We start from the raw sequence: 230,686 nt of genomic DNA, 5'->3' as shown, positions 1-230,686 counted from the left end.
CCTGTTGCCGTGTCTCGGCGCGGTCGTAAGGGATGAAATTGATGGTGGCTATCTGGCCCCTGTTGCCCCAATAGCCTTTGTAGCTTTGGAGGGTGATCTTGTTCTCGTCCCAGGTTCCAAATTGGTAGGGACCGGTCCCCACGGGGTGGCTCGCGTAGGCAGAAACTGCCTGGCCGTTCCGGGTCTGGTCAAGAACGTTGGCGCGCTGCGCTTCCAGTGCGGCGGGGGAAGAAATGGCGAAGGCCGGAAGCGTCAGTGCCTGCAGGAACCCGGTGAAGGGCCTGGTCAGGTTGATTTGGACGTCGGTGGGTGAGACCACCTTGCAGTCCTTGAAGATGGAGAAGACGGGCTCGTCCGAATAGGCCTTGAAAACGCCCTGGAATGAGATTCCCGGTGCCTGCTTCCGGAGATCGGCAGGGAAGCTGAACCAGCGGTTGAAGTTGGCACACACTGCGGTTGCGTCGAAAGGTGTTCCGTCGTGGAAGGTGACTTTGGAGCGGAGGGTGAAGTCGTAGGTCAGACCGTTGTTGCTGTCTTTCCACTCCGTGGCCAGCAGGGGAGTGGTGTCTCCGGTTGATCCGTCAACACCAACCAGTCCCTCAAGGACCTGGCGCGTTACACGGTAGGACTCGGAATCGGCCGTCATGGCAGGGTCAAGGCCCAAGGGCATCGACGCCGTGCCGAAGTTGAAGGTGGCCGCCGGCTCGGCCGGGGCTGAGCTTCCGGTAGACGACGACGGCGCGGGGCCAGGCGTTCCTGTACATGCCGCCAGCCCCAGTACTGCAAAAACAGAGCCCACCTTGAGCAACTGCACGGTCAGGCTCCGCATTTTGCTGCTTGCCACTCTTGTCCCCTCAAGCCGGTTGAAATGCCACGGCCGGCTTAGGCCAGACCACATTCCAGTCTAGTTGAACGTCCCGAACGCACTTCCCAGCGCTTATTCAGGTAGCTGTCCCCGCTGCTTGAGGAAAAACCCCCGGCTCTGCAACCGGGGGTGCTCCGTGTGCCCATGGCCACGGTCCTTCTTGACTCTTGTGCGCAAGGGGGGACTTGAACCCCCACGCCCGAAGGCACAGGAACCTAAATCCTGCGTGTCTGCCAATTTCACCACTCGCGCTGGCCGGCATTCAGGCCCCCTTGGGGCGCCCGATGCCATATACGGCCTCCAGTGTACCCGTTACCCGTCCAGCTTGAGGTCCCGGCGCAGCTTGGCTACGTGGCCCGTGGCGCGGACGTTGTACTGGGCCAGGGAAACCTTGCCATCGGGGTCAACCACGATGGTGGAGCGGATCAGCCCCTGGTAGGTCCTGCCGTAGTTTTTCTTTTCGCCCCATGCCCCGTAGGCGTCGGCGACGGTGTGCTCCTGGTCGGACAGCAGCGGGAAGGTGAGTTGCTCTTCCGCCGCAAATTTGGCGATGGCGTCCACGGAATCGGGGGAGACTCCAACAACTTCGTAGCCGGCCGCTTGCAGGGAGCCCAGAGTGTCTCTGAAGTCACAAGCCTCTTTGGTGCATCCGGGAGTTGAGGCGGCCGGGTAGAAGTAGACGATGGTTTTTCGGCCACGGAAGTCGGACAAACTGACGTTTTCGCCCGAGGCGTCCTGCAGGGTGAAGTCCGGTGCAACGTCGCCGGGGATAAGTCGTTCAGCCAAAATATGCTCCTTGCTTTCGGTCGCGATTTCCCAGTTTAGACCGCAGAAGCCGCGTCCCCGGCTCTTGCGCGCATATACTGTCGGCATGCCAGATATGGAGAGATGGCCCACTACCCGACTGCTTTCGACAGCTGCACGCCTGGTGGAAATCTCGTGGAACGAAAAATTGAAGTCCATCGGCCTTACCCACGCCGGGGTCATTGCCATGCAAGTACTTGCAGCGAAGGGTGCAATTACCCAGGCGGCTTTGGCTGAAGTTGCGAGGGTCAAAGCCCAGACCATGGGGACCACCCTTGCCAGGCTCGAGCTGCACGGGCACGTTACACGCCAACGCAGCGACTCGGACCGCAGAAGCCACGTGGTCACCCTGACGGAGGCCGGTAGCGCAGCCCTTGCGGAAGCTGTGAAGCTGGAGCAGGAAGTGTTGTCGCCTGTCGCTGTGGATACTGCGAGGCTTCGTGAGGAACTCCGGATTGTTGTCCGGGGGCTTGCGGGCTTGCCCGCTCCCGAGCAGGAATCCCAGGAAGTCGAAAGCGACGTGCCGCAGGCCTGATTCAAAACCGGCAAGGGCCTTTCCCTGCCGGCAATTCCTGCCAGTCAAAAAAGTAAAGGCTCCGGATCGTGTGAACGATCCGGAGCCTTTTGTCTTGGTGCACCCCCCGGGACTCGAACCCGGAACCCATTGATTAAGAGTCAATTGCTCTGCCAGTTGAGCTAGAGGTGCAGCTATTGTTTCGGTCTTGGAGGGAATTCGCATTCCTTGCGGACCTCCGCAACGACAAATAACTCTACACCACAATTCGCGGATTCAAAACCACGCTCGAAGTGAAGCTGCGCACGGCGCGGGATGGCATTCCTTAGGAAAAACAAAAGACCCTGGAGTGAATTCACTCCAGGGTCTTTCAGTGGTGCACCCCCCGGGACTCGAACCCGGAACCCATTGATTAAGAGTCAATTGCTCTGCCAGTTGAGCTAGAGGTGCAGCTGTTGATTTCGATCATCCGTGGGGCGTTTCCTTCCCCGGCGATCTCCGCAACGACAAGTAACTCTACACGACTTGGCCCGAAGTGCGAAATCGAGCCGGGGCACTTGCCGCGCATCATGGTTGGCTCCGCAAAATCAGCGCGAAGTCGGGGTTTTTGTTGTTGCTGAGCACCCATAGATCGCCGTTCGGTGCGCGGGCTACGTCCCGCAAGCGGCCGTACCCGCCTGTGAAATAAGCCACAGGGGTTCCTGCTGTTGGGCCATCGAGGGGAACGGCCCAGAGCCGCTGGCCGCGAAGGGCGCCGGTGTAAGCCACGCCGTTGATGATTTCCAGCCCGCTCGGCGACGCCTCGGACGTCGAGGGCCAGACGACCTTCGCGTCGGTCAGACCGCTTCGGCCCGGCGCCCCCGTCACCAGAGGCCAGCCGTAATTGCCGCCGGGGAGGATGAGATTCAGTTCGTCGTCCACGTCAGGGCCGAACTCGCTTGCCCACAGCCTACCTTCGGCGTCCCAGGCCAGGCCTTGGACGTTCCGGTGCCCATAGCTGTACACAGGATTGTCACCGAAAGGATTACCCGGCGCGGGGCGCCCCTCCGGGGTCAGGCGGAGGATCTTGCCACCCAGGGCATCCGTGTCCTGCGGTTGCTCCCTGCGCTGGGAGTCCCCGGTGCCGACATAGAGCATTCCGTCCGGACCGAAACGAATACGTCCTCCGTTGTGGGTCGACGCCTTCGGGATTCCAGGGAAGATGACCTCCGGTGTGCCGAGCCCCGAGGGCCCGTCGGCATCCTCCTTGAGTTGCATCCGGACAATCCGGTTGTCAGTTGCCGACGTCAGATAGGCATAGAGCCACCGGTCGGAGACAAAAGACGGCGACACGGCAAGTCCCAACAATCCGCCTTCGCCGCCGGGAACGACGCCGGGTACCTCGGCTATCGGGGTCGCGCGGCCGTCCTTGATCCCCACGAGCCGCGCCGAATCCCGTTCGGACACTACGGCGGTGCCGTCCGGCAGGAAGACGACGGACCATGGCAGCTGGAGCCCGACGTCGAGCTTTTGCAGGACCTCAGGGGCCGGCGGTGCGGCCTGCCCCGTCCGGCTCGATCCGGAGCCGGCCGGATTCGGGGTGGCCGCGGTGCCGGGCGAGGAGGTGCCTCCGGTGCAGGCTGAAAGTGCCACTGCCAACACAAGTGCATGGCCGGCCGCCACAAGCCGTTGTCCTCCCGTGAAGCCTTTTCCTGCAGCTTGGTGTCCCATGGCTGTGTGTGCTGCTCCTGACGCGACGGATTCCGGATGGCCGGATCAGTGCCTGCTGCGCCGGGGCGGACGGAATCCGGCTGCCTCAGCATGGGCTGCGGATTCGAACCAGACGTCCGCTTCGACGTCGTTGTAGTCGGCGGCGTCCTCATCGTGATACGTCATGGTCGCCGCAATTGCCTTGACAGGATGGCCTTCGCGCTGCGTGCTGGACGAGCCGGTTCCGTAGGGCTCCTCCGCGGCAAGGTGCCCGGACGGGCCGGTTTCCTCGATCGCAGAGCCTTCAGTCGTGGCTTCTTCAACTGTGGTGTCTTCAACGGTGTCTTCGCCGGCTGCGGTCTCGGCACCGGGGAGTGTGGGGGAGTGCGGAGCAGTGTACTCCTGGTGATGGACCGGTGCGCCTGCAGCGTCAGTCCACGATGATTCCCACTCGGCTTTGTCGGCTGCGTCATCGGCCCTGGCGACGTCGTCAGCGGTGACCTCGACGGCGGGCGCCTCCTGCCAGTCGTCAACGTCGCCGGCGTCGGCAGTGTGCAACCTGGCGTCGGTATCCACTACCGGTTCGTCCACAACCGGCTCTTCGACAACCGGGGCTGCAATGACCGGTTCCTCGACCGTCAGGCCGGGTGTTGTGGCCTTCTGCACGTCGGTTTGCACGTCGGTTTGCCCGTCGGCGGATTCATCGGAGGCCCCGGGGCGAACGCCGGCCTCACCAACGGCAGGTTCACTTGTCTCGCCATGGGGTTCAACTGCTGTTTCGTCGGGGCGTGGTTCTTCTGCGCGTTCTTGCTCCCTGAGCGGCTCGTCTGCGGTTGGTCCGCTGCCCTCGGCAGCTGCTTTGCCAAGGTTGGTTACGCCGGCCAGTCCGGCGACTCCCGCAGTCACCGCACCCGGATCCGGTACGGTTCCGGTATTGGTGGACTCCATTGCTGCGGGAGCCGGGCTAGCGGTGGTATTCGAGGTTTTGTTGCGGCTCATGAGCCACCAAAGAATCGCGACGACCAAAACAATGACAATGACCCAAATTGACCAATCCATGGCGGGTGCCCTTCTGCTCACAGGGGTGCAGTACGTGGTATTTCAGACGTTACGTGCCTGCTATTGGGCTGTCCAGCTTTTGGCCGGCGGTCCCCCGGAATTGATCAGATTACTGAGGAAGGTCGGGCGGCAAATTCTTTGGAAGGAATTCCTGCCCGTCGCCTAGTCTGGCTGCATGGACTTCAAAAGGCTGCAGATTCTGCGGGAGCTGGCTGATCGCCAAAGCGTGGGCGCCACCGCAGATGCCATGAATGTCACTGCTTCCGCCGTTTCCCAGCAGTTGAAGACCCTGCAGGCCGAATTGGGCGTGACCCTGGTGGAAAAGGCCGGCAGGGGAGTGCAGCTGACTGAGGCCGGACACGCCATGGCTGCTGCAGCCGCCGAAATAGCTACAGCCATGGCCCGCGCTGAGTCCACCGTCGACAGCTACCGGAAAGGCTGGCAGACCAATGTTTCAGCGGCATTCTTTCCAAGTGCGGCGGAAATGCTGCTGCCGGGAATGCTGCATCGTGTAGCCGCTGTGGAGGGACTGGGCTTCGATGCCCATTTCGAGGATCCGGGAACGGCACATTTTGCTCCTTTGGTGGCCGACTATGACATTGTGCTGGCGCACAGCGTGGATGGGCCCGAGGTCTTTGCCCGGCCGGGACTAGCGGTAGTCCCGCTGCTGGAGGAAGCACTCGACGTTGCCATGCCTGCCGGGCACCCGCTGGCGTCCAAAGCGCGGTTGACTCCGGAGGACGTGGTGGACCACCCCTGGATCGGCGTTCCTGAGGGATTCCCCTTTGACGCGGTCCTTCGGCAAATCGAAGTCCATGCAGGCAAGCACGCCACGCGCGGCCAACGTTATCCGGACCTGAGGGTCCTTGAAGCGCTGGTGGGAGCAGGCCACGGAATCTGCCTCCTTCCCCGTTATACGGCCCGCGCCAGTGCACGGAGGGGATTGGTCCTCCGTCCGCTCACGGGAGTAAAGGCGAGCAGAAGCATCGTCGCCCTGTCACGGCAGGAAGTGGCCGCACGGGCCACGATTGCAGGCGTGCTGGAGATGCTCCAGGCTGAGGCTGCCGGGATCGCCCGCCAGTCGGGCGACACCTGAGCCGCCGGCGCAACTCCACATGTGCCGGGTTTCCGCAATAATTGCCGGTTCGGGCTTAACCCGGCGGGGAAGAAGCGCTGGCGCCACCAGGTGCACATAGACTTTGGACCATGACCGACACCAACATTGCTACAGACAACACGCCGGACATCAAACCCCGCAGCCGGGTCGTCACCGATGGCATTCATGCCGCTCCCGCCCGTGGCATGTTCCGCGCCGTCGGCATGGGCGATGACGACTTTGCCAAACCCCAGATTGGTGTCGCCAGCTCGTGGAACGAAATTACCCCCTGCAACCTCTCCCTTAACCGGCTCGCGCAGGGCGCCAAGGAAGGCGTCCATGCCGGCGGTGGCTTCCCGATGCAGTTCGGCACGATCTCCGTATCGGACGGCATTTCCATGGGCCATGAAGGCATGCACTTCTCGCTCGTCTCCCGCGAAGTCATTGCCGACTCCGTGGAGACCGTGATGCAGGCCGAGCGCATTGATGGTTCGGTCTTGCTGGCCGGTTGCGACAAGTCCCTCCCGGGGATGCTCATGGCGGCCGCCCGCCTGGACCTCGCTTCGGTGTTCCTCTACGCCGGTTCGATCATGCCGGGCTGGGTCAAGCTCGAAGACGGTTCGGAGAAAGAAGTCACCCTCATCGACGCTTTCGAAGCGGTGGGTGCCTGCGCCGCCGGGAAGATGAGTATGGAGGACCTCACCCGCATCGAAAAGGCCATCTGTCCCGGCGAGGGCGCCTGTGGCGGCATGTACACGGCCAACACCATGGCGTGCATCGGCGAAGCCCTTGGCATGTCCCTCCCGGGCTCGGCGGCACCGCCGTCAGCAGACCGCCGTCGTGATGACTTTGCGCGCAAGTCCGGCGAAGCGGTGGTCAACCTGCTGCGCCTGGGCATCACCGCGCGCGACATCATGACCAAGAAGGCCTTCGAAAATGCCATCGCCGTGACCATGGCGTTCGGCGGTTCCACCAACGCCGTGCTGCACTTGCTGGCGATCGCCCGTGAGGCAGAGGTCGAACTGACGCTGGATGACTTCAACCGCATCGGGGACAAGATTCCGCACCTCGGCGACTTGAAGCCCTTTGGGCGTTACGTCATGACCGACGTCGACAAGATCGGCGGCGTGCCGGTCATCATGAAGGCGCTGCTCGACGCCGGCCTGCTGCACGGCGACTGCCTCACCGTCACCGGCAAGACCCTCGCCGAGAACCTCGCCTCCATCAATCCGCCGGATCTGGATGGCAAGATCCTCCGCGCGCTGGACAACCCGATCCACAAGACCGGCGGCATCACCATCCTCCACGGATCCATGGCGCCCGAGGGCGCTGTGGTCAAGAGCGCCGGCTTCGATGCCGACGTCTTCGAGGGAACCGCCCGTGTGTTCGAGCGCGAGCAGGGCGCCCTGACGGCCTTGGATAATGGCGAGATCCACAAGGGCGACGTTGTGGTCATTCGCTACGAGGGCCCCAAGGGCGGCCCGGGCATGCGCGAAATGCTTGCCATTACCGGCGCCATCAAGGGCGCGGGGTTGGGCAAGGACGTGCTGCTGCTGACTGATGGCCGCTTCTCGGGCGGCACCACCGGCTTGTGCATCGGCCACGTTGCGCCGGAAGCCGTCGACGGCGGTCCGATCGCCTTTGTGCAGGACGGCGACCGCATCCGTGTCGACATCGCTGCCCGTTCGTTCGACCTCCTGGTTGATGATGCGGAGCTCGAAGCCCGCAAGGAGGGCTGGCAGCCGCTGCCCGCCAAGTTCACCAAGGGTGTGCTGGCAAAGTACGCAAAACTGGTCCACAGTGCTTCCACGGGAGCTTACTGCGGATAATTTCCTGTCTTGGACTCCGCTCCGGCAATGGGGCGGAGTCCGGCAGGCGGACATCGCTGTCCAAATAGTGAGATACGATAGTGGTCAATTGACACGTATCTCACTTTGAGGGAACACTGAACGCATGATCACATTCGTTACCGTCGGCGTCGTCGTCCTTACCAAGCGCGTGGCTTAGCCCGACTGGTAACGAACCGTCACGCGCAAACCCCTCGAAGAGCCGCAAGGCTGAGGGGTTTTTTTATTCCCAAGACCCACCCATTGAAGATCCACTAAGGAAGAGTCCGATGAGCAAAGGATCGCCGATCAGCCCCTCGCTGATGGCTGCAAAGTCCGCTGGAGCCCACAAAGCTCCGGAAAAGGTCGACCGATCGGCGGAGTCCGTCGTCGTCGATTCTGCTGCACCTCTCTCTCCTGTACTTGGGCCGAACACCGTTGTACCCCCGACGGTGATGACCGGCTCGCAAGCAATTGTCCGTTCGCTCGAAGAACTCGGCGTGGACGATATTTTTGGTTTGCCCGGTGGCGCGATCCTGCCCACCTATGACCCCTTGATGGCCTCCAGCATGAATCACATCCTGGTCCGTCACGAACAGGGAGCCGGCCACGCCGCGCAAGGCTACGCCATGGTTACCGGACGGGTTGGCGTTTGCATCGCCACCTCGGGACCCGGTGCCACCAACCTCGTTACCGCCATCATGGATGCCCACATGGACTCCGTGCCGATGGTGGCCATCACCGGCCAGGTCGCCAGCGGAGTCATCGGCACCGATGCCTTCCAGGAAGCGGACATCGTGGGAATCACGATGCCCATCACCAAGCACTCATTCCTGGTGACCGACCCCAACGACATTCCGCACGTCATGGCCGAAGCTTTCCACCTGGCATCCACCGGCCGGCCCGGTCCGGTCCTGGTGGACATCGCCAAGGATGCCCAGGTCGGCCAGATGACGTTCTCGTGGCCACCGAAAGTGGATCTGCCCGGGTACCGTCCCGTGGTCCGCGGGCACAACAAGCAGGTCCGCGAAGCGGCCAAGCTGATCGCAGCATCCAGCAAGCCTGTTCTCTACGTGGGCGGCGGCGTGGTCAAGGGCCACGCATCTGCAGAACTGATGGAACTCGCTCTGGCTACCGGCGCTCCCGTGGTCACCACCCTCATGGCCCGCGGAGCGTTCCCGGACTCCCACCCGCAACACGTCGGCATGCCCGGCATGCACGGTTCGGTCTCCGCGGTCACCGCCCTCCAGCAGGCAGATCTGCTGATCACCCTGGGTGCCCGCTTCGATGACCGCGTGACGGGTGTCCTGAAGACCTTCGCGCCCTTTGCAAAGGTCATTCACGCCGACATCGACCCCGCGGAAATCTCCAAGAACCGTACGGCCGATGTCCCGATCGTAGGGTCGGTCAAGGAAATCATTCCGGAACTCACGGAGGCCGTGAAGACCCAGTTCGAGCAGAGCGGTGCTCCGGACCTCGATGCATGGTGGGCCTTCCTGGGCAACCTGCGCGAGACCTACCCGCTCGGTTGGACGGAGCCCGAAGACGGACTGTCCGCCCCGCAGCGCGTCATCAAGCGCATTGGTGAACTCACGGGTCCGGAAGGCATATACGTTGCAGGCGTTGGCCAGCACCAGATGTGGGCCGCCCAGTTCATCAAGTACGAGCGCCCGCATGCCTGGCTGAACTCCGGTGGTGCCGGCACCATGGGCTACTCGGTTCCCGCGGCGATGGGCGCCAAGGTAGGTGAGCCGGACCGCGTGGTCTGGGCCATTGATGGAGACGGCTGCTTCCAGATGACCAACCAGGAACTGGCTACCTGCGCCATCAACAACATCCCCATCAAGGTGGCCATCATCAACAACTCCTCGCTGGGCATGGTTCGCCAATGGCAGACCCTGTTCTACGAGGGCCGCTACTCGAACACCGATTTGAACACCGGCCACGACACCGTCCGGATTCCGGACTTCGTCAAGCTGGCGGATGCCTATGGCTGTGCAGCCTTGCGTTGTGAGCGTGACGAGGACATCGACGCCACCATCCAGAAGGCGCTTGAGATCAATGACCGCCCGGTGGTCATCGACTTCGTTGTGAGCCCCAACTCGATGGTGTGGCCGATGGTGCCTTCGGGCGTCAGCAATGACCAGATCCAGGTTGCCCGCAACATGACCCCGGAATGGGAAGAGGAGGACTAGGCATGAGCCGTCACACATTGTCCGTTCTGGTCGAAGACAAGCCCGGCGTGCTGACCCGCGTGGCCAGCCTCTTCGCCCGGCGCGCGTTCAACATCAATTCACTTGCTGTGGGCCCCACCGAGGTTCCCGGGATGTCCCGCATGACGGTCGTCGTCGATGCCGACGGCGATCTCATCGAGCAAGTCACCAAGCAGCTCAACAAACTGGTCAACGTGATCAAGATTGTGGAGCTGACTTCCGAATCTTCCGTACAGCGTGACCACATCCTGGTCAAGGTACGTGCGGATGCCGCGACACGTCTGCAGGTTACCCAGGCTGCAGACCTGTTCCGTGCCGCTGTCGTCGACGTGTCCACAGACTCGTTGGTGATCGAGGCAACCGGTACCCCCGAGAAGCTCGCAGCACTTTTGTCAGTGCTCGAGCCGTTCGGCATCCGTGAAATCGTGCAGTCCGGCACCTTGGCCGTTGGACGGGGATCCCGCTCCATGAGTGACAGGGCGCTACGCTCCGCGTAAAACCAGGCGCGATGGGTCAGTGGATTTCGTTGGCCCGTCCCGCCGAGCGTTGCGTCCAGAACCGCAGCACCACATCAATATCTACGAAAAACCACTCAAGAGGAGTTACGCAAGTGACTGAAATGTTCTACGACGACGACGCAGACCTGTCGATCATCCAGGGCCGCAAGGTAGCCATCGTTGGCTACGGCTCCCAGGGCCACGCCCACGCACTGAACCTGCGCGATTCCGGCGTCGAGGTTGTCATTGCACTCAAGGACGGCTCGAAGTCGACCGCCAAGGCCGAAGACGCAGGTTTCACGGTCAAGAACGTAGCCGACGCCGCCGAATGGGCCGACGTCATCATGATCCTGGCGCCGGACCAGCACCAGCGCGCAATTTACAACGACTCCATCAAGGACAAGCTGACCGAGGGCAAGGCACTTGCGTTCGCCCACGGCTTCAACATCCGCTTCGGCTACATCGAAGCACCGGCCGGCGTTGACGTCATCCTGATCGCCCCGAAGGCACCGGGCCACACTGTGCGCCGCGAATTCGAAGCCGGCCGTGGCATCCCGGACATCATCGCCGTCGAACAGGACGCTTCCGGTTCCGCTTGGGACCTGGCCAAGTCCTACGCCAAGGCAATCGGTGGCACCCGCGCAGGCGTCATCAAGACCACATTCACCGAAGAGACCGAAACCGATCTCTTCGGCGAGCAGGCTGTTCTCTGCGGTGGCGTTTCCCAGCTCGTCCAGTACGGCTTCGAAACCCTCACCGAAGCCGGCTACCAGCCGCAGATCGCCTACTTCGAGGTTCTCCACGAGCTCAAGCTCATTGTTGACCTCATGTGGGAGGGCGGCATCGCCAAGCAGCGTTGGAGCGTTTCCGACACCGCCGAGTACGGTGACTACGTCTCCGGTCCCCGCGTCATCACCCCCGAGGTGAAGGAAAACATGAAGGCTGTCCTCGCGGACATCCAGAACGGTGCTTTCGCAAAGCGCTTCATCGACGACCAGGACAACGGCGCAACCGAGTTCAAGGAACTCCGCGCCAAGGCCGAGAAGCACCCGATCGAAGAAGTTGGCCGCGAGCTGCGTTCACTGTTCTCCTGGCAGCAGCAGGACGCCGACTACGTCGAAGGTTCCGCAGCCCGCTGATTGCCCCTCGTGGCAGCAGCACTGCACCAGCATTAAGCAGCGACGCCCGTCCGGCGAGTTTCAGCCGGGCGGGCGTCGCCGTTTCCAGCACCGTTTCTCCACCGAATTGCACTCCCGGTGGTGCTGTGAACTTCTTCACATCGCTTCCGGTCCGGCCGTAACATCCCTCGCCGGCACCGGAAACACGGCCCGGATTCGATATTCTGGGCTGGTCCCGGCGCCGTGCCCCGGGCCACGCATCCGCTCCTTGTCCAGTTCTGTCCCAAGTTGTCCAAAGTAAGGTGCCACCCCGTGTCAGCCAGCAAACCCGTAGTCCTCCTCGCTGAGGAACTTTCGCCCGCAACAGTCGAGGCATTGGGCCCGGATTTTGAAATCCGCCAGACCGACGGTGCCGACCGTTCCCAGCTGCTGTCTGCCATCGCCGACGTCGATGCCATCCTGGTCCGCTCTGCCACCCAGGTGGACGCCGAGGCAATTGCCGCAGCGAAGAACCTCAAGGTCATCGCCCGTGCAGGAGTAGGACTGGACAACGTGGACATCAAGTCCGCGACGCAGGCCGGCGTCATGGTGGTCAATGCGCCGACGTCCAACATCGTCTCGGCCGCGGAGCTCACCGTGGGTCACATCCTCAGCCTCGCCCGCCACATTCCGCAGGCCAGCGCGGCGCTGAAGAACGGCGAATGGAAGCGTTCCAAGTACACCGGCATCGAACTCTTCGAGAAGAAGATCGGCATCATCGGCCTGGGCCGCATCGGCGCCTTGGTGGCAGCACGGCTCCAGGGCTTCGAAACCGAAATCCTTGCCTATGACCCCTACATCACCTCTGCCCGGGCGGCGCAGTTGGGCGTCAAGCTGGTCACGCTGGATGAACTTCTGGAGAACGCTGACTTCATCACCATCCACATGCCCAAGACGCCGGAAACGGTAGGCATGCTCGGCGCCGACGCCTTCCGCAAGATGAAGGAATCCGCTTATGTCATCAACGTTGCCCGCGGCGGCCTGATTGACGAAGAAGCGCTTTACATCGCATTGAAGGAAGGCCAGATCGCAGGCGCCGGCGTGGACGTTTTCGTCAAGGAGCCCAGCACCGACCTGCCCTTCTTCGAACTCGACAACGTAGTAGTCACCCCGCACCTCGGCGCATCCACCGACGAAGCCCAGGAGAAGGCCGGCGTTTCAGTCGCCAAGTCTGTCCGCCTGGCCCTCGCCGGTGAGCTCGTGCCGGATGCCGTGAATGTTGCCGGTGGCGTTATTGCCTCCGATGTCCGTCCGGGCATCCCGCTGATCGAAAAGCTGGGCCGGATCTTCACTGCGCTCACCCACGCTTCGCTGACGCAGATCGACGTCGAAGTTGCCGGTGAGATCGCCGCCCTGGACGTCAAGGTTCTTGAGCTGGCAGCCCTGAAGGGTGTGTTCGCCGATGTTGTCACGGAGCAGGTTTCCTACGTCAACGCACCGGTCATCGCCGAGCAGCGCGGCATCAACACCCGGCTCATCACCACGCCGGAGGCTGAGGACTACCGCAACGTCCTGACCATCCGCGGTGCCCTCAGTGACGGTTCGCAGATCTCGGTGGCCGGCACCCTGACCGGTCCCAAGCAGGTCGAGAAGCTGGTAGGCGTCAACGGCTACGACGTCGAAATCCCCATCAGCGAGCACCTCGTGGTGGTGGCCTATGCCGACCGCCCCGGTGTCATCGGCACCATCGGCCACATCCTCGGCATGAACAACATCAACATCGGTGGCATGCAGGTTGCCCGCCAGACTGAAGGCGGCCAGGTTCTGGCCCTCCTGACCATCGACAGTTCAGTTCCGCAGCAGGTGCTCGAAGCCATCAAGGCCGGTATTGGCGCAGACATGGTACGCGAAGTGGACCTGGAGGACTAGGACTGATCCACATCAGCTGAAGTCCGCGTGCCGGCGACACACCTTTGGCACGCAGAAGTGGCCGGTCTGCTTACAATGGCTGGGTCCGGGATTCGGACCCGGCAGCAGGCCGGCCACAACTTTCAGCACACCCAGCCCGGTATTCCGCTGTGTTTTTTCAGGATTACCGGACAATGTGTGCGCGCCCGCAATCAAGGTCTCAGGGAGCCCAATGAACGCCGTCCAAAGGTTCATCAGAAGCCGTGTGCTGCTGCTGACCGCGGCCATTTTGATCGTCGCAATGTGCTTGTCCGTCCTCGTTCAGAGCCAGTCGCAGGCGGCTCTGAACCGGACAGTGGACGAGAACTCGCGGGGACTCTACGACATCCTGGTCCAGGCCAAGCCTGACCAGTCACAAAAGGACGACGGTGGTTCCCTGATCCAGCCGGAAATCGCCAACGGCCAGGGCGGAATCAGCTTTGACCAGTTGGAGAAAATCCGGGGCATGGGCCAGACTGCCGTGGCAGCCCCCATCAGCCTTGTCTCGCGGGTGTCCCAGAACCTTGAAGCTCCGCGCCTGAACGCGATGGACTACCTGGGGTACAACGCAGGACTCGCCGGAGCCGTGACGGCAGGGGACCCCTCTGCCATGGATGCCAGCAAGTGGCCCGCCGCGGAGTCGGTGTTTTCTGATTCTCCCAAGAAGTACCGTTTGACCGCGTCCGCCACGAGCTCTGACGGCGTCAAGGAGCAAACACTCTTCAAGACCAGCGCCGAGGGCACCTTGGGCAAGGGCCGCCTGGTGCAGGAGCAGGCAGCAGGCGGAAGCAACGTCCGGATCGCCGGCCCCGATGGCGAGACCGGCATCAAGTTCCCGGCACCCGCACTCGGCTCCGAGCACAACCTCTTCAATCTCTCGGTAGCGCTTCCCATGGCGCCCGAGGTGACCGAGTCCGTCGTCGCCGTCGATCCCGCCTCTGAAAGGGCACTGCTGGGTTCCGCAGGCGACTTCCTGGCACCGCTGGAGAAGGCACCGCCTGCAGACGCACGCGACGCCGGCGCCATCGGCCGCCACTTCGAAAGCCTTTTCACCACGGGCCTCACCATGGACCAGTTGGAAGAAGGACCCGACTTCCTCGGCGTGAAGCTCAAATACTGGGCGCCGCTCATGACGCAGTACCAGCAGGCAAAGCGTGACGGACTCCTGACCGCTGATTCGAAGGCCATTCCGTTGATCGTGCGGACGGGCACGTCCCTGGACCTGAAGTACTCGGTGAAGATCGAGGAACTGGACGCCAGCGGGAAAGTGGTCAAGGACGTAGGAACTGTCACCAAGTCCTTGGACAAGGACTACCTGCCCTTCGTTTCGAAGTCCCCGTTTGCCCTTGAATGGCCCGGTTCCACTGACCACAGCCAGTTGCTGGGCAGCACCGCTGCCTTCAGCCAGGGACTCTACAACCCCGCCACCTGGAGCACTGCTTTCGCTGCCGCCCCGCAGTACAAGGACGGCGACGAAGCTGCCAATGGTGCCTCCGATAAGAGCGCGACGCCGGGGGACTGGGTAACCGTCAACCGCCTGCCCGAGAAGTCCTCCTTCGGCGCTGCCGTGGACCAGACCCAGCGTAAGCCCGTGGACGAACGCTCTTACCGGGAAGACCTTGAGACAGGCAAGAAGCCTGCGGCACCCCTGCCCATGGTCTACGGCACCTTTGACCCCGCCGCGGTCCAGGCTGCGGCCGGCGATGTCAACAAGCTCCCCTTGGGCGGATACGACCCCACGCCCATGAGCCTGACCAAGGACGCAGAAGGCAAAGACGTCGAGGGCAAGGAACTCAAGCCCTCACTCAGCGCGACGGGCCTCGTCAGCCAGTCCGCGGGCGCCATCACCGATTACTACGGTCTTGCGGCTGCCCGCGGTTACGACTCCAACGCCAACGTCATTGACGCAGTGCGGGTCCGTGCATCCGCCACCGGCAACTGGAAGACCGCCCAGCCCGAGGTCGAGAAGCTGGCAGCACAAATCCGTGAACTCGGTCTGGAAGCCACCGTCGTGGCCGGCTCCGCCCGCGAAGACGCCAACATCTTCGTACCCGGATACAGCAAGGACGACGCCGGCAAGGAGTCTCCGCTGGGCACCGTCCAGCAGTCATGGGTCCGGCAGAATGCGGCTGACGCCGTCTCCGGCTCCCTGACCGGAACCAACATCACGCTGCTGTTCCTGACGTTGCTCGGTGCCACGCTCCTCACAGGAGCGTCCACTGTCAGCTATATCCGCCAGCGCAGAAGCGAGGCAGGCATCCTGCGCGCCATGGGCTGGACCCAGAAGCGCATCCGCTCCTGGGTGCTGGAAGAGTTCGCTGTAGGCGCTGCGGCACTGGCTGCTGCAGGCGTCATCCTCAGCCTCCTGAGCTGGAACATTGCCACCGTCATTGTGTCGGTGACCATGCTGGTCATCTACAGTGCCGCCGCCCTCCTGGCGGCTCAGCAGCTGCGTCACCGTGTGGTGATAGACCAGGAACCCCAGCACGACGAGCGACTGGTCACCGTTGACTCACCCCTGACGTTCGCCAACAGGCAGCTGACCACAAACCGGTTCAACTCCATCTCCCTCGCTGTCGCCGTGGGCGTGTTTGGCGCCGCAGTGGGTGCACTGATCGCGCTGCTGATCGACATCCCCCGCGCGGCAGGTGCCAGCGCCCTCAGTGGCCTGGCCGCGGCCAGTATCGCTTTGCCAAGCGTGATCCTCGCTGTCTTCGGAGTCGTGGTCGGTCTCTTGCTGACCTTGGTCACCGGCAGGTTCGAGCTCCATGCCAAGCGGGAATACCTTGGTACCTTGCGGGCCATGGGCTGGAACCCGGACATGCTGGGCCAGGTCCGGTTCTTCGAAAACGCACTTGTCGGCACAGTGGCACTTCCCTTGGGTGTCCTCGGTGCCCTGGGGCTTGGTTTGCTCCTGGCCCCCTACGCAGCCCTGTGGGCCGGGCTCGCCGGTCTGCTGGCCGTAATTTGCTGGATTCCCATTGCAACGAAAGTAGTCAAATGACTGACAACCTCAACCCCGAGCTGACGGCCACCCCGGAATCCACGGAAGAGTCGCTGCAGACCAGGGCCAACACCATCGTGAGGGCCGCCGACCACGCAACCCCGCTGGAGCTGAGCAGGGTCACCATCCACTACGGCGGTGACAAGGGCGGTGCTGAGGAAGTCGACGTCGTCGACGACTTCAACCTGACCCTCCACGCCGGCGAGATGCACTGTGTCGCGGGACGAAGCGGCTCCGGTAAAACCAGTATCCTCACGGTCAGCGCCGGACTGACGCTGCCGACGTCGGGCAAGGTCTTCTGGGAGGGCCAGCCGCTGGACGCCATGGGCGACGACGAAATCGCGGACCGCCGCCGTGCACTGATCGGCTACGTGGACCAGGGCGGTGCCCTGATCGATGGCATGAGCGCCTTGGAGAACGTGTTGCTGCCCGCTGTCCCGGACGGCGAAGTCGAACAGCGCACTGAGATGGCGAAGGACCTCCTGGACCTCGTGGGCCTTGGGCGCCGAATGCGCCACCGCCCGGCCCAGCTCTCCGGCGGTGAGCGCCAGCGCGTGGCGATCGCCCGGGCCCTGATCCTTGGCACCCGCGTTCTGGTGGTCGACGAACCGACGGCAAGCCTTGACCGGGCCGCCGCCAACCGCATCATTGGCATCCTGAAGGACACCACCAGCGACGGCATCGCGGTGCTGGTTGCATCGCACGACCACGAGCTGGTTCGTCTCAGCGATACGCTGACCGAACTTAACTAAGCTATTTCATCCGAAAAAAAGGTAACTTCTTAGAGTGACGTCTCCAGAGAAATCCCCGTTCTACATCACCACCGCAATCAGCTACCCCAATGGCGTGCCGCACATCGGCCACGCCTATGAGGTCATTGCGACTGATGCCATGGCGCGCTTCAAGCGCCTTGACGGCCATGAGGTTTTCTTCATGACCGGGACGGACGAGCACGGCCTCAAGATGCAGCAGTCCGCAGAGAAGGAAGGCCTCACGGCCAAGCAGCTCGCGGACCGCAACTCTGCCGCCTTCAAGCAGATGAGCCTGGACCTGGGCATCTCGTACGACCGTTTCATCCGCACCACGGACGCGGACCACTACACGGCCTCGCAGGCCATCTGGAAGAAGATGGAAGCCAACGGCGACATCTACCTTTCCAAGTACGAAGGCTGGTACTCGGTCCGCGACGAAGCGTATTACGTTGAGGACGACACCGTGGTGAAGGAGGACGGTCTCCGCTATTCCAAGGAAACCGACACCCTGGTTACCTGGACTGCTGAGGAAAGCTACTTCTTCCGGCTTTCCAACTACCAGGAAAAGCTCCTGGAGCTGTACGAAGCCCGCCCTGAATTCGGTGCTCCACAGTCACGTTTCAACGAGGTCATCAGCTTCGTAAAGCGTGGGCTCGAGGACCTGTCCATCAGCCGCACAACCTTTGACTGGGGCGTTCCGGTCCCGGGTGACGAAAAGCACGTCATGTACGTGTGGGTCGACGCCCTGACCAACTACCTGACCGGCGTGGGTTACCCCGACGTGGAGTCCGAGTCCTTCAGGAAGTTCTGGCCGGCCGATGTACACGTGATCGGCAAGGACATTTCGCGCTTCCACGCTATCTACTGGCCTGCGTTCCTGATGAGCGCCGGACTGGAACTGCCCGAGCGCGTCATGATCCACGGCTTCCTCACCAACAACGGTGTGAAGATGTCCAAGTCCCTCGGCAATGTTGTTGCTCCCCAGGACTTCGTGGCGCAGTACGGACTGGACCAGTGCCGGTACTTCTTCCTCCGTGAGGTTCCGTTCGGCGCTGACGGCAACTACAACCACGAGGCCATCGTCGGCCGCATGAACGCGGACCTCGCCAACAACTTCGGCAACCTTGCCCAGCGTTCCTTGTCCATGGTGTCGAAGAACTGCGACGGCAAGGTTCCGCAGCCCGGCGCGTTCACGTCCGAGGACGAAGCGCTCCTGGAGCAGGCCGGTGCGTTGCTGGAGACTGCCCGGAGTGCCTTCGAAAAGCAGGAGTTCAGCCGGGCTCTCGAAGCCATCTGGACTGTTTTGGGCGATACAAACGCCTACTTCGCCGAACAGGCTCCGTGGGTACTGCGCAAGACGGACATCGAGCGCATGAACACGGTCCTGTACGTCACGTTGGAGGTCGTCCGGATCGTGGCGATCCTCGCCCAACCGGTCATGCCGACGTCGTCCGCGAAGCTCCTTGACGTCCTCGGCCAGCCCGAAGGCGAGGCGCGCCTCTTTGCCGCCATCGCGACGCCGCTGGCGGCGGGCACCGAGCTGCCTGCGCCGGCACCGGTGTTCCCGCGTTACGAGGAGCCGGCCGAGGCATAAACCCTCGATCAGCTACCAGCCTTAAATAAGAAACGCTCCCGCACTTTCTCCCGGTACAACCGGGGAAAGTGCGGGAGCGTTTCCCGTTCACGTGCAATGAGCCGGAGCGACTACGCCGTGGCCAGTCCTTCGACCGGCGACAGCCGGGCCGCGCGCCGGGCAGGTATCACTGACGCCAGGAGACCGGCCACCACCGCGACAGCGAAGACCGCCGTCAACTGAAGCCATGGCACCGTCGGTATCACGGTGGCCACGCCGCCCAGGGTGGCCTGCGCGCCAAGCCAGCCGTACACGATCCCCATACCTGCACCCATGATGGCGGCGACGCCGGCGACGAGCACTGCCTCGATCGCCAACATCCCGCGCAGCTGGCCCGTCGTCAGGCCCAGGGCACGCAGCAGCGAGTTCTCCCGGGTCCGTTCCAGGACTGAGAGGGACAAGGTGTTGGCGACACCGATCAAGGCGATCACCACCGCAACCCCGAGGAGCCCTGTCACCACCAGCAGAAGGACATCGATGATGCTGTTGAAGGTGACCCGCTCGATCGCGGCACCACTGACGGTCCGTTCATGGACACCCAGTGCCGTAGCTATCTCCTTCTGCAGGGCCTGGACCCGGTCCCCGGATACGGAATCGTCCAGTTTCACCCAGACCATGCCCGGTACCCCGGCCAGGGGACCGGAGCCTACGCTGGAGGACTCCACGAACGCCGGGACGTGGCGGGTACGCAGGACCTTGGCGTCGAGGGTGACCTGGCCGCCCGCCGTCGACAACGTAGCTGGTCCTCCCGGCGAGTCTTCCGGCAGGTAGACAGTGCCGGGGCTTGGCTTCAGATGGTTGTCCCGCAGGACAGAAGCGGCATCGGCTGCTGACAGGCCGTAAACGGTGGTTCCGCCGGAGGCGTCGTCCTGGATGGCGCCTACCGGCTGAAGCAGGACCGCAGAGCTGACGCCATCGAGCCCCTTGATCCGGGAGACAGCCTGTGCGGGGTCGCCGGAACCGCTGCCTTCCGTCGCTGTCTGCGCGGAAAGATCCACCGGATAGTTCTCCGCCAAGGTGTCGTTGAACGCTTGGCGGGACGTTGCTGCGCCGGTCATCATGAGGGAGACCAGCGTGACGCCGATCAACAGCGCCGCCGCCGTTGCCGAGGTACGTGCCGGGTTGCGGGTGGCATTCACCGCCGCGAGCTTGCCTGGAACACCGGCCGGTGCCGCCAGACGGCCGGCAAGGGCAACCACCGTGGGTATGAACAGCGTGGAGCACAGCAGGATGCCCACAAAGGACGCGGCGCCACCCAGCAAGGCCACGCCAAGCACCACATTGATGCTGCCGTACACCAGCAGCGCAGCGCCACCAAGCAAAGCTGCCAGGCCCACGAAAAGCCTGACCTTGCCGCGACGGTTCCGGACGGAGGCGTCATCGGCCGGCCGCAGCGCTGCAAGAGGGGCGACGGCGGTGGCCGCCTTCGCCGGGACCAGCGCCGCCACCACGGTCAGCAGCGTTCCGGCCACCAAACCGGCAATGATGGCCGACGGCGGCACGGCCAACGTGGCGAATGCCTGCTCAGGCTGGGACCTGGCCCAGGCAATCAGGGCGGTCATCAGGCCAATCGCAGCGAGGACGCCCAGCACCGAGGAGATGAAGCCGACAACAAGGGCTTCAAGCATCACCGAGCCACGGATCTGTCCCCGTCCGGCGCCGAGGCAACGCAGGAGCGCGAGCTCCCTGGTCCGCTGGGCCACCAGCACGGAGAACGTATTCGCCACCACCAACGTAGAGACCAGGATGGCAATGCCGGCGAAGGCAAGGAGGACGATCGTCAGCTGGTCCTGACCAGCGCTCAGCATCGCCACCGTCGAGGTCACCTTCTCCTGCGCGGTCTCAAGCACCGGCTCCACCGCTCCTGCGGCTTCCATCCGGTGGGCGATGTACTCCTTGGCCGACGAAACATCCTCACCTGGTTTGAGGGCGAACTGCAGCCCGGAGAAACCAGCGCCCGCGTCCTGCACCGCATTAAGGACGGACTCGGAGGCAACAAGCTGCGCCGCTGAAGAGGAGAAGGGGTCGTTGGTGGCCTGGAGCAGGCCTGAAATGGTGACCTTCGCGTTCTTGACCGGACCACCGCCCTGCAACACCAGCGTGCTGCCAACCGCCAGGCCAAGGTGCCCGGCGGTCTTGACGTCGATCGCTGCCTCCAAGGCGTTGGCGGGCATGGACCCGGAACTGATCACAGCACCTTCCAGGGACGCTGGTGCCAGGTTCCGCAGGCGCCCGTACTGCTCGCCGCCACCGGCCTGGAACGTCACGTAGGTGGACCGCTCGGCGTAGCTGGCCTCCACGGCCGGGGCGGACGCCGCAGCATCCACGGCAGCCTGGGTGAAGGGCTCGCCGTTCTTGGACGTGGCAACGAGATCTGCGTTGCGGTAAGCCTCCCCGATGCTTGCGCCCAGGGAGGCATTGGTACTGGCGCCGACCATGAGCGTTGAGGACAGGAACATCACGGACAACATGACGGCAAGTCCGATGGCGATGAACCGCCGGAAATGCGTCGTCAACTGCGAAAGGGCAACACGCAACATGCCTCAGGCCCCCAGCTTGCCGAGGGCCGTCAGGACGGAGTCCGCCGTGGGCTGGTGGATCTCGCCCACCAGGCCGCCGTCGCTCATCAACACCACCCGGTCCGCGTAGCTGGCCGCCACAGGATCATGGGTGACCATGATGATGGTCTGGCCCATCTCCTGGCTGCTCCGGCGCAGCAGGGCAAGGACCTCACCGCCCGCCTTGGAGTCCAGGTTGCCCGTAGGCTCGTCGCCGAACACGACGTCGGGCCGCGTCAGCAGTGCCCGGGCTACTGCCACACGCTGCTGCTGGCCGCCGGACAGCTCATGGGGACGGTGCTTCAACCTGTCCTTCAACCCAAGGGTGCCAACAACGGTTTCCAGCCACCCGGCGTCGGCCGTTGTCCCTGCCAAGGCGAGCGGAAGCGTGATGTTCTGCTCGGCCGTCAAGGTGGGCACCAGATTGAAGGCCTGGAAAACGAAACCGATCCGCTCGCGGCGAAGCGCCGTGAGCTGCCGGTCATTGAGTCCGGTGAGCTCCGTTCCGCCCAGGACGATCCTGCCGGAATCGGCTGTATCGAGCCCCGCCAGGCAGTGCATAAGCGTGGATTTGCCGGAGCCCGACGGGCCCATGATGGCCGTGAACTTCCCGGCGTCGAAGCTCACCGAGACTTCGTTCAAGGCCGTCACGCTGGTATCGGCGCGGCCGTAGCTCTTGGTCAGCTTGAAAGCCTCGACGGCGGGACGCGCCTGGGCGGCGTCCGATCCTTCGGGGCGACCGGTTCCGTGGGGATGGGGGAGAGGCGTGAAAGTCGTCATGGTTCCACGCTATGGTCCGGCCCCTGCCTGCGGGATCGGGCTGTGGGCCCATTACCGCCGGGCCGTGCTCATACCGTGGTCTGAGCCTAGGTCCCCGGAGACACAACCCCGGTCTCGTAGGCGATGACCACTACCTGCACCCGGTCCCGGGCTCCCAGCTTGGCCAGAATGTGCCCCACATGGGTCTTCACCGTAGCTTCCGAAAGGAACAGCCCAGCTGCGATCTCGGGATTGGACTGTCCCTGCGCAATGAGCTGGAACACCTCGCGCTCGCGGTTCGTGAGGGACTCGACGGCGGCCGCGTGCTCGCTCTGCTCGGGCGTCTGGGTCCTGAGCAGGGGTGCCACGTGGTCCAGCAAGCGGCGGGTGGTGGAGGGCGCGATGACCGCGTCCCCCCGGTAAACGGTGCGGATGGCTTCGAGGAGTTCTTCCGGCGGTGCATCCTTCAGGAGGAACCCGCTGGCGCCGGCCTGGATGGCGGCCAGCGCGTATTCATCGAGGTCGAAGGTTGTGAGGACGACGATCTTGACCTCTGCGCGTTGCGAACCCCGGGGTTGCGATGCTGCCTGCTCCAGGATGCGGCGGGTGGCTTCAATGCCGTCCATCCCGGGCATGCGGACATCCATAAGGACCACGTCCGCGGCGGTGGCGCTGAGCGCTTGGAGGGCCTCAATGCCGTTGCCTGCTTCGGCGACCACGTCGAGGTCCGGCTGCGAATTGATGAGCATGCCAAGGCCCGAACGGACCAGTTGCTGGTCATCGACGAGTGCGACCCGGATGGGTGCGGGGAGTTCAGGCATTGCTCAGGCCTCCGAATAGGGAATGAAAGCGGACACACGAAAACCGCCGCCTTGTACGGGGCCGGCCGTCAATGAACCATCGTAGAGCGAGACCCGCTCTCCCATTCCGCGCAGCCCGTTTCCGCCGCCTGCCGCCGGCGGATCGGCAGCGGCGCCCCGGCCGTCGTCGACGATGTCCAGTTGGAGGCCGCGGCCTTGCCAGGTCAGCGTCACATTCGCGGTGGCCTTGGGGCCGGCGTGCTTCATGACGTTCGTGAGGGATTCCTGGATGATGCGGTAGGCAGTGAGTTCGGCTCCCGCAGGAAGGGACCTCCGCGGGGTGCCCACCTGCTCGAAGCCCACCTGGAGGGAAGCCGCCCGGAAGCCCAGGAGCAGTTCGTCCAGATCCGAGAGCCGGGGTTGCGGACGTGTGGGGGAGTCCTCGTCCGAGCGCAGGATGCCCAGGAGCCTCCGCATTTCGCCCAGCGAGTCCCGTCCCGTGGCGGCGATGGTGGCCAGTGCCTCGGTGGCAAGTTCCGGTTTGGCTGCAGCAGCGTACCGTGCCCCGTCCGCCTGCGTGATGATCACGGACAGCGAGTGCGCCACGATGTCGTGCATCTCCCGGGCAATGTGGGAGCGTTCGTCGGCGGCGGCCAGTTTCCGCTCCTGCAACTGCTCTACTTCCATTCGGCGGGTGCGGTCCTCGAGGGCTTGCAGCTGGAGCCTGCGGACTCGGGTGAGGTCACCGAGGGTCCAGCTCACGAGGACAAGCATCCAGATCAGCACTGTGTACAGGGCGCCGATGGTGAGGCCCATGATGCCCGACTCCACACCCGTGGAGTATTCCCGCGATGTGAGCATCACGCCGCCGACCAGGCCGGCCACCAGCACGGTGCGGCTCGCCCAGGCCGGACCGTACGCTGCGGTCGCGTAGATGACCAGCGGGACAGCTATCTGGCCGGCCACCGGCTCGGCACCCACCGCCCACTGGATGAGGCACACCAGAATGACGACGCCGGCCGCAACCGCCGGGCGGGTGCGTCGCCAGGCGAGGGGCAACAGCAGGCTGCAGGAGAGCAGGAACAGCCAGGGGCGGTCAGCAAGGAGGTACACGGGGCCGAAGAGCAGGATCAGGATGCACGTTGCTGTCAGATCAACTGCAAAACGGTTGATGCGGAACCATTCGTATACTGCGTGCCTTCTATCCACGGTAAGACTCTATGTGCTGGGCCGGGGCTGGGCATCATGCCAGGGTCTGAGCCCGTTCACTGCCGAATGTTCGAGGAGTGAGACGATTTTGACCAGCATGTGGATTGCTTGGCTAGATAGACGTATGAGTGCATCGTCCATCAACCTCGCTGTCATCCCCGGCGACGGCATTGGCCCTGAGGTCATCGCCGAAGCCGTCAAGGTTCTCGAAAAAGCCGTAGCCGCCGAAGGCGTGGCTCTTGAGCAGACCCACTACAAGCTCGGTGCCCAGCACTGGCTTGAGTCGGGCGAGACCCTGCCTGACGAGGTTCTTGAAGATCTCCGCACGCGTGATGCCATCCTCTTCGGTGCCGTGGGCGCAGCGCCCGGCGATACCCGAATTCCCTCCGGAATCATCGAACGCGAAATGCTCCTGAAGTTGCGCTTCAGCCTTGACCACTTTGTGAACCTGCGTCCGTCGCGGCTCTATGGAACGGTCGGCAGCCCCTTGGCGAACCCCGGGACGATTGATTTCATTGTCGTCCGTGAAGGAACCGAAGGGCCCTACGTGGGCAACGGCGGGACTTTGCGCGGGGGCACTCCCCACGAAGTTGCCACTGAGGTTTCCCTTAACACCGCCCACGGCGTGGAGCGCGTAGTCCGCGATGCCTTCCGCCGGGCCAGCGAGCGTCCGCGCAAGCACGTTACGCTCGTCCACAAGCACAACGTCCTGGTCTTCGCCGGACACCTGTGGAAGCGGACCGTCGAGGCCGTGGCACAGGAATTCCCCGACGTCACCCACGATTACCTGCACATCGACGCGGCCACCATTTTCATGGTGACTGAACCTTCGCGCTTCGATGTGATCGTCACCGACAACCTCTTCGGCGACATCCTCACCGACCTCGCTGCTGCCGTCACCGGCGGTATCGGCCTGGCGGCATCGGGGAACATCAACATGGACCGCACGGCACCGTCCATGTTCGAACCCGTACATGGCTCAGCTCCGGACATCGCCGGCCAGCAGAAAGCCGATCCAACCGCGGCCATCCTCTCCGCAGTGCTCCTTCTGGACCACCTTGGCTACACCACGGCGGCCCGCAAGATCGAAGCGGCAGTTATTGCCGACGTCGAGAACCGCGATGGAAAGCCGCGCAGCACAGCTGCCATTGGCGACGCCATTGCGGCCGCACTTTAGGCCCATTACTCAGGCGTAAGCTTGTCTTGAATTATTTATCTGCTTCCCTGGTCCATCGCTGAACCACACCCTTTGGGGGCCCGGTTCGCCATGCCAGGTAGCTGACTGTGGAGGAAACATGACTCAGACTGCCCATGGCGTCGAATTCAGCCAGCAGCTCTCGGAAAACCCGAAGTCTGCTGAGGAGCGTGCAGCCATCCTGGCGAACCCGGGATTTGGCGACTACTTCACCGACCACACCGCCGTCGTCGACTACAAAGTTGACGCCGATGGCAATGGCGGTTGGCAGAATGCCCGGATCGAGCCCTACGGCCCCATCTCCCTGGACCCCTCGGCTGCTGTCCTGCACTACGGCCAGGAAATCTTTGAGGGCCTGAAGGCCTACCGCCACGCCGATGGTTCCGTATGGACCTTCCGGCCCGAAGCCAACGCGGCACGACTGAACAAGTCCGCCCGCCGCCTGGCTCTCCCCGAGCTGCCTGAAGAGTACTTCCTGGGTGCCATCCGCGAACTCGTACAGGCGGACCAGCAGTGGGTTCCGTCCGGAGACGGCGAAGCACTCTACCTGCGTCCGTTCATGATCGCCACCGAGGCCTTCCTCGGCGTCAGGGCTGCACGCGAGGTGTCCTTCCGCGTCATCGCATCTCCCGCCGGCAACTACTTCGGCGGCGAGCTCAAGCCGGTCTCCATCTGGATCTCCCGCGAGTACGCCCGCGCCGGCCGCGGTGGAACCGGTGCCGCCAAGTGCGGTGGCAACTACGCCGCGTCCCTGATCGCACAGCAGGAAGCCGAAGCGAACGGCTGCAAGCAGGTCCTGTTCCTGGACCACTTCAATGACGACGCCGTGGAAGAACTCGGCGGCATGAACGTCTTCTTCGTCATGAAGGACGGCTCCCTGGTGACTCCCGCTCTGAGCGGCACCATCCTCGAGGGCGTCACGCGCATGTCCGTCATCCAGGTCGCCCGGGACATGGGCCGCGAGGTCACCGAGCGGAAGATCACCCTGGACGAGTGGCGCGATGGAGTAGCATCCGGCGAGATCACCGAAGTTTTTGCCTGCGGTACAGCCGCGGTGATCACTCCGATCGGTGTCCTCAAGGATGCGACCGAGTCCATCGGCGCCGAGGACGCAAAGGCCGGGGAAACCACCATGGCCATTCGCGGGAAGCTCCTCGGAATCCAGACCGGAACTGTAGAGGACACGCACGGCTGGCTGACCCGGCTGGTCTGATCCTCAGGATTTCCTGGGACAAATGAAACGCACGACGGCGGTCCTGCCCTTGGTTTACAAGCGGCAGGGCCGCCGTTCTGCTTCCCGGACGCCTGCTCACATCCCGCGTGCTTCCTTCCGACGCTTCCTCACATCCCGCGTGTTTCCTTCCGACGCTTCCGCACATCCCGCGTGCTTCCCATCGACGCTTCCTCACGTTCCGCATGCTTCCCATCGACGCTTGCTCACATCCATCCCGGCTGCTTCCTTCCGACGCTTCTTCACGTTCCGCGTGTTTGAGCTGGTCGCTTCTTCACGTTCCGGGTGTTTGAGCTGGTCGCTTCTTCACGTTCCGGGTGTTTGAGCTGGTCGCTTCTTCACGTTCCGGGTGTTTGAGCTGGTCGCTTCTTCACGTTCCGGGTGTTTGAGCTGGTCGCTTCTTCACGTTCCGGGTGTTTGAGCTGGTCGCTTCTTCACGTTCCGGGTGTTTGAGCTGGTCGCTTCTTCACGTTCCGGGTGTTTGAGCTGGTCGCTTCTTCACGTTCCGGGTGTTTGAGCTGGTCGCTTCTTCACGTTCCGGGTGTTTGAGCTGGTCGCTTTCACGTTCCGCGTGTTTGAGCTGGTCGCTTCTTCACGTTCCGCGTGTTTGAGCTGGTCGCTTCTTCACATCCCGCGTGTTTGAGCTGGTCGCTTCCTCACATCCCGCGTGTTTGAGCTGGTCGCTTCCCCACATCCCGCGTGTTTGAGCTGGGTGTGATCTGGGTTTGACCGAATCACCGGGAGTCTGATGCTGCCCGCTTGTCGGTGAGTCGCGAGGCCCGACGTCGACGTCGGCACCCAGGCTGGGTGCCGACGTCTGGGCTTTCGCTCTTGTGCGGCTGAGGGTTTGGTTGAAGGGGGTGGGGTGTGAGGGAGGGTTTGGTTGAAGGGGGTGGGGTGTGATGGAGGGTTGGGTTGAAGGGGGTGGGGTGTGATGGAGGGTTGGGTTGAAGGGGGTGGGGTGTGATGGAGGGTTGGGTTGAAGGGGGTGGGGTGTGATGGAGGGTTGGGTTGAAGGGCGCGGGATGTGATGGAGGGTCAGGAGGATGCCAAGATGGGACTGTGACTCCTGAACCAATGGCGACTCCAGACCACGCGCCCACGGGCGGCTCCTCCTTGCAGCGAAGCAGCGCACTGACACGCTTCCGGCTTGCACCCAACCCCGGCCCGATGAGCCTGGACGGCACCAACTCATACGTCATCGGCGCTCCTGGTTCGGGCACATCAGCCGTTGTGGACCCGGGCCCCCAGGATGAACAACACTTGGCCGAACTGGCAGCAGCCGGCCGGGTGGAGTTGATCCTGATAACCCATCGCCACGCCGACCACACTGAGGCATCCGCGCGTTTTCATGAGCTGACGGGCGCTCCGGTGCGGGCGATGTCCCCGGAATACTGCCATGGCGGCGAGCCTCTCCGGCACGGTGAGGTCATCAACGCGGGGGGCGTGGAAATCCGTGTGCTGGCAACGCCCGGCCATACCTCGGATTCGGTGTGTTTCCATCTCCCCGACGACGGTCCCCGAGGATCGGTCCTTACAGGCGACACCATTCTGGGCCGGGGCACCACTGTGTTGGACTACCCGGATGGCCGGCTGGGGGACTACCTTGCCAGCTTGGATAAGCTTCAGGCCCTCGGCGGGGCAACACTGCTCCCCGCCCACGGCCCTGTTCTTCCAGCACTGGACGGGAAGTGCCGCGAATACCGTGAACATCGGCTGCAGCGTCTTGCGCAGATCAGGGCAGCCCTGGAACAGGTGGGCCAGGACGCAACGATCGCCCAGGTTACGGACGTGGTGTACGCCGACGTCGACCCCTCCGTCAGGTGGGCCGCTGAGACCTCCGTGGCCGCGCAGCTGGAATACCTTCGAAGCTAAGCCGTGACGGTAGGCTTGGGCCCATGCGTATCGCCCGGTTTGTAGTTGATTCTGATCCCCTTTACGGCGTTGTCGAAGGCGAGCCCGGCAGTGAGGAAATCACTGTCATCAACGGCGACCCCTTCTTCAACGGCGTTGAACGTACCCACGTGAAGCACAAGCTGGAGGACGTGCGGCTCCTTGCCCCCATCATTCCCCGCAGCAAGGTCATTGGCGTGGGCAGGAACTTCGCAGAACACGCTGCGGAACTCGGCAATGAAGTGCCGCAGCAGCCGCTGCTTTTCCTCAAGCCGAACACCTCTGTGATCGGCCCGAACGATCCCATCATCCTCCCCGAGTTCTCCGAGGAAGTCTCGTTCGAGGCTGAGCTGTGCGTCGTCATTGGCCGCATCTGCAAGGACGTTCCCGAGGACCGCGCGGATGACGTCATCTTCGGCTACACCTGCGGCAACGACCTCACTGCCCGCGATGTCCAGAAAACGGACCTCCAGTGGGCCCGCGCCAAGGGCTTCGATACCTCCGCGCCGCTGGGACCGTGGATCGAAACCGAATTGGATCATGAGGACCTCTCCATCCAGGGGCGCCTCAATGGTGAGCTCCGGCAGGACGGCAGCACCAACCAAATGATCCGTGGCGTTCGTGAGCTCGTATCGATCGTTTCCCACGCGTTCACGCTTCTTCCGGGCGACGTCATCATGACCGGTACCCCGGCGGGTGTCGGTCTTGTCAGCGAAGGCGACCGTTTTGACGTCGAGATCGAAGGCATCGGACGCCTCTCCAACCCCGTCGTTCGCCGCTAGGCGAGCGGACTGAGCAAAACCACGACGGCGGTGCTTGCCTTTCGTACGAAAGGCAAGCACCGCCGTCGTGCGTCTTCGCCCGGGAAACCGAAGCAGTGGCAAGCGGTAAAGTTGGAACTACTATGACTACTGCTTCTGCGTCCACCGCTGCCTCCAGCGCCATTCCTGCCGTCAACGCCGAGACTCCGGTCCGAGTCCGTTTCTGCCCGTCACCCACAGGCACCCCGCACGTTGGCCTGATCCGCACGGCCTTGTTCAACTGGGCTTACGCGCGCCACACCGGCGGCAAGCTGATCTTCCGGATCGAGGACACCGACTCTGCCCGCGACAGCGAAGAGAGCTACCACCAGCTGCTGGATGCGCTCAAGTGGCTCGGCATCAACTGGGATGAAGGTGTGGAGGTCGGCGGCCCGCACGAACCCTACCGTCAGTCGCAGCGCGGCGACATTTACCAGGACGTCATCGCCAAGCTCAAGGCCGGCGGACACGTCTACGAGTCGTACTCCACCCCGGATGAGATCGAAGCCCGCCACCGGGCCGCAGGACGCGATCCCAAGCTGGGCTATGACGGATTCGACCGCCACCTCACGGAAGAGCAGCTCGCGCAGTTCAAGGCCGAGGGCAGGGAAGCCGTCCTGCGCCTCCGCATGCCGGACGAGGACCTGACGTTCAACGACCTGGTTCGCGGCGAGATCACGTTCAAAGCCGGTTCCGTCCCGGACTTCGCAGTGGTCCGCGCCAATGGTGCCCCGCTGTACACATTGGTGAACCCGGTGGACGACGCGCTCATGGGAATCACCCACGTCCTGCGTGGCGAGGACCTGCTGAGCTCCACCCCGCGGCAGATCGCCTTGTACCGGGCGCTGTACGCCATCGGTGTCGCCGAGTACATGCCGGAGTTCGGCCACCTGCCCTACGTCATGGGCCAGGGGAACAAGAAGCTGTCCAAGCGCGACCCCGAGTCGAGCCTGTTCCTCCACCGCGAACGCGGCTTCATTCCTGAGGGCCTGCTGAACTACCTGTCCCTTCTTGGCTGGTCCCTGAGCGCTGACGAAGACATCTTCACGGTGGAGCAGCTGGTGGCCAACTTCGACATCCACGATGTCCTTGGCAACCCTGCGCGCTTCGACATCAAGAAAGCCGAAGCCATCAACGGCACGCACGTCCGGATGCTTGCCCCCGCGGACTTCGAAGAGCGCTTGGTTCCGTACCTTCGTGCAGCCGGTTTCGTGGGGGAGATCCTTACCCCGCGCCAGGAAGAGATCCTCGCCGAGGCAGCCCCGCTGGTCCAGGAACGCATCACCCTGCTGGGAGAGGCTCCGGAGATGCTTGCCTTCCTGTTCAAGGCCGACGACGCCATCGACATTGCGGACGACGCCCGCAAGGGCCTCCCGGCCAACCTGGAGGAAGTTCTGGACGCGGCCCTCGCCGCTTTGGAACCCATCGAAGAGTGGACGGCGGAGAACATCCAGACCGCGCTCAAGCAGGCTTTGGTGGAGGACCTGGGCATCAAGCCCAGGGCTGCGTTCGGACCTGTCCGCACGGCCATCTCCGGTCGTCGTATTTCCCCGCCGCTGTTCGAGTCGATGGTGATCCTGGGCAAGGATTCCTCGTTGGCCCGCGTTCGCGCTTTCCGCGGCTAGGAGAGGCACCTGTCATGGCGATTGCAACTGCTTTCGGCGCTATCCGCGGTGTCCTGTTCGACATTGACGACACTCTGGTGGACCTGGAATACGCCATGACGACAGCTTTGCGTGACGTCAGCGAACATCTCCTGCCCGGCCTTGACCAGGCCGGGTGGGTGAAGTTCGGCCGGATCTTCACGCACGAAACAACGCATTTCTACGACCGGTACCTTGCCGGTGAGCTGACCTTCAATGAGCAGCGGCTGCTGCGGGGCAGGGCCGCCCTGGGTCACTTTGGAGTGGAACTCGACGACGGCGAGGACGCGCAAGCGTGGGTGGCCGAGTATCACCAACGCCAGACAGCGTACGTTCGCGCCTTCTCTGATGTTGAAGGTGTGCTGGACGCGCTCGATGCTGCCGGGATCCCTTACGGGGCTGTCAGCAACAACGTGCACGATTACCAGCGTGCCAAGTTGGACGGCGCCGGCCTGTCGCGGATCGGGATCCTGGTGGGGACGGACACTGTGGGTGTCGCCAAACCCAACCCGGCAATCTACCTTGAGGGCGTGCGCCTTCTCGGCACGGAACCGGGGGAGACACTCTACGTAGGCGACAACCGGCTGCTTGATGCCGATGGTGCCGACGCAGCAGGGCTGGTGGGAGTCTGGCTCAACAGGACCGGCGAAGTGGTGGAAGAGTTCACCGGGCGCCAGGTGGATTCCCTCGCGCAATTGCTGGCCAAGACCCCGACGGCCGCCTGAGTTTTCCGTGTGATGCAGGTAACGGCCCGCCGATTTGTGCAGGTGGCGAGACTCCGGTAGAGTCATTACTCGTGCTGAGGGGCACGGAGGGAAAAGCTGAGGGAAACCAAGGCAAGGAACTCCGGTCCGAAAGTCACTTTGGGATATGGTGTAATTGGCAACACTACGGTTTCTGGTACCGTCATTCTAGGTTCGAGTCCTGGTATCCCAGCTCTGAAATTCCGCGTAAATACGCGGAAAATTCGGAACCTCCGATCCGCGAAAGCGATTTGGAGCGAAGCTGAAAGTATGAAATACTCATTCAGCTTGATCGCCGGAAACGGTGACAAAAAAGTGCAAGGCCCCATCGTATAGCGGCCTAGTACGCCGCCCTCTCACGGCGGTAACGCGGGTTCGAATCCCGCTGGGGTCACAATGAATCCCCCGGAACATGTGTTCCGGGGGATTTCTTTTTGCCCATTGAGCCTGCCCGGCGCTCGTGAACGGGACGGGGCTGGCATGATGATGCTGTGACCGAACACGCAGACCCGCCGGCAGCCCGGAGCAGCCCTGTGCCCCCGAGTGCGGCAGCCGCCGTCGAAACCCTGGAAGCTGCACGCGCCGGACTTGCGGCCACCACCCTTCCTTTGGCGGTGCCCGAAGTGCAGGAGGCCCGCCAATGGATACGGGAGTCCCTGGCGCAGCTCGATGATTACATCATTCCCCGCTACCGCAGCCTGGACGCGCCGCTGCTGGCCGTCGTCGGCGGTTCAACCGGGGCCGGAAAGTCGACGTTGGTCAATGCCCTGGTGGGGTTTCCGGTGACCCGCTCGGGAGCGATCAGGCCTACAACGCGCCAACCGATCCTTCTGCACCACCCCAACGATGCGGAATGGTTCGAAGGACAGAGGATCCTTCCGAACTTGCAGCGGATCCGGGGAACGGTCTCGTCAGTCCCCGTCCCGGCGAACCAGGCCGGCGCGGCCCCCGACGCCCAGGCGATCACCTCGCTGGTATTGCTGGGGCACCCTGCTGTGGCGCAGGGCATTGCCCTGCTGGATGCCCCGGATGTCGACTCCATTTCCGACGACAACCGCAGACTCGCGGGGCAGCTGCTCGCCGCGGCCGACCTTTGGATCTTCGTCACCACCGCCAACCGCTACGCCGACGCCGTTCCATGGCGTCTGCTCCTTGATGCGGCTTCGCGGGACATCACCGTGGCCGTGGTCCTGGACCGTGTGCCGCCGGCAGCTGAGGACGAAGTCCGGACCGACCTGCAGGCGATGCTGGACCGGCAGGGACTTGGGGAGGCGAAACTCTTTGTCGTGTCCGAAAGCGCGTTGGACGGGCTGGGAATGTTGCCGGAGGGAGCGGTGGAGCCCTTGCGCCTGTGGCTCGGTGCCTTGGCCGCCAATGCCGCCGGCCGTGCCGAGGTTGCCCGGCGGACACTCAACGGTGCCGTCAAGGCCGTGAGTCTTCGCCTGGAGGCTGTAGCGGTCGCCACGGCGGCACAGGACGCTGCAGCCCGTGACCTGGAGGGATCGTGCTCCGAGGAATACGGGCACGCACTGACCCGCATCCTGGAAGCAACCAAGGATGGGGCACTCCTCCGCGGAGAAGTATTGGCCCGTTGGCAGGATTTCGTGGGAACGGGGGAGTTCTTTCGGGCCCTGGAGCAGAACATCGGCCGGATGAGGGACCGCATGGGCGCCTTTTTCCGAGGCGAACCGGCACCGGCTGTAAAGGTGGAGACGGCGATCGAAACAGGGCTGCAGGCAGTGATCCTCGATGAAGCGGCCACTGCTGCTGAAAACGTTGACAGGCGCTGGCGGGCGGACCCGGCTGGCCGCCAACTACTGGGCCACGACGACCTCTCCGGAACCAGCGAAGGCTTCGATGCCAAGGCGGCCGCGGCAATCCGTGCTTGGCAGGAAGGCCTGATGGAGATGATCCGGACCCAAGGACAGGGGAAGCGGACCCAGGCCAGGTGGCTGTCCTTCGGGGTCAACGGGCTTGGTGCTGCGCTCATGGTGGTGGTCTTCTCCATGACGGCTGGCCTGAGTGGTCTGGAAATCGGAATCGCGGGCGGCACAGCGGTGGTCGGGCAGAAGCTGCTCGAAGCGGTATTCGGCGAGGATGCTGTCCGTCGCCTTGCCCAGCAGGCCAGGCAGGACCTGCACACGCAGTGCCAGCGCCTGCTGGATGAAGAACGGCTCCGCTTCCTCACCAGGCTCGAGACCGTTCAGCCGGTCTCGGGTCCTGATCTCGCTCTGCACGCCAAGGCCCTCCGCCGACTGGCAGGGACTGCATGAGCCGCCACAGTCTGGTCCGTGAGTCGTCCGCATTGCAGCGCAGGCTCGAAGCCCTCAATACCGCACGCGAGCTGGCCGAAGGCGTTCTTCCCGATCAGGAACTCCAGTCCGTCTACAACGTTCTGGAGCGGGCAACTTCCCGGCGCTCGTTGTCGGCAGGACATACCGTGGTGGGCTTTTTCGGAGCCACCGGGAGCGGCAAGTCATCCCTGTTCAACGCAGTTTCCGGCAGCGAACTGGCCACCGCGGCTGCGCGGCGGCCCACCACCTCCGAGCCTTTGGCGGGTATCTGGGGCGAGGAGGGCAGCGGACCCCTGCTCGATTGGTTGGTCGTGAAGGACCGTCATGTACTTCCGCCGGTTACCGGCTTTGCCGACGAGGACAGTGGGCTGGTGCTCCTGGACCTGCCGGACTTCGATTCCACCCGGGTGGAAAACCGGGAGATTGTCCAACGGATGGTTGGCATGGTGGATGTCCTGGTGTGGGTGATGGACCCGCAGAAATACGCCGATGCCGCGGTGCACAACGACTTCCTCCGGCCCATGGCTACCCACGGCGCCGTCACCTTGGTTGTCCTGAACCAGATCGACAAACTGGGCGCCCCGGACGTCGCCGCGGTTCTGGACTCCTTGGAAGGGATCCTCGCACGAGACGGCCTGGGGACCGTCCGCGTGCTGGGCGCGTCGGCGCTGACGGGCGACGGCGTCTCCGCCGTCCGCGGGGCCATCAGGAACGTCGTGGTCCAGCGGGCAGCGACCACGCAGCGCTTGGCAGCCGACGTCGCCAAGGCTGCTGCCGGGTTGTCGAAAGCGTCGGGCGACGGTGAAGCACGCGGGATCAAGGCAAACGCACGGGCCCGCCTTGCATCGGAACTGGCGACGGCGGCGAACGTCCCTGTGGTGGTGGACGCGGTCCAGCGTTCGTTCCAAAGGGAGTCGGCGCGCAGGACGGGGTGGCCGGTCACACGATGGTTGTTGCGGTTCCGTCCCGATCCCCTGCGGAGGCTGAATCTGGGGCGGAGCGACACCAGGCCCGAATTGAGCCGCACGTCCTTGCCTCCGGCCGGTGCCCCTGAGCGTGCCCGCACGGATGCCGCCGTCCGGGAGTTCGCCGATGAGGCCTCGGCCGGCGCTCCCGGTCCTTGGCGGGCAGCCATTCGCGGGGCAGCGAGGGATGGCCGGGACCAATTGCCCGATGCCTTGGACCAGGCCATTGCCGGAGCGGACCTGAAAACGGCTAAACGTCCCCTCTGGTGGCTGTTGTTCAACACCCTGCAATGGTTGGCCCTCCTTTTGGCGGTCGGCGGGCTGGGCTGGCTCGGAGTCCTGGCAGCCTTGGGCTACTTCCAGATGCCCGAGCCTGAGGTTCCGCGCACGGAGGGGTGGCCGTGGCCCACGTTGATGGTGGCCGGGGGAGTGGCGTTGGGAGTGCTGTTGGCCATTACCGGCCGCATTCTGGGCGGCTGGGCGGCACGCATCAGGGCAGCCGGCGCGGCGAAGCGTCTGAAAGCGGCCGTGGCCGTGGTGGCGGAGCAAAGGATCGTGGAGCCCGTGGGAGTGGAAATCACGCGGTTGAAAGCCTTCAACGCTGCACTGAAAGCCGCGCGCCCGGATTAGGATTCGCCCGGACCAAGATGCGCCCGGACTAAGATGCGCCCGGCTAGAGAGCGGCCGCGGCGTCCCTGACTTTGACCAGCGTACGGAGGTTCCGGGTGGTGGTGCTTGCCTTGTAGCGTGGCTTGGCGGAGAGCTTGCTGAACGGGCTGTCCAGGGTGCCGCCCGCAGGTGCCAACCAGGCGGTGGCTTCAGGGCCCAGGCGCACTTGCGTCACGCCCCCCAGTTCTTCGGCTGCTGCAAAGAGCTCGTCAAGCATCGCGGTGTCCGAGGCCAAGGTGATGTAGCTGTGCGTCGACTTGTCATCCGCGGGGTACGGGCAGGCGTCCACAAGTTCGGCGACCCTCTGCGCTGTCAGGACAACCACCCAGGCGTCGTAGCCGAAGGAGTCCCGCAGGCACCGTTCGAACCGGGCCTTGACGTCCTTGGCGCTGAGGTCGCTTTGCAGCACCACATTCCCACTTGCCAACAGGGTCTTGACCCTGGTGAACGGGTAGTCGTGGAGCGCTGCCTTGAGGTCGGCCATCTTGATGTTGATGCCGCCCACATTGATTCCGCGCAGGAATACTGCGTAGCTTTCCATGGCTAGTCGTTGTTCTTCCGCAGCGCCTCAGTCAGGACCCGCGCGGCATTGCACACGACTTCGGCGTGCAGGCGTCCGGGCTGGCGGGTGAGTCGTTCTATCGGACCCGAGATGGACACTGCGGCGATGACCCTGCCGGAGGGTCCGCGCACCGGCGCGGAAACCGAGGCGACTCCGGGCTCGCGTTCGCCGAGGCTCTGACCCCAGCCCCGGCGTCGTACTCCTGCCAGGACGGTGGGCGTGAAGCGGGCGTTCTGCAGTCCCTCAAGGAGCCGGTCGTGGTCTTCCCACGCCAGCAGTACTTGCGCTGCGGAACCGGCTTTCATGGACAGCTGCGTGCCTACGGGAATGGTGTCGCGCAGGCCGATGGGACGTTCTGCCGAAGCCACGCATACGCGCCAGTCACCTTGGCGGCGGAAGATCTGTGCGCTTTCGCCTGTGGCGTCGCGAAGCTGGATGAGGACCGGGCCGGCCGAAGCAATCAACCGGTCTTCGCCGGCGGCGGAAGCAAGCTCGACGAGCCTGCTGCCCAGGACAAAGCGCCCTTGGATGTCGCGGCTGACGAGCCTGTGGTGAACCAGTGCCAGGGCGAGTCGGTGAACCGTGGGGCGGGCGAGCCCGGTGGCTGCTACAAGCTGGGCAAGTGTCGTTGGCCCGGCCTCGAGGGCATCGAGTACTTGGGCCGCTTTATCAATGACACCGACTCCACTAGAATTGTCCATGTAATGATATTGCCGTCTCAATATCTGAGATGCAAGTTGTTTCACTGGCCTATTTCGCAAGCGTGCTGGTTCAGTGGATGAAGAACAGTTCAGTGGATGTAAACCATCCGACCGCAGTGAAGGGAGCAAGGCCGTGGGAAAGACACTGGCCGAGAAAGTCTGGGACGCGCACGTTGTGCGCAAGGGTGAAGGCGAAGGAGCCAATGCCCAGCCCGATCTTCTCTTCATCGACCTTCACCTGGTTCACGAAGTAACATCCCCGCAGGCATTCGAGGGCCTGCGCCTGGCCGGCCGCAAGCTGCGCCGCGTGGACCTGACCATCGCCACGGAGGACCACAACACTCCCACGCTGGACATCGACAAACCGATCGCCGACCTCACCAGCCGCACCCAGATCGAAACCCTGCGCGCCAACTGCAAGGAATTCGGTGTGCGGCTGCACTCACTGGGTGACAAGGAACAAGGCATCGTCCACGTCGTGGGTCCGCAGCTGGGCCTGACCCAGCCCGGCATGACCGTGGTCTGCGGCGACTCGCACACCTCCACCCATGGCGCCTTCGGTGCACTGGCCATGGGTATCGGCACGTCGGAAGTGGAGCACGTCATGGCCACCCAGACACTGTCCTTGAAGCCGTTCAAGACCATGGCCATCAACGTCGAGGGCACCTTGCGTCCGGGCGTCACTGCCAAGGACATCATCCTCGCGGTCATCGCCAAGATCGGTACCGGCGGTGGCCAGGGCTACGTCCTGGAATACCGTGGTTCGGCTATCCGTGCCCTGTCCATGGACGCCCGCATGACCATCTGCAACATGTCCATCGAGGCCGGCGCACGTGCCGGCATGGTCGCGCCGGACCAGACCACGTACGACTACATGCAGGGCCGCCCCCACGCGCCGGAAGGCGCTGACTGGGATGCCGCCGTCGAGTACTGGAACACGCTGCACACCGACGCCGACGCGACCTTCGACGTCGAGGTGGACCTGGACGCTGACACGCTTGAGCCGTTCGTGACCTGGGGTACCAACCCGGGGCAAGGTGTTTCCCTCTCGGCCAAGGTTCCGTCTCCCGAAGACTTCGGTGACGAGAACGCCAAGGCTGCCGCTGAGCGTGCCTTGCAGTACATGGGCCTGGAAGCCGGAACGCCCATGAAGGACATCCGCGTGGACACCGTGTTCCTGGGGTCCTGCACGAACTCCCGCATCGAGGACCTGCGCGCCGCAGCGGATATCATCCGGGGCCGGGAGAAGGATCCGAAGGTACGGATGCTGGTGGTTCCCGGATCGGCGCGCGTCCGCCTGGAAGCCGAGGCCGAGGGCCTGGACAAGGTCTTCAAGGACTTCGGTGCCGAATGGCGCTTTGCCGGCTGCTCCATGTGCCTGGGCATGAACCCGGACCAGCTGGAACCGGGGGAGCGTTGCGCCTCAACGTCCAACCGCAACTTCGAGGGCCGCCAAGGCAAGGGCGGCCGCACACACCTGGTCTCGCCCGTGGTGGCTGCAGCGACTGCCGTCCGCGGCACGCTGAGCTCGCCGTCGGACCTTGAGTCCGCCGCCACAGGCACTTTGACCGGAATCGCAGTCTAGGAGGATCCCATGGAAGCTTTCACAACCCACACCGGCATCGGGGTCCCGCTGCGCCAGAGCAACGTGGACACCGACCAGATCATCCCCGCCGTGTACCTCAAGCGAATCACCCGTACCGGGTTCGAGGACGCCCTGTTCGCAGCGTGGCGCAAGGACGAGTCCTTCATCCTGAACCAGGCCCCTTTCAACGCCGGTTCCGTGCTGGTGGCAGGCCCGGACTTCGGTACCGGCTCATCACGTGAACACGCCGTTTGGGCCTTGAAGGACTACGGCTTCAAAGCGGTCCTCTCGTCCCGTTTCGCCGATATCTTCCGCGGCAACTCCGGCAAGCAAGGACTCCTGGCAGCACAGCTTGCGCAGGACGACATTGAACTGATCTGGAAGGTCCTGGAAAACGCTCCCGGTACCGAGGTGAAGGTGGACCTGGTCAGCAAGACGGTCGAGTGCGGCAATGTGGTGGCACCGTTCGACATTGATGACTACACCCGCTGGCGCCTGCTGGAAGGCCTGGATGACATCGGCCTGACCCTCCAGCACGAAGAAGACATCACCGCGTACGAAGCCACCCGGCCGTCGTTCAAACCCCGGACGATCCCGGCAAAAGTCGATGCCCGTTAGCCGCTGACCCTTCATCGGAATTTCCGCTGGCAGAGGACCGCCGGACCCCCTTGTGAGGGTCCGGCGGTCCTTTTTTGCGGGAGTTCGGCCTGGGCCGGATCCGTACGGCGCGGGGCGGGTCCATTTCGGTTCGGTTACGTGAGCTTCTATGCTTAGCTGGAGCCTTTGTAAGTTTGGGGGGCGAGTAGTCGTGAGGAAACCGGTATAGATGAGTAGTGTTCTGACAATCCGCGGTGGGGTCCCGTTAACTGGACGAGTGACCGTTCGCGGTGCCAAGAACCTGGTGCCCAAGGCGATGGTGGCCGCGTTGCTGGGCAGCGAGCCATCGGTGCTGAGGAACGTGCCGGAAATCAAGGACGTCGAGGTCGTCACCAGCCTTCTGAAGCTGCATGGTGTGACTGTCGTCAAAGATCCGGAGTCGGGTGACCTCACCCTGGATCCGAAGGACGCCAAGACGGCCTCCAGCACTGCAATCGACGCACACGCCGGCGATTCAAGGATCCCCATTTTGCTGTGCGGACCGCTGATCCATGCGATCGGTGAGGCCTTCATCCCGGATCTCGGTGGTTGCAAGATCGGTGACCGGCCCATTGATTACCACCTGAATGTCCTTCGCCAGTTTGGTGCCGTGGTGGAAAAGCGCCCCGGCGGCATCCACATTTCGGCCCCCCACGGCCTGCACGGCGCCAAGATTTCCTTGCCCTACCCGTCCGTGGGGGCTACGGAGCAGGTTCTGCTCAGTGCTACGCGGGCCGAAGGCATCACGGAGCTTATTGGTGCGGCAACCGAGCCGGAGATCATTGACCTCATCGCTGTCCTCCAGAAGATGGGCGCCATCATCAGCGTCCAGACTGACCGGACCATCCGCATCGAGGGGGTCAAGGACCTGCGCGGGTACAACCACCGTGCACTCCCTGACCGCAACGAGTCCGCTTCCTGGGCCTCGGCTGCGTTGGTAACCCGCGGCGATATCTTCGTTGAAGGTGCTTCCCAGCGGGACATGATGACGTTCCTGAACACCTACCGAAAAGTGGGCGGCGGAATGGACATCGGCGACGACGGCATCCGTTTTTACCACCAGGGTGGAAAGCTCAGCCCGCTTGTCCTGGAGACGGACGTGCACCCGGGCTTCATGACCGACTGGCAGCAACCGCTGGTGGTCGCGCTGACCCAGGCCGATGGCGTGTCAATTGTCCATGAGACCGTTTACGAGAACCGTTTTGGTTTCACCGAGGCTTTGGCCCGCATGGGGGCAAACATCCAGGTGCACCGCGAATGCCTTGGCAGCGTGCCCTGCCGCTTCGGCCAGCGGAACTTCCTCCACTCCGCGGTGATCTCCGGCCCCACGCCCCTGAGGGGCACCGACATTGACATCCCGGACCTTCGCGGCGGCTTCAGCCACCTCATTGCAGCGCTGGCAGCAACAGGAACCTCCAAGGTCACCGGGATCGATATCATCAACCGCGGTTACGAGCGCTTCACCGAGAAGCTGGCCGCCCTGGGCGCCGATTTCGACATCACCACCATCAAGTAGCGGGGGATCCTTTGAAGGAATCGGCCACGAGCCGTGCCATGTTCATATTGCTGGCGGGCCTTGCCCGTCCGGCGATGAATATGTTGATGGCAAAGAAGTGGGAAGGCATCGGGAAACTTCCCGCGGGCGGTTTCATCGCCGTGCCCAACCACTGCACCGAGATTGATCCCATTGTTGTGGGACACCTGGTGTACAACCAGAAGCGGCCACCCCACTTCCTGGCAAAAGCGGGGCTCTTCAAGGTGCCCGTACTGGGCAGCCTGCTGCGGGCCACGAAACAAATCCCGGTTGAACGCTCGACGGCGGGTGCGAACCGCTCGCTGCAACTGGCCAAGGAGGTGGTGGACGCCGGTGGCGCCATCATCATCTATCCCGAGGGAACCCTGACCAGGGATCCCGACCTGTGGCCGATGAAGGGCCACACCGGGGCGGCCCGCCTTGCCCTGCAAACAGGAGCACCGGTAGTACCCATGGCCCATTGGGGCGCACAGGAGGTCTTCCCCCGGTACGCCAAGCGCTTCCATGTCTTTCCCCGGAAGACCGTCCGCGTCCTGGTGGGTGAACCTGTGGACTTGAGCTCCTTCGCCGACCGGCCACTCGACCGGGCCACGCTCACCGAGGCCACGGACGTGATCATGGACGCCATCACAGCCCTCCTGGAGACGCTTCGTGGCGAAAAAGCGCCGGCTGAACGCTGGGACCCCGCGCTCCACAAACAAAGCAAGCATGGCCGCTTCGTTGAGGGGGCACCCTCCGAGACCCAGGATCCGGAGGCCGGCAAGTGACCGTGATCGAAAGCGCCGGTTTCGTTCCCGGCACTGTGGCCGTTCTGGGTGCAGGGTCCTGGGGTACTACGTTCGCGAAGATCCTGGCTGACGCAGCCATTGCGGCCGGTGTCGAGCGCAGTATCCGCATCTGGGGGCGCCGCGCCGAAGTAGTGGAGCAGATCAATACACTTCACCGCAACGAGCAGTACCTGAAGGACATTGACCTCCCGGCCTCCATCACGGCGTCCACTGATGTGGCAGAGGTGCTGAAGGATGCCACCCTCGTGGTGCTCGCTGTACCTGCACAGTCGTTGAGGCCGCAGTTGGGTGATTGGAAACCGCTGTTGTCGTCCGACGCCGTGGTTGTTTCCCTCATGAAGGGCCTGGAACTGGGCACGGACGCCCGCATGAGTGAAGTCATTGCGCAGGAACTTGGTCTTTCGGAGAGCCGCGTCGCTGTGGTTTCCGGACCGAACCTGGCCATGGAAATTGCCAGGGAACAACCGACTGCCTCCGTTGTTGCGTGCAGCGACGCCGATACGGCGGCTGCTATTGCCCTGTGCTGCACCGCGCCCTACTTCCGCCCCTACACCAGCACGGACGTGGTCGGCGTCGAGATCGGCGGCATCGTCAAGAACGTGATTGCCCTGGCGGTCGGAATCTGCGAGGGCCGGCAAATGGGCGACAACACCAAGGCGTCAGTGATAACCCGTGGACTCGCGGAAACGTCCCGGCTGGCTCTCGCCCTGGGCGGCGAAGCCCACACCATGGCCGGACTTGCCGGACTCGGCGACCTCGTGGCCACGTGCTCGTCTGCGCTCTCCCGGAATCACACTGCCGGCCGCCTGCTGGGTGAAGGCCTCAGCCTGGTGCAGGTGGCCGAACAGATGACCCAGACCGCTGAAGGCATCAAGTCCGGCCCCGCCGTGCATGAACTGGCGGGGAAACTGAATGTAGAAATGCCCATCACCGCAGCCGTAGTGGCCGTGCTTGAAGGCAGAATGTCCGTTGATGACCTGGGGCCGCGCTTGCTGGCCCGGGCACTGAAGTCCGAAGGCGACTACTGATGGTGACTGAAGAACCCACACCCGTGAAGGCGAAACCCCGCGTGGCGATCCTCTTTGGGGGCCGCTCAAGCGAACACGCTGTCAGCTGCGTCACGGCAGCTGGCGTCATGGGAGCCATCGACACCAACAAGTACGAGGTCATCCCTATCGGCATCGCGAAGTCGGGCCAGTGGGTTTTGGCTTCGGGAGATACCAGCCAGTGGTCCTTGAGCTCCAGGTCGCTTCCCGAGGTAGCGGCGTCAGGGCAGACTGTGACGTTGGCCGAAGTCGGCGGTGAGCACCAATTGATCGTCACAGAGCCCAACGCCGTCCCCCGGGAGCTGGGCTCCGTGGACGTCGTGTTCCCATTGCTGCATGGCCCGTGGGGTGAGGACGGAACAATCCAGGGCCTCTTGGAGTTGTCCGACACGCGCTACGTAGGCGCAGGCGTCCTGGCCTCCGCAGTGGGCATGGACAAGCACTTCATGAAGGTTGTCTTCGAAGCCGCCGGGCTGAAGGTGGGTCCCTACGTAGCCGTGACGGACCGCGAATGGGTGACCGACGCCGAGGCCGTGCGCAAACGCGTGGACAAGCTTGGTTTCCCGGTCTTCGTCAAGCCCGCCCGCGCGGGTTCTTCCATGGGAATTTCGAAGGTTGACTCCCTGGACGGCCTGGATGCCGCCGTCGATGAAGCCCGCCGCCACGACCTGAAGCTCGTTATCGAAGCCGGGATTGTGGGACGCGAAATCGAGTGTGCCGTCCTGCAAGGACGCGGCACCGACGCTCCCCGCACGTCAATGCCCGGTGAAATTGCCGTGGCGGCCGGGGAACACGATTTCTACGACTTCGCTGCCAAGTATGTGGAGGACGGGGCCGCCGCACTCAGCTGCCCGGCCGACATGCCCGACGAAGCCATTGCCCGCGTCAGGGAACTGGCCGCCGTCGCTTTCGACGCCGTAGGCGCGGAAGGCCTCAGCCGTGTGGACTTCTTCTACACCCCGTCCGGCGAGCTGATCATCAACGAGATCAACACCATGCCTGGCTTCACTCCCAAGAGCATGTACCCGCAGATGTGGGCAGCCTCCGGAGTGTCCTACGCCGAATTGATCGATGAACTGATCCACTTGGCGCTGACCCGGAAGACGGGCCTGCGCTAAGCTCACGATGCTTGGGCACTGCCTGCCTCGGCAGGCGGCGCCCAAGCATCGCCGCTATTTGCCTGTCGGCAGGTTCTGCAGGTCTTCCTGGCCTACACACTTGCCGCTGGCCTTGATTTTCCCGACGGCGGCGGCGAGCTCGGTCAGGACAGTTGCGGAGCTGATGTTGGCAGCCTCCAGTTTGACCGGGTCGACCAGGATTTCCGTGGCGGGCTCGCGGCCGAATGTGGTCAGCGTGTACACGGGGTCGCCCTCCTTGATGACCCAATCGATGTTATTGACGCTGACACAGCGGTCCGTCGTGGGTCCGGGGACGTTCACACCACAGCGCAGGATGATCTGGGACGGATCGCCCCATGCTGCCGTCGCCTGGCTGTTGGTCTTGCGGAGGGCAGCATCGCCGATCTTGTCGGGCAGGGCCACCATCATGGGGGCGCAGGCAGGGTTGGCGGCGTCCGCGGCAGCAGTGACGTCAACGGCAGGTGAACAGGCCGACAAAGCGAGCACGGATGCAGAGGCCAGGGAAATGGCCATGGCAGTCCTGTGGAGGGTCTTTCGATGCATCCTTCCAGCCTATCCCGCATGGACTGCCTGCCCGACGCGGGTAGCGTGGGTCACATTCCCGCGAAGCCGCCGCAGGGGCAGCCCGTCATTATTGTGTCGGTGGATCGCGATAGCGTAGAACCGTGCCCGCAGAACAAGTGACCGTCCAAGACCTTTCGGAGTCCGAGCTCCTCGCCCGGATCTTTCCCCGGCTGAACAGCAGCCCCGGCGTCCTGCTGGGACCCGGTGATGATGCAGCCCTCGTAGCGGCCCCGGACGGCCGCACCCTGATTTCCATAGATACCCAAACGCAGGACCAGGACTTCAGGCTGCAGTGGAACAACGGCTACAGGACCAGCGGCTACGACGTCGGCTGGAAGGCCGCGGCGCAGAACCTCAGTGACATCAATGCCATGGGAGGCACTGCCACCTCGCTGGTGGTGAGCCTGACCATGCCGCCGTCCACTCCCGTCGATTGGGTGGAGGCTTTTGCGGACGGCCTCACTGCAGCCATCGTCGAGCTGGGGGCACCGGACTGCTCTGTTGCCGGAGGGGACCTCGGCCGGGGCCGGGAACTCGCCGTGACGGTCGCCGTCGTCGGAACTCTTGCCGGAATGGCGCCGGTGCTGCGCTCCGGCGCCCGGCCAGGGGATGTGGCGGCGGTTGCCGGCACGCTCGGCCGGGCAGCCGCAGGCTGGGCGTTGCTTGAAAGCGATGTCCCGCTTGAGAAGCTTGACGAGGAGCTGAGGGGTTTCGTGGGGAACCAGTGCAGGCCTCTGCCGCCGCTGGCAGCAGGACCGCTTGCTGCGAGGACCGGCGCCACTGCAATGCTGGACATCTCCGACGGTCTGTTGCGCGACGGCGCCCGGCTGGCCACCGCCAGTGGTGCCGTGCTGGACTTCGATCCCATCGCGTTGAAAAAGTATGCCGCCGTGCTGGAACCGGCAGCTGCCTTGCTGGGTGCCGACGCCATGGCATGGGTCCTTGGCGGGGGAGAAGACCATGGCTTGCTGGCCACGTTCCCAGCCGGTATTCAGCTGCCGCAGGGCTTCACTGCGATAGGCTCAGTTCAAGCCGTTGTCGAGCCGCCAGGCAGCGGCGTCCGGATTGCCGGGCATGCTGCTGACACCGTTGGATGGGATCACTTTGCAGACTAAGATCGCCGCGAATGCGCACGCCATGAAACGTTGGCTCGGCAAGGCGGAGGTGGTCCTCGGAAACCACAGCGACCGCCTTAATGCGATCAACATCTTTCCCGTCGCCGACGGCGACACGGGCACAAACCTGTATCTCACGGTCCGTGCTGCCGTTTCTGCGTTGGATGGACCCACCGTTGCGGCGTCAGAATCAGGCCACGATGTTGGCGCGGTTCTGTCAAAGGCCGGCCAGGCAGCCATGGAGCAAGCGCGGGGGAATTCGGGAACGTTGTTCGCGGTCTTCCTGTGCGCGGCCGCTGAACCTTTGGCAGGCAAAACACGCCTTAGTGCCCCGCTCCTGGCTACCGCACTGAACAGGGCCCAGATACGTGCCTGGTCCGCGCTCAGCGAGCCCGTGGCCGGAACCATGCTTTCAGTCCTGGAAGCCGCCGCCCATGCCGCACAGCGGGTCGACGCAGAGCAGGACGGCGACGACAGCAACCATGCGCTGGGGTTGTCGCTCGATGCCGTGGTGGAAGCTGCCTACCAAGCCGTTCTTCGCACCGAGGATGAGCTCGCCCAGTTGCAGGAAGCGCACGTGGTCGACGCCGGCGGCGTGGGCATGCTCCTGGTATTGGACTGTCTTCGTTCCGCAGTGCTCGGCGAGGAACTGCAGGACGAAATGCTGGACAACCTGCACGGCTACAAGCTGCAGGATCCACACATCCATGAGCACATGCCGGCAGATGACGGCGTGGAGGTCATGTGCACCATCAGCCTTTCCCCGCTCAACGCTGCCATCCTGCGGCAAAGGCTGGATGAGATGGGCGACTCCGTCATCATGAGCCAGGTCGGGGGTGCCCGGAACGACGACGACGATGACGAGGAATCGCCGATGGAGGCCAGTTACCGTTGGCGTGTCCACGTCCACGTTCCGGATCCCGCTCCGGCCGTGGAACTGATCCGTTCACTCGGGGAACCGAGCGATATCGCCGTCAGCCAGCTTGCCCTGCCCCGGCATGATTCAGACCAGCCACGGCATGATTACTGAACTGGAACTGCCCCTCGAACGCAGGATCGGTAAGCGGTCTGCGGCAGTTATCGATAAACACCTGGGCCTCAAATCAACCGGTGCCCTGCTGAACTACTTCCCGCGGCGTTACCTGAGCCGCGGAGAGCTGACGCCCATCAGCAACCTGCCGTTGGACGAGGAAGTCACGCTCATCGCCCGCGTCCTGTCCAACAGCACCCGCCAGATGCGCGCCCGCCGTGGTTCCATCACAGATGTCGTCGTCACCGATGAGGCCGGCGGAAGCGGTGTCGCGGGGACCCTGAAGGTGAGTTTCTTCAACGGGTTCCGCGCCAAGGCGGAGCTGCTGGCCGGTCGCCGGGCCATGTTTTCGGGGAAGGTAACACGCTACGGTGGGGCTCTTGGCCTGACCAACCCCGACTTCCTGTTGCTCGACGAGGACCCTGAAGCCGAAGGCTCCGTGGACCCTGCGAAGCTGGCCACCATGCCTATTCCGGTGTACCCGGCGACAGCCAAACTGACCAGTTGGTCCATTCACAAAGTGATCACTGCGCTCCTGCAGACCATGGACCTTGACGGGCTGGAGGACCCGATCCCGGCCCATCTTGCCGGGAGGGACGGTTTGCTGAGCGTCGCTGAGGCGTATCGGCTGATCCACTCGCCGGAGACCCCCAAGGACTGGCAACGGGCGCAGGAACGATTCCGATACCAGGAAGCTTTGGTCCTGCAGACTGCCTTGGCGAGAAGGCGCGCCCAGCTTGCGGCCGAGGAAGCCACAGCCAGGCGACCGCTGCCCGGGGGCCTCCTCAGCACCTTCGACCGGAACCTCCCGTTCACGCTGACTGCAGGCCAGTCCGCCGTCGGAAAGACCCTGGCCGAGGAGCTGGGCCGGGATACGCCCATGAACCGGCTCCTGCAAGGCGAAGTGGGTTCCGGCAAAACAATCGTTGCCCTGCGCGCCATGCTCCAAGTCGTGGATGCCGGAGGCCAGGCCGCGCTCCTCGCACCCACCGAGGTCCTTGCCGCCCAGCATTTCGATTCAATCCGCCGGACCCTGGGCCCACTTGCCCGCGACCAAATCTTTGGCGGGGCAGGCATGCTCGGCGGAGACTCCGGGCAGCAAGCCGTCCAGGTAACCTTGCTGACCGGTTCCATGCCCACCGCGGCACGAAAGCAGGCAATGCTTGATGCGGCGTCCGGGAATGCCGGGATCGTCATCGGCACGCATGCCCTGCTGAGTGACAAGACGAGTTTCCAGGATCTCGGCCTGATTGTGGTCGATGAGCAGCACCGCTTCGGGGTGGAGCAGCGCGATGCCCTCCGGGCAAAAGCACAACGTCCTCCCCACTTGCTGGTGATGACGGCAACTCCCATTCCGCGTACCGTCGCCATGACTGTGTTCGGTGACCTTGAGACCTCCATCCTCGACGAGCTTCCCGCCGGACGAGCCCCTATCTCCACGCATGTGGTGGGGCTCTCGGAAAACCCGGGTTGGGCTGACCGCATCTGGAAGCGGTCGCGCGAGGAAGTCGACGCGGGACACCAGGTCTATGTGGTGTGCCCCAAGATCGGATCGGACGACGACGGCGACTTCAGTCCCGGCGAATCGGAACCGAGCGAAGCGGAACTCCAGGACGAGGGCGGGGCGAGGGAGCTCGCGTCGGTGACTGCCGTCGTCGAGGGCCTCCTGCAGGAGCCGTCCCTGGCTGGTGTTCCAGTGGCACCCCTGCACGGACGGCAGGACCCGCAAATGAAGTCTGAAACCATGGCCTCATTTGCGTCCAATGAGACCAAGGTCCTGGTTTCCACCACTGTCATCGAAGTGGGCGTGGATGTCCACAATGCCACGTTGATGGTGATCCTTGATGCTGACCGTTTCGGCATTTCCCAGCTCCACCAATTGCGGGGACGTGTGGGGCGCGGCGGGCTTCCGGGCACGTGCCTGCTGGTGACCACCCTGGAGCCCGGGCATCCGAGCCGGCGCCGCCTGGAGGCGGTTGCGTCCACTACCGACGGTTTTGAATTGTCGCAGGAGGACCTCAAGCTGCGCCGTGAAGGTGACATCCTGGGGGCTTCACAGTCCGGCGGACGCTCCACTTTGAAGCTGCTCCGGGTCCTTGAGCACGAGGACATCATTGCCCGTGCAAGGGCCGACGCCCAGTCCCTGGTGGCGGACGATCCCGCGTTGGCGGACCAGCCCGCGCTTGCCGCCGCGATAGATCAGTACCTGAACCCTGAGAAGGAGGCGTTCCTTGAACGCGGTTAGAAGCCCCGGCAAAGGCCCGCAAGGAGTATGCCTGTGAGCCGCATCATCGCCGGAGTTGCCGGCGGAAACCCTCTGGCAAGCGTCCCCGGCAATGCCACCAGACCCACGACGGACCGCGTCAAGGAGGCCCTGTTTTCGCGTCTGGAATCGTTGGCGGTGATCGACGGCGCGCGGGTCCTGGATCTCTACGCGGGCTCGGGTTCACTGGGTGTCGAGAGCGCCAGCCGGGGCGCGCACAGCGTGGACCTGGTGGAGTTCGATGCCAAGGCAAGCGACGTCTGCCAACGGAACGCGGACCTGGTCAACCAGACCCTGGGGTCCAAGAAAGTTTCCGTCCACCGTTCCAAGGTGGAATCGTTCCTGGAGCGTGCAGGCGATGCTTCGGTGTGGGACCTGGTCTTCCTTGACCCGCCCTACCCCCTGGACGAACCGGCGCTGGCTGCGGTGCTCGAAAAGCTGGCACTGCACCTGGACGATGCCGCCGTTGTGGTGGTGGAGCGCAGTTCCCGCAGCCCCGAACCGTCGTGGCCGGATGCCTTGGAGTGTTTCGCCGACAAAAAGTACGGGGAGACCAAGCTGTGGTTCGCTGAACCGGCGTGAGCACTGGTTCCGTTTAGCCGGCGATCCGGTCCAGGTCCACGCCCGTCAGGACGGCAGCCGGGTGGGGGCCGCGGGCCAATAGTTCAGCTGTCCATTCCGCGGGCCATGGCGTACGTGTGCCGACCAAAATTATGTTGCCCGGATAGCGGCCTTCAAACATGCCGGCCTCCGCGAACGCAGCAACATCCGGCATGGCCTTGCGCAGCGCTGAGACCTGGCTGCGGACAAGCGTGAGCGCCGGCTCGTCGCCCACATTGACGATGAGGACGCCATCGGGAGCCAGCCGGGCTGCTGCCTCTTCATAGAACTCCCTGCAGGCGATATGGGAAGGGGCCTCGGGCCCGGAAAAGATGTCAAGGATGACGACGTCGAACCCCGCCTCGGCGGGAAGCTGCGCCAATGCGTCGCGCGCGTCGCCGATATGGGAGGTCAGCCTTGTACCGTCGGGCATCGGCAGTTTCTGGAGGACAAAGTCCAGGAGTTCACGTTCCAGTTCAACGGCGTACTGTTCGGAGCCCGGTCGGGTGGCCTGGATGTAGCGGGCCAGTGTAAGTGCTCCGGCGCCCAGATGAAGGGCCCGGATGGGGCGGCCAGGTTCTGCGGCCAGGTCCACCACGTGCCCGATCCTGCGGAGGTATTCATAGAAGATCTCACCGGGCGCCGCCAGGTTCACGTGTGACTGTTCGGCTCCGCCGATGCTCAGGATGAAGCTGCCCTCCACGAGGGGGTCTGTATCGATCGTGGCGTGCTGGCCGCTGGTGCGGAGGAAGCGGGCGGCATGGCCGGAATCCCGGGAATTCACAGGCGTTCCTTGAGCGTAGCCAGGCGCCCGGCAGCTTCTTCCAGGACGTCGATCTTCTTGCAGAAGGCAAAACGCAGGAGGCTGCGGGTGCGTTCGGCGCCTTCCGGATGACAGAAGACCGGAACAGGGATGGCAGCCACTCCGACGAGTCCGGGCAGGCGCCTGGCGAGATCAACGGAATCCCTGATGCCCAGCGGCGCGGTATCGACGTTGATGAAATACGTGCCGCTGGGGTTGAAAACGCCGAAGCCTGCGGCGCGGAGGCCTTCGGCGAGGATGTCGCGCTTTTGCCGGAGGGTATCGGCAATGCCCTGGTAAAACGCGTCGGGAAGGCCCAGGCCGACCGCGATGGCGCCCTGGAATGGCGTGCCGGAGCTGTAGGTCAGGAATTGCTTCACGGTGCGTACAGCTGCCACCAGGTGTGCCGGTCCGGTGAGCCAGCCGATCTTCCATCCGGTGAAGGAAAACGTCTTGCCGGCGGAGGAAATGGTGATGGTTCGTTCGGCGGCGCCGGGCAAGGTGGTGACCGGGATGTGCGGCACTCCGAAGGTGAGATGCTCATACACTTCGTCGCTGAGGATGATGGCGTCGTATTTGCCGGCCAATTCCACGATCCTGGCGAGGACGCTATGCGGAAATACGGCACCCGTGGGGTTGTGCGGGTTGTTCAGGAGGACAATTTTGGTTCTGCTGCTGAAGGCTTCTTCCAACGTTTCGAGGTCCGGCAGGAAATCAGGGGCCAGCAGGGGAGCGGTGACATGCTTGGCGCCGGACATCCCGATGATGGCACCGTACGAGTCGTAGAAAGGCTCGAAGGTCAGGACCTCGTCGCCGGGTTGGACGAAGGCAAGCAGCGCCGCTGCGATGGCCTCGGTTGCTCCCGTAGTGACAAGGACTTCATTGTCGGGATCCGGGTCCAGGCCGTAAAACCGTTGCTGGTGGGCCGAGACGGCCTCCCGCAATGCGGCAACCCCCTTGCCTGGCGCATACTGGTTCGCTCCTGCCGCAATGGCGGCCTGCGCTGCGTCCTTGATCTCTACGGGGCCGTCCTCGTCGGGAAAGCCCTGACCGAGGTTGATGGCTCCGGTGGACACAGCCAGTGTGGTCATTTCTTCGAAGATGGTGACTCCCAGGTCCCCGGCAGGTGAGAGCAGGTTGGCTCCCATAGCGGCCCGTTTCCAAGGTGCCGGAGCGTCGGCTGAAGTTCCAATAAGGGGAGCGCTGCTGCCTGCTGATGCCATGGCAGCCATGGTATCCCGGCGAAGCCATGGGGTAGGTTCGTCTCATGAGACGCGCGGTATGCCCTGGATCCTTTGACCCCATCCACAATGGACATCTCGAAGTCATTGCCCGGGCCGCCGGCCTGTTCGATGAAGTCATCGTTGCCGTGTCCACCAATTACGCCAAAAAGTACCGGTTCAGCCTCGAAGACCGGATGGAGATGGCACGCGAAACGTTGGCTTCCCTGCGCGGAATCATCGTGGAGCCCATGGGTGAAGGCCTGCTGGCCGAGTATTGCCGCCACAGGGGCGTTTCGGCGATCGTCAAAGGCCTGCGCTCGTCCTCGGACTTCGACTACGAGTTGCCGATGGCCACGATGAACCGCCAGTTGACCGGCGTCGAAACCGTCTTCCTGCCCGCCGAAGCGCACTACGTCCACCTGTCCTCCACCCTGATCAAGGAAGTCAATGTCCTGGGCGGGGACATCTCTGATTACGTCCCCAAATCTGTGTTGAAGCGGCTCCTTGCAGGCGAGCCGCCCACTGAAGCGCCCCGCAAGGGGTAGGCTTGTCGGGTACCTGCGCCCTCACGCAGAGTTCCCCAAGCTGAAACCAGCGTGCTTCTGTGCGCGCCCGGTGCCGGTTTGAGTCCTCAAGCGTGATCAGGCTAAGATGGTACGTCGGTCATATGTTCTACAGGAGTTCTCATTAAGCGAGATGCAAGTTCGCCCTTGGCGCTGGTAGTCAAGGACCTTGGACGCAGTCCAGGGACCATGCGGACACTCAACGAGCATGTACCTGCGCCAAGTGACCTTGGTGTGGCGCTCATTGGCGTAAAGGAAGGCTCGGATATCGAGCTGGATCTTCGTCTTGAGGCCGTACACGAAGGAATTCTGGTATCCGGATCCGCGATCGTCGAAGTAACCGGCGAGTGTGGGCGATGCCTGGATCCCCTTGCGTATGACCTTGAGGTCAATGTGCAAGAACTTTTCTTCTACGAAGGTGCTGAGCTTTCGGCCGAAGAAGACGATGAAGAGCAACGTCGAGTCGAGTACGATCTGATCGATCTTGAGCCGGTGTTGCGGGACGCAGTTGTCACTATGCTGCCGTTCCAGCCGGTGTGCCGGGAAGACTGCCAGGGTCTGTGCTCCGAATGTGGAGCGCGCCTGGAAGACGAGCCGGGGCACCACCACGAGGTCATTGACCCTCGCTGGGCTGCCCTAGCTGATCTGGCTAAGACTGACCGGCAAACCGATTAGTAAGTGTTCGTCTAAGAGAGAAATGAGATAGCCGTGGCTGTTCCCAAGCGGAAAATGTCTCGCGCAAATACACGCGCCCGCCGTGCCCAGTGGAAGGCAACTGCCCCCAACTTGGTCAAGACCATCGAAAACGGTCAGGTTACCTACAGCCTGCCGCACCAGGCAAAGGTCGTTACTGACTCTGCCGGCACCGCGCTGTTCCTTGAATACAAGGGCCGCAAGGTCGCAGACGCCTAATCTGCCGTAGAGGCTGACTAAGGATGTCTTCAACTGAAGAGCTTCTGAAGCGTCTCGGTGTCTCCATTGACACCGAGACGCTTCGTCTTGCTCTCACACATCGCTCATACGCGTATGAGAACGGCGGGATCCCCACCAACGAGCGCCTTGAGTTCCTCGGCGACTCCATCCTGGGTTTCTCCGTGACCGATTCCCTTTACCGTGAGAACCCCACGCTGCCTGAAGGCGAGCTTGCCAAGCGCCGCTCCGCCGTCGTCAGTACGCGCGCTCTGGCCGGAATCGGCCGTGAGATCGGCGTCGGCGAGTTCATCTACCTCGGCCAAGGCGAAAAGCTTACTGACGGCAAGAACAAAGCCTCCATCCTGGCTGACACCATGGAGGCGCTGATCGGTGCCACTTATCTGTCAAACGACATCGAAACCGCACGCCAGCTGGTCATGCGGCTCGTGGGACCCCTCCTGAAGGACGCAGGTGCCCTGGGCGCCGGCACGGACTGGAAGACCAGCATCCAGGAGCTCACCGCCAGCCGGCAATTGGGCGCCATCCACTATGCGGTGGAAGGCTCCGGACCGGATCACGCGCGGACTTTCGAAGCCGTACTGAACATTGGCGGAACACCCTACGGACGCGGTTCCGGTCACTCCAAGAAGGAAGCAGAGCAGGAAGCGGCCGCCGATGCCTGGCGTGCCCTGACTGCCCTGGACACGACCCCGACTGGTCCGGCGTCCGCTTGATCCATGCCTGAGCTTCCCGAAGTAGAAGTGGTGCGCCGTGGCCTTGCCCGATGGGTCAGGGGCCGGACCATCACAGCCGTCGAGGTGCTGGACCCGCGCTCCATCAGGCGCCACACCCTTGGGACCGAAGACTTCGTGGGGAATCTGGAACACGCCACGGTGCTTGACGTCGTGCGGCGGGGAAAGTTCCTGTGGATGCCTCTCTCCATGGACGGTGTGTCCGCCACCGGTGACGGGACCCTTCCCGAGGTCGCGACCCTGCCCAAGGTCGCGCTTATGGCCCATCTGGGAATGAGCGGACAACTTCTCATGCAGGATCCGGACGTGCCGGACGAAAAACACCTCAAGGTCAGGATCTCGCTGAGCCCGGTGGAGGGCATGCCGGAACAACTCAGGTTCGTGGACCAGAGGATCTTCGGCGGACTCTTCGTGACCTCCCTTGTGCCCACCCCGGACTCCGGGCCCGGAGGCCTGGGCGAGACGCCGCTGCCGGAGATCGCCGAGGAAGCCTCGCACATAGCAAGGGATCCGTTGGATCCGTGGTTCTCATTCGACGCGTTCTACCGGAACGTCAAGAAGCGGAAGACGGGCCTGAAGCGTGCCCTGCTGGACCAGGGAGTCATCTCCGGTATCGGCAACATCTACGCCGACGAGGCCCTGTGGAAGGCGCAGCTCCACTACGCACGGCCCACCGATACCTTGCGACGGGCAGACGCCGAGCGGCTCATCTCGGCCGTTAAGGATGTCATGGACGCCGCCTTGGCCGCCGGCGGGACCAGCTTCGACTCCCTCTACGTTAACGTCAACGGCGATTCCGGCTACTTCGCGCGCTCCCTCAACGCCTACGGGCGGGCCGGTGAATACTGCCTGCGTTGTGCCGGGAAGGGGCTTCAGAGTGTCATCAAACGGGAACAATTCATGAACCGTTCCTCCTACACCTGCCCGGTTTGCCAGCCCCGCCCACGGAATGGGCGCTGGTAGCGCCAAAACTGTTCCGGAATCGTGGCGTGAATGGCAGACTGTCCCCATGAAACGCTTGGTGCGGTACATCGCCATCGCACGGCCGAACGCCACCTCGTCGCAGGTGGCGTCACTTCTACCCGCCGCCCCTGAGTCCCACGCCGTAAATCCGCGGCCGGGCGGGGCTGTTCTTCCGGTCATGCCATGATGGCGCGGCGGCTGGTCATCGCAGGCATATGCCTTGCCGTGCTGATCGCCGCCGTCGCAATACTCTTTGACCAACTGGCGGTGAAGCCGGCCCCTTCGGCGCAGACGACGTCCTCGTCGTCCCCAAGCCCGGGCTCGACTGCCCCCGGGTCAACAGCTTCGGCGGGAACCACGTCGCAAGGCGCCGAGGCACCCGGCTCCGGCAGTTCGCCGTCGGATGCTTCAGCAAGCGGAGGTACTGAAAACGGTGGCGACGGCGGTTCGTCACCGTCCGCCGGCCAGCCACTGGAAGTCCTTCCCCCTGTGACGGCAACACCGACAGGGCTGCCCGCGCCAACTGCTCCCGCTCCACTGATCACCGGAGCCTTGCCGGAGCCTGGTACCGCAGCCGGTGAAATGGTGGACGGCTGGCCCGCAGGGATCCTCACCTTGCCAGCGGGCTCGACCATCGGTTCAACCTCCGTGTCGACCTCGGGCAACACGCTCCAGGTCGCAGCTGATGGCATCATCGACAAGCCCCAGGCAGAGGTGCTGGGTTCCTTCCGAGATTCCTTGGTATCGCATGGATTCTGGTCCGAAGACGCTCCAGCCGCTGACGGTGCCATGGCTGCACGGTTCGTGAGGGGCGCGGATACGGTGACCGTTTCGGTATCAACCACAGGGACAGGCAGCTCGCGCTTCCAGCTTCTGGGCAGCCTGCACACGGCGGCAGATTAGGGCACCCATGTATATTTCCCTTTCGGACCGCAGCGGCGGTAAGCGGGATAAACCGCAGGGCATGGGGACGGCACTATCCAGCGAGGTGCCGTTCCGCTTGTCTCCGGTCATCCTTTGGCTGGGCATTGTCAGTATGGTCACCGATGTTTCCTCGGAGTCGGTGTCGGCCATCCTGCCCCTGTACGTGACAGGTTTCCTGGGTTTATCCACCATCGCCTTCGGCGTCATTGACGGCATCAACCAGGGTGCCAGTGCCATCGTCAGGATCGCAGCCGGCTGGGCTGCCGACCGCACCGGCCACCCTAAGCGGATAGCTGTGGCGGGCTATGGCTTGTCCATGCTTGCCAGGATCGGATTCCTTGTCGCCGGGAGTTTTTGGGCGATCGCGGCAATCGTCACAGCCGACCGCATCGGCAAGGGCATCAGGACGGCTCCGCGTGATGCGCTGATTTCAGTCTCGGCGCAGCCGCAGCATCTGGCGAGATCGTTCGGCGTGCACCGGATGCTGGACAACATCGGCGCGGCAGCGGGTCCGTTGATCGCCTTCTTTGTGCTGTTGATGATTCCCAACGGGTTCAGCACTGTGTTCGTGGTGTCCCTGGCCTTCGCGGTGATCGGTGTCGCCGTCCTTGCCCTGGTGGTGCCCGATGTCCAGGCCAAGGCCTTGAGAGGGGCCAGCGAACGTAAGGACCGCAGGCTTTTCGCCTTTTCGTGGAGCCATTTGAAGGAACCGGGTTTGGGCAAGCTGCTGATCGCGGCAGGGCTCTTGGGCCTGGTCACGATTGGCGACGGCTTCATCTACCTGGTCCTGCAGGACAGGGATTCCTTCGCGGTCCAGTGGTTTCCCCTGCTTTTTGTTGGCACCAACGTGGTGTTTCTTGCTTTGGCCATTCCGCTGGGACGGCTGGCAGACCGCGTGGGGAAGATCCCGGTGTTCGTCGCCGGGCACGTTGCGCTGCTTGCTACGTATTTGTTGGCCGCCGCTCCTTTTGGCGGGCTTTGGGCGACGCTGGGCTGTTTGGTCCTGCTGGGTGCCTTTTACGCAGGCACTGACGGCGTCCTGGCCGCGCTGGCCAGCCAGCTGACGCCGTCGGGAAAACTCGCCACGGGAATCGCCTCCGCGCAGACTGTGGTGGCTCTGACCCGCATGCTGGCCTCGGCCGGATTCGGTGTGTTGTGGTACGCCGTTGGTGCTTCCACCGCGATGCTCTTGGCAGGGGCGCTTTTGGCCTGTGCCGTTGTGGCTGTGGTTTTCATCCTCCGAGGTGCCAAGCGCGATGTCCCGGCCGACGTGAGCGACGGAGCATGAGGGAACGCGCCTTCGGGGGAGCTGCCGCGGGGAAGGTGCGGTGGGGTGTCCTCCTGGTGGTCACTGTACTGGTCCTGGTCGCAGCGGGCGTCTACGCGGTGGGGGCCTACCAACGCTTTGAAGAAAGCCGGACGGCGGCCTCGTCCGTGGGGACCTCAGCCGGCGGACAGCTCCCCGGTGCTCCGTTCGTGCTGTTCCGGAACACCGCGTCAGGGCAGGGGTACGGGAACGCCGCAACTGTTCCGTTGTCGGATCCCGGCGGTAGCCGGGCCGTGAGCGGCCAGGAATGCGACCGGGTCTACGGCTCGCCGGAGCAGGTGGTGTGTTTGCGCACCAACCGGGGGCTGGTGACCTCTTTTGAAGCCGAGGTGTTCAACCGTAACTGGGAGCAGCAACGGGCCTGGCCGCTTCCCGGGATCCCCAGCCGGACCCGGATCAGCCCCGACGGCTCCAATATTGCCACTACGGTGTTCGTCACCGGCCACTCCTATGCGACAGCAGGATTTTCCACCGCCACCGAAATCAGCCTCCCAGGCGGTTCCACCGGCAACCTCGAGGACTTCGCCCTGCTGGTCAACGGCGAACGGTTGCAGGCTACCGACCGCAACATCTGGGGGGTGACCTTCGCACCGGACCAGGCGGATGTTTTCTATGCCACTGCGGCCGCCTCCGGACGCATCTGGCTGGTGCGGGGGAGCCTGTCAGCAAGGACTTTGACGGCTGTCCATGACAACGTGGAGTGTCCTTCGATTTCCCCGGACGGGACCCGGATCGCGTACAAGAAGAACGACGGCGGCGCGCTGGCAGCGCACTGGAACATCGCGGTTCTTGACCTCGCCAGCGGACGCGAGACCGTCCTTGCCGAAAAGCGCAGTGTGGATGACCAAATCGAGTGGCTCGATGACCGGAGCCTTCTCTATGGCTTGCCGGACGAGACAACGGACGGGGACAGCAACATCTGGAAGCTGGAAACGGAACCGGGCGCCCAACCAAGCATGTTCATTGCCCATGGTTGGTCGCCCAGCGTCGTTCGCTGACGTTGTTGCTTCAGCAGATCCCGAGCAAGCCGCAGACGAGTCCAGTCTGGGTCGGGCTGGGTGACGGACTCGGTGACGGGGTCGCTGTCGGTGACGGGGTCGGGGTCGCTGTCGCTGTTGCTGTTGGGGTTGCTGTCGGCGTGGCAGTAGGTGATGGTGACGGCGCCGCCTGCTGCTGGGCTGGAGCTGCGGTGGAGTACACCACATCCACGAAGTAGTTCGTGGCGTTCCAGGAACTGGTGGGCATCACGCCGCCTGAGCCGTACCGGTAGCGTCCGTTGTTGGGGCCCGAGGCCGTGAACACTCCGCTCGTCCATGTCTGGTTAAAGAATCCCTGCGTTGAGGAGTAGCGGCCGTTTGGCGCCCGGTAGGAGACCACATAGGTCTGTCCGGTAGACAAGGCAACCGGGGTTGCCAAGGTGGCGGTTTGCCAGCCGGTGGCCGTTTCGTTGGTGAAGGTCACCTGTGCCAGCCTGGTGCCTGCGGCGTTCCACAGCGAACCAACATGGGTGCCTGTGTTCCCGGTTCCCTTGTAGAAGCGGATCCCTGTGACGTTCCCCGCCTGGGACACCGTGAAGGCAGTTCCGAGCTCCACCGAAAGCGGGTCGGAGTTGGCGGCAACCTGGGGAAGCAACGAACCGAAGATCGTCGATTGCTGGACCGCTGCCGCCGCCGTGGTGAACTGCCAGGTGGTCGGGGGCAGGGATTGCCCCTGCGGGGTGGCCACGCCCGAGACGTTGGCGGATATCTGGGTGTTGGCGGGAAGGGCGGCCGTCGGCGTGAACGTGATGGTGCGGGCGTCAGCTGACAGTGCTGCCGTTCCTGCGACAGAGGATCCGTTCGCGGTCAAAGTGAACGTGGCGCCCGGATTGATGGCGGTGGAGAACGTGATGGATGGTTTCACGTCCGTGGGAATGGCGGTGGCTCCTGGAGCGGGCACCTGGGCACTGATGGACAGGGGAGGTGCGGCTACGGTGAAGACCAGGTCCACCAGGTAGCTGGCCGTGGACGCCGTACTCGGGAAGTCACTGGTGTAGGAGTACGCCCCCGAATCCGGCTGGGTCTTCAGCGGTCCCCTCGTGAAGCCTTCACCGAAGCCACCGGAGGTGTAGGAGTACTTGCCTGTGGGCGTCTTGTAGGCAGCTACATACTCGGTGTCCGCCTGGATGTTCACGGGCTGGCTGAACGTAGCAGTCTGCCAGCCGGTACTGGATTCGTTCGTGAACGTCACGGTCGCCAGGACCTGGCCGCCCACCGTGTAGAGGTATCCGGTGTGGGTCCCGGTGTTGCCGGCCGACTTGTAGAAGCGCACACCGGTCACCTGGCCCGCAGTGTCGCTGGTGAAGCGGACACCCAAGGTCAAGGGCACGCCATCATCTACTTCGAGGGTCGTTGGCGTCACCGTGTCCTCGTACAGGGTGCACGGGCACGAACCGGGTGTGCCCGCGGCCTGTACTGTGGTGAACTGCCACGTCCCACCGGATGACATTGGTTGTCCGGAAACAGCCGTAGCAGTCACGGTGGCCGTGTAGGAAGTAGCCGCCGCCAAAGGTGCCGAGGGCGTGAAGGTCACCTTGCGGGTGTTGCTGTCATAGACAGTGGTCCCGGCAACGGCGGCACCTGCGGCCGTCTTGAGTGACAGAGCGACGCTTGAGGACACGGCTGCTTCCGAAAGAACCGCGCTGACCGTTGTGTTGAGCGGAACGCTCGAGGCGTTCGGAATGGGGGAGTGGCCACCAACGGTGAACGGAGGCGCCGAGACCACCACCACTACGTCCACCAGGTAACTGGTGGAGGACCTCGAAGCAGGGAAGTCCCCGCTGTAGCTGTAGGCCCCCGCGTCCGACACAGTCCGCAACGGTCCAACGCTCAGTCCGGCCCCAAAGCCATTGGCGGTTGCCGAATATGCGCCCGTGGTTGACTTGTAGCTAGCTATGTACTCGGTATTGGCAGCCATTTGGACCGGCTGGCTGAACATGGCCGTCTGCCACCCGGAACTGCTCTCATTGGCAAAGGTGACCGTTGCCAGCTGCTGCCCGCCCGCTGTGTAGAGCGCGCCTGTATGGGTGCCGGTGTTGCCGGCTGACTTGTAGAAGCGGACCCCGGTCACCTGACCGGCGGAGACACTGGTGAACCGTACTCCCAAGGTCAGCGGGACTCCGTCCTGGATTTCCGCGATGCCGGGAGTGACGGAGTCGTCATAGAGGCTGCACGGGCACGATCCCGGCACGGACGCCGTGGCAGCGGTGGTGAAGGTCCACGTGCCGCCCGAGGTGACCTGGCCTCCCGTGCTGTCAGTGCCTGACAACGTTGCCGTGTACACGGTGCTGAAGGCCAGCTGGGATGCCGGAGTGAACGTTGCCTTGCGCGTGGTCGCGTCATAGCTCGTAGTGCCCGTTACCGTTCCGGCAGAAGACTTCAGGACCAGCTGGACGCTGGCTGGGGTCACTGGCTTGGAGAAGGAGGCGCTGACCTTGGTGGTCACGGGGACGCTGGACGATGACGGAATGGGGGACTGCCCGGACACCGTCAGCGGCGAAGTATCCACGGTGCTGAAAACTGCATCAACGAAGTAGTTGCCACCGTTGAAACTGGTGGTCGGGAAGCCTTGCGAGGTGTTGTACACGCCCGCAGGCTCCGCCCCGAAACCACCGGTGACCTTCAACGGCGGATCATTGAATCCAAAGCTCGCCCACTGGTAGTCCTTGGTGGCATAGTGCCCCCTGGGTGCCCAGTACGAGACCGTGTACTTTTGGCCCGCGGAAACGGCTACCGGCTGGCTGAACAGCACGCTCTGCCAGCCCGAGGCGGTTTCATTGGCAAAAGTGGCGGTAGCCAGGCGGGTGCCGGTGGAGCTCCACAACGAACCCGTGTGGGTTCCGGTATTGGCCGAGCTCTTGTAGAACCGGACCCCCGTCACGAAGCCATTCACTGAGGGCGTGAACCGCAGGCCCATTTCGTAGGCTCCGCCGTCTCCGGAGTCGGTGATGGCAGGGACAGTTTGGCCAAAGACGCTGTAGGGTCCGGTGAGGCCAAGGTTCCTCGTAGCCACGGCTCCGATGTTGGCGCTGTCATCCACGGCCCGAACCTGGATCGCGGCGGTGTCCAGGCCCTTCTGGATGTAGGTGTAGGTCCAGGAAGCCTTGCCCTGGGCCGGGTGCCAGGTAGTACCGCCGTCGGTGGAAACCTCGACGCCGGCCACAACACCGCCGGTGTCCGTGGCAGTTCCGGTGACCGTCACGCTGCTTCCGTGCGCGATGGTTGCGCCGTTGGCTGGAGCGGTGATGGTCGCCGTGGGGCCGGTCAGATCCGAGCTCGCGCTCGCAGCAACAAGCCCGGCCGCGCGGGTTGCCGGCTGAACGCCCATGTCCGCAAACAAGTTCACTTGAGCCTGCCGCATGCGCATATCGGCAGCGGCGCCGTCGCCGTCGTGCTCCTGATCCAGGCCCCAGGTCCACTGGACGCTGCCGGCCGAGAAGACAAGAGCCCCGCTGGCCGCCCGGTACAGGGTGATGTGATGCGTGGTTGTGCCGGGCTTGACCGTATTTCCGTAATCCTGGAGGTACTCGCTGACGCTGCCGACTGTTGTGGACAGCTGGATCAGACCTGACGGCCGGAAACCGTTATCGAGGTCCTCGTCGGATTCATAGCCCACTGTGTGCGGCGCCAAGGCAGCAGTGGCACCTGCGGGCAGGGAAGCCAGTGAGGTATTGCGCCACAACCGCGACTTTCCTTCAGCGGCTGACACCGTCACTGGAAGGTCGGTGTAGTTGGACATATACAGCGTGCCCGTCAATCCGTTTTCGGGCAGACCACCGCCATTGGCCTGGGATGCGTAGCGCGGATCCCGCCATGTTCCGGTCCATTGGCTGGTGGGGTCGATCTTTCCGTTGCTCCACGTCTCCTTGTAGCAGGTCAAGGTGCGGCCCGCGGCGCCGTCCACGGAGGAGGGCTCGAACCGCGTACGCCAGTACATTTCATTGCCCGAAAGGAACTGGAGGTTGACGCCCGCGTCGCGGGCCGCAGTAACATTGGCCCTTTGGGGGCCGGACCAGTATTCGTCGTGGCCGACGGAAAGAAATACCTTGTGGTTCAGCAGCTCCGCACCATTGCGGTCAACGTCAAGGCCGCTGACGTAGCTGACGTCATAGCCGTTTTGTTCCAGGAACCGCACCATCGGATATTCGTTGGCGAAGTAGAAGTCCCGGCCTCCGATGCCGCCCCGGGTGTTCACGGGGCGGTTGTAGCTCACTTTGTAGGCGCGCCCGTTGACGGCCCCCTGGTAGAAGTCGGCGCCGCCATACGTGTTGTAGGCCTGCCAGGTCTGGTCCGCTGTTTGGAAAACGATCGATGAACGGTTTCCGTCGTTCCTGACGATGAAGGTGATGTGGCTCTGGCCGCCCGTATCCGGTCGAGTGAGAAGGGCGATATAGACCCCTGAGACCGCGGTCGCAGGTACCTGCCAGGTGGCCGAAACAGCCCAGGTACCGCAGTCATAGAGTTCGGTCGTCAGATCGTTCCTGCATGCGGGCTGCGTCTGGCGCAGGACCGATGGAGTGACGTCGGCAATCTTCCGTGCACCGTTGCCTCCATACCAGCCCGTGCGGTAGATCGCGATGGTGTAGCTGGGGGCCTTCGTGTCGATCTTGAAGCGGATGGGTTGTCCGGCGTTGACGCTGATCTCGGTGGAGAAACCCTGGATTGTGTCATCCCCGGCCCCGTCAATGTCCCATTCCGAGGGCGGGCTGCCCGGTTTGGAATTCTCACACGCCACAGCGTTCACTATGGGGTCGCAGGGGCCTGCCGCCACAGCCGCGGGGGCGGTCAGGGGCAGCAACGCTGCCACCATTGCCAGCACCAAAGTGAAGAGCAGCCCCTTGAGGGCCCGCTGAGGTGGGGTTACTGAAGGACCGGGCATGAGAACTCCTGGAGTGGTACGCCAATTGCTACGACGGGTCTGCGTCTTCACGCAGCCCCTGCTTGCCGCTCCCCAGCCAGGGTCAAACCAAGATCTTCAGTTATTGAAACCACGGTGCCTTGTGGACAGGCGTTCCTACTACGGGACCGGATCCAGCCAAAGCCGAACAGAAGTTCAAGCCGAGGCCGGATCACCGGAACGAATCCACCAAGTAACCCTTGGCAGGAGTGTAGGGGTGCGGCATCCCTGCCGCAAGGCTTTCCCGCTGCAGATCCGCGGATTTCACGTAAACGGCAGTAGATTTAGGGGGACACAAACACCCGGGCCACCCAGGAGAACCGAAGCGCCTTGCATTTGAAAAGTTTGACCGTCCGCGGATTCAAGTCGTTTGCGTCGGCCACGACGTTCGACTTCGAGCCCGGCGTCACTGCCGTCGTCGGTCCCAATGGATCCGGCAAATCCAACGTGGTGGATGCGCTGGCCTGGGTCATGGGCGAGCAGGGCGCAAAAACACTGCGCGGCGGAAAAATGGAAGACGTCATCTTCGCCGGAACCTCGGGCCGCCCGCCACTTGGCCGGGCCCATGTGTCGTTGACCATCGACAACGCGGACAACGCGCTTCCCATCGAGTACAGCGAAGTAACCATTTCCCGCACCCTCTTTCGCACCGGTGGTTCCGAATACGCCATCAACGGTGCGCCGTGCCGGCTGCTGGACATCCAGGAACTCCTCTCGGATTCCGGTCTCGGCCGGGAAATGCACGTGATCGTTGGCCAAGGCCAGCTGGACCGCGTGCTGCACGCTACGCCCGAAGACCGCCGGGGCTTCATCGAAGAAGCCGCGGGCATCCTCAAGCACCGGCGGCGCAAAGAAAAAACAGTGCGCAAGCTGGAGGCCATGCAGGCCAACCTGGCACGGCTCAGTGACCTCACCGCCGAAATCCGTCGACAACTGACCCCCTTGGGGAAACAGGCCGAAATCGCCCGCCGCGCACAAACCGTCCAGTTCGACGTACGCGACGCCCGCGCCCGTCTCCTTGCCGACGACCTCGTACAACTGACAACCACCCTGGAACAGGACGTCGCCGACGAAGCCGCGCTCAAGGAACGCCGCCAGGTAGTCGAAGCCGGGCTGGGCGTGGGACGGCGACGGCAAGCAGAGCTGGAACAGCACGCCGCAGAAGCAACTCCCCGCCTCAACGCCGCCCGCGATACCTGGTACCAGCTCTCCGCCGGCAGGGAGCGTCTGCGTTCGCTGGGTTCGCTGGCCGCTGAACGGCGGCGCCTGCTGGGCTCCTCCGAAACCGCACCCGAATCGGGGCGCGATCCGGAACACCTCGAGCGCCAGGCCGCCAGGGTCCGCGAGGAACAAGCAGCCCTGGAACACGACATCCTGGCAAAACAGGCCGCACTGCTTGAAGCCACCGTCGCCAAGGACGCAGCCGAAGCACTCGCAGCCGCCGAAGACAAACGCCTCACAGTCATGTTGCGAGCTGCAGCCGACCGCCGCGAGGGGCTTGCCCGTCTCGCCGGCCAGCTTGCTGCCGCACGGTCCCGGGCAGAGGCAGCCGAGGCCGAGCGCGGCAGGTTGCGGGAGTCGCAGGGGGCCGGAGATGAGCGGCGTAGAAAGGCGCAAAGCGAGTTCGCCGCCCTTGAAGCGCAAGTAGCCGGCGTCGAGGACGGCGAGGAAAGCCTGGATGCCGAATACGAGGAAGCAAGCGCGGCGCTGGACGGAGTACTTGCTGAAATTGAGGAACTCAAGGCTTCCGAGCGGGAGGCAGTCCGTGAGCGGGACGCCCTGACGGCCCGGCGGGATGCGCTTCAGCTCGGACTCAACCGCAAAGATGGCTCCGGGCACCTGCTGACGACCGAAGGAGTACTCGGTCCGCTGGCGGGTTTGATCAGCATCGAGCCCGGCTGCGAGGCCGCCATTGCCGCGGCCCTGGGCAGCGCCTCGGATGCCCTGGTGGTTGCCGGTGCCGACGCCGCCGTTGCGGCCTTGGGTCTGTTGAAGAAGGACGACGCCGGTCGTGCGGCGTTGCTCTTGGCCGGCGGTTTCGCCGAAGAAGGCGACGCCCGGACCGCCGTCGAACTGCCTGCGGGATGCCGCCGGGCTGTCGACGTCGTAAAAATAGCCGACCCGGCGGGCCACGGTGCCCTCGGACTCCTGGCCAATACCGTCGTGGTCGATGACCTCCGCACGGCGGCGGCGCTGGTCGCGGACTACCCTGAAGTGAAGGCAGTCACCACCGACGGTGACGTTTTTACCGCCGTGACCGTCCTTGGCGGCTCAGCCACCGCACCATCGCTTCTTGAAGTCCAGGCCGCAGTGGACGACGCCGATGCCCGCCTTCATGAGGTCACCGCCCGGCTGGAGCGTGGCCGTTTCGCCCTCGCCGGGGCCCAGGCCCGCCGCGCCGAAGCGCAGGACCGTGCCGATGCCGCACTGGAAAGACTGCATGAGTCCGACGCGCGGCTTGCTGCTGTCGCCGAACGCCTGGGCCACCTGAATTCTGTTCTGCGCAGCGCAGTGGGCGAAAGCGATCGTCTGGCGGCCTCCATGGCCAAGGCTGAAGCAAATATTGCGGAGGCGCAGCTGGATCTGGAAGTTGCTGCCGAGCGCCTTGCTGCCGCCCAGGAAGTCCCTGACGAGGAACCCTCCACCGACCAGCGGGATGAACTTGCCGCTGAGGCGAGGACGGCCCGCGCCCTGGAGACGGAAGCCCGGCTGGCGCTTCGCACTGCCGAAGAGCAACTTGGCGCGGTCAGCAACCGGGCTGCCTCCCTGGAGCGGGCTGCAGCCACCGAACGCCGTGCGCGTGAGGAGGCTGCACGACGGGCCCAGCGTCGCAGGGCACAGGCCCAGCGTGCTGCCGCTGTTGTTTCGGCGGTCGAACAGACTCTGCGCTACGTGGACGTCTCGGTGGAGGTGGCTGCCGATGAACGGGACCAGGCCGAGCAGAAACGCGAACTCCTTGAAAAAGAGCTTTCGGACGTCCGCTCGGGCAACGAGGCCCTGGCACGCGAGCTTGCCGAACTGACCGATTCGGTGCATCGGGATGAGATGGCACGGACACAACAGCGGCTGCGGATCGAGGCCTTGGAAAGCCGGGCAATCGAGGAACTGGGACTTTCCGCTGAGCAGCTCATTGCCGACTACGGCCCGGACCGGCCGGTTCCGCTTCCCGCCGGATCCACCACGGACAAATGGGCCGAACTGCGGGCCCCCGTCGACGAAAACGGCGAACCTGTGGTGGAAGGTGTTCCCTTTGTCCGGGCGGAGCAGGAGAAGCGGCTGAAGAAGGCCGAGCGCGAGCTGGCAGCCCTGGGCAAAGTGAACCCGCTGGCGCTCGAGGAGTTTGCAGCCCTGGAAGAGCGGCACCAGTTCCTGAGCTCGCAGTTGGAAGATCTCAAGTCCAGCCGGAAAGACCTGCTGGACATCATCAAAGAGGTGGACAAACGCGTCCAGCAGGTCTTCACGGAAGCTTTCGCGGACACCTCAGCCCAGTTCGACCACGTCTTTGCCAGGCTCTTCCCCGGTGGCGAGGGAAAGCTGGTTCTTACTGATCCGGATGACATGTTGACCACGGGCATCGAGGTAGAGGCCCGTCCCGCCGGGAAGAAGATCAAGAGGCTTTCACTGCTTTCAGGTGGTGAGCGCTCCCTGACTGCTGTCGCACTGCTGGTTGCCATCTTCAAGGCGAGGCCTTCACCGTTCTATGTCATGGACGAAGTCGAAGCGGCGCTGGATGACACCAACCTGGGCCGGCTCATCACCATCTTTGAAGAATTGCGGGAGTCCAGCCAGCTCATCGTGATCACCCACCAAAAGCGCACCATGGAAGTGGCCGATGCCCTCTACGGTGTGACGATGCGCGGTGATGGCGTGTCAACCGTCATCAGCCAGAGGCTCGGTGCCGGGGCTTAGCTTTATGAGAAGGTAGGGGAGTGAACGATTTCCTACCCATAATTCTGTCCATTCTCGCTGCGCTCGTAGTGGTCGGCGGACTCGTGCCGGTATTGATGAAGGCCCGCAAATCGGGCGCAAAATACCCCGGAACGCGAGATGCGAACGATCCTTTGCAGTCGTCGGCAGCAGGCGGCGGAACCCTTGTGGAGGACCGCCCGGATGCGGCTAAGGCACCGGCCCCGACCTTTGACGGAACAGTCGAAGGCACGGATGTTCCGGACGACGCCGCAGGGCTCGAAACCATCGCCATCGACACCCCGGCGCCGGTCGAAGGGCGCCTGACCCGCCTGCGCGCCCGCCTGGTCAAGTCCAACAACATCCTCGGCAAGGGCCTGCTGGCCTTGCTGTCCGGCGACAAGATCGACGAGAACGTCTGGGATGAGGTGGAGGAAACCCTTCTCCTGGCCGATCTCGGCACCGAGCCCACCATGCAGTTGGTTGATGCATTGCGTGAGCGTGTCAAAGTCCTGGGCACCCGCAGCCCCGAAGACGTCAAGGCGATGCTCAGGGAAGAGCTCATCAAGCTGGTTGATCCCGGGATGGACCGTTCACTGAACGTCGAACGCAAAGGCGACCGTCCCGCCGTCGTGCTTGTTGTCGGTGTGAACGGCGTCGGCAAGACCACCACCGTGGGCAAGCTGGCGCGTGTCCTGGTGGCCGAAGACAAGGACGTGCTGCTTGGTGCTGCTGACACCTTCCGTGCCGCCGCGGCTGAGCAGTTGGCCACGTGGGGACAGCGCGTGGGTGTGCCCACGGTCAAGTCCGACATCGACGGCGCGGACCCTGCCTCGGTTGCCTACGAGGCCGTGAAGGCAGGCATCGACCAGGAGGTCGATGTTGTCATGGTGGACACGGCAGGACGCCTGCAAAACAAGACCGGCCTCATGGATGAGCTGGGCAAGGTGAAGCGGGTCATCGAGAAGCTGGCGGAGGTGGACGAGGTCCTGCTGGTACTGGACGCCACTACCGGCCAGAACGGACTCAACCAGGCACGGGTTTTTGCTGAAGTGGTCAACATCACCGGCATCGTGCTGACCAAGCTCGACGGCACGGCCAAGGGCGGCATCGTTGTCGCCATCCAGAAGTCCCTCGGCGTTCCGGTGAAGCTGATCGGCCTGGGTGAAGGCCCGGACGACCTTGCACCCTTCGAAGCGGAAAGTTTCGTTGACGCACTGCTCAACTAAACAGCGAAATAGCTGAAGAGCTCCAGCCAAACAGAACTCCCACTGGACTGGCCGGCAGCAGTGGTTGACTCGAAACCGGGCAACCTCGGCCGCCGGTCAGTTCCTGGGTGTAAGGGGTTCCCTTGCGGGCAGCCACGCTGCCGCGGTGAGCAACAGCACCGCACCCGTCAGGCCGAACGCCCAGCCATAGCCCAAGCGGTCGGCGATCAGGCCGGCAACCACCGGGCCGATGATTGCGCCAGTATCGGCAGCCATCTGGAAGACGGCAAGCACCTTGCCGCCCGAGCGTCCCCTTCCAATGACATCGGCGACGGCGGCCTGCTGCGCCGGCCCCAGCAAGCCGGAGCCGAAGCCTGCTATGGCGGAGGCGATGAAGAAGGCAGCCAGATCCGTGGTGAGGCCGATGAGCCCTGTGGCCAGTCCAGTGATGACCAGGCCCGGGATCAGCAGGCGTTTTCGTCCCCAGGCATCTGCCAGGCGGCCGGAGAACGTCAGGGCAAGGGCATTTCCGACGGCGAACACGGCCAGTGCCCACGCAGCGGTTTCCGGACGTGAATCCAGGACGGCCACAGCAAAGAGCGGAATGGTAGCCATGCGGACGCCGAACGTCACCCAGCCGTTGCCGAAGCTGGAAAAAACCGCGGCGCGGTAGGCGGAGTCGGACAGCGCCTCTTTCAAAGCCATTGCGGGTGCCGGTCCCGCCTCCTGGGCGGCATTGCCGTCACCTCGGAGCATTGTCCGGACCACCAGGGCAGCAACAAGGAGCGCTCCGGCATAGGCCAGGAAGGGAACCCTCAGCCCGAAACCTGCCAGCAAGCCACCCACCACCGGCCCTAGGACGCTGCCAATCAGGAACGCCGAAGCATAGGCGCCGGATACCCTGCCACGCCGTTCCGGCGGTGCGAGCCGGATGAGCAGACCCATGGCCGCAACGGTAAACATCACCGAGCCGGCCCCGCCGAGTCCGCGGAAGATCAGCAGCTGCCAGTAGTCCTGGGCAAACGCGCAGGCCGCAGTGGAAACGGCAACGATCAAAAGGCCGGAGACGTACACGTTCCGTTCCCCGAACCGTCCGATTAAGGCCCCGCCCGCCGGTGCGAAGACCAGCCGCATGAAAGCGAAGATGCTCACGATCACGGCAGCCGCGGTGGCACCAACGTCGAAGGTCGTGGCGAATTGCGGCAGAACGGGAGCGACCAGCCCGAATCCCAAGGCGATCAGGAAGGCGGCAGCCAACATCACCTTGATGTCCCGAGGCAAGGGCGCCTTTTCCTGCCGGATCCTTGGAACTTTGGTGGATCGGGACGACTGGGTCATTCGGGGCTGGTCCTTCTGGTGGGTTTTTGGCACTTCTGCGCTGCGACGGGGTTGAGCTGGGCAATTCCTGTGAAGTCTGACGCCTGAAACATATCCGTAACATCGGAGATATGCACCATTTACGTTGGGGAGGTTGTTGTAACCGGCCCGCAATATAAATCCAGCGCAGGTGAAACACGGCGGCACAAAACTCTTAAGCAGGACGCAAAAGGCGTCAGGACAGCGGTTGAACCGCAGATCTAGCAAGAGAGGAACGTGCACCATGGAACTTACCGCAGGTCACGTATGGGTCATGGTGGCGGCGGCGCTTGTGCTGTTCATGACACCTGGTCTGGCATTTTTCTACGGCGGCATGACACGCGCCAAAGCAGCCCTGAACATGATGATGATGAGCTTCATCTCCATCGGTATCGTCGGTGTTGTATGGGTGCTGTGGGGCTCGTCAATGAGCTCCGGCGAAGGATTCCTGGAAATCGTCGGAAACCCGTTCGCCACCTTCGGCCTCGAAGGTATCAGTACACCCGACGGTCTGATCAAGGTCGGCTACGCTGCAACCTTCGCCATCATCACGGTGGCCCTCATCAGTGGTGCGATTGCGGACCGCGCCAAGTTTGGCGCCTGGAGCCTCTTCGTGCCCGTCTGGGTCACGCTCGTCTACGCCCCCTTGGCCTACATGGTGTGGGGTGGAGGACTGTTTGGTCCTGAAGGCGAGATCGGAAAGGCTCTTGGCCCGGCCATCGACTTCGCCGGCGGCACAGTGGTGCACATCAATGCCGGTGTTGCTGCGCTTGTTCTCGTCCTCATCATTGGCAACCGTCGGGGCTTCGGCAAGGATCCGAACCACCGCCCGCACAACATCCCGTTCGTCATGCTGGGTGCGGCAATCCTGTGGTTCGGCTGGTTCGGCTTCAACGGCGGTGCAGCAGCCTCGGCTGAGCAGGCCGGCCTGATCTGGATCAACACCCTCGCCGCTCCTGCCGCTGCCATGATTGGTTGGCTCGTCACCGAACGGATCCGCGATGGCCACCCGACCTCGCTCGGCGCAGCATCCGGTGTGGTTGCCGGCCTGGTTGCCATCACTCCGGCATGTGCAAACGTGAGCCCCGTAGGTGCCCTCGGCCTCGGTGTGGTTGCCGGTGTTGCCTCCGCCCTTGCCGTAGGCCTGAAGTTCCGCTGGGGCTTCGATGACTCCCTTGATGTGGTCGGCGTGCACTTGGTGTCCGGCATCATCGGTACCGTGGCAATCGGCTTCATCGCGACTCCGAGCGAAGGCGTCACGGCCGGCGGCCTGTTCTACGGTGGCGGTTTCACCCAACTGTGGGCACAGCTCGCAGCAGCCGGTGTAGCCATTGTCTTCTCGGCCATCATGACCGCCATCATCGCCTTCGCCATCCACAAGACCATGGGCTTCCGGGTCTCCACCGAACAGGAGAGCGTCGGCGTCGATCTCAGCCTTCACGCTGAGACGGCCTACGAGTTCGGCGTCAACGGCCACGGTGGCAGCTTCCAGCCGCTGCACGAGGCCATGACCGGCAAGTCGGAAAGCACCGCAACCAAGGCACCCGCAGAGGGCAAGGAGAGTGTCCAGGCATGAAGCTCATCACAGCGATCGTTCGTCCCGAAAAGCTTGAAGCGGTCCGTGAAGGCCTCGAAGCCTACGGAGTCCAGGGCCTGACGGTCAGCGCGGCCAGTGGTTATGGCCGGCAGCGCGGCTATACCGAGGTATACCGCGGAGCTGAGTACAACGTGGACCTGCTGCCCAAGATCCGGATCGAGGTTCTCGCGACCGACGAACAGGCGGACGACATCCTCGATGTCCTCATCGCAAGCTCGAACACCGGTCGTGCCGGTGACGGCAAGGTGTGGACGGTGGACGTTTACGAAGCCGTCCGGGTTCGCACCGGCGAACGGGGCGCGGCCGCAATCTAGGACACAGCTGCAAAGCCCGGACGGAATACAGTCCAGGACATGCAACAAGCGGGCCGGGTACCAGTCAAGGTACCCGGCCCGCTGTGCGTTGCAGCTGGCTTTAGTCCTCGACGGCGGTGGGCCACGCTGCGGGGCCGGTGCTCCCGGCGTCGTATTCTTCCAGCGGCACCTCGCCGTCCGCCCAGGCCTGCAGGACCGGCTCGATGATCCGCCAGCAGTCTTCGGCGGTGTCGCCGCGGACGGACAGCAGGGGATCGCCGGTGAGGATTCCTTCCAGGACTTCACCGTAGGGCAGCATTCCCGCTGCGCTCAGTTCTGCCATGAGGGTCGCGCGGTCCAGCGTGAAGATGTTTCCGGGCCCGTTGACATCGACATGGAGCTCCAAGGTGTCCGGCCCGAAACCAATCCGTAGTTGGTTGGGGGAGTCCACCCCCGTAAAGCCCACCGGCAGCTGGGGAACCGGCCGGAAGGTGATGACAGCTTCCTTCCGGCGTTCTCCCATGGCTTTTCCGGACCGGAGGATGAACGGGACGCCCTTCCACCGCCAGTTATCAATGTCCACCTGGACTTCGGCCAGGGTTTCGGTGTTTCGGCCGGGATCCACGCCTTGTTCAGCGGCGTAGTCGGGGACTGTACGTTCGCCGAGGGTTCCGGCGGTGTACCTGGCCCGCCGTGTGGAGGCCTCGAAGGGGGCTTTGATGCTGCTGGCGCGCAGCACGGTTGCCACAGCGTCACGGAGATCGCGTTCTTCGATGGTGGCCGGGGCATCGATGGCCAGGAAAGCCATGATGTGCAGGAGATGGCTTTGGATCATGTCACGCAGGGCGCCGGCAGCGTCGTAGTAACGCGCCCGTCCTTCGAGGGCCAGGTCTTCGTCGAAGACGATTTCCACCTTTTCGACGTGCTCACGGTTCCAGACGGGTTCCAGGAATCTGTTGGCGAAGCGTAGGCCCAGGATATTCAGGACTGTCGCCTTGCCCAGGAAGTGGTCCACGCGGTGGATGTGGTCCTCGGGCACCAGGGCCGCCAGGGTCTTGTTCAATTCACGCGCTGATTCAGTGCCCGAGCCGAAGGGCTTCTCCATCACCAGGCGCGTGCCGTCCGGCACCTGCTCACGCCGCAGTATTTCGCAGGCCTTCTGGCTGACGTGCGGAGGCAGTGCAAAGTACACGGCGACCGGCCCCTCCAGCTGCGCCAGCAGTTCGGCCAAGGGGCCATCCGCTGTCACATCCACCTGGTGGTATTCGGTACTTTCGGCAACTGCGGCCAAAGCCGCGCGTCCGGCAGTATCGGCGGACTCCGACGCCGCCTCGAAGGCGCCCTTGACCCGTTCCTGCCATTGATCCGGTGACCACGGGTCCGAACCGGCGCCCACCAGCCTCAGTCCGGGGGCACGGCCGGCAGCCAGGAGTCCGGCTAGTCCGGGTAGGAGCAGCCTGCCTGTCAGGTCCCCGGACGCGCCGAGGATGAGCAACGTTTTTACAGTTGTTTTACTGGTCACTGTGCCAGCATGCCACCTTGCCAGCGTGACTTGGTACCCTAGATAGTCGAGTCCCGTGGTTAACGCCGGACCGGCCACCATTCGTAGACCATCGAAAGAAGTGCGCGGCGCGTGTTCAATTCACTCTCTGACCGGTTGACAGCAACCTTCAAGAACCTCCGTGGCAAGGGCCGCCTCACCGAGGCTGACGTCGATGCCACCGTCCGGGAGATCCGCCGTGCCCTCCTGGACGCGGACGTCGCAGTGTCCGTGGTCCGCGAGTTCACAGGCCGCATCCGTGAACGCGCCCTGGGTGCCGAGGTTTCGGGAGCGCTGAACCCGAGCCAGCAGATCGTCAAGATCGTCAATGAGGAACTCAAAGAGATCCTCGGCGGCGAGACCCGCCGCATACGCCTGGCCAAAACCGGCCCCACCATCATCATGCTGGCCGGCCTTCAGGGTGCCGGTAAGACCACCCTCGCAGGCAAGCTCTCCAAGTGGCTCAAGGCCCAGGGCCACAGCCCCATGCTGGTGGCGTGCGACCTTCAGCGCCCCAACGCAGTGACCCAGCTCCAGGTAGTTGGCCAGCGCGCCGGTGTCCCGGTGTTCGCCCCGCACCCGGGTGCCACCTCCGAACTTGAGCACCCCGCCGGTGACCCGGTTGCGGTAGCCAAGGCCGGCGTCGAGGAAGCCCGCCAGAAGCTTCACGACGTCGTGATCGTGGACACCGCCGGCCGCCTCGGCGTGGACGCCGAGATGATGGACCAGGCCCGTCGCATCCGCCAGGCGATCATTCCCAACGAAGTCCTTTTTGTCATCGACTCCATGATCGGCCAGGACGCCGTCAACACGGCGATGGCGTTCGATGAAGGCGTCAACTTCACCGGCATCGTGCTTTCGAAGCTCGACGGCGACGCCCGCGGTGGTGCCGCACTTTCCGTTGCGTCGGTCACCGGTAAGCCGGTCATGTTCGCGTCAACGGGCGAAGGCCTTGACGATTTCGAACTCTTCCACCCGGACCGGATGGCTTCCCGCATCCTGGACATGGGTGACGTACTTACCCTGATCGAACAGGCTGAGAAGGCGTGGGACAAGGACGAAGCAGCCCGGATGGCGAAGAAATTCGCCGACCAGGAAGACTTCACCCTTGACGACTTCCTGGCCCAGATGCAGCAGATCCGCAACATGGGCTCCATGAAGAAGATGCTCATGATGATGCCGGGTGCGCAGAACATCCGCCAGCAGCTTGAGAACTTCGACGAAAAAGAGATCGACCGCGTCGAAGCGATCGTCCGTTCCATGACCCCGCACGAGCGTGTGGCTCCCAAGATCATCAACGGCTCACGCCGCGCCCGTATCGCCAAGGGTTCAGGTGTCCATGTTTCCGAGGTCAACGGCCTGCTGGAGCGTTTCGCCCAGGCCCAGAAGATGATGAAGAAGCTGGCCCAGGGCGGCGGCATGCCGGGCATGCCCGGAATGCCCGGCCTCGGTGGTCCCGGTGGAGGACGAAAGAACGGGAAGAACGCGCCCAAGAAGAAGGCACGGTCGGGCAACCCGGCCAAGGCTGCCCAGGAACTGCGTGACGCAGAGGCCAAGCGGGCCAATGCGGCCTCGGCAGCTCCCACAGGCGCGGCCTTCGGCCAGGGCGCAGCGGACTTCGACCCGTCCTCGCTCAACCTTCCCAAGGGTTTCGACAAGTTCCTCGGTAAATAACCGTGCCGACATCCCGGCCCCGCGTCGGAGCCGGGATGTCAGAGCCGGGATGTCAGAGCCGTCGAATAGGCTGAACCAATGCATAAGCAGCGCGTAGTCTTCCTTCACGGCCTGGGCAGTTTTGGTGCTGCGGCCTGGCCGAAGCAGCACGGCATGGCGCTTGGCTATGATGCACTTTTTCTCCGGAGGCACGGTTTTGATCCGGTCGCGGAACCGGCGGAATCCAACGTCGCTGCCGACGTCGCCATCGTGATTGGTGCCTTGGCTGATTCAGGGGGCGGCCACGTCGTAGCGCACGAGCAAGGCGCGATCTCCGCTATGTTGGCGGCCGTTGAGCGCCCTGATCTTGTGCATTCGCTTTCCTTGGTGGAGCCCGCCTGTTTGTCCCTGACTGCTGAGCTTCCCGCTACCGCTTCATATCGGGCGCTGATGGAACCGCTGTTTGAGGTGCGGGGCCAGCTCAACGATGCCGATTACCAGCGTGAGTATTTCCTCCGCGCGTTTTCCGCCGAAACGGGAGGGCTCGACTCTCCCGAGGCCCGGCGTTCTGCCCGCAGGCTCCGGCTCCAAGCTCCGCCGTGGGAAGCTCCACTGCACATTGTTCCTGGTGTTCCCACCCTGGTTCTTACGGGTGGTTGGGAGCCGCTGTACGAGGAAATCGCCGCGTACCTCCAGGAGACCGGTGCCCTCCGCCGTGTGGCAGCAGGCGGGCACCGGCCCCAGGACTCACCCGACGGCGATCACATCATCCGCTCGTTCGTCGCAGAGGTGGGACGGGCCAGGTCAGTTCAGGCTTCCTGACTGCGTGGTCCCATCGATCGGCTCCGGCGTCCGTGCGGAGGCCACCTGGAGCTCCGGCAGGTAGACCTTTCCACCGGAGGCGAGGAACTCCGCACTTTTTTCCCGCATCCCGCTGTACATTCCTGCGATCGCCGCTTGGGATTCTGCTGAACCGTATTCGTCGCGGATGTCCTGGCTGATGCGCATGGAACAGAACTTGGGTCCGCACATTGAGCAGAAGTGCGCCGTTTTGGCGGGTTCGGCCGGCAGCGTTTCATCGTGGAACGACTCGGCCGTCACAGGATCGAGGGACAGAGCAAACTGGTCCCTCCACCGGAACTCGAAGCGCGCCTTGGAAAGTGCGTCGTCGCGCTCATGTGCGCCGGGGTGCCCCTTGGCGAGGTCCGCCGCGTGCGCCGCGATCTTATACGTGATCACCCCTGTTTTGACATCGTCTTTGTTGGGTAGGCCCAGGTGTTCCTTGGGCGTGACGTAGCAGAGCATGGCCGTACCGTAGCGGGCGATCTCCGTGGCACCGATGGCTGAGGTGATGTGGTCGTAGCCGGGGGCGACGTCGGTGACCAGCGGACCCAGGGTGTAGAACGGTGCCCCTTTGCAGAGTTCCTGCTGCCGTTCCACATTTTCGCGGACCAGGTGGAACGGGATATGCCCGGGACCTTCCACCATCACCTGCACGTCGAATTCCCAGGCGCGCTGTGTGAGTTCGGCCAGGGTGTCCAGTTCCGCGAATTGTGCGGCGTCGTTGGCATCAGCGGTAGCGCCGGGACGCAGGCCGTCTCCGAGGGAAAACGCGACGTCGTACTTGGCAAAAATTTCGCACAACTCGTCGAAGTGCGTGTACAGGAAGTTCTCCTGGTGGTGGGCCAGGCACCACCCCGCCATGATGGACCCGCCACGGGAAACTATGCCTGTCACGCGGTTGGCGGTCAGCGGTACGTACCTGAGCAGTACACCGGCATGGATCGTCATGTAGTCCACGCCTTGCTCGCACTGTTCGATCACTGTGTCACGGAAGATTTCCCACGTTAGCTTGTTGGCTTCTCCATTGACCTTTTCCAGCGCCTGGTAGATGGGAACGGTGCCGATCGGAACAGGGGAGTTGCGGATCAGCCACTCGCGGGTGGTGTGGATGTCGTCGCCGGTTGACAAGTCCATGACGGTGTCCGCGCCCCACTGCGTAGCCCACTGAAGCTTGTCCACTTCTTCGGCAATTGAACTGGTGACGGCCGAATTGCCGATGTTGGCGTTGATCTTCACCAGGAAGGCCTTGCCGATAATCATGGGCTCGGATTCGGGGTGGTTGATGTTGTTGGGAATGATCGCGCGGCCGGCGGCGACCTCGCTGCGGACCAGTTCGACATCGCAATTCTCGCGCAGCGCCACGAAGCGCATCTCAGGCGTCACCAGGCCTTGCCGTGCGTAGTGCATCTGGGTGACGGTCTTACCCTCGGCGGCGCGGCGAGGCACCGGTTGCGCGCCCTTCCACTCGGCTGAGGCGGCCCCGCGGCGAACAGCCGACTTGCCGTCGTCGAGCAGGTTCCGTTCGCGGCCGGAATAAGCCTCAGTGTCGCCGCGGGACTCGATCCATGCGGCCCGGAACGGTTCCAGGCCCACGACGGGATCGCTGCCCGGGCCTGCCGTCCGGTACACCTGCAGTGGTGCGTTGGCTTGGCCATTGGGGGAGGGCTCCAGCGCGATTTCCGTCACGGGGACGCGGATTCCGGCGTCATGGTCTTCAAGCCATGCCAGCGAGTGGGACCTCAGGGACTGCGTAACAGGCTCGTTTTGGGCAGGGCTGGACTCGCTTTGGGCAGGGCTGTGCTGTGTTTTGGTGGTGCTCAAAGGATTACTCACTTCCTTCGCCGGCATTACCCGGACAGGTTCAACGGTCGCAGGCTGCCTCAGCCCGATCTCAGCCCCTGCAAGGGCCCCCGTGTGGTCGTAGACGAAGCTACCACAGCTGGCAGGGGGCGCCCAGTCACATCAGTCCGCCGAAGCCTGCCGCCCCGCTGCGGATTAGGCTTTTGCCATGGCCAACATCATTGAATTCAGCGGACCCGTGCTCGTGGCAGCAGATGACGTGCGCCAAGGAATGTGGTCTGTTGGGGGAGCGCTGACGTTTGAAAAGCCGTCGTCCCCTCCCGACAAAGTACTGGACGGTTGGGTCCTGCCGGGTTTCGTGGATGCCCACTGCCATATCGGATTGGGCGCCGGTGGGGCCGTGGACGACGCCACCACCCTCGCGCAGGCCCAGGCCGACCTCGCTTCGGGAACCCTGCTGATCCGCGACTGCGGATCTCCCAGCGACACACGTTGGGTGCAGCAGCGGACGGACTTGCCCCGCCTTATCAGGTCCGGCCGCCACATCGCCCGAAGCCGTCGGTACCTGCGCGGATTGGGCCATGAGATTGAACCGGAACAGCTGGTGGAGACCGTCCGTAAGGAGGCCCGCGACGGCGACGGTTGGGTGAAGCTCGTAGGCGACTGGATCGACCGGGGCATTGGCGACCTGGCGCCCTCTTTTCCGGCAAAGCTGGTCAAGGACGCCGTAGCTGCCGCCCACGAGGAAGGTGCCAGGGTCACGGCGCACTGCTTTGCGGAGGACACAATCGACGACATGCTGGATGCCAACATCGACTGCATCGAACATGCCACTGGCCTTCTGCCCCGGCACATCCCACGGCTGGTGGAGCAGTCAGTGCCGATCGTTCCCACGTTGGTGAACATTGCGACCTTTCCGGAGATCGCCGCCCAGGCGGCGCCAAAGTTCCCCGGGTACGCGGACCACATGACGCGGTTGTGGGAGCGCCGGCGTGAGCGGGTCCTTGAGGCTTTCGAGGCCGGGGTGGCGATCTACGCGGGAACGGATGCGGGCAGCGTGATCAAGCACGGCCGCATCGCGGACGAAATGCATGAACTGCACGACGCCGGCCTGCCACCCGCCGCGGTCCTGGATGCCGCTGCGTGGGGCGCCCGCAAGTGGCTGGGAGCCGACGCCATCAGCGAAGGCGCCAGTGCCGACGTCGTTCTCTGCCATGACGATCCCCGGCACGACCTACGGACGGTATCCGGGCTCAAGCACGTGGTCCTTCGCGGTGAACTCATGGGATGAGTGTCAAATGGCTGGGAATAAATTGAAGCTTCAAGTAATTTAGAGAAGTAGAACCTGCCGAAAGGCGGACACTACAACACGGGGAGCTTCACATGTCCACATCATCCGCACAGGACCTTCTTCCTGCCGACCTCGCCATGGGCACTGTCATGCTCAAGGTCGGCGACATGAAAGTCATGAGTGACTACTACCAGCGTGCTTTGGGCCTTGTGGTCGTGGCCGAACAGGACGGCGGCCTCTACCTGGGTCGGGCAGGCAAGCCCGTGGTTCACTTGGCGCCGGCTTCGGGGCTCCAGATTCCGGGGCGGGGGGAAGCCGGGTTGTTCCACACCGCCATACTGTTCCAGGATCAGCCCTCACTGGCGGCCACCATCGCCACCGCTGCCGGATACGAACCCCGGGCGTTCGTGGGCAGCGCAGACCACCTGGTCAGCGAAGCGTTCTACTTCACAGACCCGGAAGGCAACGGCATCGAGCTTTACTACGACAAGCCCCGTGAAACCTGGCAGTGGGACGGCAAGAACGTCGTCATGGACAACGTGGCCCTCCCGCCGCAACGTTTCCTTCAGCAGCACCTGAGCGAAGAGGCCGTCACGGGCCAGCATCAGGCAGCGGCCGGTGTCGGGCACGTCCACCTTCAGGTGGGTGACGTCGCCACCGCCCAGGACTTCTACGTCGGGACCCTGGGCTTCGAGCGCACCGCGGGCTGGCACGGCCAAGCACTGTTCGTATCCGCCGGCGGCTATCACCACCACATGGCCATGAATGTCTGGAACAGCCGGGGTGCCGGCCCCCGCAAGGACACTCTTGGGCTGGGGGAAGTGTTGATCGAGGTTCCATCCAGCGAGGATGTCGGGGCCTTGGCGGACCGTTTGCGCGTTGCCGGGGTGCAGAACCATCACACCGGCGCTGAACTGCAGTTCGAAGATCCGTGGCGGAACAAGCTGCGGGTGGCTGTTCGCTAGACGGCATCCCGCCGGAGTGCCCGTCGGTGCCCCATGCTGCACTAGGCTGGGCAGTGACGGTTCGGGACCCTGGCGGGCCTGCGCCGGACGTCCCGTCAGCACGAAGGATTGAGAGTACTTTCCATGGGCTTTGCCGAAATTTTTGTAGCCACCCACGACGAAGCACTCAAGCGGGCGGCAGCCCTGGGTAAAGGTGCCGATGCCGCAGGCCCTGCAGTCCGCATCAACGGCATAACGGACTTCGAGGTGGAACAACTGGGCGACCTCGCCGGCCAGGCCGTCCATGCTGCAGGCGCTGACTACGAACTCGCGCTGGTGGACGTCACCAGTGACGCGCTGCTTGGCGTTCCCGAAGCGATGGTGAGGGCCTTGGCCGAATTGCTTACGTATGAGAGCGAAGGTGAAGCCAATGTCCTGGATGACGTTGCTTCGGCCTGGGCGGAACAAGAAGACATGCCGTTCGACGCCGCCCAGTCCCGGCAGTACGTTCAGCAACTTGCCGCTCTGGCCACGGACGTGGAAAAAACGGAGCGCGCCGGGCTTTACGTCTGGTCCGAATAGCCACCTCTCCGGCTGGGTCCGGGCACTGACCGGGCCTTGGTGTGACCAAGAACTCACCGACCCGGAGGGCTTGAGTCGTAATCTACCCGGGCATCTGGCACAATAGACAGGTACTCGATCGGTGCGGCCCCTCTCTCCGTGCTCGTATCTTGTCCTTCGAACCGTCTAGTATGGCCCGCCCCACGGGTGCAAAACGTCGGGTTCAACCCCGTTTCAGAAACAGGAGTGACCACAAAAGTGGCCGTAAAGATTCGCCTTAAGCGCTTCGGTAAGATGCGCGCACCGTACTACCGCATTGTCGTCATGGATGCCCGCGCCAAGCGCGATGGCCGTGCCATTGAAGAAATCGGCAAGTACCACCCCACCGAAGAGCCGTCGTACATCGAGGTCGCTTCCGAGCGCGCCCAGTACTGGCTTTCCGTTGGCGCCCAGCCGACTGAGCAGGTTGCTGCGATCCTCAAGATCACCGGTGACTGGCAGAAGTTCAAGGGCCTCCCGGGCCAGGAAGGCACCCTGAAGACGAAAGCTCCCAAGGAAGCTTTCGTAGCACCGGAGAAGGGTTCCGTCATCATCCCGGAAGCCATCACCAAGAAGGCCAAGAAGGACGACGCTGCCGAGGCTCCGGCCGAGGCTGAAGCAGAGACCACCGAGGCTGAGTAAGTTGCTGGCAGAAGCGCTCGAGCACTTGGTTCGTGGGATCGTTGACAGCCCTGAGGATGTCAAGGTCAGTGCCAAGAACAACCGCCGCGGGGAATCCCTTGAGGTGCGCGTTCACCAGGAAGACCTCGGACGGGTGATCGGCCGTCAAGGACGGACCGCACGCGCACTGCGCACTGTGGTTGCCGCCTTGGCTGGTGGCGAGCAGGTCAGGGTCGACGTCGTCGACACCGACCGCCGCCGGTAACGCGCTCAGCACTGCTTGTCTTAGATCCGGCCCCTTCACCGAATATGGTGGAGGGGCCGGATTGCTTTGTCCAACACTTCACACCGTGGCTGCCCGGCGGCGCGGAACAACAGGAATTCAGAGGAACCCATGCAGCTCCAGGTGGCCCGGATCGGTAAACCCCATGGCATTCGCGGCGAGGTAACGGTGCAGGTACTCACTGACGCACCCGCAGAGCGCTTCGTCGCCGGAACCGAGTTCGTCGTGGAGCCGGCATCCGCCGGACCCCTGACCGTCCGCAGTGCCAGGTGGAACAAGGACATCCTGCTGCTCGGATTCGAGGAGATCGCGGACCGAAATGCCGCCGAGGCCATCCGCGGCGCCAAGCTGTACATCGAAACCGAGGAACTCGACGACGAAGACGATGACGAGGGCTGGTACGAACACGAACTCGTTGGGTTGGAAGCGCGCGTTGGATCCCAGGTCGTGGGCAAGGTTGCAGCGCTGACGACGTTGCCTGTCCAGGACCTGCTGACAATCACCACGGACGAGGGAAAGGAAATCCTTGTTCCCTTCGTGGATGAAATCGTTCCCGAGGTCAACATCGAGGACGGATACGTCCTCATCACCCCGCCTGCGGGACTCTTTGAGCTCAATGACGACTCCTCTGACGACGCAAAGGATGCTGCGGGGGATGACGCCTGAATGAGGATTGATGTCGTCAGTATTTTCCCCGAGTACCTGGCCCCCCTTGAGCTCTCCCTGATAGGCAAGGCCCGGCAGGACGGATTGCTGGAGCTCAACGTCCACGATCTCCGCAGCTTCACCACCGACAAGCACCGGACGGTGGACGATACCCCGTACGGCGGGGGTGCCGGGATGGTCATGAAGCCTGAACCCTGGGCCCAGGCCCTTGAGTCGCTGGCGCCTGCGCACGAAGGTGCCAAGCCCGTATTGATCGTTCCGTCACCGGCAGGACAGCGCTTCAACCAGGCGCTGGCCTACGAACTCGCTGAAGAAGAGCAGCTGGTCTTCGCCTGCGGCCGATACGAAGGCATCGACGAACGCGTCATGGACTGGGCCCGGGACCACTTCACGGTGCGCCCCGTCAGCCTCGGTGACTACGTTCTCAATGGCGGCGAGGTAGCTGTCCTTGCCATGGTTGAGGCAATCGGTCGCCTGCTCCCCGGAGTGGTGGGCAACCCGGAATCCCTGATCGAGGAGTCGCACTCCGACGGCCTCCTGGAGTATCCCGTCTACACCAAGCCCTCGTCGTGGCGGAACCACGATGTTCCGGAAATCCTGCTCAGCGGCAACCACGGAAAAATTGCCCAGTGGCGCCGCCACGAGCAGTTCCGCCGCACCGCAGAGCGCCGGCCTGACCTCTTGGCGGATTTCGACGCCGGTGCTTTGAGCCGCGCCGACCGCAACGCGCTGACGGAACTCGGCTATGACGTGGTGGATGGACGCCTGCAGGCCAGGCACGGCGGCGACGCCGCCAACTAGCGCTGCCCGCCGCCGTCGGGAGTTCCAGTCCCGCCAGTTGGCTGGATGGCTGCGCTTATGGCAGAATTAACCCTTGTGTCTGCTGGGCTGACACCTGCCACAGGGGGAGTTCAGCCAACAGTCGGACAACCCGGTGACGCCAATCAGTGGCGGAACCGGACACTAATAAAACTTCGGCGGAGATTTCCGGTAGGCCTTCGGGCTGCGGGCTTGTTCGCCGTAACCCAAAGTGAATGACCTGTGGCGTTCACCAGGAGTGGATTAATGCATATCCTCGATAGCGTAGATGCAGCCTCGCTGCGTAACGATGTTCCTGAGTTCCGCGCGGGTGACACCCTCAAGGTTCACGTCAACATCATCGAAGGCAAGAACTCCCGTGTCCAGGTTTTCCAGGGCTTCGTCCTTGGCCGCCAGGGCGACGGCGTTCGCGAAACCTTCACCGTGCGCAAGGTTTCCTTCGGTGTCGGCGTAGAGCGTACCTTCCCGGTACACTCCCCGATCATCGACAAGATCGAGGTCGTCACCAAGGGTGACGTCCGCCGCGCCAAGCTTTACTACATGCGTGCACTGCGCGGTAAGGCTGCGAAGATCAAGGAAAAGCGCGACTTCGCCAAGTAAGTCCTGCGACTTACGCAACGGGTCCAGGATTCGTGCCCGGTTGTATCCGGAGCAATCCGCAACGCAACAGGGATACGAGTCATGGACACATCAGAACGCCAGCCCCGGAAACAGGGCTGGCGTTTTGTTTTGCTCGCACTGGTCCTCGCGATCGCCATCAGCGGACTGGTCCGTTCCCTGTGGCTTGATGTCTACTACATTCCCTCGGAATCGATGGAGCCGCTCCTGATGACGGGCGACCGGATCCTGGTATCGCGGACCGACTTCAGTGCCGAGCCGATCCGCCGGGGCGATGTTGCGGTCTTTGATGGGCGGGGTTCGTTTGCTCCGCTGAGCAGCGGGCGCGGTCCATTCGTTGACGCCGCCTCTGCAGCAGCCCAGTGGTTCGGGCTGACGGGCAGTGACACCACGTACGTCAAGAGGGTCATCGGGGTGCCGGGTGACCATGTCCAGTGTTGTGATGCCGGCGGCCGCCTCACAGTGAACGGTCAGGTACTTGAGGAACCCTATCTGTACCCGGGAGACGAACCCAGCAAGCAGAAATTCGACGTCGTGGTGCCTCCGGACCGGCTCTGGTTGATGGGCGACCATCGCTCGCGGTCTGCTGACTCCCGTGGCTTGCTGGGTGCGCCCGGCGGAGGAATGGTTCCGATGGACCGGGTTATCGGCCGGCCGGTCCAGATCATCTGGCCACTTGATAGATTTGCAGAGATGCCTCGCTCCACGCAGGCCGAAACACCATCGAAGAACGGACAGTAGATGCCGGACAAAGCTCCTGGGAACCCCGAGCGGTACGACGACGACTCGCGGCTCCCGGACGGAACGGCAAGTGCCGCTGGTGTAGCGGAGCCGGATGCTGGTGCAGCAGAGCCTGAAGAGGATCAAAAGAAGCCCCGCAAGAATCCTGCCCTGGTGTGGATCAAGGAAATCGCCACTGTCGTGGCCATTGCACTGGTGTTGTCCTTCCTGCTGAAAACCTTCCTCTTCAAGGCTTTCTACATTCCCTCGGAGTCCATGGAGAGCACCCTGGACGTTTACGACCGCATCTTCATCAATTTGCTCGTTCCCGGACCCTTTGACCTTTCGCGGGGAGACGTCGTGGTCTTCAAGGACACGCAGGCCTGGCTGCCGCCCGTGGCACAGAAACCCGCCGGCCCCATGGACTGGGTAGGGGACACGCTCGAGTTCGTGGGCTTGGCTCCGGATGCCAGCGAGCAGCACCTGGTGAAGCGCGTCATCGGACTGCCGGGCGATCATGTCACGTGCTGTGACGCCCAAGGCCGCGTCAGCGTCAATGGCGTCGCGCTCAATGAAAGCTATATCAACCCCGCGGAACTGCCTTCCCCGCAGTCGTTCGACGTCGTCGTGCCGGAAGGTAAAGTGTGGGTTATGGGCGATAACCGCAACCACTCGGCTGACTCGCGGGCCCACCAGGAAGTCAACGGTGGATTCGTCAACATAGAGGACGTCGAAGGCAAGGCAACCGTCATCGCGTGGCCGATCAACCGGTGGACCGTCCTCGATAACTATCCGGACGTTTTCCGTAATGTCCCTCAAGGCACCCCGGCGAAGTAATGGCTACCGCAACAGCCCGGAAGAAGACCCCCGCCAAGGCGAAGGCCAAAGCCAAGGCCCAGGAAGGTTTTCCCACCCTCGACGTTGAGCGTTCCTTTCTGTCCTCCGGGGTGCGCTTGCTGGCCGGTGTCGACGAAGTAGGCCGTGGAGCCTTGGCTGGCCCGGTCAGCGTTGGCATCACAGTGGTCGACCTTGCCGATCACGGCCTGCTGGCCGATGTCCGCGACAGTAAACTCCTCAAACCAGAGGACAGGGACAGACTGGAACCCCTGGTCCGTGAATGGGCCCTGGCGTCAGCTGTAGGTCATGCCTCGTCCCGGGAAATCGACGAGATCGGCATTATTGCGGCTTTGCGTCTGGCAGGCACGCGTGCGTGGTGTGACATCCTAGACGGCGGCGTCACGCCTGACCTGGTCCTGTTGGATGGGAGCCATAACTGGCTCTCACCCGAGGTCCAGGCATCTCTTTTTGATCCTGCCCCGGCGGGCGCCGGCTGCGAGGCACCGGTCCACACCAGGGTAAAGGCGGACATGAGTTGCCTGAGTGTTGCTGCGGCCAGCGTATTGGCCAAGGTGGCTCGTGACCGCATCATGGTGGACCTTCACTCCGAGCTGCCGGCTTACGGCTGGAACGTGAACAAGGGGTATGCCACCGCCGCACACAGGGATGTCATCCGCCTGCACGGTCCCAGCGCGTACCACCGGACCAGCTGGCACCTGACCGGGCCCGACCACGAGTAGAGCGATCCTGTAGCTTTCTGTTGCAGGTCTGGCGCATGGCACCTTGCAGATGGTGCAAGATGGAACCATGAGTGCCGAGGACCTTGAGAACTATGAAACCGACATGGAGCTGCAGCTCTACCGTGAGTACCGGGATGTAGTCGGTCTGTTCAGCTACGTTGTAGAGACGGAGCGGCGGTTCTATTTGGCCAACCATGTTGATCTCCAGGCCCGCAGCGCAGACGGGGAAGTTTACTTCGATTTGACCCTGCAGGACGCCTGGGTCTGGGACGTTTACCGTTCGGCCCGTTTCGTCAAGAACGTCCGAGTGATTACGTTCAAGGACGTCAACGTCGAGGAACTGCCCCGCAGCGAAGACCTGGCCTTGCCGAAGGACGGCGGCCTGGGCGATCTCGGAGATCTCGGCAACTAGTCCGCTTCACTGCACTGTTCCTCCACAGCGCTGATTCCGGCAGGTTTACGCACATAGCCTCCTAAGCCCCTGCCGCTCACCCCCTCCAGCCGGAAGGCTGGACAGCGGAGGTGATGGTCATGAGAGCAAAAGACCGGCTTGGCCAAAATGGCGAGGCATTGGCTGCGGATTTCCTGACGGATCAGGGGATGCGGATCATTGATCGCAATTGGCGGTGTGCGGAGGGTGAGATAGACATCGTCGCGATCGACGGTGACACCCTGGTGGTTGCCGAGGTCAAAACCCGGAGCAGCCTGGACTACGGGCACCCCTTCGAGGCTGTTGGAGCGGCAAAGCTCGCCCGTTTACACCGGCTCCTTTCCTGTTGGTGCCGGACCCACGAGTTCAAAGCGTCGCGTCAGCGTGTCGATGTCGTCTCGGTGGTGGACGGCGGCGTCGGTGATCCTGTGCTTGAGCACCTGCGGGGTGTCGGCTAGGTGGGGGTGGGCCGCAGCTACTGTGTTGCCCTTGTGGGCCTGAACGGTTACATCGTGGAAGTGGAGGCCGACATTGGGCAGACGCTTCCGAACTTTGTGATCCTGGGGCTCCCTGACGCCGCCTTGAACGAGGCCAAGGAACGTATCCGATCAGCCGCGCAGAACTCCGGAATACCTTTGAGCCGCCGGAAGATCACGGCCAACCTGATCCCAGCGTCACTGCCTAAACGGGGATCGGGCTTCGACCTCGCCATCACAATGGCAGTGCTTCGTGCTGCCGAGGACATCCGTTCCATCGATGGAACAGTCTTTATCGCCGAGCTTGGCCTGGACGGCAGGCTGAGGCCGGTCCGGGGAATGCTGCCCGCCGTCATGGCTGCCGTGCAAGCCGGGTATCCGGACATCGTGGTGGCGGAGGCGAATGTTGCCGAGGCTGCCTTGGTGCCCGGCGCGAACGTCCGAGGCTATAAGACGCTGGCACGGCTCGCCTATGATTTTGGCGCAGACCCGAAGGACCTCGCCCTGGACTACGATCCCATGGACGAGGATGTCCCGGAGATTGACGCCGTTGAAGTGCCGGTGGCGCCGGACCTTTGCGACGTTTCGGGGCAGGAAGAAGCCCGGCAAGCGTTGGAAGTCGCTGCTGCCGGCGGACACCATATGCTGCTGACGGGGCCGCCGGGAGCCGGAAAGACCATGTTGGCCGAGAGGTTGCCTGGTTTACTTCCGGATTTGGCAGAGACAGCAGCAATGGAAGTGACGGCCATCCATTCCTTGGCAGCCGTCCAGGCATCCGCCGTGCGGCTCATTCACAGGCCGCCTTTTGAGAATCCCCACCACAGCGCCACTGCTGCGGCGATCATCGGCGGCGGCTCGGGACTTCCCCGGCCGGGCGCGGCATCGCGGGCGCATCGGGGAGTGCTGTTCCTGGACGAGGCTCCCGAGTACGAGCGACGGGTCCTGGATGCCCTTCGCCAGCCCCTTGAGAGCGGTGAGCTTGTCATCCACCGGTCGGCTGGCACAGCGGCGTACCCCGCGCGCTTCCAGCTCATTCTGGCGGCGAATCCCTGCCCCTGTGGCAAAGCAACCGGCAAAGGCCTGGACTGCACGTGCACGGCGATGATGCGGCGTCGCTACATCGGCAGAATGTCCGGCCCGTTGCTGGACCGCGTTGACATTCAACTGAACGTGGAACGGGTGTCCTTGGCGGATTTCGGCCATGCCGGGCAGGAGGAGGACACACGAACCGTAGCGGAACGGGTGCTGGCGGCCAGGGAGCGGCAGTTGATGCGCCTGAAGAACACCGGGCTCGAAACCAACTCCCAAGTTCCGGGAAGAATCCTGCGAGGACAGCTGCGGTTGCCTCCGGGAACCACGAGGATCCTGGACACCGCACTCGAGCGGGGAGTGCTGACCGCTCGCGGCTACGATCGCGTCCTTCGCCTCGCGTGGACACTCGCTGACTTGGACCGCAGCGAGCGACCGGATGCTGACCATATTGGGCAAGCGCTCGGCCTGAGGCAGGCCGCGGCGGCGACATGAGCGAACGACACGAACGCAATGAACGGAAAACGGCAGGAGTGGCAGGAATGAGCGTGCACGACAAAGAACGGGTAGCCCGGGCCGCGTTGGCCCGGCTGATGGAGCCGCAGGACTCAGTGGGATTGGCCCTGGTGCAGGTGGTCGGCGCTGTGGATGCGTTGGGGGTTGCCACGGGGGAGCTCGGGACCGGTCCTGGTATGGAGCAGGAGATTTCTGCGGTCCTCCGCGACGGGGGCGGACCCGCAACATGGGCAGGTATGCAGGATAGCCTCAGGCGCTGGGCTCCGCGTGTTGCTGACCTGGCCCCTGACCGGGACCTGGAGACCATGCGGCGGTTGGGTGGCCGGTTGATTGTTCCCGGAGATGATTTGTGGCCGGCACAACTTTCGGATCTGGGCCTTCAGGAACCGCTGTGCCTGTGGTGGAGGGGGCACGAACAGGCGTTGCCGTCGGCAGGTCGGGCCATTGCGCTTGTGGGTTCAAGGGACAGTACAAGCTACGGCGCGTCCGTCACGGGCGACTTCGCCTTCGGGCTTGCCCAGCGGGGCTTCAGTGTGGTCTCAGGCGGCGCCTACGGCATCGACGCGCACGCGCACCGCGGAGCACTCAATGGAGGCGTAGCCGGGCTTCCTACCATCGCCGTGATGGCAGGGGGAGTAGACCGCTTTTATCCCTCCGGCAACGAGGATCTCCTTCGGGCGGTGGCCGCGCAGGGAGCGGTGATCTCCGAAGTTCCTCCGGGGTCCGCGCCCACGCGTTACAGATTCCTGCAAAGAAACCGCCTCATTGCAGCCTTGTCCTCGGTCACTGTTGTGGTGGAGGCGCGTTGGCGCTCCGGCGCCCTGAATACCGCCCATCACGCCGAGTCGATAGGCCGGGTCGTGGCTGCGGTTCCAGGATCCGTTCACAGCGCCAATTCCGCCGGTTGCCACCGCCTGCTCAGGGACGGGGGAGCCGTTTGCGTCACGGATGTCGGTGAGGTCGCTGAGCTTGCGGGGGCCATCGGTGCATCCGGCGCCCAGGACGAGGGGAACCAGCAATACCAAGAACGCGGCGCAAACCAGGAATCCAGCGCCGCGGTGCACGATGGATTGTCCCTGGAGGATTTGATTCTCCTGGACGCATTGCCCCTTCGATCCACCAGCTCGGTGGAGAAGCTCACGGTGGTGGCAGGTTTGAGTCCGGAGTCCGTTCGCGCTGGACTCGGCCGGCTGGGGCTGCTGGGACTGGCAGTCTCGGACCGGGGCGCCTGGAAGCGTGGAAAGAATGCCTGACCCTCCCGCGAAAAGCATGTTGGTGCGGGCGCTGGGGGACGACTGCTGGCACAGTTGGAAAGATGGACGGACAATCACTACCTACAGCGCTGGCCGGCGCCGTCGAGGGCTTCCGGCGCTACTTGGAGGGGGAACGGGCGCGGTCCACCCATACCGTTCGTGCCTATATCGCGGACGTCGAGAGCCTGCTGGGTTTTGCTGTGCGGGAGGGGGTTGAAGAACTCCCGCAATTGGAGCTCGGATCGCTTCGGCGTTGGCTCGGCGCGCAGAGCGAAGCGGGGATGTCCCGGGCCACCTTGGCCAGACGCGCAGCAACTGCCCGGGCTTTCACCGGCTGGGCACTCCGGGAAGAACTGATCCCAACAGACCCGGCAATACGTCTGCAAGCGCCCAAACGCAGCAAGTCACTTCCCGGGGTCCTTCAGCAACAGCAGGTCACCCGCATGGTGGAGGACCTGAACATCGCTGCGGAGGATGGCGGCCCGATGGCCATCCGCAACCGGGCAATGGTTGAGCTTCTCTATGCCACAGGAGTCCGGGTCGGCGAGCTTGCCGGACTGGACATCGATGACCTGGATCCGGACCGAAGGACCCTGCGCGTGCTGGGCAAGGGAAACAAAGAACGCACGGTGCCGTTCGGGGTCCCGGCTGCCGTGGCTGTGGACGACTGGCTCAGGCGTGGCCGCCCGGCCGTCGTGACCGCAGGCAGCGGCCCCGCCTTGTTTCTGGGTGTCAGGGGCAACCGCGTGGATCCGCGACAGATCCGCGCCGTGGTGAGCGATCTGCTGAATGCCTTGGGCGATACCTCAGCCACCGGACCACATGCGCTAAGGCACAGTGCGGCTACGCATCTGCTGGACGGCGGGGCAGACCTTCGCGCAGTCCAGGAGATCCTCGGTCACAGCAGCCTCGCCACTACCCAGATCTACACCCACGTTTCCGTTGACCGGCTCCGCAATAGCTATCAACAGGCGCACCCACGGGCTTGATCATGACCCTTACAACCCCCGCACTGGCGGAAACCGGCAGCGTACGGCAAAATGAAAGCACCATGGGGAAACCTTCAATGCACGCTTGAGGGTTACTTCTGTGCCAAGATCGTCAAAAGGACTACACAACTGAATAGCCTGTCAGGGCCATCATGAGATTCATGACATCCGGCAGCACAGGCAGACCATCCAGGCAGAGGTCGTTGGGGAAGACGTACCTACAGCTATGGAGGATGGAATGTCTGTTGCAATAACCCGCGGTGTCCTGTTCGTGCACTCGGCCCCTACGGCGCTTTGCCCGCACGTCGAGTGGGCCATTGGATCGGTCGTGGATAAGCGGACCGATCTTGAGTGGACCCCTCAACCCGCCGCGCCCGGAATGTTCAGGGCCGAGCTTTCGTGGACGGGCGCCCCTGGAACCGGTGCCCAGTTGGCGTCGGCCTTGAGGGGCTGGGCCCACTTGCGCTACGAAGTTACCGAAGAACCAAGCCAGGGGGTGGATGGCGCCCGTTGGTCCCATACCCCTGAACTCGGTATTTTCCACGCCGTCACGGACGTGCACGGAAACATCATGGTGACCGAGGACCGCATCCGCTATGCCTATGAGTCCGGCGCCGGGGATCCCTCAGCGGTCTACCACGAGCTGTCATTGGCCCTTGGCGAGGCGTGGGACGAAGAACTCGAGCCGTTCCGCCACGCCGCAGAAGGTGCTCCGGTGCGCTGGCTGCACCAGGTCGGCTGACAGCGACCCACGACAAATACCCCATAGCAATGAAGAGGGCCCCACCGACTGGTGGGGCCCTCTTCATGTCGCACGTTGCGGCAGCTGCAGATCCTGCTTAGACGTTGCGTACCGCGATGACTGCGTTGTGTCCGCCGAAACCGAAGGAGTTGCTCAGCGCGACGATATCGCCGGCGGGCAGGTCCCTGACGGAAGTTACGACGTCGAGCGGGATCTCCGGATCCTGGTTCTCGAGGTTGATGGTGACCGGTGCCTTGCGCTCGTAGACGGCCAGGACCGTCAGAACGGCTTCAACGGCGCCTGAAGCACCCAGGAGGTGTCCCATCTGGGACTTGGTGGCGGAGACCGCTACGTTGTCCACGTGGGTCCCCAGGGCGGCACGGAGGGCCGTGTACTCGGGCTTGTCACCAACGGGGGTGGACGTAGCGTGTGCGTTGACGTGCACCACGTCCTCAGCCTGGATCCGGCCGTCGAACATGGCAGCCTTCAGCGCCCTGGTGGCACCCAGGCCTTCGGGGTCCGGTGCTGTGATGTGGTAGGCATCCGCGGTCACCGATGTGCCGGCAAGCTCGGCGTAGATGCGCGCACCACGGGCGATCGCGTGCTCCTCGGCTTCAAGGACAAGGGCACCGGCGCCTTCACCCATGACAAAGCCGTCGCGGTCGATGTCGTACGGGCGGGATGCGCGTTCCGGCTCATCGTTGCGGCGGGAGAGGGCCTGCATCGAGGAGAACGCTGCCAGGGGCATCGGGTGGATTGCTGCTTCCGCGCCACCACACACCACAACGTCAGCCTTGCCGGACCGGATAAGGTCCAGTCCCAGGTGAAGTGCTTCGGTGCCGGACGCACAGGCAGAAACCGGCGTATGCGCTCCGGCACGTGCGCCGAGGTCGAGGCTGACCGCGGCAGCAACGCCATTGGGCATGAGCATGGGAACCGTCATGGGCAGGACCCTGCGGGGGCCTTTGTCCCTGAGGGTGTCCCACGCATCCAGGAGGGTCCAGACGCCGCCAATGCCGGTGGCGAAGGCCACAGCCAGCCGGTCGTGGTCGATGTCCTCAATCCCGGAGTCGGCCCAGGCCTCGCGGGCGGCGATGACGCCAAATTGCGTGGACGGGTCCATGCGCTTGGCCTCAACGCGGCTCAGTACCTCCAGTGCCGGGGTGGAGCACCGGGCAGCAAAGTGGACGGGGAGGTCGTACTTGGCCACCCACTCGTCGTCGAGCGTGTGGGCGCCGGAGACGCCTTTCAGCGCGTTCTGCCACATTGTGGGTACGTCGCCGCCGATGGGAGTGGTGGCCCCCAGACCGGTTATGACTACTTTGCGTGCCATGCGATCACTCTCTGTCGGATCAGCCATCCCGCCTGCAGGGTTCACAGGGGTAGGCAGGAAAATCTTTGGGCGTTATTGCGGCTGTGCCGGGCGCAGGGACTAGCGCCCTGGCCCGGCACAGCTGGTGTCAGGACTAGGCCTGTGCGTTGGCGATGAAGCTGACGGCGTCGCCGACGGTCTTGAGGTTCTTGACCTCTTCGTCGGGGATGCGGACGCCGAACTTCTCTTCAGCGTTGACAACGATGGTCATCATCGAGATGGAGTCGATGTCCAGGTCCTCGGTGAAGGACTTGTCGAGCTCTACGGCTTCGGTGGCGAGGCCCGTCTCTTCGTTGACGATTTCAGCCAGGCCGGCCAGGATCTCTTCGTTGCTAGCCATTGTTGGCTCCTTTTCTTGTTGTACCGGCTGCTGCCGGAAAGGGGGCAAACCGCGGTTACGGTTTGGGTTTTCAAGTCATATTCAGTTGGCTGGAGGCCACCGGGGCCGGTCCAGGTCTATGGCAGGACGACAACCTGGGCGCCGAAGACCAAGCCCGCGCCGAAGCCGATCTGCAGGGCAAGGCCGCCGCTCAGGCCAGGGTTCTCCTGGAGCAAGCGATGGGTTGCGAGAGGGATGGAGGCCGCAGACGTGTTTCCGGCCTGCGCAATATCGCGGCCGATCACAACAGACTCGGGAAGCTTCAGCTTCTTCACCATCTCGTCGATGATGCGCATGTTCGCCTGGTGGGGAACGAACGCAGCGAGGTCACTGGCTTCGATACCGGCAGCATCCAACGCCTGCTGGGCCACCTTGGCCATCTCCCAGACCGCCCAACGGAAGACGGTCTGGCCGTCCTGGCGCAGGGTCGGCCAAACATCCTGTGTTGCGGAAAGGATGGCGGGGTCGTCAATTTCGTCGGAATGCCTGGCGGATTCGCCAAGCTTCTTGACGTCTTCCAGCGAGTGGGTCATGCCGATTGCATCCCACTTGCTGCCGTCGGAGCCCCACACGGACGGGCCGATGCCCGGCGTGTCAGACGGACCCACTACGACTGCGCCTGCTCCATCGCCCAAGAGGAAGGAGATGGTGCGCTCGTGGTTGTCGATGACGTCCGAGAGCTTCTCAGCACCGACTACCAGGACGTACTCGGCTGCGCCGGAGCGGACCAGCGCATCAGCCTGGGCCACGCCGTAGCAGTACCCTGCGCAAGCGGCGGAGATGTCAAAGGCCGGTGCCGGCGTCGCGCCGAGGCGTTCTGTGAGTGCAGCGGCGGCGGATGGCGTCGCGTAGGGGTGCGTGACGGTGGAGACGATCACGGCACCCAGCTGGGACGGTTCGATGCCGGCCTGTTGGATGGCCTCCCTCGCCGCGCCTTCGGCCATGTCGATGACGCTCACATCGGCGGCTGCGCGGTGGCGGGTGATGATGCCGGTCCGCTGGCGGATCCATTCATCCGAGGAATCGATCCACTGGCAGACGTCCTCATTGGTGACGATGACGTCCGGGCGGTAGGCCCCGATGCCGAGAATACGCGCATTCTCGTTGACGGTGGCTTTCTTCAGTACCGGCGTGCTCATGCCTGTCCCTCCAGTTCAGCAAAGAGTGCGAGTGCCGCAGACAGGTCATCCGGGGTTTTGACTGCAACAGTCTTCACGCCGGGCATGCCGCGTTTTGCCAGACCCGCAAGGGTTCCGGCGGGAGCAAGTTCGATGACGCCGGTGACGCCGCGCGCCACCAATGTCTCCATGCACAGGTCCCAACGGACGGGCCGGGAAACCTGGGCGATCAAGCTGTCGACGGCGGCAGGGCCGTCGGTGACTTCCTTGCCGTCGTAGTTGGACAACAGCGGGACTGTCGGTTTTTGGGGCGACAGTGACGGCTTAAGCGCTTCCAGTGCACTGACTGCAGGGGCCATATGGGAGGTGTGGAATGCGCCCGCAACCTTGAGCGGAATGACACGTGCCTTTGCCGGCGGGTTCTCTGCAAGGGCCTTGAGCTGTTCGAAGGTACCCGCGGCGACGGTCTGGCCGGCACCGTTGACGTTGGCCGGCGTTGCGCCGGCAGCTTCGATGGCTGCCAGGACCTCAGCTGGGTCGCCGCCAACCACGGCGCTCATTCCGGTGGGCGTGACGGCAGCCGCTGCTGCCATGCTGTTTGCACGCTCGCGTACGAAGGTCATGGCCTCGGACTCGGTGAGGACGCCGGCAAGGGCGGAGGCGGTGATCTCGCCGACGGAGTGGCCGGCGAGGATAACGGGAAGGGTGCTCAGCTCAACGTCGAACAGGGACTTCGCGGCCACAAGGCCGGCAGCAACAATCAGGGGCTGCGCAACCGCAGTGTCCTTGATGGTCTCTTCGTCCGAGGTGGTGCCGTGGGCCTTGAGGTCAATGCCTGCGATCTCGCTCAGGGCGGCCAGTTGGCCTTCGACGGAGGGGAGTTCCAGCCAAGGGGCCAAAAATCCGGGGGTCTGGGAGCCCTGTCCAGGGCAGACGATTGCAAGCACGTATCCAGCTTTCCAAATTGCCACGTGATCCACTGGTGTTTTGGTACACCAAGCTCACTGGGTCAGTTTGTAGGAAGTCTACAACGGTTCAGCTCTGCGAACGTGACGCATGACGTTCCGGAACGGCTTTCGGCGGAGCCGAAAGGCGGCCAACCACCAGGGCGGTTTGCAGAACAAACGCCTCCCGCGGAAGGAGGGGATCCCAGCCTGTCACGTCGCAGACACGCTTCAAACGGTAGCGCACCGTATTGGCATGGACGAACAGTTCCCGGGCCGTAGCCTCCAGTGAATGACCCAGTTCAAGGTAGGTTCCCAAGGTCTCCACGAGGCCGTTTGAGGCGGCCAGGAGCGGCCTGTAGATGTTCTTGATCAACGATCGCCTGGCGGCGTCATCGCCCGAGACCACGCGCTCCGGTAGCAGATCGTCTGCTGCGACGGGGCGGGGCGCCGAGGGCCACGCACGGGCGGCCGTGAGGCCGGCGAAGGCGGCCTGGGCGGAACTGCTCGCTTCCAGCAAAGATCCGGCCTCCGGACCGTAAACCACGGCACCGGGGGCAAAGAGTTCACTGAGTTTGAGGTAAGCGGTGTCCCGGTCCTGGACGCCACCAAGGATCAGGATGAGCCGGTCGCCCTGGATTCCCACCAGCGCATCCTCGGCAAATCGCCCGGCAGTACGGCGCAGTTCGCTGACGTAGCTTGCACTGGGTTCCGACGGAGAGTTGCCCACCATCACGGTGAAGCGTTCCTGTGCTTTCCAGCCCAGCGCCGCGATCCGTGACCGCAAGGCATCTGTATTTTCCCCACGGAGGATGGCATCCACGATCAGCGCTTCCAGCCTGGTGTCCCACGACCCGCGGGACTCGGCGGCACGTGCGTAAACATCGGCAGCGGCAAATGCGACCTCGCGCGAATAGCGCAGGACGGCTTCGCGCAACGACGGCTGGTCGGACTCCGGGGCGATCACCGGTACCTGGTCCTCCACCACTTCCACCACGATGCGGATCAGCTGCAGGGCCTTTTGGAGGCTGATTGAGCGGGTGAGCTCGGTGGGGGCATTGCCGAAGACGTCCGTGAGGATCCAGGACGGTGAACTGGGGCGCTCATACCAGGTCACGAACGCCGCGATGCCGTTTTGTGCCACGAGGCCGAGCGCCGATCGTTCATCGGAGCTCAGGCGGCTGTACCAGGGGAGCGATTTCTCCAGTTGGCGCATGGTGCTGGTGGACAGTTGCCCTACGTTCGCGCGGAGCTGCCGGAGAGTTTCCGCCTTTTCCGGCGACAATGCCGGGGTTGCTGCCTTGCGCTTTGACGTTGTTTTGGTGGGCTCTGCCATGGAATGAGCATACGGCCCAGCCCGGGGAACCTCCATTTGTGCGAAGGCTACAACTAGCCTTGTTGCCCGTCACGTCCCGTCGAGCGCCTGCGTACAGCTTTAAACGCCCGACGGCGGCCCCCACCTTTTGGTGAGGACCGCCGTCGCGGATGGTGCTGGTGACGCGTGACGTCCCGGAAGAAGCCTAGGCGTCGCCGCCTGCTCCGCCGGTGGTGCCGGCGTTGACATCCAGGAGCCGGTACTTCTCGATCGCCTTTTCCAGTGCGCATTCTTCAACCTCGCCCTTGGCGGCGAGGAGTTGGAGGGTTTTGGCGACGATGGAGTGGGTGTCGTTTTTGAAGTAGCGGCGTGCGGCTTGGCGGGTGTCGGAGAAGCCGAAGCCGTCTGCTCCGAGGGAGGCGAAGTCGTTGGGGATGAATTGTCGGATTTGGTCGGGGACGGCTTTCATGTAGTCGGAGACTGCGATGACTGGTCCGGTGTGGCCGTGGAGTTGTTCGGTGATGAAGGGTGTGCGGGTGGGTTGGCCGGGGTTGAGGAAGGCGTGTTCTTCGGCGTCGAGTCCGTCGCGTCGGAGTTCGTTCCAGGAGGTCACGGACCAGACGGTCGCGGCGACGCCCCAGTCGTCGTTGAGGATTTTTTGGGCTTCGAGGGCCCAAGGGACGGACACGCCGGAGGCGAGGATGTTCGCGGTGGGGCGGTTTCCGTTTCCGGTGGTGGCCTCGGGGGCGTCGGCGAGTTGGTAGATGCCTTTGAGGAGCCCGTTGGTGTCGAGGTTTTCGGGTTCGGCGGGTTGGGTGATGGGCTCGTTGTAGACGGTGAGGTAGTACATGACGTTTTTATCGTCACTGGCCTCGCCGTACATTTGTTCGAGGCCGTGGCGGATGATGTGGCCGATTTCGTAGCCGTAGGCGGGGTCGTAGGTGCGGACGGCGGGGTTGGTGGAGGCCAGGATGGGGGAGTGCCCGTCGGCGTGTTGGAGTCCTTCGCCGGTGAGGGTGGTTCGTCCTGCGGTCGCGCCGATGATGAAGCCGCGGGTCATTTGGTCCGCGGCGGCCCAGAAGGAATCTCCGGTGCGTTGGAAGCCGAACATGGAGTAGAACACGTAGATCGGGACCAGGGGTTCGCCGTGGGTGGCGTAGGCGGTGCCGGCGGCGGTGAATGCTGCGACGGCGCCGGCTTCGTTGATGCCGGGGTGGATCAGTTGGCCTGCGGGTGATTCTTTGTAGGCCAGGACGAGGTCGCGGTCCACGGAGAGGTAGTTCTGGCCTTTGGGGTTGTAGATTTTCGCGGTCGGGAAGAACGCGTCCATGCCGAAGGTGCGGGATTCGTCCGGGACGACGGGCACGAACCGGGCGCCGAAGTTTTTGTCGCGCATGAGGTCTTTGAGGAGCCGGACGAAGGCCATGGTGGTCGCGGCTTGTTGTTTGCCGGATCCGCGTTTGGCGACGTCGTAGGATTTGGCTTCGGGCAGGGTGACCGGGGTGTGGGTGCGGCGCCGTTCGGGCACGAACCCGCCGAGTTCGGCGCGGCGGTCCATGAGGTATTTGATTTCCGGGGCGTCCATGCCGGGGTGGTAGTACGGGGGCCGGTAAAGGTCGGCGTCGAGCTGGTCATCGCTGATCGGGATGCGCAGGTGGTCACGGAAGGCTTTGAGGTCTTCCATGGTCAGTTTCTTCATTTGGTGGGTCGCGTTGCGGCCCTCGAAGTGCGGGCCCAGGCCGTAGCCCTTGACCGTTTTGGCCAGGATCACGGTGGGTTTGCCCTTGAACTCGGTCGCTGCCTTGTACGCGGCGTAGACCTTGCGGTAGTCGTGACCGCCGCGTTTGAGGCCCCAGATCTGCTCATCGTCCAGGTCCGCGACCATGTCCTTGGTCTGCGGGGACTTACCGAAGAAGTGCTCACGGACGAACCCGCCGGACTCGGCCTTGTAGGTCTGGTAGTCACCATCGGGGGTTTCGTTCATGATTTTCACCAACGCCCCGTCCTTGTCCGCTTCCAGCAGGGAGTCCCATTCCCGGCCCCAGACGACCTTGATCACGTTCCAGCCCGCACCGCGGAAGAACGCTTCGAGTTCCTGCATGATCTTGCCGTTGCCACGCACCGGCCCGTCCAGGCGCTGGAGGTTGCAGTTGATCACGAAGTTCAGGTTGTCCAGGTTCTCGTTCGCTGCCAGCTGCAGCAGACCACGGGACTCGGGCTCGTCCATTTCCCCGTCACCAAGGAACGCCCAGACCTGCTGGTCCGAGGTGTCCTTGATCCCACGGTTCTGCAGGTACCGGTTGGACTGGGCCTGGTAAATCGCGTTCATCGGGCCGATACCCATCGACACGGTCGGGAATTCCCAGAAATCAGGCATCAACCGCGGGTGCGGGTACGAGGACAACGCGTGCCCGGCCTTGGACTTCTCCTGACGGAACCCGTCCAGGTCCTCCTCGCTCAACCGGCCTTCCATGAACGCCCTGGCGTACATCCCCGGAGAGGCGTGACCCTGGAAAAACACCTGGTCCCCGCCACTGGGGTGGTCCTTGCCGCGGAAGAAATGGTTGAACCCCACCTCATACAACGTCGCAGCACCGGCATAAGTGGAAATATGCCCACCCACACCAATATCCGAGCGCTGCGCACGATGGACCATCACCGCGGCGTTCCACCGCATATACGCCCGATACCGGCGCTCGAACTCCTCGTTCCCCGGGAACGGCGCTTCCTGATCCACCGGGATCGTGTTCACATAATCAGTGGTCGTCACCATCGGCACACCCACCGACCGGGCACCAGCACGCTGCAACAACGAACGCATAATGTACTGAGCCCGCTCGGTACCCTGCTCAGCGATCAACGCATCAAGGGACTCAATCCACTCCGCGGTCTCTTCCGGATCACGATCAGGCAGCTGGGCAGTCAACCCGCTGAGGATGTGTGAGGTCTCTTCTCCTGCAGCCACGTCCAACCTTCCTTTAGGCGCATGCATCGGCGCCTCAGGTCTGGCAGGGTGACTGCCCGTCGTGAACGCGTCGTGTGCGACATCTCGGTTTCAACAGCCCGGTCGGATGCGCCGGGCAGGTCTTGTGAGCGCTTGGCTGCCCAGTAGAATTCTGCGGGGCGATCGCCCTGCAGCCAGAGCGCTCATGGCCACTCTAGCTTTCGCGGCGCTGCTATGCGTAGCCGCAGCCCCCGCAGGGCGTTGTATGTCACATCTGAACGGCTTCCGTGACGTAAAGCACGCATGTGCCACGGGCCCGAAACACCCCAGGTGGTGCGGAATGTGCCCCGGTGCAGGGAGAATGGCTTGAAGCAGGCGCCCAAAGGGTGTTGGCTGTTAGTAATGGAAGTCACTTCAAAAGGAGGAAACGTGAGCGAGGCCGACGCCGCCACATCGGTAAATGTGGCGGAACGAATGGGTTTCAAAGATGGGGATCTGATTCAGGAGCGCGGCTACGACGATGACGTCGACTTCGACTTGCGTGATGATATTGAAGATGTCACCGGCTCGGAATTGCTCGATGAAGACGATCATGACGTCGTTGATGCGGTCATCTTCTGGTGGCGCGACGGCGACGGTGACCTCGTTGACGGGCTCATGGATTCGCTCACTACGCTGAAGGAAGGCGGAGTTGTCTGGGTACTGACGCCCAAGTCAGGAAGGGATAACTACGTGTCTCCGGCCGACATCCAGGACGCAGCCCCTACTTCGGGACTTCACCTGACTACCTCCGCCGGGGTATCCAAAGACTGGAGCGCCACACGGCTGGTGCCCAAGAAGAACAAATGACGGAAGTCCAGCAGGCACCTGCTGCGGTCCAGGGCCCCCGTACAGGTGAGCCTGCACCTGATTTCGAACTTCTGAACCAATACGGTGAGCCTGTCCGGTTGTCGGACTATCGCGGCCGAAACGTCGTCGTTGTCTTTTTCCCTTTTGCCTTCTCAGGCATCTGCACCGGCGAGTTGTGTGAGATCCGCGACAACATTGCGCAGTTCAACGACGCTGATGCAACAGTGCTGGCAATCTCCGTCGACAGCAAATTCGCTCAACGGGCCTACGCCGAACATGAGGGCTTCGAGTTCGATCTCCTGGCGGACTTCTGGCCGCATGGAGCTGTTGCCCGGGATTACGGAGTCTTCGATGAAGCCAGCGGAATGGCCCTGCGGGGAACCTTCATCATCGATGCGGCGGGCGTTATCCGTTACGTCGTGGTCAATCCGCGGGGCCAGGCGAGGGACTTCAACGAGTACCGGAGGGCCCTATCGGCCATGGTGGAACAACAGCCATGAGCAACCGGGGGCCAGGCGTGGGGATGACGGGGTTCGCCAGCATGGCACCTGCGGCCGCAGTGCAGCTTGAACCCTCGGAGCTGGAAGCCTTGGATCCTGCGGTGCGCGTCCTGCAGGGCCAGCGCCTGGCTGTCCTCACGGGAGCCGGATTGAGTACCGACTCCGGGATACCGGATTACCGGGGGCCGGGTTCTGCGCCACGAAACCCCATGACCTACCAGGAGTTTATTGGGAGCGAGGCGAACAGGAGGCGTTACTGGGCCCGCAACCACATCGGCTGGTCCCACCTCCGGCATGCCGACCCCAATGCCGGCCATGCCGCCGTCGCGCTGATGGAACGGCGAGGCCTCCTGACGGGGCTCATCACCCAGAACGTGGACAGGCTCCACGAGGATGCCGGAAGCGTCAACGTGGTGGATCTGCACGGGCGCTTCGACCAGGTGATCTGTCTTTCCCACGGACACACCTTCAGCAGGCAGCTGATCGCGGCCATCCTGGAAGAGATCAACCCGGGCTTCGTTGAAGCTGCTGTGGAGTCCGGCCTGGTGGAGATGGCGCCGGACGCCGATGCCACGGTGGAAGACCCCGAACTCATCACGTCGTTTGTCATGGCAGTGTGCCCGATCTGCGGCGGAATCCTGAAGCCTGATTTCGTGTACTTCGGGGAGAACGTCCCCAAGGACCGCGTAGCCCGTGCCTACGGCATGGTTGATGACGCGGAAGCTCTGTTGGTTGCAGGCTCGTCGCTGACGGTGCAGAGTGGCCTGAGGTTCGTCCGCCATGCGTCAAAAGCTGGCAAGCCTGTGGTCATCATCAACAGGGGGATCACCCGCGGGGACGAGCTTGCTTCAGTGAAACTTGAGCTGGGCGTCAGCGGTGCATTGGACTACCTTGCGCGGGCTTTGCCTGATCTTCCGGCCGTTCCAGACTCGATTGGTGTTTCCGGCAGTTGATCATGTAGAGTCATTGTTCGTTGGTTGAAGCGCTGAGGAAGTCAGAGGCTGCTGAAACCGCAATATGGGTCTTTAGCTCAGCTGGTAGAGCGCCACGTTTACACCGTGGATGTCATCGGTTCGATCCCGGTAGGACCCACCAGGAAGCCCCGTCACTCACGGCCGCAAGGTTCGAGAGGGCGGGGCTTTTTCGTGCTCAATTCACGTTGTTGTTTCACGCCCGGAGCCTTTGTCCCCTCGGCGCCTTTATCCTCCCTGCGCCTTTGTCCCCTCGGTGCCGTCACTTGGAGTCTGGTGATCTGCCGTCAGTGCCTCCTTCCGCCGGTAGCGACCTCTCATTGTCGTAGCCTCCTCCTACGGTTGACTCCATGGAGCACGTTTACATCCGCACAACCGCCCAAGGCGAGCCGGCCGTCGTCGTGAGAGGAGGCCGGGAGTGGAAGATCGCAGTGGAGCCCGTCCGATGGTTCGAAAGGGTTGCCTGGTGGGAGGTATCGAAGCGGATGCCGCGCGGAACCGGCCGCGTGGATGTTGAGGTCCTGCAGGTCCAGGTGCGCTTGGGGAACAACGCCCGTTCCGCTCTCGCCACGTGGCAACTGGTGCGCGATGGATCAGGAGGGGGCTGGTGCCTTCGGGGTGAGGACGCCGCGGCAGCATAGGGAGCCTGTGCCGGCAATCAGCAGCAGACAGGAAATGGATGAGCTCTCCACCGCGACTATTGGGGGATGCCGCGGTGGAGAGCTCGAAAATGAATATACAGCCAACTTTTGGGTTTGGAAAGCCGGACAGGTCAGCGACTCCTGCTTGCCACTATGATGGGTATTGTTCAGCAGATTGAACACTGAGTTGCAATGACGAAGGAGAATCATGGCCGATTCCCGCACCACCCGCTCCGAAGGGTTGGGCGCTTCGTCGCCGGCCCCCGCCGTCACGCGCGCCGCCGCCGTCCTGGAAGCCCTGGCTGATTCCCCTTCCGGCCGCTTGACCCTCAGCGATTTGTCCCGTGAGCTGGGCATACCGAAGTCATCAACATCGAACCTGCTGCTGGCGCTCGAGGAAGCGCGCCTCATCACCAGGCAGGGCGCAGATTTTGCGCTCGGGCGGAAGCTGGTGGAACTCGGAGCTGCGTACCTCAGCCGCCTCGACGAAGTGCAGGAGTTCTACAAGTACTGCGAGCAGGCTCCAACGCTCTCCGGCGAAACGGTCCGCATTGCGATGCTCGACGGCGACCACGTCATCTACCTGGCGCGTTACGAAGGGCATCCCGCCGTGCGGTTGACGTCCAATATCGGTGACAAGATGCCGGTCTCGCTGTGCAGTGTGGGCAAGGCGTTGCTGGCACAGCTGCATGACCACGACATCGAGGCCATGTTCCCAGACGGTATGGAATTGCCCACGATGACTGCCAACTCACTCCGGACGGCCGAGGAACTCAAGGCCCAGATCACCACCATCCGCCAGCAAGGCTTTGCTTTCGAGGATGAGGAGTCCACGGTAGGTGTCGTTTGCCTGGCCGTCCCTGTACCCACCCACGGCGCGCATGGGCCCAGCCTTGGTCTCTCCGTGACCGCATTGAAGGCCACATATTCGGAAGAGCAGGGAGCTCTCATGGTGAAAGAGCTCAAGGAGTTGGCGCGATCGCTGGGCAACCCCATGGGCTGATTTTTATAAATCTGATTTTAACCTTGGCATTGCGTTCAGCAAGCTGTACTCTGTTCATCATAGTGATCTTGGCGGTGATGCCATCACTATCTCACTGGGCCAACGGGGGCCCGGGGTGATTTTGAGGGAGTGCTTGTGACAACTCGTACTAAAACAAACTTCGCGGCGGAAGCTGACGAGGCCGTCGTTGAACCGGAGCAGCTCCGGCGGGCGACGCTGGCCAGTTCCGTGGGCTCCGCCCTGGAATACTACGATTTCTACATCTACGGCCTCGCTTCGGCGCTGATCTTCGGGCCACTGTTCTTCTCGCCGCTCGGTCCGGACGGGGCATTGATCGCCTCCTTTGCCACGTATGGTGTCGGATTTGCTGCCCGTCCCTTCGGCGGCTTGATCTTCGGCTACATCGGTGACCGGTTCGGCCGCAAGATGGTCCTGATCCTGACGATTGCCTTGATGGGCACGGCAAGCTTCGCCATTGGCCTCCTGCCGACTTTTGAGCAGGCCGGGATGCTGGGTGCGGTGCTGCTCGTGACCCTGCGTATCATTCAGGGGCTCGGTGCCGGTGCCGAGCAGGCCGGCGCAACCACGCTGATTTCCGAAGTCGCGCCGCGTCGTCGTCGTGGTTTCTTCGCTTCCCTGCCGTTCGTCGGCATTCAGCTCGGTACCCTGCTTGGCGCCGGCACGTTCGCGCTGATCACCATGGCGGACAAGTCGGTCCTGCAGGGCTGGTTGTGGCGGGTACCGTTCCTCGCCAGCTTCATCCTGATCGTGATTGCCATCTTCATCCGGCTCAAGCTCAAGGAAACTCCTGCCTTCCAGGAACTCGAAAAGCACAAGAACGTAGTCAAGAACCCCATTGGCGCTTTGTGGAAGCACTCCAAGAAGAACGTATTGATCGGCATTGGCCTCCGCATGGGCGAAAACGGGAACTCGTCAATCTACTCTGCCCTGCTTGTCTCGTTCATGAGCATGCCCGCGGGAGTCTTCGCGGGCAACAACTCGATCGGTCCTGTCGGTCTGTTGATCGCCGCTGGATTCGCAGCAGTCATGGTGGTGACCTTCGGTGCGTTGTCCGACAGGTACGGTCGTGTTCCGGTTTACCGCTACGGCGCGTTGTTCCAGGCGATCATTGCCGTACCCGCCTTCTACCTGGTCACACTGGGCAACGTCACCTTGGTATGGGTAGTCATGGCCGTGGGAATCGCCATCGGCGTCCAGTCGATGCTTGGTCCGCAGTGCCCCCTGCTGCCTGAACTGTTCGGATCGCAGTACCGGTTCACCGGTGTGGCCATGAGCCGTGAAATTTCAGCCGTCCTCGCCGGTGGCCTTGCGCCGCTGCTCGGAGCGCTGATGCTGGCCGCCACCAACCACTCCTGGCTGGTACTCGCCATCTACTCCTTGGTCCTCGCGCTCATCTCCTTCGTGACCACCTTCTTCACCCCCGAGACGGCAGGCCGTGACCTCGTCAGCACGGAAGACGCCAAGTAGTCGCCGAAACCGCTGCTACAACACGCCTCAGGACGGCGTCCCTCCACAGGAGGGGCGCCGTCCTGTTTTCTTTGCGGCGTCCAACCCCGGAGTGCTGGAAATTCGCGGAGCGCGGTGCAGAATTGGTGCAGCGATAGAGGAGCGTGTCCATGACGGCAACCAAGGGCGTGGCATCGCCGGAAAGCCCCGGCCAAATCCGGGGCTCCAGAGGCACCAGATTTCGGCCCGAGATCCAGGGGCTCCGTTCACTGGCCGTGCTCATGGTGGTGTCGTATCACATCTGGTTTGGCAGGGTTTCGGGAGGCGTGGACGTCTTCCTGCTGATTTCGGCTTTCCTGATGACCCTCCAGTTCGTCAGTCGGTATGAGGAGTCCCGGCCGGTGTCGCTGGTCCGGCACTGGCTGCACCTGTTCTGGCGGCTGCTTCCCGCCGTCGTCGTAGTGCTGACGGGTACATTGGCAGCAACGTTCGTTATCGTCCCCCGGACAAGGTGGACTGAGATCGTCAACCAGGCCTGGGCTTCCCTGTTCTACGTACAGAACTGGCTGCTGCAAAAGCAGGTGGTCAATTACTACGCCGCTGACCACAGCCTGGCGAGCCCCATGCAACACTTCTGGTCGTTGTCCATCCAGGGGCAGGTCTTCATCCTCTGGCCGGCGATCTTCGTCACTACCGCGTTGGTGTGCCGGAGGTTCGGCTTGCGATACCGGTCAATGTTGCTGGGAATCTTCGGGCTGATCTTCGTCGCGTCGCTGAGCTACTCGATCTACTTCACCAGCGCCCACCAGGAACTGGCCTACTTCGACACTCTTGCCCGGCTGTGGGAGTTTGCGCTGGGTACCCTGGTTGCGCTGCTGCTTCCCTTCCTGCGCCCAGGGCGTGGCCTGGGTACCGTACTGGGTTGGGTGGGAGTTGCTGCGATGCTCAGTTGCGGTGTGCTCCTCCAGGTCCGCTCGGCGTTCCCGGGCTTCGTGGCGCTGTGGCCCACCCTCGCGGCTGTGGCTGTCATCGTGGCAGGACAGACGGGAAGCCGTTTCGGGGTGGACCGTATTCTTTCCTCCAGGTTGCTGGTGGGGCTCGGGTCTACCTCGTATGCCCTGTACCTGTGGCACTGGCCGCTGTTGGTCATCACCCTTGTGTGGATCGGCGAAGACCACGCGGACGCACTGACGGGCGCGGCGATCGTGGGTGTTTCGTTGCTGCTGGCCTACCTCACCACCAGATTCGTGGAGCAGCCGCTGCGGTCATGGCGCTGGCCGGAGGCAAAGCGTCGCCGTCTGGCTGTAGCGGTATTGGTTTGCCTTGCTGTGGGAGCGACGCCGATGACGGTGTTCGGGTTCCAGCAGCAGCAAGAGAAGAACGCCATTGCCGGCCAGGACATGGATGACAACCCGGGCGCAAGGGCGTTGCTGCCAGGCTATGTCAACCGGGTGGGCAAGGACGCCAGGACGCTCCCGACGCCTGAGCAGCTTCCGGCGGACTGGGGCAAGCTTGACGGCCCCTGTACCGGGGAGCTGCGTCCCCAGGACCCGGTCCTGTTCGCGGAGTGCCAGCAGAACGACGTCGGCGCGGATGCCGCCAAGACCATCTTCGTTGTGGGGCAGTCACATTCCCTGCAGTGGCTCGGCGCCATCGGCCCCATGGCGAAAGAGCGCAACTGGCGGGTGCAGGCCATTACGTTTGGAGCCTGTCCATTCATGACTCAGACGGACGAGGTTGGCGACGAATGCAATGCCTTCAACCGGAATGTCCGCGAACACATTCGGCGTTACCGCCCGGATGCTGTTTTCCTTGTCGGGACCGCGGCTGTCCCGGATTCTCCGGATGAGGACCTTACGTGGGGACTTGATGAACTGGTGGGGGAGATCACCGATCAAGGTGTGGAGGTCATCGCCATGCGGGACAACCCACGGTTCTCCTTCAGCCCCAGCGAATGCGCCATGGCTTCGGGCGTCGACGATCCCCGTTGCCGTCCCGCCCTGTCCTCTGTGCTGGCCGCCGACAATCCGCTGGATCAGCTGGAAGGAAACTTCACCGGCCTGTCCATCCTGGATATGACCGACCTGATCTGTGATGGTGCCAGCTGTCCGGGGATCATTGGCAACGTCTACGTGTACCTGGACGACAACCACCTCTCGAGCACATACACCGGGAGCATGGCCGATGCATTGTCCGAGAGGTGGCTCAGCGCCACAGGTTGGTAGTCCGGTTTAGTAGAAGTGGACCGGGTCCACCAGGTGGGGGAGTTCGCCACCGTCCAGGAAAATGCGCAGGTTGTTGCGGAATCGTTCGGCGATGAGCCTGTTTTCCGCCGCGCTCAATGCCGAGGTGTGCGGCGACACCAGGACCTTGGGGTGGTTCCACAAAGGGCTGTCCTGAGGCAAGGGCTCCACTGCAAACACGTCCAGGCATGCGTATCCAACCTGTCCGTTGTCCAGTGCCGCGAGCAAGGCGTCCTCGTCCACTACCGTGCCGCGCCCCACGTTGACGAAAACTGTTCCTGGCCTCATGGCAGAGAAGATGTCCTTGTTGAACAGCTTTTCCGTGTACGGCGTGCCGGGCAGCGTGTTGACCACGGCGTCGGCGTCGGCGAGGAGGCCGGCCAAGCCGTCGTTGTTGGTGACTTCCTCGATTCCCTCGATGGCTTCGACGTTGCGTTTGGTTCCGCTGACCCTCATGCCCAGGGCGCGCGCGATGCGGGCCGTTTCCATGCCGATTTCACCGAGGCCCGCGATGACAACCTTGGAACCGTTGGCCAGCTTGGTGGGCGTCCGCAGTTCCGGCCAGAACCTGGCGGCCTGGTCCTGTGCCATCTCGGCGCTGCGCTTGAAGCCGTTGAGGATACCGAATGCCGAGAATTCCGCCAGCGGCAGGGCGTGGACGCCGGCAGAGGTGGTGACATGGAACTTCCGGAGCGTTTCGGTGTCCAGGCCTGAGGCCTTGACCGCTCCACCGGCACCGGCTGCCATGGCGTGGATCCACTGCAGGTGCGGGTTGCTTTTTGCGATGCGCGCAAGGCCGGCGGGACTTTCGTTGGGGAAGCCATAGAGGACCTGGGCGCGGTTCAGCATGGCCCAATAGCGTTCTTCCTGTTCCGGCGACCTTTTGAACGCGGGGTCGCCCGCGTGGTCTGCCGGGAACCGTTCCGGAGGAAGCAGCTCCGGTTCGTAGAGAACTGTTACGGAGGGATCTACAGCGCGGATCTGCTCTACGTGCTCAGCTTCGAGCGGTACAGCGATGGCGATGGTAAGTTCATCAGTCGTCATAGTGTTCATCATACTGAATGGCGGCTAGGATATTGAACAGAATTTACGTAAATGACCACGACGAAGTGAGGTGTTACCTGCCATGACCACCAAACGCGTGGGTTTTGTCGGGCTGGGTCTGATGGGCGCGCCGATGGCCTCCAACCTGGCCGGCGCCGGATGGAACGTCACCGCCTGGAACCGCTCCGACGCCGCGTTCGAAGCTCTCCCCGGCATCAACCGGGCCGCCAGCGTGGCCGCGTTGCGTGACGAGGACGCCATCATTTTCATGCTTCCCGACCTTCCGTTCATCGAAGAAGCGGCAGCGGAGCTGCTCGAATCCTGGGGGAGTTCGGCGCCGCGCCCGGGGACCGCCGTCGTCGTCATGAGCAGTGTCTCCCCAACGGGTGTCCAGCGGTTCGGCGAACTGGTGCACCAAGCAAGCGGCGGCAACGCCGCCGTAGTGGACGCGCCGGTGAGCGGCGGAACTGCCGGCGCACAAAGCGGAACCCTTGCCATCATGGTGGGGGCCGATGAAGGAACCTTCGAGCAGCTTGGGCCGCTCTTCCGGGCCATGGGCACCACCGTGCGTCGGATGGGACCCCTGGGGTCGGGGTCGCTCGCCAAGGCGTGCAACCAACTGATTGTCGGAACCACGACGGCGGCCCTCGCCGAAGCTGCGGAACTCGCCGAACGCTCCGGGATGGATGTAGGGGCTCTTTTCGAGGTGCTGTCCGGAGGACTGGCGGGAAGCCGGGTGCTGGACAACGTCGGTCCGCGCTTGGCAGCCAAGGACTACTCGCCAACTGGACCGGCAAAATTCATGCACAAAGACCTCGGGTTCGTGCTCGCCAGCGCTGCGGCAGCCGGCTCCGCCACGCCGATCGCTTCGGCGGCACATGACCTGTACGCCGAACTCAAACGCCAAGGGCTCGGCGACCAGGACCTCGCCGTCGTCCGGCAGGCCATCGCAAACCTGGGCCGGACGCCTGTCCCCATCACGTCCAACAGCAACTGAACCGTCGCAACTGAAGAAGGAATGACGAACAAACCATGAGTGCACTTTTCGATCTGACCGGGCGGGTTGCCTTGGTCACTGGTTCAAGCCGGGGGATAGGCAACGCCCTTGCCCGCGGCCTCGCCGATGCCGGCGCCACGGTTGTGCTGAACGGCATCAACACTGAACGGCTTGACGCATCACACCTGGCGATGGCCGCAGAGTATCCGGAAGGGAGAGTCCACAGCCGGGCCTTCGACGTGACGGACGCCGACTCTGCCGCTGAAGGCGTCGCCTGGGTGGAACAAAACGTCGGGCCTCTGGACATCCTGGTGAACAACGCCGGCATCCAGCACCGGGTGCCCATGCTGGACCTTGACGTCAAGGACTGGGACCGGGTCATCACCACGGACCTCACCAGCGCTTTCCTTGTAGGTCGGGAAGCCGCCCGGCACATGATCCCCAGGGGCCACGGCAAGATCATCAATATCTGTTCGGTCCAGACGGACCTGGCCCGTCCCACGATCGCGCCGTATGTTGCCGCGAAGGGCGGCTTGCGCAACCTCACGCGGGCCATGACCGCCGAGTGGGCCGCATCCGGATTGCAGATCAACGGAATCGCCCCAGGCTACATCCACACCGAAATGACGCAGAACCTGGTCGATGACGCCGACTTCAACTCCTGGATCCTGGGCCGCACCCCGGCCAACAGGTGGGGAACCACGGCCGACCTTGCCGGCCCCACGGTATGGCTCGCATCGCAGGCATCGAACTTCGTGAACGGCCAGACGATTTTCGTCGACGGCGGAATGACGGTGGTGGTCTGATGAGCATCAACCTCCCTGCATCCGGTCCGGCAGTCGTAGCCCATGGCAAAGGCGATCTTCGCATCGAGGACATCCCCCTGGCAGCACCGCAACCCAACGAGTCCATCGTGGAGATTGCCTATGGCGGGATCTGTGGTTCGGACCTCCATTACTGGCTGCACGGCGCCGCGGGCGAGTCCATTCTCAAAGAACCGATGGTCCTCGGCCACGAGATCGTTGGTGTTGTCCTCCAGCAGGCAGCCGATGGTGCGGGTCCTGCAGCGGGCACGCCTGTGGCTGTCCACCCTGCCACCCCGGCACCCGGCGACGTCCGGTACCCCGAGGACCGGCCAAATCTCTCGCCGGGGTGCACCTACCTTGGAAGTGCGGCACGCTATCCGCACACCGACGGCGCCTTCAGCCGCTACGCCAATCTGCCCGCCAGGATGCTCCGTCCTTTGCCTGAAAATCTGGACCTTCGCACGGCGGCGCTTGTGGAACCGGCCAGCGTCGCATGGCACGCGGTCTCCCGCGCAGGCGACGTTCGGGGGAAAACGGCACTCGTGATCGGCAGCGGTCCGATCGGAGCCCTGGCGGTGGCCGTGCTGAAGCGCGCCGGCGCTGCCCGGATTGTCGCCGTCGACATGCATGACAAGCCGTTGGAGATCGCCCGGTCTGTCGGTGCCGACGCCGTCCTCAAGGGTGATGACGCGGACGCCATCGCGGCGGTGGACGCCGACGTCGTCATTGAATCCTCAGGGAGCCACTACGGATTGGCCTCGGCCATCAAGGGTGCCACCCGTGGCGGCAAGGTGGTGATGGTGGGTCTTTTGCCGTCGGGACCCCAACCGGTGTTCATTTCCCTCGCCATAACCCGCGAGCTGGAGCTCCTGGGCTCATTCCGCTTCAACGACGAGATTGACGAAGTCATCGCGGCCCTGGCTGACGGATCCCTGTTTGCCGACCCCGTTGTGACGCACGAATTCGATCTCGCCCACGGCCTGGAGGCTTTCGAAGTGGCGAAGAATTCGGCCGAGTCCGGCAAGGTTTTGCTGAACTTCCGGAACGGCTAATTCCTGGCCACAGGGACGAAGACGCGGGGCTGGTCGTCCCAGCTGGGTGCCAGCTCCGCGATCGTCTGGCGCATGATCCTGGCAGCGGCGTCGCGGGCCACCGCACCGTCGCCGGCGTCGATGGCGTGGGCCACGTCCATGTGCCATTGGAGGGCTTCCTTCTGGGGATGCTCGGGCATGAGGCCGTGGACGGTCCGGCCCGTGAGGGTTTCGGTGACCTGGCCAATGAGGTTGGCGAACATCTCGTTGCCCGATCCGGACAACACCAGGGCGTGGAAGCGGATGTCGAGGTCAAGGAATCTTGCCATGTCCCCGGCGTCTCCCGCTTCCTTCATGGCGAGGGAAATGCCCACCAGTTCCTGCCGCAGGCTCTCGGGTGCGTTGCCGGCGGCGAGTTCGGCGGCTACGGGCTCGACGGCGGAGCGCAGCTCGGCCAACGACCGCAACTGCGCGCCGCGGCCTTCGCCCGCGAGACGCCACCGGATGACCAGGGGATCGAAGGGATTCCAGCGGTGGGCAGGAAGGACACGGATGCCCACCCGCTTGATCGTTTCCACAAGCCCGAGTGATTGGAGGACACGCACGGCTTCACGCACCACGGAACGGGAGACGTTGAGTTCGTCTTCCAAATGCTCAGCCAACATCACGTGTCCGGTGGGAAGGGCGCCACCCACAATCCGGGTCCCCAAATGCTCAACGGCGCGGTGGTGAAGGCTGGTTGACATAGAGGTAAGCATAGTGGCGCGGGGCGACCGGGGATGCCGGTATCCGTGCCGGGAACGCATTCCGAGCCGCCTCAGCAGCCGCCGGGCATCATAGACTGTTTATGACGCGGCAGCTTCCACAACGTGGGCGCCGCTTTCCCGCCCAAGGTTTATATACGTATGGTTTATTACAGCCCCTGGTTTTGAAATCGCTTCCCGCGTGCCCCCATGGCTACGTCGGGACTGTTTGCACACGAACGAATTGGAGTTTTGATGTCAGCACACATCGGTGTCACCGGCCTTGCGGTGATGGGCGCCAACCTGGCCCGCAACCTCGCACGCAACGGCTTCACCGTGGCTCTCCACAACCGCTCCGTGGAAAAGACTGACGCCCTGCTGGAAAAGCACGGCACGGAAGGCGACTTCATCCGCACGGAAACGCTGCAGGAACTCGTCGACTCTCTCGAAAAGCCCCGCCGCGTCCTCATCATGGTCAAGGCAGGTGCCCCCGTCGACAACGTCATCGAGCAGCTGGAACCGCTGCTCGAGGCCGGCGACATCATCATCGACGCCGGCAACTCGCACTACGAGGACACCCGCCGCCGCGAAGCAGCGCTGGCCAAGAAGGACCTTCACTTCGTCGGTGTCGGTGTTTCCGGTGGTGAAGAAGGCGCGCTGAACGGCCCCTCCATCATGCCCGGCGGCTCCCGTGAGTCCTACGACGCGCTCGGCCCGCTCCTGGAAAAGATTTCCGCCAAGGTCGACGGCGAACCCTGCTGCGCTTGGATCGGCACCGATGGCGCCGGCCACTTCGTCAAGATGGTCCACAACGGCATCGAATACGCCGACATGCAGGTCATCGGCGAAGCATTCGACCTTCTCCGCTCCGGTGCAGGCATTGAGCCCGCCGAACAGTCCAAGATCTTCGCTGAGTGGAACAAGGGCGATCTGTCCTCGTTCCTGATCGAAATCTCCGCTGAGGTTCTCGGCCACGTCGATGCCAAGACCGGCAAGCCGTTCGTTGATGTCGTCGTTGACGCTGCAGGCCAGAAGGGCACCGGCCGCTGGACGGTCATCTCCGCCCTTGAACTCGGCTCACCGGTCTCCGGCATTGCAGAGTCCGTGTTTGCCCGCGCGCTGTCTTCCCAGACCGAGCAGCGCAAGCTCGGCCAGGAGCTGCTCGCCGGTGAAGAGGCTTCCGTGGAAATCCCGGAGACGTTCGTCGAGGACGTCCGCCAGGCACTCTACGCCTCCAAGCTCGTGTCCTACGCACAGGGCCTGGACATGCTGACCTCCGCAGCCAAGGAATACGGCTGGGACCTCAAGCTGGACGAGATCGCTTCCCTGTGGCGTGCAGGCTGCATCATCCGTGCAGAGCTGCTCAAGGACATCACCAAGGCCTACGCTGCCGATGAGAAGCCCGCGAACCTGCTGTTTGCACCGGCCTTCACGAAGGCCATCGCAGAGGCACTCCCGGCCTGGCGCCGCGTTGTGGCCACGGCCGTGCAGCTGGGCATTCCGGTACCGGTGTTCTCCTCCTCCCTGGCTTACTACGACGGCCTCCGCCGCAAGCGGGTCGCCGCCGCCCTGATCCAGGGACAGCGCGACCTCTTCGGTGCACACACCTACGGCCGAGTAGACACCGAGGGCACGTTCCACACCCTGTGGGGCGAAGACAAGTCCGAGATCTCGGCTGTCGACACCCACTAGCAGCCACGTGGGTCACTAACACCACCGCGCAAAGGCCGGCTCCTTCCTATTACGCTGGAAGGAGCCGGCCTTTGCCTTAACGGAGCTCCCGTTCAGGTGCTGGGCCACCAGCAAAGGACAGACAATGCCAGCCAGCATCGCACTTGTTACAGGCGCCTCCACGGGTATCGGATTCGCGACGGCCCTTGCCCTGGCAGGGGCGGGCTTTACTGTCTACGCAGGTGCGCGTCGCGTCGACATGATGGAGCCCCTGAAGGACCACGGGATAACCGTACTGTCGCTCGACGTGACCTCCGAGGAATCGATGATGTCAGCGGTGGCGCAAGTGGAAGCCGCCCACGGACGCGTGGACGTGCTGGTCAACAACGCAGGCTATGGTTCCTACGGCTCCCTTGAAGAGGTCCCCCTGGCCGAGGGGAGGCGGCAATTCGACGTCAATGTCCTGGGCCTTGCAAGGATGACCCAGCTGGTTCTTCCGCAGATGCGGGCGGCAGGGAAAGGCAGGATCATCAATGTCACATCCATCGGGGGAAAGATCTACGAGCCCCTGGGCGCTTGGTACCACGGCACCAAGTTTGCCGTGGAGGGGATGAGCGACTCGCTGCGCCTGGAACTGAAGCCGCACGGCATCGACGTCGTCATCATCGAACCGTCAGGGACCGACACCGAATGGGGCACCATTGCCGGCGAGGGGCTGCTGGCCACGTCAGGCGATGGCCCGTACGCCGATCAAGCGCATATTGTTGCCGCAGCGCTGGCATCCACCTCGGGTGATGGCCACGTGCTTTCCACTCCGGCAACGGTGGTGGCAAAAGCCATCGTCCGGGCAGCAAAGGCAAAACGCCCCAGGACCCGCTACCCGGTAGGGCGGGGGGCCTGGAGCGTTCTGGCAATGCGAAGGATTCTTCCGGACAGGGCGTTCGACGCCGTGTTCCTGAACTTCTACAAAGGACTGGCCGGCTAGATGCGGTATTCGATGTAATACTCGGCCGGATCCACTGCAGGCTTCGTCTCTGACCTGGCGTCCCGGTGCCGCCAGGTCGCCGGAATTCCAGTGATGATCGACTCTGGTGGAGCGTCCTTCACTACTACGGCATTCGCACCAACAGCACTGTCTGCTCCGATGGTGATGGGGCCCAATACCTTCGCGCCGGCACCAATGGTCACCCTGTCACCGATGGTGGGGTGGCGCTTGACCTTGGCCAGGGAGCGGCCGCCGAGCGTGACACCGTGGTAGATCATCACGTCATCGCCGATTTCCGATGTCTCACCGATGACGACGCCCATGCCGTGGTCGATAAAGAACCTGCGGCCAATCGTGGCCCCGGGGTGGATCTCGATGCCCGTCAGGAACCTCGCGAGCTGCGAAATCAGGCGCGCCGGAAAACGGAGCGCCGGGTTTTGCCAGAGCTTGTGGGTCAGGCGGTGCGCCCAGATGGCATGCAATCCGGAGTAGGCGAAAAAGTTCTCAAAAGAACCTCGCGCCGCCGGGTCGTGGGACCGGGCGGCGTCGAGGTCTTCCTTAAGTCTTGCGAAGAAGCTCACAAAGACCTTTCTACAGGAAATGAAGGTGTGCAGGCGTTGTGTTAGCCGCGGATGTCATCGAACAGCACGGTGGAGATGTAACGCTCCCCGAAGTCACAGACGACGGCCACGATCAGCTTGCCGGCATTCTCCGGACGCTTTGCGAGTTCGAGCGCGGCCCACACGATGGCACCGGAGGAGATGCCGCCGAGGATGCCTTCGCGGGCACCGAGGTCCCGGGCAACCCGCACGGAGTCCTCAAGGGTGGCGTCAAGGACTTCGTCGTAGACGTTGGTGTCCAGGATCTCGGGCACGAAGTTGGCGCCGATGCCCTGGATCTTGTGGGGACCGGGAGCGCCACCGTTGAGGATGGCCGAATCCTTGGGTTCGACGGCAACAATCTGGACTCCGGGCTTGCGTTCCTTGAGGACCTGGCCCACGCCGGTGATGGTGCCACCGGTTCCTACGCCTGCTACGAAGATGTCAACTTCGCCGTCGGTGTCGTTCCAGACTTCCTCGGCCGTGGTGGCGCGGTGGATCGCCGGGTTGGCCTCGTTGGCGAACTGCTGGGCCCAGATGGAGTTCTCCGTGTTGGCGACGATCTCCTGGGCCTTCTCGACGGCCCCACGCATGCCTTCGGAACCCGGGGTCAGGACGATTTCGGCACCGTAAGCGCGCAGCATGACACGGCGTTCGGTGGACATGGTTTCGGGCATGGTCAGGATGACCTTGTAGCCGCGTGCCGCGCCCACGAGTGCGAGGGCAATGCCCGTGTTGCCTGAGGTACCCTCGACGATCGTTCCGCCCGGCTTCAAGGCACCGGACTTTTCGGCGGCGTCAATGATGGCTACACCAATGCGGTCCTTGACGCTGTTGGCGGGGTTGTAGAACTCAAGCTTGACGGCAACCTGGGCGTCAAGGCCCTCGGTGAGCCGGTTCAATCGAACCAGCGGGGTGCGGCCGACCAGCTGAGTAACGTCGTCGTAGATCCTTGCCATGAAAATTTACGCCTATCTCTGAAGAGGGATTGCTGAGGTCAGCCTAACCAGCCGGATCGAAACGCTGCTAAGCAGTAAGCCATGCAGAGTAATATTTCCTGGCCTTTGCCAGCTTGGGGTTAATGATCACCTGGCAGTATCCCTGGTACGGAAACTTTGCATAGTAATTCTGGTGGACTTCCTCGGCCTCGTAGAAGTCCGGGAGCGGCACCACTTCAGTCACAATCGGGTCGGACCACAAGGCCTGGGCGCGTTCGATGGCTTCCTCGAACAAGACCTTCTCCTCGGTGGTGGTGTAGAACATCGAGGACCGGTACTGGGTCCCGACGTCGTAGCCCTGCCGGTTCAGGGTGGTGGGGTCGTGCAGGGCGAAGAACATGTCCAGGATGACTTCTTCCGGAACAACAGTTTCATCGAATGTCACCGCAACCACCTCCGCGTGACCGGTGGTCCCGGAGCACACTTCGTAGTAATCGGGATTGCGGACGTGGCCGCCGGTGTAGCCGGAGACAACCGAGCTGACCCCGCGGGTTTTCTGGTAAACGGCATCCAGGCACCAGAAGCAGCCGCCGCCAAGTACGAAAGTTTTCATGTTCTCTTCAATGGTTGGGATGGCCTGATGATTCCCGCTTCACCTTACGGGAGAATTACGGCACCGGGCAGCTGCACAAGTGACCAGGACTGCCTGAACCGGCCCGGTAGTGAAGAATAGGGATATGGAAGCAGTGAACACTGGCATTTCTGATGCGGATTCCGTCGAAGATGACGAAACAGAACACGAAGAAACAGTTGGGGCCAGCGGCGAACCTACCCTCGGCCAGGTGTTGTTGGCTGTTGAAGAACTCTGGCCCGAGTCCCTCGCCGAGGATTGGGACGAAGTCGGCCTGGTTGTCGGGCGCCCCACGGTCCCGGTGACCAAAGTCCTCTTTGCCGTGGATCCCACCCTGGCCGTTATCGATGAAGCCATCGAATGGGGTGCCGGGCTCCTTATTACCCATCACCCCCTGTTGCTCAAAGGGGTGAACTCCGTTGCCGCAACGTCGGCCAAGGGCCTCGCTGTCCACCGATTGATCGAAGCGGGCACTGGCCTGCTTACCGTGCACACGAATGGTGACTCAGCCGTTGGCGGAGTGTCGGACGTCCTGGCAGATGCCTTCGGTCTGGAGAACGTGGCGCCCCTGACCCAGGCATCCAACGGATTGCCGGAAGAAGGAATCGGCAGGGTGGGCGATCTTCCGGAGCTTGAAACCCTGGGCGACTTTGCGGCCCGTGTCTTTGAAATGCTGCCCGCCGTGGCGGGCGGGGTCCGGGTTGCCGGCGACAAAGACGGCCTGGTGCGGCGTGTTGCCGTCTGCGGCGGCGCCGGGGACAGTTTGTTCGACGCCGTCCGGGCCAACCATGCCGATGTGTACGTCACAGCGGACATGCGGCATCATCCGGCCTCCGAAGCGCGTGAGGGGGCCACCAACGGGCGGCCGTACCTGATTGACGTATCGCACTTTGCGAGTGAATGGCTGTGGCTTCCAGCCGCCGCAGAAGCGTTGGGCAACGTGCTCGCTGACCAGGGCTACGACGTCGATATCCGCGTCAGCAGTACCAACAGTGACCCTTGGGACTTCATACTGACTCCCGGCGGCGACTAGAGTCTAGGAAAGGGCCGGACCTGATCTCCAGGACCGGCGGCGACAAGCGGAGGTAAGCGTGGCGAAAGCAGCACCGGCAGAACAATTGAAATTGCTTGAACTGCAGGGGCTGGATGCCAAGCTCAAGTCGTTGGCGGGCCGCCGGAAGGTGCTGGAAAACGATCCCCGCATTACTGACCTGACGGACGCCCTCAGTGTGGCCAACGGTGAACTCGGGGCGGCCAAAATCGCTGTCCATGACGCCGAAGCCGAACTGCGCCGCGCGGAAGCCGACGTCGAACAGGTTGCGTCCCGCATCGAGCGCGATGAAACCCGGCTGAACAGCGGAACCGGGTTGTCCAAGGACCTGGTGGCGCTGCAGAACGACATCGCCTCGCTGAACAAGCGCCGTTCGGACCTTGAAGACGTTGAGCTTGAGATCCTGGAGCGCCTGGACACCCTGCGTGAACGCCAGGCTGCCCAGCAAGCCATTGTTGACGACATCCAGGGTTCGTTCGGCAGCATCCGCTCTGAACTGGACGAAGCGATCGCGGAGATCGCGGCCGAGGAGACAGTGGTTCGCGGGCAACGGGCTGTATTCGCCGAGGCGCTGGACCCGGGGATGCTCGCGGTGTACGAAAAGACCATCGCCAAGCGTGGAGTCGGTGCTGCCCGGCTGTTCCACGGAAAGTCCGAAGGCTCGGGGATGATGCTCAGCCCAGGTGACCTTGCCGAGGTCAAAGCCGCAGCGGAGGACGACATCGTTTTCTGCCCGGACTCCGGCGTCATCCTGGTCCGTTCAGCGGAGTGGAACTGACCTGACCCGGGCACGGCCTTAGTTGGACAGAATGATGTTCAGGGCGTGTGGCTTCCGGGCGGTGCCCTCAACCAGTTCGGCGGTCCGGATTTCGCTGGCGGCCTTCAGGAGCTGATCCGGAGTTTCCGGAGCCTTGCCGCGCCTGGTCAGCAGATGCCGTGCCAACTCACCCCTGGTGTGCTTGGCGAAGTGGCTCACCACGGTGCGCTTGCCGTTCGCCTCGTTGAACACATTGACGTTCACCGTCTGTGCGGCCGGGGGAGCCCACGCTGCGGCGTAGGTGCTGGAGCGGCAGTCCACCAGCAGTTCGCCGTCGACCCGCTGGGCGAGGGCGGCGTTCAGCTGCGGCTTCCAATAGGAGGCGAGGCGTCCGACGTCGGGCAGTGCGGTTCCCATCGACAGACGGTAGGCGGGCACGTGGTCACCAAAGCCAATGGCTCCCCACAAAGCGGAAACAACCAGGATGGACTCCGTCGCCTTGCGGCGCTGGGCCGGCGTCATGCTCTTGAAGCCGAGGGCGTCGTACAAGACCCCTGAGTAGACCTGGTGCGCGGGAGCCGCCGGTTCGGCGTGCAGCCGGGTATTACGTTCGACGTCGTCCCGCAGCGAGGCGCCGACGCCCAGTAACGCCAGGGCGTCCTCGTGCGCGCTCACTGTCCCCAGAGCTTCAAGGACCTTGGCCCGGTACGGGTTCAGTTCCGGGAAGCTCAGCGACTCCCATTCGATGGCAGGTCCTTTGAGGGCGGGGGTTTTGCCTTCTGAGGGCGGCAGGAGAATCAGCACCAGTCGATATTACCGGTGACTTGGGCCGTCCTGGACGCCGGTAGACTGTACGGCGGATGGGTTGACCAGGCGGCCGCGCGTCACGAAAGTGGCTCGAGGAACGTCCGGGCTCCACAGAGCAGGGTGGTGGGTAACGCCCACTCGGGGTAACCCGCAGGCCAGTGCCACAGAGAACAGACCGCCTGCGTCCCGGTATTGCACCGGGCAGCAGGTAAGGGTGAAACGGTGGTGTAAGAGACCACCAGCTCCCTGGGTGACCGGGGAGGCTAGGTAAACCCCACCCGGAGCAAGGCCAGACAGGACACGTTCGAGGGCTGCTCGCCCGAGTGTCCGGGTAGGCTGCTGGAGGGCGTCGGCAACGGCGTTCGTAGATGGATGGCCGCCTCTCCCTTTCCGGTAACGGAAGGGGATGACAGAACCCGGCGTATCGGTCAACCCATCCATTTATGACTCCCTGAATGACGGGCGTGTGAGTGATTTCACGCCTCCGGGACGACCATGCCCCGACCTTCCCGCCTAGAATGGTTACTGAACGTAGATGTTCTGCCGCCGGGACTGCGTTCGCAGCCGGCGGATTTTCTTTGCTCTCGTTCAAGGCGCTGTGGGTGGACCGAAGCCCGCCGGCGCATGTGCCGCAGGACTACTCCGGGCGGCCGCCGCCATCCGCATACGAGGACGTATGTGGTTGACCCAAGGAAGGTAGTTCTGTGAGCCAGACGTCAGATTCTTGTCTTGATAAGTGGATGGGCCGGGAGGCTCTCGCCGAGGCCATGATTCCGGTGATCGGCCGGTTGTACCGGGAAAACAACGTGGTCACCAGCATCCACGGCCGGAGCTTGATCAACAAGTCCACCATGAACATCCTCAAGGCCCACCGCTTTGCACGCCGGATGAGCAACCACGAGCTCCTGCTCGAGGAGACGGCACCCCTGCTGAACGCCCTTTCCGAGCTGGAGCTCGGCGCAGCAGCCATTGATATTGCACGTTTGACCGAAAAGTACCGGGCAGAAGGCAATGGCGCCTCCCTGGACGAGTACTTGCGCTCCGAGCTCGCCGAGATCGTTGGCAAGCGCGGCGCTGACGACCGCACCAGCACCGACGTCGTTCTTTACGGTTTCGGGCGTATCGGCCGTCTGCTGGCCCGCATCCTGATCGAAAAGGCCGGTGGCGGCCACGGCCTGCGCTTGCGCGCCATCGTGGTCCGCAAGGGCGCCGACAACGACCTCGTGAAGCGCGCGAGCCTGCTGCGTCGCGACTCCGTTCACGGTTCCTTCGAAGGCACCATCCGTGTGGATGAGGAAGCCAACACCATCACCGCCAACGGCGTCCAGGTACAGGTCATCTACTCGGACAACCCCGCAACTATTGATTACACCGAGTACGGAATCAAGGACGCCCTGGTGGTCGACAACACCGGACGCTGGCGCGACGCCGATGGCCTCTCCCAGCACCTGCAGAGCAAGGGCGTTGCCCGCGTCCTGCTGACGGCGCCGGGCAAGGGTGACCTCAAGAATATTGTTCACGGCATCAACCACCGCGACATCAGTGACGACGACAAGATCGTCACCGCCGCATCCTGCACCACGAACGCCATCACTCCGGTGCTGAAGGCCATCAACGACAAGTTCGGCATCATTCACGGCCACGTCGAGACTGTCCACTCGTTTACCAACGACCAGAACCTGATCGACAACTTCCACAAGGGTGACCGCCGCGGACGCTCCGCTGCGCTGAATATGGTGATCACGGAGACCGGTGCCGCCAAGGCAGTGGCCAAGGCCCTTCCCGAACTGCAGGGAAAGCTGACAGGCAACGCCATCCGTGTACCCACCCCGGACGTCTCCATGGCCATCCTGAACCTCAACCTGGAGAAGGGCACCACGCGCGACGAGGTCAACGACTTCCTGCGTGAAATGTCGCTGCATTCCGATCTCCGCAAGCAGATCGATTACATCGATTCTCCCGATGTAGTCTCGACGGACTTCGTCGGCTCCCGTCGGGCCGGCATCGTCGATGGCCTCGCCACGATCTCCAACGACAAGAACCTCGTGCTGTACGTCTGGTACGACAACGAGTTCGGCTACTCCTGCCAGGTTGTCCGTGTGATGGAAGAAATGGCCGGCGTGAACCCGCCGTCGTTCCCGGCCCGGGATGTCATCGCTCCCATTGCCGTACTCGAAACGGCCGGCGCCTAGGTCCGCAGCAGTTAACACGGGTTTCCCGGCCGGGTCACTGGAAACGGCCGGGAAACCTGACCAGAATGGGTCTCATGGAAAACGAATCAACGATGGAACATGAGACCACTCTGGAGCACGCCCTGGACGTCGCCAAGGCCAACCATAAGCAAGCCCAGAAGCTTCTGGACCAAGCTGTTGCGGCCAATGCTGCCGGGGACGTCACCGACGAGCGCGTGGAACAACTGAGGGGCCTCCTGGCTCTTGCCGCCGAGGACCTCCAACGCGTGACGCGCGAGCAATAACCGGCTCTTTCACCCTCTGTGTAGTGTGACTTCTCCTACACATTGTGGATACCGACTCTGACTGTCGGGGCCGTGTCCTACGCTCGTAAGACACTGCCTGCCCCGTTGGATGGAGTCCCTTGAGCATCACCTGGTCCGCCTATAAACGCGCCCGCCGCCGTTCCCGTCAAGCGTGGGCGGTTCTGGCACTGGCTGCCGCTACCATTGTCGCCGGGCTGTCCTGGTTCTTCACCGTGGGCCAGTTTGAAGCAGCTCAACCTCCGCAGTCCGGCCCCAGCGAAGCCCCGGTTTACAACCCCGAATGGATGAAGCCTGTGCGCGGCGCGGCGGCGGTCATGCCCGAAAAGGCCTCCGAGGCCCTGGACCAGTTGCCGGTCAAAGGGCGGGCGCCGAAAACGGACTATGACAGGGCCGCCTTTGGACAAGCGTGGGCCGATGCGGACCGGAACGGTTGCGATACCCGCAACGACATCCTCCGGCGCGACCTGAGTGCAGTCAAGTTCATGGACGGCTCCTCCTGCAAGGTGGCCTCCGGAACGTTGAACGAACCCTACACGGGAAGGCAAATATCCTTCACAAGGGGCCAGGACACCAGCTCCGCCGTGCAAATCGACCATGTGGTGGCGCTGGCCGACGCGTGGCAAAAAGGCGCCCAGCAGCTGACCATCCAGCAGAGGCAGACCCTCGCCAACGACCCGCTGAATTTGATTGCGGCGGATGGTCCGGCAAACGTCAAGAAAGGCGCCGGCGACGCCGCGACGTGGCTGCCGGCCAACAAGAACTTCCGCTGCCACTACGTTGCCCGGCAGATCTCGGTGAAGACGGCCTACCGGTTGTGGGTCACCCAAGCGGAGAAAGACGCCATGAAGAGCGTTCTATCCTCCTGCCCGGATCAGCAGACGATCTACAACGCCAGGTGACCATGCCCGAGTTGCCAAGTGCCGCCGTCGTCGATTCTCTCCAGAACTACGCGCTGAAGTGACGTTTCCCGCGGGAGCTTCTCCAGGTCGTGCATGCCGCGCTGCCGGAAGGTGAAGTACACGGCATCCGTGGCTGCGTCCGTGCAGCGGTCCACGGTAAAGCGGCGGGCAAATGAGGCGATATTGCTCTCTGGCAGCTGCTTTGCCAGATAGGGATCGAGCATCCACGAGTCACAGGTGGCCACTGCCACCGGCTTGTCAGGAAAATGGCGTGCGAAGAAGTCCCGGGCCTCTGCGAAACTCTCGTCCACCAAAGCGGGGGAGAGCCCGCCGTCTTCGGGGATATGCACACCCAGCACCCAGCCCGAGGCGTAACCCTCATCAGGCACCAGATGGAACTGCAGCCTGCCGAGCCTGAAAAGATTGCCGGCCATGTGCAGCGTCAGCCAGGACCAGGTGTCGAGCCCGAAACGCCCATGGACCCGGCGGTTGATCCGCATTTGCAGTCCGACGTCTGCCAGGGACGCAGCGGAGACGTCCACGCCGATTCCCAGGCCGGCATGAAAGTCGTGGACCGACGGGGCGAAGCGAAGCAGTGCTTCTATCCAGGTCGCTTCCGATGCACCCTCTGCCGTGATGCTGTGCAGCGGAAAAGCTCCCAGCCTGCCCTTCAAGGCGTCCAACGCGCGGACGACGTCCGCGGCCGGGGGAGTGGCCAACAGACGGGCGCACTCCGGAGCGTCCTCGGCGCTGATGTCCAGGAGTTTGAACAGCTCGGCGTGCGTGCTGGTGTCCATGGGCCTAGTGTCCGAAGGGATCGGGATCGACGCCGGGCATCCAGGTCAGGCCGGGCTTGCCCCAACCGTTCTTCTTGGCCTGCTTCATCGCTTTCCTGGCATAGCGGTCCACCAGGCGGTTGACGTAGAGCTTGCCGTCCAAGTGATCGTATTCATGTTGAAGAATCCGGGCGAACCAACCGGTCGCTTCAAATTCCACGGGGTTGCCGTCGCCATCAAATCCCTGGACCCGGGTCCAATCAGCACGTTGCAAAGGGTAGTACTCGCCAGGGAAGGACAAGCAGCCTTCAACGTCCTCGTCAGGATCCGGAAGGGCACCGGAAACTTTGGAAAGCGTAAGGACCGGGTTCACTACGACGCCTTGGGGCGGGACGTCGTCGTCGTTCTCGTACTTGTAGACGAAAATGCGTTTGCCAACGCCGACCTGAGGGGCGGCGAGGCCCACACCGTTGGCGGCATCGTTCGTCTCGAACATGTCAGCGATCAGGGTGCGCAGTTCGTCGTCGAAAATTTCGACTTCGCTGGCCCGGCGGTGCAAAACAGGTTCGCCCCAGATAGTGACTGGCAGGACGGTCATGTCAGTTCTTCCTTAGTGATCGCTATGGTCCGGGGCGTACCGGATCGGGTTAAAAGCAAAGGCCGCACCGGGTTACCGGTGCGGCCTTTGTGGAAACCGGCTCTGCAGCCAATCTCGGTGGGGTGAGCTACGGGGGTTGAACCCGCGACCTCCTGGACCACAACCAGGCGCTCTGCCAACTGAGCTAAGCCCACCATGTGCCTTTTCGGGCTAGTCCGTTGGACCGGCTTTCCTCGAAGGCAACGACAAATAGCTTACCTGCTGTTTTGGGGTGCAAAGTCCACTTTTGCCGGTTTTGGCGAAAAAACCTTCAAAAATGGCGCAGATCACACCGGATTGCTGGATCCCAGGGTTTCGGCGCTGGCCATGATGTCCTTGGAAATGCGCTGCGCCGTTGCGGTATCGGGCCCCGGAGCGGCGACGAACACTGCCTCGCGGTAGTAGCGGAGTTCGTCGATGGAGTCCTTGATGTCACCCAACGCGCGGTGCCCACCGTGTTTTGCGGGCGACTGGAAGTAGGCGCGCGGGAACCAACGCCGGGAGAGTTCCTTGATGGTGCTGACATCAATAACTCGGTAGTGGAGGTGCTCAACAATGTTCGGCATGTCCCGGGCCAGGAACATCCGGTCCGTTCCCACGGAGTTTCCACCCAAGGGGGCCTTGCGGGGATCCGGGACCCACTTCTCGATGTACTCCAGAACCTGGGCTTCGGCCTCAGCCATGGTCTTTCCGTGCGGGAGCTCATCAAGGAGCTTGGAGCGGGTATGCATATCCCGCACAAAGTCATTCATTTGTTCCAGTGCGGCATCATCCGGCTTGATCACGACGTCCACGCCGTCGCCAAGGATGTTGAGCTCGGAATCCGTCACCAGGGCGGCAACCTCGATCAGGGCGTCGTTCTTGAGGTCCAGGCCGGTCATTTCGCAGTCGATCCAGACGATGCGTTCATTAGTAATAGGCACGCGCCTAGCCTATCCTTCAGCCGGTTCCAAGTGCTCCGATGGTACGATTTTTGAGCGCAGCAGTGTCGTTTCTTCCTGCTGCGGAAGCCCCGAAGACGCAGAACTTTTGTCCCGAATTTACCGGGCGAACGATTGGATGACGACTACATGACGGTGCCCGTACCCGCCGCCCAGAAGGCAGGGACAGCAGCGCCGACGGCGGATGCTGCAGCCAGCGAGGTAGATAACGCACGTTCGCCGCTGATTGCCGGGTTCATCGGTTCGATGTTCATGGTGTTCGGTTCCTTGGGCGTTGGTTGGCTGGCTCCGGTATCCGAACTCAGGCGGCTGCCGCTTTTTATTTGGATGCGTACCGAAGGCGCGGGCGTCGCTCTCTCCATCGTTCTGCTCGCCATTGGTGGAATGCTGCTGGTCCGGGCCTGGCTGCGTCTGGGCCAACGGGTCCGGGTGTGGGGGCTGGAAGCGCGCAAGGCCACGCTCCAGGCCGTTGTGGCGTGGGGACTGCCCATGATGTTCACGGTTCCGCTTTTCAGCAGGGACGTGTACGCCTACATCGGCCAGGGGCGTCTGATGGTGGAAGGCATGAATCCGTACAAGAACGGGATCTCGGCCCTCCCTAATTATTTCCAACTGGGTGCCGACAAGATGTGGACGGAAGCGCCGGTCCCTTATGGGCAGCTGTTCTTGTGGATCGAACAGTTCGTGGTGTGGGTGACCAATGTCCAGCCCGAAGCCAGCATCATGCTTTTCCGGATGGTGGCTTTGGTGGGCATCGTGCTCTGCATCATCTACGTACCTAAGCTGGCTGAACTCCACGGTGTTAATCCGCATCGGGCACTGTGGCTGACAGCGGCGAATCCGCTATTCCTGACCAACTTCATTGCCAGCGTCCACAACGACGCCCTGATGATCGGTCTCGCGCTGGCAGGTCTCTACTACTGCGCTACGCGTCGTGTGATTCTTGGCATCGTGCTGGTCACGCTCTCGATTTCGGTCAAACCGATAACCATTGTTTTCCTGCCGTTTATTGGACTCTTGTGGGCCGGCAAGGGCGCCTCCTGGCAGCGGAAATCCCTGTACTGGTTCCTGACGGCCGGCATCAGCTTCGGGCTGCTGTACGCCCTCAGCCTGGTCAACGGTTTCGGATTCGGCTGGATCAACGGTCTTTCCGCTCCTGGCAGCATCTGGATCTGGTACGCCCCAGTGGGGCTGATCGGCTTGGTTGTGGCCTCTATTTTCAATGTCTTCGGCCTGGACGGTTGGGGCATGGCGAAATGGGTTTACGACGCCGGCAAGGTCCTGATGGTTGGAGCCGTCGCCTGGCAGATCTTCCGCGGCGACTACGACCGCTTAATGCGTCGACTCACGCTGGCGTTTGCAGCCATCGTTATCCTGGCACCCATGATCCAGTCCTGGTACGTGGTGTGGTTGATACCGCTCTTTGCCGTTACGGGTATCCGCAACGACTGGCAGGTCAAGGCCGTCTACTTTATCGTGTCGTTCTTCATGGTCTACGCCATCTCCGACCAATTGGACGTCTTCCCCTACCTGCAAAGCGAAGACCTGGGCCTGGCGCTCACGCTGGCCAGGAATGCGGCGGCCATCATTGCGCTCCTCTTTGCCGTCTACCTGATCTTTGTTGACCCGAAGACCAAGAGCCTGTTCCGCAAGCGCGACGAGCCGGGGCTGCGCCCCATCATTTGAGCAGCCGAGTGGCCTCCCTGGCGGACAAGGGGCTCAGGGCTTGCGCGTTCTCCTGGACGAATCCACGGACCCAGTCCGCATCGGTCTTGCTGAACTCCCGTAGTGCCCAGCCGATGGCCTTGCGAACGAAGAATTCTTTGTCCGCCAGGTTTGCCGTGATGGCTTGTGCCAGCAGGACCCGGTCAGTAGCTGATTTCGCACCGAGCTGGGAAGTGATGGCTGCTCTGCGGATCCACATGTCTCCGTCTTCGGCCCACCGAAGCAGCACCGGGGTCATGGTGTCCCGATGGGCCAACAGCAGGGCGCAGATCCGGTGCGATACGCCATCAACGAGGTCCCACCAGGCACCCGTCCGGATGATTTCTTCGTACACGGGCAGCATGAGCAGATCCTCCTTGACCATCCGCAAGCCGGTGAGGTCAATGGCAGCGTAGCGCTCCTCACGTGCCTCTGCCTCCCGCCACAGTGTCAGGGCAGCACTGCGCAATTCTTCCGGTGACGTCGGTGGGAATGCCTTGGCAGCCGCCTTTACAATTCTGCGCACCGCAGGCACTGTGACGCCGTATGAGGGCATTTCTGACTTCATGTACGCCTGTGCGCCACGTGCGCGCTCCGGGTCGGCCTCGGAACGCAGCTTTAAGCGAATGGACTCAACGAGTTCAGTAGTGGACATGCCCTAACTTTAGGGTCGTTGGCGGCGGCAAGGGCGAACCTTTGGTACCAACCCCGCAGGTCCAGTACAACCAGTACCACCACGACCGGTACCGGCACAGTCGGGGCCCGCCCTTGTCCGGAGCACTTGGCCGGCATCCGCCTGGACGGCCGGATGCCGGGCGGACATTTCAAGCGCCGGCACCCACCAGTTCGCCGGTTGTTGTGTTGACCAACAGGGAACTGACCCCACCCGTACCGTCAAGCCCTAAGGGTACAGTTTCTTCCTCCGGGGGAGACTGCTCCTCGTCTTCGCCCTCCCAGTCGCTGCGATTCGCGGGATTGCCGGAGTCATCCACGGAGGGACCCGAATCTACAGGTGCCGAGGCTCCGTTCATCCGGGTGAAGTTGGCAGAGCCCCACATGAGGTCGTGGCCAACAGATTCGGCATCGATCTCGGCCACATGGTAGACGCGGCCCTCGTGCTCCCATTGCCGTAGCCGCAGCTTGCCGACGACCAAGACCCGCTGGCCTTTCTTGATGCTGCAGCCCACGTGGCCGGCAAGGTAACGGAACGACTGCACTGTGTACCAGTTGGTGTTGCCGTCCACCCAGGTGTTGCTCGCGCGGTCGTATCGGCGCTCTGTGGTTCCGAGGCGGAACGACGCAGTAGCGGTACCACGGGTAGTCGTGGAACTTTTCACGTCCGAGGCCACAAAGCCCCTGACGGTGATCATGTCATTCATTGGTGGTCCTTCACGATGTAGGGAAGTGCCTGTCCGGCATCTATAGCCTTGTCCAGCGACGTTCCGGATGGGAGTGCGGTCCTGCGCTATGTGAATAACTTCGGGCCCAGGCCCGTTGTTGAGGAATGGAGGCAGCCAGCGTGGAGATGGCGGGTGACCCAGCGATCGCATGTAAACTCTTTGTGGCGCGAGCGGCCCGGGTGGTCATCGAGCCAGTGCGCCCCAGTAGCTCAGGGGATAGAGCAGCGGCCTTCTAATCCGCCGGTCGGGGGTTCGATTCCCTCCTGGGGCACCATTCACCCTCCTTGGATACTTTCCAGGGAGGGTGTTTTTTCAGGGGGTGGACTCCTTTTTCAGGGGGTCGACTCCAGGAACTCCTTGAGGTTTCCCAGCACCAGTTGCCAGGTGGCGGTGGAAGACGCCACTTCTTCTTCGCTTGAGTTGTTCCCCTGGGTGATGGTCACGGTGGTTCCATCCGGTGTTCCCGCCAGGAGGTACTCAACGGTGTGGTGGTTTTCCGGTATATCGGCAAGTCCGGAGGCGGGACTGAAGTGCGTAGTCTTGAGCCTGACAGGAGGGTCGAAGACCAGGATGGTTCCTTTGTCTTCGTAGGTTTTGCCGTTGTACTCGCCTTCGTAGGTAATCGGCTCGCCCACGCGCCAGGACGTAGTGACGTTGGTCCCCAGGAAGTACTGCCTGATGAGGGCCGGATCAGTCAGGGCGTCCCACACCTTTTCCAGCGGCGCGTCGATTGTGGCAGACGCAACGGCCTCTGAAGCTTGTCCGCTCATAATGTGCACTCCATTTCCGCGTCCCGCCGTCGGGAACCCTTCCGGTGCACACGGTACGCCCGTCGAGGTCGCCTGTGAATGGCACAATGACTAGGTGATAAGCAGGGGAAGCACTTCGAAGTATCGCGGGCCGGCGCCGGCGTCCACCACCAAGGTCCGTCTGGCGGGGTGGTCAATGCTGGTTGCCGCTCTTGTCCTGGTTACAGGCTGCACGGCCACACCCGGGCCTCCAACCACCCCGGTGGGGTCCACCGCTCCGGGCGCCAGCAGTGGCGCAAGCTCGCCCGTCAGCCCTGGAGCCAGCGCGTCCGCCAGCGCCGCGGAGGCCCCTTCCAACACTGCGGATCCAGCTGTGGCTGCAACGACATCAACCGTCGAGTCCACGCTTAAGAACCTTGTGGCCGGGAATCCCAAACCGGACAGGGAGGCGCTGCGTGCCGCATTGGTATCTGCAGGAATTCCCCAGGAGAATATCGAGGTATCAGTCAGCCGCACACCCACCGGCCTTGATGTTGACGCCATGGAAGCGGCCACCCTGGCCGGGAAATCCTGCGTTATGGGGCAGATACGCGATGGCGGCGTTGTGGTCACGGTGTTGCCCGTGCTCTCAACCGGAAAATGCTTCGTAGGAGACGCCCGCTAGCCCGGCCTCAGGCAGCGAATGTGAGTTATGTACGCCTACCCATTAGATTTAAGGGCATGGCGGAATTCATTTACACGATGACCAAGGCTCGCAAGGCCGTTGGCGACAAACTTATTCTGGACGACGTCAGCATGTCGTTCTACCCTGGCGCGAAGATCGGCGTCGTGGGCCCGAACGGTGCTGGCAAGTCCACCATCCTGAAGATCATGGCCGGTTTGGACACCCCTTCCAACGGCGAGGCCCGCCTGAGCCCCGGTTACACCGTGGGCATCCTCCTGCAGGAACCGCCGCTGAACGAGGAGAAGACCGTCCTGGGCAACGTCCAGGAAGGCGTTGGCGAGATCTACGGCAAGATCCAGCGCTTCAACGAAATCTCGGAAGAGATGGCCAACCCGGACGCGGACTACGACACGCTGCTTGATGAAATGGGCAAGCTCCAGGAAGCCATTGACGCTGCTGACGCCTGGGATATCGATTCCCAGCTTGAGCAGGCCATGGACGCCTTGCGTTGCCCGCCTGCAGACGCCGACGTTACCGTCCTTTCCGGTGGTGAGCGCCGCCGCGTAGCACTGTGCAAGCTCCTGTTGCAGAAGCCGGACCTCCTGCTCCTTGACGAGCCCACCAACCACCTGGACGCCGAGAGTGTGCTGTGGTTGGAGCAGCACCTTTCCCAGTACCCCGGCGCAGTACTTGCCGTCACCCACGACCGGTACTTCCTGGACCACGTGGCTGAATGGATCGCGGAAGTGGACCGTGGCCACCTTTACCCCTACGAGGGCAACTACTCCACCTACCTGGAGAAGAAAAAGGCCCGCCTCGAGGTCCAAGGCAAGAAGGACGCGAAGCTCTCCAAGCGTCTTAGCGAAGAACTTGAGTGGGTGCGCTCCAACGCCAAGGGCCGCCAGACCAAGTCCAAGGCCCGTCTTGCACGTTACGAGGAAATGGCCGCAGAAGCGGAGCGGACCCGCAAGCTGGACTTCGAAGAGATCCAGATTCCGCCGGGACCGCGCCTGGGCTCTTTGGTCATCGAGGCCAAGGACCTGAAGAAGGGCTTCGACGACCGTGTCCTGATCGAAGACCTCTCCTTCTCCCTTCCGCGCAACGGCATCGTCGGCGTGATCGGGCCCAACGGTGTGGGCAAGTCCACGCTCTTCAAGACGATCGTCGGCATGGAACCCCTGGACGGCGGTGAGCTCAAGATCGGCGAGTCCGTGAAGATCTCCTACGTTGACCAGTCCCGTGGCGGCATCGATCCCAACAAGTCACTGTGGGAAGTAGTCTCCGAAGGCCACGACTTCATCCAGGTCGGCCAGGTGGAAATGCCCTCACGCGCCTACGTTTCGGCGTTTGGTTTCAAGGGCCCGGACCAGCAGAAGAAGGCCGGTGTCCTCTCCGGTGGTGAGCGCAACCGCCTCAATCTGGCACTGACGCTCAAGCAGGGTGGCAACCTCCTGCTCCTTGACGAACCCACTAACGACCTCGACGTCGAAACCCTCAGCAGCCTGGAAAACGCGCTTCTCGAATTCCCGGGCTGCGCCGTGGTGGTCTCGCACGACCGCTGGTTCCTGGACAGGGTGGCAACGCACATCCTCGCCTATGAAGGTGACGATGAGAACCCGTCCAAGTGGTACTGGTTCGAGGGCAACTTCGACTCTTACGAGGAGAACAAGGTGGAGCGCCTGGGCCCGGATGCCGCCAAGCCGCACCGCGTGACGCACCGTCGCCTGACCCGCGACTAACCACCGCCGCTGGCAGTACAGAGCAGCTGGCAGTACAGAACACAGGAAGGCCGGTCCCACGGGACCGGCCTTCCTGCGTGTGATTCCGAACTGCGTGAGCGTCCGAACGCTATGGAATCCGCACCATACCCTCCTGCGCCACTGTGGCAACATGCACGCCGTCGCGGTTGAAGATCCTGCCCGTGGCCAAACCCCGGGCACCCTGGGCGCTGGGGGACTCCTGCACGTAAAGCATCCATTCGTCCACCTTGACCGGCCGGTGCCACCACATGGCGTGGTCCAGGCTGGCTACGCTCATGCCCGGCGTCATCCAGGACAGACCGTGTTTGCGGAGGATGGGCTCCAACAGTGTGTAGTCGCTGGCGTAGGCCAGGGCTGCGATGTGCAGTTTGGGGTCGTCAGGGAGCGGACCCATGGTCTTCATCCACACCGCATTGGTGGCCACATGCTCGCTTGGCGGGGATACGTAAAGCGCGGGGTCGATGTGGCGGACGTCGAAGGGCCGCTCGGAGGACATGTGCCGGGCCAGCGGGTGGTCGAAGTGGGACAAGAGCTCGGCTGTGCTTGGGAGGGTTTCCGGATCCGGGATGCCTTCGGGCATGGTTGCCTGGTGGTCCAGGCCGTTGTCCTCCACCTGGAACGAGGCGATCATCGAAAGGATCGGGACGCCGTCCTGGTAGGCGTGCACGCGGCGGGCGGAGAAGGAACGGCCATCACGCAGCCGTTCAACGCCGAAGGTGATGGGCTTGTTGGCATCCCCGGGACGCAGGAAGTAGCCGTGCATGGAGTGCGCCACCCTGTCCGGCTCCACGGTGCGCATGCCGGCCATCATCGACTGCGCCAGCACCTGGCCCCCAAAAACACGGTGCCGGGGCTGCTTTTGGGACGGACCAAGGAAGATGTCCTCATTGGTCCGGGCTCCGTCGAAGTCACCGAGGTCCAGCAGGCCGATAAGCACTTCCATGGGGTCTTCTGCGGGTGCTTCCACCTGGAGGCCAGTGTTCGTCTCAGTCATGGTTCGACTTTAGACGCCACCCCGACCCCTCTCAACCGGGGACATGCCGGTAGAGTCGATCATGTGACAGACGTCTTGACCCAGTCCTTCCGCTTCGCCGATCCCCGTGACCTCGCCGATTTGCGGACCTTCGCCACCCGGGCAAAAAGCATCGACGACGGCGCTATCCGCCTCCAGGCGGCAGGCAACGTCCTCGCTGCCTATGTATGCGTCTTGCGGCCGCGCATCCTGGGTGAATCCACGCCGACGATCCTTGGCTTGAGGACAATGGCGCTGGCTGAACCGGCTCACGCGGATGTCACCGTAACGCTCGCGTCCGTCATGGACCGTTTGGCCCGCTCCGGTGCCGATGATGTGGAACTTCCCATCCCGCCGTCGACCGTTTCGGAGTCATGGGCCGGAGTTGGTGCGCCACGCAGCGGCTGGGAGGCGCTGGGGACATTGTCCGACGCCGACCTCAAGTCAGCCGCGGAAGCAGGCATCGCGGAGGTGGCCGGCGTCATTCCGACCGCGGCAGGTGCTGCGGTGGTCAATACTGCAAGGGCTGCTGTCTGGGGCCGTGAGCTTCCCGACGGCGGGGGCCTGCCTGCCGGGTCCGCGTTTGCGGCCTTCGCCCTTGGATTCCTGGGCGATGGTGCGCAGCAGGTCTTCATGAATGGTCGGTGGTACCGGCTCAGCGGACCCCGCGGCCATGTGCTGGTACGCACAGGCGCGGGGCTCGGCCTCGGTTTTCCGGGCTAGTTCCGGGGAACTGCCGAAGGGCTGTTGACCATGGTCAGTGCGGCCCGTTCCATGTAGTCCCACAGGGTTCCCTCATGAAGGGGCGACAGGTCCAGAGCGTCCACGGCTGTCCGCATGTGGAACAGCCAACGGTCCTTGGCTTCGGGAGTCACTTGGAAGGGCATGTGGCGCATGCGAAGACGCGGGTGGCCGCGCTCCTCGCCGTAGGTGGTGGGCCCACCCCAGTACTGTTCGAGAAACATCAGGAAGCGGCGCTTCGCTGGCCCAAGATCCTCTTCCGGGTACATGGGGCGCAGGAGCGGATCAGTGGCCACACCGTCGTAGAACACGTCGATGAGCTTCACGAACGTTTCATGGCCGCCGACGGCGGCATAGAAACTGTCCGTGTACGCAGGCTGGCTGAAAGGGTCGTTTTGCATCAGCTGGCGTCGGGGACCCGCCTGCGCCGGCTGGGGCTCCCCGCCTGCAGTGTTACTCATTGGACTTCTCCTCGGCTTTGGTGACGCGCGATGCGCCAGCTGTGACGGGCGCTGCTGAGGCGCCTGGTTCGTCGCTGTTGTCGGGTGACTCCAGCGGCACGTAGTCCCCTTGGGAACGGTTTCCGACCCTCAGGATCTCACCGTTCCGCAGGTACCAGATGGCTCCGTCTTCCGCGCGGACGCGGGTGATCCTCAGTCCAACCGACTCAACGGTACCAACCACTTCGCTGGTGACGATCACGTCGCCGATCCCGTACTGGTCCTCGATGGTGATGAAGATGCCGGCGAGGAAGTCGCGGATGAGCTGTTGGGCGCCGAAGCCGATGGCGACACCCAGGATCCCCACGCTGGTCAGCAGGGGCGCGACGTCCACATTCATGAACTTGAGGACGTAGATGATGACGATCACCACCACCACGACGCTTACCAGGCTGGTGAGCAGCGAGCCGATGGTTTCGGCGCGCTGGGAACGCCGCTCATGGTCCAGGGCGCGGATGGCGGGCTGGACCCATTTGAAATGCGGCTTCTTGAAGAAGGAACTGCCGGCAGATACGCGCCGCGTGATGCGCAGGATGATGAAGCGCGCAACGATCCACACCAGCAGGCCGATGCCTACGGTAATGAGGATCGAAACGAGGTCGATCTTTTCGGGTTCGATGTTGATGGCTTCCGCAAGGGGGATAAAGGTCAAAGTGGAATAACTCCTTGTGGTCGGCCCGTGTTCGCCGGGCGCGGAACACTCTGTCCACGTTTAACCCTAGCGCCGTAGCGTGACGGTATGCGCATCCTGGTCCTGGGCGGCACCGCCTTCCTGTCAGCAGAAATCGCCCGGCAGGCAGTTGCCGCCGGTCATGACGTCACCTGTTTTGCCCGGGGTACTTCATCGAACCCGCCCGACGGCGCCACGTGGGTGCGGGGGGATCGCACCTTGGGTGCCGCGGCCTATGCGGAGGTGGCAGACAGCTGGGACGCGGTGGTGGACGTTTCCAGGGATCCGGTCCAGGCACGCGAGGCCTTGGAGGTGCTGGGACCTGTCGCGGAGCACTGGACGTTCGTCTCCAGCTGTTCGGTGTATGCGGACCACTCAGTACCTGGCGCGGATGAAAGCGCGGCCCTGCTGGAGCCGCTGCCAGAGGGGCATACGGCCGGCCCGGAAAGTTATGGCGAGTCCAAATCAGCCATCGAGCACCTGACACTGGGCCTGGTGGGGGAGAAGGCGCACATCGTCCGGTCCGGACTCATCGGCGGCCCAGGGGACGGTACGGACAGATACGGCTACTGGCCGGCCAGGTTCGCTGCGGACAGTGACACGGTGTTGGTTCCGGACATTCCCACCGCCGCAGCCCAGATCATTGACGTCCGGGATCTCGCAACCTGGATCCTGCGTTCGGCCGAAGGCGGGCTGACGGGAACGTACAACGCCTTGGGCGATGTTGTTCGCTTCGGTGACTACATCACCGAATCCCAACGGATTGCCGGGGCCGAAGAGAGTGATGTTATCCGTCCCTCCGAGCACTGGCTCGTTGAGCAGGGCGTGGACTACTGGGCGGGACCGGACTCACTGCCCTTGTGGCTTCCCCCGGGGCACGATGGCTTCCAAGCCCGCTCCAACCGTGCTGCACGGGAGGCGGGAATGACCTTGCGCCCATGGCAGGAAACCCTGGCCGCCACGCTTGACGACGAGCGGATGCGGGGACTGGACAGGGAGCGAAAAGCAGGCCTTGGCCGCAGGACCGAACAAAGGCTCGTGGCGCTCTGGCGGGAGCTGCAGCGTTAGGCCGCGGCCGCCGTCGTGATCGGTTCATGGAGGACCGGGAAGTTGACGCTTCGCGCAATGAAGCAGACCTGGTTGGCCTCATGGTGAAGTTGCGGCATCAAAGCAGCGTGCGCGGCATCCACGATGGTGACATGGGGCCGGAGCGTCACATTCTCGAATTGCCCGCTGCCGTCACGGTTGAGTTTCATGAGCCCTTCGGCGTTGTCCTCATAGCCGGTAACCACCACTCCGTGCTTGACGGCCACGTGCAGGAAGGACAGCATGTGGCACTGCGAGAGCGCGGCAAGCAGCAGTTGCTCCGGGTTGTAGCGCATCCGGTCGCCATGAAACGTGGGATCGGCCGACCCCTTGAGTGTGGGAAGTCCGCTGATCTCGACGTCGTGGTCCCGTGAATATGCGCGGTAGCCCGCTGTGCCCTCTCCGAGGTTCCCGGTCCAGCGGACAGTCAGCGCGTAGTGGTGTTCGTTCAGGCCCATGCGGACAGTCTAGTCAGGCACAACCGACTGTCCGCATGGACCCCGCGGGCTGGTCCTAGACGTCGGCCGCCCTGGCGCGAAGGGCGCGGGCCACTCCGTCACGGTTTTCCAACATCATGCGGCGCAGGGCTGCGTTTTCTTCGGGAAGTCCGGCCAGGAACGCGTCGGTGCGGTCCACCGTAGCCTGCGTGGTGAGCTGGGCCGGGTAAAGCCCCACAACGATCTGCTGGGCCAGTGCGTGTGTGCGTTCCTTGACGATCCCGGGCACGGCCTGGAAGTACTTCTCCGCGTAGGGTTCCAGCAGGGAAGTGTCCGGGACGCGCATGAAGCCTGCCACCGCTGACGACTGAAGTGCGTTGGAAAGTTCTCCCTTGACCACGATCGACTCCCAGGCCGCTGCCTTGGCTTCCGGGGTGGGAATGGCCGCCTTGGCCTGCGCGGCAGCGTTCTGGCCGTTGGAGGTGTTGTCGCGGGCGAGTTCTTCGTCGATGCGTTCCTGGCCTATGCGTCCGCCAGCCACCAGCGCGGTCAGGAGCTCCCAGCGCATGTCCTGGTCCACGGTGAGCCCTTCCAAGGTTTCGATCCCGTCCAGGAGGGCTTGGAGACGGTCCAGTTGTGCCTCGCTGCGTGCCAACTGGGCGTAGGACTTGGCGAATTGCAGCTGGGCGTCGGAGCCGGCTTCCACGCTCGAAGCAAGTTCCCAGAGCCTGTCCGCTGCTGCGATGGTGGTCGCGGCTTTATGTTCTGCGGCGACGTAGTAGGTCAGGGTGGTGGCGAGCTGGCGGAGCTGGACCAGGATGACCGAAGAGTCGGTCTCGTGGGCAATATTGGCCAGGATCAGGTCCACATAGCCGCGGGCCGGGGTCTCACCGTCGCGGGCTGCATCCCAGGCTGAGCCCCACACCAGGGTGCGGGGCAGGCTGGCTGCGAAGTCCTTCAGGTGTTCCTTGGCTGTGGCGAGGGAGTGCTGGTCCAGGCGCACCTTTGCATAGGCGAGATCGTCGTCGTTGAGCAGGATCAGGTCCGGGCGAGCTTTGCCCACCAGTGCGGGCACGTCGGTCCTGGGGCCGTCGACGTCGAGTTCTTCGCGATGGGTGCGTTCCAGCTTCCCTTCGCCGGAGAGCGTGTAGAAGCCGACGGCGAGGCGGTGCGGACGCAGGGTGGGTTGCTCGTCGATGGCGGTCTGCTGGATTGAGAAGGCAGTGATGGTGCCTTCAGCGTCGACGGTTACCTCGGGTGCGAGGGTGTTCACGCCTGCCGTTTCGAGCCAGAGCTTGCCCCATTGGTCGAGGTCACGGCCCGAAGCGGCTTCCAGTTCCACCATGAGGTCTGCGAGCTCGGTGTTTTTCCAGGCGTGCTTGGCGAAGTAGGTCCGGACACCGGCCATGAACTGTTCCGGGCCTACCCAGGCCACCAGCTGGCGAAGTACAGATGCTCCCTTGGCGTAGGTGATGCCGTCAAAGTTGACCTCGACGTCTTCGAGGTTGTTGATCTCGGCGAAGATCGGGTGCGTGGTGGGCAGCTGGTCCTGCTTGTAGGCCCAGGACTTCTCCACCGAAGCGAACGTGGTCCAGGCCCGGTCGAATTCGGTGTTCTCCACGGCAGCTAGGTGCGACATGTATTCGGCGAAGGACTCGTTGAGCCAGAGGTCGTTCCACCAGCGCATGGTCACCAGGTCACCGAACCACATGTGGGCCAGTTCGTGCAGGACAGTGATGGCGCGCCGTTCGATCTGCGCGCCGGTGACCTTCCCGCGGAAGACGTAGCCTTCGAGGATGGTGACGGCGCCGGCGTTTTCCATGGCGCCGGCGTTGAATTCCGGCACAAACAACTGATCGTACTTCTCGAACGGGTAGGGGCAGCCGAACTGGGCCTCGAAGAACTCGAAACCCTGGCGGGTCAGTTCAAAGATGTTGTCGGCGTCGAGGTACTGCATCAGGGATTTGCGGGCGAACACTCCCAGGGGAATGACCCGGCCGTCGGAGCTGGTGACCTCTGAACGGACCGACTGGTAAGGCCCTGCGATCAAGGCAGTGACGTAGGAGGAGAGTCGGGGGGTCGGCGCGAATTTCCATACGGAGCGCGCGCTGCCATCTTCCGCGGCAGGAGCCTCAACGGGAACAGGAGTGGGGGAGTTGGAAACAACGTCCCAGTGCGACGGCGCCGTGACCGTGAACGTGAAAGCCGCTTTCAGGTCGGGCTGCTCAAAGACGGCGAACATGCGCCGGGAATCCGGAACCTCGAACTGCGTGTAGAGGTACGCTTCCCCATCCACGGGGTCCACGAAGCGGTGGAGGCCCTCGCCGGTGTTCATGTAGGGCGCATCTGCCACAATCGTCAGTTCATTCTCAGCAGCAAGCCCCGGCAGCTGGATACGGACGCCGTCGGAGACCTCCGCTGGGTCCAGGTCAGTGCCGTTCAACGTCACGCTGTGGACGGTGTGCGTGATGGCATCGATGAACGTCGAGGATCCCGCCTCGGCAGAAAACCTGACCACGGTGGTGGAGCCGAAAACCTCCGGGCCGCGGGTCAGGTCCAAGGTGACGTCGTAGGAGTCGACAGTGAGCAGTTCGGCGCGGTTCGCGGCTTCATCGCGCGTGAGGTTCAGGCCTGGCAAAGTAGTGCCTCCGGAGATCGGGATGACCGGCCGGTCCGCCGGCCGCTGGTATGAAGTTATTCTTTCACTCCCACGACGGAAGGCAAGGAGTGGACACCACAGTGTCGCTCCCACGGAGTAGCGTTGGAATATGGGATCGATCCGGGAAAACCTCGACGTCCGCGCCTTAAGGTTCGCGGTGGCCTTTCCTCTGCTGCTTGCCATCGGCTTCGTGGTGTGCGCCCAAATGCTCCGCAATGATCTCCCCAACCCCGTGGCGGTCATGTGGAGTGCCGACGGCGGCACGTCCTTCGCGCCGTTCGGCGCCTATGTGGCAGTCGGCGCGGCGCTCATCACTTTGTGCGGTTGGGCAGTGTTCCTGCAGGCTGTCCCGATTTCCCGGCCCGTGATCATGCGGCGCGTCATGATGGGTATCGGCCTGATGGTCAGCCTGTTCATCACCACGGTCCTGGCGGCCTGCCTGGTGGGCCAAAGCGGGGCTGCCGACGCCCGCGAGTCCCATGTCGACCCGATCGTGCTGGCTATGGGCAGCGGAGCCGCGTTGGCCCTTGGAGTCGTCATGATGTTCGCTTTCAAACCGGACCCCCGGTGGACGCGGGAAGATGACGTGGCCCTCCAGAAAGAGCTGCGCCTCCTGGCGGATCCGGAGCTGGCCCACGACAGCCTCAGGATGTGGGTCCACGCCCGCAGTTCGGTGTTCGTCATGATCATCGTTTCGGCAGTGTTCCCTGCTGCTTTGATTGCGGTCGCAGTGCCATGGCTCGGCGCCCTCGTGGCCGCGGCGGCGCTGGTTGGTGCCTGTTTCCTGTTTGCCAGGGTGCGGGCGGACAGGGGAGGCTTGCAGGTCTTCGCAGGAGGCATCGTACGGGTCCTGACCGTTCCCGCCGTCGAGATCGCTGCGGCTGCTGCCGCGGAGGTCAAAGCCGCCGACTACGGCGGCTGGGGCTGGCGGCACCATGACGACGCCACCGCCATGCTGGTGGGAAGCGGCCCGGCCGTGGTGGTAAAGAAACTTAACGGTGGCCGCGTCGCTTTAAGCGCAGGTACGCGTGCCTCAGCCGACAAACTTGCCGGAATTCTCAACAGGGCTGCCCGTCGGGCCCACGATGACGGGCAGGCCCAACAACCGCGGTAGCGGTAACCTAGGTAGCGCATCCCTCAACGCCGCGCCCCGGCATGTGCTGTGCCGCTGCCCAGTGCCGAACCGGCGCGCCAGATAAGAATGGACTTCCCGTGACAACACCCCGCGTCCACATCGCTACGGACCACGCTGGAATGGAACTGAGCGCCCACTTGGTCAACCACCTCACTGCGAAGGGCTACGAAGTAGTGGATCACGGGCCCAAGGAATACGACGCACTGGATGACTACCCGTCGTTCTGCATCAACGCCGCCCTTGCGGTCGTCGCTGACCAGGAGGCCGGGGTTCACGCGCTTGGCATTGTCCTGGGTGGTTCGGGAAATGGTGAGCAGATTGCCGCCAACAAAGTGAAGGGTGTCCGCGCAGCCTTGGCCTGGAACCTCTCCACCGCAAAACTGGCCCGGGAACACAACGACGCCAACGTCGTGGCCGTCGGCGGCCGCCAGCACACTGTGGAAGAAGCCACGGAGCTTATTGAAGCCTTCCTGCAGGAACCGTTCAGCAACGACGAGCGCCATGTCCGCCGCATCGGCAAGATCGCCGTGTACGAAACCACCGGCGAAATCGTCCAGTAGTGCCGGAAGGACATTCGGTCCATCGGCTGGCCCGCCAATTCCAGGATGTTTTTGGCGGGCAGCGCCTGGAAGTCTCCAGTCCCCAAGGACGTTTCGTGGCCGGCGCAAGCCTGTTGACGGGACACACCTTGGAGGAAGCAACGGCCCACGGGAAGCAGTTCTTCCTCCGCTTCGACCACGGCCTGTTCCTCCACGTGCACCTTGGCCTGTACGGAGCCTGGAGTTTTGGCGGAGACAGCACATTCACTGGTTCCTCAAGCATTGGAGCTCCGCGCCGCATCGGTGAGCGGGAGAGCGGTTCAGGCGCGGACGGTGGTGACTACGCCGGTCCGCCGGAGCCCGTGGGTGCCGTCCGCGTCAGGCTTGTCTCAAAACACGGCTGGGCTGATCTCCGTGGTGCCACCACATGCGCGGCGATCACTGCTGCCGAGGCGGAAGCCGTGCTGGACCGCCTGGGGCCCGACCCCCTCCAAAACCGGCCCGGGGACCGCGAGGAGTTCATCGCGCGCCTGCGCCGGCGCAAGACCGCTGTAGCACTGCTGCTGATGGACCAGTCCGTGTTGGCCGGGGTCGGGAACATCTACCGCGCCGAAGTGCTGTTCCGGCAGGCGGTGGACCCATGGACGCCCGGAACAAGTATTGATGTCGAGACCGCAGGCCGGCTGTGGGACGACACAGTGGCAACCATGTCCGACGGCGTCCGCGATGGCCGGATTGTTACGACACCCCCGTCACTCTGGACCGGCGGCGGCGTCTTGGCGCCCGACGCCGATGCCCACTTTGTCTATAAGCGCGAGGGAATGCCCTGCCGCGCTTGCGGGACGCTGGTGGGTGTGACGGAAATCGGTGCCCGCAAACTCTATTGGTGCCCCGGCTGCCAGGTCTAGGTTTCTGCCGGATCCGGACAGAAAAAAGCGCCCCCGATCCGTGGATCGGGGGCGCTTTGCCTGGAGGGGACGACGGGAATCGAACCCGCGTAATCAGTTTGGAAGACTGAGGCTTTACCATTAAGCTACGTCCCCAGGAGGAATATCCTGCTCGAGGACAACTTCCCGGTGGCTGTTGAAGCCGGGTACAACTAAACCTAATTCCGGCGGCGGTGTCAAATGTGCATTCCCGGCCCGCTTGCCCGTAGACTGTCCTGTGCGTTCGGGGTGTAGCTCAGCTTGGCTAGAGCGCCTGCTTTGGGAGCAGGAAGTCGCAGGTTCAAATCCTGTCACCCCGACTCTGTGTTTTGTGTCCGATTCCGGGACACGACAGAACCCCATACCCACAAAATCAGGAGTACTTAGACTGTGAAGAGCGCTGTCGAGAACCTCACCGCAACGCGGGTCAAGCTCAACGTTGAGGTTCCCTTTGAGGAACTGAAGCCGAGCATCGATGCCGCGTACAAGACCGTTGCTTCGCAGATCCAGGTTCCCGGATTCCGCAAGGGCAAAGTTCCCTCCAAGCTCATCGACCAGCGTGTCGGCCGAGGCTACGTCCTGGAGACGGCCATCAACGATGGCCTCAACGGCTGGTACCAGGCTGCAGTCCAGGAAACCGGCGTCCGCCCGCTGAGCCGTCCTGAGGTTGAAATCACCGAGGTTCCGGATCCGTCCGCAACCGACGGCGAGCTCAAGTTCCAGGTGGAGATCGATGTCCGCCCCGAGATCGAACTGCCGGACTACGCCGGCATCAAGGTTGAGGTTGCTGCTGCTGAGTCCTCCGACGCCGACGTTGACAAGTCCCTCGACGAACTGCGCGGCCGCTTCGGCACGCTGAAGACCGTTGAGCGCCCTGCCAAGAACGATGACTTCCTCACCATCGACATCACCGCCACCATTGACGGCGAAGAGATCGATTCCGCTGCCGGCCTGTCCTACCAGGTAGGCGCCGGCACCATGCTCGAAGGCCTGGACGAAGCCGTTACCGGTCTGTCCGCCGACGAAGAAGCCATCTTCGACACCACGCTTGTTGGCGGCGACCACGCCGGCGAAGCTGCCCAGGTGAAGGTCGTTGTCAAGGCCGTCAAGGAGCGCGAGCTTCCCGAGGCCGACGACGACTTTGCCCAGCTCGCTTCCGAGTTCGACACCCTTACAGAGCTCCGCGAGGACCTCGCCAAGCAGGCAGCCGATTCCAAGGTTGTGGAGCAGGGCGTCGAGGCCCGCGACAAGGTCTTGGACAAGCTCGTTGAGCTCGTTGAGGTTCCGGTTCCGGACTCTGTAGTCGAAGAGCAGATCGAGGCCCACTTCAACCCGGAGAACGCCCACGGCGAAGGTGACCACGACACCGAGGAGCACCGCGCCGAGGTCAAGGCCAATACCGAGCGCGCCTTCCAGAACGAAATCATCCTCGACGCCATTGCCGACAAGGAAGAAGTTGAAGTCAGCCAGAACGAGCTGATCGACTACATCGTCACCACGGCAAGCCAGTACGGCATGGACCCCAACCAGTTCGCCCAGATCATTGATCAGAGCGGCCAGGTTCCCATGATGGTTTCCGAGGTTCGCCGCCGCAAGGCTCTGGCCGTTGTACTGGGCCAGGCCGAGGTAGTCGACACCGAAGGCAACAAGGTTGACCTGACGGACTTCGTCCGCCCCGCCGGAGAAGCCGCAGCCGAAGAAGCTGCTGCTGTTGAAGCTTCGGAAGAAGCAGACGCTCCTGCCAGCGACGACCCCGCAGCAGTGAAGTTCTAATTCGCGACGCAGGCCGACCCCGGATCAGTTGATCCGGGGTCGGTTTTCTTTAAGGCCGAACAGTGGCGCTGAAGGCAAACGTGCGCCGTCAGCGAACAGCGCGATTCCGGCGAACAAATCACCCCGGAAAACGGTTAGTGTCCAAGTAGTGAAGTTCAGTGAGGTCACTGGCACCAGCGAGAGGTAAGTACTTATGTCACAGCAATCAGAGGCTCCCCGGATGGCAACTGTCGATCCCGCAGCCCAGGACAACTACATCTACAACCGCCTGCTGAAAGAGCGCATTATCTGGCTCGGCTCTGAAGTGCGTGACGAGAACGCCAACGCCATTTGCTCCCAGCTCCTCCTTCTCTCGGCCGAAGACCCGGAGAAGGACATCTACCTGTACATCAACTCGCCGGGTGGTTCCGTGACGGCCGGTATGGCCATCTACGACACCATGCAGTTCATTCCGAACGATGTTGTCACCGTGGCCACCGGCCTGGCAGCTTCCATGGGCCAGTTCCTCCTTTCCTCTGGAACCAAGGGCAAGCGTTACGCAACCCCCAACGCCCGCATCCTGATGCACCAGCCTTCCGGCGGCATCGGCGGGACGGCCTCGGACATCAAGATCCAGGCGGAACTGATCCTGCACATGAAGAAGGTCATGGCGGAGCTTACGGCCGAGCAGACCGGACAGACCGTGGAGACCATCCTCAAGGACAACGACCGCGACAAGTGGTTTACGGCCGCAGAGGCATTGGAATACGGCTTCTTCGACAAGATTTCGGCGCACGCCGGTTCTGTGGCCGGTGGCGGCGGTACGGCCAACCAGTCGAACTCCGAAAACTAATCCGGCACCAAAGAACCACTGAAACCCCAGGAGTAAGAACATGAACTACAACTTCGGATGGTCTGCCGGTAACCTCCCGTCCAGCCGCTACGTCCTGCCCCAGTTCGAAGAGCGCACGCCCTACGGCTTCAAGCGCCAGGATCCGTACACCAAGCTGTTCGAGGACCGCATCATCTTCCTCGGCGTGCAGGTTGACGACGCATCTGCCGATGACATCATGGCCCAGCTGCTGGTCCTTGAGTCGACGGATCCGGACCGCGATATCACCTTGTACATCAACTCGCCGGGCGGCTCTTTCACGGCCATGACGGCCATCTACGACACCATGCAATACATCCGTCCGGAGATCCAGACGGTCTGCCTGGGCCAGGCAGCCAGCGCCGCCGCGGTCCTGCTCGCGGCCGGAACTCCCGGCAAGCGTCTTGCTCTGCCGAACGCCCGGGTCCTGATCCACCAGCCTGCCCTCTCCGGCGGCCAGGGCGGCCAGGCCTCGGACCTCGAGATCCAGGCTGCGGAGGTCATGCGCATGAGGACCTGGCTTGAAGACACGCTGGCCCACCACTCGGGCCGCACCTCCGAGCAGGTCAACAACGACATCGAGCGTGACAAGATCCTGACGGCGGCCGAAGCCATGAACTACGGCCTGATCGACCAGGTTCTTGACTCCAGGAAGATCAAGCCGCAGGCAATCGCCCGGTAGCACACGGAATACGACGCCGGTGCGGTTCGCGAAATATGGACCGCACCGGCGTTCTGTTTCCACGCAAGCAGCCCATTGTGACCTAGAGTGGATGGTGTCACGGTGGTGCCAACCGCGGCTTGGCCGCACACTTGAGTACGGCGCGGAGCCGCATCACCCGCATGCAACGAAGGGATTCCCACATGGCTCGGATTGGTGAGAGCACGGATCTGCTGAAGTGTTCTTTCTGCGGAAAGAGCCAGAAGCAGGTGCGGAAGCTGATTGCCGGGCCCGGTGTGTACATCTGCGACGAATGCATCGAGCTGTGCAACGAAATCATCGAAGAGGAACTGGCCGAGGTCTCCGATCTCGGAAGCTTCGAGTTGCCCAAGCCCCGCGAAATCTTTGATTTCCTGCAGGAATATGTCATCGGCCAGGAACCCGCCAAACGGTCGCTCGCGGTAGCGGTATACAACCACTACAAGCGCATCCAGGCCGGGCATGCACCCAAGACCGGCAGTTTGGGCGAAGGGCCCCATCACGAGGATGTGGAGATCGCCAAATCCAACATTCTGCTGATCGGCCCCACCGGCTGCGGTAAAACCTATTTGGCCCAAACCCTGGCCCGCCGGCTGAACGTCCCGTTCGCTGTCGCAGACGCCACGGCCTTGACCGAAGCAGGCTACGTCGGCGAGGACGTTGAAAACATCCTGCTCAAGCTCATCCAGGCCGCCGACTACGACGTCAAGAAGGCCGAGCAGGGCATTATTTACATCGACGAGATCGACAAGATCTCGCGAAAGAGCGAGAACCCTTCGATCACCCGGGATGTGTCCGGTGAGGGTGTGCAGCAGGCCCTCCTGAAAATCCTGGAAGGCACTGTGGCCTCTGTACCTCCCCAGGGTGGCCGAAAACACCCGCATCAGGAGTTCATCCAGATCGACACAACCAATGTTCTCTTCATTGTGGCGGGCGCCTTTGCCGGCCTGGAGGACATTATCGGCTCCCGGTCCGGCCGGAAGGGCATTGGCTTCGGTGCACCACTGAACGAAGCCAGGGACAATGTGGACACCTACGGGGAAGTCATGCCCGAGGACTTGCTGAAGTTTGGACTTATTCCGGAATTCATTGGCCGGTTGCCTGTCATCACCACCGTGTCCAGCCTTGATCGTCCGGCGCTGATCCAGATCCTTTCCACGCCCAAAAACGCGCTCGTGAAGCAATACCAGAAAATGTTCCAGCTGGACGGCGTGGAGTTGCAGTTCGACCAGGACGCCCTGGATGCCATAGCGGACCAGGCGCTCGAACGGGGCACCGGCGCCCGTGGTTTGCGGGCCATCATGGAAGAAGTGCTTCTCCCGGTCATGTTCGATCTGCCCAGCCGGGACGACATCGCGACGGTGGTCATCACAGCGGATGCAGTATCCAAGAAAGCCCAGCCCACCATGATCGCCCATGACGTGGTGGCAAAGCGGCGGAATAAGTCTGCCTAAACTGCCGTTGGCAAAAAGGAGCGGCTTGGTTGCGAGCCGCCTTGAAAAAGCCACGTTTCCACTCTTCCGAGGAGTTCCCCTGTGTCCGAACAGCTTGTGTCTGAAGTGACCGCGTCCGACAACACCGTCAACAAGGCAGATTTCTGGTTCGACCCGGTCTGCCCGTTCGCGTGGATTACGTCGCGCTGGATCGGGGAAGTCGAACAGGTGCGCGGTATCGAGACCGAATGGCACGTAATGAGCCTTTCCGTCCTGAACGAAGGCCGCGATCTACCTGCCGACTACAGGGCCATGATGGACGACAGCTGGGGACCGGTCCGCGTGATCATTGCTGCGCAGGAGCTTCATGGCAGCAGCTACGTCAAGCCCCTCTACGACGCCATGGGGGAGCAGATCCACCATGAGGGCAATAAGGACCGCGCATCCGTGATCCAGAAAGCCCTGGCCGACACCGGGCTTCCCGCGGACCTGGCACGTTTTGCCACTTCCGATGAATACGATTCCAAGCTGCGGGCCAGCCACGAGTCCGGAATCTCGTTGGTAGGGCAGGACGTCGGAACCCCCGTGGTCGCTGTCAACGGCACTGCGTTCTTCGGCCCCGTACTCACCCGCATTCCGCGTGGCGAGGAAGCCGGGAAGATCTGGGATGCAACCGTGACCCTGGCCGGCTACCCGCACTTCTTCGAGTTGAAGCGCAGCCGCACCGAAAGCCCTGAATTCAACTAACCGCTTGTTGCCCTCCAGAGGTCACGGCCGGGCTACTTGAGGAATCGTGAGGTCCGGCGGTCGGCCAGGATCTTGCCGTTGGTCTGGCAGTGGGGGCAGTATTGGAGGGAGGTGTCCGCGAAGGACACCTCCCTTACTGTTTCTCCGCACACAGGACACGGCAGGCCCGTCCGGGCGTGTACGCGGAAGTTGCTGCGCTTGGTGTCCTTGAGTTCGCTGGATGGCTTCCCGGCTGCCGCGTTGACGGCGCCGACCAGGACCTCCTGCAGTGACTGATACAGCCGCGCCACGGTCTCTTGGTCCAGCGACTTTGCTATGGCGAAAGGGGAGATCCTGGCGGCGTGGAGGATCTCGTCACTGTAGGCGTTGCCGATTCCGGCTATGACACTTTGGCTGCGCAACAGACCTTTGATCTGCTGTGGACTGGACTTCAGAATCGCGGCGAATGCAGCCTCATCGAAGTCCGGGCTCAGCGGCTCGGGACCGAGTGTTGCGATGCCTGGAACTTCCTGTGGGTCCCTGACCACATAGATGGCCAGGCTTTTCTTCGTCCCGGCTTCGGTGAGGTCCATTCCGATGTGGGCGTCGTCGCTGGCGCGGTGGAACAGCAACCTTGCCGAAATGTTGCTCTTGCCCATCCGCAACCCTGCCGAAGACGGGTGCTCCGTGTAGCGGACCCAGCCCGCCTTGGCCAGGTGGAACACGAAAAAGAGTCCGCCCAGGTCAACGCAAACGAACTTTCCGATCCGTTGCACCCCCTGGACTGTCCTGCCTTCGAGGGCGGTGTAGGGCGGGTCGGCGGTCTTGAGTGCCGAGAAGGAGTTGATGCGGACCTCAGTCAGCGTGGCTCCGTGGAGTTGGGTGTCCAGGTACATGCACAGGCCGTGCACTTCGGGCAGTTCCGGCATGGACATTACTTTGCCACAGGTGGTTCCGGATCGGCAGGATAACTACAGGATTGTAGTTATCCCGGAGCCCTTGCGTGTTGTCTTTTGCGGTACAACAATGGTTCTTACCCACTTCGAAAGAAGAGGGACACGGAAACCAAAGATTCAGTGATATGCAACCAACGCAGCCTTTGGCACAGTTGGAAGCAAGCTACCAGTGACGAGGTAGGAAGACCTGAAATTCCAAGGATTCCGCCAGACTGTCAAGTCGTCACCAGACAGCCGAAAAGTCGAAGCCCCACCAACGGCAAAACGCTGATGGGGCTTCCCCTTTGCCCGGATACTGCCGGGCTCACCTTGGCCTTAAGAGGCTGGAGTCTCCTCGGCAGGTGCCAGGACAACGTCGCTGACCGTCAGTTCACCTTCGCCGGACTGCAGCGTGATTTCCTGCGCGTTAGCGGCCGCCTTCAAGTCGCCCAGACCCGCCTTCAGCTGCGAGACCAGAATCTCCGAAGCTGTAATGGATGCTGAGAGAACCTCGGTGCGCTGCTTGACCTTGGCCTCGGACTTTGCCTTGCGGATGCCGCTCAAAGCGATCCCGACCGTGCCCAGCATGGTGGTGTCGCCGTCGGTGATTTCCAGGGCGGCGGGCCATTCGGCGCGGTGGACCGACCCTGTCCGCCACCAACCCCACACTTCTTCAGTGGCGAAGGGCAGGAAGGGGGCGAAGAGACGAAGCAGGGAGTCCAGGGCCGTTGCCAGCGCGGCCAGTACGGAAGCCTGCTCGGACTCGCCGGCCGCCCCGTAGGCGCGGTCCTTGATCAGTTCGACGTAGTCGTCCGTGAACTGCCAGAAGAACGATTCCGTGATCTGGAGCGCCCGGGCGTAGTCGTAGTTGTCGAACGCCTTGGTGGACTGCGCGACGACGTCGGACAGCTGCGCCAGCAGCGCACGGTCCAGGGGGTTCGTCAGCACCGCGAGGTCGGTGGTCACCACGGAGTTCTCGGTGGCCCCGAGGTTCAGCACGAACTTGGAGGCGTTCAGCAGCTTGATGGCCAGACGGCGACCGATCTTCATCTGGGCAATCTCGTATGCCGTGTCGGCGCCGAGCTTTGCCGAAGCGGCCCAGTAACGCACAGCATCCGAACCGTACTCGTTCAGCACGTCCGTGGGGACAACGACGTTGCCCTTGGACTTGGACATCTTCTTCCGGTCCGGATCCAGGATCCAGCCGGAGATCGCTGCGTGCTTCCACGGTGCGCTCTTCTGCAGGGCGTCAGCACGCACTGCCGAGGAGAACAGCCAGGTACGGATGATGTCGTGGCCCTGGGGGCGCAGGTCGAAGGGGTAGACCTTGGAGAACAGTTCCTCGTCACGGCTCCAGCCGCCCACGATCTGCGGTGTCAGCGATGACGTTGCCCAGGTGTCCAGGACGTCCGCATCGCCGGTAAAGCCGTTGGCCTGGTCGCGCTGCGACTCGTCGAAACCGGGTGCGGCGTCGGCTGCCGGATCCACGGGGAGCATCTCGTCCGAGGGCAGGATCGGGTGGTCGTAGTCCGGGTTGCCTTGCGCGTCCAGCGGGTACCAGACGGGGATGGGCACACCGAAGAAGCGCTGGCGCGATACGAGCCAGTCGCCGTTCAGGCCGGCGATCCAGTTTTCGTAGCGGGAGCGCATGAAGGACGGGTGGAAGTTGATTTCCTGGCCGCGTGCGATCAGGCGCTCACGGCGTTCCTCATCGCGGCCACCGTTGCGGATGTACCACTGGCGGGAGGTGACAACTTCGAGTGGCTTGTCGCCCTTTTCGAAGAAGTTCACCGGGTGGGTGATCTTCTTCGGTTCGCCATCGAGCAGGTCTGCTGCCTTGAGCAGTTCTACTACGGCTTCCTTGGCGGAGAAGGCCGTCTTGCCCGCGATCGCGGCATACGCTTCCTTGCCGGCGTCGGTAGTGATCCATTCCGGGGTGTCGGCGATGATGCGGCCGTCGCGGCCCATGATGGCGCGTGTGGGCAGCTGGAGTTCGCGCCACCAGGTGACGTCGGTCAGGTCACCGAACGTACACACCATGGCGATGCCGGAACCCTTGTCCGCCTTGGCGAGCGGGTGGGCCTTGACCTCAAGTTCCACGTCGAAGAGCGGGGACTTCACGGTCTTGCCGAAGAGCGGCTGGTACCGCTCGTCGTCGGGGTTGGCCACCAACGCGGCGCAGGCAGCCAGCAGTTCCGGACGGGTGGTCTCGATGAAGATCTTTTCGCCGTCTTCGGTGAAGAACGGGTAGCGGTAGTAGGCGCCGGCGACTTCGCGGTCCTCGAGCTCGGCCTGCGCCACAGCGGTACGGAAGGTCACGTCCCACAGGGTGGGTGCCTCGGCCATGTAGGCGTCGCCCGCAGCCAGGTTGGCCAGGAAGGCGCGCTGGGACACCGCACGGGAGGTGTCGTCAATGGTGCGGTAGGTCAGGTCCCAGTCCACGGACAGGCCGAGGGTCTGGAACAGGTTCTCGAAGACCTTCTCGTCCTCAACGGCGAGTTCCTCGCACAGTTCGATGAAGTTCTGGCGCGAAACGACGTCGAAATCGCGCTGGTTCTTGGCCGGCTGTGCCGGGGGAGTGTAGTCCGCCTTGTAAGGGATGGCGGGATCGCAGCGCACACCGTAGTAGTTCTGGACGCGGCGCTCGGTCGGCAACCCGTTGTCATCCCAGCCCATGGGGTAGAAGACGTTCTTGCCCGTCATCCGCATGTAACGGGCCTGGACGTCGGTCTGGGTGAAGGAGAACATGTGGCCCACGTGGAGCGAGCCTGAAGCCGTCGGCGGGGGAGTGTCGATCGAGTAGACCTGCTCCCGGGTGGTGTCCGGATTGAACTTGTAGGTTCCCTCTTCAAGCCAGCGCTGCGTCAAGGCAGCCTCAAGGCCTTCAAGGGCCGGCTTGTCGGGAACGTTAATGGGGGCGGTGGCGGGCGTGTCTGTACCCTGCGTTGATTCAGCCATGGACCAATTGTTTCATGGCCTGGCGTTACAACCCGCCGCCCCGGAACCTTGCACCCCGGATAGGGTAGTGCCATGACTTTGGCAGCGCACAATATCCCCGCAGGACAGAACAAGACGGCCGTGGTAACCGGAGCCAGCACCGGCATCGGCGAGGCCACCGTGAGGGCCCTGGCCGCCACGGGATGGAAGGTCTTCGCCGTAGCGCGCAGGGCTGACAGGCTTGGTGCCCTGGGTGCCGAAACCGGCGCCGTGCCGTTCCCGGCAGACATCACCGACGACGACGACGTCGCCGCCTTGCTTGCGGCTGTCACGAAAGCCGGGGGTGCTGACACGCTCATCAATATCGCCGGCGGTGCGCGGGGCGCTGACACCATTGCGAATGCCGATACCGAAGACTGGGAGTGGATGTACCAGGTGAACGTCCTGGGCACCATGAAAATCACCCGTGCCTTCCTGCCGATGCTGCGCGAAAACGGCGAAGGAACGGTCCTCAATCTCACCTCGACGGCCGGGCTGTCCGCCTATGAAGGCGGCGGAGGGTACAACGCGGCGAAGTTCGCCCAGCACGCCATGACCAATGCGCTCCGCCTTGAAGAGGTGGGCAATAACGTCCGGGTCATCGAAGTGGCTCCCGGCCTGGTGTACACAGAGGAATTCGCACTGAACAGGCTTGGAGACAAGGAGGCGGCAGCCAAGGTCTACGCCGGCGTGGAGAAGCCCCTGACAGCCGACGACGTTGCGGACGTCGTCAAATACGCGGTCTCACTGCCGCACCACATCAACCTGGACCAAATCGTGGTTCGTCCGGTGGCCCAGGCAGCCAACCACAAACTGGTCCGCAAGCAGGACTAGCCCGCAGGGACCTCCAACGTGGCGAGCACAGCTGCGTGGTCCGAACCGGGAACTTTGCGAACCAGGTAGCCGCTGCTGCCGATCCGTGGTGATGTGACCACATGGTCCAACACCGTTCCCGGGAGCTGCGGCCCTTCCATGGGCCAGGTGGGGGATAACCGCCCCGCCGCTGCCGTTCCCACGTCCACCAGCTTCGCTCCGTCCCTTCCGGAATCCAGCATCGCCCGGAACTCCGGGTGGTCGTAGGAGGAATTGAAGTCGCCCATCAGCAGATGGTTTCCCGGAGTCGAGGCCTGACGGCCGATCTTCCCAAGATCGCTCCGCCATTGTTCGATCCTTTCGTCCACCGGGGGCAGCGCATGGACGTTAGTCAGGTTCAAAGCCGACCTGGCACCGGAGGCCTGGTCCGACACGAGGACCCTCGTGACGGCCATCCGGAACGGGGTATCCGGCAGGAGACCATCCGGTTCAAGCGGGAACACGGAGTAGACGGCGCCGCCCGACGCGTCGTCGCTGGGCTCGCTGACACGGTGTTGAAGGATCGCCTCCAAGCCTTCCGCGCGGAGGCGGTCCTCCAAACCCTGGGTATGTTCCTGCAACGCCAGGATCTGGATGCCGTTCTCACGGACCAACTGCACAATGGTCGATGCATCGGCCTCGCCATACTCGGTGTTCAGGCTCATGACCTTCACCGGAATTGTGATCGTTCCCGCGGGCAGTTCCATGGGCTTCCCGGCGTCCAGCGGAAAAAGCCAGAACAGCTGGACCGCCAGCAGGGCCGTCGTCGTGATGATGACCCAAATCCGCCGCCCCACCACAGCGAAGAGCAGCGCCACGGCAGCCGGGATGACAAGCCATGGAGTGAAAGACAACAGCTGGACCACCGGCAGGGGCCACTCGACAGGAATCGCGCGGAACAGTGAGATGCCTGCCGTTGGTACCGCGAAGAGAAGTGCGAATACGGTCCATGCAAGGGAAGGCCGACGATGTGCTTTGCTGGCAGCCGGGACGGCAGGAGCGGGGTTCGACATGGACCCGAGTCTATGCAGCCCTCCCGCCCGGGACCGTCCTCCCCAGGGATGACTCTGCGAGTGGAGCACGAGCCCCGGCTGCCGCTAGACTGTATGGACCAGCATTGACCCGGCCATCACCGGTGAGCTTCCGGAAGAAAAGCACCGAATGCCCTCAACGGCAAACAGTGCCCAGTAGAACCGGGCGGGTAAGCCCGTCACAGCAGTAATGAGAGGCCGGAACATCACGTTCCGGTAAGTGAGGTGGTACCGCGGTACCTGCGCAGCCGACAGGCAGCACAGAAGCCGTCCTCGCATCCTGACAGTCAACCAGCTATCACAGGATATGAGATGACCCACTACCCCAAGGCCTCAGCGTCTTCGTCCGGCACGCATGGCGTGTCCGCTTCCGTGAAGTTCCCGGAAATCGAAGAGCGCATCCTCAAATACTGGGATGAAGACGGCACCTTCCAAGCCAGCATCGACCAACGGGATGCGGGCACGGACGGCAGCAACGAGTTCGTCTTCTACGACGGCCCTCCCTTCGCCAACGGACTGCCGCACTACGGCCACCTGCTGACCGGCTACGCCAAGGACCTCGTCGGCCGCTACCAGACCCAGCGCGGCAAGCGCGTGGAGCGCCGCTTCGGTTGGGACACGCACGGCCTGCCGGCTGAACTCGAAGCCATGAAGCAACTGGGCATGACCGACAAAACCCAGATCGAAGCCATGGGCATCGACAAGTTCAACGACGCCTGCCGTGCCTCCGTCATGAAGTACGCCAACGAATGGAAGGCCTACGTCACCCGCCAGGCCCGCTGGGTGGACTTCGAGAACGACTACAAGACGCTCAACGTCGAGTACATGGAGTCGGTCCTCTGGGCCTTCAAGCAGTTGCACGAAAAAGGCCTGACCTACAACGGCTACCGCGTGCTCCCTTACTGCTGGAAGGACGAGACGCCGCTGTCCAACCACGAACTCCGCATGGACGACGACGTCTACAAGAACCGCCAGGACCAGACCGTCACAGTCACCTTCCCCATCAAGGCCGGTGCCTCCGAACTCTCCAAGGAGCTCGAAGGCGTCCAGGCGCTCGCCTGGACCACCACACCCTGGACGCTGCCCACCAACCTGGCGCTCGCCGTAGGGCCGGAGATCTCCTACGCCGTCCTGCCAGCTGGACCCAACGGCGTGAAGGCCGCTTCCGCGGAAGCTCCGGTGACGGGCAGCTTCCTGCTGGCAGCAGACCTTCTGGGTTCGTACGCCAAGGACCTGGGATACGACGACGCCGCTGCCGCGACTGCCGCGGTGGTGTCCACCCACAGCGGTGCCGAGCTGGAAGGCCTCGAGTACCAGCCTCTGTGGAACGACTTTGCCGATGCTGAGAAGTATGGGACGCAGAACGCCTGGCGTTTCCTGGTGGCCGATTACGTGACCACCACCGACGGCACGGGCATTGTCCACCAGGCTCCTGCCTACGGTGAAGATGACCAGAAGGTCTGTGAAGAGGCCGGCATCCCGGTGGTCCTGTCCGTGGACGAGGGGGCCAAGTTCCTGCCGCTGTTCGCCCATGGCGAGCTGGCATCCATCGTCGGCCTGCAGGTCTTCGATGCCAACAAGCCCATCACGCAGGTTCTGCGCGCCGACGGCCGCCTTGTCCGCCAAGCCAGTTACGAACACAGCTACCCGCACTGCTGGCGCTGCCGTAACCCGCTGATCTACCGCGCGGTCTCCTCCTGGTACGTCGAGGTCACCAAGTTCAAGGACCGCATGTCCGAGCTGAACCAGGAGATCAACTGGATCCCGGGCAACGTCAAGGACGGCCAGTTCGGTAAGTGGCTGGACAACGCCCGCGACTGGTCCATCAGCCGCAACCGTTACTGGGGCTCACCCATCCCGGTGTGGCAGTCGGACGACCCCGAGTACCCGCGCACCGACGTTTACGGTTCGCTGGCCGACCTCGAAGCCGATTTCGGCCGCCTGCCTGTCAACAACGAAGGACAGGTGGACCTGCACAGGCCCTTCATCGATGAACTGACCCGTCCCAACCCGGACGATCCCACGGGCAAGTCCACCATGCGCCGTGTCGAAGACGTGTTGGATGTCTGGTTCGACTCCGGTTCTATGCCGTACGGGCAGGTGCACTATCCGTTCCAAAACCAGGAATGGTTCGACACCCACAACCCCGCCGACTTCATCGTGGAGTACATCGGCCAGACGCGTGGCTGGTTCTACATGCTCCACATCCTGTCCACGGCCCTGTTCGACCGTCCGGCGTTCCGCAATGTCATCAGCCACGGCATCGTCCTGGGCTCCGACGGACAGAAGATGTCCAAGAGCCTGCGCAATTACCCGGACGTCTCCGAAGTCCTGGACCGCGACGGTTCTGACGCCATGCGCTGGTTCCTCATGTCCAGCCCCATCCTCCGTGGCGGGAACCTGATCGTCACCGAACAGGGCATCCGCGACGGCGTCCGCCAGGTCATCCTGCCGCTGTGGAACGTGTACAGCTTCTTCACCCTGTACACCAATGCCGCCAACGGAGGGGAGGGATACGAGGCCAAGCTGCGCTATGACGGTTACGCCGACACCCTTGACCAGTACCTGATGGCGAACACGGGTGACCTGGTCCGCAAGGTCACCGCCAGCCTGGACAGCTACGACATCTCCGGTGCCTGCGACGAGCTGCGCAGCTACCTGGACATGCTCACCAACTGGTATGTCAGGCGCAGCCGCCAGCGCTTCTTTGACGAGAACGTCGACGCCTTCGATGCGTTGTACACCGCCCTCGAAGCTGTGTGCCGCGTGTCGGCATCGTTGCTGCCGCTGGTGACCGAAGAGATCTGGCGCGGCCTGACCGGTGGCCGTTCCGTGCACCTGGCCGACTGGCCTGAGGCTTCGCTGTTCCCGTCCAACCCCGGTCTGGTCGAGTCCATGGACCGCGTGCAGCAGATCTGCTCGACCGGTTCCAGCCTCCGCAAGGCAGCAAACCTGCGTGTCCGCCTGCCCTTGCAGGAGCTGACTGTCGTGGCACCCGGCGCGGACGCGCTGGAAGGATTTGCCGCCGTCGTCGCTGATGAACTGAACCTGCGGTCGGTGCGGCTACTGGATGCCGCCACGGCCTCGCCCGAGGAGTTCGGCATCGAGCAGAAGCTCGTGGTCAACGCCCGGGCCGCCGGCCCGCGGCTCGGCAAGAATGTCCAGCAGGCCATCAAGGGCTCCAAGTCGGGCGATTGGTCGGTCAACGACGGCGTCGTTGTGGCCGGTGGCTTGGAACTTGAGCCGCAGGAATACACGCTGGAAACCGTGGTTTCGGAGTCGGCCGACGGCGGTTCAGCATCGGTTGCGGTGCTGCCGGGCGGCGGATTCGTGGTCCTGAACACCGAAGTGACTCCCGAGCTGGCCGCCGAAGGACTGGCCCGCGACATGGTCCGCGCCATCCAGCAGGCCCGCAAGGATGCCGGGTTCAACGTCAGTGACCGCATCCGGACCACTGTGTCAGCTGCCCAGGATGTCGTGGACGCGCTGGAAGCCAACGCTGAATTGGTGAAGACCGAAACACTCACCCTGGAACTGGAGGTTCTTCCGGCCAGCGTCGATGAACCGCAGGTTACCGTTGCAAAGGCAGGGGCCTGAACCATGACTGACGAATTTTCCGTTGAGAGCGTCTACGCCGAACTCCTTGGCAGGGCGCCGGAAAACAAGATGGAACCGCGCCTTGCGCCGCTTTTTCGTGCCATGGACGTGCTGGGGGAGCCGAACAAGGCTTTCCCGATCATCCACATCACGGGCACCAACGGCAAGACTTCCACTGCCCGCATGATCGAAGCCGGTTTGCGCGCCCACGGACTCAGCACGGGCCGCTACACCAGCCCGCACCTGTCAAAGGTCACTGAGCGCATCAGTATTGATGGCGAGCCGGTACCGGACGCGACGTTCGTACGCATCTGGGATGAGATCCGCCCGTACCTGGAAATCGTTGACAACGAGCTCGTTGCGGAGAACCAGCCGCGCCTGACGTACTTCGAATGCCTGACCATTCTTGGCTTCGCGGTGTTCGCGGACCAGCCGGTGGATGTCGCAGTGATTGAAGTCGGCCTGGGAGGCATCACCGATGCCACCAACGTCGGAGACGGCCAGGTCTCGGTCATCACGCCGATCTCGCTGGACCACACGGACCTCCTGGGCGACACTACCGAGGACATTGCCTACGAGAAGGCCGGAATCATCAAAGCCGGCGGCTTCCTGGTAAGTGCGGCCCAGCCGGTGGACGCGGCCCAGGTCCTGCTGGAAAAGGCCCGTGAAGTGGACGTGCCTTTCCGCTTCGAGGGCGTCGAGTTCGGCGTCGAGTCCCGCAGTGTGGCCGTGGGTGGCCAGGTCCTGACCATCCAGGGACTCGCCGGGCGCTACGAGGATCTTCTGCTGCCGTTGCACGGTGCCCACCAGGCCGAGAACGCCGCTGTTGCCGTGGCCGCCCTTGAGGCATTCTTCGGCGGGGGAGAGAAGGAACTGGACGCCGAGGTGCTGAAGGAAGCATTCGGCACCGTGACATCTCCCGGCCGGTTGGAAGTCGTGAGGACCGCACCCACGGTAGTGGTTGACGCAGCCCACAACCCGGACGGCATTCGTGTCACGGCAGAAGCAATCCAGGAGGCATTCACCTTCAGCAAACTGGTGGTGGTGGTTGGGGTCCTGCGCGAGAAGGACGCGGAGGAAATCCTGAAGACCCTCAAGGAATCCCTCGGCGGACTCGCCGAGGAGTTCTGTTTCACGCAGTCCAACTCGGCGCGCGCCGTTCCGGCAGCGGAACTGGCTGAACTCGCCATCGATCTTGGCTTTGGCGAGGACAACGTGCATATCGCCGAGAAGCTCGACGACGCCATTGAGTGGGCTGTCGAACGTGCCGAAGCCAACGATGACCTGGCGGGCGGTGTCCTGGTGACGGGTTCCATCACGGTGGTGGCCGAGGCCCGGATCCTGCTGGGAAAGGCGAGTGCCTAGCATGGCGAAAATGACCAAAGCGCAGCGCGAATGGCGTCCCGGCATGCCGAAGAAGCGCCGGTCCACCAAAGTGATGTTTGCGTCCACGGTGCTGCTGCTCGAAGCCTTCGTGGCTTTCTTCGGCACCTTGGCTGTGTTCGGCCTGAAGCGCGGCGAAGTCGATCCGGGCATCATCCTGGGCGTCGGAATTGCCCTGAGCGTGGTGCTGGTCCTTGCCTGTGCCGTGCTGTCCAGGCCGTGGGGCATCGGACTGGGATGGGTGCTGCAGGTAGTGCTGATCCTGACGGGATTGGCCGAGCCCATGATGTTCATTGTCGGCATCCTCTTTGCCATCTGCTGGTGGTACGGGATCCGTGCCGGCATGAGGATCGACCGTGAGGTGGCACAGCGCGACCGTGAACAGGCGGAATGGGACGCTGCCCACGGTGAAGAAGCCGGCCCACAAACCCCGTAAACTGGCTGGGAAAACCACCGAACGTAAGTCACTGAACACATCACATTGGAGCAACTGTGAGCATTGAACGGACCCTCGTCCTGGTCAAGCCCGACGGCGTCGCCCGCAACCTGGGCGGGAGCATCCTCGCCCGCATCGAGGCCAAGGGCTACACCCTGGCCGAACTGAAGAAGGTCAACGCCACCCGTGAGCTGCTGGAGCAGCACTACGAGGAACACGTGGGCAAGCCCTTCTACGAGCCGCTGGTTGAGTTCATGCTGAGCGGACCGGTCATCGCTGCCGTCTTCGAGGGCCACCGCGTCATCGAAGGCTTCCGCTCACTGGCCGGAACGACGGATCCGACGACGGCCGCCCCGGGCACCATCCGTGGCGACTTCGGCCGCGACTGGGGTCTGGCGGTCCAGCAGAACCTCGTCCACGGCTCCGACTCCGTTGAATCGGCCGAGCGAGAGATCAAGATCTGGTTCGCCGGCTAACCACGCCGCACCGACATCACAGCTAAGGCCAATGTTCGAGTCGAACATTGGCCTTAGCTGTCACCCGCGGAGGGGTTTAGTAGCCGGATGTCCCAGCGAAAACGTGGATGAAGGCGAAGAAGATCGTGGCGATGACCGCGACATACAGGAGGGCCACAATGATCCACCCGGAATCGCCCAGCAACTTGGTCAAGCCCGGCGGTGCCTTGATGACGCCGTGGGAGATGTTCCGGATGGTCACCCAGACAAAGAGGGGGATCATGACGGCCCACACCACCATGCAGAACGGGCACAGTACATTGATGACGTACAGGGCCTGCGACCACAGCCAGACAACGAACACGAAACCGAGGGTCACGCCCGCCTGCAGTCCAAGCCAGTAGCCGCGCGAGAACCTGGCGCCGGCAAGAAGGCCCATGGCCGTGGTGATGATGACGGCAAAGGCCACAATGCCGATGAACATGTTGGGGAATCCGAACACGGAGCTCTGTGGTGTTTGCATCACGGCGCCGCAGGAAATCCACGGGTTCACATCGCAGACCGTTACATGGTTGGGGTCCTTGAGGACTTCCAGTTTCTCCAGGACCAACGCCCCGGACGCCAGCCAACCGATGACGCCGGTGACCAGGAGGAGCCAGGCGAAGGGCTTGTCGCGGACAGCCCTCGGCAACTTCTCCTGTTGTGCGGACGACTCTCCCGCAGTGGTGGAGGTATTGATGGCCAGGTTTTCCCTGGCGGTGCTCGGCATCGCGGATCGGATCCTTTTCGACGTTGTGCCCCGGCGGGCCGGGAAGGGTTCTTGGGAGGATTCTAACGCCGCTGGCTGTGGGCTGCGCCCAGCTTGTGCCGATCCGGACGACACAGCGTCCTAACGGGCGATGTCGCGCGGGTGTGAGAGAATGAACATGGCTGGAAGCCGACCCACATTCGGATTCCGGTCCGGTGACTTGTTCCCAAGACCGCCAGTATGAGCTGGGCATGCCCGGATCACGTCGATCCTCGGTAGGCCCGCCATAACAATGGACGGCACCTGGTTGTGGCAGCAGAACAACGGGTTTCAGAACTAAGCCGCCGGCCTTCCAGGGCTGCCGCACCCCAATGATGGTGCGAACCGGAAGGCATACTACCGACTTCTGTCAACGCCTGCGGGTTTTGACAATATTTGCCCCTCTGGGCGCCGGATGTGGCGGTGTCGCTGGGGCAGGAGTGTTGCCACATATGGATAATGATCAGGTTGTAGCCGTTAATGATGAGGCAGCTCCCGCGGAAACTGCGGAAGCGCCCAAGAAAACCACCCGGACCCGGCGCAAGGCTGCGCCCAAGGCAGTTGCTGAGGCAGAGGCAACCGAGGCCCCTGCCACTGGGACGCCCGCAGTTGCGGAAACTCCCGAGGCTGACGCCAAGCCCGTACGCCGCACCCGGTCCCGCAAAAAGGTTGAGCCAACCGAGCCCTTGCCCGGCCTCGGCGATGAAACCGCCGCAGGCCAGGAGCCTGCTGCCGAAACCCAGCCCGAAGCCGTCCCTGAAGCTGCCCCCGAAAAGCCGGTCCGCCGTCGTCGTGCTGCCAAGCCCAAGGTGGAGGCAGAAGAGACGCCCGCAGTTGCTGAAGTTGTTGAAGAAACCACGACGCCGGAAGCCGGCGCCCAGCCGGAAGAACCTGCTGCTGAGGAAGAGGCTCCGGCCGAGGAAGCTGCTCCTGCCGCTGCCACCTCGCTGTTCATGGAACCGGTTTCCATCACGTCGATGATCTTCCAGGCCCCTGACCTCACCACTGTCCCGCGCGTTGCGGCCGTGGAAGAGACGGACGACGAGCCGGAAGACGACGCTGAAGCAGCCGCAGACGGTGAGCTGGACGAGGGTGGCAGTCGTCGCCGTCGCCGGAGCCGTGGCCGCCGCGGGCGCCGTGGCACTGAACGCGACGAGAACGACACCGAAGACAGCAATGACTCCGGCGACGAAGAAGCTCCCGCAGCTGAAGCCCTCGAGGAAGGCGTCACGTCGCGTCGCCGTCGTCGTCGGCGTCGTGGAGACCAGGACCTTGAACTGACGGGCGGCTCGGATGACGACCCGCCCAACACGGTAACCCGCGTTCGCGCCCCCCGGCCCATCACGGAAACGGCTCCATCCAACCGGGTCGCAAGCGTCAAGGGCTCCACCCGGCTCGAGGCCAAGAAGCAGCGTCGCCGCGAGTCCCGCGAGACCGGACGTCGCCGCCAGGTGATTACCGAAGCCGAGTTCCTGGCACGCCGCGAATCCGTGGACCGGCAAATGATCGTCCGCCAGCGCGACGACAGAATCCAGATCGCAGTCCTTGAAGATGGCGTCCTGGCCGAGCACTTCGTGTCCAAGACCCAGCAGGACTCCCTGATCGGCAACGTCTATCTCGGCAAGGTCCAAAACGTCCTGCCATCCATGGAAGCTGCATTCGTTGATATCGGACGCGGGCGCAATGCGGTGCTGTACGCCGGTGAAGTCAACTGGGATGCAGTGAACCTGGAGGGCCAGCCGCGCCGGATCGAGAATGCGCTGAAGTCCGGCGACTCCGTCCTGGTCCAGGTGACCAAGGATCCGGTGGGTCACAAGGGTGCCCGCCTCACAAGCCAGATCTCACTTCCGGGCCGCTACCTTGTGTACGTGCCGGGTGGATCCATGACCGGCATCTCGCGCAAGCTGCCCGACGTCGAACGCAACCGCCTCAAGCGGATCCTGAAGGACCGCCTGCCGGAAAACGCCGGAGTCATCGTCCGTACGGCCGCTGAAGGTGCCTCGGAAGAAGAACTGACCCACGACATCAACCGTCTGCGCGCGCAGTGGGAAGGTATCGAAGGGCAAGCTTCCTCCACCAAGGTGCTGGCACCGGAACTGCTTTACGGCGAACCGGACCTCACCATCAAGGTTGTCCGTGACGTCTTCAACGAGGACTTCTCCAAGCTGATCGTCTCCGGTGACGACGCCTGGGACACCATCGAGGCTTATGTAACCTATGTTGCCCCCGACCTCGTGGGCCGCCTTGAAAAATGGACCAAGGATCAAGACATCTTTGCTGCCTGGCGCATCGATGAGCAGATCCACAAGGCTCTGGAACGCAAGGTCTTCCTGCCGTCCGGTGGCTCGCTGGTCATTGACCGCACCGAAGCCATGACGGTGGTGGACGTCAACACAGGTAAGTTCACCGGCAGTGGTGGAAACCTGGAAGAGACAGTTACCAAGAACAACCTTGAAGCTGCCGAGGAAGTCGTTCGCCAGCTTCGCCTGCGTGACATCGGCGGCATCATCGTCATCGACTTCATCGACATGGTCCTGGAATCCAACCGCGACCTCGTTCTCCGCCGCATGGTGGAGTGCCTGGGCCGTGACCGTACCAAGCACCAGGTTGCTGAAGTAACGTCACTGGGCCTTGTCCAGATGACCCGCAAGCGCATGGGCACCGGTCTCCTTGAAGTCTTCGGTGAGCAGTGCGAGCACTGCGCAGGCCGCGGTGTCGTGACGCATGACGAGCCCGTGGAGCACCGCCGCGCCAACACCGTGGCAGCCGAGCAGCACCGTCCGCACACCGAGGCACAGCAGTCCACAGCCCGCACCGAGCGCAAGCGTCGCCGCGGCAAGGGCGGCGCCCAGGGAACGGTCGAAGCGCCGGCCCAGGTACATTCGACGCCGTCCGCCCCTGTTGCGGCACCGGCAGCACACCCGGAAGCCCAGGACCCTGCCCGTCAGGCAAAGGCCGAAGCAACCCGGGCTGCACTGGCGACGATTGCAGCGGCCGCGCATGCCGCCCACCTTCACGATGACGAGCTCCACAAGGCAGAGGAGCAAACCCGGGCGGCCGGGGAGCATGGTCCCGACGCCGGTTCAGTCTCCGCTGCCCCGACGGCCCAGGAAGCCGCGGCACACGACGCCGCTGTCCGCGAAGGCCGGGCCACTCCAGTGCTGCGTTTTGGCGGCGAAGAGGTTGCCTTGCCTTTCGTTGAACACCACGATGAGCCGCAGGCAGCCCGGCCGGCCATGAGCCTGGACCGCCTGGCCGAAGCTTTCTCGCACCTTGGCGCGGCACCGTCGCCTGAGGACCAGAAAGCCAAGGAAGCTGTCGAAGCCCCGAAGGCTGCGAACACCCCGACGACTGAAGCTCCGGCTCCGGCCGCCGACGAAGCCCCCTCAGCATCGCGGGGTCGTCGTAGCCGCCGGAACCGCAGTGCAAGCAGGGCCCAAGGCGCGGCCAACGAGACCAGTGTTGAGCACCACGACGTGACCGCTACGGCCGCGAAGGGATCGGCGCACGAGTCCAAGGCGCCTGCGGAGCCGGTCAGGAAAGCGGCCCCGGACGAACCCATCATCCTGGGCGTCGGCGTACCGGCCTCCGAACTCTAACCGTTTGTGACCGCACCAAGGCCCCGCAGTTCCGCTACCAGCGGCAATTGCGGGGCCTTTTGCTGTCTGCCGGTGCGCTAGGCTGGGGGACTGACACGGGGTGCCAGGCGATGGGCCAGGCTGAGATCCAAACCCGTTGAACCTGTCCGGTTAGCACCGGCGAAGGGATGTCCTCATGGCCGCATTGTCATCTTCCGCTGTTTATCCGCTGGCGGAGGACCGCAGACGAACCCCCCGGGTACTTAGCATCGCGGGCTCCGACCCGTCCGGAGGAGCCGGAATCCAGGCTGATTTGAAGAGCATCGCCGCCCACGGTGGATATGGCATGGCTGCCATTACGGCTTTGACGGCCCAGAACACCCTGGGTGTCAGCGGTGTGCACGTACCACCCGTGGAGTTCCTGCGCCAGCAACTGGACGCCGTCAGTACCGATATCGTCATCGACGCGGTGAAGATCGGGATGCTCGGCGACGCGGCTGTTATTGACGAGGTGCGCAGTTGGCTCGAATCGGTGCGCCCCGCCGTCGTGGTTCTTGATCCCGTGATGGTGGCCACCAGCGGTGACCGCCTGCTGACCGACTCCGCAGGGGAGGCCCTTCGTTCCCTGCTTCCATTGGCGGACCTGATCACGCCGAACCTGCCCGAGCTTGCCATATTGCTGGGGGAAACCGAGGCTGCTGATTGGGCATCGGCATTGGAGCAGGGCAAGCGACTGGCAGCTGAGTGCGGAAACACGGTCTTGGTCAAGGGCGGTCATCTGGCCGGCTCGGAATGCCCCGATGCCTTGATCAACACCAGCGGGCTGTTGCGGCAGGACGTCATCGAAGTGGCAGGTCCAAGGATTGCGACCCGGAACAGCCATGGCACTGGATGCTCGTTGTCGTCCGCCTTGGCTACCGTCCAGGCGCGCACGGGCGACTGGGAGGCCTCACTGCGCGAAGCGAAACCGTGGCTGCTCCAGGCCCTGAGGAGCGCAGGGGAGCTGGAAGTGGGCCAGGGCAACGGGCCTGTGGACCACTTCCACCACCAGCGCGTCCTCCAGCCTGGCGGATTTGCCGCCACTTTGTGGAAGGAAGCCATCCCGGAGCTTGAAAAAATCCACGGCCTCAACTTCATCCAGGAACTGCAGTCGGGGCATTTGCCGGAGCCGGCATTCAGCTACTACCTTGCGCAGGACGCCATCTATCTCAATGGCTATTCCAGGGTCCTTGCCCGTGCAGGCGCGTTGGCGCCCACCGAGGAAGAACAGCTGTTCTGGGCCAAGAGCTCACGGCAGTGCCTGGAAGTTGAATCGGAACTGCACAGGAACTGGTTGAGCTCCCGTGAGGCTTCGGGCGTCACCGGACCGGTCACCAAAGCCTACGTGGACCATCTGCTGGCAACGACGGCGTCAGGCAGCTATGCGGTGGTCCTCGCGGCGATCCTGCCCTGCTACTGGTTGTATGCGGAAGTGGGTCAAAAGCTCCACGCCGCGTTCGTCGATGCCGGGGCCTCCGGCGGGCATCCCTACGCGGACTGGCTGCGGACGTACGCCGACGAGGACTTTGCCTCCGCCACAAGGATGGCGATCAACTTCACAGACGCGGCGGCCGTTGCCGCTTCCGGGCGTGAACGTGCGGAGATGCTTGAGGCTTTCAGGCAGTCCTGCCGCTACGAGACGGCGTTCTTTGATGCTCCGCGGCTCTACGCCCAGGGTGGGCCGGCCTGTTGAATCGGGACTGAACCGGGACTGAACCGGGATGAAAAGCATGGCTTGTCCCGCGCGTCGCGGGCGTGATCACGTTAATCGCCGCCAAACCCTGTAGGCTGTATGGGCACGGTGCCGGGAGAGTCCGTTACACCTCGTGATGCAAGTCACGGGGTAGCCTCCGGTCCCGGCCTCATTTGCAGCTGAGGGTCAAACTAGCGTAATCTTGATCTTCGGTGCTTACGCCAACACTTGGGTTATGCCCCTTGGAATTGTTCATGGGATGACTCGCGGACTTCGAACAGAAGTCCACGGCGTTGAGGCACAGCGCGAACCAAGCCTGATTCCGGTGACAGGTTCCGCACGCAAATTTAGTTATAAACGTCGAGAGAAGTGAGTACCCAAGTGGTGTACGCGATTGTCCGCGCAGGCGGCCGCCAAGAAAAAGTTTCCGTTGGAGACTACGTAACGCTTAACCGCGTCCCCGGTGGAGCCGGTAGCACGCTTGAGCTGCCCGCCTTGCTCCTGGTTGACGGCGACAAGGTCACCTCCGCAGCAGCGGAACTGGCCAACGTCAAGGTTACGGCTGAGATCCTCGAAGACCTCCGTGGTCCGAAGATCGTCATCCAGAAGTTCAAGAACAAGACCGGCTACCGGAAGCGTCAGGGTCACCGTCAGGAACTGACCAAGATCAAGATCACCAGCATCGCGTAACTTTCGTTACCCGCTGTTCAGGTTTTTCAGTTTCCCCAGAAATTTAGAGGCAGGCATTTCACATGGCACACAAAAAAGGCGCGAGTTCCACTCGCAACGGTCGTGACTCCAACGCACAGTACCTGGGCGTCAAGCGCTTCGGTGGTCAGGTAGTCTCCGCCGGCGAAATCATCGTTCGCCAGCGCGGCACTCACTTCCACCCGGGTGCAGGCGTCGGTCGCGGTGGCGACGACACCCTGTTCGCCCTGCAGGCCGGTGCGGTTGAGTTTGGTACTCGCCGCGGCCGTCGCGTAGTGAACATCGTTGCTGCTGCAGCTGCAGAGTAACAACAAGTTCTGAACCGGTGGAGCGGGCCAAGCGGCCCGCTCCACCGTTCTTTTAACCGCATTACAATCGACTAGGGCGCCCTCAGGCGCGCTGGTTTTTGCAACAGCGCTGGCAACAGCAATAGAGGAGATCCACGTGGCGAGCTTTGTAGACCGGGTAGTCCTGCACGTATCCGGCGGAACCGGCGGCCACGGCTGTGTCTCCGTTAAGCGGGAAAAGTTCAAGCCGCTCGGCGGTCCCGACGGCGGCAACGGCGGCAACGGCGGCGACGTCATCCTCCGCGTGTCAGCCCAGACCACCACTTTGCTTGATTACCACCACGCACCCCACAGGCACGCCACCAATGGTGGCCCCGGCATGGGCGACTGGCGTGGAGGCAAGAACGGCGAGACCCTGATTCTTCCGGTCCCTGACGGCACCGTGGTCAAGACCAAGGACGGCGAAGTCCTGGCAGACCTGGTGGGCGAAGGTACTGAATACATTGCGGCCGCCGGCGGCCAGGGTGGCCTCGGCAACGCTTCCCTTTCTTCGCAAAAGCGACGCGCCCCGGGCTTTGCGCTCCTCGGCATCGAAGGCGAATCCAGTGACATCGTCCTGGAACTGAAGTCCATTGCCGATATTGCCTTGGTCGGCTTCCCCTCCGCGGGCAAGTCCAGCTTGATTGCTGCCATGTCCGCTGCCCGGCCGAAGATCGCCGACTACCCGTTCACCACCCTCATCCCCAACCTGGGCGTGGTCCAGGCAGGAGACGTCCGCTTCACCATTGCCGACGTTCCGGGCCTCATCGAAGGCGCCAGCGAGGGCAAGGGCCTTGGTCATAACTTCCTCCGCCACGTGGAGCGCTGTGCTGCCCTGGTCCACGTGCTTGACTGCGGAACCCTGGAATCGGACCGCGATCCGCTCTCCGACCTCGCCATCATTGAGGCCGAACTGGAGAAGTACGCCGTCGATATGAGCTACGCCGGCGTTGACGGTGAAGTTGTCCCGTTGAACGAGCGACCCAAGCTGGTAGTCCTGAACAAGGTCGACCTCCCCGACGGCAAGGATATGGCCGAGTTCGTACGTCCCGACCTGGAGGCGCGGGGCTACCGTGTCTTCGAAGTGTCGGCAACCAGCCACGAAGGCTTGCGCCAGCTCGGCTTTGCCATGGCAGAAATCGTCAAGGCTGCGCGCGACGCCGTCCAGGCTGCACCCCCCAAGGTGGCTCCGCCGGTCCTTCGCCCGCGCGCCGTCAACGAGTCCGGTTTCAAGATCCGTCGTGAAGAGAAGAACCTCGAGCCGCTGTTCCGCGTACTGGGCGAAAAGCCCGTGCGCTGGGTCAAGCAGACCGACTTCACGAACGAGGAAGCCATCGGCTACCTTGCAGACCGCCTCGCCAAGCTTGGTGTTGAGACGGAACTGTTCAAGGTTGGCGCCAAGCCCGGCGATACCGTCGTCATCGGTGAGGATGACGGCGTCGTCTTCGACTGGGAGCCCACCATGATGGCCGGTGCCGAACTTTTGGCCACTCCGCGAGGCACCGATATCCGTGTTGCTGACATCGGTGACCGTCCCACGCGTTCGCAGAAGCGCGAAGAGCAGATCGAGCGCCGCGAGGCCAAGGCTGCTGCCCGCGCCGAACTCGAAGCCGAGCGCAAGGCGGGCATCTGGACAGAGTCCGTCAGCGGGCGCCGTGCCCAGACGGTGAGGGAAAGCACCCTGGATTCCGGTGATGACGACTAGGACCATTGACGTTTCCGAGGACGCTGCCGGGCTGGAGCGCCAGGGGATAGCCACCGCCAAACGGATCGTGGTCAAGGTGGGTTCATCCTCCCTGACCAGCATCAAGGGTGGCATCTCCGAGAAGTCCTTGACGCAACTCGTCAACGCACTCGCCGGAAAGCGAAACGCCGGAACCGAGATTATCCTCGTTTCTTCGGGCGCCATTGCGGCCGGGCTGGCACCGTTGGGCCTGGCAAAGCGGCCCAAGGATCTTGCCACCCAGCAGGCGGCAGCAAGTGTTGGCCAGGGTCTCCTGATGGCCCGCTAAACGCAGGCGTTCAACGCACACGGGGTAACTGTGAGCCAGGTCCTGCTGACCGCCGACGACCTCATGCGCCGGACCCAGCACACCAATGCCTTCCGGGCCTTGGACCGGCTGCTGAATCTTGGCGTGGTGCCGGTGGTCAATGAGAACGACACCGTGGCAACCCATGAAATCCGTTTTGGCGACAACGACCGCTTGGCTGCCTTGGTGGCACACTTGGTCCGCGCCGATGCGCTGGTGCTGCTGTCCGACGTCGACGCCGTTTATGACGGTCCGCCGTCCCAAGGCGCCCGGCGCATCCCGCTGGTGCGCGGACCCCAGGACCTGGAGGACGTCACCATCGGCAAGGCCGGCAAGGCCGGTGTGGGAACGGGCGGCATGATGACCAAGGTCGAGGCCGCGTCGATTGCCGCAAGTTCCGGGATCCATGCTTTGGTCACTTCCACGGCCAATGCCGCAGCGGCACTGGCGGGGGAGGACGTGGGAACCTGGTTCGCCGTGAACGGCAACCGCAAACCCGTCCGTCTCTTGTGGCTCGCGCACCTGGCGACGGTGCAGGGACGTTTGGTGCTCGACGACGGCGCCGTCAAGGCTGTGCGCGACAGGCACCGTTCATTGCTTCCCGCCGGCATCTCGGAGGTCGGGGGCGAATTCGAAGCCGGTGATCCGGTGGAGATGGTGGCATTGGACGGAAGCATCGTGGCCCGTGGCTTGGTGAACTACTCGTCGGAGGAACTTCCCCGCATGCTGGGCCGCACTACCCAGGAGCTTGGTCAGTCGCTGGGACGGGGCTATGACCGCGAAGTTGTTCATGTTGACGATCTGGTGCTTCTGCGCGGGCCGCGCTCATCTAAACTGGGTGCATGACTGAAGCGCTGACCCCTGACGCCCCTGTGATTTCCGACGCTACCGGCACTGCCGGCACCGCGCCGGAGAACCCTGCGGCAGGACGCGTTCCATTGACTCCGGAGGAACTCGAAGCCGCTGTCCACGCCATTGCCGATCGTTCCCGGAAGGCAGCACGCCGCCTGGGACAGGCCAACCGTGCGTGGAAAGACCGTGCGCTTCGTGCAATCGGGGCAGCTTTGCTTGAGAACCGGAAGCATGTCCTTGAAGCCAATGCCAAGGATGTTGCCGTAGGCCGCGCCAACGGCACGTCTGCAGCTCTCCTGGACCGGCTCACCCTTACTCCGGAGCGCATCGACGGCCTGGTGGCGGCATTGGAGAATCTGGCCGGCTTGCCGGACCCCGTGGGCAACGTGGTCCGTGGGCAGACACTGCCTAACGGTCTGCGCCTGCGCCAGGTCAATGTGCCGATGGGTGTTGTTGCCGCCATCTACGAAGCGCGCCCCAACGTCACTGTGGATATTGCCGGCCTCGCCCTCAAGAGTGGCAACGCCGTGATCCTCCGCGGCGGTTCCGCTGCCGCGAACACCAACGAGGCCTTGGTCCGGATCCTGCGCGACGCCTTGGACTCGGTGGGACTTCCTGCTGATGCCGTGCAGACAGTTGACCAGTATGGCCGCGAAGGTGCCAATGTCCTGATGCGTGCCCGCGGGCGGGTGGACGTGCTCATTCCCCGGGGCGGACGCGAGCTTATCCAGACTGTCGTGACCAACTCCTCGGTGCCGGTTATCGAAACAGGTGAGGGCAATGTCCACATCTTCATTGATGAGTCGGCGGGTGAAGAGATGGCCGTGGAGATCCTCCTCAATGCCAAGACCCAACGTCCGAGTGTCTGCAATACCGTGGAGACACTCCTGGTGCATTCAGGGTCGACGGCCCTGCCCGCAGTAGCGGCCGCACTGCGCAAGGCAGGCGTGACACTTCACGTCGATGACAGGATCGCGGCTGCCCTGGGCAGCGCAGTTGAGACTGTTCCCGCGGACGACGACGACTGGGCCACTGAGTACATGGACCTCGACCTGGCTGTGGCCATGGTGGACAGCCTGGATGACGCGGTGAAGCACATCCGTAAGTGGACCACCGGGCACACAGAAGCCATCCTGACGAACAACCTCGCCAACGCGGAGAGGTTCATCGCCGAGATAGACTCTGCGGCTGTGATTGTCAACGCTTCAACACGGTTCACCGACGGCGGTGAGCTTGGGCTTGGTGCCGAGGTTGGTATCTCCACCCAGAAGCTCCACGCCCGAGGTCCCATGGGCCTCACCGAACTGACCACTACAAAGTGGATCGTGCAGGGTGAAGGCCAAGTCCGCAGCTAGCAACGCGGTAACATAGAACAGAAGTCCGGAACGGCGGGGAGTCCCGCCGTCGAAATCCTTTGAGAACCAACTAGGGGAGAAGATGCTGTTTCAGCAGATCGCCACGTCCATTGCCGCCGAGACAGAAGGCGGCCACGAGGAACTCGCCCCGCTGTGGGCCGAGCCGTGGGTCTTCGGCGTCTCGATGTTTGCCCTGCTGCTGGTTCTCATGTTCGTAACCCTGTCCTACACCAACCTGGGTAACCGCCACGAGGCAGTGGAGGAGCACGCTGACCCGCACCGCCAGCACCCGAACAAGCACACCCACGGCCAGGGCCACTAACATTATTGCCGCAACACCTCGCGGGGAGTCGGAGCGCAGGCTTCGGCTGGGCGTGATGGGTGGAACCTTCGACCCCATCCATCACGGCCACCTTGTGGCTGCAAGCGAAGTCGCAGCCAAGTTCGACCTCGACGAAGTTGTTTTCGTGCCCACCGGTCAACCGTGGCAGAAGTCGCACAAGCTGGTCAGTGAACCCGAACACAGGTACCTGATGACCGTTATCGCGACGGCATCAAACCCACGGTTTACTGTCAGCCGCGTTGACGTGGACCGGCCCGGCCCGACTTTCACCATCGATACCCTTCGGGATCTTCGGGCCCAGCGCCCCGACGCCGACCTCTTCTTCATCACCGGCGCGGATGCCCTGGCCCAGATCCTGTCCTGGAAAGACGTGGACGAGCTCTGGTCCTTGGCCCACTTTGTGGGGGTTACCCGCCCCGGACACGAGCTGAACGACCTCGGCCGGACTGACGACGTAAGCTTGCTCGAAGTCCCGGCCATGGCCATATCCTCCACGGATTGCCGTATCCGCGTGGGTGCAGGCAACCCGGTGTGGTACCTGGTCCCTGACGGTGTGGTGCAGTACATCGCAAAGTATGGACTGTATGCACCTGACGCTGTACCAGGAGAACTGTCGCCGGCACTGTCCGGATCAGACGACCAAGCACGTACTGAATGAGTTTGTAAAATGAGCAGCCAGGAACAGCGACCCATCCGCAGCAGGCGTGAGCTTCGCCGTGCCCGGGAACAGAACCCGGAAGTCCAGGCGGAGCCTACGGCCCCGCAGGAGACAGAGCCTGCTGACGGTGCAGAGCGCTCCAACGGACGCAACCGTCGCGCGGCGGATGCGCCTGTGGATGCGGTGGGTGCTGCGGCCCAGGAACGCTCGTCCCAGATCCGGGCGCGTGACCGCGCCGCACTGCGCACCATCAAGGAGCTCGCCGATAAGGAAGAGCAACTCTCAGGTGGCGGTCCGCCCACCCGGCGCCAGCTTCGGCTTCAGCAGCTTCAGGCAGAAGTTGCCACGTCCATGAACCCGGTTGTTCCCATGCCCGGCGCCAAGCCGAAGGCTGCGGACAAAGACGGGGAAAATCCGCCGACGCGGGACGAGCCACAAGCGTCCCCTCAGTCAAAAACACCGGCACCCACCGGGTCTGGCGGTGTACCAGCGGCCGAATCAGAGATGTCCGTGGAACAGGCCCTTGCTGTTCGCGAACTGATTGCCGCGCAGGTCCAAAACCAGACTTCCAAGCTCGAACATATTGCCGAGCAGGATCCGCTTGCTGTTGATCCCGAGGTCCTGGCCCAGCAGATCGCCCTGGCCGAACGCGCCGCGGTGCTGAACAAGCGCGCTGCTGCCAAGCAAAAGCTGGCAGAGCAGAATCAGGCCGAACGGAACCAACCCGGGCAGAGCGGGCCTGGCCAGAACCAGCCCGGGCTGAACCATCCCGGGCAGGGCAAGGAGCCTTCTACATCGTCCGGTCCTTCGACGGCGAACAACCTCGCCATGGTGACTCCGTTGGAGTTCGTCAAGGTTCCCGGCGTCGAACGCCCGGTGATGAAGCGTCCCAGCACTACCTTTGTCCCGTTGGTCACCTCGTCCGGCCCCAAGCTTGATCCGGTACAGGCACCGGCGAAGGAACGTGCTCCGCGTGGGCGTGCGGGGGTTCTTGCCCGCGCCGAGGCGGTTGCCCGGTCATCCAGGAACAAAGCCACCTCCACGGCAGAAACAAGCGAAGAAACACAGCGGCCTCCTGTGTCTGCCAGTACCGCCTATGGACTGGATCCGCTGGATGCCAGTACTGCCGGCCTGGCCAGGGCCCAACGGAGCCGCTTGCTGCAATACGGCGTCCTGGCATTGGGCCTGGTTGCCCTGATCGTCGGCATCATCATGATTACCAGCGGATAGTTCCGCCCCAACGGCTCACGCCATTTCCCGGCCACGCGCCATAACTAGGAGTTCCCTTTGTCTGCACATGAACAATCCATCACCCTCGCCCGTCACGCTGCCCGTGCCGCGGCGGACAAGCTCGCAGAAGACATCGTCGCGCTGGATGTCAGCGAGCGTTTGGCGCTGACCGACGTCTTCCTGATCGCATCAGCTCCCACTGAGCGCCAGGTCAACGCAATCGTGGACGGGATCGAAGAGGAACTGCTGAAGCAGGACCTTCGGCCCGTGCGCCGCGAAGGCCGCTCCGAAGGCCGCTGGGTCCTCCTGGATTACGCCGACATTGTCATCCACGTCCAGCACGCGGAAGACCGCGTCTTCTATGCATTGGAGCGCCTCTGGAAGGACTGCCCCGTGGTAGATCTTGAACTCGGTGATGACGCTTCCGCCAAGGCTGCAACCTCGGAGGATTCCGAGGCCTAGGACGCTGCGGCAAGCGAATATGCCCGATTTGGAATTATCGGAAATGCTGTTCTAAGATATTTGAGTTGCTTCGGCGCGGATGGCTTCCAAAGCCAAGCGTGAAGCAGCAAGAATATGGGGCTGTGGCGCAGCTGGTAGCGCACCTGCATGGCATGCAGGGGGTCAGGGGTTCGAGTCCCCTCAGCTCCACCCTATGAGGCTCCGCTTCTCTTCCTGGATCATCCGGTGAGGGAGGCGGGGCCTTTTTCGTGTCCGGATTCCCGGCACGAAGCTGCCGACCCTGGGGTGGGCTGAAAGACCCGCCCGGTGCCGGGCTAGTCCGGTGAGCCCGGTCAAACGGGAGACAGGGCCGGCAGCATGAATTCCCACATTTGCTCTATGCGCTGCAGCACGTCGTCGCGTCCGGTCAGTACGTCGGAAACCAATTGGACGCCGGTGAAGGAGGCCACCAGGTACCGGCCGAAGGCGGCGGCATCCAGGTCCGCGCGGACCGCGCCCTCAACCTTGGCCTGTCCCAGGAGGCCCTCTACCGTGGCGATCCAGTCCTCGTAAGGCCCGGACACGTCTGCCTCGAACGCTGAAGCTTCAAAGGTAAGGCGTATACCGGCCCGGACGATCGGTTCGTCCAGGAGTTGCCGGCCAAACATCCTGCAGAGCGCGATGATCTTGTCCAATGCAGGTGCGCTGGTGCCCAGGATGTCAGAACCTGCTGCCAGGACCTTGGAATGTTGTTCTTCGATCACTGCAAGCGCCAGGTCCCGCTTGGACGTGAAGTGAAAGTACAGTGCCCCCTTTGTCACCTCGGCGTGCGCGATGATGTCAGCCAGGCTCGCCTTCGCATAACCGATCCCGGCGAAGACCGATGCCGCCCCTTCAATGACGGCCAGCCGGGTTTCCTGCGCGCGTTGCTGCATCCGTTGTGAGGACCTCTCATGGTGGGCTGGCGGCGGAAGTAGCCGCCGTCGGGATTTCACAACGCTATCACCGCGCAAGTGCGGAATGGCAGGGAAACCGACTGGACGGTTTTGTTTTCCGGCGCGGGGATCCTAGACTCCTTGGAGCACGTCATTTTGGGAGACTCGGCACGGCCCGTTTTTGGGGGGAGGTGCAGTGGTTCGTTCCACGCACCTCGGTCGTGCGGGTCTCCCGAAGGACGGGCGCCCGGCGTGATGCACCTCACCTTCCGGCGATTTCTCTTCCGCTGGGATTGTGGTTAGTATTGACGAGTTGCTTCGACGGGAAGAGAAATACTTCCTGATGAAGTCAGCAAATCCGGGGCTGTGGCGCAGCTGGTAGCGCACCTGCATGGCATGCAGGGGGTCAGGGGTTCGAGTCCCCTCAGCTCCACTCCGGTAGAAAGACCCCGCTCAATCGAGCGGGGTCTTTTGCTTTCGGTCTGAACCGCAGCTCCAGCCCGGACGCCTACTTGAGGGCTTCGGCAAATTCGGCTCCGCTGACGAACTCGATGCCCTGGAATGGCTGATCTCCTACCACCCGGGCGTTGTGCCCAGGAGGGATGGAGTAGGAAGATCCCGGGGAAATGCTGATCTTGCCGCCGTCGTTTGTTTCGACTTCCAAGGAACCGGAAACGCAGAACCCGACGTGGCTTAACTGGCACGAATCGGTGCCGGCGGCAGGCTTGATGCAGTCTGCCCACGTCCAGCCTGGTTCAAACGTCATACGGGCGATGGTGTAATCTCCCACAGTGACCAGGTCCACTACGGTTTTGTCCGCACGCCGGGTTTCGTCGGGAGAGTTGTGGGACTTTGCGTCCAGGTTCGTGACAACATTGACACTCATGGCTTCTCGCAAGGGAAAGGGGAGCCCAGTGACGGGTGGTCCCGGCGCCTGGCTCCTGGGGTCGCCGTGACGAATGCCGGCCACCTTCGGGGTCTTCTCACCGCGCGGAGGAGGACAGGTGTTTGCGTAGTGCCAGCTTAAGCTTCCTCCGAAGCACCCATAAAGTCGAGACGCCGGCAGCGGCCGGTTATTGAAGCAAAGAAAGCGGGAACCTCCTAGTGGCGGTATTGGATCTTGGGGCGCTCTTTGACTCATTGAGCAGGTTGCCGGACGTAGAGGCCGACAACTTGCAGGCCTACGACGCCACGGACAAGCTGCTCTTGGAAACCGCCGTCGAATACAGCTTTCCCGATACCAGGATTGCCGTCATCGGCGACCGGTATGGTGCGTTGACCCTCGGCGCTTTGGCGGGGCTCGGCGTCGAACATGTCCGCGTCCACCAGGACCTTTTCTCCGGGAGGCTGGCCCTAAGGCGCAATGCGCAGGGGACCGGTGCCGAGGGGAAATTCAGCCCGCTGGAGCTAGGCAGGGAACTGCTTGAGGATGCGGAGCTGGTGCTGCTGCAGTTGCCTAAAGCCCTGGCGGAGTTGGAGGAAATCGCCGACGCCGTTGCACGGTTTGCTGCCCCGGGTGCTGTTTTGCTCGCCGGTGGTCGCGTAAAGCACATGACAATCGGCATGAACAGTGTGCTGGAAAAGTATTTTGGCTCCGTCCAGCCACAGTTGGCCCGCCAAAAGTCCCGGGTACTGGTGGCGCGGGACGCCAGGCCGGTCAATGCTGCCCCGCCCTTTCCTGTGGTTGAGCCCTTGCCCGAACTGGGAATCACCGTCAGTGCCCAAGGTGCAGTCTTTGCGGGGGCACGCCTTGATATTGGGACGCGCTATCTGCTGACATTCCTTGACCGCATGCCGCAGGCGCGGTGTGTGGTGGACCTGGGGTGCGGGACGGGTATCCTCGCCACCATGGTTGCCTCGCAGCAAAAGAAAGCACGAGTTATCGCCACCGACCAATCTGCCGCGGCCGCTGCCTCGGCAAGGGGCACCGCTATGGCAAACGGACTGGGGGAGCGGATCACCGTACTCCACGACGACGCCATGTCATCGCTCCCCCCGGCCAGCGCCGATCTCATCTTGCTGAATCCTCCGTTCCACTTGGGCGCCAGCGTGCATGCCGGTGCCGCGATGCGGATGTTTGAAGCAGCCGCCCGCGTCCTGGCGCCGGGCGGGGAGTTGTGGACGGTGTACAACAGTCACCTGCGCTACCGGCCGACGCTTGAACGGCTGATCGGCCCCACCGTGGAAGAAGGCCGTAATCCAAAGTTCACGGTGACGCGCAGCAGGAAGCCTTGAAGGCTGTTCGTGACGTGTCAATGAACTGTGCTCGCATACAATGCAGTGTCATCGTTACCAACCCCTGACTTCCGAGCCAGCGTGTGCTCGTATCCGTGGGAGCAGTGGTGTCGTACGATGCACACAGAGACCAAATTCGACGAAGATTTTCCGAATGACTAGGGGCATCAGTGACTGAGATCCGGCAGCCGACACCGAGGCGCGGAACCAACCTACCCCGCATGGGGGACTTCAACCTGACCGTCATTCTGGAGGCGATCCGGCGGTCTTCGGGCGGACTCAGCCGTGTGGAACTGGCGCAGATCGTGGGGCTGTCGCCGCAAACGATTTCGAATATCTCCCGACGACTCCTTGACCAGCAGCTCATCGTCGAGGCAGGCAAAGAAGGGTCCGGTCCGGGAAAGCCGCGCACTATCCTGCGCCTCAACCCTGCGGGAATGTACGCCGTGGGAGTGCACCTGGACCCTGCAGTCATCACTTTCGTCGTTCTGGACCTGCTGGGCGATGTCGTCAAGCACTCCCGGATGGCTACTCCCGGTGGCGACCCCGCGGGGGTGATCACCAGCATCGCCGAACAGATCCAGTCACTCATCGAGGAGTCGGGTGTCGACGCGTCAAAGATTGCCGGGCTGGGTGTTGCAGTTCCGGGTCCGATCGACCTCGACGAAGGTTCCGTGGTGGAGCCGCCACTGCTGACGCGTTGGAACAGGGTGCGGATCCGGGAAGCGTTGGCAGATGCCACGGGCCTGGAAACGCTGGTGGATAAGGACGTCACCAGTGCGGCGGTGGCCGAGACCTGGGCCGGCGGCGCGAGCGGCGCGGGAAGCTTCGTTTTCATGTACATGGGAACCGGCATCGGTTGCGGCATCGTCCTCAACGATGAGGTAGTGCGCGGGACCTCCGGCAACGCCGGCGAAATAGGCCACATCGTCGTTGACCCGGGAGGGCCGCAATGTGATTGCGGGCTTCAGGGTTGCGTCAAGTCATCCTGTATTCCGCAGGTGTTGGTGGCCGAAGCCGAAGCGGCAGGCGTCTTGGACGGTAACCGCCACGGGGCGGACGGTCCTGAAGTGCAGGAACGTTACGCGGAGTTGTGCGACAAGGCCGACGCCGGTGATGAACGCGCCATAGCGATTTTGGATAAGTCGGCAACGCTCGTGGCGCGGGCGGTCTCCGTGGTGACCAACACCCTGGACGTGGAGCGTGTGGTCTTCGGGGGGCCGTTCTGGGGCCGCATGTCACCCTATTTCCTGGATCGCGTTCCCAGCCTCCTGGACAAAAACAACGCCGCCCGCATGATCCACGGGCTCGAAGTCGTGGGTACCGGCGTAGGCGAAGACGTTGGTGCCATCGGTGCTGCTTGCCTGGTCCTGGAGCACATGCTTGCCCCCCGCGCCCAACGGCTTCTGCTGGAGGGCTGACCCAGCAGCGCACGTTTGACTGATTGGAGCACCATGCGCCCAGTGAAGACCATGCGATCCATGAAGATGGTGGCCGCAATTGCCGTAGCTGCCATTCTTGCCGGGGTGACGTCGTGTTCGTCCACGCCGGACGCAGCCGGGAAAACGACCCTGAAGATCGTGTACCAAAAAACCGATGCCTTCACAGCGCTCGATGCCGTGATGCAGGAAGCCAAGAAGGAATTCGAGGCGGCCAATTCCGGCGTGACGGTTGACCTCCAGCCCATCCAGGCCAACGATGACGACTACGGGACGAAACTCGCCCTGGCGCAGCGGTCCCCGGACACAGCACCGGATGTCTTCTACGAAGACACCTTCAAAGTACGCTCCGACGTCGACGCCGGCTACTTGCTCAAGTTGGACAGTTACCTTGGGAAATGGGAAGACTGGGCGAAATTCAGCGAAGCCGCGAAGGCGGCCGGCCGTGCAGACGACGGAGGAATCTACGCGGTGCCGCTGGGCACGGATACGCGTGCGATCTGGTACAACAAAGCCGTGCTGCAGAAGGCCGGGATTGCTGTTCCGTGGCAACCGGAAAGCTGGGACGACATTCTGGCGATGGCCCGGAAGGTCAAAGCCGCCGATTCCACAGTGATTCCCTTCACCATGTACGCCGGCAAGGGTACGGGCGAAGGCACAGTGATGCAGAGCTTCTATGAGCTCCTCTACGGGACCGGCAGCACCCTCTACGACGAGGACCAAAGGAAGTGGGTGGTCGGTTCCCAGGGTTTCACTGACTCCCTGGCGTTCCTGAAGACCCTCTATGACGAGAAACTCGCCGTCAGTCCTGCGGAAGCGCTGGATGCCAATGTCTGGAAGAAAGTCTTCGGAGAGTGGTTCCCGCAGGGCAAACTGGCGGCCACCGTGGAAGGTTCCTACGCGCCGTCGTTCTGGAAAAAAGGCGGCGCATACGAGTGGGCCGGCTATGAACAGGACATGGCTGTGGCCGCCTTCCCCACCCAGAAGGGCCAGGAACCAGGCAGCGTCAGCATGTCGGGCGGTTGGACCTTGGCTGTGGGTGCTGGGACCAAGAGCCCCGAGCTTTCCTTCCAGTTCCTTGCCACCGCGCTGAACAAGAAAAACGCCTTGGCGTACGACATCAATAACTCGCAGATCGCCGTTCGAACGGACGTGGCCGCTGAGGCGGGTTATCTTGCAGCGAATCCTTTCGTCAAGGACGTGTCCGCCTTGGTGGACGTGACGCGCTACAGGCCGGCCACTGCTGACTATCCGCGGATTTCCACCGCTGTCCAGGTCGCCACGGAGTCGGTCATCACAGGCAGGCAGAGTCCCCAGGAGGCCGCCGCGGAGTACGATGCCACTGTCCGCAAACTGGTAGGTGAGGACAAGGTCCTGCAGCGATGAAGATTCGCCGCCTCTCGCGGCTCCTGCCAGTAGCCCCGGCCATTCTGCTCCTCCTGGTTTTCCTGCTCGCTCCCGTGGCCTGGTCGTTCTACGCCTCCTTCACGGACGCTGCCCTGACCGGAAAAGCGGCAAGGGAGCCGCAATGGGTGGGCGCGGAGAACTACGTCCGGATGTTTACCGACGACGCCTTTCCCATGGCTATGTGGCTCACCGTCGTTTTCGTTGCTGCTTCGGCCGTGCTGGGCCAGAATCTCCTCGGCCTGCTGATCGCCCTGCTCATGACACGCTCAGGCAAAACCGTGTCGGACTGGGTGGGCACAGCCGTGGTGACTGCCTGGGTTCTCCCTGAAATCGTGGCTGCGTTCGCGGCATACGCGTACTTCAACCGCGACGGCACTTTGAACCAGATACTGGCTGCACTGGGAACCCGCGGCTTGGATTGGCTGTATTCGTTCCCGCTGGTGGCCATCATCCTGGCCAACACCTGGCGCGGTACGGCCTTCTCCATGCTCGTGTACCGTGCAGCGCTGGGGAATGTTCCCCGGGATGTCTCCGAGGCCGCGCTCATGGATGGTGCCCGGGGATGGCAGCGGCTCACGTTCATCACCCTGCCGCTGATCAGGAACAGCATCGCCACCAATCTGATGTTGATCACCCTGCAGACACTGGCCGTGTTTACCCTCATCTGGGTAATGACAGCGGGGGGACCCGCCAACGCCAGCACAACCTTGCCTGTTCTCGCCTACCAGGAAGCATTCAAGTTCGGGGACATCGGTTACGGCACAGCGGTAGCATCGGTCCTCATCCTGCTGGGAATGGTCTTTGGTGCGGTGTACGTATGGCTGCTGCGGGAGCGGCGCGCATGAAGGGCTCCAGGACCAGGCTTGGTGCCGACGTCGCTTTGCTGGTGATTGGCCTGTGCTTCGCGGCGCCGCTGCTGTGGCTGGTGCTGGCCGCCGTCGACCCTCAAGCGGGGTACCAGACCAAGGTGCCATCGGCGCCGTCGATGATTAACTTCAGCGCCGTCCTGACACCTGAGCTCTTGGGCCGTCCGCTGCTCAACAGCTTCGTCTTATCGGCCGGTACTGCCCTGGTGAACTTACTTGCAGCCGTCCTGGCCGCCTACCCGCTGTCCAGATACCAGTCCCGGTTCAACAAGCCCTTCATGTACACGGTGCTGTTCGGCACTTCACTGCCAGTGACCGCCATCATGGTCCCGGTCTACGGCTTGTTCGTTCAATTGCAGCTCCTGGACTCCATGGCTGCGACCATCTTCTTCATGGCCACCACCACGTTGCCCATGGCGATCTGGATGGCCAAGAACTTCATGGACTCGGTTCCCCTGGAATTTGAAGAGGCGGCGTGGATGGACGGGGCATCGAACCTAACGACGTTACGGACCATCGTTCTGCCACTCATGGGACAGGGGCTTGGAGTGGTGTTCATCTTTGTGTTCATCCAGGCGTGGGGGAACTTCTTCGTCCCCTTCATCCTGCTGCTGTCCACGGGAAAGCAACCGGCGGCCGTGTCCATCTTCAGCTTCTTCGGCCAGCATGGCGCCATCGCCTACGGCCAGCTGGCTGCGTTCTCCATCCTCTATTCCGTCCCGGTGCTGGTTCTTTACGCGGTGGTATCACGGGGCATGGGAAACTCGTTTGCGATGTCCGGGGCCATGAAGGGCTGACCCGCGGGTAACTGCGACGGTTCAGTCGATGTCTTCGATGATCTCGCCGAAGGGAATTGACTCGTCCACGTGAGCCTGGTGCCCGGTAGGTCCCCGGTTGAAGGTGATGCGGACACCGTGCCGCTGGTCGGCTGCTGACTGGAGGAGAACGGGACGTACGGCATCGATGACGTGCTGGTCCTGCGATGCCAGATAATTCTGATAGGCGGCTGGTAGCTGATGCATGGCAAAAGGATAGACCTCCGGCGCCCCCATGGGGAGGGGTACCCATTGCGGCCTCGACCGGGGGCCGTTTGGATAGAGTGGCCGATGCAGGCGGAAACACAAAGCCCACCGCTTGCGGCACGACTCATAACGCCAGCGAGGGGACCCCAGTGCACCAGACCACAGCCACGGCCGGAATCGATGCACCGGACATGGCACGCGCCCAGCAACTAGTGGGCAGCATAGTCCGGAGCTTCGAAAACAAGGTAGTGGGCCAAACCCGGCTGCGTGAGACCCTGGTGATCGGCTTGCTCACCGGAGGGCATGTGCTGTTGGAGAGCGTTCCCGGACTGGCCAAGACCACGGCAGCCCAGGCCATCGCGGAATCGGTCAGTGCCGACTTCCGCCGGATCCAGTGCACGCCGGACCTGCTTCCCAGCGACATCGCGGGAACCCAGATTTTCGACGCCGCCAAGGGCACCTTCGTCACGCAGCTGGGGCCGGTCCACGCCAACATCGTCCTGCTGGATGAGATCAACCGATCCAGCGCGAAAACCCAAAGTGCCATGCTCGAGGCCATGCAGGAACGGCAGACCTCGATCGGCGGGGAATCCTATCCGCTGCCGCAGCCATTCCTGGTGCTCGCTACGCAAAACCCGATTGAGCAGGAGGGCACCTACCGCCTTCCCGAAGCGCAGATGGACAGGTTCATGCTCAAGGATGTCCTGGACTATCCCAGCCCTGCCGAAGAAGCCGAGGTCATCCGCCGGATCGACGCCGGCGTGTTCAGTGCCGGGCAGAAACCGCCGGCGGCCGCGTCCCTCGATGCGGTGGTTCAGGTCCAGGAACTCGTGCGTCGGGTCTACATCGACCCGGCCATCGTCCGGTACATCGTTGGTCTGGCCTATGTCACCCGCAACGCGTCACAGTACCTGGAACCCCACCTTGCCAATCTCGTGGAGTTCGGGGCCAGCCCGCGGGCCAGTATCGCCTTCAGCCAGGCGGCCCGGGCCTTGGCCCTGCTCAATGGACGCGACCACGTCATCCCCGAGGACGTGAAGAACCTCGCCCACCGCGTCCTGCGCCACCGCATCATCCTCGGCTTCGATGCCGTCGTGGAGGGCGTTGCCGTGGAGACCGTCATCGATGCCGTCCTGGCGTCCGTCCAGACGCCGTAACGGGGCGGCAGGTGCCCAGCCTCATCAGACGCGTTAAGTCGAAGATGTTCATCTTCGCCCACCGCAGGACCCTCACCCTGCTCGACGGCGAGTACGGTTCGGTTTTCAAAGGCCGAAGCCTGGATTTCGATGAGCTGCGCACCTACGTCCCCGGCGACGAAGTCAGGGACATTGACTGGAAAGCCACAGCACGGCACGGCTCGCCCCTCGTCAAGCGCTACGTGGCCATTCGACGCCACTCAGTGCTGTTGCTGGTGGACACCGGCAGGAACATGGCAGCAGAAGCTCTTTCCGGGGAAAACAAAAAGGACATCGCTGTTCATGCGGCGGGAGTCATTGGGTACCTCGCCTGCCGTCACGGCGACGACGTAGGCCTCGTGCACGGAAATGAGGGCGGCTCCCGGTACAGGCCTCCCAAAAGCGGCGAGGAACACCTGGAGAGGCTGCTGCGGGAGATCGACTCAAGCATCAGTCCGGACGCCCGTCCCAGTGACATAGCAGAGCAGTTGGACTACGTCCTGCGGTTCATCAAAGGACGGATGCTGGTGGTGGTTGTTGCCGACGAGGTTCTGCCTGATGCCCGAACCGCGGACCTGATGCGCAGGCTACGGGCACGGCATGAACTTCTTTGGCTCACGGTCCGCGACGCCGACCTCGCACCAGGGCCGGACGCACCGGGTCAAGAGGACAGTATGGACATCGGTACCGGCTCCGGCATACCGCTCCCGCTTGCCGCAGACCGGGCAGTACGGGCCGCTTACAAGCGGGCGATGACCCAGCGTGCGGACCAGCGCAGGGACCTTTTCCGCCGATTGGGTATCGCCGAACAACAAACCACCGGCAGCGATGACGTCGTCACGACGGTCTTCTCCCTCCTGGAAAAGCACCGCCAGGGAGCACTCGCTTCCCGGGGCGGGCCGAAAAGGGGTCAGGGTGCCGACTGAAACCACGTTCTACGCACCATTTCAATACCAGGCCCAGTGGATGTGGCTGGGGATCCTCCTCCTTGTGCTGGTCGCAGGATGGTACGGATGGCTTTTCCGGCCACAACGGGCACCCGGGCCCGCCGGGCAGACGGGTGGACAACCGGACCTGGAAGCACTGCGGTCATCCTGCCTGGACGCGATAGAGGCAACTGCAAGGGATGCCGACGCCGGGCGGGTGCCGGTGCGCGACGCCCACCAGAGGCTCAGCTTCCTCGTGAGGGAGTTCGCTGGAGCTGCCACAGCACTTCCCGTCACCTCAATGACCCTGGCTGAGTTGCGCCGTCAGGGCTTGCATGGCCTGGCCGACGGGATCGCGGAAATCTATCCCAGTGAATTTTCGGCCCAGCCGATTCAATCAGTAAGCCACTCTGCCGATATTGCCCGCCAGGTGGTTCAGGCATGGAACTGACCTACTGGTGGATTCTGCCGCTGGCAGCCGCAGCGGTGGCGGTCAGTACCCTGCTGTACCTCCGGCGCCGGCGGCCAGTGCTGACCCGGGCTATTGCCCATGGCGACCGGCTCACCGACCTGCCCGAATACCAGCGTGCCCTTCGCCGCTACCGGGCCCGGCTGGTCCTCGCCGCACTGTTGGCAGGCCTGTTCCTGGCAGCAGCGGCGATCACTGCCGCCCGCCCGGCCCTGCGCTCCACCGAACAACCGGAGATCCGCAACAGGGACATCGTCCTGTGTCTGGATGTCTCCGGATCAATGACCAGCACCGATGCGGCCTTGGCAGCTGTGTTCAAGGACCTCGCCAAGGAGTTCGACGGGGAGAGGATCGGCATGGTCATCTTCGACAGCAGCAGTGTCCAGTTGTTTCCCCTCACCGATGATTACGACTATGCCGAGGAACAGCTCACCCAAGCCGAAAAAGCCTTGGCGGACGGTGCGGGCTCGTTCTTCGACGGCACCTGGAACGGGGAAGGCTCATCACTCATCGGTGATGGACTCGCCTCTTGTGTCCAAAGCTTCCCGGACACAGCCGGCAATGGCGTCACCGCGGAGGACACCAAGCGCTCGCGGTCCGTGGTGCTAGCCACCGATAACTTTGTTTCCGGTGCGTCGATCTTCTCCCTGTCCGAAGCGGGCGCCTTGGCCGCCGGCAAGAACGTGAAGATTCACGCCCTCAATCCCAGCGACATGGACTACGGGGATGATTCCGGACAACCTGGTGCGCAGCTCAAGGCGACCGCGGAGGCGACAGGCGGCACCTATTCCACCCTGGACAGCCCAGATGCCGTGCCGCGTATCGTCCGCCAGGTCCAGGAGACTGAGGCCACCGCCTACTTGTCGGCCCCGCGCTCCGTTGTTGCCGATGCACCCGCCTGGCCCCTGGGCGTCGCGCTGTTGGCCGGGCTGGGAATGCTGGTACTGGGAAGGAGGCTCGATCGATGATGAACAACGCCCTGACCTTGGCCCCGATCCTGCCCTGGCCTGTCCTCGCAGCCCTCGGCCTGGGCGCCATCGCGTTCACTGTCTGGACGGCCTTCCCCCTTATCAGGCACAACGGCGGCAGCCCGGTGCAAAGCCGGTCACGGCGCGCCTTGCGCCAGGCGGTGATCCGGTGCGTCGTCGTCGTGCTCCTCCTGCTTGCCGCCCTGCGGCCGGGCTGGGCCGGCGGGCAGGCCAACACCACGTCCGCGGACCTGGACGTCTTCTTTGTCGTGGACAGCAGCACCAGCATGGCGGCCGAAGACTACAACGGAACCGGCACCCGGCTGGCGGGAGTCCGCCAGGATGTCATGGCGATCGCAGAGGAGCTCGCCGGAGCCAAATTCTCCCTGATCACCTTCGATGACAAAGCCACCGTCCGCATGCCGTTGTCCCAGGATGCCAGTGCACTGCAAACCAGCATGGCTACGCTCCAGCCCCAGAATCCCCGCTACGCCAAGGGCAGCAGCGTGAGCGGAGCCGGTCAACTCCTCAAGGAAAGGCTCGCCGCCGCGCAGGAACAGCACCCGGGGCGGCCAGCCTTGGTCTTCTATGCAGGCGACGGCGAGAACACCAGTAATACGGCTCCGTCGCCCATGGATGGAGCCAACGTGGCCGGGGGAGCAGTCCTTGGATACGGGACTGCCGCCGGAGGGCGCATGAAGGACTCCTCAAAGAGCGCCCCCACCTACGTGAAGGATCGAAGCTCCGGCGGAGGCCAGGACGCGATCTCGACGATCGACGAAACGCAACTGCGCACCATCGCAGGTCAACTGAATGTCCCCTACACCCACCGGACCGGCACCGGACCCGTATCCGACATGCTCGAAAAAGCGCAGCCCGGAGCTGTCTCCGCGGGTGACGCGGATGTGCCGGGCAGGATCGAGCTCTACTGGTTGCTCGCACTGGCGGCTTTCGTCCTGGCCCTCCCGGAACCATTCAGGCACCTGGGCGCGCTTCGGGCGGCCCGGAGTCCGCAGTCGAAAGAGCAAAGCTGATGACCGCCATGAATCCACGACGCCGAGACCGTCGCCTCGCGCTCTGGTCGGCTCCTTTTGCCCTCCTGGCGCTCGCAGTCGCTGCGAAACTCCTGAGCGTGGGCATATTGGGTGGCGCGGCGGAAAGCTCCTTCACGGCAGGAAAGCAGGGCGGGGTGGCGCAGGCGGCATCCTGGCTTGGGGTGGCCAACGTGCTTGAACCCCATAAGGCCCCGTTCGCTTCCGGAGATGCAAAGGTCCTGGCCGGCGACTTTGCTGCTGCACGGGCGGACTTCGAGGCTGCGTTGAGGGCCGGCGGCGGAGTGGACGAGTGCAGGATCCGCGTGAACCTCGTGCTGAGTGTGGAGAAGCTCGCGGATTCGGCACCTGATCCGCAGGCCAAGGACAGGCTTGTCCGCGAAGCCTTGGCGGTGATCGACGCAGCGCCCGCCCAATGCCAGCAGCCCGGACCTGCGAATGCGGCGGGGGAGGGGGACGCCCTTGCGGCAGCCAGGGACCGGCTTAACGGACAGAAGGACCGAGGCGACGAGTCGAAGGACAACGCACCGCAACAGTCCACGCCGCCGCAGGACAAGCAACTCCAGCAGCTCGAAGAGAGTGCCCGGAAGGCCCAACTCGAGCGGGGAGAGGGCCAGGAGCGTGACGAGTATCTGCGCGGACCCGACGACAGTACCGGTGTGGAGAAGCCCTGGTGACCGATCCGGCGTCGAGGATTCACCATCCGCAGGACCGGTGTCGTTAAACTGCCATCGGCTCCTACCCGCCGTCGGGCGTCAAACGCCTTGTGCTACTCCCACAAAATCTCGTCATCCACCACGCCGTCTTCGTCCGCGGCGGCCACCAGCAGTTCGTCCGTGAAATGCGAGCCGAGGGTGAAATCGAGGACGAAATAGCGCTCGGGCTGTCCAGGATAGATGGCTACATGGCCGAGCTTGAGGGCTTTAAGGAAGACATCGTTGGTGAGCTGGTCCTTTTCCCGGACACCAAAGACTGACTCGAGCTGTTCCTCTTTGAGCTGGGAACAGTGGAAATGGAGGAATTGCTGGGGGTTGGTACCGTCCTGGTCAAGTTCGTCGGCGATCATCTCGCGCACCTGGTCCACCAGTTCGGGCAGGAAACGCAAACGGTAGTCCACCTTGCGCAGGGCCGCCTCGTCGAAGTGGTCATGCGCGGTGACATTCAGGTCCAGTTCCAGCTGGTTGCCGCCGAGCTCATGTCTGGCGACGAAGCAATGGTCGCGCCCGTGATTGAGCTCTATCTCCCCAAAATGTTTGCTCGCTACCTTGCCCATGTGATCAATCTAACCCCTACATCCAGTGCGTTCCAGCACTTGGGGATATTTCACGTGCGCCGTTGCGGACCCTTGACAGGAGTGGTTTTCAGGGGGTGGAGACCGCTCTTGCCCGCCGTGCCACGGAGGGTATCTGCCAGTAGCTGGGTGAAGAGTTGCACCTGGGCAGTCCGCTTTTCGTTGATCAACAAGGCGAAGACGTTTCGTGCCAGCCGGATGTCCGGAACATCAAGAACCACGACGCCGGCCGGCCGGTTCCGCAGTGCCAGTTCCGGTACCAGCGAGGCACCAAGCCCCGCCGCGGTCATTTCAAGGCTCGCGTGGAAGTCGTCGCTGTAGGCCACCACCCGGGGATGCAGGTTGCAGCTCGCGAACAGGCGCTCAATGACCAATGCATCGCTGGTGCCGGGGTGGTGGACGATCCACGGCATGTCGGAAAGGTGGGCGGCTTCGATCTCGGCATCCTCGCGGATTTTCCAGGAGGCGGGCAGGACCACGCGGAAGTCGTCGTCGCCGATCCACTGCCGTTCGAGCGAATGCGGCCACGCCAAACCGGACTGTCCCACCTGGTACACGAGGGCCACGTCGAGCTCGCCACCGCTCCGGAGTCCCTGGATGGTTTGCGCCGGTTCGGCCACGGACACTTTGAGTTCGATGCCCAGCCCGTTCCATCTTTCATTCCTGAGGATGTCCGGCAAGACATAGGTTGCCAGGCTGGGGAAGATGCCCAGGCGCAGTTCCTGGGCGGGGGAGTCGGTGGTCCGGGACGCTGCAGCCATGAGGGCTTCCACGTCTGTCAGCACCTTCGAGGCGTGCCGCGTCATGGTCACTGCGGCTTCCGTCGGCACCACGCTTCGTGCTGAGCGCTGGAAGAGCTCGACGCCGGTATCGCGTTCCAGCGCGGCCATCTGTTGGGAGACTGCCGAGGCTGTGTAGCCCAGTTGGGCGGCGGCGGCTGCGAAGGAACCCAGCCGGGTTACCTCCATCAGCGTCCGGAGGTGGAGAAGGTTGACCATCAGCAGATTTTAGCTGTTCGCCACGCCACATTTTCAAAGTGTCACGACACGCCGGACGGGGGCGACACGCTGAAGATTAAATGTGGCTAAGTAGTCCACAGGGTGTGGATGACATCTCTCAGTTTGGCGGAATTGCGGACATTTTGAACCCCTTGCCCTGTGGACGAGCGGTGGATTGAATGACATACTTGTAATACATCATCTTGGGGTTCCGGCGAGGCGCTTGCACTACATGTAGTATCGATTTACGGATTGAGCGGGAAACCAGCACAAGACTAAATAAGAGCGTGTTGGCTGTCACGGCAGCCTGCGGGCCGGTATCGGATTCAGTAGTTAGTTCCGGTTGAGCCCGCCAGATACGAAGAGAATCAGACTTCAACTTAGGGGACAGGGATCATGACCGTAACGGTTTACACGAAGCCGGCCTGTGTTCAGTGCAACGCAACCTACCGGGCACTCGACAAGAAGGGCATCGCCTACCAGAGTGTCGATATCTCCCAGGACGCCGAGGCCCTTGAACGCCTCAAGGCACTGGGTTACATGCAGGCCCCGGTTGTCGTAACCGAGCAGGACCACTGGTCCGGATTCCGCCCGGACAAGATCGAGGAACTGGCCCAGGCCGTTTCCTCCGTGGCCTAAGTTTCCATTCAAACTTCGCCACCACGCCACACCAAGAATTCCTATGTAGTTGAGGTGACTCCCATGGCACCGCTGGCCGCGGCTACCGCACGCAGAGCTGTGGAAGCTGTCACCACGAGGAGTCACCTCATCTACTTTTCCTCAACCTCCGAGAACACCAAACGATTCGTCCAAAAACTGGGCAGGGACGCAGCCCGCATCCCGCTTTATGCCCAGGACGCTCCGCTTCAGGCGCTGGAGCCCTTCGTCCTGGTACTTCCGACGTATGGAGGTACCAACGGTGAAGGTTCCGTACCGAAGCAGGTCATCAGGTTTCTGAACGATCCCCGGAACAGGGAACTGATCCGCGGTGTTATCGGAGCAGGGAACACCAATTTCGCGGACAACTACTGCGCAGCCGGAGACATCATCTCCGTGAAATGCAAAGTGCCGCATCTTTACAAATTTGAACTCATGGGGACGCCGGAAGACGTCCAACGGGTCAACGAAGGGCTGGAAAAGTTTTGGACACAACTGTCGCAGAAACAGAAGTAACCGGGGGCGCTGTGGACACGGCCAAGAAGCCGCTGCCTGAGGCCTATAAGGGTCTGGGCTATCACGAGCTCAACGCCATGCTCAATCTGTATGGTCCGAACGGTGAGATCCAGTTCGAAGCCGACCGCGAAGCTGCGCACCAGTACTTCCTGCAGCACGTGAACAACAACACCGTGTTCTTCCACGATCTCGAAGAGAAGCTCGACTACCTGGTCAAGAACCAGTACTACGAGCGCGAGACCCTCGACCAGTACACGATGAACTTCATCCGCGAGCTCTTCAACCGCGCATACAAGAAGAAGTTCCGCTTCGAGACCTTCCTTGGCGCCTTCAAGTTCTACACGTCTTACACGCTGAAGACTTTTGACGGCAAGCGTTTCCTGGAGCGCTACGAGGACCGTGTCTGCATGGTTGCCCTGCACCTTGCCCGCGGCAATGAAGAGCTGGCCAACCGCCTCGTTGACGAAATCATCGACGGCCGCTTCCAGCCTGCTACCCCGACGTTCCTGAACGCCGGCAAGGCCCAGCGTGGCGAGCTCGTCTCCTGCTTCCTGCTCCGCATCGAAGACAACATGGAGTCGATCGCCCGTGCCATCAACTCCGCCCTTCAGCTGTCCAAGCGTGGTGGCGGTGTAGCACTCTCGCTCACCAACATCCGTGAGCACGGTGCCCCGATCAAGCAGATCGAAAACCAGTCCTCCGGTGTCATCCCCGTCATGAAGCTCCTCGAAGACAGCTTCTCCTACGCCAACCAGCTCGGCGCCCGCCAGGGTGCAGGTGCCGTGTACCTGCACGCGCACCACCCGGACATCCACCGCTTCCTGGACACCAAGCGCGAGAACGCTGACGAGAAGATCCGCATCAAGACGCTCTCCTTGGGCGTCGTCGTTCCGGATATCACGTTCGAGCTCGCAAAGAAGAACGAGGACATGTACCTCTTCTCGCCGTACGACGTCGAGAAGGTTTACGGTGTTCCGTTCTCCGACATCTCGGTAACTGAGAAGTACTACGAGATGGTCGACGATTCCCGGATCAAGAAGACCAAGATCAGCGCCCGCGAGTTCTTCCAGACCCTCGCGGAGATCCAGTTCGAGTCCGGCTACCCGTACATCATGTTCGAGGACACCGTGAACCGGGCCAACCCGATCGACGGCAAGATCACCATGAGCAACCTGTGCTCGGAGATCCTGCAGGTTTCCTCGCCGTCCATCTACGCCGAGGACCTCAGCTACGAGACCGTCGGCAAGGACATCTCCTGCAACCTGGGCTCGATGAACATTGCCAAGACCATGGATTCGCCGGACTTCGGTCTTTCCATCGAGACGTCCATCCGCGCCCTCAGCGCTGTGTCGGACATGTCGTACATCAACTCGGTGCCTTCGATCGCCCAGGGCAACGCCCAGAGCCACGCGATTGGCCTCGGCCAGATGAACCTCCACGGCTACCTTGCCCGTGAGCACGTCCACTACGGTTCCGAAGAGGGCCTGGACTTCACCAACATCTACTTCTACACGGTGCTGTTCCACGCCCTGCGCGCGTCCAACCGCCTGGCCATCGAGACCGGCCAGAAGTTCGGCGGTTTCGAGAAGTCCACCTACGCAAGCGGCGAGTTCTTCGACAAGTACACCGAGCAGGAATGGGTTCCGGCAACGGAGCGTGTCCGCGAGCTCTTCGCCGGCCACCACATCCCCACCCAGGATGACTGGCGCGAGCTGAAGGCATCCGTCATGGAGCACGGTATCTACAACCAGAACCTCCAGGCCGTTCCGCCTACCGGTTCCATCAGCTACATCAACAACTCCACCTCGTCGATCCACCCGGTGGCCGCCAAGATCGAAATCCGCAAGGAAGGCAAGATCGGCCGCGTCTACTACCCGGCTCCGTACCTGACCAACGACAACCTGGAGTACTACCAGGATGCCTATGAAATCGGCTACGAGAAGATCATCGACACCTACGCCGCTGCCACGCAGCACGTGGACCAGGGTTTGTCCCTGACGCTGTTCTTCAAGGACACCGCCACCACGCGTGACATCAACAAGGCTCAGATCTACGCATGGCGCAAGGGCATCAAGACGCTCTACTACATCCGTCTCCGCCAGCTCGCGCTGGAAGGGACCGAGGTTGAGGGTTGCGTCAGCTGCATGCTGTGATCGACCTTCAACGGTTGATAAATTGCGGCAGTTGCCGCGCTCATAACTGAAAAGCACGACGGCGGGTCACCACCCGCCGTCGTGCGCTTACCTTAAGAACCCAACGCTAAAAGGGGATGAAATGACCGAAAAGGTCAAGCTGCTGACGCACGTCGAGGCCATCAACTGGAACAAGATCCAGGACGACAAGGACGTGGAAGTCTGGAACCGGCTGGTCAACAACTTCTGGCTTCCGGAGAAGGTGCCGCTGTCCAACGACGTCCAGTCGTGGCACACGCTCACGCCGGATGAGCAGCAGCTCACCATGCGTGTTTTCACCGGCCTCACCCTGCTGGACACCATCCAGGGCACGGTGGGCGCTGTCTCGCTGATCCCGGATGCGATCACTCCTCATGAAGAAGCCGTGTACACCAACATCGCTTTCATGGAATCCGTGCACGCGAAGTCCTACTCGTCCATCTTCTCCACCCTGTGCTCCACCAAGGAGATTGACGACGCTTTCCGCTGGTCGCTCGAAAACGAGAACCTGCAGAAGAAGGCGCAGATCGTCATGGATTACTACCAGGGTGACGATCCCCTGAAGCGCAAGGTGGCGTCCACACTGCTGGAAAGCTTCCTGTTCTACTCGGGCTTCTACCTCCCGATGTACTGGTCTTCACGCGCCAAGCTGACGAACACGGCCGACCTCATCCGCCTCATCATCCGTGACGAGGCCGTGCACGGTTACTACATCGGCTACAAGTTCCAGAAGGGCTTGGAGAAGGTTTCCGAGGCCCGCAAGCAGGAAATCAAGGACTACACCTTCGAACTGCTCTTTGAGCTGTACGAGAACGAAGTCCAGTACACCCACGACCTCTACGACGGTGTCGGCCTGGCCGAGGACGTCAAGAAGTTCCTGCACTACAACGCCAACAAGGCCCTCATGAACCTCGGCTACGAGGCCATGTTCCCGGCTTCGGTCACCGACGTGAATCCGGCCATCCTGTCGGCCCTGTCCCCGAACGCTGACGAGAACCACGACTTCTTCTCCGGCTCGGGCTCCTCCTACGTGATCGGCAAGGCCGTCAACACGGAAGATGAGGACTGGGAGTTCTAGTTCGTCCAAGTGATCGGAAATCTGCTCGGGATCAGCTGCGGAAGCGGCTGGTCCCGAGTTTTTTTGTGCTCTGAGCGGCCCGGTGACCGCCAAGCGTTTGAAGCATTAGGTCATGTAAGACTTGCGTAATTATGGTGATACTGATCACTTTTAGGCCATCCGGCTTTGCAGGTAGGCAAGCCTTACCTACTCTTACAGAAGCGCGCCTTCCCAACACTCAGGCCTGCACGGATGAAGGTCCCCCAAGAGTTTTTGTTCGCAGAAAGAAGTCCCCCAATGAACATCCCCAAGAAAGCGCTGGCCGGAATCGCCCTCGCGGCAACCGCAGCACTTGGCCTCAGCGCCTGCGGCTCCAACGCCGGCAGTGCCCCCGCTTCTTCCGGTTCCGCCTCCGGAGGCACAGTCTCCGGTGAAATCACCGTCTACAACGCCCAGCACGACACCCTGACCAAGGAATGGGTGGATGCCTTCACCAAGGAGACCGGCGTTAAGGTCACCATCCGACAGGGCTCGGACACGGAATTGTCCAACCAGATCGTCCAGGAAGGCCAGGCTTCCCCGGCTGACGTCTTCCTGACTGAGAACTCTCCGGCAATGGCGCAGGTAGAGAACGCAGGGCTTTTCGCCGACGTGGACAAGGCAACCCTTGACCAGGTTCCCGCTGAATTCCGTCCGTCCACCGGCAAGTGGACCGGCATCGCTGCCCGCTCCACCGTCCTGGTGTACGACAAGAACAAGATCAGCGACGACCAGCTGCCCAAGTCGATGCTCGATTTGGCCAAGCCGGAGTGGAAGGGCAAGTGGGCAGCGTCGCCGTCCGGCGCCGACTTCCAGGCTATTGTTGCCGCGCTGCTTGAGCTCAAGGGCGAAGCAGCAACCGAGGAATGGCTCAAGGGCATGAAGGAAAACTTCAAGGCCTACAAGGGCAACAGCACGGCCATGAAGGCAGTCAATGCCGGTGAAGTCGACGCCGCGCTGATCTACCACTATTACTACTACGGCGACCAAGCCAAGACCGGCGAAAACTCAAAGAACGTCACCCCGTACTTCTTCAAGAACCAGGACCCGGGAGCTTTCCTTTCCGTCTCCGGTGGCGGCGTCCTCAAGTCCGCCAAGAACGCGGCCGCTGCCCAGGCATTCCTGAAGTTCATCACCGGCAAGCAAGGCCAGGAAGTCCTGAAGAACGGCACGTCCTTCGAATACGCCATCGCCTCTCAGGTGGATGCCAACGCCAAGCTCGTCCCGATCAAGGACCTGCAGGCTCCCACCGTGGACCCGGCCAAGCTGAACTCCGCCAAGGTCACCGAGCTGATGACCAAGGCAGGGCTCCTCTAGTTCTGTGATCACCGACCTCCCGGCTTCCCGACCACAAGGAACGGAAAGCACGACGACGGCGGGCAAGGGCAAACGCCCTCGCCCGCCTTTCGGCGTTTCCACCGTGTCCATCCTGGCAGTGCTGATAGCCCTGTTTTCGCTTCTTCCGCTGGGCTACGTCGTCTACATGACCGTCGCGACCGGCTGGGACACCGCCGTCGAGCTCATCGTCCGCCCGCGCGTGGGTGAGCTGCTGCTCAACACGATCCTGCTGACCGTCATCACCATCCCGCTGTGCTTGCTGCTGGGGGTCGGTGGTGCGTGGCTGGTGGAGCGGACAACGCTCCGGGGGCGCCGCTGGTGGGCCGTTGCATTGGCTGCCCCGTTGGCTATCCCTGCATTCGTCAACAGCTACGCCTGGGTTTCGGCCGTGCCGTCCCTTGAGGGGCTGTGGTCCGGGGTGCTGATAGCGACCCTTTCCTACTTCCCGCTGGTGTACATACCCGCCGCTGCCACGCTTGGCCGCCTGGACCCGGCCATCGAGCAATCCGCCGCCTCCCTTGGGCTGGGCCCGTGGGCAGTGTTCTTCCGGGTGGTCGTGCCCCAGCTCCGCATTGCCATGACGGGCGGGGCCCTGCTCGTTGGACTGCACCTCCTGGCCGAGTACGGCGCCTTCGCCATGATCCGCTTCGACACCTTTACGACGGCGATCATGGTCCAGTTCCAGTCGACGTTCAACGGTGCCGCCGGCAACATGCTGGCCAGCGTCCTGGTGGTGCTCTGCCTGTTCCTGCTCCTTGCTGAAGTGAAGAGCCGCGGAACGGCGCGCTATGCACGCATCGGATCGGGTGCCCAAGGCAAGACCACGCAGCTGCCGCTGGGTGGTTACCAGCTGCCGGCCCAACTGAGCCTCTTGGCGCTCACTGCGCTGGCATTCGGTTTGCCGCTCTGGTTTGTCCTGAAGTGGGTGATGGCCGGAGGCGCCGAGGTCTGGGAGGCGGAGGAATTCCTTCCGGCACTTCTTCAGACCCTCCTGTACGGGGCTGTTGGAGCGGCTGTGACCACTGTGGTTGCCTTCCCCATGGCTTATCTGGCTGTCCGGCACCCCAGCTGGTTCAGCAAGCTGCTTGAACTCTCCAACTACGTCACCAGTTCCCTTCCGGGAATTGTCGTTGGCCTTGCCTTTGTGACCGTCAGCATCCGGGTGGTGCCAGGTGTCTACCAGACGGCAGGAGTCCTCGTTGCGGCCTACGTGTTGCTGTTCCTTCCCCGGGCGTTGGTCAACCTGCGCTCCGGCCTCGCGCAGGCTCCCAAGGAACTCGACGAAGCTGCGCAATCCCTGGGCAAGGCCCCCTTGGTGTCGTTCTTCAAGGTGACGCTGCGGCTCACGGCCCCGGCCGCGGCCGGGGGAGCGGCCCTGGTATTCCTGGCCATTGTCAATGAACTGACGGCCACGCTGCTCCTGGCGCCCAACGGTACACGGACCCTAGCCACCGAATTCTGGAGCAAAAGCAGCGAGATCGACTACACCGGGGCAGCTCCCTATGCCTTGCTGATGATCCTGCTCTCGGCTCCCATGACGTACCTGCTTTTCCAACAGTCCAAGAAAGTAGCCGGACAGTGACAGAACAAGCCCCTTCCCGACTTCCGTCGCCCCGGGTGGCACCCTCCGTGGCCCCGACCACGAACTCACACCTGGACATTTCCGAGGTCACCAAGAATTTCGGTTCCCAGGCTGTCCTTAAAGGAGTGAACCTCTCGGTCGCCCGCGGCGGGACCACCGCCATCGTTGGCCCGTCCGGCTCCGGTAAAACCACGTTGCTTCGGCTCATCGCGGGCTTCGAACATCCGAACACCGGTTCCATCAGCTTGAACGGCCTTCCCGTGGCGGGAGAAGGAGTCAAGGTCCCGGCGCATAAACGCCACGTCGGGTACGTTGCCCAGGACGGTGCACTGTTCCCGCACCTGACCGTTGGACAGAACGTCGCCTTCGGTTTGGATGCCGGCAAGCTCGACGGCGGCCGCCGGGCTGTGCGGGCCCGTGTGGAAGAACTGTTGGACATGGTCTCCTTGGACCCCGCCATGGCAAAGCGACGTCCGCATCAGCTCTCCGGCGGGCAACAGCAACGCGTCGCCTTGGCCCGTGCGCTGGCACGCGAACCGGAACTGATGCTCCTGGACGAGCCCTTCTCGGCCCTCGACGCAGGCCTGAGGGTGGCCACCCGCCGTGCCGTGGCGAAAGTTCTCAACGCCGCAGGGGTGACCACCATCCTGGTCACCCACGATCAGGCCGAGGCCTTGTCCTTCGCCGACCAAGTGGCCATCATGCGTGGCGGGCGGCTGGCCCAGATCGGCAACCCCTTCGTGGTGTACACCCGTCCGGCAGACCGGGCCACGGCAGAATTCCTGGGCGAAGCAGTCATTCTCGACGCTTGGATGGAGGGCTCCCTGGCGACGTGTTCCCTCGGTGGCATTGCCGTCCGGCGACCACCGGCCCAGGGGAAGGTCCAGCTCATGCTGCGCCCGGAACAAATCCGGATTGCCCCGGATGGCCCGATCCGTGGCGTTGTGGTCGATACCGACTACTTCGGCCCCGAAACAACGGTGCGAATCAAGCTGGGCGCTTACACGGCCCTGGATGGGGCCGGGCAGGGCCAAAGCCATCGCTACCCGGGCGGTGGCGAGATCATTACCATCCGGCACTGGAACGCGTCGATCACCAGGCCGGGCACGGAACTTTGCCTCCGTGTGGTGGGTGAAGGAGTGGCTTTCCCTGTAGGGGAGTAGCCAGCTCAGGTGCCACCTGCCGTGACACGCAGGTGGCCCGGCAAGGGAGGAGCCTGGGAACGGTAGCTATGCCCGGTGGGCGTCCGGACTTCCAAGGTATGGACGGAGTCGGTGTCGTTCCGGCCCGGCTCTGTTTTGCTGCTCCAACCCGGGTTTTCTTTAGTGTGGTTGCAGGCTTCGCAAAGTCCGGCGCCGTTGTCCAACGAGGTGGATCCGCCACGACGCCAGGGGACTATGTGGTCGATGTGCCGAATGGGCGCGTCGCAGTACGGTGTCCGGCACAGGTTGTCACGAACCTCTATGAAGCGGCGCATTCCCTGCGGAAAGAAGCGGGACCTCGAGTCCTCGGCGATGAGCTCCCCGGTGCCGGGGGCTGTGTAGAGGCGGCGAAGCCAAACATGGAAATCACTGTCGGGATCGCCGAGGGTCTTCGTTGTGGATACAAGGTCTCTGGCCCACTGGGCGGGGACAACCCCATAGCCGGTCAGCCGCGCCGGTTCGGAGTCGTTGGCCAGGAGGGTGCGGTCTGTCATCACCAGCTGCAGGTCAATCCCGGAATAGCCGGCGGATGAACCGGTGATCCGCTCAACCAGGGTGTCGGCCATAACTTGGCCCCGACCGCGTTGCTCACCACCAGGACGGGACCGGGCTGAGTCGGCGGCCCGCGTGAGTGCCGCGTAGGCTGCGACGCCTTGGGCTACCGGAAGCAGGGCGGTCAGGATGGTCATCGTGTCAGGTGCCGGCCGCAGACTCACGGTCCTCTCATTCGCGGCAGCCCGCTGGGTTACCGAACGCGGATCACGGCGATAGGCTGCGGCTTTAGCAGCGGCAATGATGGCCTTGTCCCCGGCGCCTTCGAAGGTTCCGGTATCCGGCGCGAGCTCTTCATCCACGGCCGCCCGATCCTCAACGGACAAGCAGGCGGTCTCCTTGACGAGTAGGGTGGCTCTCCACTCATTCAACAGTCCCGCATCCACGGCGGCCATGGTGTGTGGCATCTCCGTGACCAATGCCCGGGCCAAGCCAAGGAGTCGGGAGCCACGGTTTGGGGATTCCCGCCGGGCGAGCGCCACTTGCGCGCCTACACCCTTGCCACGCTCGGAAGCCGGGACTCCGGCCTCAGCCTGCTCAGCGCGTTGGGCAAGGTCGAAGGCCACAGTGATTTTGGCCTGAAGTCCCGAGATGGCCGACTTCATGTCTTCCAGTACCCGCAGTTGGTTGATCAGATCCCTGCTTATCGAGCTGGGAGTGGCTGAGCCTGGAACGGCGGGGAACTCCCGGTCAGACGGAACCGGCATCAGCGCGGCGCTGACTCCTGCACCCACTGGTCTCTCCGGCTTTCGTCCCATGTTCCTACTTTGACAGGAGGCACCGACATTATTAGCCGACGGGCTAACCCCGTAGCCGGGCAGCCTCACTTGCCAGCTCGGCTTCCAAGGCCTCAATGCTGGGCAGGCTCGCAACCAACTCCTCGGGCAACGAGTCGGCCAGGGAAGTCCGCCACTCCGCGATGCCCACAGGTGCGCTGAAGCCGCGTAAGGCGTACTCGGCCACGACGCTGTTTTTCTCCTTGCACAACAGCAACCCGATCGTGGGTTTGTCGTCAGGGTGTGCCATGAGGTCATCCACCGCTGCCATGTACATACCCAACTGGCCGAGGAAGCCGGGCTCCAACTTCACGGCCTTCAGCTCGATCACCATGTAGCAGCGCAGTTTCAGGTGGTAGAACAGCAAGTCGGCGAAGAACTCGTCGCCGGCAATCTCCAGCCGGACCTGCTCGCCCACAAAAGCAAAACCCTGGCCCAGTTCCAAAAGGAATTTCTCCACGTGCTTCACCAACTGCAGCTCCAGGTCCCGTTCGGTGTGACGGTCAGTCATGGATAGGAAGTCAAAGACATAGGGGTCCTTGGTTGCCTGCTGGGCGAGGTCCGAGTCCGCGGGGACCATGGTGGCCTTGAAGTTGGTGATCGCTTGCCCTGACCGCTCGTGCAGGCGGGTGGAGATCTGGTGCGTCAGCACGTTGCGCGACCAGCCATGCCGGGCAGCCGCCGCTGCGTACCAAAGCCGCGTTGCGGCGTCGTCGAGCTTTTCGAGCAAGGCGATCTGGTGGTACCAGGGCAATGTTGCAAGCGGCGCTTGCAACATTGGAAAGTCGGGCCATGCCTGGGCGAAGCTCTTCATGTAGCGCAGGTTCCTGGGGGAGAAGCCCTTGGCTTCAGGGAATCTGGTGCGGATGTCGGCGGACAAGCGGGTGACCACCTTTGCTCCCCAGCCTTGCTCGGATTCACGCTCGGCGAGCTGGCGTCCGATGCTCCAGTACGAGTTCAGCAACTCCGAGTTGGCAGCGGCCTGGGCGCGGGTCCTGCCCACCCGGATTTCCCGGGCCACGGTGTTGAGCAGTGTGGGGTACCAATCGGGCATGGAGGACGCAGCCGGCACGCCTGGAAACGAGGCCTCGGTTGCGAGCTCTTTGGACGGCATGTTGCTCCTGTCGATTGCTGGTGTCATCACGCTAAGACCGGGCACTGACAAAATAGACGGGTGAGTGAAGCTGGCGAATTCGTGGACTACACCCTGCAGATGGAATCGACGTGGGAGCGGGCAGAAGAGGCCAGTGCGCGTCTCGGCGAAGCCTTGAAAGTGTATGGCGCCTCCGTGGGGGCCGTTCGCGGGACAATCCGGGATGCGCTGAAGCGTTACAAGAACCTCGGCCATGACGAGATCACGGCGCTCAGCTCCGAATTGTGGGAACAGCCGGTCTTTGAGCGCCGTCTGGCCGCGGTGGTGTTGCTGCAGAGCAAAGTAGGTGTCCTCATTAACACAGACCTCACCCGGATCGAAGGCTTTATCAGGCAGTCCGGCACCAGGGAGCTGGTGAACCCGCTTGCCACTGATGTGGTGGGTCCGCTGCTGGCACGGCTGGAAGGCCGGGCAAGGGAACGCGCTGAACGCGTGCTGGAGCGCTGGGCTGAAGATCCCGACCCTGAGCTTCGGCGAGCAGCGGCATTGGCCTCAGGTGCTGCCACCCCTTGATAAGCATCAGAGACCGGCCTAGCGTTTCCCTACCGCGTGCCAGCGGAATTGAGAGGCAGGTCGATCCATGAAATCGCTGTGGTTGGACAGGGAGTCCCGCTTTGCATCCGATGCCGTCCCCGAAGAAAAGCACTTTGACACGATAGTTGTGGGTGCCGGGTTGACGGGCATGGTGGCGGCATTGTTGTTGTCCCGTTCCGGTCAGCGCGTGGTGGTCTTCGAGGCGCGCACCTTGGGGGCGGTGACCACCGGCAACACCACGGGCAAAGTGAGCCTCCTGCAAGGTGGGGCGTTGTCGGCCCTGCGCGGCCAATATCCGCTCAAAGTGGTCCGGGCCTATGTCGAAGCCAACAAGACGGGGCAGGCGTGGCTCACCCAGTACATGGAGCAGCAGGGCGTCCCCTTCCAGCGCCGGACCGCGGTCACCTTCGCCACCACGGACGACGGCGGCCAGCGGCTCCGGAAGGAAGCTGCCGTTTCGCGGGACGCGGGTTTGGATGTCCATTTCAGCCGCGATCCCGGATTGCCGTTCCCGGTTGTGGAGGCGCTGGAGCTGGAAGACCAGGCCCAGATCCACCCCATGGATGTCCTGGAGACCCTCGCCACTGATATCCGGGAACACGGTGGCCTGATCGTCGAAGGCGTGCAGGTCCGGAATGTGGGCTCAGAACTGCCCCTTGGGGTTTCCACCAGCCGGGGCACGTTTACGGCCGACACTGTTGTGGTGGCCACGGGAACGCCCATCCTTGACCGCGGCCTGTACTTCGCCAAGCTGGAACCCAACCGTTCCTACGCGGCCGCCCTTCGCATGCCAGGCCACATACCCCAAGGGATGTACCTGTCCATTGACGCGCCCACCCGGTCCCAGCGTACCTATCCCGCTCCTGACGGCGAGTTGCTGCTGGTTGGCGGATACGGCCACACTGCGGGCCGCGCGATGTCGCCGCAGTCGCATCTCGATGACCTGCTGGGATGGGCCAACCAGCACTACCCCGGCGCCGAGGTCACCCACAGGTGGTCGGCACAGGACTATCAGGCAACCAACCTCATGCCGTTCTTCGGCAAGCTGCCCCGGGGGCGCGGAAGGATCTTCTTCGGCACCGGCTACAACAAGTGGGGGATGAGCAACGGCGTCGCCGCAGCATTGTCCATCACCTCTGACATTCTGGGTGGCCAGTCCGACTGGGCCACCACCATCCATCACCGGGTGACGTCACCCCAAGGGGCCTTTCAAGCCGTGAGGCTCAACGCCAGTACCGCGAAACGAATGATCGAAGATAAGGCGAAAGTCAGGAAGAACCCCGAAATTACAGACGAGACGCATCCACCCGAAGGGACCGGCGTCGTCGGGTTGTACAAAGGCGAACCCGCCGCGGTTTCCACCGTCGACGGCAAGGTCTGCATGGTCTCCGCCAGCTGTGCCCACTTGGGCGGCCTGCTGACCTGGAACGACGCCGAGAAATCATGGGACTGCCCGCTTCACGGTTCAAGGTTCACGCCCGAAGGGACATATCTTGAGGGGCCGGCAACCCATGACCTGGACAAGACGGTGGGCAAGAAAGCGAAGGACTAGCCAAGCCGGTCGACGCGGCGCTGGGCCTGGTCTGCGCTGCGTCGGAGTTGGGTTGCTGTCCTGACTGCGAGCTTCTTGCCGGACTCCGCGGAGTCCGCATCACGCGCAAGGCCAATGAGGTCGGCTTCCAGCGACGCCAGGCGTTTCTTCACCTCGGCAATTTCCGCCTCGACGTCCGCGCGGCGGCGAGCCAGTTCGTTAACGGCCTCCCAAGCCTCGGAAGCTTTCTTCTCGGCGTCCTGTGCCTCCCTGTCGGCGGCCTGGAATTCGTCCTGGGCCTGCTTCAAGGCAGCCTGACGTTTTGCCGCGCGGCGATCGGCCAGGGAAGTTGCTTGTTCCTTGGGTGCTTGTTCCTTCGGTTCCTTTTCCTTGTTTGCCGCTTCCTTGGCAGCAGCTGCTTTCTTCCGGACTGGCTCCGCGGCCGGCCCTGCTTCGGTCCCCGCCGCGCTGCCGGAGCCAGCGATGTCCTCCGCAGAGGCCGCTGCGACGGCGTCCGTCAGGTCTACGGACTCGAAGCCACTTCCGCTCAGCCCGCGCACCAGTCTCCCCGTGCCTACGGCCCGCGCGGCTCCGGCGTCGGCCATGGCTGCCCTGAGCGTTTGTTCCACGTCCGATGCCGCGGCCGCGCTCAGTGGCGCGCCCAATTCATCGGCAAGATCCTTTGCGGCGTGGACGGCGGACGTCAATTGCCCCTGCCGCTGCTGGCTGAGTTCGCGGAACGCCGCGGCATCCGATTCTTCCTGGGCGGCGCGCAGGGATGCGCCGAAACGCACGACGCCGTCAATCACCTCCGGCCTGTGGGCCGCCAGCATGTTGATGGCCCAGGCGCCGGCGGCCGGCTTGGGCAGGCGGCCAATCTCTTGTGCGAGTTCCTTGTTACCGTCTTCTTTGGCCGCGCGCACCAACGACGTTCGTGCGGAGGTGAAGTCGCGAGGCAGCACGGCGTACAGCTCCTGGGCGGCCTCATGGAGATCCATGGATCCATCCTAGGGTTCCGTTACTGCTGTTGCCGTGAGCGAATCTTCGAAGCGCCCGGGCTTAGGGTAGCCTAAGTCGAGTGGACCAGATCATGAGTTTGCCCTTCGGCGTCGCCTTGGCAGCGCTGTTCGCCATCGTCATGATCCGTGTCAATGTCACGTACTGGATTGGTCGTGGGGCGGTTGCCGGCTTTTCCCATACCCGTTTCGGCGCATCGCTGGAGCGGCCCAAAGCGGCCCGCGCCCAAGCCCTCATACAGCGATGGGGACCCTACGCCGTCGTTCTTTCTTTCCTGACCATCGGCCTGCAGACGGCCATCAACCTGGCCGCCGGAGTGGCGCGCATGCCACTGAGGCGTTACCTGCCGGCCGCCATAGCGGGATCGGTGATCTGGGCTTTCCTCTATGCGACCATTGGGCTCGCAGCGCTTGAGGCATGGCTGGCTGTCGCCGCAACATCGCCGCTTGGAGCGGCCATCGGCTTGGTTGTGGTGGCTGCCGCGGTTGTCTGGGTAGTTGTGATCCGCAGGCGTCGGGCGGCACGCAAATCAGCGGATACAGTGGTCTGAGTTCTACTGCTGGATCGGCGAAAGGCTCGGATTGACTACTGCATTACCGGAACTGGCGGACGGTGATTTCTACTACGAATCATTGGGTGATGGCCGTTTCCGCTCGACGATCCACGCCCAAGGCGCCTGGAATCCGCACGAACAACACATGGCACCGGCCTCGGGCATCCTCGCCGATGCCCTGGTTCGGTATGAGCCCAGGGACGATGTCCGTCTTGCCCGGATCAGCTATGAAATCCTGGGCCTCATCCCCGGTGGCGAGTTTCAGGTCACCACCTCGACGCTGAGGCCGGGAAAGACCATCGAACTGATTCAGGCTGAACTTTCAGCAGCCGGTCGCGTGGCCATTCGGGCTGCGGCCTGGCGGATGATCACCAGCGATACCAGCGCGGTTGCGGCGGTGGAGGACGAACCCCTGCCTGCCCCGGACGAATGCAAGCCCTGGGATGGTGCCAGTGTTTGGCCAGGCGGGTATATCCGGTCCCTGGAGATGCGTCTTGCCGAGGGGCACCGACCCGGTTCGGGAAAGGTCTGGATCCGGACGTCCCATCCGCTGACGGACCAGGCGGACAGCACGGACCTGGCCAGGCTGATGGGCCTCGTGGATACTGCCAACGGTATTGCGGCACGTGTTCCGCCTGGCGAAGACAGCTACATCTTCCCGAACGTTGACCTGCAGATCCACATGTATCGCTCGCCCTCCGGCGAATGGCTGGGCCTGGACAACAAGGTCTCGTTTGGCGCCGATGGAATCGGGTTGACCTCCACGGTCCTTCATGACGTCCACGGGCCCTTCGGCAGGGCCGAGCAGATCCTGACGCTGAGGAAAAGCTGATGCAGGCAGCCGCCGAAACCCGCAAGCAGCTCACGGTTTACCGGCAACAGGAATCCCTCGGAGCTGCCGGCGACCTCGATTTTGCCCTGGAACTGTTGAAGCGTGCCCGCGGTGGCCAGCTGGGCCCTTCCCTTCGCTTGTACCGTCCCGAACCCACGGTCGCGTTCGGCCAGCGGGACGCCAACCTGCCGGGATTCGCCGCTGCGGAAACAGCCTGCCGGGAGCTGGGCTTCGAACCACTCATACGCAAGGCAGGCGGCCGTGCTGCCGCGTATCACCAAGGCAGCCTGGTGATAGACCACATCGAGCCGCATCCGGACGCCATTGTCCGTGCAAAGGCGCGCTTCGCGGAGTTCGGGGAGCTGCTGGCCAGTGCCCTTCGCAGCGTTGGCGTCCATGCCGCCGTCGGCGAGATCCCGGGGGAGTACTGCCCGGGTGAGTTCAGCGTGCACGGCGAGGACCCTGATTTTCCCGCCCACCGGATCAAGCTCATCGGCACCGCCCAGCGGGTGGTCTCCGGCGGCTGGTTGTTCAGTTCGGTGATCGTGGTGGAAAACTCCGGGCCCATCCGGGACGTGCTCACAGCCAGTTACGGCGCACTCGGCCTGGAGTGGGACCCGGCAACTGCCGGCGCTGCCAATGATCTGGTGCCGCATCTGGATGTCACCACCGTGGAGGCCGCCGTCGTCGAGGCTTACCGCGGTTATGCGGACGTGGTCGACGGCGACTTCCGCAGTCTTGCGGGTTGACCGCCTCAGCTTCGTTGAGCCTGTTGCACGCCGGGTTTAGGCTGGGGTGATCAGTTACCCAATCACGCGAATCGCGGTGTAGCGATGGGCCGGAAACAGCATCCCATAGAGGATTCCGACGCGGAACTGAGCGTCGGTACACCCAAACGGTCCGCTGGTGGTTTGCCGAGCTTGACTGAGACACTGCCGCACGCCATGTCGTCCATGGGGCCGGTGAGGGCCTGGAAGACACTCCGGGCTGTCAACCAAAAAGACGGCTTTGACTGCATGAGCTGTGCGTGGCCCGATCCACCCGAACGCAAACGCGCTGAATTTTGTGAGAATGGCGCCAAAGCCATCGGCTGGGAGGCGGAGCCGCTCAGGATCCCTGCCGCTTTCTGGGCGGAAAATACCTTGGCTTCGTTGGCGCACCGGCCGGAGTATTGGCTCGGCCAGCAGGGCCGTCTGGTGGAACCGGTGTACAAAGCTGCAGGCGCGGACCGGTATGTGCCCATTGGCTGGGACGAGGCGTTCGGAATCATCGCACAGGAGTTGAACGCCCTTGAGTCGCCGGACCAGGCTACGTTCTATACGAGCGGGCGGACCAGCAACGAGGCCGCCTTCCTCTACCAACTGTTCGTACGGGCATTCGGGACGAACAACCTTCCCGACTGCTCAAATATGTGCCACGAGTCCACTGGCGTTGCCATGGGCGAGACGATCGGTGTAGGCAAATCAGCGATTACGTACAAGGATTTCGCGGCATCGGACTTGATCATCATCATGGGACAGAACCCGGGCACCTGCCATCCACGGATGCTGACCGCGTTGGAAGAGGCCAAACAGGCGGGCGCGAAGATCGTGGCCGTGAATCCCCTGCCGGAAGCGGGCCTGATCAATTTCCGGAACCCCCAGCGTCCCCGGGGCCTGGTTGGAAAGGGCACGGACCTGGCGGACCAGTTCCTGCAGATCCGCTTGGCCGGCGACATGGCGTTGTTGCAAGCAGTATCCAAGCGGGTCCTTGATGCTGAAAGCGCGGCGCCCGGGACAGTCCTGGACAGGGCCTTCATCGATACCCAATGCCAGGGTTTCGTGGGTTTTGCCGCGCACCTGGCAACACTGGGCGAAAGCGAAGTCCTTGCCGCGACAGGGCTGAGCAGTGACGAAATCGATGAACTCGCTGGAAGCTACCTCCACGCCGGAAAAGTCATCATCACCTGGGCCATGGGGCTGACCCAGCATAAGAAGGCCGTGTCCACCATCAAAGAGATCATTAACCTCCTGCTGCTGCGCGGTAACATCGGCAAGCCGGGAGCCGGTCCGTCTCCCATCAGGGGCCACAGCAATGTCCAGGGCGACCGGACCATGGGCATTTGGGAAAAGATGCCACCACGGTTCCTTGCCGCCCTGCGGGATGAGTTCGGCTTCGATCCGCCCCGGAATCCCGGCGTTGACGCAGTGGACAGCATCCGCGGTATGCGGGACGGCAGGATCAAAGTGTTGGTGGCGCTCGGTGGCAACCTCGTCCACGCGATTTCGGACACCGCAGTGGCGGAGGAAGCCGTCAGGCGGACGCGCTTGTCCGTGCAGATCTCCACCAAGCTGAACCGGTCACATGTGGTGGTTGGTGAGCAGGCGCTGATCCTGCCCGCTTTGGGACGCACGGAGATAGACCGGCAGGGTGGGGTTGCACAGTTCGTCACTGTGGAGGACACGGTCTGCGCGGTGCACAGCTCCGCCGGTACGTTGGAGCCGATCGCTGCCGGCGTGATGTCCGAGGTCGCCATTGTTACCCGTTTGGCTGAAGCGGTCCTTGGCGCCAAGGTGCCGGTTGATTGGTCGGGTTTGCGGTCCGACTACGACGCCATCCGCGACCATATCGCGCACGTTGTGCCAGGTTTTGACGGCTTCAATGACCGTATTCGCCAGAAAGATGGCTTTGTTCTGCCGCACGGACCCAGGGACAGCCGGACGTTCCCGACCCCCTCCGGAAAGGCCATGTTCACGGTCAATGATCTGGAGACCATCGAGCTGCCGAAAGGGCGGCTGATTTTGCAGACCATCCGGTCCCATGACCAGTTCAACACCACGATGTATTCGTTGAACGACCGCTACAGGGGTATCAGGAAGGGGCGCATGGTTCTGTTCGTCAATCCCCAGGACCTTGGGGAGTTGGGTCATGAGGACGGTTCCTACGTGGACGTTCACAGCGAGGCCGACGACGGCGTGGACCGGGTTCTCCGTCAACTGCGGGTGGTTGCGTACCCGACCGCCAGGGGCTGCGCGGCTGCGTACTACCCCGAAGCGAACGTTCTCGTCCCGCTGGACTCGACAGCAGACGAAAGCAACACACCTGCTTCGAAGTCGGTGATTATTCGCCTTGAGCCGGCCGCCGCCCCGGAGTTCGAGGGGGCGGCCGGCAAGGAGGGTTGAGGCGCAGTGTCAGTGGCCGCGAGCTATCCATTCATCCAGATGCGGTTTCTCCGCGCCGATGGTGGTGGTGTCGCCATGGCCCGTGCGGACAACGGTCTCTTCGGGCAGTGTCAGGAGTTTGGTCCTGATGGACTCGATGATGGTGGGGAAGTCGCTGTAGGAACGCCCTGTTGCACCTGGTCCGCCCTGGAAAAGGGTGTCTCCGCTGAAGAGCGTGCCTTCGCTGGGCAGGTGGAAGGACACCGAGCCGGGTGAATGACCGGGCGTGTGGATTGCCGTGAGCTGTGTACCGGCCACAGTGAACTCCTGGCCGTCCGTGATGGCAGCGTCAGGGTTCTGCCCGGGGAACACCGTTTCCCACAGCATCCAGTCGTCCTGGTGCAGGTGGATGGGTGCTTTGACCAGGTCGCGGAATTCGCCTGCCGAGCTGATGTGGTCGTCGTGTCCGTGCGTGAGCAGGATTGCTGTGACCGTGCGGCCGTTCACGGCGTCCAAGATCGCGGCAGGGTTGTGGGCGGGGTCTATGACGATGCATTCGGAGTCGTCGCCGATGATCCAGACGTTGTTGTCCACGTCCCAGGTGCCACCGTCCAGGGAGAAGGTTCCGGAAGTGACGACGTTGCTGATGCTGAGGCTATCGGTGCTCACAGTTCAACCACCGATCGCAGGACGGCGCCGTGGTGCATTTTGTCGAAGGCCTCTTCCACCTGGTCGATGGTGATGCGTTCGGTGACGAAGGCATCCAGGTCCAGCTTGCCTTGTTTGTAGAGGTCCACCAGCATGGGGAAATCGCGGGACGGCAGGCAGTCGCCGTACCAGGAGGATTTGAGGGACCCGCCGCGGCCGAAAACGTCCAGCAAGGGCAGTTCGAGGGTCATCTCCGGCGTGGGAACGCCGACAAGGACGACGGTGCCGGCCAGGTCGCGTGCGTAGAAGGCCTGCTTGTAGGTTTCGGGACGTCCGACGGCGTCGATCACCACATCTGCGCCGAAGCCGCCGGTGAGAGCACGGATTTCCTCGACGGGGTCCCCTGCGGAGGAATCAACGGTATGCGTGGCGCCCAGGTCCTTGGCGCGTTCGAGCTTCTTGGCGTCGATGTCCACGGCGATGATGGTGGTGGCGCCGGCGAGCGCGGCGCCGGCGATGGCTGCGACACCCACGCCACCGCAACCGATGACGGCGACTGAATCGCCGCGTTTGACTCCGCCGGTGTTCAGGGCTGCGCCGAGCCCTGCCATGACACCGCAGCCGAGCAGTCCAACGGCGGCAGCGTCGGCGTCGGGGTCTACTTTGGTGCACTGGCCCGCGGCGACCAAGGTCTTTTCGATGAAGGCTCCGATGCCCAGCGCCGGGGAGAGTTCGGTGCCGTCTTCGAGGGTCATCTTCTGGGTGGCGTTATGGGTGTTGAAACAGTACTGGGCCTGACCGCGCTTGCAGGCGCGGCAGTTGCCGCAGACGGCACGCCAGTTCAGGACAACGCGGTCACCGGGGGCTACCTCCGTGACGTCAGGGCCGACCGCGCTGACCACGCCGGTTGCTTCGTGGCCCAGCAGGAAGGGGAAGTCGTCGCTGATGCCGCCGAGCTTGTAGTGCAGATCGGTGTGGCAGACGCCGCTTGTGAGGATGTCCACCAGGGCTTCGCCGGGGCCGGGTTCGGGCACAAGGATGGTTTCGAGGGTTGCGGGTGCGCCTTTGGAGCGGACGACGACGCCTTTGACTGCGTGGACCATTGGAGTGGTTCCCTTCGGGCTCGCGGAGGGCGGGCCCGGTTAATGCAGCAGGGCCCGCTACGGATTCCCATTCTGTCTATCACAGGTGGCAGACAGTGTGCGGATTGTTCCGAGCGGGCCCAGCGGCCGTATGCGGATGGACCTAGGCGGCGAGGCGGCTTTCCACCTCGGACGCCGAGGGGTTGGTCGCGGCAGTTCCGTCCGGGAAGAGGACGGTGGGTACCGTGCGGTTGCCTCCGTTGAGCTGCTCGACGAGTTCGGCCGTGCCATCTACTTCTTCGATGTTGATCTCGGTGTAGCCGATGCCCTTGGCGTCCAGCTGCTTCTTCAAGCGGTTGCAGTAGCCGGACCAGGTGGTCGAGAACATGGTGATGGTGCCGGAGTCGGGAGTGAAATCCACAGAGCTCTCCTCAGTATTTGTCGTTTGCACGGAGTGGTTCGTTCGTAACAACGGTAACCCGGTGCCGAATAATTCCCGTCCGGCGACGAAGACGGGTTGCCTCACACGCCCGCGCTGGTGCGTTTTCCCGGGAAAGGGCAGACTGTTGCCATGTGTGGACGTTACGTAATGGCCCGTGCGGTGGGAGACCTGCTCGCCGATTTTGATGCCGAACTTGAGAACGAGATCGCCCTGGAGAAGTCCTGGAATGTTGCCCCGACGGACGCGGTTCCGATCGTTTTGGAGCGGTTGGTCGATGACAACGTCAAGAGGCAGCTCCATGTAGCCAAGTGGGGGCTGGTGCCTTCTTGGGCAAAGGATCCCAAGGGCGGGGCGCGGCTCATCAATGCCCGCAGTGAGACCCTTCTGGAAAAGCCTTCCTTCAAGAAGGCTGCTGTGGCCCGCCGTTGTGCGGTGCCGGCTGACGGCTACTACGAGTGGAAGAAGGGCGAGGGAAAGAACAAGCAGCCCTATTATGTTCATCCGGGCGACGCGCACGGTCTGGTGTTTGCCGGTTTGTATGAGTGGTGGCGGGACCAGGCGGCACCGGCGGACGATCCGGGCCGCTGGCTGCTGTCGATGTCCATCCTCACCGCAGACACTCCGACGGCGGACTCGGCCCGAACACGGCGCAGCGCCTCCGTGTTCGACGAACTCACTGCGCTCCATGACCGTGTTCCGTTGCCGATGAGCACAGAGACAATGGAGGCATGGCTGGATCCGCGGGAGAAGGACGCCGCAGGGCTGGTGGACATGGTCCGTTCGAGGGCGCACGATGCTGCTGCTGACTGGACGCTGGACCCGGTGGGGACCGCCGTCGGAAATGTCCGCAACAACTCACCGGAACTTATCGAACCGGTGGAAGGACTCTTCTGAGAGTCAGAGTGCTTCGTTCACCGGTACGCCGGACTGGAATTCCCGGCCGTCAGCTTCGCTGAAGGCGGTCATGACGTGGCCTTTGCTGAGTCCGTGGATGGCGGACATGGGGAAGTTCCCGGTGATGACGTTGCCGGAATGCTCCACGCCTTTGATGTCGTAGTTTTCCTCCGCGCTGAGCGAGTGGTTGAAGGAATAGAACGAAATCGCTTCGCCGTTCATGAACTCGATGCCGAGCCGGCGCTGTGAGGAGTAGTCTTCGCTGGCAGCAACAAGGCCCACGACGTAAGCGCCGGAGCCTGGTATGTTGCCGTCAATTTCGAATCGGGCCACGAGGTGGTCGTCCGCGGCGGAGATGTTGACCTGCTTCAGGAGTGCGTCATTGGTGCTCATGCCACAATCCTGCTCTGCGGACCGGCTGCCGTCCACCCCTCCGGCTCATCCGGGGCCGCTCACCCTTCCAGGAGCAGTTGGATGTTCTTGGCGACAGCTGCCTTGTCGACGCCTTTGCCCTTGCGTGCGGTGAGCAGGTGCAAGGCCAGGCCGTCGCTGTAATCGGATACCGCTTCGGCGCGGGCCCGGGGATCGGATAATCCCAGGCGTTCGAGCAGCTGCGCCAAAGCGGAGACCAGCCGCTCATGACCGGCGGCCACTGTTTCGGGCTGGTCGAGGGCGAAGACGAATCGCGCCCTGGTGAGCGGGGCGTTCGTATCGGTGAGTCCCATGACCGCAGCGGCGAGCTGCTCCGCCAAGGCCGCCGTCGTCGTCGGAAGCTCCCTCTGGTCACCTTGCAGCAGGAGGCTGTCCAGTTCTTCAACGCGGTCGACGGCGGCACCCACCAGGGCGGCGCGGTTGCGGAAGTAGTTCGACGTGGTTCCGAGGGCGACGCCGGCCCGGGCATCGACGGCACGGTGGGTCAGTCCTTTGAGGCCCTGCTCGGCGACGACGGCGAGCGCGGCGTCGGCTAGCTGGGTTCGTCGGTCGGCCATGGCCAAAGTCTAGCTTCACTCCCTGTTGTTACTACAAATGTAGTAGTACAGTGTGGGCATGAAAAAGGTGAACATCATCGGTGGGGGCATTGCCGGCCTGGCGCTCGCAGCAAGACTGGACCCGGGCGCGTTCGACGTCACGGTGTACGAACAAAGGCCCCAGCTGCCAACCGTGGGGACAACACTGGCCATGTGGCCCGGAGCCCAGGATGCCTTGTCGAAAATCGGAATCCTCGGTCCTGTGCGGAGCCGGGGATCCGTCATCACAGCCGGAGCCCTGCGCAGCCCCCAGGGAGAAGCGGTGCTGTCCATGGAAGGGGGAGGGCTGGTGGGCATATCCCGGCCCGAGCTGCTGAGGCTGTTGAACACGGCGGTGCCGTCATCGGTAAGCCGCGTGGTGGGCAGGGTTGACAGTGTCCCGGGTGGAGCGTGGCTGACCGTGGGTGCGGACGGGGTCAACAGTGTGGTCCGGCGAAGCCATTGGGGCCAACGGAGCGCCGCCAGGCCAACCCCGTACCTGGCCGTCAGGGGAGTGGTCCCAAGCACGCCCCAGGCCGGTGATGTCGGCGAGTACTGGGGCAGGGGAGAGATCTTCGGCCTGGCACCAGCGGTAGGCGGAACCAACTGGTATGCCTCCTACCGGTCGGATCTTGGACCGGACAAGGTGGATGTCCTCGAAGCCCTGGACGTTACCCGGCGCCGCTATGCCGGATACTCGGAGGCCGTAAAGGCTGTTCTTGCCCAGGCGTCACCGGAAACCTCCCTGGCCCAGCGCATCTGGACAACCCCGCCATTGGCCCGCTACTCCCGGGGCAACGTGGTGTTGGTGGGGGATGCTGCCCACGCCATGACACCAAACCTGGGCAGGGGCGCCTGCGAAGCGCTCATCGATGCCGTGACGTTAGGGGACCTGCTCAACGAACAACCCCCGGATTCCGCGCTCGCCGCCTATGGCAGGAAGCGCGTCCTCCGCACCCAGCAGCTAAGGCTCGCCTCGGCCCTTATGGGAAGCGTCGCGCTGGCGCAAGGAATGCAACCGTGGCGTGATGGCCTGCTGAGGCGGGTTGGAAAGCGTGTCTCCAAGGCTTCTGCACAGGCCGGATCTTCGAAGTAGGTTTTGCCCGTACGTCGGCGTAAACTGGAATTATTCGAACATACTTTCGAATCAAACCGGACCGGCGTAACGAGGTGTGAAATGGGGCTGTTCAGCGAGTCCGTCGGAGTGATCTGCACGGAAACAGGCCAGCCACAGGAAGTTCAATGGAAAGGGGCGCATTACACCGTCACCAACGAGCCCGTCCGTTGGTTCGAACGCCGCCAATGGTGGGTCGAAGAAAACCGTGCACCCATCGGCGGCGGCGCAGGCCTGGTCGACCACGAGATCTGGCGGGTCCAGCTTCAACCACAACAGAGCGGCCAAGCCATCACACTGGACCTGGTTCGGCACCTCGGCAGCGGCCGGTGGAGACTGCTCCGCATCCACGACGCCGCCCCGGCCCGATCCGTCGAACCAGACGAAGCAGCGTGAACCTTGAGCTTTACCCACCTGCACGTCTCAACCGCCTTCAGCGCGCACTACGGCGTCTCCTGGCCCGACGAACTAGCCCAAACAGCCGCAGCCGACGGAGCAACGGCGCTCGCCTGCACAGACAGGGACGGCCTCTATGGCACCGTCAAACACCTCAAAGCCTGCATGGACGCAGGCATCGACCCCATAGTCGGCGTTGACCTGGCAGTCTTCGACGACGACGGCGACCACCGCACCCAGGTCGCGGGACGCGTCGTCGTACTGGCCCACGGCCATAACAACGGTGCCGGATACCGGGCACTGTGCCGCTTGGTATCGGATGCCCACGCACGCACCTCGGGAAAAGCCGGAGGAGCAGTCCCCGTAGCAGTAACCAGGGGAGAACTTGCCTCCAGGACCCTGGACCCCACAACCCTCAAACCCGTCCTCACGGTCATGATCGGACCGGACTCCGATGTCGGAAGAGCCATGGGCGGACGAAAATACCTGAGGCCCAGAACCCTCTTCAAACAATGGATCGACGCCATGCCACCAGGCACCATCGTCGCCGAAACCGTGTCCCACCTCAGCGCACCGGGCGAACCCCTCAGCACAGCCCATGCCGTCCGCATGCTCAAACTCGCCCTCGAATACAACGTCCCCGCCATCCTCAGCAACGCCGTGCGTTATTGCGCCCAGGACGGCGCGGCAACCGCCGACGTCCTGGACTCAGCACGCACCCTGAAATCCCTCCCCGAGCTCTCCGCCGCGCCCATGCTCCAACCCACCGGGCAGGGATGGCTGAAAAACCGCCACCACATGCTCCAGCTCGGCAAAGAAATCATGAACGCAGCGGGCCTGGGACAAGCCGGCCTGAACAAACTGCTCGCGAACACTGAAGCGCTCGCCGACAAATGCCGGATTGACCCCGTTCCGGACATGGGATGGAAACAACCCGTCGTTCCCGAGGCCTCCATCATTGGCATCGACAACCACCCCATGGTGGAACTGACCCAACGCTGCGAAGCAGGAATCACCAGACGTTTCCCCGGCATCAGTGCAGAAGCGGAGAACCGGGTGCGCTCGCGGCTGCAGCACGAACTGGGGATCATCGGCAGGCTCGGCTTCGGATCCTATTTCCTTACCGTGGCAGAGGTTTCCAAGATGATCCTGGACATGGGCGTCAGGGTTGCCGCACGTGGCTCAGGGGCCTCCAGCCTGGTCAATTACCTGATCGACATCAGCCAGGTTGATCCCATCCGCCACGACCTCATTTTTGAACGGTTTCTGTCCGGACGCCGGTCAACACTTCCTGACATCGACATCGACGTCGAAAGCGCGGAACGCCACAACGTGTACCGGAAGATTTTTGATCGGTTCGGGTCTGAACGGGTGACCCTCATGAGCATGCAGAACGGGTACAGGGCACGTGGTGCTGTCAGGGATGCCGGTATGGCGCTGGGGATGGATGAAGGCGAAGTCAGCGATATCGCCAAGCAGCTCTGGAGATTCTCCGCAAGGAAATTCCGCGAAGCGCTGGTGGAAAAGCCTGAGCTTCGTGACTTTGCCGGCCGGGTGGAACGCGGAGGAATGGAGGAGAACCAGCAACTCGACCTCCTGGTGGACCTGACCGAAAGGCTTGACCGGCTGCCCCGGCACATTTCCATGCACCCTTGCGGCGTCATCCTGGGAGATGCCACCCTCCTTGACCGGACCCCTGTCCAGCCCAGCGGCCTTGGCTTGCCCATGAGCCAGTTCGACAAACACGACATGGATCCCATGGGCATGCTCAAACTGGATGTCCTGGGTGTACGGATGCAAAGCGCAATGGCCTTCGCCGTAAGGGAGGTAATCCGGCTGCATCCTTCCAAAGCCGAAGTGGTTGCTGCTGGAAGGCACCCGGCAGGACCGGAAGGCTCAGGGCCGGACTTCATTGACGAGGACGGGAGGATTGAGCTCAACGCCGTTCCTTTCGACGACGAGCCAACGTTTGAACTGATCCGGAGCACCCACACACTGGGGTGTTTCCAGATCGAGTCGCCGGGTCAACGGGAACTCATCGGGAAGATGGCCCCGCGTGAATTCAACGACCTCATCATTGATATTTCTTTGTTCCGGCCCGGGCCCATGAAGTCGGATATGGTGCGTCCCTTCCTGGAGCACAGGCACGGTTTTGCACCTGAGGTGTACCCGCATCAGGACCTCAAACCAGTTTTGGAGGAAACCCATGGTGTGACGGTGTTCCATGAGCAGATCCTGAAGACCTTCGATGTCATGACCGGGTGCGGACTGGCAAGGGCTGATGAATTCCGGCGGGCACTCGGTGATGAAGTCCGTGAACCCGAGGTGGAGAAGTACTTCCGTAGGGAAGCGATCAGGAGCTACACCCCTGAAGTGGTGGACAAGGTCTGGGGCACGCTCAAGGCCTTTGGCAGCTTTGGGTTCTGCAAGGCACACGGGGCTGCCTTTGCTGTTCCTACCTACCAGTCGGCCTGGCTGAAAGCCCATCACCCCGAAGCCTTCCTGGCGGGCCTGTGGGAGCATGATCCCGGGATGTACCCCAAGCGGCTATTGGTGGCTGAAGCCCGCAGGCTCGGTATTCCCATCCTGCCGCTGGACATCAACCGGAGCCAGGCTGAGTACAGGGTTGAGAAAATCGTGGGAGGCCCGGACAACGGCAAACTCGGCATCCGGTTGAGCCTGTCGGGTATCTACGGGCTCTCAAAGGCTGAGCTGAAGAGGATCGTTGCCGGGCAGCCCTTCGATTCTTTGGCCGATCTGAGGACCCGGGCCAGGGTGAGCAAGCCAAACATCAAAAGACTGGCCCAACTCGGCGCCTTCGATGCCCTGCACAAAGACTCCGGTGGAAAGGCGAACCGTGCTGACCTTGTCCAGCATCTCCAAGCCATGCAGAACAATCCCTCAAAAAAACCGAACGGTGTCATCGAAGGGCAGTTGTCGTTTGCACTGGGAGATGTCGAGCTGAAGAACCTCGCCCCGGAACTTCCTCCCACCACAATGATTGAAAATGTCAGGGCAGAGCTTGACCTCATGGCCGTGGATGTCAGCGAACACTTGATGGAAAGCCACCGGCCCCTCCTGGCGAAATTGGGAGTGACGACGGCCGACCAACTCCTTGGCTTGCGCAACGGAACGGAGGTCCTGGTGGCCGGGGTGCGCGTTGCCACCCAAACCCCTCCCATGCGCGGTGGGCGGCGGGTGGTCTTCATCAGTATCGATGACGGCACTGGATGTGTGGATTCGGTTTTCTTCCACGAAGCCCAGGAAGAATCGGGACCGTTGCTGTTCGGCACACGCTTGCTGCTGATCCGGGGAACCACCAGGAGGACAGGTCCCAGGGGAATCAGCCTGAGCGCGAGCAAGGCCTGGGACCTTGGCCGGCCCGAATCGCTTCCTTATCCGGAAATCATCCGCGGCGGTGAAGTGCCGACGGACGAATACACGATTCCCGGCCCCCTCCACGGCATTACACGGAACCTTGCCATTACCGGGCTGGGAAGCTGAACACCCTGAATCCCGGCCCGGCGTGCTGCTTTGGCCGCCCTCGCCGGAGCGGATACGATTGACGGTGGCTGGCTGTGGTCCCCGTACGCCACAAGCTATGAAGCCTTAACTATGAATAGGAGACACCCGTGTCAGATGCCCAACAGATCACCCTCATCGTCGATGGCGAAGAGACAAAGGTGACGGAAGGGACTACCGGCGCGGAACTCTTCTTCGAGCGCCGCGACGTCGTTGTAGCCCGTGTCAACGGCGAACTCAAGGACCTCGACCAGGTCCTCCCCGCCGACGCCGACGTCGAAGGTGTCACCATCGAATCTCCCGATGGCCTCAACGTCCTCCGTCACTCCACCGCGCACGTCATGGCCCAGGCCGTGCAGCAACTGCGCCCTGATGCCAAGCTTGGCATCGGCCCGTACATCACTGACGGCTTCTATTTCGATTTCGATGTCTCCGAGCCCTTCACTCCGGAAGACCTGCGCCAGCTGGAAAAGATGATGCAGAAGATCATCAACCAGAACCAGAAGTTCGTCCGCCGCGTGGTCACCGAAGACGAAGCGCGCGAAGCCATGGCCGGCGAACCCTACAAGCTGGAACTGCTCGGCAAGAAGAACGACGCCTCCGACGCCGCTGAAGGCGTCAACGTCGAAGTCGGCGCCGGTGACATCACCATCTACGACAACGTGGACAGGAAGAGCGGCGAAAGCGTTTGGTGCGATCTGTGCCGCGGCCCGCACCTTCCGAACACCAAGATCATCGCCAACGCTTTTGCGCTGACGCGTTCTTCGGCCGCCTACTGGCTGGGCAACCAGAACAACCAGCAATTGCAGCGTATCTACGGAACCGCGTGGCCTACCAAGGAAGCACTGAAGGCCTACCAGGAGCGCATCGCCGAAGCTGAGCGCCGCGACCACCGCAAGCTCGGTGTCGAGTTGGATCTGTTCTCCTTCCCGGATGAACTGGGCTCAGGCCTCCCGGTGTTCCACCCCAAGGGCGGGATCATCCGCAAGGCGATGGAGGACTACTCCCGCCAACGCCACGTGGACGCCGGCTACGAATTTGTCTACACACCCCACATCACCAAGGGTCACCTGTACGAGGTCTCAGGCCACCTTGACTGGTACAAGGACGGCATGTTCCCCGCCATGCAGGTGGACGCCGAATTCAACGAGGACGGCACGGTGCGCAAGCCGGCCCAGGACTATTACCTGAAGCCGATGAACTGCCCCATGCACAACCTGATCTTCCGCTCTCGCGGCCGGTCATACCGTGAACTTCCGTTGCGCCTGTTCGAGTTCGGTTCGGTGTACCGGTACGAGAAGTCCGGCGTTGTGCATGGACTGACACGTGTTCGCGGCATGACACAGGACGATGCCCACATCTACTGCACCCGCGAGCAGATGAAGGACGAGCTCACTACCACGCTGAACTTCGTCCTCGGCCTGCTCAAGGACTACGGCCTGGACGATTTCTACCTGGAACTGTCCACCAAGAACGAAGAGAAGTTCGTTGGTGACGACGCCGCTTGGGAAGAAGCCACCCGTACTCTTTCCGAGGTTGCAGCCGCTTCCGGGCTGGAACTCGTGCCGGATCCGGGTGGAGCCGCGTTCTACGGCCCGAAGATTTCGGTTCAGGCGAAGGACGCGCTGGGCCGGACCTGGCAAATGTCCACCATCCAGCTGGACTTCAATCTTCCCGAACGCTTCGAACTGGAATACCAGGCGGCCGACGGAACGCGCCAGCGTCCCGTCATGATCCACCGGGCACTCTTCGGTTCTGTTGAACGCTTCATGGGTGTGCTCACCGAACACTATGCCGGGGCCTTCCCGGCCTGGCTTGCTCCGGTCCAGGTAGTTGGCATTCCCGTGGCCGAGGCATTCAACGACTACATGTTTGACGTCGTCGGGCAGCTGAAGGCTGCAGGCATCCGTGCCGAGGTGGACATTTCCTCGGATCGCTTCCCGAAGAAGATCCGTACTGCCAGCAAGGACAAGATTCCCTTTGTATTGATTGCCGGCGGTGAGGATGCCGAAGCGGGCGCCGTGTCATTCCGGTTCAGGGATGGCAGCCAGGATAACGGCGTTCCCGTGGAAGAAGCGGTCCGCAGGATAGTCGACGCCGTAAAGAACCGCGAGAGCTGACGGAACGGAAAAGTGACGGTGCAGGAGAACACAGGCGCGGCAGCTGACCTTCCGGGCGACGCAGACGTAACCGATGATTTCGGACTCGCAGGCGTTCCGGATGCGTTTCAGCGCCTGTGGACTCCCCACCGCATGGCCTACATCAAGGGCGGGCAGGATCAATTCAAGAACAAGGATGACTGCCCGTTCTGTGTAGGGCCGACCCGCTCTGACGAGGAATCGCTCATCGTCCACCGGGGAAAGACCTGCTATGTCGTGCTCAACCTGTTCCCGTACAACCCGGGCCACCTGCTGATCTGCCCCTACCGCCACGTCCCCGACTACACGGATATTACGGTGGAAGAGACAGCGGAGTTCGCTGATCTTACCCAGACCGCCATGCGTGTGCTCCGGAAGGTTTCGAATCCCAGCGGTTTCAACCTGGGCATGAACCAAGGTGTTACCGGCGGGGCGGGCATCGCTGCCCATCTTCACCAGCACGTAGTTCCGCGCTGGGGCGGGGACGGCAATTTCTTTCCCATCATCGCCCAGACCAAAGCCATCACGCAGACCTTGGACGAGGTCCGCAAACTAGTGGCCGAAGCCTGGCCGGGGGAGTCGAATGCTCAATAGGCATGCGCGCGGCTTCTTCACTTCACTCTTTACCCCTTTGGCGCGCTGGCTCCTGAGGATCGGCGTGTCACCTGACGCGGTCACTATTGCGGGCACCGCCGGCGTCATCCTGGGCGGACTCATCCTCTACCCCTTGGGCCACTTGTGGTGGGGTTCTGTGGTGGTTGCGTTCTTCGCTTTCTCGGACGTCGTGGACGGCATCATGGCCCGGCTGCAAGGCAACAGCGGCGGCTGGGGGAACTTCCTTGATTCCACGTTGGACCGCCTGGCCGATGGTGCCATCTTCGCTGGCCTCACCATCTGGTTCTTCACCGGCGGCAAGGACACCTCGATCGGAACGGCCGCCGTCGTCTGCCTGGTCCTGGGCATGGTTGTGTCCTATGCCAGGGCCAAAGCGGAATCGCTCGGCTACAAGGCGAGCGTAGGAATCGCGGAACGGGCTGAACGGCTGGCCTCGGTCCTGCTGATTACCGGACTCACGGGCTTGGGACTTCCACGCGTGGTGCTGTTTGCAACCCTGGTCCTGCTGGCACTGGCCAGTATGGTCACGGTCGTCCAAAGAATGGCTACGGTCCGCAAGCAGGCCATGGCAGAGGCCGAGGGAACTGGCATCTGACCAGAGTCGGCTCCCGCCGATTGTGCAGGTGTCCTACCACACCCCTGTTTGTTGCCCTGCAAGGCGGTAATGAATGTACTGCCGCCATGCAACGTGCGACTACTATTACTAGTACTTGGTCACCTTGACCTGAAACCCGGTGTGCGCTGAACGCGGTCGTGTGCTGCGCGTGCCTCCGGCAAGAAGGTCGTTTATCTACCCATAGGGGTTTTTGTGTCTACACCAGATGTAAGCAACGAAGCCGGTTCGTCCGCGAACAGCGTCACGGGCAGCAGCCGCGTTAAGCGGGGCATGGCTGAGATGCTCAAGGGCGGCGTCATCATGGACGTCGTTAACGTCGAGCAGGCCCGCATCGCCGAGGATGCCGGTGCGGTCGCCGTGATGGCGCTTGAGCGTGTCCCGGCTGATATCCGCGCCCAGGGTGGCGTGTCCCGCATGTCCGATCCGGACATGATCGATCAGATCATCGCTGCCGTGTCCATCCCGGTGATGGCCAAGGCCCGTATCGGCCACTTCGTCGAAGCCCAGGTCCTGCAGTCCCTCGGTGTTGACTACATCGATGAGTCCGAGGTCCTGACCCCGGCGGACTACATCAACCACATCGACAAGTGGAACTTCACCGTTCCCTTCGTTTGTGGTGCCACCAACCTCGGTGAGGCGTTGCGCCGTATCAACGAGGGCGCGGCGATGATCCGGTCCAAGGGCGAAGCCGGTACCGGCGATGTTTCCAACGCTACCGGTCACATGCGCAAGATCCGGTCCGAGATCGCCAAGCTCGCCGCCCTTCCCGAGGACGAGCTGTATGTTGCGGCCAAGGAGCTGCAGGCCCCGTATGAGCTGGTCAAGGAAATCGCTGCCACGGGCAAGCTTCCGGTGGTGTTGTTCACTGCCGGTGGCATCGCGACCCCGGCTGATGCGGCTATGATGATGCAGCTCGGTGCCGATGGCGTGTTCGTCGGTTCGGGTATCTTCAAGTCCGGCAACCCGGCAGAGCGTGCCGCCGCCGTCGTCAAGGCCACCACGTTCTACGATGACCCCGATGTTATCGCCAAGGTCTCCCGCGGCCTGGGCGAAGCGATGGTCGGCATCAACGTCGACGAAATCCCGCAGCCCCACCGCCTCGCAGAGCGCGGCTGGTAACAGCTAACCGTACGGCGGCGGCCGGCCACCCCCAAGGGTGGTCGGCCGCCGTCGTTCCTAGTCGAGGCCGCGGCGCTTCAGGAGTGGTGCCAGTTCGGCGTCGCGTCCGCGGAACAAGCGGAATGACTCCAGAGGGTCACGGCTGTTGCCCCGTGAGAGCAGTTCGGACCTGAACCGGTCACCGTTGGCGCGGGTCAACCCGCCGTTTTCCTTGAACCATTCCACCGTGTCCGCATCGAGGACCTCACTCCAGATGTACGAGTAGTACCCGGCTGCGTAGCCCGCGCCGGCGAAGATGTGCTGGAAATAGCCGCTGCGGTAACGCGGCGGGATCAAAGGGTGGGCAACGGATGCCTCGGCAAGTGCCTTGGCTTCGAACGCCAGAACATCCCCGGGTACGTCGGCTTGGGAAAGCACATGCCAGGAAAGGTCAAGCAAAGCGGCGCCCAGGTATTCTGTCGTCGCGAAGCCTTCGCCCCACAACAATGAGTCGTTGAGCTTATCCACGATGACTTGGGGGAGCGCTTCCCCGCTGCTGTGGTGCCGGGCGTAGTTGGCCAGGACCTCGGGCCACATGATCCACATTTCGTTGACCTGCGACGGGTATTCCACAAAGTCCCGGGGCACGGATGTCCCGGAGAAGCGCGGGTACGTAACACTGGAGAACAGGCCGTGCAGTGCATGGCCGAATTCGTGGAACACTGTCCGGACCTCATCCAGGGACAACAGCGTGGGCTCGCCTGGAGCGGGCTTGGTGATGTTGAGGTTGTTGATCACCACGGGGCGCGTACCCAGGAGGCTCGACTGTTCAACGAGGGAGTTCATCCACGCCCCGCCACGTTTGCTCTCCCTGGTGTAGTAGTCGCCAAGGAAGAGGCCGAGGCCAGTCCCGTCTTCGTCGCGGGCTTCCCACACGCGCACGTCGGGATGGTATCCCTCGAGGTCTTCGCGTTCATGGAACGTAATGCCATATAGCTGGGTCGCAGCGTGGAAGACGCCGTCGTTCAGCACGCTTTCCAGGGCGAAGTAGGGGCGGATCGCCTGCTCGTCCACCTGGAATTTTTCCTTCCGGACCCGGGCTGAGTAGTAGGCCCAGTCCCACGGCTCGAGGTGATGTCCCGCGGTTCCGGCCAGGGCATCGGCCTCGGCTTGTGCGTTGCGGACGGCTGCGGGTGCCAACCGGCGCAGCATGGCCTGGACATCGCTGAAGTCCGGCGCGGTCTGTTGGTCCACCACGAGTTCAGCAAAGTTGGCGAAGCCGAGCAGGGCTGCCTTTTCCGCACGCAACCGCACGGTCGCCGTCACAATTTCCCGCACGTCCAGTGGTCCGCCATCAGTGCCGCGCGACAGGGACGCTTCAAACAAACGACGGCGGATGGTCCGGTTTTCGAGGGACGCGAGAGCGGGCTGGTTGCTGGGTTGGATCAAGGTGAGGAGGTACTTGCCGTCGTGACCGGCGGCCTTCGCAGCTTCAGCGGCGCCTGCGACGTCCTCTTCCGGCAGGCCGGCAAGGTCGGCCGGGTTGTCGAGAAGCAGGGCGGAGGCTTTCATCGCTTCCTTGGTCCGCTGGCCGAATTCAGTGCCCAGCCGGGAGAGTTCGGCGTTGACTGTACGGAGCCGGTCCTGTCCGGCGTCATCGAGCTGGATGCCGGACTGGCGGAACTCCTTGAGGTATTCCTGCACCAGCCGGACGGACTCAGCATCGAGGCCGTCGACGTCGATGGCAGAGAAGCGTTCGTAGAGGCCGCGGTTCATGTACACGGCGTCCTGGTGGGCCGAAAACCTGGGGGAAAGTTCAGTTTCAAGCGCCTTGATGTCATCGCCCGCATCCGCTGAGACAAGGGTGAAGAAGGCCGCTGCTGCCCTGTTCAGGAGAAGGCCGGAGCGCTCCATTGCCACCGCTGTGTTCAGGAAGGTGGCAGGGTCCGCATTGCCGGTGATCGCGTCTATCTCCTCCAGGTGAGCTGCCAGCCCGGCCTCCACTGCCTCGGCATAGTGGGCCGCAGAGATGTGCGCGAAGGGCGGCAGTCCGTACGGCAGGGGGTTGGGGTCAAGCAGGGGATTGGTCATGAAGTGACTCTTTCACGTAAGAATCGTGTCCTCAAGAGCGGCACGCCTGGTTCCGCGCGACTTCGCCGTAGGATGAAAATCATGGGGAATCTCACATCTGCGACGAGATGGATCCGGCTTCGCCGATCGGCAGCGCCTGCCATAGTGGTCGCCCTTGCGATGACCCTTGGCGCCTGCGGCATCGTAGCCGAGAACACAGATCCGGACCGGAGCACCGCAGCAACGTCTCCCGCGGCGGAGTCGCCTATGCCCACACGTACTCCCGCTCCGAATCCAACTCCAGGCAAGGGACCTGCCTGCCCTGAACTCCGCTGTACCTCCATCACCGTGACGGGCGACATGCTGGTCCACACCCAGTTATGGCAGCAGGCAAGGGCAGACGCCGCCGCCGCTGGCTTGCCCGGCTACACCTTCGTCCCGCTCCTCGAAGGACAGCGGCGCTACGTCAACAGCAGCGACCTCGCCATCTGCCACCAGGAGACTCCGGTGGCCACGCCCGAAGGGCCTTTCTCGGCCTACCCGTCGTTCAATGTACCGCCGCAGATTGTCACCGCATCGAAGGACATTGGCTACCAAGCCTGCACCACCGCGAGCAACCACACCATTGACCGCGGCACTGAGGGTCTGCTCAGGACCCTTGATGCCCTCGATGCCGCAGGGCTGAAGCACACCGGTTCCTACCGGACGGAGGCTGCCTCCAAGGAAATCCTGATGCTCCAGACCGACGCGGCCAAGGTCGCGGTCATCATCGGAACCTATGGCCACAACGGACAGATTCCGGAATACCCCTGGCTCGTGGACGAACTCGATCCTGCAACCATGATTGCCAAGGCAACCCAAGCCAGGGCCCTCGGTGCTGACATTGTCCTGGGAGTCATGCACGCGGGTGACGAATACGCGAGCGAACCCAATGCCCAACAGCAGGATGTGGCGCATGCACTCGTGGACAGCGGGCAGTTCACCATGATCTACGGGCATCACACCCACTCCGTGCTGCCCATCGAGAACTACAAAGGCACCTGGATCGTGTACGGGCTAGGCAACGGCATCACGGAATTGTCACCGTGGTACGTGGTCAACAACGAAGGGCTGCTGGTCAGGGCACAGTTCAGCCAAAACGCTGCAGGCACCTGGACTGCCTCCGACCTCGCGTGGGCGCCCTCGGTGATTGTCCGGGACCCCTACCGTTGGTGTTCAGTGGCCAGCGATGCCCCGCAAGGCGTGTGTGCCACACCCGCGGCCGACGCCGAAACCCACCAGAGGACCCAAACCGTTGTCGAATCCATGGGCGCAGCCAGTGCAGGCGCACATGAACTGCTGATCACCAAGGAGAGATAGCCCCTAGCGGGGACGGCGGGCGGCGTGTTCCCGCGCGAGGCGGGCGTAGTCGTCGTCGGGCGATCCCGGCACGAAAGCGCCGAACTTGCGCTCCGCAGCGGTGCGGATCAGGAAGTCGGCGATGGCCGGGTTCTTTGGCAGCAATGAACCGTGCAGGTAGCTGGCCACAACGTTGTTGTACCTGGCGCCCTCATGGCCGTCCTTGCTGTTGTTGCCCGCACCTTTGGTCACTGTCCCCAGAGGTTGTACGCCAGGACCCAAGGTGGTCTGACCGCTGTGGTTCTCGTAGCCCATGATGTCGCCGAACTCGGCGGACTTCATGATCACGTTGCCGATGAGGCGTTCATCCGTACCCTGGGTTTCGACATCCAGGATCCCGATCCCGGGGATAGTGGGTCCGGTGCTGGTCTTGAAGAACTTTCCAAAGAGCTGGTAAAGGCCGCAGATCACCAACATTGGGGCGCCGTTGTCGGCCAGCTCCCTCAACTGCTCCGCGCGCGCCTGAAGGTCGTCCTGGATGACAAGTTGGCCGCTGTCCTGCCCGCCGCCGCCCACAATGATGTCGACGTCGTCCGGGAAATCATCTCCCACGTTGTACTCCAGCAGCTCCGGCGTGTAGCCATGCCACTTGATCCGTTGCTTCAGCACCAGGGCGTTGCCCCAGTCGCCGTAGATGTTCATTTCGCGCGGGTACAGCTGGAGGACGCGGATAGTGCCCTTGGTGGACTGGGCACGCTCCTCCGGTGAATGGGCGGTGGGCTGGGTTTCCGAGGTCATGAGACCACCTCAACTATGGTGATTTTGGCGAGTTCGCGGCGGATGGCCAGCATTGATGTGTACGTGCAGAAAATGCGCTTGGGCTTGCCGCGGGAGCCGTCGATAAAGGTCCGAAGTGCTGCTGTTATATCCGGCTCCACGGCGCCGAAGGGCACGTCGTCGTACTGCAGCCGGAGGGCCATGTCGTAGGCCCTGACCCCCGTAAGGACCTCTACTCCGCCTTCGCGCAGGGACTCGAACTCCACGTCCCACAGCCACGACATGTCCCTGCCGTCGGCATAGTTGTCGTTGATCGCGATCATGGTTGCGTAGCCGCCGGCCGGGAACGACTTCAGGCCGAGCCGGAAACCGCTGGGATTCTTTACCAGCACGAGTTCGAGCGGTTGGCCATCCACCGTGAGGCTTTCACCGCGTCCGAATGCCGGGGCGACGTCGCCAAGGGCTTTGACGAGCTTTGGGGTGTCAATGGGGCCGGTTCCCAGAACTGCGCGGGTCAGCGACAACGCCGCGGCAGCGTTGAAGATGTTGTAAACGCCGCGCAGCTTCATGGTTGTGGTCACGGTCTTGCCGTCGAACTCAAAGTCTGCGTCCTGGGCACCTACCCGGCGAAGCACGACGTCGGCATCCGGCAAGTCGACTTCCTCACCGGACGCTGCGGCCACGGACGTGCCGGACGGTGAGGGTCCACTGCCTGTCCGCATTTCGTCGTCGTTCGGGAAGGTGCTGCGGAGTGACTCGTCCAGACCGAAGTACCGCACCTCGGGGTGATGAACGGCATCGAGGCTGTTGACGATGTTGGCTATCCGCGCAACGCGGGGGTCTTCCCGGTTCAGGACGACGGTGTCGGTGGTCTTGGATGCAATGTGCTCCAGGAGCCGGGCCGTTTTGTCGATCTCGCCGAACCGGTCCAGCTGATCCCTGAGGACATTCAGCAGCAGGCTGTAACGGGGAGGAACCTTGTTAACGAAGTGGACGGCATGTGCTTCGTCGAGTTCAAGAATGGCGATATCGGCGTCAAGCCGTCCCCGCCAATCGACCTCTCCGAGCAGGGACGCAGCTACTCCGCGGGTGAAGTTGCTGCCCGAACGGTTCGTGAAGACCTTCAGGCCCTGGCTTTCGAGGAGTTCCACCACCATCTTGGTAGTTGTGGTCTTGCCATTGGTGCCGCTGACAACAGCGACACCGTGCGGCAGTGACGCCAGCGTTCGCTGCATGAACCGGGGGTCGATCTTCTCGACCACAAGCCCGGGAAACGCCGACCCGCCGCCCCGCAGCCGGGACAGAGTGCGGACCAGCTTGCCGAGGGGAACGCTGAAGGAAAGCATGCTCTGTAATATATCCCAGACGCGGCATGGAACCCGGGTCGCCTCAGGTCGCAGAGCACTGACCGAAGCCGGCCGTGCGGGCGGGAGCACTATGATGGTCCAATGACCAACCCCCTTTCCGACGCTTCGTCACGCGTGGGTACAGGCCTCCGGATCGGCGTCCTGGCACTCCAGGGCGATTTCCGTGAGCACATTCATGCCGTCGAGTCCGCTGGAGCTGTAGGCGTGGGTATCCGCCGGCCTGCCGAGCTGGACGGGATCGACGGCCTGATCATCCCCGGTGGCGAATCCACCACCATCGACAAACTGTCCCGGATCTTTGAACTCCGTGATCCCATCCAAAAGCGTATAGCCGACGGCCTTCCGGTCTACGGGTCCTGCGCGGGCATGATTCTGCTGGCCGAAGAGATCGCAGACCCTGCCACCGACTTGCAGGGAAACCCGCAACAGACGTTTGGCGGCCTGGATATCACCGTTCGCCGCAACGCTTTCGGACGGCAACGGGAATCCTTCGAAACGGACCTCGATTTCAAGGGACTGGAGTTCAGCGCCGACGAGGACGGAGTGGACCCTGTCCATGCCGTGTTCATCCGCGGACCTTGGGTTGAGCGGGTAGGTCCTGGAGTAGACGTCCTGGCACAGGTCGATCCTGACCGTGCCGGCCACACCGCCGCTTTGCATGGAGTGGCTAGAATTGTTGCAGTGCGCTCCGGCCATTTGCTGGCCACCTCCTTCCACCCGGAAGTGACAGGGGAGAAGCGTGTGCATGAACTCTTTATTCGAATGATCAGAGGAGAAGCGTAAAGCATGTCAGGCCACTCCAAATGGGCGACCACCAAGCACAAAAAAGCCATCATTGACAGCAGGCGTGCAAAGTCGTTCGCAAAACTGATCAAGAACATCGAAGTTGCTGCCCGCATGGGTGGACCGGACCTGGCCGGCAACCCGGGCCTGGAACTCGCCGTGACCAAGGCCAAGAAGACGTCGGTGCCCAACGACAACATCGACCGCGCCATCAAGCGTGGCGCCGGCCTCACCGGCGAGGTCGTCGACTACACCGAGATCATGTACGAAGCCCGCGGACCGCAGGGCTCGGCCTTGTTGATCGAGTGCCTTACCGACAACAAGAACCGTGCGGCCTCCGAGGTGCGCCTGGCCATCTCGCGCAACGGCGGGACCATCGCAGACCCGGGATCCGTCAGCTACTTGTTCGCCCGCAAGGGCGTGGTGGTTTTGCCGAAGAACGGTCTCAGCGAAGACGACATCCTGATGGCCGTCCTGGACGCCGGTGCGGAGGAGGTCAAGGACAGCGGGGACAACTGGGAGATCCATTCCGAACCCTCGGACCTCCAGGCCATCCGTGATGCCCTCAAGGAAGCCGGGATCGACTACGAAACCGACGAAGCAGAGTTCGTTCCCTCCATGCAGGTGGAGCTGGACGTCGATGGTGCCAAGAAGTTCATGAAGCTCGTCGACGCGCTCGAGGACCTGGACGATGTCCAGAACGTCTACAGCAACGCGGACTTCAGCGAGGAAGTGCAGGCTGCCCTCGACGCCGAGTAGGCGTGGCAGCACCCGATTTTGATGACAAACAGGAAGGCCCGGACTTGACTCTTCGCGTATTGGGAGTCGATCCGGGCCTTACCCGTTGCGGCATCGGTGTAGTAGACATCGAGCGGAACCGGCGGGCCACCATGGTCGCCGTCGGAGTGGTGGGTACGTCCGCTGAACTAACGCTGGACAAGCGCCTGCTGGTCATAGCCCACGCCATCGATGAGTGGCTTGACCTGCACAAGCCGGACGTCGTCGCCGTCGAACGGGTTTTCTCCCAGATGAACGTCAGCACTGTCATGGGCGTTGCGCAGGCCTCCGGGGTCGTCATTGCCGCCGCGGCCCGCCGCGGCATCCCTGTGGCGTTGCACACCCCGTCGGAAGTAAAAGCCGCGGTGACCGGCAGCGGTACAGCCAACAAGGACGCAGTGACCAAGCTGGTGACCAAGATCCTGCGCCTGGACGCCCCGCCCAAGCCGGCAGACGCCGCGGACGCACTCGCGTTGGCTTTGACGCATGCCTGGCGTGCAGGCAACGGAATGGGTGCTGCGTCCGGCACCGGATCCCTGACGCCGGCGCAAAAAGCATGGGCAGACGCCGAAGCGAAAGCGCGCCGCAAGCGGTGATTGCCGGCTGCGCTTGCTAGGGTATTCGTAGATATGTTCGGATAGTCCGCTTTAGCCGTAATAACGCCGCAATAACTCAGGAGCCGGGTCTTGATCAGTTTTCTTCGTGGAACCGTTGCCCATGTTGGTTTGTCCACCGCCGTCATTGACCTCAACGGTGCCGGCATGAGCGTCTACGCCACACCACAGACCTTGAGCCACCTCCACGTGGGCACTGAAGCCAAACTTTTTACCTCCATGATCGTCCGGGAAGACTCCCTCACGTTGTTCGGCTTCGCGGACGACGACGAACGCGAAGTTTTCGATGTCCTGCTTAGTGTCAGCGGGGTCGGCCCGCGTTTGGCCCTCGCTGTTCTGGCGGTGCACGAGCCCGAAGCCATCCGCGTCGCGGCGCATACCGGCGACAGCAAGGCCTTCACCAAGGTGCCGGGCATCGGACCCAAGGTTGCGGGCAGGATTGTCCTTGAACTTGCCGGGAAGCTGGTCCCGCACGGTACCGGAAGTGGTGCTGCTCCGGAAACCGCCATCAAGGCTGAGTGGAAGCCGCAGGTTGTTGCTGCGATGACCAGCCTGGGATGGTCGGAGAAGGACGCCACCGGAAGCATCGACAAAGCCATGGCTGATTCGCCCGAACTCGTGGAGGCCGGCAACGTCGCGCAGATCCTCCGGGCCACCCTGCGTTGGCTTGGCCAGGACGGCGCACGCGCCGGTAACCGCGTAGGTTCCCGTGGCTGAGCAGTCACTGGTCAGCGGGGGAGAGGAGCCGGAAGAGCGGGTCATTGAGGCCGCGCTCCGTCCGAAGAACCTGCATGACTTCGTGGGCCAGCACCGGGTCCGCAAACAACTTGCCTTGGTACTCGAGGCGTCCAAAATGCGTGGACGCAGTGCCGATCACGTGCTCATGTCCGGTCCACCGGGCCTGGGCAAGACCACCTTGGCCATGATCATCGCGGCGGAAATGAACGCGCCGCTGCGTATCAGCAGCGGTCCGGCCATTCAGCATGCAGGTGACCTGGCGGCCATCCTTTCCTCATTGTCGGAGGGCGAGGTGCTGTTCCTTGACGAAATCCACCGTATGTCCAGGCCGGCAGAAGAAATGCTCTACATGGCCATGGAGGATTTTCGTGTGGACATCGTGGTCGGAAAGGGTGCCGGCGCTACCGCCATCCCTCTGGAGCTGCCGCCCTTCACCCTGGTGGGTGCCACCACGCGGGCCGGGCTTCTCCCCGGCCCGTTGAGGGACCGTTTCGGTTTCACCGGGCACCTCGAGTTCTATTCCGTGGCTGAACTTGAGCTTGTCCTCCGCCGGTCGGCCGGTTTGCTGGACCTCAAGGTCAATTCGGCCGGGTTCACGGAAATAGCAGGCAGGTCACGCGGTACACCGCGTATCGCCAACCGGCTGCTTCGCCGGGTCCGCGACTGGGCTTTGGTCCACGGTATTGATCAGATCGACGCCCGGTCAGCGTCCGCTGCATTGGATATGTATGAGGTGGACCAGCGCGGCCTTGACCGCTTGGACCGTTCCGTCCTGGAAGCCCTGATCACCAAGTTCAACGGCGGCCCCGTGGGACTGTCCACCTTGGCGATCGCTGTTGGTGAAGAACCGGAGACTGTCGAGACAGTGGCGGAGCCGTTCCTGGTGCGCGAAGGGCTGCTGGGGCGGACGCCGCGGGGCCGGATCGCCATGGCTTCGGCCTGGACCCACCTGGGGTACGCGGTACCGACCGGCGTGTTCGGACAAGAGACGCTTGCGCTCTTTGACGAGGACGAAAACCACGCCGAAAGCATCGATACAGCCGGTTAACACGCTGTGTTCAGCTTTTCCCTCTAGACTGGTATGACGCTCGGCACGTTCGAGTCCTTGATCCATGCGCCAGCCTCGCGGATCTGCCAGGGACGTTGCCGTGGACCAAAACGTAAGTACAGAACGGAACTTCCCTGTGGATCCAATGACCATATTGCTGTTCGTCATGCTTGGACTTTTTGTCTTCATGATGTTCCGCCGCAACAAGAAGACCCAGCAGCAGCAGGCTGAGATGCAGTCCAAGTTCGCTCCGGGCGTCGACGTCATGACCAGCTTCGGCCTTTTCGGCCGGATCGTGTCCATCGACGAAGCGGAAAACAAGGTCGTTATCGAGCTTTCGCCGGGCAACCAGGCCACAGTCCACCGCCAGGCTGTCACCAAGGTGGTTGAGGCTGCTCCTGAGGAAGCCCCGGTGGTTCCCGATGACGCTTCTTCCTTGACCGTTGCGGGTACTGAAACCCCTTCGGCAGTCGAGACTCCGGAAGAGACCATCGCGCGCCTCAACAAAGAGGACAAGAAGGACAACTAGCACCGTCAGTCGCGGCATCACCGCGCAAGGAAACTTCTACGGCAGCGGAGAGCCGCCGGCAGACGCTTACCAGCGTCCGCCGGCGGCTGTCCGGCGATAACAGGAAGATCGATAATGGCACGGACCGGCCCCAAAAACTCAGCCCGCAGGGTGCTGACCTGGCTTGGAGCAATTTTCGTTGTACTCACCGCTGTCCTGGCTGGCGGGGTGATGACCGGCCATGCGAGCTGGGCGCCCAAGCTCGCATTGGACCTCGAAGGTGGAACCCAGATGATCCTGGCACCCCGGGTGGAGGGTGCAAGCGACATCAATGAGGAGCAGCTGAACCAGGCTGTGGCGATCATCCGCCAGCGTGTTGACGGTTCCGGCGTCGCCGAGGCCGAGATCAGCACGCAGTCCGGCCGCAATGTGGTGGTCAGCCTGCCGGGCACTCCCTCAAAGGAGACCCGGGACCTCATCCAGGCATCCGCGGACATGAACTTCCGCCCCGTTATCGCCGCTGGTGACCCCGCCGCCGTTCCCGCAGAACAGCGGACACCGGATGACAAGCTGCCCAAGCCGACCGCAGAGCCGGCCAACGCCAGCGACAACAACTGGGTCACGGGCGATGTCGTCAAGGAATTCGAAGCGCTGGACTGCGTCAATCCCTCCACGGAGAAGCGCGACCGCTCCGATCCAGCCAAGCCGCTGGTGGCCTGTGAGCCTGCCACGGACAAGACTCCCGCCGTCAAGTACATTCTTGGCCCGGTAGAGGTCAAGGGCCAGGACATCAGCGATTCCACCTTCTCCCAGGTTCAGGGTGCACAGGGTTCGGTGACCAACTCCTGGGGTGTGAATATCGTCTTCAACGGTGACGCCACTGCGAAGTTCAAGGCAGTCACCGAACGGCTCAACCAGTTCTACGTGGCCGCACAGGCGCAAGGCACGGAAGACCCGAAGTCCCAGTTCGCCATTGTCCTCGATGACAAAGTGATTTCAGCACCGCGTGCCCTTGCCGTCATCACCGACGGAAAGCCGCAGATCACCGGCAACTTCACCCAAGCCAGTGCCAAGGCCCTGTCCGACCAGCTGCGCTACGGTGCCCTCCCGATCAGTTTCGAGATCCAGTCCCAGGAGCAAATCTCGGCCACCCTTGGCGGGGACCAGCTCCGTCTTGGCTTGCTTGCCGGCATGATCGGCTTGCTGCTGGTGGTTGTCTACTCCCTCTTCCAGTACCGGGCTTTGGGACTCGTTACCATCGCTTCCCTGGTAGTGGCCGGGTTGCTGACGTACCTTGCCATCGCAATCCTCGGCTGGACCGAGAACTACAGGTTGTCCCTGGCAGGTGTCGCAGGTCTGATTGTGGCTATCGGTCAGACCGCCGACTCGTTCATCGTCTACTTCGAACGTATCCGTGACGAACTGCGCGACGGGCGCGGACTGGTGTCCGCCGTCGAGAACGGCTGGAAGCGCGCCAAGCGCACGGTCCTGGCTTCCAAAGCCGTCAACCTTCTGGCCGCGCTGGTCCTGTACTTCGTGGCTGTCGGAAACGTCCGTGGCTTTGCCTTTACCTTGGGCCTGACGGCCCTTGCCGACCTCCTTGTTGTGTTCATGTTCACGCACCCGATGCTGCAGGTCCTGGCCCGTACCAAGTTCTTCGGCGAAGGACACCGGTTCTCCGGACTGTCGCCCGACCGCCTGGGTGCGATACCGCTGTACCGGGGGGCCGGACGTCTCCGGACCCCGGATGACAAGCCGACGCCGGTCCGCCCCCGCAACGCCGGGGCGGCCGCTGAAGCGGAACGACGCATGACCATCGCCGAACGGCGGCTTGCCGCGAAGGGCCAACTGACTGGTTCTTCCAACGGCAGCAAGGAGGAGAAGTAATGACTACGAGCTTCGCAACCTTCGGCCATGAGCTCTACACGGGCAAACGTTCCTACAACTTTGTCAATTCAAAGAAGATCTGGTTCATCATCGCGGCCGTCGCCGTGGCGTTGTCCATCCTGATCCCGGTGGTCAAGGGTGGCTTCAACCTCGGTATCGAATTCCGCGGCGGTTCGGAGTTCACGGTTTCAAACGTGAGCACCACAGACGCAGCGCTGGGGGAGCGGGCAGTCCACGAGGTCGTGCCTGATGCCATTCCGCGTGTCGCAAACGTGGCCGGCAACACCATGCGCATCCAGACGGACCAGCTGACCGATGACGAGACCAACCGCATCAAGGACGGGCTCACAAGCGCCTATGGTGTGACGGAGAACGAAGTCACCTCCAACTTCGTCGGACCGACCTGGGGCCAGGATGTGACCCGTCAGGCCCTCATCGGCCTGGTGGTCTTCGTCGGTTTGGCCGCGGTCCTCATGGCCCTGTATTTCAGGACCTGGAAGATGTCCTTGTCGGCCCTCGTCGGCATGCTCGTCACGATGTTCACCACTGCGGGCGTCTACG

At 63.0% G+C, this 230,686-nt stretch carries 207 protein-coding genes, 12 tRNA genes, 1 other RNA gene, 1 pseudogene and 2 riboswitches (2 of these 223 running past the window's edge); of the genes and pseudogenes, 155 read left to right on the top strand and 66 right to left on the bottom strand.

The window, feature by feature from the left end; translation table 11 throughout:
• The 3 genes from JMY29_RS12005 to bcp form a co-directional block, all read right to left on the bottom strand.
• Positions 1–844, bottom strand: partial view of an ABC transporter substrate-binding protein gene (locus JMY29_RS12005; protein WP_374757539.1) — the 5' portion only. It extends 833 nt beyond the left edge of the window; 844 of the gene's 1,677 nt are visible here — the first part of the coding sequence; its start codon is at positions 842–844; its stop codon lies off the left edge, out of view.
• Between the two features lie 191 nt (positions 845–1,035).
• Positions 1,036–1,117, bottom strand: a tRNA-Leu gene (locus JMY29_RS12000).
• A gap of 60 nt (positions 1,118–1,177) precedes the next feature.
• On the bottom strand, positions 1,178–1,651 hold the full coding sequence (gene bcp / locus JMY29_RS11995) for a thioredoxin-dependent thiol peroxidase (protein ID WP_018776266.1): 474 nt from the start codon (positions 1,649–1,651) through the stop codon (positions 1,178–1,180).
• Positions 1,652–1,736: 85 nt separating this feature from the next.
• Here bcp and JMY29_RS11990 point away from each other — a divergent pair, with 85 nt between their 5' ends.
• Positions 1,737–2,204 carry a MarR family winged helix-turn-helix transcriptional regulator gene (locus JMY29_RS11990; RefSeq protein WP_026266909.1) on the top strand — a complete coding sequence of 156 codons (468 nt, stop codon included), beginning with the start codon at positions 1,737–1,739 and terminating at the stop codon, positions 2,202–2,204.
• A 95-nt stretch (positions 2,205–2,299) separates the two neighbouring features.
• Here JMY29_RS11990 and JMY29_RS11985 read toward each other — a convergent pair.
• The 4 genes from JMY29_RS11985 to JMY29_RS11970 form a co-directional block, all read right to left on the bottom strand.
• Positions 2,300–2,375 (bottom strand) — tRNA-Lys (locus tag JMY29_RS11985).
• Positions 2,376–2,557: 182 nt separating this feature from the next.
• Positions 2,558–2,633, bottom strand: a tRNA-Lys gene (locus JMY29_RS11980).
• A 117-nt stretch (positions 2,634–2,750) separates the two neighbouring features.
• Entirely contained in the window at positions 2,751–3,893 is a 1,143-nt protein-coding gene (locus JMY29_RS11975) for a PQQ-dependent sugar dehydrogenase (protein ID WP_079580504.1), read from the bottom strand.
• Between the two features lie 45 nt (positions 3,894–3,938).
• Positions 3,939–4,931, bottom strand: coding sequence for a sunset domain-containing protein (locus JMY29_RS11970; protein ID WP_229778709.1), 993 nt, complete (start codon positions 4,929–4,931; stop codon positions 3,939–3,941).
• Between the two features lie 175 nt (positions 4,932–5,106).
• Between JMY29_RS11970 and JMY29_RS11965 the strand changes: the two genes are divergently transcribed.
• The 9 genes from JMY29_RS11965 to metG all read left to right on the top strand — a co-directional run bounded on the left by JMY29_RS11965 (position 5,107) and on the right by metG (position 18,957).
• The gene (locus JMY29_RS11965) at positions 5,107–6,027 is read left to right on the top strand and encodes a LysR family transcriptional regulator (protein ID WP_018776262.1); all 921 of its coding nucleotides are present in this window, start codon (positions 5,107–5,109) and stop codon (positions 6,025–6,027) included.
• A 110-nt stretch (positions 6,028–6,137) separates the two neighbouring features.
• On the top strand, positions 6,138–7,856 hold the full coding sequence (gene ilvD, locus JMY29_RS11960) for a dihydroxy-acid dehydratase (protein WP_018776261.1): 1,719 nt from the start codon (positions 6,138–6,140) through the stop codon (positions 7,854–7,856).
• Between the two features lie 287 nt (positions 7,857–8,143).
• On the top strand, positions 8,144–10,048 hold the full coding sequence (locus tag JMY29_RS11955; protein WP_018776260.1) for an acetolactate synthase large subunit: 1,905 nt from the start codon (positions 8,144–8,146) through the stop codon (positions 10,046–10,048).
• Between the two features lie 2 nt (positions 10,049–10,050).
• The gene (ilvN, locus tag JMY29_RS11950; RefSeq protein WP_011775174.1) at positions 10,051–10,563 is read left to right on the top strand and encodes an acetolactate synthase small subunit; all 513 of its coding nucleotides are present in this window, start codon (positions 10,051–10,053) and stop codon (positions 10,561–10,563) included.
• Between the two features lie 113 nt (positions 10,564–10,676).
• Positions 10,677–11,702 carry a ketol-acid reductoisomerase gene (ilvC, locus tag JMY29_RS11945; RefSeq protein ID WP_018776259.1) on the top strand — a complete coding sequence of 342 codons (1,026 nt, stop codon included), beginning with the start codon at positions 10,677–10,679 and terminating at the stop codon, positions 11,700–11,702.
• A gap of 291 nt (positions 11,703–11,993) precedes the next feature.
• Positions 11,994–13,589 (top strand): phosphoglycerate dehydrogenase, encoded by a 1,596-nt coding sequence (gene serA / locus JMY29_RS11940; protein ID WP_018776258.1) that lies wholly within the window; start codon positions 11,994–11,996, stop codon positions 13,587–13,589.
• A gap of 211 nt (positions 13,590–13,800) precedes the next feature.
• Positions 13,801–16,611 carry an FtsX-like permease family protein gene (locus JMY29_RS11935; RefSeq protein WP_018776257.1) on the top strand — a complete coding sequence of 937 codons (2,811 nt, stop codon included), beginning with the start codon at positions 13,801–13,803 and terminating at the stop codon, positions 16,609–16,611.
• Entirely contained in the window at positions 16,608–17,363 is a 756-nt protein-coding gene (locus tag JMY29_RS11930) for an ABC transporter ATP-binding protein (protein ID WP_018776256.1), read from the top strand. Before JMY29_RS11935 ends, JMY29_RS11930 begins: the two co-directional genes overlap by 4 nt.
• A gap of 34 nt (positions 17,364–17,397) precedes the next feature.
• Entirely contained in the window at positions 17,398–18,957 is a 1,560-nt protein-coding gene (gene metG, locus JMY29_RS11925) for a methionine--tRNA ligase (protein ID WP_189076840.1), read from the top strand.
• A gap of 110 nt (positions 18,958–19,067) precedes the next feature.
• Here the strand turns inward: metG and JMY29_RS11920 are convergent, their stop codons facing one another.
• From JMY29_RS11920 to JMY29_RS11905, 4 genes are all read right to left on the bottom strand, one after another.
• A complete protein-coding gene (locus JMY29_RS11920) occupies positions 19,068–21,536 on the bottom strand; it encodes an ABC transporter permease (RefSeq protein WP_189076841.1) in 2,469 nt (822 codons plus the stop codon).
• 3 nt (positions 21,537–21,539) lie between these two features.
• A complete protein-coding gene (locus JMY29_RS11915) occupies positions 21,540–22,334 on the bottom strand; it encodes an ABC transporter ATP-binding protein (protein ID WP_039241956.1) in 795 nt (264 codons plus the stop codon).
• 86 nt (positions 22,335–22,420) lie between these two features.
• Entirely contained in the window at positions 22,421–23,134 is a 714-nt protein-coding gene (locus tag JMY29_RS11910; RefSeq protein ID WP_018776252.1) for a response regulator, read from the bottom strand.
• A 3-nt stretch (positions 23,135–23,137) separates the two neighbouring features.
• Positions 23,138–24,322 carry a sensor histidine kinase gene (locus JMY29_RS11905; protein ID WP_018776251.1) on the bottom strand — a complete coding sequence of 395 codons (1,185 nt, stop codon included), beginning with the start codon at positions 24,320–24,322 and terminating at the stop codon, positions 23,138–23,140.
• 124 nt (positions 24,323–24,446) lie between these two features.
• Here JMY29_RS11905 and JMY29_RS11900 point away from each other — a divergent pair, with 124 nt between their 5' ends.
• The 10 genes from JMY29_RS11900 to JMY29_RS11855 all read left to right on the top strand — a co-directional run bounded on the left by JMY29_RS11900 (position 24,447) and on the right by JMY29_RS11855 (position 35,716).
• Positions 24,447–25,499 carry a 3-isopropylmalate dehydrogenase gene (locus JMY29_RS11900; protein ID WP_189076842.1) on the top strand — a complete coding sequence of 351 codons (1,053 nt, stop codon included), beginning with the start codon at positions 24,447–24,449 and terminating at the stop codon, positions 25,497–25,499.
• Between the two features lie 118 nt (positions 25,500–25,617).
• On the top strand, positions 25,618–26,730 hold the full coding sequence (locus JMY29_RS11895) for a branched-chain amino acid aminotransferase (RefSeq protein WP_018776249.1): 1,113 nt from the start codon (positions 25,618–25,620) through the stop codon (positions 26,728–26,730).
• A 1,095-nt stretch (positions 26,731–27,825) separates the two neighbouring features.
• Positions 27,826–28,623 (top strand): MBL fold metallo-hydrolase, encoded by a 798-nt coding sequence (locus JMY29_RS11890; protein ID WP_189076825.1) that lies wholly within the window; start codon positions 27,826–27,828, stop codon positions 28,621–28,623.
• A 23-nt stretch (positions 28,624–28,646) separates the two neighbouring features.
• Positions 28,647–29,423, top strand: a complete 777-nt coding sequence (locus JMY29_RS11885; protein ID WP_018776247.1) for a fumarylacetoacetate hydrolase family protein — start codon at positions 28,647–28,649, stop codon at positions 29,421–29,423.
• 122 nt (positions 29,424–29,545) lie between these two features.
• Positions 29,546–31,066: a glutamate--tRNA ligase gene (gene gltX, locus JMY29_RS11880; RefSeq protein ID WP_018776246.1), complete on the top strand. Its 1,521-nt coding sequence runs from the start codon at positions 29,546–29,548 to the stop codon at positions 31,064–31,066.
• A gap of 14 nt (positions 31,067–31,080) precedes the next feature.
• Positions 31,081–31,809, top strand: coding sequence for an HAD family hydrolase (locus JMY29_RS11875; RefSeq protein WP_189076805.1), 729 nt, complete (start codon positions 31,081–31,083; stop codon positions 31,807–31,809).
• Positions 31,810–31,948: 139 nt separating this feature from the next.
• A tRNA-Gln gene (locus JMY29_RS11870) sits at positions 31,949–32,020 on the top strand.
• A 128-nt stretch (positions 32,021–32,148) separates the two neighbouring features.
• Positions 32,149–32,221 (top strand) — tRNA-Glu (locus tag JMY29_RS11865).
• A 97-nt stretch (positions 32,222–32,318) separates the two neighbouring features.
• On the top strand, positions 32,319–34,100 hold the full coding sequence (locus JMY29_RS11860) for a dynamin family protein (RefSeq protein ID WP_189076806.1): 1,782 nt from the start codon (positions 32,319–32,321) through the stop codon (positions 34,098–34,100).
• Positions 34,097–35,716, top strand: a complete 1,620-nt coding sequence (locus JMY29_RS11855; RefSeq protein WP_189076807.1) for a GTPase — start codon at positions 34,097–34,099, stop codon at positions 35,714–35,716. Before JMY29_RS11860 ends, JMY29_RS11855 begins: the two co-directional genes overlap by 4 nt.
• A gap of 43 nt (positions 35,717–35,759) precedes the next feature.
• Here the strand turns inward: JMY29_RS11855 and JMY29_RS11850 are convergent, their stop codons facing one another.
• Together JMY29_RS11850 and JMY29_RS11845 are read right to left on the bottom strand one after the other, a co-directional pair.
• The gene (locus tag JMY29_RS11850) at positions 35,760–36,296 is read right to left on the bottom strand and encodes a DUF1697 domain-containing protein (RefSeq protein WP_189076808.1); all 537 of its coding nucleotides are present in this window, start codon (positions 36,294–36,296) and stop codon (positions 35,760–35,762) included.
• A 2-nt stretch (positions 36,297–36,298) separates the two neighbouring features.
• On the bottom strand, positions 36,299–37,018 hold the full coding sequence (locus JMY29_RS11845; protein WP_014922101.1) for an IclR family transcriptional regulator: 720 nt from the start codon (positions 37,016–37,018) through the stop codon (positions 36,299–36,301).
• 133 nt (positions 37,019–37,151) lie between these two features.
• Here JMY29_RS11845 and leuC point away from each other — a divergent pair, with 133 nt between their 5' ends.
• The 6 genes from leuC to JMY29_RS11815 all read left to right on the top strand — a co-directional run bounded on the left by leuC (position 37,152) and on the right by JMY29_RS11815 (position 43,725).
• Positions 37,152–38,603 (top strand): 3-isopropylmalate dehydratase large subunit, encoded by a 1,452-nt coding sequence (gene leuC / locus JMY29_RS11840; RefSeq protein ID WP_018776241.1) that lies wholly within the window; start codon positions 37,152–37,154, stop codon positions 38,601–38,603.
• A 9-nt stretch (positions 38,604–38,612) separates the two neighbouring features.
• Complete coding sequence (leuD, locus tag JMY29_RS11835) at positions 38,613–39,221, top strand: 3-isopropylmalate dehydratase small subunit (RefSeq protein WP_018776240.1); 609 nt, start codon at positions 38,613–38,615, stop codon at positions 39,219–39,221.
• Positions 39,222–39,429: 208 nt separating this feature from the next.
• The gene (murA, locus tag JMY29_RS11830; RefSeq protein WP_026266908.1) at positions 39,430–40,755 is read left to right on the top strand and encodes a UDP-N-acetylglucosamine 1-carboxyvinyltransferase; all 1,326 of its coding nucleotides are present in this window, start codon (positions 39,430–39,432) and stop codon (positions 40,753–40,755) included.
• Between the two features lie 11 nt (positions 40,756–40,766).
• Positions 40,767–41,540, top strand: coding sequence for a lysophospholipid acyltransferase family protein (locus JMY29_RS11825; RefSeq protein WP_026266907.1), 774 nt, complete (start codon positions 40,767–40,769; stop codon positions 41,538–41,540).
• Positions 41,537–42,589 (top strand): NAD(P)H-dependent glycerol-3-phosphate dehydrogenase, encoded by a 1,053-nt coding sequence (locus JMY29_RS11820; RefSeq protein ID WP_018776237.1) that lies wholly within the window; start codon positions 41,537–41,539, stop codon positions 42,587–42,589. The genes JMY29_RS11825 and JMY29_RS11820 overlap by 4 nt, the downstream gene beginning before the upstream one ends.
• The gene (locus JMY29_RS11815) at positions 42,589–43,725 is read left to right on the top strand and encodes a D-alanine--D-alanine ligase family protein (RefSeq protein ID WP_079582425.1); all 1,137 of its coding nucleotides are present in this window, start codon (positions 42,589–42,591) and stop codon (positions 43,723–43,725) included. Before JMY29_RS11820 ends, JMY29_RS11815 begins: the two co-directional genes overlap by 1 nt.
• A gap of 54 nt (positions 43,726–43,779) precedes the next feature.
• On the opposite strand, the gene JMY29_RS11810 is transcribed toward JMY29_RS11815, so the two are convergent.
• On the bottom strand, positions 43,780–44,289 hold the full coding sequence (locus JMY29_RS11810) for a DUF3515 family protein (protein ID WP_026266905.1): 510 nt from the start codon (positions 44,287–44,289) through the stop codon (positions 43,780–43,782).
• A gap of 122 nt (positions 44,290–44,411) precedes the next feature.
• Here JMY29_RS11810 and thiL point away from each other — a divergent pair, with 122 nt between their 5' ends.
• Genes thiL through rsmD form a run of 4 tightly spaced genes read left to right on the top strand, consistent with a single transcriptional unit; the run spans position 44,412 to position 49,300 of the window.
• Positions 44,412–45,425: a thiamine-phosphate kinase gene (gene thiL, locus JMY29_RS11805; RefSeq protein WP_055972266.1), complete on the top strand. Its 1,014-nt coding sequence runs from the start codon at positions 44,412–44,414 to the stop codon at positions 45,423–45,425.
• A 22-nt stretch (positions 45,426–45,447) separates the two neighbouring features.
• Positions 45,448–46,455: a DAK2 domain-containing protein gene (locus JMY29_RS11800; RefSeq protein WP_110503991.1), complete on the top strand. Its 1,008-nt coding sequence runs from the start codon at positions 45,448–45,450 to the stop codon at positions 46,453–46,455.
• A complete protein-coding gene (locus JMY29_RS11795; RefSeq protein ID WP_189076826.1) occupies positions 46,445–48,700 on the top strand; it encodes an ATP-dependent DNA helicase RecG in 2,256 nt (751 codons plus the stop codon). The genes JMY29_RS11800 and JMY29_RS11795 overlap by 11 nt, the downstream gene beginning before the upstream one ends.
• Before the next feature lie 33 nt (positions 48,701–48,733).
• A complete protein-coding gene (gene rsmD / locus JMY29_RS11790; RefSeq protein WP_018776231.1) occupies positions 48,734–49,300 on the top strand; it encodes a 16S rRNA (guanine(966)-N(2))-methyltransferase RsmD in 567 nt (188 codons plus the stop codon).
• 13 nt (positions 49,301–49,313) lie between these two features.
• On the opposite strand, the gene JMY29_RS11785 is transcribed toward rsmD, so the two are convergent.
• Complete coding sequence (locus tag JMY29_RS11785; RefSeq protein WP_189076809.1) at positions 49,314–50,102, bottom strand: spermidine synthase; 789 nt, start codon at positions 50,100–50,102, stop codon at positions 49,314–49,316.
• Positions 50,099–51,352, bottom strand: coding sequence for an aminotransferase class I/II-fold pyridoxal phosphate-dependent enzyme (locus JMY29_RS11780; RefSeq protein ID WP_189076810.1), 1,254 nt, complete (start codon positions 51,350–51,352; stop codon positions 50,099–50,101). The genes JMY29_RS11785 and JMY29_RS11780 overlap by 4 nt, the downstream gene beginning before the upstream one ends.
• Before the next feature lie 35 nt (positions 51,353–51,387).
• Between JMY29_RS11780 and coaD the strand changes: the two genes are divergently transcribed.
• From coaD to JMY29_RS11735, 9 genes are all read left to right on the top strand, one after another.
• Complete coding sequence (gene coaD / locus JMY29_RS11775; RefSeq protein ID WP_018776228.1) at positions 51,388–51,888, top strand: pantetheine-phosphate adenylyltransferase; 501 nt, start codon at positions 51,388–51,390, stop codon at positions 51,886–51,888.
• Between the two features lie 165 nt (positions 51,889–52,053).
• A complete protein-coding gene (locus JMY29_RS11770) occupies positions 52,054–52,581 on the top strand; it encodes a YceD family protein (protein WP_079582429.1) in 528 nt (175 codons plus the stop codon).
• Positions 52,582–52,614: 33 nt separating this feature from the next.
• Positions 52,615–52,818, top strand: a complete 204-nt coding sequence (gene rpmF, locus JMY29_RS11765; RefSeq protein ID WP_011775139.1) for a 50S ribosomal protein L32 — start codon at positions 52,615–52,617, stop codon at positions 52,816–52,818.
• Between the two features lie 23 nt (positions 52,819–52,841).
• A complete protein-coding gene (gene rnc, locus JMY29_RS11760; protein WP_018776226.1) occupies positions 52,842–53,552 on the top strand; it encodes a ribonuclease III in 711 nt (236 codons plus the stop codon).
• 3 nt (positions 53,553–53,555) lie between these two features.
• Entirely contained in the window at positions 53,556–54,533 is a 978-nt protein-coding gene (gene mutM, locus JMY29_RS11755; RefSeq protein ID WP_189076811.1) for a bifunctional DNA-formamidopyrimidine glycosylase/DNA-(apurinic or apyrimidinic site) lyase, read from the top strand.
• Positions 54,534–54,579: 46 nt separating this feature from the next.
• Positions 54,580–54,720: a hypothetical protein gene (locus JMY29_RS11750; RefSeq protein WP_155845886.1), complete on the top strand. Its 141-nt coding sequence runs from the start codon at positions 54,580–54,582 to the stop codon at positions 54,718–54,720.
• Entirely contained in the window at positions 54,717–55,436 is a 720-nt protein-coding gene (locus tag JMY29_RS11745; protein WP_189076812.1) for a hypothetical protein, read from the top strand. Before JMY29_RS11750 ends, JMY29_RS11745 begins: the two co-directional genes overlap by 4 nt.
• Positions 55,437–55,443: 7 nt before the next feature.
• Entirely contained in the window at positions 55,444–56,745 is a 1,302-nt protein-coding gene (locus tag JMY29_RS11740; RefSeq protein WP_233460923.1) for an MFS transporter, read from the top strand.
• On the top strand, positions 56,742–57,782 hold the full coding sequence (locus JMY29_RS11735; RefSeq protein WP_189076813.1) for a TolB family protein: 1,041 nt from the start codon (positions 56,742–56,744) through the stop codon (positions 57,780–57,782). The genes JMY29_RS11740 and JMY29_RS11735 overlap by 4 nt, the downstream gene beginning before the upstream one ends.
• Before the next feature lie 10 nt (positions 57,783–57,792).
• Here the strand turns inward: JMY29_RS11735 and JMY29_RS11730 are convergent, their stop codons facing one another.
• Complete coding sequence (locus tag JMY29_RS11730) at positions 57,793–62,700, bottom strand: DUF4082 domain-containing protein (RefSeq protein WP_189076814.1); 4,908 nt, start codon at positions 62,698–62,700, stop codon at positions 57,793–57,795.
• 348 nt (positions 62,701–63,048) lie between these two features.
• On the opposite strand from JMY29_RS11730, the gene smc reads away from it, so the two are divergent.
• Positions 63,049–66,627 (top strand): chromosome segregation protein SMC, encoded by a 3,579-nt coding sequence (gene smc, locus JMY29_RS11725; RefSeq protein ID WP_189076815.1) that lies wholly within the window; start codon positions 63,049–63,051, stop codon positions 66,625–66,627.
• Positions 66,628–66,647: 20 nt separating this feature from the next.
• Entirely contained in the window at positions 66,648–67,853 is a 1,206-nt protein-coding gene (gene ftsY / locus JMY29_RS11720) for a signal recognition particle-docking protein FtsY (RefSeq protein ID WP_018776218.1), read from the top strand.
• Positions 67,854–67,949: 96 nt separating this feature from the next.
• Here ftsY and JMY29_RS11715 read toward each other — a convergent pair whose 3' ends face one another.
• On the bottom strand, positions 67,950–69,170 hold the full coding sequence (locus tag JMY29_RS11715) for an MFS transporter (RefSeq protein ID WP_189076816.1): 1,221 nt from the start codon (positions 69,168–69,170) through the stop codon (positions 67,950–67,952).
• 262 nt (positions 69,171–69,432) lie between these two features.
• Between JMY29_RS11715 and JMY29_RS11710 the strand changes: the two genes are divergently transcribed.
• Together JMY29_RS11710 and JMY29_RS11705 are read left to right on the top strand one after the other, a co-directional pair.
• Positions 69,433–70,764, top strand: a complete 1,332-nt coding sequence (locus JMY29_RS11710; RefSeq protein WP_064723400.1) for an ammonium transporter — start codon at positions 69,433–69,435, stop codon at positions 70,762–70,764.
• Positions 70,761–71,099: a P-II family nitrogen regulator gene (locus tag JMY29_RS11705; RefSeq protein WP_017199639.1), complete on the top strand. Its 339-nt coding sequence runs from the start codon at positions 70,761–70,763 to the stop codon at positions 71,097–71,099. The genes JMY29_RS11710 and JMY29_RS11705 overlap by 4 nt, the downstream gene beginning before the upstream one ends.
• 100 nt (positions 71,100–71,199) lie before the next feature.
• Here the strand turns inward: JMY29_RS11705 and JMY29_RS11700 are convergent, their stop codons facing one another.
• Positions 71,200–72,600: a glucose-6-phosphate dehydrogenase gene (locus tag JMY29_RS11700; protein ID WP_189076817.1), complete on the bottom strand. Its 1,401-nt coding sequence runs from the start codon at positions 72,598–72,600 to the stop codon at positions 71,200–71,202.
• Positions 72,601–72,711: 111 nt separating this feature from the next.
• Here JMY29_RS11700 and ffh point away from each other — a divergent pair, with 111 nt between their 5' ends.
• Together ffh and JMY29_RS11690 are read left to right on the top strand one after the other, a co-directional pair.
• Positions 72,712–74,292 (top strand): signal recognition particle protein, encoded by a 1,581-nt coding sequence (ffh, locus tag JMY29_RS11695; protein WP_018776214.1) that lies wholly within the window; start codon positions 72,712–72,714, stop codon positions 74,290–74,292.
• A 78-nt stretch (positions 74,293–74,370) separates the two neighbouring features.
• Positions 74,371–75,093, top strand: coding sequence for an alpha/beta fold hydrolase (locus JMY29_RS11690; RefSeq protein WP_039241905.1), 723 nt, complete (start codon positions 74,371–74,373; stop codon positions 75,091–75,093).
• On the opposite strand, the gene thiC is transcribed toward JMY29_RS11690, so the two are convergent.
• A complete protein-coding gene (gene thiC, locus JMY29_RS11685; RefSeq protein WP_039241903.1) occupies positions 75,076–76,935 on the bottom strand; it encodes a phosphomethylpyrimidine synthase ThiC in 1,860 nt (619 codons plus the stop codon). The two genes, JMY29_RS11690 and thiC, sit on opposite strands and share 18 nt — an antisense overlap.
• Positions 76,931–77,038, bottom strand: a riboswitch (TPP riboswitch). It overlaps the preceding gene by 5 nt.
• Positions 77,039–77,122: 84 nt before the next feature.
• Here thiC and JMY29_RS11680 point away from each other — a divergent pair.
• From JMY29_RS11680 to JMY29_RS11600, 17 genes are all read left to right on the top strand, one after another.
• Positions 77,123–78,205, top strand: a complete 1,083-nt coding sequence (locus JMY29_RS11680) for an amidohydrolase family protein (RefSeq protein ID WP_055972298.1) — start codon at positions 77,123–77,125, stop codon at positions 78,203–78,205.
• Between the two features lie 92 nt (positions 78,206–78,297).
• On the top strand, positions 78,298–79,170 hold the full coding sequence (locus JMY29_RS11675; RefSeq protein ID WP_055972301.1) for a VOC family protein: 873 nt from the start codon (positions 78,298–78,300) through the stop codon (positions 79,168–79,170).
• 123 nt (positions 79,171–79,293) lie between these two features.
• Positions 79,294–79,731, top strand: a complete 438-nt coding sequence (locus JMY29_RS11670; protein WP_018776209.1) for a hypothetical protein — start codon at positions 79,294–79,296, stop codon at positions 79,729–79,731.
• A gap of 237 nt (positions 79,732–79,968) precedes the next feature.
• Positions 79,969–80,391 carry a 30S ribosomal protein S16 gene (rpsP, locus tag JMY29_RS11665; RefSeq protein WP_018776208.1) on the top strand — a complete coding sequence of 141 codons (423 nt, stop codon included), beginning with the start codon at positions 79,969–79,971 and terminating at the stop codon, positions 80,389–80,391.
• Position 80,392: 1 nt separating this feature from the next.
• Positions 80,393–80,635: an RNA-binding protein gene (locus JMY29_RS11660; protein ID WP_011775119.1), complete on the top strand. Its 243-nt coding sequence runs from the start codon at positions 80,393–80,395 to the stop codon at positions 80,633–80,635.
• A 129-nt stretch (positions 80,636–80,764) separates the two neighbouring features.
• A complete protein-coding gene (rimM, locus tag JMY29_RS11655; protein ID WP_018776207.1) occupies positions 80,765–81,319 on the top strand; it encodes a ribosome maturation factor RimM in 555 nt (184 codons plus the stop codon).
• Complete coding sequence (gene trmD / locus JMY29_RS11650) at positions 81,320–82,120, top strand: tRNA (guanosine(37)-N1)-methyltransferase TrmD (RefSeq protein ID WP_018776206.1); 801 nt, start codon at positions 81,320–81,322, stop codon at positions 82,118–82,120.
• A gap of 264 nt (positions 82,121–82,384) precedes the next feature.
• Positions 82,385–82,738, top strand: a complete 354-nt coding sequence (gene rplS / locus JMY29_RS11645; protein WP_014922079.1) for a 50S ribosomal protein L19 — start codon at positions 82,385–82,387, stop codon at positions 82,736–82,738.
• An 81-nt stretch (positions 82,739–82,819) separates the two neighbouring features.
• The gene (gene lepB / locus JMY29_RS11640) at positions 82,820–83,497 is read left to right on the top strand and encodes a signal peptidase I (RefSeq protein ID WP_189076818.1); all 678 of its coding nucleotides are present in this window, start codon (positions 82,820–82,822) and stop codon (positions 83,495–83,497) included.
• The gene (gene lepB / locus JMY29_RS11635; protein ID WP_039241891.1) at positions 83,498–84,313 is read left to right on the top strand and encodes a signal peptidase I; all 816 of its coding nucleotides are present in this window, start codon (positions 83,498–83,500) and stop codon (positions 84,311–84,313) included.
• Positions 84,313–85,053 carry a ribonuclease HII gene (locus JMY29_RS11630; RefSeq protein WP_189076819.1) on the top strand — a complete coding sequence of 247 codons (741 nt, stop codon included), beginning with the start codon at positions 84,313–84,315 and terminating at the stop codon, positions 85,051–85,053. Before lepB (JMY29_RS11635) ends, JMY29_RS11630 begins: the two co-directional genes overlap by 1 nt.
• Positions 85,054–85,120: 67 nt before the next feature.
• Positions 85,121–85,465, top strand: a complete 345-nt coding sequence (locus JMY29_RS11625; RefSeq protein ID WP_018776202.1) for a DUF2469 domain-containing protein — start codon at positions 85,121–85,123, stop codon at positions 85,463–85,465.
• A 110-nt stretch (positions 85,466–85,575) separates the two neighbouring features.
• Complete coding sequence (locus JMY29_RS11620; protein ID WP_181423256.1) at positions 85,576–85,941, top strand: YraN family protein; 366 nt, start codon at positions 85,576–85,578, stop codon at positions 85,939–85,941.
• A complete protein-coding gene (locus JMY29_RS11615) occupies positions 85,942–87,483 on the top strand; it encodes a YifB family Mg chelatase-like AAA ATPase (protein WP_064723393.1) in 1,542 nt (513 codons plus the stop codon). It begins immediately after the preceding gene.
• A 47-nt stretch (positions 87,484–87,530) separates the two neighbouring features.
• A complete protein-coding gene (gene dprA, locus JMY29_RS11610) occupies positions 87,531–88,757 on the top strand; it encodes a DNA-processing protein DprA (RefSeq protein ID WP_189076820.1) in 1,227 nt (408 codons plus the stop codon).
• A 62-nt stretch (positions 88,758–88,819) separates the two neighbouring features.
• Positions 88,820–89,746: a tyrosine recombinase XerC gene (locus tag JMY29_RS11605; RefSeq protein WP_189076821.1), complete on the top strand. Its 927-nt coding sequence runs from the start codon at positions 88,820–88,822 to the stop codon at positions 89,744–89,746.
• Positions 89,747–89,984: 238 nt separating this feature from the next.
• A complete protein-coding gene (locus JMY29_RS11600) occupies positions 89,985–90,488 on the top strand; it encodes a DUF3145 domain-containing protein (protein WP_189076822.1) in 504 nt (167 codons plus the stop codon).
• A 97-nt stretch (positions 90,489–90,585) separates the two neighbouring features.
• Here JMY29_RS11600 and JMY29_RS11595 read toward each other — a convergent pair whose 3' ends face one another.
• The 6 genes from JMY29_RS11595 to aceE form a co-directional block, all read right to left on the bottom strand.
• The gene (locus JMY29_RS11595; RefSeq protein ID WP_018776196.1) at positions 90,586–91,821 is read right to left on the bottom strand and encodes a beta-ketoacyl-[acyl-carrier-protein] synthase family protein; all 1,236 of its coding nucleotides are present in this window, start codon (positions 91,819–91,821) and stop codon (positions 90,586–90,588) included.
• A 133-nt stretch (positions 91,822–91,954) separates the two neighbouring features.
• Positions 91,955–92,200, bottom strand: coding sequence for an acyl carrier protein (locus tag JMY29_RS11590; RefSeq protein ID WP_011692310.1), 246 nt, complete (start codon positions 92,198–92,200; stop codon positions 91,955–91,957).
• Positions 92,201–92,316: 116 nt separating this feature from the next.
• The gene (locus tag JMY29_RS11585) at positions 92,317–93,378 is read right to left on the bottom strand and encodes a beta-ketoacyl-ACP synthase III (protein WP_018776195.1); all 1,062 of its coding nucleotides are present in this window, start codon (positions 93,376–93,378) and stop codon (positions 92,317–92,319) included.
• The gene (locus JMY29_RS11580; RefSeq protein ID WP_189076823.1) at positions 93,375–94,304 is read right to left on the bottom strand and encodes an ACP S-malonyltransferase; all 930 of its coding nucleotides are present in this window, start codon (positions 94,302–94,304) and stop codon (positions 93,375–93,377) included. Before JMY29_RS11580 ends, JMY29_RS11585 begins: the two co-directional genes overlap by 4 nt.
• Before the next feature lie 88 nt (positions 94,305–94,392).
• Positions 94,393–95,637, bottom strand: a complete 1,245-nt coding sequence (locus JMY29_RS11575) for a PucR family transcriptional regulator (RefSeq protein ID WP_018776193.1) — start codon at positions 95,635–95,637, stop codon at positions 94,393–94,395.
• Between the two features lie 184 nt (positions 95,638–95,821).
• Entirely contained in the window at positions 95,822–98,608 is a 2,787-nt protein-coding gene (gene aceE, locus JMY29_RS11570) for a pyruvate dehydrogenase (acetyl-transferring), homodimeric type (RefSeq protein WP_209783758.1), read from the bottom strand.
• A gap of 381 nt (positions 98,609–98,989) precedes the next feature.
• On the opposite strand from aceE, the gene JMY29_RS11565 reads away from it, so the two are divergent.
• The 8 genes from JMY29_RS11565 (at position 98,990) to JMY29_RS11530 (ending at position 106,216) form a co-directional block, all read left to right on the top strand.
• The gene (locus JMY29_RS11565) at positions 98,990–99,409 is read left to right on the top strand and encodes a DUF3052 domain-containing protein (RefSeq protein ID WP_018777877.1); all 420 of its coding nucleotides are present in this window, start codon (positions 98,990–98,992) and stop codon (positions 99,407–99,409) included.
• Positions 99,406–99,909 (top strand): peroxiredoxin, encoded by a 504-nt coding sequence (locus JMY29_RS11560; protein WP_189075459.1) that lies wholly within the window; start codon positions 99,406–99,408, stop codon positions 99,907–99,909. The genes JMY29_RS11565 and JMY29_RS11560 overlap by 4 nt, the downstream gene beginning before the upstream one ends.
• Positions 99,906–100,862, top strand: a complete 957-nt coding sequence (locus JMY29_RS11555) for an NAD-dependent protein deacetylase (RefSeq protein WP_018777875.1) — start codon at positions 99,906–99,908, stop codon at positions 100,860–100,862. Before JMY29_RS11560 ends, JMY29_RS11555 begins: the two co-directional genes overlap by 4 nt.
• A 66-nt stretch (positions 100,863–100,928) precedes the next feature.
• Positions 100,929–101,004, top strand: a tRNA-Val gene (locus tag JMY29_RS11550).
• A 226-nt stretch (positions 101,005–101,230) separates the two neighbouring features.
• On the top strand, positions 101,231–101,521 hold the full coding sequence (locus tag JMY29_RS11545; RefSeq protein WP_018777874.1) for a hypothetical protein: 291 nt from the start codon (positions 101,231–101,233) through the stop codon (positions 101,519–101,521).
• A 208-nt stretch (positions 101,522–101,729) separates the two neighbouring features.
• Positions 101,730–102,524 carry an IclR family transcriptional regulator gene (locus JMY29_RS11540; protein WP_039241812.1) on the top strand — a complete coding sequence of 265 codons (795 nt, stop codon included), beginning with the start codon at positions 101,730–101,732 and terminating at the stop codon, positions 102,522–102,524.
• Between the two features lie 135 nt (positions 102,525–102,659).
• On the top strand, positions 102,660–104,012 hold the full coding sequence (locus JMY29_RS11535) for an MFS transporter (protein ID WP_110506028.1): 1,353 nt from the start codon (positions 102,660–102,662) through the stop codon (positions 104,010–104,012).
• A 149-nt stretch (positions 104,013–104,161) separates the two neighbouring features.
• Positions 104,162–106,216 (top strand): acyltransferase family protein, encoded by a 2,055-nt coding sequence (locus tag JMY29_RS11530; RefSeq protein ID WP_189075460.1) that lies wholly within the window; start codon positions 104,162–104,164, stop codon positions 106,214–106,216.
• A gap of 6 nt (positions 106,217–106,222) precedes the next feature.
• On the opposite strand, the gene JMY29_RS11525 is transcribed toward JMY29_RS11530, so the two are convergent.
• Entirely contained in the window at positions 106,223–107,290 is a 1,068-nt protein-coding gene (locus JMY29_RS11525) for a D-2-hydroxyacid dehydrogenase (RefSeq protein ID WP_039241809.1), read from the bottom strand.
• 70 nt (positions 107,291–107,360) lie between these two features.
• On the opposite strand from JMY29_RS11525, the gene JMY29_RS11520 reads away from it, so the two are divergent.
• Genes JMY29_RS11520 through JMY29_RS11510 form a run of 3 tightly spaced genes read left to right on the top strand, consistent with a single transcriptional unit; the run spans position 107,361 to position 110,133 of the window.
• Entirely contained in the window at positions 107,361–108,275 is a 915-nt protein-coding gene (locus JMY29_RS11520) for an NAD(P)-dependent oxidoreductase (protein WP_189075461.1), read from the top strand.
• Positions 108,276–108,310: 35 nt separating this feature from the next.
• Positions 108,311–109,081, top strand: a complete 771-nt coding sequence (locus tag JMY29_RS11515) for an SDR family oxidoreductase (RefSeq protein WP_189075462.1) — start codon at positions 108,311–108,313, stop codon at positions 109,079–109,081.
• Positions 109,081–110,133, top strand: a complete 1,053-nt coding sequence (locus tag JMY29_RS11510; protein WP_189075463.1) for an L-idonate 5-dehydrogenase — start codon at positions 109,081–109,083, stop codon at positions 110,131–110,133. The genes JMY29_RS11515 and JMY29_RS11510 overlap by 1 nt, the downstream gene beginning before the upstream one ends.
• Here JMY29_RS11510 and JMY29_RS11505 read toward each other — a convergent pair.
• A complete protein-coding gene (locus JMY29_RS11505) occupies positions 110,130–110,858 on the bottom strand; it encodes a FadR/GntR family transcriptional regulator (RefSeq protein ID WP_026267183.1) in 729 nt (242 codons plus the stop codon). The genes JMY29_RS11510 and JMY29_RS11505 overlap by 4 nt on opposite strands.
• A 252-nt stretch (positions 110,859–111,110) precedes the next feature.
• Here JMY29_RS11505 and gndA point away from each other — a divergent pair, with 252 nt between their 5' ends.
• The gene (gene gndA / locus JMY29_RS11500) at positions 111,111–112,547 is read left to right on the top strand and encodes an NADP-dependent phosphogluconate dehydrogenase (RefSeq protein ID WP_018777865.1); all 1,437 of its coding nucleotides are present in this window, start codon (positions 111,111–111,113) and stop codon (positions 112,545–112,547) included.
• 124 nt (positions 112,548–112,671) lie between these two features.
• Positions 112,672–113,511 carry an oxidoreductase gene (locus tag JMY29_RS11495; RefSeq protein WP_064722270.1) on the top strand — a complete coding sequence of 280 codons (840 nt, stop codon included), beginning with the start codon at positions 112,672–112,674 and terminating at the stop codon, positions 113,509–113,511.
• On the opposite strand, the gene epsC is transcribed toward JMY29_RS11495, so the two are convergent.
• From epsC to msrA, 3 genes are all read right to left on the bottom strand, one after another.
• Positions 113,508–114,092, bottom strand: a complete 585-nt coding sequence (gene epsC / locus JMY29_RS11490; protein WP_018777863.1) for a serine O-acetyltransferase EpsC — start codon at positions 114,090–114,092, stop codon at positions 113,508–113,510. The genes JMY29_RS11495 and epsC overlap by 4 nt on opposite strands.
• Positions 114,093–114,133: 41 nt before the next feature.
• On the bottom strand, positions 114,134–115,069 hold the full coding sequence (cysK, locus tag JMY29_RS11485; RefSeq protein ID WP_018777862.1) for a cysteine synthase A: 936 nt from the start codon (positions 115,067–115,069) through the stop codon (positions 114,134–114,136).
• 67 nt (positions 115,070–115,136) lie between these two features.
• Positions 115,137–115,661 carry a peptide-methionine (S)-S-oxide reductase MsrA gene (msrA, locus tag JMY29_RS11480; RefSeq protein ID WP_018777861.1) on the bottom strand — a complete coding sequence of 175 codons (525 nt, stop codon included), beginning with the start codon at positions 115,659–115,661 and terminating at the stop codon, positions 115,137–115,139.
• Positions 115,662–115,785: 124 nt separating this feature from the next.
• Here msrA and JMY29_RS11475 point away from each other — a divergent pair, with 124 nt between their 5' ends.
• Together JMY29_RS11475 and JMY29_RS11470 are read left to right on the top strand one after the other, a co-directional pair.
• A complete protein-coding gene (locus JMY29_RS11475) occupies positions 115,786–116,712 on the top strand; it encodes a Nif3-like dinuclear metal center hexameric protein (RefSeq protein ID WP_064722268.1) in 927 nt (308 codons plus the stop codon).
• Positions 116,713–116,770: 58 nt separating this feature from the next.
• Complete coding sequence (locus JMY29_RS11470; protein WP_018777859.1) at positions 116,771–117,508, top strand: zinc ribbon domain-containing protein; 738 nt, start codon at positions 116,771–116,773, stop codon at positions 117,506–117,508.
• Between the two features lie 18 nt (positions 117,509–117,526).
• Here the strand turns inward: JMY29_RS11470 and JMY29_RS11465 are convergent, their stop codons facing one another.
• Positions 117,527–118,291 (bottom strand): YaaA family protein, encoded by a 765-nt coding sequence (locus tag JMY29_RS11465; RefSeq protein ID WP_189075464.1) that lies wholly within the window; start codon positions 118,289–118,291, stop codon positions 117,527–117,529.
• A gap of 57 nt (positions 118,292–118,348) precedes the next feature.
• Here JMY29_RS11465 and rnpB point away from each other — a divergent pair.
• The 4 genes from rnpB (at position 118,349) to JMY29_RS11445 (ending at position 121,690) form a co-directional block, all read left to right on the top strand.
• Positions 118,349–118,734, top strand: an RNA gene (rnpB, locus tag JMY29_RS11460) — RNase P RNA component class A.
• A gap of 300 nt (positions 118,735–119,034) precedes the next feature.
• On the top strand, positions 119,035–120,486 hold the full coding sequence (locus JMY29_RS11455) for a glyceraldehyde-3-phosphate dehydrogenase (RefSeq protein WP_229778594.1): 1,452 nt from the start codon (positions 119,035–119,037) through the stop codon (positions 120,484–120,486).
• Between the two features lie 74 nt (positions 120,487–120,560).
• A complete protein-coding gene (locus JMY29_RS11450; RefSeq protein ID WP_026267182.1) occupies positions 120,561–120,770 on the top strand; it encodes a hypothetical protein in 210 nt (69 codons plus the stop codon).
• A gap of 119 nt (positions 120,771–120,889) precedes the next feature.
• On the top strand, positions 120,890–121,690 hold the full coding sequence (locus tag JMY29_RS11445) for an HNH endonuclease family protein (protein WP_189075466.1): 801 nt from the start codon (positions 120,890–120,892) through the stop codon (positions 121,688–121,690).
• Here the strand turns inward: JMY29_RS11445 and JMY29_RS11440 are convergent.
• The 4 genes from JMY29_RS11440 to orn form a co-directional block, all read right to left on the bottom strand.
• Positions 121,675–122,487: an acyltransferase domain-containing protein gene (locus JMY29_RS11440; protein WP_189075467.1), complete on the bottom strand. Its 813-nt coding sequence runs from the start codon at positions 122,485–122,487 to the stop codon at positions 121,675–121,677. The genes JMY29_RS11445 and JMY29_RS11440 overlap by 16 nt on opposite strands.
• A 4-nt stretch (positions 122,488–122,491) precedes the next feature.
• Positions 122,492–123,064, bottom strand: coding sequence for a peptide deformylase (gene def / locus JMY29_RS11435; protein WP_039241790.1), 573 nt, complete (start codon positions 123,062–123,064; stop codon positions 122,492–122,494).
• Positions 123,065–123,182: 118 nt separating this feature from the next.
• Positions 123,183–123,258, bottom strand: a tRNA-His gene (locus JMY29_RS11430).
• 132 nt (positions 123,259–123,390) lie between these two features.
• Positions 123,391–123,984 (bottom strand): oligoribonuclease, encoded by a 594-nt coding sequence (gene orn, locus JMY29_RS11425; RefSeq protein WP_018777852.1) that lies wholly within the window; start codon positions 123,982–123,984, stop codon positions 123,391–123,393.
• A gap of 189 nt (positions 123,985–124,173) precedes the next feature.
• Here orn and mptB point away from each other — a divergent pair, with 189 nt between their 5' ends.
• Positions 124,174–125,730, top strand: a complete 1,557-nt coding sequence (mptB, locus tag JMY29_RS11420) for a polyprenol phosphomannose-dependent alpha 1,6 mannosyltransferase MptB (protein WP_189075468.1) — start codon at positions 124,174–124,176, stop codon at positions 125,728–125,730.
• On the opposite strand, the gene JMY29_RS11415 is transcribed toward mptB, so the two are convergent.
• Entirely contained in the window at positions 125,723–126,403 is a 681-nt protein-coding gene (locus JMY29_RS11415; protein ID WP_189075469.1) for a DNA alkylation repair protein, read from the bottom strand. The genes mptB and JMY29_RS11415 overlap by 8 nt on opposite strands.
• Positions 126,404–126,572: 169 nt before the next feature.
• Positions 126,573–127,127, bottom strand: a complete 555-nt coding sequence (locus JMY29_RS11410) for a single-stranded DNA-binding protein (protein ID WP_189075470.1) — start codon at positions 127,125–127,127, stop codon at positions 126,573–126,575.
• Between the two features lie 219 nt (positions 127,128–127,346).
• On the opposite strand from JMY29_RS11410, the gene JMY29_RS11405 reads away from it, so the two are divergent.
• Positions 127,347–127,422: transfer RNA gene (locus JMY29_RS11405), tRNA-Arg, on the top strand.
• Between the two features lie 58 nt (positions 127,423–127,480).
• Here JMY29_RS11405 and JMY29_RS11400 read toward each other — a convergent pair.
• Together JMY29_RS11400 and JMY29_RS11395 are read right to left on the bottom strand one after the other, a co-directional pair.
• On the bottom strand, positions 127,481–127,918 hold the full coding sequence (locus tag JMY29_RS11400; RefSeq protein WP_079582166.1) for an SRPBCC family protein: 438 nt from the start codon (positions 127,916–127,918) through the stop codon (positions 127,481–127,483).
• Between the two features lie 90 nt (positions 127,919–128,008).
• Positions 128,009–128,257, bottom strand: a complete 249-nt coding sequence (locus JMY29_RS11395) for a hypothetical protein (RefSeq protein WP_079582167.1) — start codon at positions 128,255–128,257, stop codon at positions 128,009–128,011.
• A 13-nt stretch (positions 128,258–128,270) separates the two neighbouring features.
• Here JMY29_RS11395 and JMY29_RS11390 point away from each other — a divergent pair, with 13 nt between their 5' ends.
• Both JMY29_RS11390 and ettA read left to right on the top strand, forming a co-directional pair.
• The gene (locus JMY29_RS11390; protein ID WP_227453651.1) at positions 128,271–128,561 is read left to right on the top strand and encodes a DUF6993 domain-containing protein; all 291 of its coding nucleotides are present in this window, start codon (positions 128,271–128,273) and stop codon (positions 128,559–128,561) included.
• Between the two features lie 56 nt (positions 128,562–128,617).
• On the top strand, positions 128,618–130,300 hold the full coding sequence (gene ettA, locus JMY29_RS11385; RefSeq protein ID WP_018777845.1) for an energy-dependent translational throttle protein EttA: 1,683 nt from the start codon (positions 128,618–128,620) through the stop codon (positions 130,298–130,300).
• A 109-nt stretch (positions 130,301–130,409) separates the two neighbouring features.
• Here ettA and JMY29_RS11380 read toward each other — a convergent pair whose 3' ends face one another.
• Entirely contained in the window at positions 130,410–131,315 is a 906-nt protein-coding gene (locus tag JMY29_RS11380) for an acyl-CoA thioesterase (RefSeq protein WP_055972341.1), read from the bottom strand.
• A gap of 63 nt (positions 131,316–131,378) precedes the next feature.
• Here JMY29_RS11380 and JMY29_RS11375 point away from each other — a divergent pair, with 63 nt between their 5' ends.
• Positions 131,379–132,056 carry a hypothetical protein gene (locus JMY29_RS11375; protein WP_189075471.1) on the top strand — a complete coding sequence of 226 codons (678 nt, stop codon included), beginning with the start codon at positions 131,379–131,381 and terminating at the stop codon, positions 132,054–132,056.
• Here the strand turns inward: JMY29_RS11375 and JMY29_RS11370 are convergent.
• Positions 132,053–132,535 (bottom strand): globin, encoded by a 483-nt coding sequence (locus tag JMY29_RS11370; RefSeq protein ID WP_272932205.1) that lies wholly within the window; start codon positions 132,533–132,535, stop codon positions 132,053–132,055. The two genes, JMY29_RS11375 and JMY29_RS11370, sit on opposite strands and share 4 nt — an antisense overlap.
• A complete protein-coding gene (locus JMY29_RS11365; RefSeq protein WP_018777841.1) occupies positions 132,528–133,226 on the bottom strand; it encodes a mechanosensitive ion channel family protein in 699 nt (232 codons plus the stop codon). The genes JMY29_RS11370 and JMY29_RS11365 overlap by 8 nt, the downstream gene beginning before the upstream one ends.
• A gap of 87 nt (positions 133,227–133,313) precedes the next feature.
• Between JMY29_RS11365 and JMY29_RS11360 the strand changes: the two genes are divergently transcribed.
• Positions 133,314–134,312, top strand: a complete 999-nt coding sequence (locus JMY29_RS11360) for an NAD-dependent epimerase/dehydratase family protein (protein WP_189075472.1) — start codon at positions 133,314–133,316, stop codon at positions 134,310–134,312.
• On the opposite strand, the gene JMY29_RS11355 is transcribed toward JMY29_RS11360, so the two are convergent.
• Positions 134,309–134,788, bottom strand: a complete 480-nt coding sequence (locus tag JMY29_RS11355; protein WP_189075473.1) for an OsmC family protein — start codon at positions 134,786–134,788, stop codon at positions 134,309–134,311. The two genes, JMY29_RS11360 and JMY29_RS11355, sit on opposite strands and share 4 nt — an antisense overlap.
• A gap of 55 nt (positions 134,789–134,843) precedes the next feature.
• Positions 134,844–137,405 carry an aminopeptidase N gene (gene pepN / locus JMY29_RS11350; RefSeq protein WP_189075474.1) on the bottom strand — a complete coding sequence of 854 codons (2,562 nt, stop codon included), beginning with the start codon at positions 137,403–137,405 and terminating at the stop codon, positions 134,844–134,846.
• A 130-nt stretch (positions 137,406–137,535) separates the two neighbouring features.
• Here pepN and JMY29_RS11345 point away from each other — a divergent pair, with 130 nt between their 5' ends.
• The 3 genes from JMY29_RS11345 (at position 137,536) to JMY29_RS11335 (ending at position 140,008) form a co-directional block, all read left to right on the top strand.
• Entirely contained in the window at positions 137,536–138,540 is a 1,005-nt protein-coding gene (locus tag JMY29_RS11345; protein WP_189075475.1) for a hypothetical protein, read from the top strand.
• Between the two features lie 140 nt (positions 138,541–138,680).
• Positions 138,681–139,121, top strand: coding sequence for a ribose-5-phosphate isomerase (locus tag JMY29_RS11340; RefSeq protein ID WP_018777836.1), 441 nt, complete (start codon positions 138,681–138,683; stop codon positions 139,119–139,121).
• Positions 139,121–140,008, top strand: a complete 888-nt coding sequence (locus JMY29_RS11335; protein WP_189075476.1) for an Fpg/Nei family DNA glycosylase — start codon at positions 139,121–139,123, stop codon at positions 140,006–140,008. Before JMY29_RS11340 ends, JMY29_RS11335 begins: the two co-directional genes overlap by 1 nt.
• Before the next feature lie 61 nt (positions 140,009–140,069).
• Here the strand turns inward: JMY29_RS11335 and JMY29_RS11330 are convergent.
• A tRNA-Gly gene (locus JMY29_RS11330) sits at positions 140,070–140,143 on the bottom strand.
• Between the two features lie 128 nt (positions 140,144–140,271).
• On the opposite strand from JMY29_RS11330, the gene JMY29_RS11325 reads away from it, so the two are divergent.
• The 6 genes from JMY29_RS11325 to JMY29_RS11300 all read left to right on the top strand — a co-directional run bounded on the left by JMY29_RS11325 (position 140,272) and on the right by JMY29_RS11300 (position 145,529).
• Positions 140,272–140,346: transfer RNA gene (locus JMY29_RS11325), tRNA-Pro, on the top strand.
• Between the two features lie 70 nt (positions 140,347–140,416).
• Positions 140,417–141,799 carry a trigger factor gene (gene tig, locus JMY29_RS11320; protein ID WP_189075477.1) on the top strand — a complete coding sequence of 461 codons (1,383 nt, stop codon included), beginning with the start codon at positions 140,417–140,419 and terminating at the stop codon, positions 141,797–141,799.
• Positions 141,800–142,019: 220 nt separating this feature from the next.
• Complete coding sequence (locus JMY29_RS11315; protein ID WP_018777833.1) at positions 142,020–142,631, top strand: ATP-dependent Clp protease proteolytic subunit; 612 nt, start codon at positions 142,020–142,022, stop codon at positions 142,629–142,631.
• A gap of 40 nt (positions 142,632–142,671) precedes the next feature.
• A complete protein-coding gene (locus tag JMY29_RS11310) occupies positions 142,672–143,331 on the top strand; it encodes an ATP-dependent Clp protease proteolytic subunit (RefSeq protein ID WP_018777832.1) in 660 nt (219 codons plus the stop codon).
• Positions 143,332–143,513: 182 nt separating this feature from the next.
• On the top strand, positions 143,514–144,803 hold the full coding sequence (clpX, locus tag JMY29_RS11305; RefSeq protein WP_018777831.1) for an ATP-dependent Clp protease ATP-binding subunit ClpX: 1,290 nt from the start codon (positions 143,514–143,516) through the stop codon (positions 144,801–144,803).
• An 81-nt stretch (positions 144,804–144,884) separates the two neighbouring features.
• Positions 144,885–145,529, top strand: coding sequence for a mycothiol-dependent nitroreductase Rv2466c family protein (locus tag JMY29_RS11300; protein WP_018777830.1), 645 nt, complete (start codon positions 144,885–144,887; stop codon positions 145,527–145,529).
• A 32-nt stretch (positions 145,530–145,561) separates the two neighbouring features.
• Here the strand turns inward: JMY29_RS11300 and JMY29_RS11295 are convergent, their stop codons facing one another.
• Both JMY29_RS11295 and valS read right to left on the bottom strand, forming a co-directional pair.
• Entirely contained in the window at positions 145,562–146,437 is an 876-nt protein-coding gene (locus JMY29_RS11295) for an Fpg/Nei family DNA glycosylase (RefSeq protein ID WP_189075478.1), read from the bottom strand.
• Positions 146,438–146,779: 342 nt separating this feature from the next.
• Entirely contained in the window at positions 146,780–149,401 is a 2,622-nt protein-coding gene (gene valS / locus JMY29_RS11290; protein ID WP_039241774.1) for a valine--tRNA ligase, read from the bottom strand.
• A 72-nt stretch (positions 149,402–149,473) separates the two neighbouring features.
• On the opposite strand from valS, the gene JMY29_RS11285 reads away from it, so the two are divergent.
• Positions 149,474–150,253 (top strand): SDR family oxidoreductase, encoded by a 780-nt coding sequence (locus tag JMY29_RS11285; protein WP_055972357.1) that lies wholly within the window; start codon positions 149,474–149,476, stop codon positions 150,251–150,253.
• On the opposite strand, the gene JMY29_RS11280 is transcribed toward JMY29_RS11285, so the two are convergent.
• Positions 150,250–151,284 carry an endonuclease/exonuclease/phosphatase family protein gene (locus JMY29_RS11280; protein WP_189075479.1) on the bottom strand — a complete coding sequence of 345 codons (1,035 nt, stop codon included), beginning with the start codon at positions 151,282–151,284 and terminating at the stop codon, positions 150,250–150,252. The genes JMY29_RS11285 and JMY29_RS11280 overlap by 4 nt on opposite strands.
• A 330-nt stretch (positions 151,285–151,614) precedes the next feature.
• Between JMY29_RS11280 and ileS the strand changes: the two genes are divergently transcribed.
• Genes ileS through ndk form a run of 4 tightly spaced genes read left to right on the top strand, consistent with a single transcriptional unit; the run spans position 151,615 to position 157,194 of the window.
• Positions 151,615–154,899: an isoleucine--tRNA ligase gene (gene ileS, locus JMY29_RS11275; RefSeq protein ID WP_110505992.1), complete on the top strand. Its 3,285-nt coding sequence runs from the start codon at positions 151,615–151,617 to the stop codon at positions 154,897–154,899.
• A gap of 3 nt (positions 154,900–154,902) precedes the next feature.
• On the top strand, positions 154,903–156,264 hold the full coding sequence (locus JMY29_RS11270) for a bifunctional folylpolyglutamate synthase/dihydrofolate synthase (RefSeq protein ID WP_189075480.1): 1,362 nt from the start codon (positions 154,903–154,905) through the stop codon (positions 156,262–156,264).
• 1 nt (position 156,265) lies between these two features.
• A complete protein-coding gene (locus JMY29_RS11265) occupies positions 156,266–156,718 on the top strand; it encodes a DUF4233 domain-containing protein (RefSeq protein ID WP_039241765.1) in 453 nt (150 codons plus the stop codon).
• A 56-nt stretch (positions 156,719–156,774) separates the two neighbouring features.
• Positions 156,775–157,194, top strand: coding sequence for a nucleoside-diphosphate kinase (gene ndk / locus JMY29_RS11260; protein ID WP_018777822.1), 420 nt, complete (start codon positions 156,775–156,777; stop codon positions 157,192–157,194).
• A gap of 76 nt (positions 157,195–157,270) precedes the next feature.
• Here ndk and JMY29_RS11255 read toward each other — a convergent pair whose 3' ends face one another.
• Positions 157,271–157,942 carry a vitamin K epoxide reductase family protein gene (locus tag JMY29_RS11255; protein ID WP_189075481.1) on the bottom strand — a complete coding sequence of 224 codons (672 nt, stop codon included), beginning with the start codon at positions 157,940–157,942 and terminating at the stop codon, positions 157,271–157,273.
• 470 nt (positions 157,943–158,412) lie between these two features.
• On the opposite strand from JMY29_RS11255, the gene JMY29_RS11250 reads away from it, so the two are divergent.
• From JMY29_RS11250 to JMY29_RS11195, 12 genes and pseudogenes are all read left to right on the top strand, one after another.
• Positions 158,413–161,559 (top strand): Rne/Rng family ribonuclease, encoded by a 3,147-nt coding sequence (locus JMY29_RS11250; RefSeq protein ID WP_189075482.1) that lies wholly within the window; start codon positions 158,413–158,415, stop codon positions 161,557–161,559.
• 86 nt (positions 161,560–161,645) lie between these two features.
• Positions 161,646–161,744, top strand: a riboswitch (TPP riboswitch).
• The gene (gene thiD, locus JMY29_RS11245) at positions 161,735–163,270 is read left to right on the top strand and encodes a bifunctional hydroxymethylpyrimidine kinase/phosphomethylpyrimidine kinase (RefSeq protein WP_079582177.1); all 1,536 of its coding nucleotides are present in this window, start codon (positions 161,735–161,737) and stop codon (positions 163,268–163,270) included. It overlaps the preceding riboswitch by 10 nt.
• Before the next feature lie 381 nt (positions 163,271–163,651).
• Positions 163,652–163,960, top strand: coding sequence for a 50S ribosomal protein L21 (rplU, locus tag JMY29_RS11240; protein ID WP_018777818.1), 309 nt, complete (start codon positions 163,652–163,654; stop codon positions 163,958–163,960).
• A gap of 62 nt (positions 163,961–164,022) precedes the next feature.
• Positions 164,023–164,286 (top strand): 50S ribosomal protein L27, encoded by a 264-nt coding sequence (rpmA, locus tag JMY29_RS11235; RefSeq protein ID WP_003803426.1) that lies wholly within the window; start codon positions 164,023–164,025, stop codon positions 164,284–164,286.
• Positions 164,287–164,422: 136 nt separating this feature from the next.
• Positions 164,423–166,009, top strand: coding sequence for a GTPase ObgE (gene obgE / locus JMY29_RS11230; protein WP_018777817.1), 1,587 nt, complete (start codon positions 164,423–164,425; stop codon positions 166,007–166,009).
• Positions 165,999–167,180: pseudogene (gene proB, locus JMY29_RS11225) on the top strand (glutamate 5-kinase). The gene obgE and the pseudogene proB overlap by 11 nt, the downstream one beginning before the upstream one ends.
• On the top strand, positions 167,177–168,541 hold the full coding sequence (locus JMY29_RS11220; RefSeq protein ID WP_055976052.1) for a glutamate-5-semialdehyde dehydrogenase: 1,365 nt from the start codon (positions 167,177–167,179) through the stop codon (positions 168,539–168,541). The pseudogene proB and the gene JMY29_RS11220 overlap by 4 nt, the downstream one beginning before the upstream one ends.
• Positions 168,542–168,623: 82 nt before the next feature.
• Positions 168,624–168,863 (top strand): hypothetical protein, encoded by a 240-nt coding sequence (locus JMY29_RS11215; RefSeq protein WP_018777814.1) that lies wholly within the window; start codon positions 168,624–168,626, stop codon positions 168,861–168,863.
• 55 nt (positions 168,864–168,918) lie between these two features.
• Positions 168,919–169,542, top strand: a complete 624-nt coding sequence (gene nadD / locus JMY29_RS11210) for a nicotinate-nucleotide adenylyltransferase (protein ID WP_018777813.1) — start codon at positions 168,919–168,921, stop codon at positions 169,540–169,542.
• Between the two features lie 9 nt (positions 169,543–169,551).
• Positions 169,552–170,772 (top strand): hypothetical protein, encoded by a 1,221-nt coding sequence (locus tag JMY29_RS11205; RefSeq protein WP_189075483.1) that lies wholly within the window; start codon positions 169,552–169,554, stop codon positions 170,770–170,772.
• 57 nt (positions 170,773–170,829) lie between these two features.
• A complete protein-coding gene (gene rsfS, locus JMY29_RS11200) occupies positions 170,830–171,234 on the top strand; it encodes a ribosome silencing factor (RefSeq protein ID WP_018777811.1) in 405 nt (134 codons plus the stop codon).
• 116 nt (positions 171,235–171,350) lie between these two features.
• Positions 171,351–171,423: transfer RNA gene (locus JMY29_RS11195), tRNA-Ala, on the top strand.
• A gap of 143 nt (positions 171,424–171,566) precedes the next feature.
• Here JMY29_RS11195 and JMY29_RS11190 read toward each other — a convergent pair.
• Complete coding sequence (locus tag JMY29_RS11190) at positions 171,567–172,148, bottom strand: ScbR family autoregulator-binding transcription factor (protein WP_189075484.1); 582 nt, start codon at positions 172,146–172,148, stop codon at positions 171,567–171,569.
• Between the two features lie 360 nt (positions 172,149–172,508).
• Between JMY29_RS11190 and JMY29_RS11185 the strand changes: the two genes are divergently transcribed.
• A tRNA-Ala gene (locus JMY29_RS11185) sits at positions 172,509–172,581 on the top strand.
• A 75-nt stretch (positions 172,582–172,656) separates the two neighbouring features.
• Here JMY29_RS11185 and JMY29_RS11180 read toward each other — a convergent pair.
• The gene (locus JMY29_RS11180; protein ID WP_018777809.1) at positions 172,657–173,034 is read right to left on the bottom strand and encodes a cupin domain-containing protein; all 378 of its coding nucleotides are present in this window, start codon (positions 173,032–173,034) and stop codon (positions 172,657–172,659) included.
• Between the two features lie 218 nt (positions 173,035–173,252).
• On the opposite strand from JMY29_RS11180, the gene JMY29_RS11175 reads away from it, so the two are divergent.
• The 5 genes from JMY29_RS11175 to JMY29_RS11155 all read left to right on the top strand — a co-directional run bounded on the left by JMY29_RS11175 (position 173,253) and on the right by JMY29_RS11155 (position 178,892).
• A complete protein-coding gene (locus JMY29_RS11175) occupies positions 173,253–174,383 on the top strand; it encodes a class I SAM-dependent methyltransferase (RefSeq protein WP_229778579.1) in 1,131 nt (376 codons plus the stop codon).
• Positions 174,384–174,604: 221 nt separating this feature from the next.
• On the top strand, positions 174,605–175,804 hold the full coding sequence (locus JMY29_RS11170; RefSeq protein ID WP_018777807.1) for an ROK family transcriptional regulator: 1,200 nt from the start codon (positions 174,605–174,607) through the stop codon (positions 175,802–175,804).
• Between the two features lie 33 nt (positions 175,805–175,837).
• Complete coding sequence (locus tag JMY29_RS11165) at positions 175,838–177,208, top strand: extracellular solute-binding protein (protein WP_189075485.1); 1,371 nt, start codon at positions 175,838–175,840, stop codon at positions 177,206–177,208.
• On the top strand, positions 177,205–178,074 hold the full coding sequence (locus tag JMY29_RS11160; RefSeq protein WP_189075486.1) for a carbohydrate ABC transporter permease: 870 nt from the start codon (positions 177,205–177,207) through the stop codon (positions 178,072–178,074). Before JMY29_RS11165 ends, JMY29_RS11160 begins: the two co-directional genes overlap by 4 nt.
• Positions 178,071–178,892, top strand: coding sequence for a carbohydrate ABC transporter permease (locus JMY29_RS11155; RefSeq protein ID WP_189075487.1), 822 nt, complete (start codon positions 178,071–178,073; stop codon positions 178,890–178,892). The genes JMY29_RS11160 and JMY29_RS11155 overlap by 4 nt, the downstream gene beginning before the upstream one ends.
• Before the next feature lie 21 nt (positions 178,893–178,913).
• Here JMY29_RS11155 and JMY29_RS11150 read toward each other — a convergent pair whose 3' ends face one another.
• On the bottom strand, positions 178,914–179,117 hold the full coding sequence (locus JMY29_RS11150) for a hypothetical protein (protein ID WP_227453649.1): 204 nt from the start codon (positions 179,115–179,117) through the stop codon (positions 178,914–178,916).
• 149 nt (positions 179,118–179,266) lie between these two features.
• On the opposite strand from JMY29_RS11150, the gene JMY29_RS11145 reads away from it, so the two are divergent.
• Genes JMY29_RS11145 through JMY29_RS11120 form a run of 6 tightly spaced genes read left to right on the top strand, consistent with a single transcriptional unit; the run spans position 179,267 to position 184,384 of the window.
• Positions 179,267–180,274 (top strand): AAA family ATPase, encoded by a 1,008-nt coding sequence (locus tag JMY29_RS11145; RefSeq protein ID WP_018777802.1) that lies wholly within the window; start codon positions 179,267–179,269, stop codon positions 180,272–180,274.
• An 11-nt stretch (positions 180,275–180,285) separates the two neighbouring features.
• On the top strand, positions 180,286–181,218 hold the full coding sequence (locus tag JMY29_RS11140) for a DUF58 domain-containing protein (protein WP_189075488.1): 933 nt from the start codon (positions 180,286–180,288) through the stop codon (positions 181,216–181,218).
• A complete protein-coding gene (locus JMY29_RS11135) occupies positions 181,208–181,669 on the top strand; it encodes a hypothetical protein (protein WP_189075489.1) in 462 nt (153 codons plus the stop codon). Before JMY29_RS11140 ends, JMY29_RS11135 begins: the two co-directional genes overlap by 11 nt.
• Complete coding sequence (locus tag JMY29_RS11130) at positions 181,660–182,655, top strand: vWA domain-containing protein (RefSeq protein ID WP_189075490.1); 996 nt, start codon at positions 181,660–181,662, stop codon at positions 182,653–182,655. Before JMY29_RS11135 ends, JMY29_RS11130 begins: the two co-directional genes overlap by 10 nt.
• Entirely contained in the window at positions 182,652–183,689 is a 1,038-nt protein-coding gene (locus JMY29_RS11125; protein WP_189075491.1) for a vWA domain-containing protein, read from the top strand. Before JMY29_RS11130 ends, JMY29_RS11125 begins: the two co-directional genes overlap by 4 nt.
• The gene (locus tag JMY29_RS11120; protein ID WP_189075492.1) at positions 183,689–184,384 is read left to right on the top strand and encodes a hypothetical protein; all 696 of its coding nucleotides are present in this window, start codon (positions 183,689–183,691) and stop codon (positions 184,382–184,384) included. Before JMY29_RS11125 ends, JMY29_RS11120 begins: the two co-directional genes overlap by 1 nt.
• Before the next feature lie 92 nt (positions 184,385–184,476).
• Here the strand turns inward: JMY29_RS11120 and JMY29_RS11115 are convergent, their stop codons facing one another.
• Together JMY29_RS11115 and JMY29_RS11110 are read right to left on the bottom strand one after the other, a co-directional pair.
• Positions 184,477–184,980: a DUF2004 domain-containing protein gene (locus tag JMY29_RS11115; protein ID WP_018777796.1), complete on the bottom strand. Its 504-nt coding sequence runs from the start codon at positions 184,978–184,980 to the stop codon at positions 184,477–184,479.
• A 50-nt stretch (positions 184,981–185,030) separates the two neighbouring features.
• Complete coding sequence (locus JMY29_RS11110; protein ID WP_189075493.1) at positions 185,031–185,996, bottom strand: LysR family transcriptional regulator; 966 nt, start codon at positions 185,994–185,996, stop codon at positions 185,031–185,033.
• Positions 185,997–186,392: 396 nt separating this feature from the next.
• Between JMY29_RS11110 and nrdH the strand changes: the two genes are divergently transcribed.
• From nrdH to JMY29_RS11075, 7 genes are all read left to right on the top strand, one after another.
• Positions 186,393–186,635 carry a glutaredoxin-like protein NrdH gene (gene nrdH, locus JMY29_RS11105; RefSeq protein ID WP_011775022.1) on the top strand — a complete coding sequence of 81 codons (243 nt, stop codon included), beginning with the start codon at positions 186,393–186,395 and terminating at the stop codon, positions 186,633–186,635.
• A gap of 63 nt (positions 186,636–186,698) precedes the next feature.
• A complete protein-coding gene (gene nrdI, locus JMY29_RS11100) occupies positions 186,699–187,169 on the top strand; it encodes a class Ib ribonucleoside-diphosphate reductase assembly flavoprotein NrdI (RefSeq protein ID WP_018777794.1) in 471 nt (156 codons plus the stop codon).
• A 32-nt stretch (positions 187,170–187,201) separates the two neighbouring features.
• The gene (gene nrdE / locus JMY29_RS11095) at positions 187,202–189,322 is read left to right on the top strand and encodes a class 1b ribonucleoside-diphosphate reductase subunit alpha (protein WP_026267172.1); all 2,121 of its coding nucleotides are present in this window, start codon (positions 187,202–187,204) and stop codon (positions 189,320–189,322) included.
• A 121-nt stretch (positions 189,323–189,443) separates the two neighbouring features.
• Positions 189,444–190,418: a class 1b ribonucleoside-diphosphate reductase subunit beta gene (gene nrdF, locus JMY29_RS11090; RefSeq protein ID WP_011775019.1), complete on the top strand. Its 975-nt coding sequence runs from the start codon at positions 189,444–189,446 to the stop codon at positions 190,416–190,418.
• A gap of 276 nt (positions 190,419–190,694) precedes the next feature.
• Positions 190,695–191,753 carry an iron ABC transporter substrate-binding protein gene (locus JMY29_RS11085; RefSeq protein WP_039241728.1) on the top strand — a complete coding sequence of 353 codons (1,059 nt, stop codon included), beginning with the start codon at positions 190,695–190,697 and terminating at the stop codon, positions 191,751–191,753.
• Positions 191,754–191,757: 4 nt separating this feature from the next.
• A complete protein-coding gene (locus JMY29_RS11080; RefSeq protein WP_189075494.1) occupies positions 191,758–193,356 on the top strand; it encodes an ABC transporter permease in 1,599 nt (532 codons plus the stop codon).
• Between the two features lie 47 nt (positions 193,357–193,403).
• Positions 193,404–194,519 (top strand): ABC transporter ATP-binding protein, encoded by a 1,116-nt coding sequence (locus JMY29_RS11075; RefSeq protein ID WP_055976093.1) that lies wholly within the window; start codon positions 193,404–193,406, stop codon positions 194,517–194,519.
• A 5-nt stretch (positions 194,520–194,524) separates the two neighbouring features.
• On the opposite strand, the gene JMY29_RS11070 is transcribed toward JMY29_RS11075, so the two are convergent.
• Together JMY29_RS11070 and JMY29_RS11065 are read right to left on the bottom strand one after the other, a co-directional pair.
• Entirely contained in the window at positions 194,525–195,868 is a 1,344-nt protein-coding gene (locus tag JMY29_RS11070; protein ID WP_374757495.1) for an HNH endonuclease, read from the bottom strand.
• 43 nt (positions 195,869–195,911) lie between these two features.
• Positions 195,912–197,000, bottom strand: a complete 1,089-nt coding sequence (locus JMY29_RS11065; RefSeq protein ID WP_189075495.1) for a PDDEXK nuclease domain-containing protein — start codon at positions 196,998–197,000, stop codon at positions 195,912–195,914.
• A gap of 60 nt (positions 197,001–197,060) precedes the next feature.
• Between JMY29_RS11065 and JMY29_RS11060 the strand changes: the two genes are divergently transcribed.
• Complete coding sequence (locus JMY29_RS11060) at positions 197,061–197,552, top strand: DNA alkylation repair protein (protein ID WP_039241721.1); 492 nt, start codon at positions 197,061–197,063, stop codon at positions 197,550–197,552.
• Positions 197,553–197,619: 67 nt separating this feature from the next.
• Positions 197,620–199,125, top strand: a complete 1,506-nt coding sequence (locus JMY29_RS11055) for an FAD-dependent oxidoreductase (RefSeq protein WP_189075496.1) — start codon at positions 197,620–197,622, stop codon at positions 199,123–199,125.
• Here JMY29_RS11055 and JMY29_RS11050 read toward each other — a convergent pair.
• Complete coding sequence (locus tag JMY29_RS11050; RefSeq protein WP_189075497.1) at positions 199,122–200,102, bottom strand: coiled-coil domain-containing protein; 981 nt, start codon at positions 200,100–200,102, stop codon at positions 199,122–199,124. The genes JMY29_RS11055 and JMY29_RS11050 overlap by 4 nt on opposite strands.
• Positions 200,103–200,182: 80 nt before the next feature.
• Here JMY29_RS11050 and JMY29_RS11045 point away from each other — a divergent pair, with 80 nt between their 5' ends.
• From JMY29_RS11045 to JMY29_RS11030, 4 genes are all read left to right on the top strand, one after another.
• Entirely contained in the window at positions 200,183–200,671 is a 489-nt protein-coding gene (locus JMY29_RS11045) for a DedA family protein (RefSeq protein ID WP_039241714.1), read from the top strand.
• Positions 200,672–200,702: 31 nt separating this feature from the next.
• Positions 200,703–201,506 carry a thioesterase family protein gene (locus JMY29_RS11040; protein WP_189075498.1) on the top strand — a complete coding sequence of 268 codons (804 nt, stop codon included), beginning with the start codon at positions 200,703–200,705 and terminating at the stop codon, positions 201,504–201,506.
• A complete protein-coding gene (locus tag JMY29_RS11035; RefSeq protein WP_018777782.1) occupies positions 201,506–202,255 on the top strand; it encodes a lipoate--protein ligase family protein in 750 nt (249 codons plus the stop codon). Before JMY29_RS11040 ends, JMY29_RS11035 begins: the two co-directional genes overlap by 1 nt.
• 84 nt (positions 202,256–202,339) lie before the next feature.
• Positions 202,340–204,667 (top strand): FdhF/YdeP family oxidoreductase, encoded by a 2,328-nt coding sequence (locus JMY29_RS11030; RefSeq protein WP_189075499.1) that lies wholly within the window; start codon positions 202,340–202,342, stop codon positions 204,665–204,667.
• 9 nt (positions 204,668–204,676) lie between these two features.
• Here the strand turns inward: JMY29_RS11030 and JMY29_RS11025 are convergent, their stop codons facing one another.
• From JMY29_RS11025 to JMY29_RS11015, 3 genes are all read right to left on the bottom strand, one after another.
• Positions 204,677–205,315 carry an MBL fold metallo-hydrolase gene (locus JMY29_RS11025; RefSeq protein WP_189075500.1) on the bottom strand — a complete coding sequence of 213 codons (639 nt, stop codon included), beginning with the start codon at positions 205,313–205,315 and terminating at the stop codon, positions 204,677–204,679.
• Positions 205,312–206,397, bottom strand: a complete 1,086-nt coding sequence (locus JMY29_RS11020) for an S-(hydroxymethyl)mycothiol dehydrogenase (protein WP_018777779.1) — start codon at positions 206,395–206,397, stop codon at positions 205,312–205,314. Before JMY29_RS11020 ends, JMY29_RS11025 begins: the two co-directional genes overlap by 4 nt.
• A 142-nt stretch (positions 206,398–206,539) precedes the next feature.
• Positions 206,540–206,797, bottom strand: coding sequence for a glutaredoxin domain-containing protein (locus tag JMY29_RS11015; RefSeq protein ID WP_237567090.1), 258 nt, complete (start codon positions 206,795–206,797; stop codon positions 206,540–206,542).
• 168 nt (positions 206,798–206,965) lie between these two features.
• On the opposite strand from JMY29_RS11015, the gene JMY29_RS11010 reads away from it, so the two are divergent.
• Positions 206,966–207,712 carry an SOS response-associated peptidase gene (locus JMY29_RS11010; RefSeq protein WP_018777777.1) on the top strand — a complete coding sequence of 249 codons (747 nt, stop codon included), beginning with the start codon at positions 206,966–206,968 and terminating at the stop codon, positions 207,710–207,712.
• 3 nt (positions 207,713–207,715) lie between these two features.
• Here JMY29_RS11010 and JMY29_RS11005 read toward each other — a convergent pair whose 3' ends face one another.
• Both JMY29_RS11005 and JMY29_RS11000 read right to left on the bottom strand, forming a co-directional pair.
• Complete coding sequence (locus tag JMY29_RS11005) at positions 207,716–208,105, bottom strand: hypothetical protein (protein WP_018777776.1); 390 nt, start codon at positions 208,103–208,105, stop codon at positions 207,716–207,718.
• 59 nt (positions 208,106–208,164) lie between these two features.
• Positions 208,165–208,701, bottom strand: coding sequence for a TetR/AcrR family transcriptional regulator (locus JMY29_RS11000; RefSeq protein WP_189075501.1), 537 nt, complete (start codon positions 208,699–208,701; stop codon positions 208,165–208,167).
• Between the two features lie 58 nt (positions 208,702–208,759).
• On the opposite strand from JMY29_RS11000, the gene JMY29_RS10995 reads away from it, so the two are divergent.
• The 7 genes from JMY29_RS10995 to pdxS all read left to right on the top strand — a co-directional run bounded on the left by JMY29_RS10995 (position 208,760) and on the right by pdxS (position 218,239).
• Positions 208,760–209,815 (top strand): FAD-dependent monooxygenase, encoded by a 1,056-nt coding sequence (locus JMY29_RS10995; protein WP_189075502.1) that lies wholly within the window; start codon positions 208,760–208,762, stop codon positions 209,813–209,815.
• Positions 209,816–209,896: 81 nt separating this feature from the next.
• Entirely contained in the window at positions 209,897–210,229 is a 333-nt protein-coding gene (locus tag JMY29_RS10990; RefSeq protein WP_039241704.1) for a DUF6504 family protein, read from the top strand.
• 3 nt (positions 210,230–210,232) lie between these two features.
• On the top strand, positions 210,233–213,733 hold the full coding sequence (locus JMY29_RS10985; RefSeq protein WP_189075503.1) for a DNA polymerase III subunit alpha: 3,501 nt from the start codon (positions 210,233–210,235) through the stop codon (positions 213,731–213,733).
• A 128-nt stretch (positions 213,734–213,861) separates the two neighbouring features.
• Positions 213,862–215,871 carry a threonine--tRNA ligase gene (thrS, locus tag JMY29_RS10980; protein ID WP_018777771.1) on the top strand — a complete coding sequence of 670 codons (2,010 nt, stop codon included), beginning with the start codon at positions 213,862–213,864 and terminating at the stop codon, positions 215,869–215,871.
• Positions 215,872–215,889: 18 nt separating this feature from the next.
• On the top strand, positions 215,890–216,483 hold the full coding sequence (locus JMY29_RS10975) for an HIT family protein (protein ID WP_026267169.1): 594 nt from the start codon (positions 215,890–215,892) through the stop codon (positions 216,481–216,483).
• A complete protein-coding gene (pgsA, locus tag JMY29_RS10970) occupies positions 216,473–217,099 on the top strand; it encodes a phosphatidylinositol phosphate synthase (RefSeq protein ID WP_189075504.1) in 627 nt (208 codons plus the stop codon). Before JMY29_RS10975 ends, pgsA begins: the two co-directional genes overlap by 11 nt.
• A gap of 213 nt (positions 217,100–217,312) precedes the next feature.
• The gene (gene pdxS, locus JMY29_RS10965) at positions 217,313–218,239 is read left to right on the top strand and encodes a pyridoxal 5'-phosphate synthase lyase subunit PdxS (RefSeq protein ID WP_020608520.1); all 927 of its coding nucleotides are present in this window, start codon (positions 217,313–217,315) and stop codon (positions 218,237–218,239) included.
• A 57-nt stretch (positions 218,240–218,296) separates the two neighbouring features.
• Here pdxS and JMY29_RS10960 read toward each other — a convergent pair whose 3' ends face one another.
• Positions 218,297–220,309, bottom strand: a complete 2,013-nt coding sequence (locus JMY29_RS10960; RefSeq protein WP_189075505.1) for a M3 family metallopeptidase — start codon at positions 220,307–220,309, stop codon at positions 218,297–218,299.
• Between the two features lie 72 nt (positions 220,310–220,381).
• On the opposite strand from JMY29_RS10960, the gene JMY29_RS10955 reads away from it, so the two are divergent.
• Positions 220,382–221,647, top strand: coding sequence for a CapA family protein (locus JMY29_RS10955; RefSeq protein WP_189075506.1), 1,266 nt, complete (start codon positions 220,382–220,384; stop codon positions 221,645–221,647).
• Between the two features lie 3 nt (positions 221,648–221,650).
• Here the strand turns inward: JMY29_RS10955 and JMY29_RS10950 are convergent, their stop codons facing one another.
• A complete protein-coding gene (locus JMY29_RS10950) occupies positions 221,651–222,424 on the bottom strand; it encodes a type 1 glutamine amidotransferase (protein ID WP_110504699.1) in 774 nt (257 codons plus the stop codon).
• Complete coding sequence (locus JMY29_RS10945) at positions 222,421–223,749, bottom strand: Mur ligase family protein (protein WP_189075507.1); 1,329 nt, start codon at positions 223,747–223,749, stop codon at positions 222,421–222,423. The genes JMY29_RS10950 and JMY29_RS10945 overlap by 4 nt, the downstream gene beginning before the upstream one ends.
• 102 nt (positions 223,750–223,851) lie before the next feature.
• On the opposite strand from JMY29_RS10945, the gene pdxT reads away from it, so the two are divergent.
• The 8 genes from pdxT to secF all read left to right on the top strand — a co-directional run.
• The gene (gene pdxT, locus JMY29_RS10940) at positions 223,852–224,553 is read left to right on the top strand and encodes a pyridoxal 5'-phosphate synthase glutaminase subunit PdxT (protein ID WP_189075508.1); all 702 of its coding nucleotides are present in this window, start codon (positions 223,852–223,854) and stop codon (positions 224,551–224,553) included.
• 3 nt (positions 224,554–224,556) lie between these two features.
• A complete protein-coding gene (locus JMY29_RS10935; RefSeq protein WP_018777762.1) occupies positions 224,557–225,312 on the top strand; it encodes a YebC/PmpR family DNA-binding transcriptional regulator in 756 nt (251 codons plus the stop codon).
• A gap of 44 nt (positions 225,313–225,356) precedes the next feature.
• Positions 225,357–225,926 (top strand): crossover junction endodeoxyribonuclease RuvC, encoded by a 570-nt coding sequence (ruvC, locus tag JMY29_RS10930; protein ID WP_064722285.1) that lies wholly within the window; start codon positions 225,357–225,359, stop codon positions 225,924–225,926.
• Between the two features lie 90 nt (positions 225,927–226,016).
• A complete protein-coding gene (gene ruvA / locus JMY29_RS10925; RefSeq protein WP_110504696.1) occupies positions 226,017–226,661 on the top strand; it encodes a Holliday junction branch migration protein RuvA in 645 nt (214 codons plus the stop codon).
• The gene (ruvB, locus tag JMY29_RS10920) at positions 226,654–227,730 is read left to right on the top strand and encodes a Holliday junction branch migration DNA helicase RuvB (protein WP_018777759.1); all 1,077 of its coding nucleotides are present in this window, start codon (positions 226,654–226,656) and stop codon (positions 227,728–227,730) included. The genes ruvA and ruvB overlap by 8 nt, the downstream gene beginning before the upstream one ends.
• 145 nt (positions 227,731–227,875) lie before the next feature.
• Positions 227,876–228,259 carry a preprotein translocase subunit YajC gene (gene yajC / locus JMY29_RS10915; protein WP_018777758.1) on the top strand — a complete coding sequence of 128 codons (384 nt, stop codon included), beginning with the start codon at positions 227,876–227,878 and terminating at the stop codon, positions 228,257–228,259.
• Positions 228,260–228,373: 114 nt separating this feature from the next.
• Positions 228,374–230,125 (top strand): protein translocase subunit SecD, encoded by a 1,752-nt coding sequence (gene secD / locus JMY29_RS10910; RefSeq protein ID WP_189075509.1) that lies wholly within the window; start codon positions 228,374–228,376, stop codon positions 230,123–230,125.
• Positions 230,125–230,686, top strand: the 5' portion of a protein-coding gene (secF, locus tag JMY29_RS10905) for a protein translocase subunit SecF (protein ID WP_018777756.1). Its footprint extends 428 nt past the window's final position; 562 of the gene's 990 nt are visible here — the first part of the coding sequence; its start codon is at positions 230,125–230,127; its stop codon lies beyond the right edge, outside the window. Before secD ends, secF begins: the two co-directional genes overlap by 1 nt.

Origin of the sequence: Paenarthrobacter nicotinovorans (genome assembly GCF_021919345.1) — a bacterium.
Lineage (GTDB): Bacteria > Actinomycetota > Actinomycetes > Actinomycetales > Micrococcaceae > Arthrobacter > Arthrobacter nicotinovorans.
Note: the sequence above shows the minus strand (reverse complement) of the source record. Positions and strands in the feature narration are given on the sequence as shown.

Bases quoted from the DNA above. Each gene is read 5' to 3' on its own strand.
- JMY29_RS11990 (WP_026266909.1), top strand. From the start codon at position 1,737: ATGCCAGATATGGAGAGATGGCCCACTACCCGACTGCTTTCGACAGCT.
- JMY29_RS11975 (WP_079580504.1), bottom strand. From the start codon at position 3,893: ATGGGACACCAAGCTGCAGGAAAAGGCTTCACGGGAGGACAACGGCTT.
- JMY29_RS11970 (WP_229778709.1), bottom strand. From the start codon at position 4,931: ATGGATTGGTCAATTTGGGTCATTGTCATTGTTTTGGTCGTCGCGATT.
- JMY29_RS11965 (WP_018776262.1), top strand. From the start codon at position 5,107: ATGGACTTCAAAAGGCTGCAGATTCTGCGGGAGCTGGCTGATCGCCAA.
- ilvD (WP_018776261.1), top strand. From the start codon at position 6,138: ATGACCGACACCAACATTGCTACAGACAACACGCCGGACATCAAACCC.
- JMY29_RS11955 (WP_018776260.1), top strand. From the start codon at position 8,144: ATGAGCAAAGGATCGCCGATCAGCCCCTCGCTGATGGCTGCAAAGTCC.
- ilvN (WP_011775174.1), top strand. From the start codon at position 10,051: ATGAGCCGTCACACATTGTCCGTTCTGGTCGAAGACAAGCCCGGCGTG.
- JMY29_RS11935 (WP_018776257.1), top strand. From the start codon at position 13,801: ATGAACGCCGTCCAAAGGTTCATCAGAAGCCGTGTGCTGCTGCTGACC.
- JMY29_RS11930 (WP_018776256.1), top strand. From the start codon at position 16,608: ATGACTGACAACCTCAACCCCGAGCTGACGGCCACCCCGGAATCCACG.
- JMY29_RS11920 (WP_189076841.1), bottom strand. From the start codon at position 21,536: ATGTTGCGTGTTGCCCTTTCGCAGTTGACGACGCATTTCCGGCGGTTC.
- JMY29_RS11915 (WP_039241956.1), bottom strand. From the start codon at position 22,334: ATGACGACTTTCACGCCTCTCCCCCATCCCCACGGAACCGGTCGCCCC.
- JMY29_RS11910 (WP_018776252.1), bottom strand. From the start codon at position 23,134: ATGCCTGAACTCCCCGCACCCATCCGGGTCGCACTCGTCGATGACCAG.
- JMY29_RS11900 (WP_189076842.1), top strand. From the start codon at position 24,447: ATGAGTGCATCGTCCATCAACCTCGCTGTCATCCCCGGCGACGGCATT.
- JMY29_RS11895 (WP_018776249.1), top strand. From the start codon at position 25,618: ATGACTCAGACTGCCCATGGCGTCGAATTCAGCCAGCAGCTCTCGGAA.
- JMY29_RS11890 (WP_189076825.1), top strand. From the start codon at position 27,826: ATGGCGACTCCAGACCACGCGCCCACGGGCGGCTCCTCCTTGCAGCGA.
- JMY29_RS11885 (WP_018776247.1), top strand. From the start codon at position 28,647: ATGCGTATCGCCCGGTTTGTAGTTGATTCTGATCCCCTTTACGGCGTT.
- gltX (WP_018776246.1), top strand. From the start codon at position 29,546: ATGACTACTGCTTCTGCGTCCACCGCTGCCTCCAGCGCCATTCCTGCC.
- JMY29_RS11875 (WP_189076805.1), top strand. From the start codon at position 31,081: ATGGCGATTGCAACTGCTTTCGGCGCTATCCGCGGTGTCCTGTTCGAC.
- JMY29_RS11855 (WP_189076807.1), top strand. From the start codon at position 34,097: ATGAGCCGCCACAGTCTGGTCCGTGAGTCGTCCGCATTGCAGCGCAGG.
- JMY29_RS11850 (WP_189076808.1), bottom strand. From the start codon at position 36,296: ATGGAAAGCTACGCAGTATTCCTGCGCGGAATCAATGTGGGCGGCATC.
- JMY29_RS11845 (WP_014922101.1), bottom strand. From the start codon at position 37,018: ATGGACAATTCTAGTGGAGTCGGTGTCATTGATAAAGCGGCCCAAGTA.
- leuD (WP_018776240.1), top strand. From the start codon at position 38,613: ATGGAAGCTTTCACAACCCACACCGGCATCGGGGTCCCGCTGCGCCAG.
- murA (WP_026266908.1), top strand. From the start codon at position 39,430: ATGAGTAGTGTTCTGACAATCCGCGGTGGGGTCCCGTTAACTGGACGA.
- JMY29_RS11815 (WP_079582425.1), top strand. From the start codon at position 42,589: ATGGTGACTGAAGAACCCACACCCGTGAAGGCGAAACCCCGCGTGGCG.
- JMY29_RS11810 (WP_026266905.1), bottom strand. From the start codon at position 44,289: ATGCATCGAAAGACCCTCCACAGGACTGCCATGGCCATTTCCCTGGCC.
- JMY29_RS11800 (WP_110503991.1), top strand. From the start codon at position 45,448: ATGAAACGTTGGCTCGGCAAGGCGGAGGTGGTCCTCGGAAACCACAGC.
- JMY29_RS11795 (WP_189076826.1), top strand. From the start codon at position 46,445: ATGATTACTGAACTGGAACTGCCCCTCGAACGCAGGATCGGTAAGCGG.
- JMY29_RS11780 (WP_189076810.1), bottom strand. From the start codon at position 51,352: ATGGCTGCCATGGCATCAGCAGGCAGCAGCGCTCCCCTTATTGGAACT.
- coaD (WP_018776228.1), top strand. From the start codon at position 51,388: ATGAGACGCGCGGTATGCCCTGGATCCTTTGACCCCATCCACAATGGA.
- rnc (WP_018776226.1), top strand. From the start codon at position 52,842: ATGTCTTCAACTGAAGAGCTTCTGAAGCGTCTCGGTGTCTCCATTGAC.
- mutM (WP_189076811.1), top strand. From the start codon at position 53,556: ATGCCTGAGCTTCCCGAAGTAGAAGTGGTGCGCCGTGGCCTTGCCCGA.
- JMY29_RS11750 (WP_155845886.1), top strand. From the start codon at position 54,580: ATGAAACGCTTGGTGCGGTACATCGCCATCGCACGGCCGAACGCCACC.
- JMY29_RS11745 (WP_189076812.1), top strand. From the start codon at position 54,717: ATGATGGCGCGGCGGCTGGTCATCGCAGGCATATGCCTTGCCGTGCTG.
- JMY29_RS11740 (WP_233460923.1), top strand. From the start codon at position 55,444: ATGTATATTTCCCTTTCGGACCGCAGCGGCGGTAAGCGGGATAAACCG.
- JMY29_RS11735 (WP_189076813.1), top strand. From the start codon at position 56,742: ATGAGGGAACGCGCCTTCGGGGGAGCTGCCGCGGGGAAGGTGCGGTGG.
- JMY29_RS11730 (WP_189076814.1), bottom strand. From the start codon at position 62,700: ATGCCCGGTCCTTCAGTAACCCCACCTCAGCGGGCCCTCAAGGGGCTG.
- JMY29_RS11715 (WP_189076816.1), bottom strand. From the start codon at position 69,170: ATGACCCAGTCGTCCCGATCCACCAAAGTTCCAAGGATCCGGCAGGAA.
- JMY29_RS11710 (WP_064723400.1), top strand. From the start codon at position 69,433: ATGGAACTTACCGCAGGTCACGTATGGGTCATGGTGGCGGCGGCGCTT.
- JMY29_RS11705 (WP_017199639.1), top strand. From the start codon at position 70,761: ATGAAGCTCATCACAGCGATCGTTCGTCCCGAAAAGCTTGAAGCGGTC.
- JMY29_RS11690 (WP_039241905.1), top strand. From the start codon at position 74,371: ATGCATAAGCAGCGCGTAGTCTTCCTTCACGGCCTGGGCAGTTTTGGT.
- JMY29_RS11680 (WP_055972298.1), top strand. From the start codon at position 77,123: ATGGCCAACATCATTGAATTCAGCGGACCCGTGCTCGTGGCAGCAGAT.
- JMY29_RS11675 (WP_055972301.1), top strand. From the start codon at position 78,298: ATGTCCACATCATCCGCACAGGACCTTCTTCCTGCCGACCTCGCCATG.
- JMY29_RS11670 (WP_018776209.1), top strand. From the start codon at position 79,294: ATGGGCTTTGCCGAAATTTTTGTAGCCACCCACGACGAAGCACTCAAG.
- rimM (WP_018776207.1), top strand. From the start codon at position 80,765: ATGCAGCTCCAGGTGGCCCGGATCGGTAAACCCCATGGCATTCGCGGC.
- trmD (WP_018776206.1), top strand. From the start codon at position 81,320: ATGAGGATTGATGTCGTCAGTATTTTCCCCGAGTACCTGGCCCCCCTT.
- rplS (WP_014922079.1), top strand. From the start codon at position 82,385: ATGCATATCCTCGATAGCGTAGATGCAGCCTCGCTGCGTAACGATGTT.
- lepB (WP_189076818.1), top strand. From the start codon at position 82,820: ATGGACACATCAGAACGCCAGCCCCGGAAACAGGGCTGGCGTTTTGTT.
- lepB (WP_039241891.1), top strand. From the start codon at position 83,498: ATGCCGGACAAAGCTCCTGGGAACCCCGAGCGGTACGACGACGACTCG.
- JMY29_RS11630 (WP_189076819.1), top strand. From the start codon at position 84,313: ATGGCTACCGCAACAGCCCGGAAGAAGACCCCCGCCAAGGCGAAGGCC.
- JMY29_RS11625 (WP_018776202.1), top strand. From the start codon at position 85,121: ATGAGTGCCGAGGACCTTGAGAACTATGAAACCGACATGGAGCTGCAG.
- dprA (WP_189076820.1), top strand. From the start codon at position 87,531: ATGAGCGTGCACGACAAAGAACGGGTAGCCCGGGCCGCGTTGGCCCGG.
- JMY29_RS11605 (WP_189076821.1), top strand. From the start codon at position 88,820: ATGGACGGACAATCACTACCTACAGCGCTGGCCGGCGCCGTCGAGGGC.
- JMY29_RS11600 (WP_189076822.1), top strand. From the start codon at position 89,985: ATGTCTGTTGCAATAACCCGCGGTGTCCTGTTCGTGCACTCGGCCCCT.
- JMY29_RS11595 (WP_018776196.1), bottom strand. From the start codon at position 91,821: ATGGCACGCAAAGTAGTCATAACCGGTCTGGGGGCCACCACTCCCATC.
- JMY29_RS11590 (WP_011692310.1), bottom strand. From the start codon at position 92,200: ATGGCTAGCAACGAAGAGATCCTGGCCGGCCTGGCTGAAATCGTCAAC.
- JMY29_RS11585 (WP_018776195.1), bottom strand. From the start codon at position 93,378: ATGAGCACGCCGGTACTGAAGAAAGCCACCGTCAACGAGAATGCGCGT.
- JMY29_RS11575 (WP_018776193.1), bottom strand. From the start codon at position 95,637: ATGGCAGAGCCCACCAAAACAACGTCAAAGCGCAAGGCAGCAACCCCG.
- aceE (WP_209783758.1), bottom strand. From the start codon at position 98,608: ATGCATGCGCCTAAAGGAAGGTTGGACGTGGCTGCAGGAGAAGAGACC.
- JMY29_RS11560 (WP_189075459.1), top strand. From the start codon at position 99,406: ATGACGGAAGTCCAGCAGGCACCTGCTGCGGTCCAGGGCCCCCGTACA.
- JMY29_RS11555 (WP_018777875.1), top strand. From the start codon at position 99,906: ATGAGCAACCGGGGGCCAGGCGTGGGGATGACGGGGTTCGCCAGCATG.
- JMY29_RS11545 (WP_018777874.1), top strand. From the start codon at position 101,231: ATGGAGCACGTTTACATCCGCACAACCGCCCAAGGCGAGCCGGCCGTC.
- JMY29_RS11540 (WP_039241812.1), top strand. From the start codon at position 101,730: ATGGCCGATTCCCGCACCACCCGCTCCGAAGGGTTGGGCGCTTCGTCG.
- JMY29_RS11530 (WP_189075460.1), top strand. From the start codon at position 104,162: ATGACGGCAACCAAGGGCGTGGCATCGCCGGAAAGCCCCGGCCAAATC.
- JMY29_RS11525 (WP_039241809.1), bottom strand. From the start codon at position 107,290: ATGATGAACACTATGACGACTGATGAACTTACCATCGCCATCGCTGTA.
- JMY29_RS11520 (WP_189075461.1), top strand. From the start codon at position 107,361: ATGACCACCAAACGCGTGGGTTTTGTCGGGCTGGGTCTGATGGGCGCG.
- JMY29_RS11515 (WP_189075462.1), top strand. From the start codon at position 108,311: ATGAGTGCACTTTTCGATCTGACCGGGCGGGTTGCCTTGGTCACTGGT.
- JMY29_RS11510 (WP_189075463.1), top strand. From the start codon at position 109,081: ATGAGCATCAACCTCCCTGCATCCGGTCCGGCAGTCGTAGCCCATGGC.
- JMY29_RS11505 (WP_026267183.1), bottom strand. From the start codon at position 110,858: ATGTCAACCAGCCTTCACCACCGCGCCGTTGAGCATTTGGGGACCCGG.
- gndA (WP_018777865.1), top strand. From the start codon at position 111,111: ATGTCAGCACACATCGGTGTCACCGGCCTTGCGGTGATGGGCGCCAAC.
- JMY29_RS11495 (WP_064722270.1), top strand. From the start codon at position 112,672: ATGCCAGCCAGCATCGCACTTGTTACAGGCGCCTCCACGGGTATCGGA.
- cysK (WP_018777862.1), bottom strand. From the start codon at position 115,069: ATGGCAAGGATCTACGACGACGTTACTCAGCTGGTCGGCCGCACCCCG.
- msrA (WP_018777861.1), bottom strand. From the start codon at position 115,661: ATGAAAACTTTCGTACTTGGCGGCGGCTGCTTCTGGTGCCTGGATGCC.
- JMY29_RS11475 (WP_064722268.1), top strand. From the start codon at position 115,786: ATGGAAGCAGTGAACACTGGCATTTCTGATGCGGATTCCGTCGAAGAT.
- JMY29_RS11455 (WP_229778594.1), top strand. From the start codon at position 119,035: ATGGGCCGGGAGGCTCTCGCCGAGGCCATGATTCCGGTGATCGGCCGG.
- JMY29_RS11450 (WP_026267182.1), top strand. From the start codon at position 120,561: ATGGAAAACGAATCAACGATGGAACATGAGACCACTCTGGAGCACGCC.
- JMY29_RS11440 (WP_189075467.1), bottom strand. From the start codon at position 122,487: ATGGACACCAGCACGCACGCCGAGCTGTTCAAACTCCTGGACATCAGC.
- def (WP_039241790.1), bottom strand. From the start codon at position 123,064: ATGACCGTCCTGCCAGTCACTATCTGGGGCGAACCTGTTTTGCACCGC.
- orn (WP_018777852.1), bottom strand. From the start codon at position 123,984: ATGACCGGCCTGGACCTCAAGAACGACGCCCTGATCGAGGTTGCCGCC.
- mptB (WP_189075468.1), top strand. From the start codon at position 124,174: ATGACGGTGCCCGTACCCGCCGCCCAGAAGGCAGGGACAGCAGCGCCG.
- JMY29_RS11415 (WP_189075469.1), bottom strand. From the start codon at position 126,403: ATGTCCACTACTGAACTCGTTGAGTCCATTCGCTTAAAGCTGCGTTCC.
- JMY29_RS11410 (WP_189075470.1), bottom strand. From the start codon at position 127,127: ATGAATGACATGATCACCGTCAGGGGCTTTGTGGCCTCGGACGTGAAA.
- JMY29_RS11400 (WP_079582166.1), bottom strand. From the start codon at position 127,918: ATGAGCGGACAAGCTTCAGAGGCCGTTGCGTCTGCCACAATCGACGCG.
- ettA (WP_018777845.1), top strand. From the start codon at position 128,618: ATGGCGGAATTCATTTACACGATGACCAAGGCTCGCAAGGCCGTTGGC.
- JMY29_RS11380 (WP_055972341.1), bottom strand. From the start codon at position 131,315: ATGACTGAGACGAACACTGGCCTCCAGGTGGAAGCACCCGCAGAAGAC.
- JMY29_RS11370 (WP_272932205.1), bottom strand. From the start codon at position 132,535: ATGAGTAACACTGCAGGCGGGGAGCCCCAGCCGGCGCAGGCGGGTCCC.
- JMY29_RS11360 (WP_189075472.1), top strand. From the start codon at position 133,314: ATGCGCATCCTGGTCCTGGGCGGCACCGCCTTCCTGTCAGCAGAAATC.
- JMY29_RS11355 (WP_189075473.1), bottom strand. From the start codon at position 134,788: ATGGGCCTGAACGAACACCACTACGCGCTGACTGTCCGCTGGACCGGG.
- JMY29_RS11345 (WP_189075475.1), top strand. From the start codon at position 137,536: ATGGGATCGATCCGGGAAAACCTCGACGTCCGCGCCTTAAGGTTCGCG.
- JMY29_RS11340 (WP_018777836.1), top strand. From the start codon at position 138,681: ATGGAACTGAGCGCCCACTTGGTCAACCACCTCACTGCGAAGGGCTAC.
- JMY29_RS11315 (WP_018777833.1), top strand. From the start codon at position 142,020: ATGGCAACTGTCGATCCCGCAGCCCAGGACAACTACATCTACAACCGC.
- JMY29_RS11310 (WP_018777832.1), top strand. From the start codon at position 142,672: ATGAACTACAACTTCGGATGGTCTGCCGGTAACCTCCCGTCCAGCCGC.
- clpX (WP_018777831.1), top strand. From the start codon at position 143,514: ATGGCTCGGATTGGTGAGAGCACGGATCTGCTGAAGTGTTCTTTCTGC.
- JMY29_RS11295 (WP_189075478.1), bottom strand. From the start codon at position 146,437: ATGCCGGAACTGCCCGAAGTGCACGGCCTGTGCATGTACCTGGACACC.
- valS (WP_039241774.1), bottom strand. From the start codon at position 149,401: ATGGCTGAATCAACGCAGGGTACAGACACGCCCGCCACCGCCCCCATT.
- JMY29_RS11285 (WP_055972357.1), top strand. From the start codon at position 149,474: ATGACTTTGGCAGCGCACAATATCCCCGCAGGACAGAACAAGACGGCC.
- JMY29_RS11280 (WP_189075479.1), bottom strand. From the start codon at position 151,284: ATGTCGAACCCCGCTCCTGCCGTCCCGGCTGCCAGCAAAGCACATCGT.
- ileS (WP_110505992.1), top strand. From the start codon at position 151,615: ATGACCCACTACCCCAAGGCCTCAGCGTCTTCGTCCGGCACGCATGGC.
- JMY29_RS11270 (WP_189075480.1), top strand. From the start codon at position 154,903: ATGACTGACGAATTTTCCGTTGAGAGCGTCTACGCCGAACTCCTTGGC.
- JMY29_RS11265 (WP_039241765.1), top strand. From the start codon at position 156,266: ATGGCGAAAATGACCAAAGCGCAGCGCGAATGGCGTCCCGGCATGCCG.
- JMY29_RS11255 (WP_189075481.1), bottom strand. From the start codon at position 157,942: ATGCCGAGCACCGCCAGGGAAAACCTGGCCATCAATACCTCCACCACT.
- JMY29_RS11250 (WP_189075482.1), top strand. From the start codon at position 158,413: ATGGATAATGATCAGGTTGTAGCCGTTAATGATGAGGCAGCTCCCGCG.
- thiD (WP_079582177.1), top strand. From the start codon at position 161,735: ATGGCCGCATTGTCATCTTCCGCTGTTTATCCGCTGGCGGAGGACCGC.
- rpmA (WP_003803426.1), top strand. From the start codon at position 164,023: ATGGCACACAAAAAAGGCGCGAGTTCCACTCGCAACGGTCGTGACTCC.
- JMY29_RS11220 (WP_055976052.1), top strand. From the start codon at position 167,177: ATGACTGAAGCGCTGACCCCTGACGCCCCTGTGATTTCCGACGCTACC.
- JMY29_RS11215 (WP_018777814.1), top strand. From the start codon at position 168,624: ATGCTGTTTCAGCAGATCGCCACGTCCATTGCCGCCGAGACAGAAGGC.
- nadD (WP_018777813.1), top strand. From the start codon at position 168,919: ATGGGTGGAACCTTCGACCCCATCCATCACGGCCACCTTGTGGCTGCA.
- JMY29_RS11205 (WP_189075483.1), top strand. From the start codon at position 169,552: ATGAGCAGCCAGGAACAGCGACCCATCCGCAGCAGGCGTGAGCTTCGC.
- JMY29_RS11190 (WP_189075484.1), bottom strand. From the start codon at position 172,148: ATGCAGCAACGCGCGCAGGAAACCCGGCTGGCCGTCATTGAAGGGGCG.
- JMY29_RS11180 (WP_018777809.1), bottom strand. From the start codon at position 173,034: ATGAGTGTCAATGTTGTCACGAACCTGGACGCAAAGTCCCACAACTCT.
- JMY29_RS11170 (WP_018777807.1), top strand. From the start codon at position 174,605: ATGGGGGACTTCAACCTGACCGTCATTCTGGAGGCGATCCGGCGGTCT.
- JMY29_RS11165 (WP_189075485.1), top strand. From the start codon at position 175,838: ATGCGCCCAGTGAAGACCATGCGATCCATGAAGATGGTGGCCGCAATT.
- JMY29_RS11160 (WP_189075486.1), top strand. From the start codon at position 177,205: ATGAAGATTCGCCGCCTCTCGCGGCTCCTGCCAGTAGCCCCGGCCATT.
- JMY29_RS11155 (WP_189075487.1), top strand. From the start codon at position 178,071: ATGAAGGGCTCCAGGACCAGGCTTGGTGCCGACGTCGCTTTGCTGGTG.
- JMY29_RS11150 (WP_227453649.1), bottom strand. From the start codon at position 179,117: ATGCATCAGCTACCAGCCGCCTATCAGAATTATCTGGCATCGCAGGAC.
- JMY29_RS11130 (WP_189075490.1), top strand. From the start codon at position 181,660: ATGGAACTGACCTACTGGTGGATTCTGCCGCTGGCAGCCGCAGCGGTG.
- JMY29_RS11125 (WP_189075491.1), top strand. From the start codon at position 182,652: ATGATGAACAACGCCCTGACCTTGGCCCCGATCCTGCCCTGGCCTGTC.
- JMY29_RS11120 (WP_189075492.1), top strand. From the start codon at position 183,689: ATGACCGCCATGAATCCACGACGCCGAGACCGTCGCCTCGCGCTCTGG.
- JMY29_RS11115 (WP_018777796.1), bottom strand. From the start codon at position 184,980: ATGGGCAAGGTAGCGAGCAAACATTTTGGGGAGATAGAGCTCAATCAC.
- JMY29_RS11110 (WP_189075493.1), bottom strand. From the start codon at position 185,996: ATGGTCAACCTTCTCCACCTCCGGACGCTGATGGAGGTAACCCGGCTG.
- nrdH (WP_011775022.1), top strand. From the start codon at position 186,393: ATGACCGTAACGGTTTACACGAAGCCGGCCTGTGTTCAGTGCAACGCA.
- nrdI (WP_018777794.1), top strand. From the start codon at position 186,699: ATGGCACCGCTGGCCGCGGCTACCGCACGCAGAGCTGTGGAAGCTGTC.
- nrdF (WP_011775019.1), top strand. From the start codon at position 189,444: ATGACCGAAAAGGTCAAGCTGCTGACGCACGTCGAGGCCATCAACTGG.
- JMY29_RS11085 (WP_039241728.1), top strand. From the start codon at position 190,695: ATGAACATCCCCAAGAAAGCGCTGGCCGGAATCGCCCTCGCGGCAACC.
- JMY29_RS11070 (WP_374757495.1), bottom strand. From the start codon at position 195,868: ATGGGACGAAAGCCGGAGAGACCAGTGGGTGCAGGAGTCAGCGCCGCG.
- JMY29_RS11065 (WP_189075495.1), bottom strand. From the start codon at position 197,000: ATGCCGTCCAAAGAGCTCGCAACCGAGGCCTCGTTTCCAGGCGTGCCG.
- JMY29_RS11055 (WP_189075496.1), top strand. From the start codon at position 197,620: ATGAAATCGCTGTGGTTGGACAGGGAGTCCCGCTTTGCATCCGATGCC.
- JMY29_RS11050 (WP_189075497.1), bottom strand. From the start codon at position 200,102: ATGGATCTCCATGAGGCCGCCCAGGAGCTGTACGCCGTGCTGCCTCGC.
- JMY29_RS11035 (WP_018777782.1), top strand. From the start codon at position 201,506: ATGCAGGCAGCCGCCGAAACCCGCAAGCAGCTCACGGTTTACCGGCAA.
- JMY29_RS11030 (WP_189075499.1), top strand. From the start codon at position 202,340: ATGGGCCGGAAACAGCATCCCATAGAGGATTCCGACGCGGAACTGAGC.
- JMY29_RS11020 (WP_018777779.1), bottom strand. From the start codon at position 206,397: ATGGTCCACGCAGTCAAAGGCGTCGTCGTCCGCTCCAAAGGCGCACCC.
- JMY29_RS11010 (WP_018777777.1), top strand. From the start codon at position 206,966: ATGGCCCGTGCGGTGGGAGACCTGCTCGCCGATTTTGATGCCGAACTT.
- JMY29_RS11005 (WP_018777776.1), bottom strand. From the start codon at position 208,105: ATGAGCACCAATGACGCACTCCTGAAGCAGGTCAACATCTCCGCCGCG.
- JMY29_RS11000 (WP_189075501.1), bottom strand. From the start codon at position 208,701: ATGGCCGACCGACGAACCCAGCTAGCCGACGCCGCGCTCGCCGTCGTC.
- JMY29_RS10995 (WP_189075502.1), top strand. From the start codon at position 208,760: ATGAAAAAGGTGAACATCATCGGTGGGGGCATTGCCGGCCTGGCGCTC.
- JMY29_RS10990 (WP_039241704.1), top strand. From the start codon at position 209,897: ATGGGGCTGTTCAGCGAGTCCGTCGGAGTGATCTGCACGGAAACAGGC.
- pgsA (WP_189075504.1), top strand. From the start codon at position 216,473: ATGCTCAATAGGCATGCGCGCGGCTTCTTCACTTCACTCTTTACCCCT.
- JMY29_RS10960 (WP_189075505.1), bottom strand. From the start codon at position 220,309: ATGACCAATCCCCTGCTTGACCCCAACCCCCTGCCGTACGGACTGCCG.
- JMY29_RS10955 (WP_189075506.1), top strand. From the start codon at position 220,382: ATGAAAATCATGGGGAATCTCACATCTGCGACGAGATGGATCCGGCTT.
- JMY29_RS10950 (WP_110504699.1), bottom strand. From the start codon at position 222,424: ATGACCTCGGAAACCCAGCCCACCGCCCATTCACCGGAGGAGCGTGCC.
- JMY29_RS10945 (WP_189075507.1), bottom strand. From the start codon at position 223,749: ATGCTTTCCTTCAGCGTTCCCCTCGGCAAGCTGGTCCGCACTCTGTCC.
- pdxT (WP_189075508.1), top strand. From the start codon at position 223,852: ATGACCAACCCCCTTTCCGACGCTTCGTCACGCGTGGGTACAGGCCTC.
- JMY29_RS10935 (WP_018777762.1), top strand. From the start codon at position 224,557: ATGTCAGGCCACTCCAAATGGGCGACCACCAAGCACAAAAAAGCCATC.
- yajC (WP_018777758.1), top strand. From the start codon at position 227,876: ATGACCATATTGCTGTTCGTCATGCTTGGACTTTTTGTCTTCATGATG.
- secD (WP_189075509.1), top strand. From the start codon at position 228,374: ATGGCACGGACCGGCCCCAAAAACTCAGCCCGCAGGGTGCTGACCTGG.